Below are 226,093 nucleotides of genomic sequence, written 5' to 3'. Positions count from 1 at the left end.
CACGGTGCAATTGCAGGAAAGCACAAGCTCGCCCTTCATTGCCCAGCTCTGGTCGCCCATCAACTGTCTCCCTTTCTCATACAGCACTTAATAGCAGCCCTGCAGCCCAGACAAGCAGTATCGCACCGACCACACGCGACGGTAGGGAACTGGCCATCTGTTTCTCGGACAGGGCAAAGACACCGAGCAAAGCCATCCAGAACGGGTTCATGACGCCGACTGCGAACATCACTAGCATCAGTGCCCAGCAACAGCCGAGGCACCAGACACCCTGTTCCAAGCCCAGTCTGAAGATGCGGACTACCCTGGTGCTCCAGCGCGCGAACAGAATGGAAAACGGATTGCGGCACTTCTTGAGGCAAGCAGCCTTCAGCCCGCTGAACTGATAGAGCCCGGCAAGCCCGAGCGCCGCTGCTGCCGCCAGTCCCTGCGCCGGCGCAAGTGGATCCGAGGCCGTGGACAGTTGCTGTACGGCGATGGTCAGGGCGGCAAAGCCGACGGAGGCAGTGGTCCACACGCCAAGGTAGCCGCCTACCAGAACCAGCGGATGCACCACCACCTCGCCCTTGGCGCGCGCCGTGTCTGCGATCTCGCAATAGGTGCGGATCATCGGCGCCGCCGATGGCAGCATCATCGCCACCGACATCAGGCTCCACATCGCGGCCAGCACACCCAGTTGCGCCCAGAGGCCGCCTTCTAGCGGCTGCGGCGCGAGGCACAGCGCGATCGCCTGGTCGAGCCACGCCGGCAACGGCAGCGCCGGCAGTTGCCGGAGCAGATCGTCGCCGGGTGCCGAAAGGCCCGGCGTCCTGACATCCGCCCCGCGCACCGCCATGGCGATCAGGATGAACCAGGACAGCGCAATCGCAGCGCCAACTACGGCATAGACAACTCCCGTGGCCGGCGCGCGACGGAAGCCGCGGTGCGACCCGCACTGTCGAGATGCCTGAAATCGGATCGAGGATCGTCCATGGTCACCGATGGGATGAAACGCCGCGTTGATCAATGGCTTAGGCCTGCAATATATCAAGACTATCCGAGTGCGACAGGCGCTCTGCAAACAGGAACGACGGCACATGAGCGTCGACGACACGACCCGTACTCTGGTGGCCGGTAGCGGGCCCGTGGGGCTGATTTCCGCGTTGGCCTTTGCCGAGGCGGGTTTCAATGTCGTGCTCGCTGGCCCTCCGGCGCGCGCCGATGACGGCCGCACCACCGCGCTCATGGTGCCCGCGCTCAACTTTCTCGATCGGATTGGCGTTCTTGCAGCACTTTCCACCGATGCCGCGCCGCTCAAGGTCATGCGCATCGTCGACGCCACTTCGCGCCTGATCCGAAGCCCCATCGTCACCTTCCGCGCCGGCGAGATCGGTGAAGAGCATTTCGGCTTCAATTTCCAGAACCGCGTCCTCAACGCAGTGCTGGAGAAGGCAGTCGAAGCCCATGCCGGCATCGAATGGCGCCGCGCCATGGTGGAGAACTGGGTGATCGCCCACGACAGAGTCGCAGCCAGGCTTTCCAACGGCACCACCGTCGAGGCTCCGCTGGCCGTTGCCGCCGACGGCCGCAACTCGCCCGCGCGCCAGGCCGCGGGCATATCGGCTTCTGCGCAGACGCTGCCGCAGGCGGCACTGGTGCTGAATTTCGCCCATAGCCGTGAGCACGCCTTCGCCTCGACCGAGTTCCACACCGAGACCGGCCCCTTCACCCAGGTGCCGCTGCCCGGTCGACGCTCGAGCCTTGTCTGGGTCGTGAGGCCGGAGACGGCAAAGGAACTCGCCGGCCTCGACGAGGCGGCACTGTCGCTGCGCATCGAACGCCAGATGCAATCGATGCTCGGCCGCGTCACCGTCGACGGCGGCCGGCAAATCTATCCTCTATCGACCATGCTGCCGCGGCGCTTTGCCAGCAACCGAGTCGCACTCGTCGGCGAAGCAGCCCATGTCTTCCCGCCAATCGGCGCTCAAGGCTTGAATCTCGGCATCAGGGATGTCGAGCAACTCGTTGAAACTGCAACGAAACACGTCGCCGACCCCGGCGCGCCGGCAGCACTGGCCGACTACGATTCGTCTCGCCGGCCCGACATCCTCGCCCGCACCAGCGCGGTCAATCTACTCAACAGGTCACTGCTCTCGGACATGCTGCCAGCGCAGCTTGCTCGCAATGCGGGGCTCAACTTCCTCGGCGGCTTCTCGCCCCTGCGTGGCTTTTTCATGCGTGAGGGCCTGAGGCCGGGCAGCGGCTTTGCCTCCATCGTCTCCGGCCTGCGCTTGCCGCGACGCGCACAGGGCGCTCCAACCGAATAGGGTCAAGGAAAAAGGTCCGGCGGCAGGATGCCATGCTGGATCATGTAGAGCAGACCGGTCACGGTCAGCACCGAAAGGCATGTGGTGATCAGCACGCTCGCCGAAGCGCGCTCGACCCAGACGCCATATTGCTGGGCAATCACGAACACGTTCGTCGCCGTCGGAAGTGCCGCCAGCAGCATCGCCGAAAACAGCCACACCGGCGGAAAATTGCCGATCCAGCTCAGCACGACATAGCAAAGCAATGGATGCACGATCAGCTTGAGCAGCGCGATTGGCGCCATTTCACGCGGCACCCGCTTCAGGGGGCGTAGCGCAAGCGTCACGCCCATGGCAAACAGCGCGCAGGGTGCGGCAGCGTGCGCCAGATATTCCAGCAGGCGCTCGACCGGCAGCGGTGGTCGGAATTCGACAAAGGCCGCAAGCACGCCGATCGCGGTGGCGATGATGAAGGGGTGGAAGGCAATTTTCTTCACCACCTCGGCAGCAACTTTCATGGGCGCGCGTGGTTCGTCGCCGGCCAGCGCCATCATCATCGGCGCAATGGTGAAATGCATGATGTTCTCGAAGCAGAAGATCAGCGCGACCGGCACCGCCGCCTCCTCGCCAAAGGCGAGCAGCGCCAGACCCGGCCCCATGTAGCCGATATTGCCATAGGCGGCTGCCAGGCCCTTGATGGTCGATTGAGCGATCTCGCCCCGTCCCTTGATGACGGACGCGCCAAACATCAACGCAAAGATGATGAAGGTCGAAAACACCGCACCAAAGATGTAGCCCCATTCGGTCAGTCGCTCGAACGGCGTCTTGGCGAGCAACTGGAAAAACAGCGCCGGCAGCGCGACATAGACGACGAAAGTCGTCATCCAGCCGAGCGCCTCCACCGGCTGGCGCGTGATGCGCGCAACCACGAAGCCGAGGAAGATCAGACCGAAAAACGGCAGCACGAGACCGATCACGTCCGACATGGCCACCTTCCGATCCAGATTGGTTTGTTCGCGGCGCGGATGGTGGCGCAGTCGAGCGGCGGAGTTGCAGAATCCGGTTAGCTTGCCGCTTTGGCGGGCGTCAAGGCACCCCGCCATTGAATTGCTTGCTTTGCTGCGCCAAATAGGGACCAAGCAAGGGCAGTGAATGCGCACAGAGCTCGATCTTGTCGCCCGCTCGCCCTAACCTACTGATTACGCATATGATCGAACCGGTCATTTGCGGGGCATGGTGACCAGCATGAAGACGGCCAAGTTCTCGATCGGACAGGTGGTGCGCCACCGGGTATTTCCGTTCCGTGGCGTAATCTTTGACGTCGACCCGGAGTTTGCCAATACCGAGGAATGGTACGAGGCCATCCCGGCCGCAGTACGCCCGCGGCGCGACCAGCCCTACTACCACCTGCTGGCCGAGAACGCGGAGACCGAATATGTCGCCTATGTCTCCGAACAGAACCTGCTCGAAGACAGTTCCGGCGAACCCGTTCGCCATCCGCAAGTCAACGACTATTTCGACAAGACGCCGGAAGGGCGCTACGCGCTCAAACCGCGCATCAGCCACTGACCTTGGACAAAAACGACGTAACAAAAAAAGCGGGGCCAGAAACCCCGCTTTTTTCAGTTCTTGCGACTGTCGAAGACTTAGTTCGCGGCCTTGGCCTTGTCCTGCTCTTCCTTGAGCTTCTTGGCGAAGTCCTGGTTGTTCTTCGACACGAAATCCTGGAGCTTCTTCTGGCGGTCTTCCAGATCCGACTGCTTCAGCGGCTCGCCGTCATAGGCGCCGGTGAAGCCCGAGAGCGAAACCTTGATCGGGTTCGGCTGATTCTGGAAATTGACCGACGTCAGCGTCAGGTCGGTGCCCTTTTTGAACGAAGCCACGAGCGGGTCGGTGAGCGCTATTTCGGCAACACAGCGATCAGGGAAGCAGATCACATAGTCGAGCTTCTGCGCCTTGCCGTTGTCGACCTGCAGGCCGATGCCGGGAGGAATCAGGCGACCACTCGGGACGGTGACCTGGAACACCTTGCGGTTGACCTTGCCCTTGAGCTCGATCATCGAAATGCCGGTCACCAATTGGCCGTTGGAAGCAGTCAGGATGTTCTGCACGTTGCAGATGTCCACGTCTGCCTGCTTGGAGCAGGCCTTGAACCAGCCCTGCGGGAGTTGCTGCTGCTGCTGCGCAGCCGCCGGCGAAAGGCCCGACGCCAGCATACCGGCGACGCCTACAGCCATGGCCGACAGGCGAAAACCGTCGAATTTCTGGCTCGTCATCTTCATGAAATCCTCTCAAACAATCCCGGGACCGGCCATCAAGCCGTGTGTCGACGCTACCTGTTGGGCAAATGAGGCAACAGCATGACTTCGTTGCGCGTGTACACTGCCGTGAACTGCGAATCCAGCCCGTTCCTGCGCATTTCTTGTGTCCTTTGCTGGCAATGGACGGCCCGCACATCGCTGCGCTACCCTTCGAATCACAAAAGCTTCCCGAATTCGTGGAGAACCGTCGTGAGACGCATATTTTCGGCGCTGGCCGCCACCGCCGCAATTGCCATCCTGTCGCCGCTCGCAGCATTCGCCGAGCCCGTTCATGGCCTGTCGATGCACGGTCAGCCGGCCCTGCCTGCCGACTTCCAGAGCTTTCCTTACGCCAATCCCGATGCCCCCAAGGGCGGCAAGATCACCTATTGCGTCATCGGCACCTTCGACAACCTCAACCCGTTCATCATCAAGAGCCTGCGTACCACGGCGCGCGGCATGATCGATACCATCTACGGCAATCTCATCTTTGAATCGCTGATGCAGCGCAGCGCCGATGAGGCCTTTAGCATCTACGGGCTGATCGCGCAGTCGGTGGAGATCGATCCCGAGCGCAAGTGGATCGAATTCAAACTCGACCCCAATGCCAAGTGGTCGGACGGCCAGCCCATCACGCCCGAAGACGTGATCTTCACCTACGAGGTCTACACCGAGAAGGGGCGCCCGCCCTACAGCGACCGCATGTCCAAGATCGAGAAGATCGAAAAGACCGGCGACCGCAGCGTCCGTTTCACCTTCAACGATCAGGCCGACCGCGAATTCCCGCTGATCATCGCGATGACGCCGATCGTGCCCAAGCACTTCTTCGACAAGGAGACCTTCGACCAGACCACGCTCAAGCCAGTTATCGGAAGCGGCCCATATACAGTCGCTGAAGTGAAGCCGGGTGAGCGAATCGTCTTCAAGCGCAATCCCGAATACTGGGGCCGCGACATCCCGTCGAAACGAGGCTTCGACAATTACGATCAGATCACCATCGAGTACTTTCTCAACAACGCGGCCCTCTTCGAGGCATTCAAGAAGGGCATCTGCGACACCTTCACCGAAGCGGACCCTGTCAAGCGCGAGCGCGGTTTCGACTTCCCGTCCTACAAGAACGGCGACATCGTCGCTGAGACCTTCCAGAGCGGCCTGCCCCCTGTTGTCACCGGCTTCATGTTCAACACGCGGCTGCCGAAATTCTCAGACCCGGTCGTCCGTCAGGCGCTCGGCATGCTCTATGATTTCGAATGGGCCAACCGCAACCTGTTCGGCGGCAAATACGAGCGCACCGTCAGCTTCTGGCAGGGTTCGGAGCTTTCCACCTATGGCGTGCCGGCAAGCGACAAGGAAAAGGCGCTGCTGGCGCCCTTCCCCGGTGCCGTTCGCCCCGACATCATGGACGGCACCTACCGTGCCCCCGTTACCGACGGCTCGGGCCAGGATCGCAAGGTTCTGAAGGCCGCACTCGACCTGTTCAAGAGCGCGGGCTACACGCTGCAAGGCGGCAAGATGCTCGACAAGGACGGCAAGCCGTTCGCATTCGAGATCCTGACGTCCTCGGAGGCCGAACAGCGGCTGGCCGCCATCTACCAGCGCACTCTGGAAAAGCTCGGCATTGCCGTCACCATCCGCGCGCTCGAAGCCGACCAGATCCAATCGCGCAAGCAGAATTTCGACTTCGACGTGCTGATCGGCTCGACCGGCTTCACCGGCACCTTGTCTCCCGGTATCGAGCAGATCGGCCGCTGGGGTTCGTCATCGGCCAACAAGCCAGGTTCGTTCAACCTCGCAGGCGTCGCCAACCCGGCGATCGATGCGATGATCGATGCCATGCTCAAGGCCCGGGAGAAAGACGATTTCGTCGCCGCCGTGCGCGCGCTCGACCGGTTGCTCATCTCCGGCAACTACATGGTGCCCATGCAGCACAACTCCGAGCAGTGGATCGCCTATGCAAAGCGGCTGAAGCATCCCGAAAAGACCCCAGCATTCGGCTATCAGCTGCCAGTCTGGTGGAGCCAAGGCGAGTAAGCCGCAGATTTCAAAGAGAGCGCGGCGCAGTCGTTGCCGCGCTCATGAACAAGGATTTGTCCATGACCGACCAGAACCAGGTGACCATCGACGTGGTCTCGGACGTCGTCTGCCCGTGGTGCTACCTCGGCATGAAGCGGCTGGAAAGCGCGCTTGCCGCCTTGCCAGGCATCAATGCCGAAATCCGCTGGCGGCCATTCCAGCTCGACCCGACGATTCCGCCCGAAGGCAAGGACCGCCGCGCCTACATGCTCGCCAAGTTCAACGACGAGGCCCGCCTGCAGCAGATTCACGCCAACCTGGTGTCGCTTGGCGCGCTGGAGGGCATCTCCTTCGACTTCGACGCCATTTCGATTTCACCCAACACCCTCGACGCCCACCGCGTCATCCGCTGGGCCGCGGCATCAGGAGACGGCGTGCAGAGCAAATTGGTGCGCTCGCTGTTCAGTCTCTACTTCGAACGCGGCAAGAATATCGGCGACCACAGGGTGCTGATCGAGGCCGCGCGCGATGCCGGTATGGACGCGGCAGTGGTGGAGGCAATGCTGCCCACCGATGCCGACCGGGATGAGGTCACCAACGAGGTCGCGACCGCCTCGCGCATGGGCATCACTGGCGTGCCCTGCTTCCTGCTCGATGGCAAATACGCCGTCATGGGCGCGCAGGACGCCGCCACCCTCGCCGACGCCATCCGCCAGGTCGCGGTCGAAAAGGCAAGCGGCGAGCCGAGCGCGGGTTAGGATTGGCGGCTGGTCGGTCGTGCGTCCTTCGACAGGCTCAGGATGAGGACCGCCAGCACTGCAACTGATTCCCTGGGGGCTACCACTGGTCCAGGGCCAGTGGCTCATTGAACAAGGAGGCGCGCAAACCTGTTGCGGAGCTTGCGCCACCACCGTCCTCATCCCGAGCTTGAGCCACTACGGTCCTCATCCTGCGCTGGCCACTATCGTCCTCATCCTGCGCCGGCCACTATGGTCCTCATCCTGCGCCGGCCACTATGGTCCTCATCCTGCGCCGGCCACTATGGTCCTCATCCTGCGCCGGCCACTATGGTCCTCATCCTGAGCCTGTCGAAGGACGCACGACCGGTCAACCGCCTCACACCGCTTCCGCCAGCTTGGCCAACTGCGTCATGACGACGGCTGAACCCGCCAGGCGCTTGTCGGCGTTTGGCCAGTCGCGCGAGAAGACCACGCTGTGGTCGGCCCTGATCTTTGCCAGCGAACCTTGCTCAGCGATGAAGCGCACCAGTCCTGCGGGGTTGGGGAATTCGCGCTTGCGGAAATTCACCACCACGCCCTTCGGCCCGGCGTCGAGCTTCTCGACATTGGCCTTGCGGCACAGCGCCTTGATGAAGACGATCTTGAGCAGATGCTTGACCTCGTCGGGCAGCGGTCCGAAACGGTCGATGAGCTCGGCACCGAAGGCGTCGATCTCCTCGGTATTTTCGAGGTCGCCGAGGCGGCGATAGAGCGCCAGCCTGAGCTGCAGGTCGGGCACGTAGCTTTCCGGGATCATCACAGCTGTGCCGACCGAGATGAGCGGCGACCAGCCGGTGTCGAGCGCCTCGCCGCTGCCGCGCAGTTCTGCCACCGCCTCCTCCAGCATCTGCTGGTAGAGTTCGAAGCCGACTTCCTTGATGTGTCCGGACTGCTCGTCGCCCAGCAGATTCCCGGCGCCGCGGATGTCGAGGTCGTGGCTGGCGAGCTGGAAACCCGCCCCCAGCGTGTCGAGCGACTGTAGGACCTTGAGCCGCCGATCCGCCGTGTCAGTCAGCTTGCGGTTGGCCGGCAGCGTGAACAGCGCATAGGCGCGCACCTTCGAACGGCCGACGCGACCGCGCAGCTGGTAGAGCTGTGCTAGGCCGAACATATCGGCGCGGTGCACGATCAGCGTGTTGGCGGTCGGAATGTCGAGACCGGATTCCACGATCGTCGTCGACAACAGCACGTCATACTGTCCGTCGTAGAAGGCGTTCATGATGTCGTCGAGTTGGCCCGCCGCCATCTGGCCGTTGGCGACCGCGACCTTCAGTTCAGGGACCGATTCCTGAAGGAATTGATGCACTTCGGCGAGATCCGCAATGCGCGGCACGACATAGAAGCTGTGCCCGCCCCGATAGCGTTCGCGCAACAGGGTCTCGCGGATCACCAGCGGATCGTAGGGCGAAATGAAGCTCCGCACCGCCATGCGGTCGACCGGCGGGGTGGCGATCAGCGACAGCTCGCGCACGCCCGTCAGCGCCAATTGCAGCGTGCGCGGAATCGGCGTCGCCGACAGCGTCAGCACGTGCACGTCGCTCTTCAGCTCTTTGAGCCGTTCCTTGTGCTTGACGCCGAAATGCTGTTCTTCGTCGATGATCAGCAGGCCGAGGTTCTTGAACGAGATCGACGAGCCGAGCAGCGCGTGCGTGCCGACCACGATGTCGACCGTACCGTCGGCGATGCCCTGCTTGGTCTCTGCCAGTTCCTTGGTGCCAACCAGCCGCGACGCCTGCCGCACCTTGATCGGTAGGCCGGCAAAGCGCTGCGTGAACGTCTTGAAATGCTGGCGCGACAAAAGCGTCGTCGGCACCACGACCGCGACCTGGAAGCCTTCCATCGCCGCGATGAACGCCGCGCGCAGCGCCACTTCGGTCTTGCCGAAGCCGACGTCGCCGCAGATCAACCGGTCCATAGGCTTGCCGTCGGCCAGGTCTTCCATGACGGAATCGATGGCGCTCTGCTGGTCGTCGGTCTCTTCATAGGGGAAGCGCGCCGCAAATTCGCCGTAGACGCCCTCGGGCGGGCTCATCACGGGCGCCTCGCGCATCTGCCGTTCGGCGGCAAGCTTGATCAACTGGCCGGCCATATCCAGCAGGCGCCGCTTCAGCTTGGCCTTGCGCGACTGCCAGGCACCGCCGCCGAGCTTGTCGAGCGTCGCTTCGGCCGAATCCGAGCCGTAGCGCGACAGAAGCTCGATATTTTCCACCGGCAGGAACAGGCGGTCGTCCCCGGCATAGTGGATTTCTAGGCAGTCATGCGGCGCGCCTACCGCCTCGATGGTGCGCAGGCCGACAAATCGACCGATGCCATGGTCGGCATGCACGACGATGTCGCCGGACGACAGCGAGGAAGCTTCGGCGATGAAATCGGCTGCGCGCTTGCGCTTCTTCGACCGCCGGATCAGCCGGTCGCCCAGGATGTCCTGCTCGGCAACAAAGACCAGATCACCGGCCGCAAAGCCCGCCTCGATCGGCAGCACGGCGAGACCCGCCTCGCCTGCCTTCATTGCCTCGACATCAGCGAGGCTGGCGACGCGCTTGAGATTGCCGAGATCATGCTCGTCGAGAATTTGTGCCAACCGGTCGAGCGAGCCTTCGGTCCAGCCAGCGACGACGACGCGGCGCTTTGCGGCGCGTTGGTCGGCGATGTATCTGGCTACGACGTCAAACACATTGGCATTGGGATCGGCGCGCTCTTCGGCGAAGCTGCGGCCGGCATGCGAGCCGGCATGGAGCACCTTGCGGCCGCCGGCATCGGGCGTATCGAACGGCGTCAGTTCCGCCGCCGTCTGGTCGGCCAGTGCGGCGGCGACCTCTTCCGGCGACAGATACATCAGGTCCGGCGCAACCGGCTTGTAGGGCACCGCGTCCTTGAGGCCTGAGCCTTCCGCCTGCTTCTTACGCGCCTCGTAGTGGTCGAGGATCAGCGCATGCCGCTCGCCCAGCGCCTCGCGCGCTAGATGATCGAACACGACAGGCGCGTCGGGCAGGTACTCGAACACCGTCTCCATGTGCGGGTAGTAGAACGGCAGCCAGTGTTCCATGCCAGAGAAGCGTCGGCCCTCGCTGACCGCCGCATACAGAGCATCGTCGCGCGACGGCGCACCGAAGGCTTCAATGTAGCTGCGACGGAACTTGCTGATTGTCTCCGGTGTCAGCGCCACTTCGCTCATCGCCTGCAGCACCACCTGGTTGCGGCTGCCCGTGGTGCGCTGGGTGGCGACGTCGAAGGCGCGGATCGTCTCCAGTGTGTCGCCGAAGAAGTCGAGACGTAGCGCATCGGCAGCGCCCGGCGCATAAAGGTCGAGGATGCCGCCGCGCACGGCGAATTCGCCCACGCCGCGTACCGTCGGCACACGCTCGAAGCCGGCGCGTTCGAGCCTCGCCACCAGCGCGTTCATCTCGACCTGGTTGCCCGGCTTGGCACGGAATTCCTGCGCCTCGATCGCAGCCGACGGCGGCACGCGCTGCAGAATCGCATTCGCCGTGGTCAGCACGATCGCCCGGTGCGGCGATTTTCTCAGCGCAATGATTGCCGCCAGCGCATCGAGCCGGCGAGCCGCCGCATCAGAGCCCGGCGATACGCGGTCGTATGGCAGACAGTCCCATGCCGGCAGTTCCAAGACCGGCAGTTCGGGCGCGACGAAGTTCAGCGCCTCGACGATCTGTGGCAGGCGCTGGCCGTCGCGCGCCACAAACAGCAACGGCCCGTCTGGCGCCATCTCGGCAGCGGCCTCAGCCAGTGCAAAGGCCTCGTAGCCATCAGCTACGCCGTCGACCATGAACTGTCCGGCGCGACCTTTCGGTAGGCCGATGGGTTTTATCAGGCTCATGATTTCACTCAGGCTGTGAAGGCGCCGCGCGATGCCACTATCTGGCGGTATACTTCATGGTCGACTTCCGCCGGCACCGGGCTCTCGCCGATGATCCACGACAGCAGTTCCTTGTCGGTGATGTCGAGAAGGACCTCGTAGAGGTCGAGTTCCTCGTCGCTCAACCGGTCGATATTGGCGTCGGCAAAGCTGCCGAGGATCAGGTCCATCTCGCGCATACCGCGATGCCATGATCGGAACAGCAGCTTGCGCCTGCGCGTGTCCAGCCCTTCGCTCGAACGTGTCGTTCCGGTCATATCCACAATCCCTGCATGTCGGGGCGCATATAGCGTGGATAGGCGCCCCTGTCAGCCTTTGCCCCGGCAACTCCAGCGCATAAGCTGACATCATGCGTCCGTCATTGCTCGATCCCCTGTTTTCGCCCATCACGTCGCTCGCCGGTGTCGGCCCCAAGGTCGCCGTACTGATCGAGAAGGTCGTGCCTGCCGATCTGGGCGACCGTCCCGCACGCGTCGGCGACCTGATGTTCGTGCTCCCCAACAGCGTCATCGACCGGCGCAACCGCCCCGGCATCGCCTTCGCCGCAGAAGGTGCGATCGTCACGCTTGAAGTGCGCATCGACCGCCACCAGCCGGCGCCACGCGGCAATCGCTCGGTTCCATACCGCGTGTTTGCCCATGACGACACCGGCGAGATCGCGCTGACCTTCTTCCATGCGCATGCCGCCTATCTCGAAAAGGCGATGCCCGAAGGCGAAAAGGTCATCGTCTCGGGCCGCATGGAGTGGTTCAACGGCCGCCCATCGATGGTCCACCCCGACCACATCGCGCTCGCCAGCGAGGCCGACAAACTGCCGCTCGTGGAGCCGGTGTATCCGCTGACCGCCGGCCTCTCCTCAAAGGTCCTTCGCCGTGCGATCGGCCAAACGCTCGAACGCCTGCCCACTTTTCCCGAATGGCTCGACCCCGAGCTTATGCGACGGCAGAGCTTTCCGGCCTTTTCCCCTGCCCTGTTGCGCGTCCACAATCCGGCCGATCCAATCGACGCCTCGCCGGAAAACGCCGCCTGGCGCCGCCTCGCCTATGATGAAATCCTCGCCGGCCAGGTTTCGCTGGCGCTGGTCCGTGCACGCGTGCGCAAGTTGCACGGGCGTCCACTGACCGGCGACGGCCGCATCGTCGATGCCCTGCGCGCGGCACTGCCCTATTCGCTGACCGGCTCGCAACAGCGCGCGCTCGAAGAGATCGATGCCGATCTCGCCAAGCCGGAGCGCATGCTGCGCCTGCTGCAGGGCGACGTGGGCGCCGGCAAGACGGTCGTCGCACTGCTCGCCATGGCGCGCGCGGTCGAGGCCGGCAGCCAGGCAGCGCTGATGGCGCCAACCGAAATCCTCGCCCGCCAGCATCTCGCCACCATTGCGCCCTTGGCTGAACGCGCCGGCATGAATGTCGCGGTGCTTACCGGCCGCGAAAAGGGCCGCGAGCGCGCGCAGATCCTTGCCGATCTCGAAAACGGTGAGATCGACATCGTCATTGGCACGCATGCGCTGTTCCAGGAGGCGGTGAAATTCCGCGATCTGGCGCTCGCCGTCGTCGACGAGCAGCACCGTTTCGGCGTCCACCAGCGCCTCGCCATCACCGCCAAGGGCGATGCACCCGACATGCTGGTGATGACCGCGACCCCCATCCCGCGCACGTTGGTGCTGACCGCCTTCGGCGACATGGATGTGTCGCGCCTCACCGAAAAGCCCGCGGGCCGCCAGCCGATCCGCACCGTGACCCTGCCGCTCGAACGGCTGGACGAGCTGGTGGGCCGCATCAGGGATGCGGTGGCGGAGGGGCAAAAAATCTACTGGATCTGCCCGCTTGTCGAAGAATCCGAGGAGATAAAACTGATGTCGGCGGAGGATCGCTTCGCCTCGCTCGAGCCGGTTTTCGGCCGCCACCTCGGCCTCGTCCACGGCCGCATGAAGGGAGCTGAGAAGGACGAAGCCATGCGCGCCTTCAAGGCGGGCGAGACGCGTGTTCTGATCGCTACCACCGTCATCGAGGTCGGCGTCGACGTGCCCGACGCCACCATCATGGTCATCGAACATGCCGAGCGCTTCGGCCTCGCCCAGTTGCACCAGTTGCGCGGCCGCGTCGGCCGTGGCTCGAAACCGTCATCCTGCGTGCTGCTCTACAAGGACCCGCTCGGCGAAACCGCCAAGCGCCGGCTGTCGGTGATGCGCGAGACAGAAGACGGCTTCCTCATCGCCGAAGAGGATCTGAAGCTGCGCGGCGAAGGCGAGCTTTTGGGCACGCGCCAGTCGGGCACGCCGGGCTTCCAGGTCGCCCGCATCGAGGCCCATGCCGATCTTCTGGAGATCGCCCGCGACGACGCCCGGCTGATTCTCGCCCGCGACCCCGATCTGATCTCGCCGCGCGGCGAGGCGCTCAGGCTCTTGCTCTATTTGTTCGGCAGGGATGAAGCGGTGCGCCTGCTCAGGGCCGGCTGAGGCAGCGTGCCGGCGGCCGGATTGCCCATCGGCCCCTCGAGCACGACATCGTTCGCGGCAGCCTTGCCCTTGACTTCCGGCGCCACCAGCCCGGCCGACACGATCAGCTTCGCCCCGTCCTCGATGCTCATGTCGAGCAGCACGACCTCGGACTTCGGCACATACATCAGGAACCCGGTGGTTGGGTTCGGCGTGCAGGGCATGAAGACGGCCATCAGCGGATCGCCCTCCTGGTCCAGCTTTTCGTTGATTTCGCTGCGCTTGTCGCCAGCGACAAAAACGATCGACCACACGCCTTTGCGGGGATACTCGACCATGCCGACGGTGCGGAACATCTCGTTCTTGTCCGAAAGTGCGGTCTCGAATAGTTGCTTCAGCGCCTTGTAGAGCCCACGCACAAGCGGCGTCCGGGTCAGCAGCCGCTCGCCGAATAAGACGATGGCGCGACCGATGAAGTTGGCGGTAAGGAAGCCGATCAGGGTGATCAGCACCAACGCCACGATCAACCCGAATCCGGGGATCCGGACCGAAAGATAGGTGTCGGGGTTGTAGTTGGTGGGGATGTAGGGCTTGACCCAGGAATCGACCCAGCCGACGAACGACCAGACGATGTAGATGGTCAGCACCAGCGGCGCGCAGACGACGAAGCCGGTGAGGAAATAGTTCCTCAACCGGGTCATGGCCGAAGTCCTGTGGGTATCTGACATCGTACACCGCCGCCCCGTTCGCAGCGCAACATTAGTGAAGCCGGTGCTGCTTTGGAACTGCGAAGTTGGACGGCCCTACTCCACCGTGACCGACTTCGCGAGATTGCGCGGTTGATCGACGTCGGTGCCCATGAACACGGCGGTGAAGTAGGCGAGCATCTGGATCGGCAGCGCATAGATGATCGGCGCGATGAACTCGGGCACGTCAGGCAGCACGATCGTCTCGAGCGTCTCCACCGTCGCCTGGGCCGCCCCCTTCTGGTCCGTGATCAGGATGATCTTGCCGCCGCGTGCCGCCACTTCCTGCATGTTCGACACGGTCTTTTCAAAGATGCGGTCATGCGGCGCGATGACGATGACCGGCATGTTCTCATCGATCAGCGCGATCGGCCCGTGCTTGAGCTCGCCCGCGGCATAGCCCTCGGCGTGGATGTAGGAGATTTCCTTGAGCTTGAGCGCGCCTTCCATGGCGAGCGGGAAATTGGTGTCGCGGCCAAGGTAGAGCACGTGCTTGTAGGACGCGAGCTCGCGCGCCACCTTCTCGATCTGCTTGTCGAGCTTGAGCACCTGGGAGGCATAGCGCGGCGCTTCCGAAAGGCTGTACACCAGCGCCTTTTCCTCGTCCGCCGAGATCGTTCCACGCTGGGAAGCCGCACGGATGGTCAGTGCCGCGAGGACCGAAAGCTGGCAGGTGAAGGCCTTGGTCGAGGCGACGCCGATCTCCGGCCCGGCCAGAGTCGGCAGCGTCACATCGGATTCACGCGCAATGGTCGATTCGCGCACATTGACGATGGCGCCGATCGGCACGCCCGCCTTGCGGCAGTAGCGCAGCGAAGCCAGCGTATCTGCCGTTTCGCCCGATTGCGACACGAAGAATGCCGCGCTCTTCTTCGAGATCGGCATCTCGCGATAGCGGAACTCCGACGCCACATCGATGTCGACTGGCAACCGCGCATGGCGCTCGAACCAGTATTTGCCGACCAGCCCGGCAAGATATGCCGTGCCACAGGCCGAAACGGCGATGCGGTCGATGTCGGCGAAGCTGAACGGCAGGTCGAGCGGCTTCGAGGTGCCTTGCGTGAAATCCAGATAATGCGCCAGCGTGTGCGAGATAACCTCCGGCTGCTCATGGATTTCCTTTTCCATGAAGTGGCGGTGGTTGCCCTTGTCGACCAGATAGCTGGTGCCGACCGACTGGCGGCGCTGGCGTTCAACCGGATTGCCGGCCATGTCGTAGATCTGGAACTGATTGCGGCGCACCACCGCCCAGTCGCCGTCCTCGAGATAAGTGATGGAATTGGTGAAGGGCGCCAGTGCTATCGCATCCGACCCGAGGAACATCTCGCCCTCGCCATGGCCAACGGCCAGCGGCGGGCCGTTGCGGGCGCCGACGATCAGGTCCTCGTCACCCTTGAACATGATGGCCAGCGCAAAGGCGCCGTTGAGGCGCTTTAGGGCCGCATGCGCCGCCTCGACCGGTTTCACGCCGCGTGCCAGTTCGCGTGCGATCAGATGCGCCACAACCTCGGTGTCGGTCTGCGAGGTAAACTCGAAGCCGTCGGCCGTAAGTTCCTGGCGCAGTTCGGCAAAATTCTCGATGATGCCATTGTGGACGATGGCAACGCCGCTGGAGAAATGCGGATGTGCATTGGTCTCGTTGGGAACGCCATGGGTCGCCCAGCGCGTGTGGCCGATGCCGATCAGCCCGTCCAGCGGCTCGGCTTTCAGCCGGCGCTCGAGATTGACCAATTTGCCCTCGGCGCGGCGGCGCGCCAGTTCACCATGTTCGATGGTCGCCACGCCGGCGGAATCATAGCCGCGATATTCGAGCCTTTTCAGCGCATCGACGATCAGTGGCGCTACCGGCGTCTGGCCGACTATTCCGACGATACCGCACATGCGCGCGCCCCCATTCTATCCCGCTCGAAACCCTGTCGGCCTTTTAGGCAGAGCCGGCGTGAAGCGGAAGTCACATTCCGTTTCGCTCCGTATCAGCCACAGGGGCACGAAATAGCGGCAGAATTGCACGTCAGGATTGAAGTGAAGTTACTCTGCGGCCGATTTCTTCTTCGCTGCCGCAGCGTCAGCGAAACGCTCGCGCAACTGCTTGCCCTTGCCCGGCAGCGTCTTTTGCCGAGCCCGCCCGAAAGCCAGCGAATCGGCCGGCACCTCGTCGGTAATCACACTGCCTGAGGCCACATAGGCGCCAGCTCCGATGGCAATCGGCGCGACGAGCGACGAATTCGAGCCGATGAAGGCGCCTTCGCCAATGTCGGTGAAGAATTTCGAATAGCCGTCATAGTTGCAGGTGATGGTGCCCGCCCCGATATTGGCGCCGGCGCCGACCCGCGCATCGCCGATATAGGTCAGGTGATTTACCTTGGCGCCCTTCTCGATCGTCGCCTTCTTGACCTCGCAGAAATTGCCGACCTTGGCCTTCTCGTGCAGGTCCGCCCCGGGCCTCAGCCTCGCGAACGGTCCGACCTCGGCGCGCGGCCCGACTTTCGTGCCTTCGAGATGGCTGAAGGCATGGATCGTGGCCGAGGCGGCAACCTTCACTCCCGGGCCGAACCAGACATTCGGCTCGACCAGCACATCGGTGCCGATTTCGGTATCATGCGAGAAATAGACGGTCTCCGGCGCAATCAGTGTGGCGCCATCGAGCATCGCCTGACGGCGGCGGCGCTTCTGCCAGATCGCCTCGGCTTCGGCCAGTTCGGCGCGGTTGTTGATGCCGAGCACGCTTTCAAAGGCGGCTTCGGTCGCCACTACCTTGAGCCCGGCTCTGTCGGCAAGCTCGACGATGTCGGTGAGGTAGAATTCCCCCTTGGCGTTGGCGTTGCCGACCTGGTCGAGCAGTTTCAGCGCCTGAGACCCCGACACCGCCATCAGCCCGGCATTGCAGAAGCCGATCTTTCGCTCGTCGTCGCTGCAATCCTTGTCCTCGCGGATGGCAACCAGGCGACCGTCCTTCTCGATCAGCCGGCCATAGCCGGCAGGATTCGGCGGGCGGAAGCCGATGACCACAACGGCAGCGCCTTCAGCCAGCTTTGCCCGCGCAGCAGCGAGCGATTCAGCTTCGATCAACGGCGTGTCGCCGAACATCACCAGCAGGTCGTCATAGCCGCGTTCGATCGCATGGCGTGCTGCCAGCACCGCATGCGCAGTACCCAGCCGCGCCTTCTGCTCGAACACTTCCGCCTTGGGCGCGAAGCCTTCGGCCGCCTTTTTGACCTCGTCGCCGCCATGGCCGACGACCAGTGCGATATCGCCCGCGCCGGCTGCCTCGGCCGTCGTCGCCACATGCGCCACCATCGCAAGCCCGGCAATCTTGTGCAGCACCTTGGGCATGGCGCTCTTCATGCGCGTGCCTTCGCCGGCGGCGAGGATGATCGACAGGCAGGTTCTTGAGGTCATGGCGTCGTCCGGAGTTCTTCGAAGGCGGCTGGAATCGGCCACCTTTCTAGCATTGCTGGCAATCCGCTCCAATGCGCGGACGATTCGGGCCTGAATGGGCTACCCCAACTGGCCAAGCACCGGGAAGCGCTCGAGCAGCCAATAGGAGGCCGCCTGCACGCCTCCGGTCAGGAACAGCACCCCGGCCATGACCAGCAGGCCGCCGATGACCTTTTCGACCTTGCCGAGATGCACCTTGAACCTCGACAGGAAGCGCATGAACGCTCCGGAGAACATGGCAGCGATCAGGAAGGGGATGCCGAGACCGAGCGAGTAGACGGCCAAGAGAGCGGCGCCCTCGGCGACAGTCTCGCGGCCGCCGGCAAGCGTCAGGATCGGGCCGAGCACCGGCCCGATGCAGGGCGTCCAGCCGAACGCGAAGGCGAGGCCCATGAGATAGGCGGCAAGATTGCTCGCCGGCTTGCCCTGCGAATGAAAACGCGCCTCGCGCGAAAACAGCGGAATGCGCAGGATGCCAAGGAAGTTGAGACCCATCAGGATGATCAGCACGCCGGCAGCCATAGCCAGTGGCTCCTGCCAGGTGCGCAGCAGCTGTCCGATGGTCGAAGCACCCGCGCCCAACGCGACGAAGACGGTGGAGAAACCGAGAACGAAACAGACCGATGCGGTCAGCAGCGCGCGCCTGGTCGGCGAAGCCGTCGCCAGCCCGGATTCGACCTTGAAATCGTCGACCGAAACGCCAGCCATATAGCAGAGATAAGGCGGCACCAGCGGCAGCACGCAGGGCGACAGGAAAGACAATGCGCCCGCGCCCAGTGCGCTCAGGTAACCGATATCCAATGCCATGCCAAAATGCTCCGCGCTGTTTCAGGCGCCGCATATAGCGGGCTCGATGCTGCCGTACCAATCACCATTCTGTGGCAGGTCGAAGGGCCGCATGCCCGGCCCCTCGATATTCTGGAGCATGATCCCGAACCGAAGGCCCGCGCAGCGAACGGTGGGAACCAGCCTTCGGAGAGGATCGTGCTCCGATTCAGCGCCGCAGCGCCCTCAATTATTCATGGATCGTGTATTCGCCGAGTTCGCAGAGATTCTGCTTGTCGGTGGTCGTGTCGAGGTCGGAACCTTCCTCGAATTCGAATCGCATGTCGTAGTCGCAAGCGCGACGGCCATCGGCGATGGTGATCTGCATCGTCTCGCCGGGCGCCAGCGTATCGCGGCCGAAGATATCCTCTTCCCACTTGTCGACGCCAACCGGCGACGCGTAGAAATTGGTCAGCACAGATTTGGTGCCGTTCTTGAGCGTAAAGACCAGATCATCTGCCTGTGCGACAGCCGGAAGAGCCGAAACGGCCAACACCGAAGCAACGGCGACTTTCAAAAGGGTATGCATTTATCAATGTCCAGATCGATAGGCAGCCCGATATTGGGCAGTTTCGTTTAACAGTACGGCGTTGCGCCAGCAACATCAGTGCCGGGCAATATTGCCGGCACCGAGATCGCAACCCGGTGACGTGAAACTGTCTGTTGGAGATCACGTTTTTCCGGTTGACCCGTGGAAGCGCTCTCCCTATGTTCCGGCCCAATTTCGGGGCCACAACGCGGCCTTCGGGAGCGCGTAGCTCAGCCGGTAGAGCAACTGACTTTTAATCAGTAGGTCCAGGGTTCGAATCCCTGCGCGCTCACCAAATTCTGACTCCGTTAGCGGCCTATTCTGACAACGGCTTTTTTTCGGCTCTCCAGTCGGAGTCGCGCCCCAATGCGGCGCTGCTTAACGGTAGCCTGAGCATACGGCAGCATGGCCGCATTCGATATGTGTCCGCTCAATGCGCGAATTTGCGCATCCGTCAGGCCTGCGTCTGCGGCCTCTGTGCTGCCTCCATGTCGCAAGCCCAAGAAAGTGACACTTGAATCAAAGCCAGCCAGTGTCATGACGTCCCGCACCCGATGTATGAAATTGTCTATGATCCACGGGAGAATAGTCTTTTTAGACCTGTCGGGTGCGTCCCGCACAATGATCAGGTCACCTCTCCGCGCCTCACTATCTAACCTTTGCATCAATTCAGGCCAAAGCGGGGTTCCGCCTTCGTCGTACAGAGGAAGGTCCACTAGCTGCCCGGTCTTGTGGTGAAAAATTCGCACGAAGTCGGGTGCATCGGACGGTCGATAGTGCTGCCACGATAGACGCGAAATGATATCCTCTTCGCGCTGCAACCAAAAGAATGCGACCATCGCCGCGGTGCCTATTGACCGTTTGTTCGCCATATCGACGCATCTAACAATGTGCATCAACTCATCGAACCCAACCGGACGAGTGGCCTTCGCGCTATAATTTAATCCCATCCTGCTGAATGGGTTCTCAAACGGCACCAGCGCTGGTTGGATACGATGAGCGACATTCCAAGCACGTCGACAGACGACCATCGCATGATGAGCCGTCCGTGGTTGTTCCACACCATTCCTCTTCTTCGCAGCCGCTTCTCGGATGAGCAGATCATCGGGATTTTGAAGGAGCATGGGACCGGGGTATCGGTCGCGGATTTGTGCCGCAAGCATGGCGTGAGCGATGCCTCGATCTACAAATGGAAGGCCAAATTCGGTGGTATGGGCGTGTCCGAGGCGAAGCGGCTGAAGAGCCTTGAGGACGAGAACACACGCATGAAGCGGCATTTGGCCGATGCCATGCTAGACAATGCGGCATTGAAGGATCTGTTGGGAAAGAAGTGGTGACGCCCGCAGCCAAGCGGAAGGCTGCCGCTCATCTGAAGGCTGCCTTCGGGATGAGCGAACGGCGGGCGTGTAAAGCCATCGGCTGTTGCCGCATGACGGTGCGCTACGAGACCGCGCGGCCCGACGATCGCCAACTTCGGGAGCGGATAAGGGAGATCGCGCGCGAGCGCCGGCGCTTCGGCTATGCTAGCCACCAGACGCAAGGCTGCCCATCCGCTCTGCCGAACGCTGCGCTTAGCGTCGGGCCAAGAGTCCATACCGATCGTTGCCGTCGAGGCCGGTGAACGTGGTGATGTTGGCCAGTCCCTCTATGCTGGTTGGGGGGTCGGTGTTTTCGATTGTGATGAACTGCACCTGATCCTTCAGGCTCGCCAGGTGCTTGTAGAAGTTTTCGGCAAGAGTCGTCGCCTTGAGGGCAAGCTCGTCTTCCGTCAGAGCGCCGTGCTTTTCTGAACGCATCGGCTCCCTATAGGTCAGCAGAGGCGTATCCAGCGCCAAGAAGCCCGGATGTGGCAGCTTTTTTCGATGCGGTAAACGAACAACGCGACGTTGAAAGCTGCGTGGAGAATTGCCCGGACGCCCTTGCCGTTCGATGATCGCGGTTTGCCGCCGATCATAATGTCGTTGGTCAACAGGTCGAACTGGGCCTTGTCGGCATCCGGGAATTTCCACTCTTTGAGGACGGCTTTCACCGATGCACCGAAGGCAAACGCAACGGTGGAATCTGGCCCTACTGCCAACGCGTCACCTTCCCGCTTGGTGCTCTGGCCATCGATTTCTTCCCTGCTCGCGACAAGTTCGGCACGGCGCGTGTAAACGTCGACGACCCTCTGTAGGTCCGCCCTTGCCGAAGCATAGGTCTCATAGTTACTTCGCGCCATGGCTTCGAGCGGCCTGTCGTTTTCGATTTGGCTGTCGATTTCCTCGATTTGGTCAGTCAATTCCTTGACTACCCGCCGGAGGCTGGCCGCCTCGCCCCGCAGTGCTAATACGGTCTGGGTAAGCTCGCACTGCTCGACTTCGATCTTGCGGGTTTCGGCCGCTGCGGCCGCGTGCGCCAACGCGATCTCTCTACCCCCGTGGTCGTGAACCTGAGCCTCAGGTGGCGCCCCGCATATCGGGCATTCCCTGTCCGCCAACGCTACCAGGACATAACCACCCTCTTCGATGGACCGTAGTCGCTCGAGATCGGACGAATAGACGGCATTGAGACGGGCGAAGCGCTGCAATGTGACATCGAGCTCGTCGAGACGCAGCTCATTTTCCTGCCTGCGATCGAGAAGAGCCCGGCGCCTCCGGATCAGGTCATCAAGCTAAGACTGGGCCAGGCGCAACCGGTCCCATAGACCTTCCGAACTGTTGTCCAGACGATCGAGCTGAACGTTGATCTCATCTTCATCGGCGACATCTTCACCAAGTTGTTCGTCGAGCTTGCCGATCCACTCGTCGAGCAGTTCGATCTTAGCGGCCTTGGCCACCTTCTTATCGCCCGGCTTCTGAACCTCCACCGTTGCGGAATCGTCGATCCCGGTCAGCAGCAGCTTGAAGAGATTTTGCTCCAGAGTGCGTTCGGTCGGTGCTCCGGAATAAAGCACGGGGCTCCGCTGGGCGATGATCGCCTCTTCAGAAACCACGGCATACCAGCCAGGCCGATGGCCTCGAGCAGAAGCTGGGAGACCGTGTCACTTCGCCTATGGTCATGTTGACCGAGAAGGGACGTACCTGTGAGTGTCCCGGCGGCCTTGACCAGACCATCGTACTTCTTGAATGGCCCCCCGCGGGAGGCACGGTAAAGTGTAATCTCGTTTCCGTCGGGCAGCGTGAGGCCGAGCCACACTCCATCGTACTTGGCGACCTCTTCCGTGACAGGCAGATTCTTCACTGCGCCCATCATAAAGAGAATGGTCTGGGCGGTGAACGACTTGCCAGTGTTCGAAGCGCCATAAAGGATGTTCAACCCATCGCCGAACGTGAGTTCGGCGTCAGGCACGTTTGGCCCGGTAAAGGCCAGATGTCGTAGTCGGATACCCCTCATATGATACTCGAGCCAGTTGGGGCTTCATCTGCGCGGAATTCCGCTGTCCAACGCCCGATACGGTCATCGATCAATTGGCGGAGCTGCGCCGTGGTCATATAGGAAAGTTGACGCGCCATCCACCCGGCACGCTGCTTGAGCGCGACGGAATACGGGGTGCGCAACAGGTCAAGATAGCTGGGAGCGTCTTCGCCGGCGGCGAATTCGACGCCCGCTTCAGTGTCGAACACCTCGATCAGGTGAAACTGCTGCATCAGTCGCAGGCTTCGCTCGACGAGCTGACGCCGGACCAGCAATTCACCTACCCTGTTGGGAAGATCAGGATGCAGGCTCTCGGGCACATCGTCGCCATCGAGGTCGCCGGTATGCACCACGAGATGGTCGAGCCATGTCATTTCCATAAGGTCGCAGCGCCTCGGATACATGGCATCAAGCACAACGAGGGCACGGATGCCCGTCTCCAGCGTGCTGTTGAAGGGATGGGCCTGTCTTTTGCTTTCGTCTATGGATGCCAAGGGAGACGCCCTTCGTTTGCGAATTGATGGCAAGTCCCTTGTTTGACCTGGGGGCCCGCATGCTTGCCCAAAATCCCCGAGGCTTGAAGAACGCCAGCGTGCTTCATGACCTGGGACAGTTTGACGAGACCGTCGGCGTGGGGTTCACCATGGACATCGACGACATCAAGATAGATCTCGTCCTTAAAAGTCACGAGATAATCCGCCGGCGTCGAGTCGCGGTAAAAGCGATCGAATGCCTCGGCGTCGAAAAACCGCGTCCGCTGGTCGGTGAAGTGGCGTCCGTATTCGGGGCTGACTGCGGCAGACGCGGCATCGGGGTATGTGTCGGGGCCCTTGGCACCGTAAAGCACCAGGAATTGGCTGACATTGGACGACTCCTCGTCTTGCATTTCGGCTGGCACCACGCCGCGGGGTGCACGACCTGGGTCGTCGCCGAACCATTTGACCAAAGCGGCTTTGCACGCAGGGTCATCGACCAGCCGCCCCGCGTCCAGCCAAGTGAGTTTGGTAAAGTCGAAAGCCATGATGGCGGCCTCGATTTCGGCTGTAAGCGGTACCTTGGCGTTCTCCACCAATCGGTGGGCGATCTCGGCATCCCACACATCGACGAACCTAGACTGCAGCTTTTTGGGATGCGCTATGGCTTGCTGCACGGCCCGCTGGCCCCCTGCGGCGCAACAAACATGTAGGCCCGAGGCACCTTATATTCGCCAGCCGCCGTGTGCATGAATATCTTGCCTAGCTCCACCAGGACATTGGGCATGGATAGGGTGCGGCTTAACTGCTTGCACTAGAAATTGTCCCACTCGCCTTCCATGCGGTGCTGGCCTGCCCCCCTCAGGTGGTCCGGGTTCAATTTTAGTGCATGATGGGTCTTGGCGCTATGGCCGGGGTGGCCGGCGAAGCTGGTCCGGGTTGCGCAGCCGGCCACAGGATCGCTTCCGGCGCAGGCGGTTTGTAGCCCAACGATGAATGCGGTCGCACCGTATTGTAATGTTGCCGCCAGCCTTCGATGACGATCTGGGCCTCCTTCAGCGTGTAGAAGATTTCTCCATCGAGCAGTTCATCACGAAGCTTCGAGTTGAAGCTCTCGCAATAGCCATTTTCCCAAGGGCTGCCGGGCATGATGTAGGCAGTTTTGGCACCGACGGTGGCGATCCATTCACGCAAGGCTTTGGCGATGAACTCGGGGCCATTGTCGGATCGAATGTGGCCAGGGATGCCGCGCAGGATGAACAGGTCGGACAGAGCGTCGATCACGTCGACGGCCTTCAACCTCCGGCTCACCTTGATTGCGATGCATTCCCTTGTGAACTCATCGATCACGTTGAGCATGCGGAATTTCCTTCCGTTGTGGGTGCGATCTTCGACGAAGTCGTAGGACCAGACATGGTTGGGATACTCCGGCCGCAGCCGGATGCAGGAACCGTCATTCAGCCACAGACGGCCTCGTTTGGGCTGCTTTTGCGGAACCTTCAGCCCCTCACGCCGCCAGATCCGCTCGACCCGTTTGACGTTCACCACCCAGCCCGCACGATGCAGCATCACCGTGATGCGGCGATAACCGTAGCGGCCATATTGGATGGCAAGCGCGATGATGTCGGCAGTCAAAGCCGCTTCATCATCCGGTGTCGTTGGAACCTTGCGCTGCGTGGAGCGGTGCTGACCAAGAACCCGGCACGCCCGTCGTTCGCGGACGCCAAGCTCGGCAACAACATGATCCACGCAGGCCCGGCGACGTGCGGGGCTTAGAAGTTTCCCCGCGCAGCTTCCGCCAGGATCATCTTGTCCAGGGTCAGGTCGGAGACGGCGCGCCGAAGCCGCGCATTCTCCGTCTCAAGTTCCTTCAGCCGCTTGACCTGATCGCCCTTCAGGCCTCCGTATTCCGACCGCCAACGATAATATGTAACTTCCGTCACACCTATCGATCGGACCGCTTCCGCAACCGATTTGCCCTGCGAAGTCAGAACATCAACCTGCCGCAGCTTCGTGACGATCTCTTCCGCGCTGTGTCTCTTCCTGGCCATTTCCTAAGTCCTCCATCGGCTCAAAAGCCATACATAAGGGAGGACCACTTTTCAGGGGGCAGACCACATCGTCATTAGCGATCCTTTCCCATAAGCGTGGCAGTGCAGGATTCGGTCCTCCACTGAGTACGTAGTGACCTATCAGACATGTCAGATAGAGCAGGCGCGCCCGTGGCGCGTACAATCACGTTGCCACCCAAACCATGTCGCTTGGTGGCCGCTTTGTCCCGATCGCGGACTCCAAACAGCTCTCGACTGGAGGAGGTTCCCTCGACGCTGGTGTTTCCTACCTCGACTTCCTGATCGCGTCCCAGAACTGAAGCTCGTAAGCACCCGGCTGATGCCGACGCCTGCTGCCTTCGTGCGACGCTCGACATGGCGATGATGCTGAGAGGTTCGGTTAGTCACAACGCCACCTTACGAATCGAGACTTTGAAGCTCGGCGGGCCGGCCGAGCCGATACCACCGCGAAAGAGTACGTGCCCACCCCCAATCCTGGGACACTAGCCAGACGTCGGACGTTCTGATTGGCCGCTGCGTGCCGGGCAGCTTGGGGTGGCCGGACGATAGCCCTGCAAGGCAGGGTGGCCTACCCACCGATCGAGGACAGGAACCTGGCCACTCGTTAGATGCTCAGGCGACGTACCGGCACGGATCTGCTCCAAGTCCGCAACCAACCTCGCCAGACGCGCCACCTCGAAATCGAAGATCGCATCTTGATTGCCGCTGCACTGCCTGAACGTGATCATCAATCGAACTCTCCGGTGGCAGCCAAGGATTCGTTTCGTTCGGATCCCCGGCGATTCTTCAAAATCTGCTCCGTTCCTTATGGCGTCGCCATTCTGGCGTCGAGACGCCAGAAGTTGAAATGTGCAGTCGCGGACTCCTGGATGTGCGCGCGAATCCTCGTTAGAACACCCCCATGCAGGCTTCCTACGACTTCCTCCGCGCTGCGCGCGTTCTGCTCGACATCAGCGCCAAGGACCTCGCCAAGATGGCGGGGGTAAGCAAACGCTCGCTCGTCCGCATTGAATCCCGCGAGCCGGTCCGCCTCGATACGAGCATGCGCGTGCAAAAGGCACTGGAGCAAGCAGGCATCCAGTTCGTGCCGGAAACCGCAACGGACGGACCAGCGATCAGAATCCGAAAGGGTGTCTGAAAGAGAGCATGAAGATCGACAGGTAGCTAGACGTCGACAAGCTCGTGCGCCAATGCAACGAGCACTGGCCCTGAAAAACTGTCATAAGCGCTTCGCCTTCGTCAAAACGAGTTGGACTGCCCTTGGCGCGAGGCCCAGGTTTTTCGCTATGCGTTTGAAGCCGAGCCCCTCTACATGCAGCGCGATGATTGTGTTGGCCATCTCCTGCGCGGGGTCTTCCTTCTTATACTTTCTCTTAAGATACTGATAAACCAACTTGAATCGTGGTTCTCACTTCTATTCCGCTTCACCCGCCAAAAGCCCCTGCCCCAACATTCTCTGCGTCGATCTGAGGCCATACAAATCCCGCCGGACTGCGGTTTTTGGGACGCAAGCTGGTCAACCGCGCCGGCCGAAACTCCGGCTGGGTTGCCGTTTGGCAGATCTTTCGCTCGACGAACGCACCTGAAGCCTATTTGGTATGCGTGGAAGTGACCCGTTGCTGCCATTCGTGTGTGCCGCATCCTGGTGAAGTGGGGGTGGGATGTTGCCACCAATCCCAACTTCGTACTTGACGTGATCCGTAAAGCCGCTGGCGCTGTTCAGAACAGCTAGCCGCAACTGCTAGTCGGTTTCAAACTCGACATCGGAAGACGGTCACGGGGTGGTCTCTCTCCTCCTGCCTTGGCAGGAAACGGGTGGCCATCAACATCCGCAAGTCTGACACTTGGTCATCAACCAAGGAAAGGCCAGACAGATGTTGCCTCTTCTCTATGCGATGCACGTACATGCGTCTAAACGTGGTGATGGCCTTCGCAATGAACTCTTCCGACACCTCGGAGGAACGGCACCCGAAGACCCCAAAACAGACAGTCTCGTTTTGGAAATGAAACGGCGAACGCATAAGCGGCCAGCCCCAAGAATCCGGAACTCAAGTTTGCCGGGGTAGAGCAAACCGGTAATGAGGCGACCCTTCGGGGCGCGGTGGGCATGGGAATGCATCGACTGAGGGCGTGACTCAATTCAAGCCCATGCCCTCCGAAGGTCCGACCAAGGTTAGTAGAAGCGTGGGATCGGGCCGTTCTGCGCCGTGGTGCGGTCACCTAGGTCGATGAATAGCTCGTCGACATAGCACCACCCCCAACCTTCCGGAGGGTCGTAGCCCTCAATGATCGGATGGCGGGTCGCTTGAAAATGCTTGGTGGCGTGTCGGTTGGGCGAGTCGTCGCAGCAGCCGACATGGCCGCAGCTACGGCAGATCCGCAAATGCACCCATGGCGATCCGATCTTCAGGCATTCCTCGCAGCCGAGTGCGCTTGGCGTGACGTCCTTGATGTCTCTCGTATGCCTGCATTCATCCATCACGGTCTCCTCGCCGCTTCAGGCACAACGGTGCGGCCGCCGTTCTGCGCAAGATAGGCATGCAGCGACGCCACCACCTGGGCTCCTTCGCCGACGGCGGCAGCGACACGCTTGATGGAGCCGCAGCGGACGTCGCCGATGGCAAACACGCCACGACGGCTTGTCTCCAGCAGGCCGGTCGTCGGCGTCAGATCCGGTCCGGTGCGCACGAAGCCCTTGGCGTCGAGTGCCACGTCGCAGTCCACCAGCCAGTCCGTGTTCGGGTCGGCGCCAATGAACAAAAAGACATGACTTATGGCGCGTGTCGTTTCCCTCCCGGTGGCATGGTGGCGCCAGCGCACCTGATCAAGATTGCCGCCATGACCTTCGAGCACCTCGATCTCGGTCTCGGTTTGTACCTCGATGTTCGGCTGTGCCGCGATGCGCTCGACCAGATAGCGAGACATGGTCTCATCGAGACTGCCGCGACGTGCCAACAGCGTCACCTTCTTCGCATGGTTGGCCAGATAGACAGCCCCCTGACCGGCCGAATTGCCGGCGCCAACTAGGGCCACTTCCCTGCCCTCGCAAAGGTGCGCCTCAATCGGCGAAGCCCAATAGTGCACCGACGCCCCCTCGAACTGCGCCAGGTTCGGGATCTCGAGGCGACGATAGCGTGCTCCGCTCGCGATCACCACGGTGCGCGTCCGCACGGTCTCGCCGTCACCTACATCGAGCGCGTAGCGGGCGTCTGAACTGTCGGCAGCGGTACTGAGCAGCTTCACCTCGTCGGGTATCACCAATTCGGCGCCGAACTTCTGTGCCTGGTTGTAGGCGCGCGCCATCAGCGCCATTCCCGAAATGCCGGTCGGGAAGCCAAGATAATTTTCGATGCGCGAGGAAGCACCTGCCTGCCCGCCGAAGGCGCGGCAGTCGAGCACGATAGTCGAAAGCCCTTCCGAGGCCGCATAGACCGCGGCCGCCAGTCCGGCAGGGCCTGCGCCGACAATTGCGACATCGTAGACTTTGTTGGCATCCACGGGCCGCAGCAGGCCGAGGCAACGGGCGAGGTCGTTCTCGCGCGGATTGCGCAACAGCTTGCCGTTTGGCGTGAGCACGATTGGCAGGTGGTGCGTATCGATGTGGAAGCGCTCGATCAGGGTCTTGGCGCAAGGATCGGTGTCAGAATCGAGGGCGCGATGCGGCAAGCCGCTGCGGGTCAGAAAGCCCTGCAGCCGCAGCATGTCGCCCTTGCCGTGCGGGCCGATGATGGTCGGCCCGCTGATACCACTCTCCAGGAGGCCGACGCGGCGCAGGATCAGGGCTCGCATGACGCGCTCCCCGAGACTTGCCTCCTGCACTATCAGGTCCCGTAGACGCTGCGAGGGAATGACAACGGCCTCGACCGGTTCGATTGCCTCGGCATTGACCAGCGAGGGGCGGTCCGACAGCTGCGCCAACTCGCCGATGAAGTTACCCGGGCCGCAGTTGATGATCGCCTCGCGCTGGCCAAGTCCGCCATCCTGCGTGAGGTCGGCCCTGCCCGACAGGATGACGATCAGCCCGGGCGACACCTCGCCGGCTGTGACTATACGTTCACCGGTTGCGTAGAATCTGGCCTCACCAAACCGGCGCATGCGCTCGACATCCGCATCGGCCAGCACGAGAAACATCTGGTCACGACGGGCGTCGATGGTCGAGCTTGCGGCAGGAGCCATGTGACGATCGTACCGCTACAGTGGCGAGGTTTGAAGTGGCTTGTTGTGCCATCAGAGGGGAGTGGGAGCACCGGCTCTCGCCGACCATCCACGCAACTTCTCTTGTTCAACCGACGAAAGGGTACGATTGAGGAGCGCAGGTGGCATTGCCCGCGCTCGGCCGGTCGGGGGCGGCGACGGGGCGCACTTTTTCAACGGCATGCTAGACCAGCACCAGCCCGTGCCGCATCGCCGTGGCGATGGCATCGGTGCGGTTGGCCGCGCCGAGCTTCACCAGGATCGCCGCAACGTGGAACTTGACGGTATGTACGGAAATGTCGAGATGCCGGGCGATCACCTTGTTCGACGCGCCCTCGGCAAGCAGTGCCAGCACCTCCGCCTCGCGCGGCGACAACCGGATCGAAGACGCGTCGTGATCTGCCTCGCCACCGGCCGACAGACCGCCACCCAGGCGCCCGTTAGCGGCGTCAAGCCTGCCGTCGCCCTCATCCATTTCAGCTGACGTACAAGTGACGCGATAGCCTGCAGCGGCAAGCCGTGCGGCCGCAGCGATCAGCGCCACATCAGCGTCCCGCGGCAACACCGCCGCGACCGCCGGCCGGTGCGTCGCTAGGGAGGAGAGGACCAGCGCTGGTGCGCCCAGCGTCCGCGCGCTGCTCGCGGTTTCGTCATCGACGATCACCACGTCGGCGCGGTCACCTTCGGTCAGATCCCCGGCCGTCACCGGCATCAGTCCATCTTCCCCCGACAGGCGAAGGGCAAGCTGCTCGCTCGATGCCGCGTCGCCGAGCGCCACCAGAACGAGCAGCCTGTGTTGCGTTTCCGGCATAGCCTGCACCCGGCCCTCTCAGATCAGGGGTTTTTCGCCGATCGTGATCGCCACGTCACGCACCTCGCCGCCGCGCAAGATCCCCAGCGTGACCGCGGCACCTGCGCTGTCCGGCCCCAGCCGAAGGATCAGTTCACGCGACCCACGCACCGGTTCCCCGTTCCAGGCGGTGACGATGTCGCCCAGCGCAATGCCGGCGGCCTTCGCCGGCCCGTCGTCGTCGAGCCCCATGACCATGGCGCCCTGCACAGGGCCGTGGTGGATGCGATACAGGCTGGCGCCAAGATAGCCGCGCAGGACGTGGCCTTTTTCGCGCAACGTCGCAACGGTACGTTCGATCGTCTCGTAGGGAATGACCAGCGCCCGGCGGCGCGGTCCGAAGAGCAACATCCCGACCAGGCCGCCACGGGCATCGAGTACCGGCCCGCCCTCGAACCTACCGCCCGCCATCACGGCCAGATTGATGCGGCGGTCGATGGCGCCGCCGCGTAGGGATCGCCACATAGGCCCGATCTCCCCCACCGAGCCGAACACGGCAAGAGGCGAAGCGCCCTCACGCCCGGCCGCGACGACGACGTCGCCGAGGCGCACCGGCCCTGCCTTTTTGAAGCTTGTGCCGCTGGCGGCTGTCGAAGGCTTCAGCAGGGCTACGCCGGTCGAAGGATCGCGACCGATCAGTTCGGCCGTCATAGACTCGCCGCCGGGCAAGGTCAGCTGCACCTCCTCGTCCGGCTCGACGGTTTCCTCGGCGGCGACGTAGAGCCCATCGCCCCAGTGGAAGGCCGTCGCGGTCCGGCCATGATGGGTAGAAAAGCTTGCGGTGACGGACGCCGCCTGTTCGGCGATGTCGGCGACTGCATCGGAAAAGGCGGCAAGGTTAAAACTGGTCATCACGCACTCCTGGGTCAGGCCGTTGAGAGTTTCCGGAACCCAGATATTGCTGCACCGCTTGGCGCTTCCAACTCGCCTGATGGCTAGGAACGGCTAGTCACTAGCCATCAGGTCAGGTCGCGGTACACCGGCGCACACAGCACATATAGGCATCGATGGTTCGACTGACATGGAGGCCCCTATGGCCCTGCCCGCGACTGACCAGCAGCCCCATGATGCCGGCCTGCTTGATGCCTACTCTTCCACCGTCGCCGATGCGGTCGACCGCATCGGACCGACCGTGTGCCGTATCGGACCCGTTGCCGACGGCCGCCGCGCGGCTGGCCAGGGCTCGGGCTTCGTCATTGCGCCGGACGGGCTGATCGTCACGAACTTCCACGTTGTCGGCGAGGCACGCGCCGTTCGTGTCGCAATGCCCGACGGCACGTCTGCTGATGGGCGCGTGCTTGGCCGCGACGCCGATACCGACATTGCCCTAGTGCGTGCCGACGGTCATTTTTCCAACTTCGCTCCGCTCGGGGATTCGAAGCGCCTGCGTCGCGGCCAGATCGCCATTGCCATCGGCAATCCTCTCGGCTTTGAGTGGACGGTGACGACCGGTGTCATCTCGGCCCTGGGCCGGTCGATGCGCGCCTTGAGCGGCCGGCTCATCGACGACGTGATCCAGACCGACGCCGCGCTCAACTCGGGCAACTCCGGCGGACCGCTGGTATCGTCGGCCGACGAAGTTGTCGCCGTCAACACCGCCACGATCCGCGGCGCCCAAGGCATCGCCTTTGCCGTCGCCTCGAATACGGCCAGTTTCGTCATTGCGGAGATCATCCGTTTCGGGCGCGTGCGCCGCGCCCTTATTGGCGTGTCGGCCGACACGGTCGCCCTGCCGCGCCGCGCGGCCCTGCTAGCAGCCGTGACCAGTCGCGCGGCGGTGCGGTTGCGCGCAGTCGAGGCGGACGGACCGGCTGCGAAAGCCGGGTTGAAGGAAGGCGACATCATCGTTGCCATCGACGGTCACGCCGTCGGCGGCGTCGACGATCTGGTGCGAATGCTGGACGCCGAAAGGATCGGCAGGGAAACGGTGTTTGCAGTGATCAACCGCACCGGAGTCCGCCAGGCGACCGTAACGCCGGCTGCACGCTCCTGACGGACCGCCGCTGCAAGGCCTGGCTGCCGGAATACTGGTCGCCGTGGCTTCGCAGTTCAACCGTTCACAAGGAACTGGTGGTCAGCACTGGCTGGAAAGCGAGCAGCATTTCTGCCCGCTCTCCTAATAATCTGACCCGCATCCAGGACGAGTCGCCCGCATCTACTGTGCCGCCGTTTGTGCACCCTTCGCGGCGTTTTCGATGACCGCAGCCACCGCTTGCGGCTTCGAGACGTAGATCGAGTGGCTGCCCTTCGCCTCGGAGACCGTTGCGCCGGCACGATTGGCCATCGCGCGCTGCGCCTCGGGCGGGATCATCTTGTCTTCCGTCGCAACGAGGTACCAGGACGGCTTCGCCTTCCAGGCGGGGGCCGTGACCTTGCCCTCAAGGGCGGCCATGCCCCACGGCACCTGTGAGTTGGCCATGAAGGATGCGATGTCCGGCCGAACGTCGGCCGCAAACGAAGCGGCAAACTTTGCCTTGTCCAGGAACAGGAAGCCGTCGACCGGAGGTAGGATCGGCGGCACCGGTGCGCCCGGCGCCGGGTTGGCGATCAGGCTCGCAACCGACTCCCCGGCATCGGGCGCAAAGGCCGCGATGTAGACAACCGCCGCAACCTTGGGATCGGTGCCGGCCTCCGACACGACGACGCCGCCGTAGGAATGCCCCACGAGGACCACCTGACCGGGTGCCGCGGCAATGGCGCGCCTGGTGACGGCGACGTCATCTGCCAGCGAGGTCGTCGGGTTCTGGACAATCGTCACGTCGTACCCGTCCTTCGTCAGGATATCGTAGACGCCCTGCCATCCGGAGCCGTCGACGAAACCGCCGTGCACGAGCACCACGGATTTCACATCGGCGGCCTGAGCTTTAGTTGCTGTTGCGCCGACGCCCAATGCAAGCGCGGAGGCGGCGGCAAGCAAAGTGAACAAACTCGACATCTGGAGTTCTCCTTTCAGAACCTTGGCAGCCAAAATGCTATGAAGCGCACCCTCATGGGTCGTGAATGAACCGGCCAAACGTGGAACGATCCGGCCAAGACTATTCAAGCTTCGTGCGGCGCCATTGCCGGGGCGTTAAGCCCACAACGCGGGCTTTTCTTGGAAGGCTGAATTGCGAACAGCAGACATTGGCTGCCCACCGCCTCCAGCTCGCCGGCAGTCCCTTGGCGAAAGCACTATTGGCCAACATCCAAAAATGCTCGGACCATCTTGGTCGTTGCTTCGGGGTTTTCCTCCATGATCCAATGGCCGGAATCGGGAACGACGCCTTCGGTCACATCGGTAGCTGCTGCCCGCATCACGGTCGCCATCATCGGGCCAAACGACTTCTCGCCACCGATCGCGAAAATCGGCATCGTCAGCTTGCCTCCGGCAGCGAGGAACGCGCGGTTGTCGATTGCATCCTGATCAAAGGCGGCGAACTGGGCAAAGCCCGAGTGCATGGCGCCGGGCAAGGCGTACAGCTTGGCGTAGTGCTCACGCGAAGCTTCGCTGAACCGGCTCGGACTGGCCGAGAATTCGTTCCAGAAGCGGTCGAGATAGATGCGCTCGCGCCCGGAAACGAGGCGTTCCATGTCCGGTCCGCCGAAGCGGAAGTGCCACAGCAGCGGGTTCTTCAGGACTTCCTCCCACGGGCCGACACCCGGAACGGGAGCGTCGATCAGCACGAAGCGCTTGACCCGGTCGGGGTGCTGAGCCGCGAAGGCGAACCCGACCATGTTGCCGATATCGTGCGTTACCAGATCGGCGCGGTCGACTTTGAGGGTATCGAGCACGCCGGTCACGTCACCGGCCTGGGTCTTCTTGTCGAAGCCGCCTTGCGGTTTCGACGATAGGCCGAGCCCGCGCAGGTCCGGGACAATCACCGTGTGATCGCGGGCGAGCTCGGCCGCCATCGGCGCCCACATGTCGCCGGTTTCGCCATAGCCGTGGAGCAGGACCACGGCTGGCCCGCTGCCGCCGACGCGGACATGGATCGTCGCGCCGTTGGTCGCGATCTCCTGTGTCTTGAACGAGGCCGGAAAGTCGGGAACCTGGGCGATGGCCGGCGCGGCGAAAGCCAGCAGCCCGAGAGCGAGGAGGAATTTCAACATTCTCTGCCTCCCACCGATCGGGTGGGCGGCCGGTTCGGCCGCCACTTCAGCCCCGATGGAACACAATAGATTAGGTCGCTGCGTCGTCAGGACCAGACTGTGTTCCCACACCCACCTTTCGCATGCGGTCGTCGTTCGGCCCTACCCCACTCAGCAGTCAATATTCCCACGGAGCCGGCACCCAGCGAAAGGCGTCGGCGTCGACCGCGACATGGCAGATCGACGGGAACGGCAGGTGCGTGGCCACCAGCGCCTCGCGGTTCGCCGCCACCTCCCGCAGAAGCCGGACGCGGACGCGGGCCGCCTCTTCGGGGTCGTGTTCGAAGCCGTTGTACCAGTCGGGGTGCTCGAACCCGACCTGGAACACGGCGTCGCCGGCGAACGTCAGCCGGTCGCCTCCGGACGCCAGGCGGACCACGCTGTGGCCGGGGGTGTGGCCGCCGGTGCGGCGGACGAGCACCCCCGGCGTGACCTCGCATTCCGCCTCGAACGGCCGCAACTGGCTCTGGTACTCGTTCAGGAACCGCGTGGCCGCCCGCCGAAGCGCGTCCGGGAACCCCGGCGGCATGGAGACGCGCGAAAAATCGGGCGACGCCCAGAACCTGGCCTCGGCCGCCGCCAGGTGGATCTGCAGGTCCGGACGCAGCCGGTCCCTCACCCCGTCGACGAGCAGCCCGCCAATGTGGTCCATGTGCAGATGGGTGAGCACCACGTCGGTCACGGAGGCGAGATCGACGCCGGCGGCTTCCAGTCGCTGGACCAGCCGTCCGGCCCGCGGCAAGTTCAGGTCCGGGTCCGCGCCGAGCCCAGCGTCGACGAGGATGGTCCGGCCGCCGCTGCGCACCACGACCACGTTCAGCGCCCATTCGATCTCGTCCGGCGGCAGGAACATGTCCTCCAGCCACGCCGCGCGGACGGCCGGGTCGACGTTGTGGCCCAACATCGCCCCTGGCAGCGACAACACTCCGTCGCTGATCACCATGACGTCAATATCGCCGACCCGCAGCGCATAGCGCGACGGAACCAACTCGTCAGGCCCCGGCCTACCGGGGTGTGAGGTAATGTCCAAACTCATGCTTGCCTCCTGCGCATCGGCCACCTACGCGCGCTTCAACCCTTGATGAAGGCGAGCAGGTCGGCGTTTATCGTTTCAGCATTGGTGGTCGGCATGCCATGCGGGTAGCCTTTGTAGGTCTTCAAGGTGCCATTCTTCAGCAGCTTTGCCGACAGCGGGGCGGAATCGGCATAAGGCACGATCTGGTCGTCATCGCCGTGCATCACCAGCGCCGGGACGGTTATCTTCTTCAAGTCCTCGGTGAAGTCGGTCTGAGAGAAGGCGACGATGCCGTCATAGTGTGCCTTGGCGCCGCCCATCATGCCCTGGCGCCACCAATTCCAGACCACCGCCTGCGAAGGATTCGCACCAGGCCGATTGTAGCCATAGAACGGCCCGGCCGCGAAATCGTAGTAGAACTGGGCCCGGTTAGCGGCCACTTGTGCCTGGAGGCCGTCGAATACATCTTTCGGCAAGCCGCCAGGATTGGCCTCCGTCTTCACCATGAGCGGCGGCACGGCGCTCAGGATCGCGGCCTTCGCCACCCGGCTTTCGCCATGGCGCGCTATGTAGTGGACGACTTCGCCGCCGCCGGTAGAGTGACCGACATGGATGGCATCCTTGAGGTCGAGATGGGCGGTGAGCGCTGCCAGGTCATCGGCGTAGTGATCCATGTCGTGGCCGTCGCTGGTTTGCGTCGAGCGACCATGGCCGCGCCGGTCGTGAGCTATCACGCGGAAGCCCTTGCTGAGAAAAAACAGCATCTGCGTGTCCCAATCGTCGGCCGAGAGCGGCCAGCCATGGCTGAAGACGATTGGCTGACCCGTGCCCCAATCCTTGTAAAAGATCTCCGTGCCGTCACTGGTCGTGATCGTGTTCATTACGTTCCTCCATTGCGGTTCAGCCGGCCTGTTTCAACATCTCGGGGTCGACCGGCATCTTGCGCAGCCGCTTGCCGGTCGCAGCAAAGATGGCATTGGCAATCGCCGGGACGATCAACGAAGTCCCGGCTTCGCCCAATCCCCCGGGAGGTTCCTCGCTTTGCACGACGTGCACTTCGATCGCCGGGGCCTCGTTGATGCGGAGCATCTGGTAGGTGTCGAAATTGGCCTGCTCGACGCGCCCGTTCTTCAGGGTGATTTCGCCGTAGAGCGCCGCTGTGGTGCCGAACATGATCCCGCTTTGTATCTGCGCCTGGACGGTGTCGGGATTGACGGCTGTGCCGATGTCGGCGGCGCAGACCACACGATGAACGCGAACGGAGCCGTCCTTCACCACTTCGACCTCGGCGACCTGGGCAAGGTAGCTGCCGAATACGAATTGCAGCGCAACGCCCCGCCCTCTTCCCTTCGGCATTGCTTCCCCCCAGCCGGCCTTTTCCGCGGCGAGGTCGAGCACCGCCATCGCCCGCGGCGAGTTGGAAAGAAGCGCCCTGCGAAAGGCGACGGGGTCCTGCTTCGCTGCCGCGGCCATTTCGTCGATGAAGCTCTCGGTGACGAAGACATTGTGCGAGGGACCGACGCTGCGCCAGAAGGCAGTCGGGATGCCTGGCGGTTCGACGCGCACATATTCGAGGTGGAAGTTTGGCAGATCATAGGGCAGATGGATGGCGCCTTCCGTCGTGTCGGGATCGAGGCCGTCCTTGAAGCCGGGGGGAGCCCATCGCGCGATGACCGAGGACCCGGCGAAGCGATTGGACCAGGCAACCGGCCTGCCCTCCCCGTCCAGTCCTGCGGAGATCCGATCGAACCAGTAGGGCCGGTACATGTCGTGCTGGAGATCTTCCTCGCGGGTCCACACGACCTTCACGGGGCCGTCGACGTGCCTCGCGATCTGGACGGCGCGGACTGCGCCATCCGCCTCGAGCCGGCGTCCGAAGCCGCCGCCGATCAGGTGATTGTGTACGATGACCTTATCCTGCGGCAGGCCCAGGGCCTCGGCCGCCATCGCCTGGACGCGGGCGACGGCCTGGCTGCCGATCCAGATCTCGCACTCGTCGTTGCGAAAATGCACCGTGCAGTTCATCGGCTCGAGCGCGGCGTGCGCCAGAAACGGCACCTCATAGCTCGCTTCGACCTTGGTCACGGCGCTCGCCATTGCCTTCTCGACATCGCCGATATTCTGCGCCACGGCGCCGGAGCCGAGCGTTGCCTGTTCTAGTTGACGGGCAACCTGCTCCGTGTCGAGCCCGGCATTGGGGCCATCGTCCCACTCGATCTTGAGCGCTTCCAGGCCCTTCTTCGCGGCGCCCATGTGATCGGCGACGACAGCCACGGCATCGTCGAGCCGGACGACCTGATGCACGCCCTTGACGGCCTGGGCCGCCGTATCGTCGACGCTCTTCACGCGGCCACCGAAGGCCGGCGACTGCGCGAGGGTGGCGACCTTCACGCCCTCCGGACGGACGTCGATGCCATAGACCGCCGTCCCATTGACCTTGCCCGGCGCATCCAGCCGTCTGACAGGCGTGCCGATCAGCTTGAAGTCCCGTGGAGCCTTGAGCGGTACATTTTCGGGAACGGGCATTTTTGCCGCCTCGGCGGCAAGTTCGCCGTACTTGGCGCGTCGGCCCGTCTGCTCGTGGATCACCTCGCCGTCCTGCGCGCGGCAAGTCGCCGGATCGACGCCCCAGCGCGCCGCTGCCGCCGCCACCAGCATTGTCCTCGCGACCGCACCGGCCTCGCGCATGCCTTTCCAGGCGCCGCGTATCGCGTTCGAATTGCCGGTCGCCTGCACGCCCAGCAACGGGTTGGCATAGAGCTTTTCGTTCGGCGGGGCATGCTCCAGGCGAACCTGCGCCAGGTTCACTTCGAGTTCCTCCGCTATCAGCATCGGGATCGCGGTGTAGGTGCCCTGCCCCATCTCGACATAAGGCATGATCATGACGACTTCGCCATCACCACCGATACGAATGAACGCGTTGGGTGCGAAGTCGGCCGAACCAGCGGCCTCCCCCCGGCCGAATGGCAGAGCGAGACCAAGCATCAGCCCGCCACCGGCGGCAGCGCTGATCACCAGGAAGTTGCGACGGGACAGATTGCAGTCGTGGCAGGGTGTGCGAGCGCGAGCCATGATCAGCCTCCATTCTTGCCGGCTTGCGCGGCGAGCTTGATCGCCTCGCGGATGCGGACATAGGTCCCGCAGCGGCAGATATTGCCGCTCATCGCGTCATCGATGTCGGCATCGCTCGGATCTGGATTGCTCTCCAGCAGGGCTGCCGCCGACATGATCTGCCCGGATTGGCAATAGCCGCATTGCACGACCTGGTGATCGAGCCAGGCCTTCTGGATTGCCGCCCCGGCCGGGGTCGTACCGATGGCTTCGATGGTCGTCACTTTCGACCCGCCGATGCTGTCCACTCGCGTGATGCAGGATCTGGTCGCGACGCCATCGATATGTACGGTGCACGCGCCGCACAGCGCCATTCCACAACCGAACTTGGTGCCGGTCATGCCGATCACATCGCGCAGGACCCATAGCAATGGCGTGTCGTCGTCGACATCGACACTATGCGGCTTTCCGTTGATCTCGATGGTAAAGGCCATGATGTTTTCCTTTCCATTCCGCGAGGGTCCGGTGGTCACCGGTTGGTGCCCCCTTGATGGTGCTAACAATCGGTGTCGACGTCGATCACCGCCTCGGCGAAGGCCTGGGGCGCCTCCTGCGGAAGGTTGTGGCCGATGCCGCCGGTGATGACGCGGTGCGCGTATCTGCCCGAGAACATCCTGGCATAGGCGCTCGCGTCGGGATGCGGCGCACCGTTGGCGTCGCCCTCCAGTGTGACCGTCGGCACGCCGATGACAGGCCCCTGGGCGAGCCGCGCCTCCAGTCCGTCGAATTGTGCCTCGCCTTCGACCAGTCCAAGACGCCAGCGGTAGTTGTGGATGACAACCGCCACGTGATCCGGATTGTCGAAGGCAGCCGCGCTGCGCTCGAAGGTGGCGTCGTCGAATTTCCATTGCGGCGAGGCCAATTGCCAGATCAGCCTGGCAAAATCGCGCGTGTATATCGCGTAACCGGAGCGGCCGCGGTCGGTAGCGAAGTAATATTGGTACCACCACTGCAGTTCGGCCTTCGGCGGCAGCGGCACCTTGCCAAGCTGCTGGCTGCCGATGAGATAGCCGCTCACCGAGACCATCGCCTTGCAGCGCTCCGGCCAAAGCGCGGCCATGATGTTGGCCGTGCGGGCGCCCCAGTCACAGCCACCAATCGTGGCTTTGCCTATCTTGAGCGCGTCCATCAGCGCGATGATGTCGGCGGCGACCACCGCCTGCTGGCCATTGCGCATCGTCGCGGCCGACAGGAAGCGCGTCGTGCCGTAGCCGCGCAGATAAGGCACGATCACGCGGTATCCCCTCGAGGCCAGGATGGGCGCGACGTCAGCATAGGTGTGGATGTCGTAGGGCCAGCCGTGGAGCAGGATGACCGGTGGGCCATCGGCAGAGCCCAGATCGGCATAGCCGACGTTGAGCACGCCGGCGTCGATCTGCTTGAGCGCCTCGAATGAGCCTCCACTTGTAGCGGTTTTGCCGGCGCCTGCCGTCCCCGCTGCACGTGCCTGCCCGATCATCCCGAGTTCGATCGTCATCATCGATGCCACAACCTCGCCGAGGAAAAGTCGGCGGCGTTGATCAACCGGATTGGAACCTTCGATCTCGTCCATGATGGTGCGCTCCTGGTTGACACGGCGTGCGGCGGCGGGCCGTCATTTGGCGGATTGTGCCGCTTCCAGAATGACGGCGGCGACCTCCTTAGGATGCGACAGCATCACGACGTGGCTGGCCTTGATCGGCGTGACATGGGCGTTCATGGCCTTGGCGCTGTCCGCCAGGAGCTTGGGAGCAATCATCTGGTCGTCCTCGGTGACGATCGCCCAGCTCGGCTTCGACTTCCACGCCGCCGTCGTCATCTTCTCGTCGAAGTTCGCGGCGCGCACCGGCCCCTGCGTGACCGCGATCAGGTTCGATACTTCCTTGGGAACGTCGGGAGCGAAGTAGGTGGCGATGTCGGCGGCCGACAGCGTCAGGAAGCCGGCGGCATCGACCTGAGGATGGGCCAACCCCGGCGGGGTCGGATAGTTCTTGGTCAGATCGGACGTCGCCTGACCGTCCCCGGGCGAGAAGGCGGCAACATAAACCAGGGCCTTGACGCGATCGTCGTTTCCGGCCTCGGTGATCACGGTTCCCGCCCAGGAATGTCCAACCAGCACCACCGGTCCCGCCTGGGTGGCAATGGCGCGTCTGGTCGCGGCAACGTCATCGCTAAGCGAGGTCAGCGGGTTCTGGACCGCCACCACGTTCAGCCCCTCGGCCTGCAGCAGCGGGATGACCTCGGCCCAGGACGAGCCGTCAGCGAAAGCGCCATGCACAAGCACGACGGTCGGCTGGGCAGGCTGCGCCGCTGCCGCCGCCAGTAGGCCTGCGGCCGCCCCAAGGAGCAGTGCGGCTCCAAGCAAGGCGGTCCTGATATGTTGAATGGCCGTCATGTGCGTCTCCATCCAAATTCACGGATCGCTTCCGATCCGTCGCGACGCTGTCAGCGAAAGCCTGGGCTGGGCCCACGCCAATAGTAAGCGCCAGCCCCGGCGGGGCGTTCCGCCCGATCACTTCACAATTGTTGTCGCAGCGGCCTGAAGGCCGTGCGGAGCTCCTCCGCAAACACCGCGGGCTGTTCCCAGGCCGCAAAATGCCCGCCCTTGGGGGGCCCGTTGTAGTAGATGAGGTTCGGATAGGCCTTCTCCGCCCAGCTCCGTGGGGCCTGGTAGATCTCATCGGGAAAGGCGCTGACGGCGACCGGGATCTTGATGCCCCTGGGGTCGAAGAAGCCCCCTGACGGGAAATGCGCATTGTCCCAATAGAGGCGCGCCGATGAGATGGCGGTGTTCGTCAGCCAATAGAGCGTGACGTTGTCGAGAATATCATCGCGCGTCAGCCCTTCGGTCTTTCCATCGAAGACGCGCGCGATCAGCTGGTAGCTGCGAATGTCGTGGTCAAGCATCCATGCTGCCAGGCCGACCGGCGAGTCGACGATCCCGTACAGCGTCTGCGGACGGTTGTTCATCTCGATGGCATAGCCTAGCCCGTTTTTGTAGAAATCGTCGAGCTGATCCCAGGCGCGTTTTTCGTCGGGCGAGAGGCCTGCGGGCGGCGGGCCGCCTGCCGCGAGCAGCTTGGCGATGTCGGCAGGGACGGTGGCGGCCATGTTGGTGTGGATGCCGAGTAATCCCGGCGGCGCCTGCACCGCCATCAGCTCCGAGACAGCGTTGCCCCAGTCGCCACCCTGCGCGACATACTTCGGATAGCCGAGACGAGGCATCAGCACCGCCCACGCCTTCGCGATGCGAGGCGGGTTCCAGCCCGGCATCGTCGGCTTGGCGGAGAAGCCGTAACCCGGCAGCGACGGGATCACCACATGAAAGGCGTCGGCCTCGCTGCCACCATGCGCCGTCGGATCGGTGAGCGGTTCGATGATCTTCAGCTGCTCGATGATCGAGCCAGGCCATCCATGTGTGACGATCACCGGCAGCGCGTTGTCATGCCTGGAGCGGACATGAATGAAGTGGATGTCCAGGCCGTCGATCTCGGTGACGAACTGCGGTAGGGCCTGGAGCCGCGTCTGCATCTTGCTCCAGTCGTAGTCCGTCGCCCAGTATCTGGCGAGATTCTGCATGGTCGCGAGCTGCACGCCCTGCGTGTCATCAGTGACGGTCTCCTTATCCGGCCACCGGGTGGCCGCGACGCGCCGCAGAAGCTCTGTGACATCCTCCTGCGGGAAGCTGGCGGTGAAGGGGCGTATCGCCTCGCCGCCGGGGGGCGCCTGCGCCGCGCCCGGCAGCAGGCTCGCAGCTGCCGCGGCAGCCGTAGTGGCAAGCAGATCACGCCGTGTGGGTGAGTTCGATGCAATGGACATGAGGCTCTCCTCTTCCGTTGCGGATTTGGACACCAAGGACGATCGTCCGATAGAACCGGGAGTGCGATGCCAGTGACATGCACGCCTCCGGAGGCGCCCCGGCGGCCGGCGAACCACCACCTGGCCGTCGCTTATTCGGGTAATGCCTTGCCGGACTGTTCCGCAACCATGTACTCGGCGTACCAGTCCGGCCAGTTGACATCGTACTGGCCGCCGTTGCGCTTCTCATGCTCGCCATGGGCGACCGACGCGCGTCGCATGGCGTCCGCCAGATCGCTAACCGAGGTGAATGCCGTGACGCCAGAGTCCACGCGCCCAGGCAGTCGCGTGGTGATCTCCTGCAGCAGCCAGTTGTTGCCGTCCGGATCAAGGAACGTGGCAAACGAGTTGTAGGTGCGCCGCTCGGGATCGCGGCCGCTGATCGGCGGGCCGCCGACCGCCGCCCTGTGGAACACTTCGCTCACATCCGCGCCGCGGGCGACGAGTGTGGCGCACGCGGCCTCGATGTCGGACACGACGAGGTAAAGGCTCTGCGAGCCCGGCGCGGCCGAGGTGAGCCCCCTGCCAAAGTGGATCGAGGCCGGCGAACCGGGAGGCGTGAACTGCACGGCCCGGAACGTGTCACCATTGACGAAGTCGGCGTCGAGCCTCCAGCCCAGGCCAACATAGAAGGCCTTGGCGCGATCGACGTCGGAAACCGGAACGATCACCACCTCCAGCTTCAAGTCGACGCCGGATGCTGCCGGGGTTTCCCCAGCGGATTCGCTATCTTGCGGAACGGTGCGAGGCACGTCGTTCTCCTCTGGCTTGAGTGCCGTCATCGGCAACAACAACAGGAGAGTGCTGCAGGATCAATTGCGGTCGGCAAGCGAGGCGCCACCTTTCGCTCTTCGCGCTGATCCGAACTTGAACGCAAAGACCTCGGCACCGGTTCCAAAAACTCGATCTCAAACCGGCGATCGACGGTCGGTCCTGTCTGTCGAACGAGCTGATCGAGATGTTGACTGGTCAGCGTCCCGTAGCCTTGTTCGTCAACGGCAATTCCGTGGGCCGCGCCTTGCGCTTTTCCATCGATCAGCACACGAAATCACAACTGGCACTGAGGATGTTGCTCTAAACATGCCCCGCCATGAGGGACGCATCATCTGCTCGAAGCAAACGCCCGTGTCTCCAAGCTTCTCATGAAGCGGCCGGGCGGCAGGCCGACATGGCGCCTGAAGGCTGTGCTGAATGTGCTCGCAGAGCCGTAGCCAATGCGACAATCACCTATAAGAAACTTCCGACCTGCTTTCCTGCGCGGTGGGATTGCATGGGCACCTTGAGAATTGACGACATCGGGCTTTAGGTCCAGCGATTCCTAGCTCTGTCATGACCAAACGGTTCTTACAGAACCGACCTACTCAGAGGCCTTCTGTGCCATAGCGGTCACCTTCGGCGACGCTTGCCTCAGCGCGCCTGAACTAAAATTCGGATTGAGCGACGCGCAGGTCGATCAGCTATTCGTTACAGCGTCCCGGCGTTAATCCAGGGCGAGTAGCCTAAGCGCGATATTGACTTGCGACATCAAGAATTTGCTGTCTGGTTGCTTTTCTGAAGCGCTCAATAAACTGGATGTTGGTATCGTCCGCTTGTTTTTTGAGGCGCGTTTCAGTAGGTACCCACTGCGAAAGATCCAGACCAGCAAATTCACCGATCCGATGGATCGAAGGAATTGGGTCGGCAGCAAACTCCTCGTAGTAGGCCTCCAGCCTGGGAATCTCGAAGAGACTGCAAAGGTAGGCGATCAACTGGTTTGCCTGCGCAGCCCCGGCCACTCGACCCTCGATGTCTTCAAACCGGAAAACGGGCGATGCATCCGGCTCGCCTTCGACCAGACTTGTCCAACGCTTTGTTTGGTCAGCGATTGAAAATGAAACAGCCTGTTCCAAAAGGTCGCGCCTGATTGTGTGGATGACGCGCACACCACCAGAGAACATGGTGTCAATGCGCCACCTCAACAGCATCGCAATCTGATCCCATCCGGCCTTGAAGCCGTAGACCGTCCCGGGGACAAGCCCTCGGTCAACGATCATCGTCACGAACTCGGGGAATGACTTGGCTCCGAACTCGGCAGCATCGATCGGCATAGCGTCCCAATTGAAGCGCTCCTGGAGCCCGCTGAATTGCCCTGTGGATTGCAGGTGCTCGGCAATCAGATTCGACCCGGAACGGTTGGTAAAGCCGATGAGATAAAGGGGAAAGGGATAGATAGGGTCCCCAGAGTATTTGACGGCGCCATCGAAGACCGCAAGCGCGCTGCTTTCATGAATGCCTGGGGTGAAAAACAGTTCGTTGATCATCCGCCTTCCTATTCAGCCTACGACCAGATATCGGTTGCCCCACATTCGTCGTAAAACGATCTATGGCCTTGTGCAGTAGCCCTCACCGTACCACCTGAGGTTGACCTCGGTTAGCATGAGGCGGCGTGCGCCTCAACTGCTTCTGAGCTAGCCGCCATGAACTGGCCGTCCTAACCTTCAAGCTCCTCTGAGCGCACATGGCCCGCATCTTGCAGAAATAATGGCGGTAGGGGCCGATCAGCACCGGGATAGCTCCACTGATCTCGCCCCCAATTGGCAATTCCGCGCCTCCCAAAAATGCCCCAACCCCACCAAGGGGAATCGGCATGGCCAAGGGCACCGCCCAGGACACATTCCGAGCGAAAGCACCCGGCATCATGGACAAGCTGATGGCGGATTTTCCGCTGCAGCTGAATGACGCGGCCGCGATCCTCGGCGATTTCGGCCACAAAAATGCCGGCTTCGCCGAGCTGCAGAAGATCAACCCGACAACCAAGGGGCGCCCGGCCGCGCGCCAGGAATATGCCGCGTCGCACAGACGTTTGTTCCTTGATGGAACGAACTCTTGTGAGGAGGCTTTCATGCACAAGATCATATCAGGTTTGATGGCTGCGGCCGTCGCGGCCTCGTTCGCCATGGCATTCGCGGCACCGGTTGACGCCCGCGGCATGTTGCAGATGGGCGGTGGTGGCGGCGGAGGTCATTTCGGTGGCGGTGGCCATTTCGGCGGAGGCGGTGGCCATTTCGGTGGCGGACATTTTGCCGGTTCCATGGGGCATGGCCGCTTCGACGGCGGGATGAACAGGCACATGGCCTTCGCCGACCATGGCGGCCGCATGCGCTTCGATGATCGCGGCTTCCACGACCACCGCTTCCATGATCATCGCCACTTCCACGACCATGATCATTTCAATGACCGTTTCTTCCCCTTCTTCTTCGTCGGAGGCTATGACGGATCATACGACTACTACAACTATTACACCGGGCCGGACTATGCCTACGCGCATGTCCAGTGGTGCTACGGCCACCACCGCTCTTACAGGGCCTACGATAACACCTTCCAACCCTATGGCGGTCCGCGCCAGCAGTGCTACTCGCCATATAGTTGACCGCGGTTGACCGGCCAGTCGAGGGTCCGTTCTCACGCGGATCCTCGAATCTTCACCATGCAGGCGAACTTCGCGGCCCGGACGCTGCGGACAAAGGGGTAGCTTGCGCTGAGCGACACGGCACCGGAACGTTCCCCCTGCTTGATCGTTTCCTTCTCGAACATGACCCCCGAAGGGTGGGAACCGGGCTTCGTAAAAGGTCGCGTTCGAACAAGCAGTTAGAGCCTGCTCCATTCCGGCGTCATTGGAGTGGGACAAGCTCTGTTTCAGGCAATGGCCCATGAGGAAACGATCATGAACAAGATGATTTGTGCTTTGATGGCCACGGCCATCATTGGGTCGTTTGCGGTGGAGACAACTATCCCGGTCTCTGCCGCGATTGTGCATCCCCTGCAACTGAAGGGCGATATGAAGGGCGACAACGCCGTCGAGGATGTCAGATATGATCGGGGTGGCCGGCATCGATCGCATGGCGGCCACTCACGCAACTACCGGCGAGGTGGGCACGGCCACTACAACCGCGGCCACTACAATCGCGGCCACTATCGGCGCCCGGCATATGGCCACTACAACCGCAACTACTACCGCGGCCCCCGCCACGTCCACGGCGGCTACTGGCGCGGCTATCGCGGCTATCGCGACTATCGCCCCGGCTATCGCTACTACAATGGCTGGTGGTATCCGGCTGCCGCCTTCGTCGGCGGCGCCATAATCGGCAGCGCAGTTGCCAACCAGCCCACCTACTATGCACAGCCCAGCTATGGAAACGCCCATGTGCAGTGGTGCTACAACCGCTATCGGTCGTACAGGGCATCCGACAATACGTTCCAGCCCAACAGCGGACCGCGCCGGCAGTGCGTTTCGCCCTATGGCTGAGTGAACCGCCCCGGCAACTGGACCGACCCGCGCTTACAGCGGCGCGGGTCTTTTCGTTTCAATGAGTTGCACGTCCGATTCGGCGCAGATCCTGCGGACGCTTGCCAGTTCACACTGGTCGGTGATGAATGTGTCCATCTGCGACAGATGCGCGATCCGCACCGGTGCCGTGCGCTCGAACTTGGTCCGATCGGCCACCAGGATGACATGCCGGGCGTTGGCGATGATCGCCTGGGCCACCTTGACCTCGCGGAAATCGAAGTCGAGCAGCGCACCGTCATGGTCGATCGCCGACGCACCGATCACCGCATAGTCGACCTTGAACTGGCGGATGAAATCCACTGCCGCCTCGCCGACGATGCCTCCGTCCGAACCGCGCACCACGCCGCCGGCGATCACCACCTCCATCGAAGGATAGACCCGCATCCTATTGGCAACATTGATGTTGTTGGTGATGACCATCAATCCCTTGTGGTCGAGCAGTGCCTTGCTGACCGCCTCCGTGGTCGTGCCTATGTTGACGAACAGCGAAGCATTGTCGGGGATTATGCGCGCTGCCGCCTGGCCGATGGCGTCCTTCTCGTCGGCCGCGATCTTGCGCCGCGCTTCGTATTCGAGGTTCTCGATGCCCGAGGGAAACAGCGCCCCGCCATGGATGCGGCTCAGCAGGCGCTGATCGCAGAGGTCGTTAAGATCCTTGCGAATCGTCTGGGGTGTCACCTGGAAATGCGTCGCCAGATCGTCGACCAGCACGCGGCCATTGTCCTTGGCGAGCTGGATGATTTCCGACTGGCGCGGCGAAAGATACATTTTGGCATTCCCCTGGTTTCGTTTTGGCGGACGATAGGAGAAAACGAAACCAGTGAAAAGGCGCGACGAAAGCTAAATTGTAGCGCCCTGGCCATCTGCGAAACTCGTCAGCTGGCGCTGCGGGCAAGCTCCACGATCACGTCAAAGGCCTGATCGACATCGGCCTCGGTCGTCTCGAACTGCCCCGCCTGGAAACGGATGACCACCCGCCCGTCGAACCGCGTCTGCGTGAGATAGATGCGACCGTCGCGGTTGATCCTCTCCACCAGAGAAAGGTTGTGGTCGTCACTGTCAGTGCCCTCCCGCGGCACATGGCGGAACGAGAACAGCGACAGCATCGGTTCGCTGGTGATTTCGAAGTCACGCTCGCGGCGCAACCGCTCCGCCAGCCCCGCACTCCACGCAACATGATTGCGGATCATGGCACGAAGACCTTCCAGGCCGTGGGCCCTCAGCAGGAACCACAGCTTGAGCGCGCGGAACCTGCGCCCCAGCGGCACCGACCATTCGGAATAGTTGGTGATGCCGTCACGGCCATGTGTCTTCAGGAACTCAGGACGGATTGCCAGCGTCCTGACCAGGTTTTCCGGCTCGCGAATGAACTGTATCGAGCAGTCGAACTGCGCACCGAGCCATTTGTGCGGGTTGAAGACGATCGAATCCGCCCCGTCAACACCTGCCCAGAAGTGCCGAAACTCGGGGCAGATCATCGCAGAGCCGGCCCAGGCCGCATCTACGTGGATGTAAAGCCCATGGCGCTTTGCGACCGTCACAACGGCGTTGATGTCATCCGTACCACCGATGCTTGTCCCCCCGACGCAGGCGATGATGCCGATAGGCAGATATCCGCTCGCGCGGTCCTCCTCGATCGCCTTGTCCAGGGCAGCAGGCGCCATCGACCTGTGCGCGCCCGCTGTTGGGATGCGCACCAAATTCTCCTCGCCTATCCCCGCCACCCAGATGGCACGATCGATGGAGGTGTGCACCTGTTCGGAACAATAGATGCGGAGTCGCGGTGCGGCGGACAGCCCGGCCTTGTTGCCTTGCCAGTCCAAGGCGCGCTCCCGCATGGTCAGAACTGCTGCCAGCGTTGCCGAGGACGCCGAATCCTGAATGACGCCGGTAAAGTCCTGCGACAGGCCCAGCGCCTGGCGCATCCAGTCGACCACGCGCGTCTCGAGTTCGGTAGCCGCCGGCGAAGTTTGCCAGAGCATGCATTGGGCGGCCATCGCACTCACCATGTACTCGGCGACCACCGACACCGGCGCGGCATTGGCAGGAAAATAGGCGAAGAAGCGCGGGTGTTGCCAATGCGTCATGCCGGGCACGATCTTGGCCTCGAAATCGGCAAAGATCGCGTCCATCGCCTCTGCCTGTTCGGGCGGGCATTCTGCGATCGCCCGGAAGGTCTTTCCCGGCTCGACATCGGGGCGTACCGGCCTGTTACGCAGTCCAGCGCGATAGTCGGCACCCCAGTCGGCCGCCCTGTGCGACCAGTCGCGAAATTCGTTCGAATTCATGGCGACCTCCCCTTGGAAAGGTTGAATTTGCCAGAAACTCAATGAGCTGGATAGCTATTCCGAAAAGTCAGGCAGGCTCTGGAAGGCGGCCTTCAGGGCATCGGACCAGCCATCAGAAACGCTGCTGTAGTAAGGATCGTCGGCGCCGATCCGCTTGTTGAGGCCGATCTTGAAGCTGTCCTTTTCATAGAAGGCGAGATCGAGCGGCAGCCCGACAGACAGGTTCGATTTCAAGGTCGAATCGAACGACACCATGAGCAGCTTGACGGTCTCGGCAAGGCTCATCCGCCGATCGTAGGCACGCACGAGGATCGGCTTGCCGTATTTGGTCTCGCCGATCTGGAAGAATGGCGTGTCGTCGCTGCATTCGATGAAATTGCCCTCGGGATAGATCATGAACAGCCTGGGCTCGCTGCCCTTGATCTGGCCGCCGAGGATGAACGAAGCGTTGAAGCTCGAATCGGCGGTCTGTCCCGCCGGGGCCGACTGTGCGATCACTTCCTTGACCGTATCGCCAACCAGCCGCGCGGTCTGGAACATCGAGGGCATTTCATACAATGTCGGCGCACGGTCGGCGGCGGCCTTGGTGCGCTCGTCGAGCAGGCTGACCACGGCCTGCGTGGTGGCCAGGTTGCCGGCCGACATCAGCACGATCACGCGCTCACCCGGCTTCTCCCACAGCTTCATCTTGCGAAAGGTAGAGATGCTGTCGATGCCGGCATTGGTCCGCGTGTCCGACATGAACACCAGGCCGCGATCGATCTTCAGGCCCACGCAATAGGTCATCGTTTCCAGTCCGGGACGTGCTTGTTCTTGGGATTACTGCTCTACGGTGATGTGGACTGCAAGCCGTTCCTGCGCCTGCCCGATCAGGATTCCGGAAATCGGCATCGCCTCGCGATAGTCGCGCCCCACCGCCACCCGCACATAGCGCTCGTCCGGAGAAATGCCATTGGCGGCATCGAAGCCAACCCAGCCGAGGCCGGCGACATTCGCCTCCGCCCAGGCGTGGCTGGCCACCTGGTCCACCGTCTCGTCCATCATCAGATAGCCGCTGACATAGCGTGCCGGAAAGCCAAGCAGGCGGGCAGCGGCTGCAAAGACATGTGCGTGGTCCTGGCACACGCCTGTGCCTTTGTTCAGTGCCTGCTCGGCAGTCGTCTGCGTGTCGGTCGTTCCCGGCACATAGGCAATGCGCGACTGGATTTGTGCCATCAGCCGGTGAAGGCGCTCGATCTCCTCGCCCTGACCGATATCAGCTGCAAGCTCTTGGATCGCCGTTCCGGGTGCAGTCAGCGGTGTCTGGTGCTCGAATAGCCACAAGGGGGCAAAACCGCGGTGCGGCCCCGACACCCCCGCGGTATCCTTGGTCTCGATCTCACCCTCTGCAACGATACTGATCGTGTGCGGCTCTCCATCGATGCTGAGCAGTCGGGTGTCGTTGCCGAACTGATCGAGGAAGCGGACCTCCTCGCGAGCGCCTTCGATCCGTACCGTCCAGTTGAGCACGGCCTGAGCCGGCCCGCTTGCGGGCCACAGCCTGACCCGCTGAAGGCCGTAGCGAACCGGCTGTTGGTAGTTGTACTCGGTGCGATGAGTGACCTTGAGGCGCATCAGCCTGTCCGCTCAGTAAAAACCGAAATCCTGGGCAACCTGTTCGCCCAGACGGTTGTTGTCGCCAATGAAATCGGCAAGGAATTCGTGCAGCCCGCCTTCGAATATGTCCTTGATCTCGGCGCCGAGCAGCTTGGCATAGGTGCGGTCGGCCACGTCGAGGCTGGCATGCCGGGCGCCGTAATCCTCGGTCAGGAATTTCAGATGTTCGGCGATGAAGCGGTAGCTGAAGGTCAGCGAGCGCGGCATGCGCACATTGAGAATGAGGTATTCGGCGATGTTGGTCGGCTTGTATTCAGCCTCGTAAACCCAGCGGTAGGAGCGATGCGCCGCCACCGACCGCAGGATCGATTCCCACTGGTAGTTGTCGAGAGACGACCCCACCCATGAGACCGAGGGCAACAGCACGTAATATTTGACGTCAAGGATGCGCGCGGTGTTGTCGGCGCGCTCGACATAGGTGCCGAGCTGGGCAAAATCGAAGATCTCGTTGCGCAGCATGGTGCCGTAGAACGCGCCGCGGATCAGCGCCGTCTCGCGCTTGATGGCGTCGAGTACGTTCGGCAGCTCGCGCTGGTCGATAGGTGCGGCCAGCATGCGTTTCAACGACATCCAGGCCTCGTTGATGCTTTCCCATGTCTCGCGCGTCAGCGCCGTGCGCACCATGCGCGCGTTGTTGCGCGCCGTCTCCATCGCCGCGATCGCGCTCGACGGGTTGGACATGTCGCGCAAAAGGAAATCGGCGACATTTTCAGCCGTGTAGTCGCTATGCTTGGCCGCGAAGGAGTTGGCCGCGCCGGCCGACAGCAGCACCGAGCTCCACTCCTCCGAAGCATCCTGGCTGCGGGTCAGCGCCATACGCAGGCCGGCATCGATCAGCCGAGCCATGTTCTCGGTCCGCTCGATGTAGCGGTTCATCCAGTAGAGGCCGTTGGCGGTGCGTCCGAGGAGCATGTCAAAGGGCCCTCCGGGCAAGCGAATGGCGAATAGGGAATAGCGAATAGGTAGGGCTGATAGTCATAGTTTCTGTTGCAGACTCCGGATCATGGAACGCACCATTCTCCCAATTTCGTCAGCTTGATCGAGCAACGTTCTCGCCTCAGCCTCGCGCATCAATCCAACTCGTCCACACAGGATCAGATGTGTCTCCAGCTCTTTGAGAGAACCTTGGGCAATTCTAAGAAATTGGACGAACGAACCCGTGTTCTCTCGACCGTGTCCTTCAGCGATATTGGCAGCAATCGAGGTGGCGGATCTTCGGATCTGGGACGTCATTCCGTAGACTTCGCTGGCTGGCAACGCCTTGGTCACCGAGTAGCAATTGACTGCCAGCTCTACAGCAGCCCTCCAAACAACCAGATCCTTGTATGAGTTGATCGTCGATTGCAGTTCGCCCTCCCGCTATTCGCTATTCCCTATTCCCTACTCGCCCTCAATCATCCAACACCCACGTGTCCTTCGTCCCACCGCCCTGAGACGAATTCACCACGAGCGAGCCTTCCTTCAGCGCCACGCGCGTGAGCCCTCCGGGCACGATGCGGATGCGGTCGGAAACCAGTACGAAGGGCCGGAGATCGACGTGGCGTGGCGCCAGCCCTTTTTCCGTCAGGATCGGGCAGGTCGACAGCGACAGTGTCGGCTGGGCGATGTAATTCGACGGCCGCGCCGCGAGCTTCCTGGAAAACTCCTCGCGCTCCTTGCTGCTTGCGGCGGGACCGACCAGCATGCCGTAGCCGCCCGAACCGTGCACTTCCTTGACCACCAGCTCGCTGAGATGCTCCTGGACATATTTCAGGCTGGCGGGCTCGGAGCAGCGCCAGGTCGGGATATTGCCGAGGATCGGCTTGCGGCCGGTATAGAACTCGATGATCTCGGGCATGTAGGAATAGATCGCCTTATCGTCGGCGATCCCGGTGCCCGGCGCATTGGCAATGGTGATGTTGCCGGCGCGGTAGACGTCCATGATACCGGGCACGCCGAGCGCGGAATCGGGCCTGAAGGTCAGCGGGTCGAGATAGGCGTCGTCGACGCGGCGGTATAGCACGTCGATCTGCTTGTATCCCTCGGTGGTGCGCATCGCCACATGGCCGTCGACGACGCGCAGGTCCTGGCCTTCGACCAGTTGCACGCCCATCTGGTCGGCGAGGAACGCGTGCTCGAAATAGGCCGAGTTGAAGCTGCCGGGCGTCAGCACCGCAATGGTCGGCGCGCCATTCGCACCGCTCGGGCGCACGGCCGACAGCGATTGCCTGAGCAGTTGCGGATAGTTCTCGACCGTCTGCACCTTGATGCGCTGGAACAGTTCGGGGAAAAGCTGCAGCATCGTCTCGCGGTTCTCCAACATGTAGGAGACGCCCGAAGGGGTGCGTGCATTGTCCTCGAGCACATAGAATTCGTTTTCGGAGATGCGCACGATGTCTACGCCGATGATGTGGGTGTAGACACCCGCCGGCGGCCTGACCCCGATCATCTCCGGCAGGAAGGCCTCATTGGTGGCGATCAGCTCGCGCGGCACGCGGCCGGCCCGCAGGATTTCCTGGCGATGGTAGATGTCGTCGAGAAAGGCGTTCAGCGCCTGCACGCGCTGCTCGATGCCTTGGGTCAGGCGCCGCCATTCGTTGCCGGAGATGATGCGCGGCACGATGTCGAAGGGGATCAGCCGTTCGGACGCCTCCTGCTCGCCATAGACGGCGAAGGTGATGCCGGTCTTGCGGAACACGCGTTCGGCATCGCGCATCTTTTCGGTAAGTCGAGCGGGATCCTGGTTCTTGAGCCAGCTATCGTAGGCTTCGTAGGGCCGTCTCAATCCGGCCTCGGCCGGCAGCATTTCGTCGAAAGCGACCACTGAAAAACTCCCCTCTGAGGCCAGTGAAATGACCTCGTGGGAGAAAATCAAGCGCAATCGCACATTTAAGACGCAGTCGGCAGCGCAATCTCAAGTTTGCCCATCATATGGGCAGCAAGCCCGCGCCTTGGGCGTATCCCTGCCCTGTCCGCGTTCAAAATGCGCGGAAGGTCACAGTCGTGAAAGTGTCCTTGATGTTGCCGATGGCATGGACCTTTTCGTTGACGAAATGACCGACATCCACGTCGTCATCGACATAGAATTTCGCCAGGAGGTCGTAGTTGCCGGCCGTAGAATAAATCTCCGAGGCGATCTCGGCGTCCGCCAGCGCGCTCGCCACTTCATAGGCCTTGCCCAACTCGCATTTGATCTGCACGAAAAAGGTCTTCATCGCACCGTCCGTTCCGGGCCTGCCATCGTTGGCGGTCTTGTCGCAGAACGGGCCCGCGCTTTCAAGCCAATGCTTCTGCTTCCCAGCCACCCGCATTTCATCGACGGCGTTGCAACCGCGAAGACCGATGCTGGTTATGGTACATTACGGTGTCAGCCAGTTCCGCGATCCATCGGGAGATGCCAGGATGCACCGAGCTGCAATCGCCTTTGCCGTCCTGCTGTTCGCGTCCCCAACGATTGCGGGCGATGCCGATATCAGGTCGGCGCAGGACAGCATCTCTGGTCAGCTTCAGGCCTTTCGTTCCGGCAACAATGCTGGTGCCTATGGCTACGCCGCGCCAAACTTGAAACGCATCTTCCCCACACTCGATGCCTTCATGGATATGGTGGCCGCCGCCTATCGGCCGGTCCGCCATCCCCAGAGCTTTTCCTTTGGCAAGTCCCGGCAAACCGGCGCGAGCGCGATCGTCCAGCAGGTGCTGATCGTCGGCCAGGACGGCAAGGACTATGAAGCCGTCTATTCGCTCGAATTGCAGCCTGATGGTGTCTGGCGCATCACAGGCGTCAGGCTGCGCGCGGCCAACTCGCAAAGCACGTGAGGTTGCTCGGTCCGATGTTTACGCCGGCCGCCGCGCCTCGAAGCTGAAGGTATTGTCGGCCTTTTGCGGCGCCTGGCCAAATTGATAGTTGCCTGATGCAACCACGTCAGTGAAGCCGGCTTCGCGGAGTGCCATCTTGAACTCCTCAACGCCCCACCAGCGCAGGCTGAACAGCTCCAATTCGGCATCGACGAGTTTCCCGGCTCGCCAATGCTCGTAGCGCAGATGAGAAACGGTTTTCTGCGCGACGTAATCGGTTTCGACGCGGTTTTCAGTCAACGTCAGCAGGTCGCCACCCTCGGTCGTCCAGCTACGCACGCGGCCGTCCGCCCCTAGGAACCCCCCGATCGAATCGAGATCGACCATCAGCCGGCCATTTGGCGCGAGGTGGTCATGAAACCGCTTCAGAACGTTTTTCGCCGACTCCAGGTCAGTGATCAACTGAAACGATCCCAGCGGAACGACGATCGCTTCGAACTTCCGGTCGGAGGAAAAATCCTCGAAGGTCTGGCGCGACAGCTTCGGCTTGAGCCCCCGCTCCCGGCATTGCTTCCTGCAATAGCCGAGCATCTCCTCGGACGGGTCAAAACCTTCGATTGCAAGCCCGGCTTCCAGCATGGGAATGAAGAAACGGCCGTTACCGACAGCAGGTTCAAGGATCGGCCCTGCACAGTCATGCAGGCGCTGGCGATAGTATTCGACGTCCCCGAATGATCGCCCGACGGGCTTGTCCAGATTATAGACCCACGAGGCCAGTGTTCCGTAGCGGTTGTTCATCGCTTAGCTACCCAAATGCTTCGTCGGGTGAGCGATAGATCGAAAGCACGCCGAAATCCAGCCGTTGCCTTAGAGCGGGGGCAAATCGCCCCGCGCCCAGCCCTCGCTAATCTCGGCCGTGCGCTCCACGAACCTGCCCGCCTCGATGCCCGACCTGATCTCGCTCATCAGGTGCTGGTAGTAGGAAAGATTGTTCCAGGTCAAAAGCATTGCACCCAGCGACTCTCCGGACTTCACCAGATGATGCAGATAGGCGCGGCTGTAGTCGCGGGCGGCGGGGCAATCGCTTTCCTCGTCCAGCGGCCGCGGGTCGTCGGCATGGCGGGCGTTGCGCAAATTGACCTTGCCGCGCCGCGTGTAGGCGAGACCGTGGCGGCCGGCTCGGGTCGGCATCACGCAGTCGAACATGTCGATGCCGCGCGCCACCGACTTGATGATGTCGTCGGGCGTGCCGACGCCCATCAGGTAGCGCGGCTTCTCGGCCGGCAGTTCCGGACAGGTGATGTCGAGCATGTCGAGCATCACCTCCTGCGGCTCGCCGACGGCCAGCCCGCCCACGGCATAACCCTTGAGGTCGAGCCCCTTCAGCGCCTGCGCCGAACGCACACGCATGTCGGGAATGTCGCCGCCCTGGACGATGCCGAACATCGCCTTGCCCGGCTGGTCGCCAAACGCAGTCTTGCAGCGCTCGGCCCAGCGCAGCGACAGCTCCATTGCGCGCTCGATCTCCTTCGGAGTTGCCGGCAGTGCCGTGCATTCGTCGAGCTGCATCTGGATGTCGGAATCGAGCAGTCCCTGGATCTCGATCGAGCGCTCCGGCGACATCTCGTAGGCAGCGCCATCGATATGCGAGCGGAAGGTCACGCCCTTCTCGCTGATCTTGCGCAGCTTGGACAGCGACATGACCTGGAACCCGCCGGAATCGGTCAGGATCGGGTGCGGCCAGCGGGCAAATTCATGTAAGCCCCCGAGCCGGGCGACGCGCTCGGCACCCGGACGCAACATCAAATGATAGGTGTTGCCCAGGATGATGTCGGCGCCGACACCGCGCACCTGGTCCATATACATGGCCTTCACCGTACCGCCGGTACCCACCGGCATGAAGGCCGGCGTGCGGATCGTGCCGCGCGGCATGGTGATCTCACCGCGCCGCGCCTTGCCTTCGGTGGCCAGCACGTTGAACTTGAACTCTGAACTCATCGGTCGTCCCTGAACAGCAGGCTGGCATCGCCATAGGAATAGAAGCGGTAGCCGCTGGAAATCGCGTGCGAATAGACCTCATGCATGCGCTCGAGCCCAGAAAAGGCCGAGACCAGCATGAACAGCGTCGAGCGCGGCAGGTGAAAATTGGTCATCAGCGCGTCGACGAACTTGAAACGATAGCCCGGCGTGATGAAGATGTCGGTCGGGCCCGACCAAGCGGCAATGCTGCCATCCTCGCGCGCGGCACTCTCCATCAACCTCAGCGAAGTCGTGCCGACAGCAACGACGCGGTTGCCCCGCGCCTTGGCGGCGTTCAGCGCGCTTGCCGTTTCTGCGGAGACATGGCCGATCTCGGAATGCATCTTGTGCTCGGCCGTGTCGTCGGCCTTGACCGGCAGGAAGGTGCCGGCGCCGACATGCAGCGTCACGAACTGCTTTTCGATGCCCTTGGCTTCGAGTGCGGCAAACAGCTCCGGCGTGAAGTGCAGCCCGGCGGTCGGTGCCGCCACCGCGCCCTCCTCCCGCGCATAGACTGTCTGGTAGTCTTGGCGATCGCGATCGTCGTCGGCGCGCTTGGAGGCGATATAGGGCGGCAGCGGGATATGGCCCACCGCGTGCAGCGCTTCGTCGAGCGCTGCACCCGAGAAATCGAAGGCCAGCAGCGCTTCGCCGCCCTCGCCTTTCTCGATGACTGTCGCGTCGAGCTGTCCCAGCATGCATGCTTCGGCGCTGTGGCCGAACTGGATGCGGTCGCCGACCGCGACCCGCTTGCCCGGTCGCATGAAAGCGAGCCAGCGATCGGGTGCGGTGCGCATGTGCAGCGTCGCATCGACATGCGCCACCGCCTCGCCGCGCACGCGGATACCCTTGAGCTGCGCCGGGATCACCCGTGTGTCGTTGAGCACCAAGACGTCGCCGGGCTCGAGCAGCGACGGCAGATCGCGCACCGAAAGATCGGCCAGTTGCTCGCCCGGCCGCACCGCCAGCAACCGCGCCGTGTCGCGCGGTTCGGCCGGGCGCAGCGCGATCCGCTCCTCGGGCAGTTCGAAATCGAAAAGGTCTACGCGCATCAGTAGATTCGGATCATTAGTGCGCCGACGAGCAGCAGCATGGCACCGACGATGCGCCCCATGGAGATCTCGCGGACCGCAACGCCAAGATAACCGGCGCGGTCGACCAGCATGCCGGCAACCAGTTGGCCGGCGACCAGAAAGGCCATCAGTGCTGCCGCACCGATGCGCGGGGTGAGCAGCACCGAGCTGGTGACATAGACCGCACCGAGCGCGCCACCCGTAACGAACAGCCAAGGAGCGGGCGCGCGCCAGTCGATGGAGAGCCCCTGCGTCCGCGTGGTCAGCAAGGTCACGATGCCCAGCACGACGGCGCCGGCTAGGAAGGAAATCGCAGCCGCCGCGACGGGCACACCAAGCCCGCGCGCCAGCTGCGCATTCACAGGTGCCTGAATGGCAATGAAGGCGCCCGCCAGAACGCCGAGAAGCGACCAGAGAACGCCCGCCATTGCCATGTTATTCGGCCACGTCCGCGGCGACCTTCAGCGACACGATCTTGTCGGGATCCTGCACCGGCTCGCCGCGCTTGATCTTGTCGACATTGTCCATGCCTTCGATGACCTGGCCCCAGACCGTGTACTGGCGGTTGAGGAAGCCGGCATCCTCGAAGCAGATGAAGAACTGCGAGTTGGCAGAGTTCGGGTTCTGGGCGCGGGCCATCGAGCAGGTGCCGCGGCCGTGGTTCATGTTGGAGAACTCGGCCTTCAGGTCCGGCTTGTCCGAACCGCCCATGCCGGCGCGCGACGGGTTGAACGACGACTTGGTCGAGTTGCCATACTGCACGTCGCCGGTCTGGGCCATGAAGCCGTCGATGACGCGATGGAACACGACGCCGTCATAGGCGCCCTCGCGGGCCAGTTCCTTGATACGGCCGACATGGCCGGGGGCAAGTTCGGGGAACAGCTCGATGACGACGTTGCCCTTGGTGGTTTCCATGATCAGCGCGTTTTCGCGATCCTTGATCTCGGCCATGGTGGAATTCCTTTTTTCTCTATTGCTATCTTTACTTCGCGTCCGCTGCGATGCGGACCTTGACCATGCTGTCCGGGTCGGAGACGACGCCATTCTGGGCCGCATCGCCCTTCTTGATACCGTCGACCAGTTCCATACCCTTCTCGACGTCGCCGACGATGGTGTACTGGCCATCGAGCGAGGGGGCAGCGTCGAACATGATGAAGAACTGCGAATTCGCCGAATTCGGATCCTGCGACCGCGCCATGCCGACAACGCCGCGCTTGAAGTTCTCATTGGAGAATTCGGCAGGCAGGTCGGGCAGCTTCGAACCGCCCATGCCGGCGCGCGCGGGGTTGTAATTGCTCTTCTGGTTGCCGAACTCGACGTCGCCGGTCTGGGCCATGAAGCCATCGATGACACGGTGGAAAACGACGTTGTCATAAGCGCCTTCGCGCACCAGCGTCTTGATCTGCGCCACGTGCTTGGGGGCGAGGTCGGGCCGCAGCGCCACCGTCACATCACCATCTTTCAGCGTGATGATCATCGTGTTCTCGGGGTCGGCGGCGAAGGCCGAAACCGAACCGGCCAGCAGGCCGGCGAAAACGACGAAGGACGAAGCAAGCTTCCTGAGCTGCATGATCGGTACTCCCTGGGTTTATTTCGCGAATTTTGCCTTGAGCGGCGCAACGACCGCGGCGGGCACGAACGGGCCGATGTCGCCGCCCATCGAGGCTATCTGACGAACAAGTGTGGCGGTAATGGTCCGAACGGAAGGGCTGGCCGGCAGGAATACCGTCTGCAGCTCCGGCGCCATCGTCGCGTTCATGCCGGCCATCTGCATCTCATAGTCGAGATCGGTGCCGTCGCGCAGGCCGCGGATCATCATCGAAGCGCCCTGCTTGCGGGCGGCGTCGATCACCAGCCCGTCGAAGGCGACGACCTTGATGCGCCCGCTGTCCCGACCGAGTTCGGCTTCCGCTACGGCCTCGATCAGCGCGACGCGCTCCTCGAAGGAAAACAGCGGCTTCTTGCCGGGATGGATACCGATCGCCGCATAGACGATGTCGGCAACCGCCAGCGACGCCTTGAGCACGTCGAGATGGCCGTTGGTGAGTGGGTCGAACGACCCGGCATAAATGGCGATGCGGTCAGTCATGGGTGCTGCTTCTAGAACATCGGCGCCAAAGGGGGAAGCGGGCTTCGCCGACAACCTGCCCGCGCGCGCCGGCGCATGGTTTACGAATTGAATGCACGATGAACCGCAATCTCAGCATCAGTTCAAGCGGACGTGAATAATTTGCTGCTAGAGACGGTGAAACCAAACGGCGTTTCGTCCGTTGTTTCGGACAGGAGAACAGCGCCATGATGATCTACATGCTCGCCGCGGCTATGACCCTTGCCATGCTCGTAGCCACTGCCTTTGCCATTCATCAGGAGGCCAACCGTCTCCGCACCAAGGTGCAGGCCGCCCGCATCCAGCTGCCCGGCTGGCACACCCCACGTTCCCTGCGCTAAGCGCCTGAAGCGCAAAAGCGGCGCTTGCGCGCCGCTCTCACCTAGCTTTCAGATTTCCACCTAACACCTTGAAAGAATTTCCCTTCAAGGTGCTGCAGGCAATCAGGCTTCCTCGCTCACCGGGCCGTCGCCGTTCGGCGCTTCGTCGCCGTCGTCTTCGCCCTGCGGCTCGGAAATCCGCTCGACCGAAACCACCTTCTCGCCTTCGGCGGTGTTGAAGATGGTCACGCCCTTGGTGGCGCGGCTAGCCATGCGGATGCCGTCCACCGGCACGCGGATGACCTGGCCACCGTCGGAAACGAGCATGATCTGGTCGTCGCCGCCGACTGGGAAGGTCGCCACCAGCTTGCCGATCTCGGCCGTCTTCGACACGTCGGTGGCGCGGATGCCCTTGCCGCCCCGATTCGTCAGCCGGAAATCGTAGGACGACGAGCGCTTGCCGTAGCCATATTCGCTGACGGTCAGCACCATCTGCTCGTGCGCCTTGAGCTCCTCGTAGCGTTCGTCGCTCAGGTCCGTCGTCTCGCCAACCTCCTCGTTGGTCAGCGCGATCTCGTCCTCTTCGGTGCCGCCCGCCTTGCGTTCGGACACAGCGCGCTTGAGATATTCCGCACGCTCGGCCGGGGTCGCCTCGACATGCTCGATGACTGCCATCGAGATGACGCGGTCGGCCTCACCCATGGCGATGCCGCGCACGCCGACCGAGTTGCGGCTCTGGAACACGCGCACGTCGGAAACCCGGAAGCGGATGCACTGTCCGGAATCGGCTGTCAGCAGCACGTCATCATTGTCGGTGCAGGTCTCGACGCCGAGGATCTCGTCGCCTTCCTCCTCCAGCTTCATGGCGATCTTGCCGTTGCGGTTGACCTGCACAAAGTCGGACAGCTTGTTGCGGCGCACCGTGCCGCGCGTGGTGGCGAACATCACGTCGAGTTCGCTCCAGCTTGCCTCGTCCTCCGGCAGCGGCATGATCGTGGTGATGCGTTCGCCCTGTTCGAGCGGCAGCATGTTGATCAGCGCCTTGCCGCGCGACTGCGGATTGCCGATCGGCAGCCGCCAGACCTTTTCCTTGTAGACGATGCCGCGCGAGGAGAAGAACAGCACCGGCGTGTGCGTGTTGACCACGAACAGCCGGGTGACGAAATCCTCGTCCTTCGTCGACATGCCCGAGCGGCCCTTGCCGCCGCGGCGCTGCGCCCGATAGAGCGATAGCGGCACGCGTTTGATGTAGCCGGAATGGCTGACGGTGACGACCATGTCCTCGCGCGGGATCAGGTCCTCGTCTTCCATGTCGGAGCCGGCGTCGGTAATCTCGGTCCGGCGCGGAACGCCGAACTCGTCACGCACGGCGATCAGCTCGTCCTTGACGATCTGCTGGATGCGCGCCCGCGACGACAGGATGTCGAGATAGTCGGTGATTTCGGCGCCGATCTTGTTGAGCTCGTCGGCGATCTCGTCGCGGCCAAGTGCCGTCAGGCGCTGCAGGCGCAGTTCGAGGATGGCGCGCGCCTGCTCTTCCGACAGGTTGTAGGTGCCGTCTTCGTTGATGCGGTGGCGCGGATCGTCGATCAGCATGATCAGCGACTCGACGTCGGAAGCCGGCCAGCGCCGCGTCATCAGCTGATCGCGCGCCGTCTGCGGATCGGGCGCAGTGCGGATCAGCTTGATCACTTCATCGATATTGGCAACTGCAATCGCCAGGCCCACCAAGACGTGGGCGCGGTCGCGCACCTTCCTGAGCAGGAACTTGGTGCGTCGGCTGATCACTTCTTCGCGGAAGGCGACGAACGCCTTCAGCATGTCGAGCAGCGTCAGCACTTCCGGCTTGCCGCCGTTGAGCGCCACCATATTGGCGCCGAACGAGGTCTGCAGCGGCGTGAAGCGATAGAGCTGATTGAGGATCACTTCGGCGTTGGCGTCGCGCTTGAGCTCGATGACGACGCGGTAGCCCTGGCGGTCGCTCTCGTCGCGGATGTCGGAGATGCCCTCGATGCGCTTGTCGCGCACGAGCTCCGCCATCTTCTCGATCATCGAGGCCTTGTTCACCTGATAGGGAACTTCGGTGATGATGATGGCTTCGCGATCGTTGCGGATCTGCTCGATATTGACCTTGCCGCGCATGACGACAGAGCCACGCCCGGTCGAATAGGCGTTGTAGATGCCCGAGCGGCCCAGGATAAGGCCACTGGTCGGGAAATCAGGACCGGGGATGATCTCCATCAGATCGGGCAGATCAATCGCCGGGTTCTCCATGACGGCGATGGCGCCGTTGCAGACCTCGACCAGATTGTGCGGCGGGATGTTGGTCGCCATGCCGACGGCGATGCCGCCAGCACCATTGACCAGCAATGCCGGAAAGCGCGCAGGCAGGACGCGCGGCTCACGGCCCGAGGCGTCGTAGGTGTCCTGGAAATCGACGGTATCCTTGTCGATGTCCTCAAGCAGTTCGTGGGCAACCTTGGTCAACCGCGCTTCGGTGTAGCGCATCGCCGCGGGCGGATCGCCGTCGATCGAACCGAAATTGCCCTGCCCGTCGATGAGCGTCACGCTCATCGACCAGTCCTGGGCCATGCGCACCAACGCGTCGTAGATCGAGGCATCGCCGTGCGGATGGTACTTACCCATCACGTCGGCGACGGGGCGCGCCGACTTCACATATTTGCGGTTCCAGTGGTAGCCGCTCTCATGCGAGGCAAAGAGGATACGCCGATGCACCGGCTTCATGCCGTCGCGCACGTCGGGCAGCGCACGGCTCACGATCACGCTCATGGCGTAGTCGAGATAGGAGCGCTGCATCTCCTCGATGATGGAAATCGGCTCGATGCCGAAAGGACCCTCTGGCCCGCGCGGTGATTTCTGGTCGGTCAACTCTGATCACGCATGTTGGGAATCATTCAACCCTTATATAGGATTGCTGCCACGAAGACCAATTCCCACGGCGCTTTTCCAGAGCTGATTTCACCCGCCAATTCAAATGGATAGCTGGCGCCGGCGTTTCCGCGACAGTGTGTCCGCCACATTGTCGCCGGCATCGCCGCCGAGCGCCCGCCCCCGGCGCATTTTGTCTCTGGCGCGGGCGTCGCGCGCACGCTAGCCTGCGTTCACCCAGGGGGATGTTCGATGCCGCTTTTCGACAGTGTCTTCAATGCCTTCGTCACCATCCTGGTAACCATCGATCCGCCCGGCCTTGCACCGCTGTTTCTTGCCGTGACGCGCGGCATGAACCGCGAGCAACGCCTCCAGGTTTCAGTGCGCGCCAGCATCATCGCTTTCGCGGTCCTGGCCCTGTTCGCCATAGCAGGGGCTGCCATCCTCAAGGTGTTCGGCATCACCTTGCCGGCCTTCCGCGTGGCCGGCGGCTTCCTGCTGTTCTTCATCGCGTTTGAAATGGTCTTCGAGCGCCGCCAGGACCGCAAGGAAAAGATCTCGGACGTGGCGATCACCCGCGACCACATCCACAATCTCGCAGCCTTCCCGCTCGCCATTCCGCTGATCGCCGGCCCGGGCGCCATCTCGGCCACGGTTCTCTTGTCCGGCTCGTTTCAGGGCTGGACGGCGCAGGCGATGCTTGTGTTGATTATCCTGGCCTGCCTGGCATTGACCTTCCTGGTCTTCATTCTCGCCGAACGCATCGACCAGTTCCTCGGCCAGACCGGCCGCTCGATCCTGACCCGGTTGCTCGGCGTGATCCTGGCCGCACTTGCGGTTCAGTTCGTCGCCGACGGCATCAAGGAACTGGCAGCAATGTGAGGCCGGGCGACGGCCTGCATTGATGCGACACTTCCACAACGACTGCCCGAACACTGTCGCCCATGCTGAGGCAATCGGCCAGAAAGCAGCCAAATACAGCTTGGCGGGCGCGCCACGACCAATCTCCAGCACCTCGGCTGAGATCCGCGCGCTGCGCGAATACTTGCATACCCTTCCGGGCGCTTTGACGAATTATTCTTTTATGCTTGGAGAGACCGATCCGCATCGCCGCGATCTGGCAAGTGCGGTCAGCAGCCGATTTGTAGACAGACCCGGCCATGTTCCTGTTGGTTGCCTGCAGCGATGGAGGACCCATATCTGTTTCGAGCAGCGCGCTGCCGTTCCAGCAGCAAGCCAAGCGTGCCGACTGGTAGTCGCCGCCGGCCCCGGAGTTCAGGTACCCCCCCTTGGCCTTCTTCCATTTACGCAACCGGCCGCGCGCATTGGCATAGGGTGACGAAGTATTGAACTGGATCATCCTGCCCATGGTGTATTGCCTGTACCACGGTCGACCATATAGCTCGGCTTCGGTGTAGCCTTCGACCAGCGCAACGATACGCGCCTTGGCGTCGCCAAAACGTTGCAGCAGTTCGGGAAATGAAAGCGGTTGATAATCGCCATAGAACTTCCGGGCCAGCCGGCCGAGTTCGTTCCACTTGAATCCGGTTTCTGGAAAATCGATGGCTTCGCCGGCGGCTGCGCGCGCGTGCCACTTCAGTACCAGCTCGTTCCAACCAATGAGATAGGAGACGAGGTCGCGAACACTCATCACGGCGCCGTTAACGTGGCCGTCCAGCGTTGCCTCGCCTGCGAATTCGACCGGCACGGTCGCAAGCTCGCGCGCCAGCCTGTCATAGCCAACGCTAATCGCCTCGAGCAGTTCGGATTTGCTTTGCGGAACGGCCATTTGTCAAACGCTCTTGGCTGCAACGGTGCCGACGAAGCCATTGCGAAAAGCCCGCTGCATGGTGCCGGTGACATCATAGCTGCGCCATATCACCGGAACCTGTGCGCCAAACGCATCGACCATATTGCCCACTCGACGAATCTGCCATGCGGTGCACAACCCCGTCCTCAGGCACACGCCACGGCCCCAAGGAAATTCCGGCGTGGGATGCCATTTGCCTGGCCTACGCCAGTGCATGACCCCGAACCGAAAGTCCGCGTAGCGAAAATCGGAAACATTTTTCGGAAAGGATCATGCACAAATTCAAAGTGCTACAGCGTCCTTTCCGCGTCCAGAAGGACGCGCGGCGCTGTAGCACTGCAGCCTACGCCGCGGTCTCGACGATTTCGAAGTCGTGGGTGATTTCGGCGGTCTTGGCCATCATCGCCGAGGCCGAGCAGTATTTCTCCACCGACAGCTCGATGGCACGCTTGACCTTGTCAGGCGACAGCCGCTTACCCTTGACGATGTAGTGCATGTGGATCTTGGTGAAAACCTTGGGCTCGGTTTCCGCACGATCGGCTTCGAGTTCGACCACTACGTCCTCGACCGCCTCACGGCCCTTTTCAAGGATATGGACGACGTCATAGGCCGAGCAGCCGCCGGTGCCGAGCAGCACCAACTCCATCGGGCTCGGGCCCGGCGTCTTGCCCTCTGGCCCCGAGGCCGTGCCGAGCACCAGCTTGTGACCGCTGCCGGACTCGCCGACGAAGGTGCGGTCCTCAACCCATTTCACGCGTGCTTTCACTGCAGTCTACCTTTCATGCACCACGCGCATGATCGCCACACCCCACACGGCAGCAACCCGCTGCCTCGCGCTTGCGACATACCTTGCACGCCCGGACAAACCGCCTAGCAATTCAGCCACGCGACCCGTCAAGCCATTGCGCAGGCGCTCCATGGTTTCGATGCCCATCGAACGCCCGGAAAAACTGAATCAGAACGGAATCTCGTCATCGAGGTCGCGCGACGAACCGCCACCACCCATGCCGCCACGGCCACCACCGCCGCCGCCGCCGCCACGACCGCCGCCATAGCTGTCGGCCGGGCCCGACTGGCCGAAGTCAGAACCGCGACCACCGCCGCCGCCATAGCCACCCTGCCCACCGCCATAGCCGCCACCCTGGCCGCCGCTATAGCCGACCTGGCCGCCGCCATAGCCGGCGTCGCCGCCCTGGCCGCGTGCATCGAGCATCTGCAGTTCACCACGGAACTTCTGCAGCACGATCTCGGTGGTGTAGCGCTCGATGCCGTCCTTTTCCCACTTGCGGGTCTGCAGCTGGCCTTCGATGTAAACCTTCATGCCCTTCTTGAGGTACTGCTCGGCGACCTTGGCGAGGTTGTCGTTGAAAATGACCACCTGATGCCACTCGGTCTTTTCCTTGCGCTCGCCCGAGTTCTTGTCGCGCCAGCTTTCCGAGGTGGCGATGCGCAGGTTGACCACCGGCTCGCCCGAATTGAGCCTGCGGATTTCAGGATCGGCACCGAGATTGCCGACCAGAATGACCTTGTTGACGCTACCTGCCATAACACCGCTCCGCGCTCGTCCGAAACCAGATCCGAATTGTGAGCCGCACCTTAGCCCAACGCACAGGGTCCCCGCGCCCCCTGAGCGCGGAAAAGCTGGTGCAGTCCACAAATAGTTTTCGTTCTTATTTTGTTCTATACAAAACGACCCAAGATGGCAAGGGCCCCTTAAAAGCACCGAAGGGCCGCCCTTGCGGACGGCCCTCCGAACCTGCAGCGCTCGAACGGCTCAGGCCTCGCCCTGCATCCGATCCTTGAAGAAGTCGAGATGCTTCTTCTGCGCCTCGATCATCTTCTCGCGATAGATGCCATAGATTACGTCGGTGTCGTGCAGGGTCACGCCTTCGATCGTCGGCGAGGCAAAGGTCGGCAGTTCGATGCCGCGGTCGGCCAGCTTCTGCGCCGTGCGCGCGATCAGTTCGTGGGTCATGATCATGGCAAGCACGGTCGAAGAGCCCGCCACCGGCCGGCTCCAGCCCTTTACCGGCACGATCGCATCCTCGATCGGCGACGTCGTGTCGATTACGATATCGGCGGCATCCGCCAGTCGCTTGCCCGACGAATGGCTCGCCGGCTTGTCGAGGTTGTTCTTGCTGGTGATGGCAACGACGAACAGCCCGCGCTTCTTGGCATAGAGTGCGGTGTCGATGCCGGAAGCGTTGCGGCCGCTGTGGCCGAAGATGATGATCGAATCCCCAGGATTGAGCGGCTGATGGTCGAGGAACTTTTCCGCATATTTCTCGGTGCGCTCAAGCCACAGAAGCTCGCGCACGCCGCCCGATCCCAGCACATTGTGCCACATCACGCGCGGGTCGGTCAGCGGGTTGAAGCCGACATAAGAGCCGTAGCGCGGGAACGCCTCCTGGCAAGGCAGCACCGAATGGCCCGACCCGTAGAGGTGAACCAGGCCATTGTTGGCGAGCGTGTCGGCAAGCTTTGCCGACACCGTTTCGAAGGCCGCCTCGTTGGCTGTCGCCGCCCCGTCGATGAGCTTGGCCAACCGGCTGATGTAGGAAGTGGTCATGGTGACAAAGAACCTTTCGCTTGTCAGAGATGAAGAACGGAACGGATTTCGTAGCGGTCGCCGCGCATGGTCGAGACCGTGAATTCGAACGGGCCGCTGCGATCGAAGGCAATGCGCTCGACGACGAAGGCGGGGCTGCCGGCCGGCAGTTGGATGAGATCGGCATCCTCCGGCTTGACCGAGCCGATGCGGTAGATCTCGCGCGCCTCCAGCGGCACGATGCCGTAGGCGGCCTTGAGCGTCTCGTAGAGCGAGGAGACGCTTCCTGCTGTCTCCAGCAGGCCGGGCACGCGCGCCTCGGGCAGGTGCGCGGTCTGGATGCCGATCGGCTGGTCGTTGCCAAGCCTGAGGCGTCGCAACCGCACGACAGGGGTGCCCTCCTCGATCTCCAGCGCACCCGCAACCTGGGAGTCGGCAGGAACGATCCGTGCATCGAGCAACCGCGTGCCGAGATTGAGGCCGAGATTGGCCATCTCCTGGGTGAAGCTGGTCAGCCCGCGCACGCCTGCAATGACGGTCGGGCTACGCACGAAGGTGCCGCGCCCATGCTCGCGGCTGAGCAGGCCGGAATCCTCGAGATTGCGCAGGGCATGGCGCACTGTGATGCGGCTCACGCCGAGCAGGTCGCACAGCCGCTCCTCGTTGGGAATCTGCGACCCCGTCGCCCATTCGCCCGAGGAGATCAGCGCCCGCATCGCCTGTTCGGCCTGATGCCACAGCGGTTCCGGCCGGCTGCGGTTGGGTTTTGCGAAATTTCCGCTCATCGGATTTCGTCCCATTTCTGGCCCCTCGCCCCGGCGAACGCCGCCCCGACGAGGCTGGCATTCGGCCCGAAGGTCCCTTTTTCCATTCGCACCCGCCTGAGATGCGGTGGCAACTGTCTTTCCATGGCCTCGCGCACCATCGGCACCAGCACGTCGGCCGCCTCGGCCACGCCGCCGGCCAGTATCACTGCCTGCGGATCGAGCAGCGCCACAGCGGTCGCCAGACCGATGCCCAGCGCCCGCGTCGGATGCGCGAGCGCGCTCAGCGCCTTCGCCTCGCCCTCGCGCGCTGCCGCCACCAGCCCGCGGCCGTCACCGAAACCCGCCTGTCTGCCGAGCGCGTCGAGCGCCCTGCCCGAGGCCTGCCGCTCCAGCCAGCCGTCGCGGTCGTTGCCGGCGTCGGCGAGATCGGCGCAGGCCCAGCCGAAGGAACAGGCGGCACCATGTGCGCCGCGCACGATGCGCGAGCCCGACAGCACCGCCGAGCCGATTCCGGTGCCGATCGCCACCAGGATCGCGTCGGTCATTCTCTGCGCTGCCCCTGCTGTCGCTTCCGCCAGCAGCGCCAGTTGCGCATCCTGGCCCAGCCCGATCTCGACGTCAGGAAACAGTTCCGCCAGGTCGACACCGTCGAGGAAAGGCAGGTTGGGGATCCACTGGCAGCGCGTGCCATCAGCTGTGCCGGGCACGGAAATGCCCATGCGGCTGATGCCAGGCGTCTCGACGAGGCCCGACAGCTTCCCGCGAAATTCATCGATGCCTTTCGGCGCGGGCCATGCGCCGACCTGCTCGACCCCGGCCGGATTGCTGCAGTCCGCAAGACCCGCCCGCAATTGCGTGCCGCCTAGGTCGATGGCCAGGATCTTGCTCATCCCTTCACCCCGGAACTGACGATAGAATCGACGAAGAAGCGCTGCAGGAACACGAACAGCACCAGCGGCGGTAGCACCGCCAGCGTCGCGCCCGCCATCACCAGATTGGTGTTCATCGCGCCGCGATTGTAGCTCAACAGCCTGCTGAGGCTGATGACGATGGGATATTGCTCGCTGTTGCCCTGCAGCACGGTCAGCGGCCAAAGATAGCTGTTCCAGTGATAGACGAAAGCAAACAGGGCGAGCGCCGCCAGCGCCGGCGTCACCAAAGGTGCGACGATGGCAAACAGGATGCGCAGCTCCGACGCTCCGTCCATGCGCGCCGCGTCGATCAGGTCGTCGGGCACGCCCGCTATGAACTGCCGCATCAGGAAGATGCCGAAGGCATTGGCCAGGTTCGGCAGGATCACCCCCGCCAGGCTGGCATTGAGACCGATAGTCCCGACCATCCGGTAGAGCGGGATCAACGTGACGATCGGCGGCAGGAACATTGTCGCTATCAATGCGGCAAACAGCAGATCGCGCCCGCGAAACCGGTGCTTGGCGAAGGCATAGCCGGCCATCAGGCTGGTAACGAGAATGCCTGTCGTCGTCACCGTGGCGATGACGGCTGAATTCGCCATCGAGCGGCCGACATTGATGACGCCCGCAACCTTGCCGAAGGCGTCCAGGCTCGGGCTCTCCGGCAGCCACACCGGCGGCACCTGCATTGTCTCGGCCGGCGTCTTCAGGCTCGACAACACCATCCAGACCAGCGGAAAGGCCGATGCAACCGCCACGACCAGCATCAGCATAGCCACCAGATAGTCGCCGCCGCTCGGCCTTGGCCGGAAAAAGATCAGGCCGCGGCGCGGCCGCCATTTGCTTGCCGAGGTCATTCGTCGTCACCCCGCCGGGCGAAGGCGAACAGTGCGAAGATCACCACGATCAGCGACAGCATCAGCGTCACCGCCATGGCGGAGCCCAGGCCCCCTTGCGCGCGCTCGATGCCGACACGCCTGATGTGATAGGTGAGAACATTGGTCGAACCGACGGGCCCGCCTTGCGTGATCAGCGCCACCGGCTCGAACACCTGCACGGCATTGATGATGGCGATCACCGCGCTGAACAGCAGCGTGCGGCGCAGCAGCGGCAGCGTGATCGCCGAAAACTGCTGGCGTGCATTGGCGCCGTCGATGGTCGCCGCCTCATAAAGGCTGGTAGGGATCTGCGTCAGTCCGGCGACCACCAGCACGGTGAAATAGCCGACCTGCTGCCAGACATTGAGGAAGACGATCGACACCAGCGCCGTATCAGGCGACGACAACCATGGCTGCGGTCCGATGCCGATCCATCCGAACATCTGGTTGATCGGCCCCTCGGTCGGGGAATAGAGCTTCGACCACACCAGGGCGACGGCGATCATCGGCACCATGTAGGTCGAAAACAGGATGGTCCTGAGCGCGTTTCCACCAGCGACGTTGCGCTGGTAGACCAGCAGCCCCAGCACCACCGAAAGCGGCAGGATCAGCGCCACCGAGAGCACCGTGTAGATCGCAGTGTTGACCAGCGCACCCTTGAAGTCGCGGCCGACCGAGGTCGCCCCGAAAATCTCCCGGAAATTGTCGAACCCGGCAAACTGGGCGGTCTGGAAGCCAGTCTGCGTCGACCAGTGCTGCAGCGACAGCCAGACCGTCAGCAGCATCGGCAGGAAAATGAAGGCGCCTATGAGCGAGACGGCTGGCGTCAGCAACGCCCAGACGGAATGTTGGTGGGTCCTGGTCATTTCAATTTCGTGCCCGCGGAAACCGCAACGGCCGTGTGTCTGAAAACAAATAGCCCCTCACCGGTTCGCTTCGCGAACCACCTCTCCCCCACATTCGTAAGGGAGAGGAATCGCCAATCGCCTTGGTCGCGACCATGCAGGGCTTGGGTTCCTCGCCCCCATGGAATGGGGGAGAGGTGGTTCGCGCAGCGAACCGGTGAGGGGGACTTCATCAGCTGGCCTCGTACCCGAAGAAGAAGGCCCTACTTCGCAGCCTTCTCCAGGATCGAAGCGGCATCGGCCTGGGCGCTCGCCTGCGCGTCCTTTGCCGAAACCTTGCCGTATTGCAGCGCCTCGACCGTCTGCTGCAGGGATTCGGAGAATTCCTGTCCGCCCAGCACCACGGGGAACGGCTTGGCGTCGGCCAGCACGCTGACATAGCCCGACAGGAACTCGGAACCGAGCTTGTCCTTGAAGGCTTCGACATCTGACGTCCGCGACGGCAGGATGCCCATCGACATCAGGATGTTGGCCATGGCCGAAGCGCCGTTCGGGCCCGACTTCGGACTATTGAGCCAGGCAAGAAAATCCCAGGCCGCCTTCTGCTCGGCCTCGGCAGCCCCCGCATTCACCACGGTCATCCAGGAATATGAGATCGAGCGCGGCTTGTCGCCGCTCGGCCCGACCGGGATCGGTGCGGTGGCGATATTGGCGAATTTGTCGCCCATGCCGCCCTTCAGCGCGCTCTCCCACCAGTTGGCCATGATGATCATGCCGGTCTTGCCCGAGACGAAATTGTCAAGGAACGGCCCGGTCGTGTTGGCGTCTGCCGTGCCCATGGCCGGATCGCTGGAACCGGCCTTGATCAGGTCCTCGTAGAGCTGGAACGCCTCGCCCGCGTTCTTGCTGTCCAGCACAGGCTTGCCGTCGACGACCAGATCGCCGCCGTTCGACACCAGAAGCGACGAGAACGGATGCACAACGCCCGCCGCCCATGAATTGATCATTCCGAAGCCCTGCTGCCCGGCATCCTTCTTGGTCAACTTGGCGGCCGCGTCCTTGAGCTCGTCCCAGGTCTTGGGAGCGCCCGCGATGCCCGCCTCGGCAAAAAGCGCCTTGTTGTAGTTCAGCGCATAGACGTCGATTTCGTTGGGAATGCCGTAAAGCGTGCCGCCGACGCTCGCCGCCGACACCACACCGGCCGGCCAGCCGGCCTTGACGTCGCCACCGACGGCCTCGGGTGCTGGAGCCACCAGCTTGTCGCGCGCCAGTTCCGGCAGCCACAGGTCGTAGATGCCGGCAATCGTCGCGCCGTCGCCGCCACCCTGCGAACGCAGCGTGGTCAACAGGTCACCGAACGGCACCGCGCGCACCGTGACAGCAACATCCGGATTGGTCTTGGAAAAATCCTTGGCCGCCTGCTCGAGCAGCGCCACGGTCTCCGGCGACCAGTGGGTGAGATAGGAAATATTGACCGACTGCGCCAGCACGGCACTCGGCAGCATAGCGATGCCGGCGGCCAGCGCGCATTTGATGGTCCACGCAAGCTTCATGACAAATCCTCCAGATGCGGACTGTTCCCTTTTATGGCCCGCGCCAAGAGGTTATAACGTCATATCGACCTGTCAAGCAGGTTCGTGTGGAGAATTCCGTCCGCCATATCGCCGCAACGAGAGGCATCTGCATTCGGGTTGCGCATGAGCTTCAGCAAATGCTCGAGCGGCAATATCGCGGCATCGGTCGCGTTCAGATCGGCAAGGTATCATGCGACGAACCGCCGCCGCTTGTCAGTCAGCGCCACATCTGGTTACCTTCAATTGATGCCAAATCGGGAGATAGCAATGCTCAGATCTTGGTCTCTGTCACTAGCAATGGCTTTTGGCCTATTGGCCTCGCCCGTGGCGCTTCCTCCAGAGGCGACGGCCCAGGCCAACGTCAATATCAGCATCGGTATTGGCACCAACCTCAACAGAGGAAGAGGAATTACCTGCAGTCAGGGGGAAAGGCTGCTCCGCAGTCGTGGGTTCCGGGATGTGCGCCGTATAGACTGCCGCGGTCGGTTCTTCGTCTATCGGGCATGGCGAGGAAACACTCGCTTCGAGGTCGGCATCAGACAGCGCGATGGCCGCGTTGTCGAAATGCGTCGCATCGGCAGCAGGCGATAGCCCGCTTCGTCACGCCGCCCCGTGCAGGCGTGAATCGTGGTTCGAGCCCATAAGCGGGAACATGAGCGGGAACATCTACCCCCCATCGTCATGGCTGCAGCTTGTCACGCTGCACCACCCGTACCATTGGCGCCCCCGCCGCACGCCATTGCCTTTGGCTTCTCACGTCGCAATATCAGGACACAAATTTGGCCCCGCCGCTCCGGGGAGCGCACGGGGCCTGTTGTCGGGTTGTACCCTTGACCGCCGGGAGTGGTTTACCGGCTCTGCTCTCTCGGATTCTCTGTGACACGCAGCCACTGATCCGACCATGGTCTCAAATTGTAAGGGGAAACGACAGGCTCGGTTTGCGGGGCTTTTCACTCAGGAAATGCCGGGCACATGTGCCCGCCGTGGTTCCGTCTCGCTAGCGGAACCTTGTGTAACCGTCCGGTGGAGTCATGCCTCTCCTCCTGTGCCAGTTGTACCACTGTCAGCCTGGTGCTCAACTCGCGTGTCTGCGGCGTCTCGCAGACCGACCCTAGCATGGTGAGGAGCCATCCAGAGAGGCTCGGCATCAGGTAACGCTTGGATTCTACCCCCTGGTTTGACCACGTCAACCACAACATTGTTAGAAGCGTAAAATGTGATCCGATGCCGTCTTTTCAGCGTACGGGCCAAGGCCCGCTCCTGCCACCACGCTGTCAGCAGGTGTTCGATCTTTGTTCTTTTTGACTTGCCCCTCGGCGCCAAAGACGGTTAAACGCTGTGCGGTTTGCGTGGCAGCGCCTCTCGACCGGGCGTCGCGAATACCTACATGAGGGAATGGCCGGGCACCCCCGCCACTCCGAGCAATTCCAGATTTGAGGCGGCGGACCGGGCATGGCCGATCACAAGTACCTTTCCATTCGCGGCGCGCGCGAACACAATCTCAAGAATGTCGATCTCGACCTGCCGCGCGACAGGCTGATCGTCATGACCGGCCTGTCCGGTTCCGGCAAGTCGTCGCTCGCCTTCGACACCATCTATGCCGAGGGCCAGCGCCGCTATGTCGAGAGCCTGTCGGCCTATGCCCGCCAGTTCCTCGAGATGATGCAGAAGCCCGATGTCGACCAGATCGACGGCCTGTCGCCGGCGATCTCCATCGAGCAGAAGACCACCTCGAAGAACCCGCGCTCGACTGTCGGCACCGTCACCGAGATCTACGACTACATGCGCCTGCTGTTCGCGCGCGTCGGCGTGCCCTATTCGCCGGCCACCGGCCTGCCGATCGAGAGCCAGACGGTTTCGCAGATGGTCGACCGCGTTCTGGCGCTGGACGAGGGCACGCGCCTGTTCATCCTCGCCCCCATCGTCCGCGGCCGCAAAGGCGAGTACAAGAAGGAGTTGGCCGAACTTCAGAAGAAGGGCTTTCAGCGCGTCAAGATCGACGGCGCCTTCTACGAAATCGGCGAAGCACCTGTCCTCGACAAGAAGTACAAGCACGACATCGACGTCGTCGTCGACCGCATCGTCGTCCGCCCCGACCTCGCCACCCGCCTGGCCGACTCGCTCGAAACCGCGCTCAAGCTGGCCGAGGGCCTTGCCGTCGCCGAATTCGCCGACCGCCCGCTCGACGCCAGCCAGACCGGCGAGGACTCGGTCAACAAGTCTGCGAACGAAACCCACGAACGCATTCTTTTTTCGGAGAAATTCGCCTGTCCGGTATCGGGATTCACCATCCCCGAGATCGAACCGCGTCTGTTCTCCTTCAACAACCCGTTTGGCGCCTGCCCGGCCTGCGACGGTCTCGGCAACCAGCGCGCCATCGACCCCGCGCTGATCGTGCCGGAGGACCATGTCTCGCTGCGCGAGGGTGCTGTCGCGCCTTGGGCCAAGTCGACCTCGCCCTACTACGCCCAGACGCTGGAAGCGCTGGGGAAAGTCTACGGATTCAAGCTCGGCGACCGCTGGCGCGACCTTTCTGCGGAAGCGCAAGAAGCGATCCTGCGCGGCACCGGCACGAAGGAAATCACCTTCAACTATGACGACGGCCTGCGCTCCTACAAGACGACCAAGACCTTCGAGGGCGTGATCCCCAATCTCGAGCGTCGCTGGAAGGAGACCGAATCCGCCTGGATGCGCGAGGAGATCGAGCGCTTCATGTCGGCCACGCCCTGCCCGGCCTGCGCCGGCTACCGCCTCAAGCCCGAGGCGCTCGCCGTCAAGGTCGGCGGCAAGCACATCGGCGAGGTCACCGAACAGTCGATCCGCAAGGCCAATGCCTGGTTCGAGGCGCTGCCCGAACTGCTCAACGACAAGCAGAACGAGATCGCCGTCCGCGTCCTCAAGGAAATCCGCGAGCGCCTGCGCTTCCTCAACGATGTCGGCCTCGAATATCTGACGCTGTCGCGCAATTCCGGCACGCTGTCGGGCGGTGAAAGCCAGCGCATCCGCCTCGCCTCGCAAATCGGCTCGGGACTAACCGGCGTGCTCTACGTGCTCGACGAGCCGTCGATCGGGCTGCACCAGCGCGACAACGCACGCCTGCTCGACACGCTGCGCCACCTCAGGGACATCGGCAACACCGTCATCGTCGTCGAGCATGACGAGGATGCCATCCTGACCGCCGACTATGTCGTCGACATCGGCCCGGCCGCGGGCATCCATGGCGGCAACGTCATCGCCGAAGGCACACCGCAGCAGGTCATGGCCAACCCGAACTCGATCACCGGCAAATATCTGTCGGGCGAGCTTGAAATCGCTACGCCCGCTTCGCGCCGCGAATTGAAGAAGAACAAGCGCATCAAGATCGTCGGCGCCCGCGGCAACAACCTCAAGAACGTCACCGCCGAAATCCCATTGGGCACCTTCACCGCCGTCACCGGCGTATCGGGCGGCGGCAAGTCGACCTTCCTGATCGAGACGCTGTTCAAGGCCGCCTCGCGCCGCATCATGGGCTCGCGCGAGCACCCGGCCGAGCACGACCGCATCGAGGGCCTCGAATTCCTCGACAAGGTCATCGACATCGACCAGTCGCCGATCGGCCGCACCCCGCGTTCGAACCCGGCGACCTACACCGGCGCCTTCACGCCGATCCGCGACTGGTTCGCCGGCCTGCCGGAAGCCAAGGCGCGCGGCTACCAGCCCGGCCGCTTCTCCTTCAACGTCAAGGGCGGCCGCTGCGAGGCCTGCCAGGGCGACGGCGTCATCAAGATCGAAATGCACTTCCTGCCCGACGTCTACGTCACCTGCGACGTCTGCCACGGCAAGCGCTACAACCGCGAAACCCTCGACGTGCTGTTCAAGGGCAAGTCGATCGCCGACGTGCTCGACATGACGGTCGAGGAAGGCGTCGAGTTCTTCGCCGCCGTGCCCGTCGTCCGCGACAAGCTCGAAACGCTCAAGCAGGTCGGCCTCGGCTACATCCATATCGGCCAGCAGGCCAACACGCTGTCGGGTGGCGAGGCCCAGCGGATCAAGCTCGCCAAGGAGCTGTCGCGCAAGGCTACTGGCAAGACGCTCTACATCCTGGACGAACCGACCACCGGCCTGCATTTCCACGACGTCGCCAAGCTGCTCGAGGTGCTGCACGAACTGGTCGACCAGGGCAACACGGTCGTCGTCATCGAGCACAATCTCGAGGTCATCAAGACTGCCGACTGGGTGCTCGACCTCGGCCCCGAGGGCGGCGACGGCGGTGGCGAGCTGGTGGCGGCAGGTCGGCCGGAAGACATCGTCGGCGAGCCGCGCAGCTACACCGGCCAGTTCCTCAAGGAGTTGCTGGAGCGCCGCCCGGGCGGCAAGCGCGAGGCGGCCGAGTAGGCTGCCTCACTCCGTCGGCTGCGAGCTTTTTCCCGCCGCGGCCGGCGCCGGCTTGCCGACGGGCCTCAAAATCTTCCAGTGGCTGTAGAAGATCGCGTTGATCTTCTCGACCAGCGTCGAGACGACCGAGACCAGGAACGACAGCAGCCCCGGATACGGTGTCGGCCGGACGATGTCCATGAACACGCAATAGCGGCGAGCGTCGTACTGGTTGACCGAGCGATGGATCAGCGTGTCGTCAAAGATGTAGAGCGGCTCGTTGTGCCAATAATGCTTCTGGTTTCCGCATTCGATGAAGATCTGATCCGTCTTCACCGGCGACAGGTTGTAGAGCACCCTCAGCGTCAGCCTGAGCGGGCCATAGTGGAACGAGGTCGACTCGCGGCCCGAGAACACCGACACGGCGATGGTCTTGATGAAGCGGAACTCGCGCTTGAACTCCTGGATGTTGTGCGGGTTCTCCTTGCCGTACCATTTGAACACATACATGCCGCGCCGCCCGGCCTCGAACACTTGGTCAATGTCGCCAACGATCTCGTCCTTGCGCGCCCGGAACGTGTCGAGCACGAAGTCGAGTTCCTCACGCCATTCCGGCGGCATGTCGTCGAGCTTGTAGACGCCCTTGTTGCGGTGGCTGAGAAGGTCGATGAGCAGGTTGAATGGCGACAGCAGCCAGGTCGGAATGCCGTTGCCGAGAAAGTAACGCTCGAACACCATCGCATCGCGCCGCGTGTTACGCATGACGTCGATCAGCCCGGTGCAGAGGAAGAACAGTGTGACGAAGGGTATGAAGTAAAATCCGGCGGCCAGTGCCAGTGCGGCGATGGCAAGTTTGCGGACAATGCGTTTGGACATGCTCATGATCGCCCCAAGAATGGTGAAAGATGCACGAATAGACCCCGTGCACAGACATAGGCGGATGGGCGGCACTTGAACAGCGGGATTTCTACCTGTCGGCAAATGCCGAAACCTATTGCAACCGGGACAGCGCCTGCGGCCGGGACGCATGAAATCGAATGACAGGCGGCATGGTCTCGACGACCAATCTACCAGAGGGGACGAAGAAATGACCAATTCAGGAACAATCCGCGCCGGCATGGGCGGCTGGACGTTCGAGCCGTGGGATACGTCCTTCTATCCGGACAAGCTTTCCAAGGCCAAGCAGTTGCAATTCGCCAGCCGGCAGGTGCCGACCATAGAGGTCAACGGCACCTACTATTCCAGCTTCAAGGAGCCGACCTTCCTCAAATGGGCAACGGAATCGCCCGACGGTTTTGTCTTCTCGCTCAAGGGCAACCGCTTCGTCACCAACCGCCGCGTGCTCGGCGAGGCCGGCGAGTCGATGATGCGTTTCCTGGGCTCGGGCATCGTGGCACTCGGCGAAAAACTCGGGCCGATCCTGTGGCAGTTCGCCCCGACCAAGAAGTTCGACGCCGATGATTTCGAGGCGTTCCTGAAGCTCCTGCCCGAAAAGCAGGACGGCGTTCCGCTTCGCCACGCGGTCGAAGTACGGCATGATTCCTTTATCGTGCCGGAATTCGTCACGCTGGCGCGTAAGTACAATGTGGCGATCGTCTATGCCGACCACGCCACCTATCCAGCCATATCAGACGTGACAGGCGATTTCGTCTACGTGCGGCTACAGACCGGCAGCGACGACAACGCCGACTGCTATACATCAGCAGGACTGGACGAATGGGCCGCGCGTGCAAAAATCTGGGCTGCAGGCGGCGTGCCGGCCGACCTGCCCCGCGCTTCACCTGACACCGAGGCACCGGTCAAGCCGCGCGACGTCTTTGTCTACTTCATCACCGAGGGCAAGGTCCGCGCCCCGTTTGGCGCGATGGCGTTGATGAAGCGGCTGAACGGGGGCTGAACGGACGCGGAAAGCCCTTCTGGCGGGAAAATCATCCGGCCAGTTCCCCAAGCACCTCGCGCAACGCCAGTGGCAGATCCTCGGCGATCAGGCCCGGCCCAAACCGCCGTGCCGCCTCGGCATGCATCCACACGGCGGCACAGGCCGCCTCGAAGGGTGGCATCGCCTGGGCGAGCAGCGCCGCGACGATGCCCGACAGCACGTCGCCCGAGCCGGCGGTCGCCAGAAGTGGCGTGCCGTTGGCGTTGATCGCCGCGCGCCCGTCGGGTGCGGCGATCACCGTGTCCGGTCCCTTGTAGATGATGGTGGCATTGGCCCGTTGCGCGGCAGCCCTTGCCCGCTCGAGCTTGGAAAGCGCGCCGTCGGCGGCAATGTCGGTAAACAGACGGCCGAACTCGCCATGATGCGGCGTCAGCACCAATGCCGGACCATTCGGCCGTTTCGCGGCCTCGAAGAAGGCCAGCCGCCGATGCGCCAGCGAGGTGATGCCGTCGGCGTCGAGCACCAGCGCGCCGAAACGGCCAGCCGCGTGGGTGATCAGGTCGAGCGCGAAACGGCCAACCTCCGGCTCGGGCCCGAGCCCCGGCCCATAGACCAGCACCTCGGGCTTGCGGGCATCGAGAAAGGCCTGGGCATCGTCGAGCGTGTCGCAGCGCCTCAGGATGATCGAGGTGAGATGGGCAGCATTCGCCGCCAGCGCCCCGCCCGGCGACAGCAGCGTCACCGCCCCCGCCCCGGCCCGCGCCGCAGCCATGGCCGACAGGCGGGCAGCACCCGTCGCCGACACCCCGCCGGAGAAGACCCCGACATGGCCGCGGCTATATTTGTGCGCGTCGTTGGCCGGCGATGGAAAATGCCGCTGCCACAGGCCCGGCTCGTTCTCGAAGCAGCATGCGCCCGTGGCGGCGATCGTCGCGTCCGCAATGCCGATGTCGGCCACGACGACGTCGCCGCACTGCGCCCTGCCCGGCTGCAGCAGGTGCCCGGGCTTCTTCCGTGCGAAGGTCACGGTCGCCACGGCCTTGAACGCGCCGCCGAGTATCGTCCCGCTTGCCCCGGACACGCCGGACGGCAGGTCGACCGCCACGACAGGCAGAGCGGCGGCATTGGTCTTTTCAATTGCCGCCAGCACTTCGCCGGCAAGCGGCTTGGACAGGCCGGCGCCGAAAAGCGCATCCACCACCAGCGAGCCCGGCATGGGGTCGAAGGCGGAGAGCGGCTCGGGCGGAACAGGACATTCGGCAGCGGCAAGTGCGGCATCGCTGCCCGGGCGTGGCTCAGCCATAGCAAACAGCCGGACCGCGACGCCAGTTTGGTGCAGCAACCGCGCCACCACATAGCCGTCGCCGCCATTATTGCCCGGCCCACACAGAATGTGCACCGACTGGGCAGCCGGAAACCGCGCAAGGATGAGGTCGGCAATGGCGCCGCCTGCCCGCCGCATGAGCCCGATCCCGTCGGCCGTTCCGGCCGCGATCGTCAGCCGATCCGCCTCTGCCATCTCGGTCGGAGTCAGTAACTCGAATGCCATGGTGCCAACCCGGAAGATTTTCTGCATAAGAGAGGTAGCACGGCGGGACCGCCGACCGGAACAAGATCTGGCGCCAATCGCGCAGCTGGCGCGCACAATTCTCGTGCACGACGCCTATTTTTTGAGCACAAGAACTCCACAACCAACGACTAAATTTTGTGCGCCGGCATGAGGCCATTGAAATCTCCCACGCAAAGAGGGCCTATTGGCCCGGTTGCCGTCCAGACCACCCGAATCCGTTGCGGTCGAGGCAACTGGCACACTTCGTGCATGAGAGATGCGCGAGTGGGATTTTCACCCAGAATTTTCGGCAGTGGAGGCCAGTATTCACATGAAAAAGATCGAAGCGATCATCAAGCCGTTCAAGCTCGACGAAGTGAAGGAAGCGCTCCAGGAAGCCGGCCTGCAGGGCATCACCGTTATCGAGGCCAAGGGCTTTGGTCGCCAGAAGGGGCACACCGAACTCTATCGCGGCGCCGAATATGTCGTCGACTTCCTGCCCAAGGTGAAGATCGAGGTCGTCCTCGGCGACGACGCGGTCGAAGCGGCGATCGACGCGATCCGCAAGGCCGCCCAGACCGGCCGCATCGGCGACGGCAAGATTTTTGTCTCCAACATCGAGGAAGTCGTGCGCATCCGCACCGGCGAGACCGGCATCGACGCCATCTGACGCCTCCCCGACCCCAGTTCTCGTCCCAACGTCATCACAAGGGAAAATTGATATGACGACAGCCAAAGACGTAATGAAGCAGATAAAGGACAACGACGTTAAGTTCGTTGACCTGCGCTTCACCGACCCGAAGGGCAAGCTCCAGCACGTCACCATGGACATCGCCGAAGTCGAGGAAGAAATGTTCGCCGATGGCGTCATGTTCGACGGCTCGTCCATCATTGGCTGGAAAGCCATCAACGAGTCCGACATGGTCCTGATGCCCGACCTGGACACGGTCCACATGGATCCGTTCTTCGCCCAGTCGACCATGGTCATCCTCTGCGACATTCTCGATCCGGTTTCGGGCGAAGCCTACAACCGCGACCCGCGCGGCATCGCCAAGAAGGCCGAGGCCTACCTGAAGTCGGAAGGCTTCGGCGACACCGTCTATGTCGGCCCGGAAGCCGAGTTCTTCGTCTTCGACGACGTCAAGTACAAGGCCGATCCCTACAACACCGGCTTCAAGCTCGACTCGACCGAACTGCCGTCGAACGACGACACCGACTATGAGACCGGCAACCTCGGCCACCGTCCGCGCGTCAAGGGCGGCTACTTCCCGGTTCCGCCGATCGACAGCTGCCAGGACATGCGCTCCGAGATGCTGACCGTGCTGTCGGAGATGGGCGTGCGCGTCGAAAAGCACCACCACGAGGTGGCAGCTGCCCAGCACGAGCTCGGCATCAAGTTCGACACGCTGGTCCGCAACGCCGACAAGATGCTGATCTACAAGTATGTCGTGCATCAGGTCGCCAACGCCTACGGCAAGACGGCAACCTTCATGCCGAAGCCGATCTTCGGCGACAACGGCTCGGGCATGCACGTCCACATGTCGATCTGGAAGAATGGCAAGCCGACCTTCGCCGGCAACGAATATGCTGGTCTGTCGGAAAGCTGCCTGTACTTCATCGGTGGCGTCATCAAGCACGCCAAGGCGATCAACGCCTTCACCAACCCGCTGACCAACTCCTACAAGCGTCTGGTCCCTGGTTATGAAGCGCCGGTCCTGCTCGCCTATTCGGCGCGCAACCGTTCAGCGTCCTGCCGCATTCCGTTCGGCAACTCGCCGAAGTCGAAGCGCGTGGAGGTCCGCTTCCCCGATCCGGGCGCGAACCCCTACCTCTGCTTCGCCGCACTGCTGATGGCCGGCCTCGACGGCATCAAGAACAAGATCCACCCCGGCCAGCCGATGGACAAGGATCTGTACGACCTGCCGGCCAAGGAACTGAAGAAGATCCCGACCGTCTGCGGCAGCCTGCGCGAAGCACTCCAGAGCCTCGACAAGGACCGCGGTTTCCTCAAGGCCGGCGGCGTCTTCGACGACGACCAGATCGACAGCTTCATCGAACTGAAGATGGCCGAGGTCATGCGCTTCGAAATGACCCCGCACCCGGTCGAATACGACATGTACTACTCGGTCTGATCGCTTTCAGACCCAAGGAAAACCCCGGCGCGCGCCGGGGTTTTTTTTGTTTTACGACCGGGCCGGAATGCCGCCGCTCAGATGTTTTTTGAGCCCATCTGGTCGGCTATGTAGTCGGCCTGGCGAATGGCCAGAGTCACGATGGTCAACGTCGGGTTCTCCGCGCCGCCGGTGGTGAACTGGCTGCCATCGGACACGAACAGGTTCTTGATGTCGTGCGTCTGGCCCCATTTGTTGACCACGCCGTCCGACGCCTTCTCGCTCATCCTGTTGGTGCCCAGGTTGTGGGTCGACGGATAGGGCGGTGTCGGGAAGGTGCGCGTGGCGCCGACCGCCTCATAGAGCGCCTTGCCTCGGCCGTAGGCATGATCGCGCATTGCCACGTCGTTGGGATGGTCGGTGAACGAAACATCGGGGATCGGCATGCCGTACTTGTCCTTCAACTCGCCATGCAGCTTCACCGCGTTCTGCTCCTGCGGCATGTCTTCGCCGACGATCCACATGCCGGCCATGGAATCGTAGTGATCGAGCGCCGTGGTGAACGAACGGCCCCAGGCACCGGGGTCGAGGAACGCCGCCATGAAAGGCAGACCCAGCGACAGCGTCTCGAGTTCGTAGCCGCCGACGAACCCGCGCGAAGGATCATGTGGGGCCTCGTCGCGGATGATGCCGGCCATGATCGTGCCGCGCCAGAAATGCACCGGCTTGTCGAAGATGGCATAGACCGAGCCGGTGGTATGGCGCATGTAGTTCTTGCCGACCTGGCCGGACGAATTGGCGAGGCCATCGGGGAACTTCGCCGACGCCGAATTGAGCAGCAGCCTCGGGCTTTCGATGGAGTTGCCGGCGACGCAGACAATGCGGGCCCTCTGGCTCTGCAGCTTGCCGTCCTTGTCGGCGTAGACGACATTGCTGACCTTGCCATTGTCATCGTGCTCTATCTTCAGCACCTGGCTGTTGGGCCTGACTTCCAGCTTGCCCGTGGCCTCGCCCTTCGGGATCTCGGTGTAGAGGGTCGACCATTTGGCGCCCCACTTGCACCCCTGGAAGCAGAAGCCGGTCTGCTGGCAGAAATTGCGGCCGTCGCGCTCGGCCGAGTTGATGGCCATGTGACCGGTGTTGCACTCCTTGTAGCCGAGCTTGTCGGCGCCCGCCTTGAACACCTTGAAATTGTTGTTGCCGGGCAGGCCTTCGATGCCGTTGGTGCGGGTCACGCCCATCTTGTCCTCGGCCTTGGCGTAATAGGGCTCGAGGTCGGCGAGCGAAATCGGCCAGTCGAGCAGGTTCGCCCCCTCGACCTTGCCGTAATGCGTCGCTGTCTTGAACTCGTGAACCTGCAAGCGCAGCGAGGCGCCGGCCCAGTGCGTGGTCGTGCCGCCTACCGCCTTGACGATCCAGGCAGGCAGGTTCGGAAAATCCTTGTGCACGCGCCAGCCGCCGCCGGTGGTGCGGTTGTCCAGCCAGGCGAGCTGGCCGAAGGAGGCCCATTCGTCGTTGACGAAGTCCTCGTATTCGACGCGCGGACCGGCTTCGAGAATGACGACGTCGATGCCCTTCTGGGCAAGTTCGTTGCCGAGCGTGCCGCCGCCAGCACCGGAGCCGATGATGACGACGACGCCATCGTCGTTGAGATCATAAGGTGCAGCCATGATTTCCTCCCAGAGACTGCGGAAAGACCCTGACCAGAGGCGACAGCCTCCTCAGAGCCAGTCGATGTCGTTGAAGCCGCGGTTGATGTATCCCCCTTTCGAGTAGGATTCGCCCTGATAGCCGAAGATCGGCCATACATCCTTCTGGTTGTAGAGGCCGACGACGAGGCCTCCCCTTATCGCCTGGAAGAATGGCGTCTCCTCGATCTGCCTGAGCACCGCCACCCGCTCGTCTTCCCACCCGAGTCCGGTGTAGCCGCCCGCGCCGGATTTCTGATCGAGGTCGGCGATGCCCTTTTCGATCAGTTCCTTGTGGGCGGGATCCTTGGCGGCGAGTTCGTCGTGGCTCTTGATGGCGATGGCGTAGTACCGGTCCGGCACTTGGTCATGCGGGTAGACGTCGCGCGCCATCTGGATGAGGGTGGCGATGGTTTCGGGCTTCAAGGCCGTGGATTCGAGCCCCCAGGATTCGCTGGCGCTGAGGACGGCCGACCCGCTGATGATGAACAGGGCGCCGGCCGCACTGCCGCGCTTGAGCAGTTCGCGTCGCGACAGGCCTGACCTGCCCTGATAGATGGTCACCATGATTTTCCTCCCTTGCTGGCTATGCGCCTCCGGCGCTTGGCTGGCGCGGCGCTCCCCCGCCGCGGCGTGTTACTTGTATCGGCCTCCCCGCTGCAGCACCTCGATCTTGTAGCCGTCGGGATCTTCGATGAAGAAGAAGCGGGCAAGAGGTGTGCCACCCGGCGCGAAGTCGACGATGTCCTTGGGGCTGAGGCCGGCAGCGACCAACCTCTCGCGTTCCGCCTCGAGGTCCGCCACCGACACTGCGAGATGACCGTAGCCGTCACCCAGCGCATAGGGCTCCGTTCGCCCCTTGTTGACGGTCAACTCGACCTCGAATTCGGTTTCCGGATTGCTGAGGTAGACGAGGGTAAAGGTTTCGAAATCGAGACGATCCGCAATTTCCAGGCCGAAGGCGGTACGGTAGAATGAAACCGAGCGCGCTTCGTCCAGAACGCGCACCATGGTGTGAATTGCTTTCGCCATTAGACCTCCTGGTAGGTTTGGGCTGTGGGATTATGAAACTGCGCGGCTGCGAATGGTGGCAGCCCGCTACCACGCCTCTAAAGAGAATCCGGGCTACGCGCCAACGAAACTCATGTTGCGGTAGCCGGCGCTCGGGCCGATGATGCAAGTGGACGCCACACCGGCGGCAGCGCCCGGGCGAGCCATCGGGAGGAAGGAAATGTGCAGGGTATTTGCCGGACAGGACCCGACAGTCTATCGGCAGATCAACCGGTCGATCAGGCTCGCCGGGCATTCGACCAGCATCCAGCTGGAGGCCACGTTCTGGGACCTTCTGGACGAGATCGCCGCCTCACAGCATCTGACGACGCCGAAGTTCATCTCCAAGCTTCATGACGAGGCCATCGAGATCAACGGCGAGATCCCGAACTTCGCCTCCATGCTGCGCACGACCTGCGCGCTCTATCTGCGTGGCCACAGACCAGCGAGCGGAGAGATGTAGGCGCTCGCTCCTTGAAACGAAAAACCCGGGGTCGCCCCCGGGTTCTTGTTCATTCGACTGATTGAAGAACTCAGGCCGCAGCCTTGGTCTCGACGCTGGTTGGCACCGTCGAAATGGTCTTCAGGATCTGCGAGGCGATCTGATAGGGGTCGCCCTGCGAGTTCGGACGACGATCCTCGAGATAGCCGCGATAGTCGTTGCGCACGAAGCTGTGCGGCACGCGGATCGAGGCACCGCGATCAGCCACGCCCCAGGTGAAGACATTGATCGAAGCAGTCTCGTGCTTGCCCGTCAGGCGCAGGTGGTTGTCGGGACCATAGACGGCAATGTGGTCTTCGCGCGCCTCGGCGAATGCCGCCATCAGCGCCTCGAAATAGGCCTTGCCGCCCACTTCGCGCAGATACTCGGTCGAGAAGTTGGCATGCATGCCCGAGCCGTTCCAGTCGGTGTCGCCCAGCGGCTTGCAGTGATACTCGATGTCGATGCTGTACTTCTCGGTCAGGCGCTGCAGCAGGTAACGGGCGAGCCAGATTTCGTCAGCTGCCTTCTTCGAGCCCTTGCCGAAGATCTGGAATTCCCACTGGCCCTTGGCCACTTCGGCATTGATGCCCTCGTGGTTGAGGCCGGCATCCAGGCAAAGGTCGAGATGCTCCTCGACGATCTGACGGGCGATGTCGCCGACATTCTTGTAGCCAACGCCGGTGTAGTACTCACCCTGCGGGGCCGGGAAGCCATGCTCGGGGAAGCCGAGCGGGCGGCCGTCCTTGTAGAAGAAATACTCCTGCTCGAAGCCGAACCAGGCACCGTCATCTTCCAGCACGGTCGCGCGGGTGTTCGACGGATGCGGCGTCACACCATCCAGCATCATCACTTCGCACATGACGAGCACGCCATTCTTGCGCGCCGGATCGGGATAGACGGCAACGGGCTTGAGCACGCAATCGGAGCTCCGGCCTTCCGCCTGCATGGTGGAGCTCCCGTCAAACCCCCACAGCGGAAGCTGCTCGAGCTTGGGGAATTCGGCGAACTCCTTAACCTGCGTCTTGCCACGAAGGTTTGGCGCCGAATATCCGTCCAGCCAAATATACTCGAGCTTGTATTTCGTCATGCTAACCTCTCATCGAAACGCGTGCGGCCATTGGCGGCCGCGATGTCGAGGTTAGAAAAGCAAGGCTCGTGCCAGTTTCAGAAAGGCGTCAAATTCGCCCACTGCGCAGCCTGCCGAGCAAAAGCCTGCACAAAAATCAGGCAGCATGAGGCGCACCGCCAGCCAATCTGCACAACAGGCGTGCTCCCCGGCCCGGCAGGCCAGAGCGGCCCAGGTCAGGCCGCCTTCAGTGCCTCGAGAAGCGCCACCGCTGCAAGCATGTCGCGCTTGCGATTGGCGCGGCGGGCGACGGCCTCGGAATCCTGGCCCCAGTGCTCGATCTGCCAGTCCTCGTCGACATGGGCCGCGGCCCATGCTTCCTTGACGTCGAGTTCGCCCATCTCGACCGCAAGGGCCAGAAGTGCCGAGCCGGTCAGCGTCGTCATGACGTGAAGGGCTGCCAGCCGCATCGGCTCGGCGCGCTGCGACAGGTGAACGCCAAGTGCCGCGATCGCCTCGCGCGGCTGGTCGACATGCATCACGCCCTCGGCCAGCACGAAACGCGCACCGAGCGACGTGCGCGCCCAGTCGAGAACCGGGTCCCACGCCTCGTTCTGGAGCTGGACCAACTTTTCGGGGCTGTCGGCGCGGTAGCAGAGCAAATCGGACGAAGCAAAGCGCAGGATGTCCTCGAGCACTGCCTGCGGGTCCGTCGCGACACCGTCGATGGCCGTGTTGACCAGGCGCAGCACCGGCATGGTGAAAGGATCGATGTTTTCGCCCTGGGCGGAGAACTCGTCGGCGACGAGCTGTGCAGCCGCCGCCGTCGGCAGCGCCAGAAGCGCCCTGCCCGGCGTGCGCACCGACTTGCCATCGAGCTGCACGGCGTAGCTGCCATCAACCTCAGCAACCCCGGCGTTTTCATAGAACCGTTTCGGCAGCGGCCGGTGCAGCGTGCTTTGCGCACGGCGGATCGGATCGGGATCGGACAGCATGTCGCCGGCTTCAAGGTCGCTCAGAATGTCACGCATGGTTTCTTCCAATCAGTCGATAAGGGCGAGCAGATCTCTGGGCTTGCCCAGAACGGCATTCGCGCCGGTCGCAAACAGCGCTCCGCTGTCGTGGTAGCCCCACGACACGCCTATGGCCTTCGCGCCAGCGCTCCTGGCCATCTGCATGTCATAGATGGCGTCGCCGACCACGAAAGTCGAGGCCGGGTCGATGCCGGTTTCACCGCAGCATTCGAGCACCATCGCCGGATGGGGCTTCGAGGGACAGTCGTCGGCAGTGCGCACAGTCACGAAATGCCGTTCGAAACCATAGGCTTCCAGGACCCGTTTCACACCGCGGCGCGATTTGCCGGTGACCATGCCGATGAGCACATCGTCGCGTTCGGCCAAAACCCCGATCAGTTCGGCTATGCCGTCATACAGTGGCTCGTGGAAACTGGGCAGTTGGCGCGACGCAATGAAGTGCTCCTTGTAGCGCTCGGCAAGCCGACCGCATTCCGGGTCGAGCGGCCGGTCGAGCAGGCGCGCAATGGCAAGGTCGAGCGTGAGCCCGATGATGCTCTTGGTCGCGTCGAGCGTCGGTTCTGCCAGCCCGGCCTCGCGAAAGGTCGACACCATGCTGGCGTGAATGATGTCGGCGCTGTCGACCAGCGTGCCGTCGCAATCGAAGAGAACGAGCCTTGGCGCCCCGTCACGCGAAGGGACTGCCGTCACGCCGGCTCCCCGCTTTCGTCGTCGAAGCCGATCAGGTTCCAGCTCTGGCGCATATGCGGCGGCATCGGCGCGGTCACGTCGATCACGCCCTGGTCGGGATGCGGAATGACGATCCGGCGCGCATGCAGATGCAGCCGGTTCTGGATGCCGCCTGGGAATTCCCAGTTGGTGTCGTGCTCGAAGTACTTGGGATCGCCGATGATCGGGCAGCCGATATAGGCGGCGTGGACGCGGAGCTGGTGGGTTCGGCCGGTATACGGCTCCATCTCCAGCCAGGTGAGGGCTTGGGCCGCCTGCTCGAGCACCCGGTAGTAGGACACGGCGTGGTCGGCGCCCTTTTCGCCATGCTTGGCGATGCGCATGCGATCACCGTCGGGCGTCTGCTCCTTGATCAGCCAGGTCGAGATCTTGTCTTCCCGCTTCGGCGGCACGCCCTTGACCAGCGCCCAATAGGTCTTCTTGGTCTCGCGGGCCCGGAATGACTCGGCGAGCTTCATGGCCACCAGTCGCGTCCGCGCGACCACCAGCACGCCCGACGTGTCGCGGTCGAGACGGTGGACCAGCCGCGGCTTCTCGCCCTTCTTGTTGCGCCAAGCCTCCAGCATGTCGTCGACATGGCGCACAACGCCCGAGCCGCCCTGCACCGCAAGACCAGCCGGCTTGTTGAAGACGAAAACCTTGGGGTCCTCGTAGATCAGCATCTGGGCGAGCACATCGCCGTCTTCCTGGTTGCGCATGGTGCGCGCGGTCAGCGGCCCTTCGCTCTTCTTGTCGACCTCAAGCGGCGGGATGCGGATAGTCTGGCCGGGCTCGACGCGCGTGTCGGCCTTCACTCGGCCGCCATTGACCCGAACCTGCCCCGAACGCAGCAATTTCTGTAGGTGACCGAAGCCCAGCCCCGGATAGTGGGACTTGAACCAGCGGTCGAGCCGCATGCCCGCCTCGCCGGCCTCCACCGTAATCTGTTCAATGCCAGCCATTGTTCACCTGTCCGTTCCGAAGCGGCCCAATAGCATCAGCCGATGCTTCTTGCGAGCCATAAGCCGCAAAACAGCGCGATAATGGCGCCGCACACGCTTGCCAGCACATAACCTGCGGCCGAAACGGCCTCGCCGCGCTCCCATAGCGTCGCGAAATCGAGCGAGAATGCGGAAAACGTCGTGAAGCCTCCCAGAATGCCGGTGGACACGAACAGGCGCAGTTCGTTCGACGAACCGGAGCGCCGCACGAGATAGCCGATGAACAGCCCCATGGCGAAGGAGCCCGCGATGTTGATGACCATCGTCCCCCAAGGGAAATTGGGGCCGGCAAAGCGCAACGCGAAGTGATTGGCGAGATGGCGAAACGCGGCCCCGATGGCACCGCCCAACGCAACGAGCGTGAGATGAAGCATGACGATTTCCTGCCTTCAGGCGAATTGCCGGTCAATAGGAAAACCGGCCTTTTCGCGTCGGGGCGCGCGGAACAGGGGAATTCGTCACGAGAACATCCATTGTGGACAAGCCCGGTTGCAACGAAGCCATTGTTGGGTTGGCCCCAGCCGGGCTATAGCATCGCGGTCATGCAACCTTCAAAAGACATTGCCCGCCTCATCGAGATCATGGCTGCCCTGCGCGAACCGGAAACCGGCTGCCCGTGGGACATCGAGCAGAACTTCGCAACGATCGCGCCCTACACGATCGAGGAGGCCTACGAGGTCGCCGATGCGATCTCCCGCAACGACATCGACCACCTGCGCGAGGAGCTTGGCGACCTGCTGCTGCAAGTGGTCTATCACGCCCAGATGGCCGACGAAGCCGGTGAGTTCGACTTTGGCGACGTAGTGCAGGGCATCACGACCAAGATGATCCGTCGCCACCCGCATGTGTTCGGTGACGCCGAGGCGCGCGAGGCTCGCTCGGCCAAGGGCATGTGGGAAAAGATCAAGGCGGAGGAAAAGGCAGAAAAGCGCGCTGCGCGCCTTGCCCGCGGAATGGACCCGGAGGATCACGGCCATGGCTTCCTCGACTCCGTGCCGGTGGCGCTGCCCGCGCTGACGCGCGCCCTGAAGCTTCAGGAAAAGGCTGCGCGCGTCGGCTTCGACTGGGGCGAAGCGGCCCCCATACTCGACAAGATCGAAGAAGAGATCGGCGAGTTGCGCGAGGCGATGGCCAAGGGCGACCAGGCGGCGGTCAAGGACGAGTTCGGCGACATGCTGTTTGCGCTGGTCAATCTGGGCCGCCACCTGCAGCTCGATTCCGAGGCAGCACTTTCCGCGACTAACGACAAGTTCCGCACGCGCTTCCACTATATCGAGAAGGCACTCACCGAAGCCGGCCACAGCCTCGAAGGCGCCACGCTGGACGAGATGGAAACGCTCTGGCAGCAGGCCAAGGCGGCGAAGTAGGCCGCCTTAATGCCTGTGCTTGCGGAATATGCGCGCCGCGATCTCCTCGCGCGCCGAGGCCGTGGCCCGGATCGTGATCGACACGCTGCCATCGTCATTGTCGGTGCGTGAAACCACGTCGCCGTTGCGATAGAGCCAGTCGATCTGACCGAGTTGGCTAGGCTCGAGCGTGACGTCCATGGTTTCGAGTTCACCCGACACACGCTGTTCGATCAAGGCGGTGAGAACCGGAATGCCCTCGCCCGTGACAGCGGAAATCGCAATCGGCGGCGTCTTGCTGCCGGCGGAGCCTTCGTCGAGCAGGCGCTGGCGGTTGCCCTCGTCGAGCTGGTCGATCTTGTTCCAGACCTCGATGACGCGATCGGTATCGGCCGCATCGACGCCGAGATCGGCAAGGATGCGCTCGACATCCTCGGCCTGAGCCGCGGTGTCGGGGTCGGAAATGTCACGCAGGTGGATGACCAGATCAGCCTCGACCACCTCTTCGAGCGTGGCGCGGAAGGCCGCGATCAGATGCGTCGGCAGGTCGGAGATGAAGCCGACCGTGTCTGACAGGATGATCGGCGTGCCATGCGGCAGGCGCACCCGGCGCAAGGTCGGGTCGAGCGTCGCAAAAAGCATGTCCTCGGCCAGAACACCCGCCCCGGTCAGGCGGTTGAACAGCGTCGACTTGCCGGCATTGGTGTAGCCGACGATGGCAACGACCGGGAACGGCACCTTGCGGCGCTTGGCGCGATGCAGGTCGCGAGTGCGGCGCACCGTTTCCAGCTCGCGCTTGAGCTTGAGGATCTTTTCCTGAAGGGCGCGCCGGTCGGCCTCGATCTGCGTTTCGCCGGGACCACCGAGGAAGCCGGCACCGCCGCGCTGACGCTCAAGGTGGGTCCAGCTTCGGACCAGCCGGCCCTTCTGGTAATTGAGGTGGGCAAGCTCGACCTGCAGCGTACCTTCCTTGGTGCGGGCACGGCGCCCGAAAATCTCGAGAATCAGGCCGGTGCGGTCGAGCACCTTGGCATTCATCTCCTTTTCGAGATTGCGCTGCTGAACGGGCGTGAGCGGATGGTCGACGATGACCAGTTCCGCACCGCGCTCCTTCACGATCTCAGCGAATTCCTCGACCTTGCCGCTGCCGAGTAGTGTCGCAGGGCGCGGATCGTTGATGGTTACCACCGCCGTGTGAACGGGCTCGAGATCGATGGCGCGCGTCAGCCCGACAGCCTCGTCGTGACGAGCGTCAGCCGAGCGCGACAAACGCGGACGGGCGCTGTCGTCGTCACCCTTGGGCTGACGCGTCAGTACCGGGACGATAACGACCGCACGCGTGGGGGCCTTGTCGCCCCCTACCGATTCGGGTCCATTGCTGGTACCGGCCTTGGCGCCGGCGTTCCTGTCACGAGCCAATCAGCCGCCCTGGCTTTCCTCGCCATCGAACATCTGAACCGGCTGGCTCGGCATGATCGTGGAGATGGCATGTTTGTAGACGAGCTGAGAGTGCCCGTCACGGCGCAACAAAACACAGAAATTGTCGAAGGAAGTGACGACTCCGGTCAATTTCACGCCGTTGATAAGGAAAATGGTGAGTGGGTTCTTACTCTTGCGAACTGAATTCAGGAACAGGTCCTGAAGATTCTGCGATCGTTCCGCCATTGTTTTTTTCTTTCGCCGATCCCTGGATGCCGCCAATGCGCCAAATTACGAAGCACATGTCAAGCGAGCAAACACCCCCTTGCCGCAATAGGTGGCAAGCTGAACGAGATGAATTTAACCAAATACGTCCGAGCGGTTATCAGGCTTGGATTTTTTCCGCAATGTCAAAAAAAGCTTCACGCAGGGTAAGCGCCACCGAACCGGGATGTCCGTTGGCGACCGGCTGACCGTCGATGGCGACGATCGGCATGACGACGGTGGTCGCAGCGGTGATGAAAGCCTCGCGCGCGGCCTTGGCTTCGTCGACGCTAAAGCCGCGCTCTTCGATCTTGAGCCCGAGCTTCTCGGCGACCTCGAACAGGGTCGTGCGGGTCACGCCACGAAGAATGCCGTGATCAGCCGGCCGAGTGACCAGATTGCCGTCCCTGGTGACGATCCAGGCATTGGTCGCGGCCCCTTCCTTGACCGTTCCGTCCACGTCGACGAACCAGGCCTCCTGCGCCCCGGCTTCCCTGGCCTGCTGGCGCGCCAGCACATTGGGCAGCAGCCCGACGCTCTTGATGTCGACGCGTTCCCAGCGATTCTCAGGCACAGTGATGACCTTGAGCCCGGCCGCCGCCTTCTTGGCCGCAGCTACGGGGTCGGTGCGCTTGGCGGTGACCACCAGCGCAGGACGCGTACTGGCGGCAGGGAAGAAATGGTCGCGCGGGGCCACGCCGCGCGTCACCTGGAGGTAGACCATGCCGTTGTGGACGCGGTTGCGCCTGATGACCTCACGCATGATCAGCTCGAGCACGCGGCGATTGACCGGCCAGTCGATCCTGAGCTCGGAAAGTGACCGGTCGAGGCGGTCGAGGTGCCGCTTCATGTCGACGATGAAACCGCGCGCCACTTCGCAGACCTCGTAGACGCCGTCGGCGAACTGATAGCCGCGATCCTCGATATGCACGTAGGCGTCGGCATGAGCGACATAGCGCCCGTTGACGTAGGCAGTGCGCGGCATGGTTCGCTTACCTTCGGAGATTTGTTGCGGATGGTGCGCGCCAGGCGGCGCGCGGAAATGGTTTCAAGAATCAAAAGAATTCGAGGCTGACGCGGAACATCTGCTCGACCTGCTTCACTGCCTTGTCGAGCGCGAAGATGACGACGCGATCCTTGGGCTTGATCTTGAGCGAACCGTTCGGCTTGATGACCTGGCTGTCGCGATAAATCGCGCCGATGCGCATGCCGTCGGGCAGTTCCAGGTCGCGCAGTTGCGAGCCGACCAGCGGAGAGGTTTCCAGCGCTTCCGCTTCGATGATTTCGGCGGCCCCACGCTGGATGCTATGGACCTGACGAATACGACCGCGCCGAACATGCTGGAGCACGCGCGAGATCGTCACCGCGCTCGGGTTGACATGGGCATCGATGCCGAGCGGCTTGGTCAGGTCCTGATAGGAGGGATTGTTGATCAGGACCAGATTGCCCTTGCAGCCGAGCCGCTTGGCCATGACGCTCGAAAGGATGTTGACCTGGTCGTTGTTGGTCAGTGCGACCAACAGGTCGGCATCGTTGATATCGGCTTCCATCAGGAGCTTCTGGTCGAGCGCGCTGCCGTTGAGTACCACGGTGCGCCGCAATTCGTCGGCGGCCTTGACCGCCCTCTCCCGACTGGACTCGATGATCTTGATCTTGGTTCGGCTCTGCCCTTGTTCGAGCGTGCGGGCGACGAACAGGCCGATATTGCCACCACCGGCGATGACGATGCGTGTCGCCTCCTGCTCGTCATGCCCAAACAAGCCGAGTGTGCGGCGCACCTGATCCTTGGTCGTCACGACATAGGCGAGATCGCCTGCAAGCAGATGGTCGGCGGAATGGGGGATGAAGAGGTGGTCATTGCGGCTGACGCCGACAACCGTCGACATCAGATCGGGGAACAGCTCGCTCAACTGGACCAGCGGCGTGTTGATGACCGGGCAATCCTCCAGGCACTCGATCGCCACCATGATGATGCGATTTTCGGCGAAGCGGACAACGTCGGTGGCGCCCGGCAGCGAAATGCGCCGCAGCACCATCTCGCCGACCTCCATCTCCGGCGAGATGATCACGTCGATGGGCATATGTTCGCGCGAGAACAGGTCCTGATAGTGCGGCTGCAGATAGGACTGCGAGCGGATGCGGGCGATCTTCATCGGCACGTTGAACAGTGCATGCGCGACCTCGCAGGCGACGATATTGACCTCGTCGAACAGCGTAACCGCGATGATCATGTCGGCGTTCTGCGCGCCCGCTGCCTCCAGTACCTCCGGATGCGAGCCGTGGCCGACAAAGCCCCTGACATCGAGCTGGTCCCGCACCGAACGGATCAGTTCGGGCGCGGTGTCGATGATCGAGACGTCGTTCTTTTCCGCCGCAAGTCGCTCGGCGATGCCGTAGCCGACCTGTCCTGCCCCGCAAATGATTACACGCATTGGAATGTCTATCCTGGCTGACCGGCAGCGCTCACACGCCCAGCGACTTCAGCTTCCGGTGAAGTGCCGACCGCTCCATACCGATAAACTCGGCCGTCTTCGAGATATTCCCGCCGAACCGGTTGATCTGCGCAATGAGATATTCCTTCTCGAACGTCTCGCGCGCTTCGCGGAGCGGCAGCGCCATGATGTGCTGGTCCGATTGGTTCGGCGCGCGCGGCATGACGTCGCCGATCTCGGACGGCAGAAGGTCCGCGGTGATCGTCGCTTCGGGATTGTCGCTGCGGGCAAGGATCAGCAATCGCTCGACATTGTTGCGGAGCTGGCGGACGTTGCCAGGCCAGTTGTGGGCCTGCAGAACGGCCAGCACATCGTCGCCGATACGGCGTGGCTTGATGCCCGCCTGCTTGGCCATCTGCTTCATGAAGTTGTCGACGAGATAGGGAATGTCCTCGCGCCGCTCGGCCAGCCCCGGCACCATCACCGGCACGACGGCAAGGCGATGGTAAAGGTCTTCGCGGAAACGGCCTTCGGCGATCATCGCCTCCAGGTTCTGCGCCGTCGACGAGATGATGCGGACATCGACCTTGACGCGCTTGGTGCCGCCGACGCGCTCGAACTGCTGGTCGACCAGGACGCGCAGGATCTTGTTCTGGGTCTCGCGCGGCATGTCGGCGATTTCATCGAGGTAGAGGATGCCCTGGTGCGCCTCCTCCAGCGCGCCTACCTTGCGCTCGCCGCCATTGGATTCAGTGCCGAACAGCTCAATCTCCATGCGCTCGGGCGTGATGGTGGCGGCGTTGAGCGTGACAAATGGCCCGTTCTTGCGCGACGACTGCGCGTGAATGGCGCGCGCGGCCATTTCCTTGCCGGAACCTGACGGGCCGATGATCATGATGCGGCTGTTGGTCGGCGCCACGCGCTCGATGGTCTGGCGCAACTGGCTCATCGCCGAGGACATGCCGATCAGATCATGTGTCTCGCCGCTGCGCTTCTTGAGGTCGGAGACCTCGCGCCTGAGCTTCGACGTCTCGAGCGCACGCTCCGCGATCAGGATCAGGCGGTCGGCCTTGAACGGTTTCTCGATGAAGTCGTAGGCGCCACGCCTGATCGCCGAGACCGCCGTCTCAATGTTGCCGTGGCCGGAGATCATCACGACGGGCAAATTGGGGTGCAACGTCTTGATCTCGTCCAGCAGGGCCAGCCCGTCGAGACGCGACCCCTGCAGCCAGATGTCTAGGAAGACCAGACGTGGTGCCCGATCGGCAATCGCCGCCAGTGCGCTGTCGGCATCGAATGCCGTACGAGTTTCGTGCCCCTCGTCGCTCAGGATGCCGGCGACGAGTTCACGGATGTCTTCCTCGTCGTCGACGATAAGAATATCAGACGCCATTTCCGACCTTTTCAGTTTTTGGATCCTGGCCTGCGTCCCCGGCACCCTTCGGCGCCGCAGCCTCTTCGGCCGCTGCAGGCAGGATCATGCTGATCATCGCGCCGCGACCGCCGTGGAATTCGGCAGGCGCGTCGTGAAGCTCCAGTTGACCGCCATGGTCCTCGACGATCTTCTTGACAATAGCGAGGCCGAGGCCTGTGCCTTTTTCGCGCGTCGTCATGTAGGGCTCGAGCAGCCGCTGGCGGTTTTCACGCGGCAGGCCCTTGCCATTGTCGATGACGTCGATGCGGATCGAATTGCCATCGCGCCTTGCCTGGATCCTGATGACACCCGGCTCGCCGGTCTGGCGCTCCGCCGCCTCGATCGCTTCGGCGGCGTTCTTGATGATGTTGCCGAAGGCCTGCGCCATCAGGCGGCTGTCGAAGGTTCCCTTGAGCGGACCGGGCGTGATGTCGCGCTCAAACGCAATGTCGGAGCGGCTGACCTCAACAAGGAACGACGCTTCGCGCAGCGGCTCGCGAATGTCGATGACCTTCATCTCGGGCTTCGGCATGCGCGCGAAAGCCGAGAACTCGTCGACCATGCGACCGATGTCGCCAACCTGGCGGATGATCGTGTCGGTACACTGGTCGAAGACCTCGCGGTCCTCGGTGATCACCTTGCCGTAGCGGCGGCGGATACGCTCAGCCGACAGTTGGATCGGGGTCAGCGGGTTCTTGATCTCGTGAGCGATACGGCGCGCCACATCGGCCCAGGCGGAGGTGCGCTGCGCCAACACCAGGTCGGTGATGTCGTCGATCGTCACCACGTAGGACTTCTCGGCAGCCTCGCCTTCGTCCTCCTCGACCGTCACCTGCACGTTGAACGTGCGTTCCGCCCCGGTTCGGTAGAAGGTCACCTGTTCGCGATAGACCGGCCGGCCGGATTTGCGGCCGATTTCGAAGACGCGCCCGACATGTGGCAACAGGATCGACAGGTTCTGCCCCAGCGATTCTGCCGCGGACAGCCCGAGCATGGTTTCGGCCGAACGGTTGACGATGGTGATGCTACCATAGGGATCGACGCCGATGACGCCAGCGGTAACGCCCGAAAGCACGGCCTCGGAGAAGCGGCGGCGCTCGTCGATGACATCCTTCGCCGTCAGGATCTCGTTGCGCTGCGACTTGAGCTCCAGCAGCATGTTGTTGAACGTGTCGCTCAACGCGCCGACATCGCCGTCGGACAGGCGCACGGGCACCGACACGTCGAGATTGCCTGTCGCCACCTCGTCGGCAGCGCCAATGAGCTGGCGGATCGGCCGCACCAGACGGTCGGCCACCGCAATGCCGGTCCAGATCGCCGACAACACCACGACCAGCGTCAATCCGAGATAGAGCAGGGCGAAGGCGATCTGCGTGGTGCGCCGGTTGGCGCCAAGATCGCGATACTCCTCGGTGTTCGCGGTGACGATCTGGCGCGCCTTGATCACCTCCGGGTCGACCAGGCGGATCGTATAGAGGTAGAGCCCTTCGATCTCGCGCAGCTTGACGATGGCGCCGACGATGTTGCGGGTCTTCGGCTCGATCAGCACCGGCTTGCCGTCGGCAGCCGCATCGACCGCCACAGTCGGCGGCTCCGGCATGGCAAAGTCGGCGCCGGTCTTGGCGCTCATGACAAAGGACCCGTCGGGCCGGATCAGCGCGGCGTGAGCGAGCGCGCGGAAGGTCGCCTGCCGGCTCATGAAATCGAGGAATCCGCTCCGATCAAGGCCGTAGAGGGAGCGCGCGTTGTCGAGGTCGTTGGCCATAGACAGCGTGGTGCTCTGCAGATTGCGGGCGTTTTCCTGCACATAGGCTTCGGCGATCGACAACGACGAGTTGACGATGGTCTTCGTCCGGATCTCGAACCAGCGGTCGAGGCCAATATCGAGCGTGATGGACGCGACGATGGCGACCAGCAGGGCCGGCAGCGCCGCAACCAGCGCGAACATGGTGACGATTCGCACGTGCAGGCGTGATGCCGCCTTGCCATGGCGGCGTGCCGAAACGATGCGTTGTATCTCGAACGCGATTAGCCCAACCAGGACGAGAATGAACACCGCATTGACGGCGATCAGCGTCAGCGTCGTCGTCGAGTCGGGCGTGATCGGCGTGGCGCCAACCAAGATCGCAAACGACACGGCAGACGTCACCAGCGCGGCGACAATAGCCACCACGCCGGGAAGCGCCATGAGACGCCGGCCTTCCTGTTTCCCCTGGTTTGGGAAAATCGGTTCGCTCAGAGATTGTGCCCGAATCGCCATACTGCCGTGTAGAGACATCTATTGCGTTGAATCTATGCAACACATTGTGGCGATTATGCAACATTTCGGACGCCAGCGAAAATGTTTCGCCAGACTTTCGACAGTTAAGCGTTTCGGCTTCGCGCCACGTGCGTGAAAGCCACCTAACTGGTTCTCGCAGCCTTGTAGACGTTGACGCCGAGTTCGCGGATCTTCTTGCGCAGCGTGTTGCGGTTCAAGCCCAGCAGTTCTGCGGCCTTGATCTGGTTGCCGCGCGTCGCGGTCATCGAGGCCAGCACCAGCGGATATTCGACCTCGGCCAGGATGCGCTGGTAGAGGCCAGGAGGCGGCAGATCGCCGGCGAACATCGCGAAATAGCGCTGGAGGAAATGCTCGACCGCCTGTCCGATCGAAAGGTCGTCGGGGATCAGGTTGCCACCGGGAACGACAGGCTGATCGCCGGTCTTGAGTTCGGCATCGATGATCTCGGCCGAAATCTCGTCCTGCGGATAGAGTGCGGCCAGCCGGCGCACCAGGTTCTCCAGTTCGCGCACATTGCCCGGCCAGGGATAGCGCTTCAACAACTCGACGCCGCCTGAAGAAATGCGCTTTGCCTGCAGCCCCTCGCTCACCCCCTGCTTGAAGAAGTGGCGGACAAGATCCGGAATATCCTCGCTTCTTTCACGCAGCGCTGGTAGCCGCAGAGGCACCACGTTAAGACGGTAGAACAGGTCCTCGCGGAACAGGCCCTGGTTGATGAGAGCCCGCAGGTCCTTGTTGGTGGCGGCAACGATGCGGACATCGGTCTTGATCGGGGTGCGGCCACCGACAGTGGTGTACTCGCCCTGCTGGAGGACGCGCAGCAGGCGTGTCTGCGCCTCCATCGGCATGTCGCCAATCTCGTCCAGGAACAGCGTGCCGCCCTCGGCCTGCTCGAAGCGCCCGGTCGAGCGGTTCTGCGCGCCGGTGAAGGCGCCCTTCTCATGACCGAACAGCTCCGACTCGATCAGGTCGCGTGGAATGGCGGCCATGTTGATGGCGACGAACGGCCCGTTGCGGCGACGTCCATATTCGTGAAGGGCACGCGCGACCAGCTCCTTGCCGGTGCCGGATTCGCCCGTGATCATTACCGTCAGATCGGTCTGCATCATGCGTGCGAGCATGCGGTAGATGTCCTGCATCGCCGCCGAGCGACCGACCAGCGGCATCGTTTCAAGCTGGTCCTCAGGGCGCGCATCAATCTTCGGCCGACGCGGCTCGGCCAGCGCCCGGTTGACGATGGCAAGCAGTTCGGTGAGGTCGAATGGCTTTGGCAAATATTCATAGGCGCCGGTCTCCGAGGCGCGGATCGCCGTCATGAACGTGTTCTGGGCACTCATGACGATGACCGGAAGCTCTGGCCGCGCCTTCTTGATACGCGGCAGCATGTCGAAGGCGTTCTCGTCGGGCATCACCACGTCGGTGATGACCAGGTCGCCCTCGCCCGCCGCCACCCAGCGCCACAGCGTCGCGGCGTTGGAGGTGACGCGAACGTCGTGCCCCATGCGTGAGAGCGCCTGATTGAGCACGGTGCGGATTGCCGCGTCGTCATCGGCGACGAGAATGTTTCCGCGCACGCTCATCGATGGTCTCCTTCACGTTCGGCGTCGCTTGCCAGGGGCAGTTCCTTAAAAGCCGGCATCAACACGCGGAACGTCGTGCCGCGCGGTGTCGAATCGCATTCGATGACCCCGCCGTGATCGCCGACGATCTTCGCCACCAGCGCCAGACCCAGCCCCGAACCATTGGGCTTGGTGGTGATGAAGGGGTCGAACAGGATCGGCAGGAGATCTTCCGAGACACCAGGACCATTGTCGTGGACGCAGAATTCGAGCGGCAGCGACACGCGGTCCTGCGAGCCGGGGATGGACATGCGGATGCCCGACCGGAAAGCGGTCGACAGCCTGATCTCGCCTTGCGGATCGTGGCCGATGGCCTCGGCCGCGTTCTTCACCAGATTGAGGAATATCTGCACCAGCTGGTCGCGGTTGGCATAGACCGGCGGCAACGACGGATCATAGTCCTCGACGATCTTGATGCCCCTGGCAAAGCCGTTTTTGGCCAGCGCCTTCACATGGTCGAGCACGACATGGATGTTGACGGGATAGCGGTCGATCGGACGCTCGTCGGAGAACACCTCCATGCGGTCGACCAGCGAGACGATGCGATCGGTCTCGTCGGTGATGAGACGCGTCAGCGCACGGTCCTCGTCCGAGGCGGAGAGTTCGAGCAGTTGGGCTGCGCCGCGAATGCCTGACAGCGGGTTCTTGATCTCATGCGCCAGCATCGCCGCCAGCCCGGTCACCGAACGTGCCGCACCACGATGCGTCATCTGGCGATCGATCTTGTCGGCGACCGAGCGCTCCTGGAACATCAGCACTACCGACCCCGGAAACTCGGGCACCGGCGCGACATAGATGTCGACCATCTTCTCGATGCCGAGGCGCGGCGACGAGACGTCGACGCGGTACTCGTTGACCGGCGTGTTGCGCTCGCGCACCTGTTCGACCAGCGTCAGAATCGGGCTTCCGAACGGCAGGAAGCGTGACAGCTCGCTGCGCGCCAACACAGTGGCGCTGGAGCGGAAGAAGTCTTCGGCATCGGCGTTGGCGTAGGTGATGAAATTGTTCGGGCCGATCATGATGACCGGGCGGCGGATCGTATTGAGCACGATCTGGGCGGCATCCGCCGGATCTGCAGCGGCGGCAAGCGGAGCAGAATTCATGCAGCATCCCTTTCGAAAGTGCATTCGCCGAAGGCCGTAAGTGCTTCGCGCAGCGCAGAAATCACCCGGTTCGGCTCGAAGGAGGTCAGAACGTCGCGACGCAAATCGTCGGGCACATCGAGGGTATGGCGTTCGAGATACCAACCGAGGTGCTTGCGCGCCTGGCGCAGGCCGCTCTCGACGCCGTAGAGGGCGAGCATGTCCTCGTAGTGGGCAACTACATAGTCGGCCATCTCCACTGGATTCTGCGGCACACCGGCAGCGTTGCCGGCAATTGCCGCAGCGGCGATCGTGCCGGCTGTCCATGGCGCGCCATAGTGGGAACGCCCTGCCATGACGGCATCCGCGCCGGACTGTTCGAGTATCATCGCCGCGTCCTCAGGCGTCGCCACATCGCCGTTTGCGACGACGGGGATGCTCACCGCCGCCTTGACCTGCGCGATGGCTCGCCAGTCTGCCTTGCCCTTGTAGAACTGGCAGCGCGTGCGGCCATGCACTGTGACCATTCTCACCCCAGCCTGTTCGGCCCGACGGGCAAGTTCCGGCGCATTGAGCGCGTCGTCGTCCCAGCCGAGTCGCATCTTGACCGTTACCGGCACATCGACCGCCTCGACGACGGCGTCGATCAGCGTCAGCGCGAAATCGAGATCGCGCATCAGCGCCGATCCGGCATAGCCGCCGGTCACCTTCTTGGCCGGGCAGCCCATGTTGATATCGATGACGTCTGCCCCCTCGCCGGCGGCGATGCGCGCGCCTTCGGCCATGTGGGCAGCCTCGCGGCCAGCAAGTTGCACCATGTGGACAGGCAGGCCGGAATGACGAATACGGAAGCCGCTCGAGCCGCGCCCCTTGGCCAACTCCCCGCTGGCAACCATCTCCGACACGACCAGGCCAGCACCGTGCGCGTAGGCGCGGGTACGGAAAGCCTCGTCGGTGACGCCGGACATCGGCGCGAGAAAGACGCGATTGCGGATAGCGACATCGCCGATCGAAAGCGGCTCGCCGAGTTTCACGAGATTATTCATGCACAAAAACAAAGCACCATTTGTCTTTGCACAATGAGTAGACAGGTCTCGATCATTGTGCAACTGCGAAATGACAGCCCATTGAGGCGCTTTCGGGATTTTTCTGGCCTTCCGCAGTTGTCGCGACTAAGCCTCAGCGCATGAATTCGAAACCGTTGCCAACCCGCACTGATTCAACCGTCGCCGCCGTGATCGTCGCGGCCGGCCGCGGCGAACGTGCAGGCCAGGCCGACGGGCCGAAGCAGTATCGCAGGATCGGCGGCAAGGCGGTCATCTGGCACACGCTAAAGGCGTTTTTGGAGCACCCGCGCATCGGCCCCGTGGCGGTGGCAATCCATGCCGATGATGCCGAATTGTTCGCCAATGCGGCAGGCGAATTCGCCGCCCGCGTGACCACGGTCATCGGCGGCGCGACACGACAGGATTCGACGCGCTTTGCCCTGCTGGCGCTGAAGGATGCCAATCCGGACGCCGTGCTGATCCATGACGGCGTCCGCCCCTTCATTGGCGCCGAAGTCATCGACCGCACCATATCAGGCATCGACGAAAAGCACGGATCGCTGCCATCCCTGCCCGTTTCCGACACGCTGAAGAAGGAAGCCTTCGACCGCACCGTGGCCGAAACAGTGCCGCGCGCCGGCCTGCATTCGGCACAGACGCCGCAAGGCTTTCCGTTCGAGCCGATATTTTCAGCGCACCAGCGCGCCTTCGAGGCCGGTCGCAGCGATTTCACCGACGATTCGGCCATCGCCGAATGGGCCGGCATTCCGGTCCGGCTGGTGCTTGGCTCGCCGGATAACGTCAAACTAACCTGGGCACGAGATATCACCATGGCCGACCAGCGCCTTTCCGGCCAAATGCCGCATTTCCCCGACGTCCGCACCGGCAACGGCTATGACGTGCACTCATTCGAGGCCGGCGATCATGTCACCCTCTGCGGCGTGAAAATCCCGCACTCAAAAAAGCTGAATGGCCATTCGGATGCCGACGTCTGCCTTCATGCGCTTACCGATGCGCTGCTCGCCACCTGCGGGGCCGGCGATATCGGCACGCATTTCCCGCCCTTGGACCCGCAGTGGAAAGGGGCAGCCTCGCGCATCTTCGTCGAGCATGCGGCCGCAATCGTGCGGGCGCGCGGCGGTCGCATCGCCAATGCCGACATCACGCTGATCTGCGAGGCGCCGCGCGTCGGGCCGCACCGGGAGGCGATGACCGCGGAACTCGCCGACATGCTGCGCATCGCGCCCGAGCGCATCTCCGTCAAGGCGACGACCAACGAGAAACTCGGCTTCGTCGGCCGTGAGGAAGGCATCGCGGCGATCGCCACCGCAAGCGTGGTCTATCCCGGGGAACTGCCCGAATGAGCGACACCGGCGCCCTCGCCCAGGCACTGCTCGATGCCTGCGAGGCGCACGGCATCATGATCGCCACGGCCGAAAGCTGTACCGGCGGCATGATCATCGCCGCCCTGACAGACATCGCCGGCTCCTCGGCGGTCATCGACCGCGGCTTCATCACCTATTCCAACGAAGCCAAGATGGAGATGATCGGCGTCTCCCCAGCGACGCTGAAGGCGCATGGCGCGGTGTCGCGGGAAACGGCACTCGAAATGGCGACCGGCGCGCTTGCCCATTCACGCGCCAACCTGGCGCTTGCGGTCACCGGCGTCGCCGGGCCCGGCGGCGGCTCGGCCGAAAAGCCGGTCGGGCTTGTCTGGTTCGGCGTCGCCAGGAAGGGAATGCCCGTCGAGGCTGAATTCCGCTTGTTCGAGGACAAGGGCCGCGACTTCATTCGCCGCGAAACGGTGAGGACAGCGCTCGGGCTAGGCCTCAGGGCCGTCGGTCAGGCAGGTTTCGCCGGCCCGTAGATCGCATCGGCGCGCTTCTCGAAGGCTTCGGCGAACATACGGAAGGCGCGATCGAACATCGTACCCATCAACGCGCCCAGGATGCGGCTCTTGAACTCGTAGTCGATGAAGAATTCCACGTCGGAACCCCCATTGGGGCCGGCCAGGAACTTCCACTCATTGGTCAAGTAGCGGAACGGACCGTCAAGATATTTGACGTCAATGGTGTGTTCCGCGGGCGTGAGCAGCACCTGCGTCGTGAACGTCTCACGGATAGCCTTGTAGCCGACGGTCATGTCGGCGACCAGGATTTCGCGGCCGTCGCGCGCGCGCCGCGAGCGCACATTCAGCGCCTCGCACAGCGGCAGGAACTCCGGATATTTTTCCACGTCGGCCACGAGCGCGTACATTTCTTCCGGCGAGTGGCTGACGCGGCGCGTGGTTTCGAACTTGGGCATGTTAGTCCAGGGACGCGTCAGGCCGGCTTGGCAAGACGCGCCTCGCGTGCTGCGCGCAGCTTGGCGAAATCGTCGCCCGCGTGATGCGACGAGCGCGTCAGCGGGCTCGACGCCACCAGCAGGAAGCCCTTGGTCTTGCCGACGGTGGCATAGGATTCGAACTCTTCGGGCGTCACGAACTTCTTGACCGGATGATGCTTCTTCGACGGCTGGAGATACTGGCCGATGGTCATGAAGTCGACGTTGGCGGTGCGCAGGTCGTCCATGAGCTGAAGGATCTCGTTACGCTCCTCGCCGAGCCCGACCATGATGCCGGACTTGGTGAAGATGCTGGGATCAAGCTCCTTGACCCGCTGCAGCAGGCGGATCGAATGGAAATAGCGCGCGCCGGGACGTACGGTCAGGTAATTCGACGGAACGGTTTCCAGATTGTGGTTGAACACGTCGGGCTTGGCGGCGACGACGATCTCGAGTGCGCCTTCCTTGCGCAGGAAGTCGGGCGTCAGGATTTCGATGGTCGTCTCCGGCGTCAGGCGACGGATCGCGTGGATAACGTCGGCGAAATGCTGCGCGCCGCCATCGGCGAGGTCGTCACGGTCGACGGAGGTGATGACGACATGGGTCAGCCCCATCTGCGCGACGGCCTTGGCGACGCTCTCGGGTTCGTTCGGATCGAGCGGGGTCGGAATGCCCGTAGCGACGTTGCAGAAGGCACAGGCGCGCGTGCAGATCTCGCCCATGATCATGAAAGTGGCGTGCTTCTTTTCCCAGCACTCGCCGATATTGGGGCAACCAGCCTCCTCGCAGACGGTCACCAGCTTGTGCGATTTCACGATCTCGCGCGTTTCCTGATAGCCACGCGACACCGGCGCCTTGACGCGAATCCAGTCGGGCTTGCGCAGGACCTCCTGATCGGGCCGGTGGGCCTTCTCGGGATGCCGCGCGCGCGGACGGTCGTTGAGATCGAGGACGGTGACCATCAGTTCTTCCTAACCCGGGCGCTGAGACCTTGAGCGACCGAAAATCCAAAGCAGCAACACGGCGCCGGCAATGGCGACGACGAGATTGCCCAGGAACCCGTAATAGTGGATGCCGAGCAGCCCCGCCAGTGTGCCGCCGACAAACGACCCGGCGATGCCGACCAGGATGTTGGTCAGAAAACCGTGGTCGCGGTTCATCGTGCGCTCGGCGACATAGCCGGCGAGGAAACCGATGAGCAGCATGCCGAAGAATCCGACACCGGGCATGCCGAGAATTCCCTGGCTCTGTTCCATCGCTCCTCTCGATCCTCACCATTCGACCCGGTTGGGCCGAATGGCAATTTCAAGCCCATATAGTGCCATCGGGCGCGCCGCGAAAGACACGCCCGTGCGTGGCCGTTATGCGTTGAGCGCGCGGCCGTAGGCGTCGAGCACGCTTTCCTTCATCGTCTCCGAGATCGTCGGATGCGGGAAGATGGTGTGCATCAGCTCTTCCTCGGTCGTCTCCAGGTTCATCGCCACGACAAAGCCCTGGATCAGCTCGGTGACTTCAGCGCCGACAAGGTGCGCGCCGAGCAGCTGGCCGGTCTTCTTGTCGAAGATGGTCTTGACCATGCCCTGGTCCTCGCCGAGCGCAATCGCCTTGCCGTTTGCGACGAAGGGGAAGCGGCCGACGCGGATGTCCTTGCCCTCGGCCTTGGCCTTGGCTTCGGTCAGGCCGACGGAAGCGACCTGCGGGTTGCAGTAGGTGCAGCCCGGAATCTTCAGCTTGTCCATCGGGTGCACGTTGGGCAGGCCGGCGATCTTCTCGACGCAGATGACAGCCTCGTGCTCGGCCTTGTGGGCGAGCATGGGCGGACCTGCGACGTCGCCGATGGCGTAGATGCCCGGCACATTGGTCTTGCCGTAGCCGTCGATGACGATGCAGCCGCGGTCGGTCTTCACGCCCAGCGCCTCGAGGCCGATATTCTCGATGTTGCCCTGCACGCCGACGGCCGAGATCATGCGGTCAGCGGTGATCTTCTCGACCTTGCCGTCCTTCATCTCGACATGGGCGGTGATCGAGTTGGCACCCTTCTCGACCTTGGTCACCTTGGCTTCGAGATGGATCTTCATGCCCTGCTTTTCGAACTGCTTCTTGGCGAAGGCGGAGATCTCGGCATCCTCGACCGGCATGACCGCCGGCATCACCTCGACGACGGTCACATCGACGCCCATCGTGCGATAGAACGATGCGAATTCGATGCCGATTGCGCCTGAGCCCATGACCAGCAGCGACTTCGGCATCTCAGGCGGAACCATCGCCTCGAAATAGGTCCAGATCAGCTTGCCATCAGGCTCGATGCCGGGCAGCGCGCGCGGACGGGCGCCGGTGGCGACGATGATGTGCTTGGCACTGTAGGTGCCCTCGCCCAGCGTGTTCTTGGGCAGCGGCGCCTGCGGCTCCATCGGCTTCTTCGACGACTTGGTGACGACAATCTGGCCGGGCTTGGTCAGCTTCGCCTCGCCCCAGATGACGTCGACCTTGTTCTTCTTCATCAGGAAGCCGACGCCGCCATTCATGCGCTGGGCGATGCCGCGCGAACGGTCGACAATGGCCTTGAGGTCAGGCGAGATCGAGCCCTCGAGCTTCAGGCCGTAATTCTTAGCGTGCTCGGCAAGGTGCAGAACCTCGGCCGAACGCAGCAGCGCTTTGGTCGGGATACAGCCCCAGTTGGAGCAGATGCCGGCCAGGTGCTCGCGCTCGACGACCGCGGTCTTGAGGCCGAGCTGAGCGGCGCGGATCGCCGCGATATAGCCGCCGGGGCCCGAGCCGATGATGATGACGTCGTAGTTTTCAGCCAAGGCGTTTCTCCGTCCTAGAGCTCCAGCATCACGCGCACGATGGGCGCGAGCGCTTCGCCAATTTTCCTAGTATTTTCAGCATCGAGGTGCACGCCGTCGAGCGGCGTGGTCTCCGCCACCGAGCCAGCGTCGAAGAAGCCGCAGCCCACCTCGTCGGCCAACGCCGCATAGAGCGGCGCCAGGCGCTTGGACGCCTCGTCGCCGCCGGCGAACATCTCCTTGAAGTCGGCATTGGCCGTCCGGCTGACGGCTGGCGGTGAGACCAGCAGGATCTGCGGCTCCGGATAGTCGATGCCATGGTCGTAGCTTCTGACGATCGACGCCAGTCGCGCCATGCCTTGCTTGGCCGCCAGCGGATTGCCGTGAATCCACGGCTTCATGTCGTTGGCGCCGAGCATGATGATGACGAGATCGAGCGGCGCATGGGTGCCGAGGATGGTCGGCAGCGTGCGCGCGCCGTTGCGGTCGGCACCGGCCAGATGGTCGTCGAAGGCGGTCGTGCGACCGTTGAGCCCCTCGGCGATGACCTGCACGCCGGCGCCGAGCGCCTGTTGCAGCACGCTTGGCCAGCGGTCTTCCAGCGAATGGCGACTGGGTCCCGCGGCATCGTAGCCCCAGGTCAGCGAGTCGCCGTAGCAAAGAACGGTCTTCATGAAAGGATCCTCAATCCCCGCTCCGCAGATCGCGCAAGGCGATCAACCTCCCCGCAAGCGGGGAGGTCTTTTTTGTACTCGATCAGACCAGCATGCCCATCGGGTTTTCGATGAAGCGCTTGAAGGCGGCGAGCAGTTCGGCGCCGAGCGCACCATCGACGGCGCGGTGGTCGGTCGACAGCGTCACCGACATCACGTTGGCGATCTTGATTTCGCCGTTCTGGACCACCGCGCGCTCCTCGCCAGCGCCAACGGCCAGGATGGTCGCATGCGGCGGGTTGATCACGGCGGCAAAGTCCTTGATGCCGAACATGCCGAGATTGGAAACGGCACTGGTGCCGCCCTGGTACTCTTCCGGCTTGAGCTTGCGATTGCGGGCGCGGCCGGCGAGATCTTTCATCTCGTTGGAGATGACCGACAGCGTCTTGATGTCGGCTTGGCGGATGATCGGCGTGATCAGCCCACCCGGGATCGACACGGCGACGCCGACGTCGGCGTGCTTGTGCTTGACCATCGCCTGGTCGGTCCAGGAAACGTTGGCGTCCGGTACGGCCTTGAGCGCCAAAGCCATCGCCTTGATGATCATGTCGTTGACCGACAGCTTGTAGGCCGGCACCTCGCCCTTTTCGGTCTTCTGTACCGGGGCTGCCGCGTTGAGCTGCGAGCGCAACGCCAGAAGCGCATCGATGTTGCAGTCGAGCGTCAGGTAGAAATGCGGAACGGTGGTCTTTGCCTCGACCAAGCGTCGCGCAATGGTCTTGCGCATGTTGTCGTGCGGGATGAGCTCGTAGCTGCCCTGTTCGAACAGCTTGAGTACCTGGTCGTCGGACATGGCCTTCGGCGCGGGAGCCGCAGCCGGGGCGGCCGCAGGAGCCTTCGCGGCAGGCGCCGCCTTGACGCCGCCTGATATTGCCGCTTCGACGTCGGCCTTGACGACACGACCATGCGGACCGGTGCCGGTCACCGAGAGAATGTCGACATTGGCATCCTTGGCGATGCGGCGCGCGAGCGGCGAGGCAAAGGTGCGCCCGTCACCAGAAGTCGCTGCGCCATTGCCTGCAACGGCAACGGGCTTTGCAGCCGGAGCCGCAACGGTGGCAGCCGGAGCAGCCGCAACCATTTCGGCCTTGGGAGCCTCGGCCTTCGCCGGCGCGCCGTTGCCACCCTTGGCGGCAGCGCTCGCATCCTCGCCGTCTTCGGCAAGGATTGCGATCAGCGCGTTGACCTTGACGCCTTCGGTGCCGGCCGGAACAACCAGCTTGGCAACCGTGCCTTCATCGACGGCTTCGACTTCCATCGTCGCCTTGTCGGTTTCGATCTCGGCGATCACGTCGCCGGGCGAAACCTTGTCGCCTTCCTTGACCAGCCACTTCGCGAGGTTGCCCTCTTCCATGGTTGGCGACAGGGCGGGCATGGTGATGTTGATCGGCATGATGTCCTCCAGCCCCTGTCAGCGATACGCGACTGCTTTGACCGCCTCGACCACCTCGCCGACATTCGGCAGGGCGAGCTTTTCGAGATTGGCGGCGTAAGGCATCGGCACATCCTTGCCGGCGACGGTGATGACAGGTGCATCGAGATGATCGAAGGCGCGCTGCGACACCTGGTTTGCGATGAAATCGCCGACCGAGGACTGCGGGAAGCCCTCTTCGACCACGACCAGCCGGTTGGTCTTCTTGACCGAGGCGATGATGGTGTCGAGATCGAGCGGCCGGATGGTCCTGAGATCGATGATCTCGGCATCGATACCCAGCGCGCGAAGCTCGGCCTCGGCCTTGACGACATAGGTCATGCCGATGCCAAAGGAGACGATGGTAACGTCCTTGCCGGTCTTGTGAACGCGTGCCTTGCCGATCGGGAGTACGAAATCGTCGAGCTTCGGCACGTCGAAATGCTGGCCGTAGAGGATTTCGTTCTCGAGGAAGATGACCGGGTTTGGATCGCGGATCGCAGCCTTCAGCAGGCCCTTGGCGTCGGCGGCCGTGTAGGGCATGACGACCTTGAGGCCAGGGATGTGGCTGTACCAGGCCGCATAGCACTGCGAGTGCTGGGCGGCGACGCGCGCTGCGGCACCGTTGGGGCCGCGGAACACGATCGGCGCGCCCATCTGGCCGCCCGACATGTAAAGCGTCTTGGCTGCCGAGTTGACGATCTGGTCGATCGCCTGCATGGCGAAGTTGAAGGTCATGAACTCGACGATCGGCTTGAGGCCGGCCATCGCGGCACCGACGCCGACGCCGGCGAAGCCGTGCTCGGTGATCGGCGTGTCGACGACGCGGCGCGGACCGAATTCCTGCAGCAGGCCTTGGGTGATCTTGTAGGCGCCCTGGTACTCGGCAACTTCCTCGCCCATGATGAAGACGTCGCCGTCGCGGCGCATCTCCTCGGCCATGGCGTCGCGCAGCGCTTCGCGCACGGTCATCGACACCATTTCGGTGCCGGCGGGAATGTCGGGATCACCAGTGACTTCGGTTTTCGGCGCGGCGGCAACAGGGGCGGCAGCGATGGATGCGGCAGGTGCAGCCGCCGCAGCAGCGGCGGACCTGACCTCTTCTTCGCCGATACCTTCGCCGGCCTTGTCGACGTCTTCGCCTTCGACGGCAAGCACGGCGATCAGCGCGTTGACCTTCACGCCTTCGGTGCCGGCCGGCACCACGATCTTGGCAAGGGTGCCTTCATCGACGGCTTCGACCTCCATGGTCGCCTTGTCGGTCTCGATCTCGGCGATGACATCGCCGGGGGCGATCTTGTCGCCCTCGTTCTTCAACCACTTCGACAGATTGCCCTCTTCCATCGTCGGCGAGAGCGCAGGCATGAGAATTTCAATCGGCATGTTTTCGCCCTCCCTTAGATCACGATGTCGGTCCAGAGTTCGGAAACATCCGGCTCCGGATCGGTCTGGGCAAAATCGGCGGCATCGGCGACGATGTCGCGCACCTGCTTGTCGATCGTCTTGAGATCGTCTTCGCTCGCCCACTTCTTGGCAAACAGGCGTGCCTTTACCTGCTCAATCGGGTCATGCTCAGCACGCATCTTCTGCACTTCGTCCTTGGAGCGGTACTTCGCCGGGTCGGACATCGAGTGGCCACGATAGCGGTAGGTCTCCATCTCGAGGATGATCGGGCCGTTGCCCGAACGGCACCATTCGGTTGCCAGATCGCCCGCAGCCTTGACCGCGCGCACGTCCATGCCGTCGACCTTAATGCCCGGGATCTTGAAGGAGACGCCGCGCTGCGAGAAATCGGTTTCGGCCGAAGCGCGCGTAACGGCGGTGCCCATGGCATAGCGGTTGTTTTCGATGACGTAGATCACCGGCAGCTTCCACAGCGCGGCCATGTTGAAGCTCTCGTAGACCTGGCCCTGGTTGGCAGCGCCATCGCCGAAATAGGTCACGCTGACATTCGGGTTCTCGCGATAGCGGTTGGCGAAGGCCAGACCCGTGCCGAGCGACACCTGCGCACCGACGATGCCATGACCACCGTAGAAGTGCTTTTCCTTGGAGAACATGTGCATCGAGCCGCCCTTGCCTTTCGACAAGCCGCCGCGACGCCCGGTAAGTTCGGCCATGACGCCGCGCGGCGACAGCCCCATCGCCAACATGTGACCGTGGTCACGATAGGCGGTGATCATCTGGTCGCCTTCGACCAGCGACATCTGCAGGCCGGTGACGACAGCCTCCTGGCCGATGTAGAGATGGCAGAAGCCGCCGATGAAGCCCATGCCATACAACTGGCCGGCCTTTTCCTCAAAGCGGCGGATGAGCAGCATCTCGCGATAAGCAGCGAGGTCCTGTTCCCTAGTGAATTCGGCGGGCCGGGGCGTTACCGGGCCTGATTGCTTGGTGTCGGATTTGGCTTTGGCAGGCGCTTTTCGAGCGGCGATGGCCATGCATAACTCCCTAGTGGCGTCTCTTTGCGGACATTGAGGAGATCATGCATAATCCCTCCTCTCCATGATCAAAAAGCTAGCATGGAGCACTACCGCACGCCATGCGGAAAAATGCATAGCTCGTATGCAGTTAAACACCGGGAAATACTTGATTTCTTGCCGATTAACTAGGATTCAGTTAATTGGATTGACCGCGCGAGCGCATGATCGTCAGCTCGTCGGCATGCGAGACATTGAGCGCATTGCGCGCCTGCTCGTCGAGCATGTCCTTCTCGAGCGAGCCGTCATGCAGCATATGCACGCGGCGCTCGATCTCCAGCCGCTGTTCGCGAACGGCATCGAGACGGGCCTGCAACTCGACCGCGCGTGCCTCGAGACGGTATTTGGAATAGATGCCGAACTCGCCGTGATAGGCGTGGAAACCGAAATAGGACAGGAACATCGCGGTCAATGCAGGGACGATCAAACGGCCCCTGTTTGTCTGCTTGTGCTGGCGTGTCCACATGGCTCGAACCTCTCTCACGCCCTTGTCGCTCCATTGTGCTTAATGGAGGGTTACGGCGAACAGGTTCGGAGACCGCAAAACAAAAAAGGCGGGGAAAATCCCGCCTTTTCAAAACCCGTGGCTATCGAACGATCAGCCTCGCAGGATGGAGCTGCCAGCGTAGCGCGCCTGCTGGCCGAGCGCTTCCTCGATACGGATGAGCTGGTTGTACTTGGCCGTGCGGTCCGAACGCGCCAGCGAGCCGGTCTTGATCTGGCCGCAGTTGGTGGCGACCGCGAGATCGGCGATGGTCGAGTCCTCGGTCTCGCCCGAACGGTGCGACATGACGGCGGTGTAGCCCGCCTTGTGCGCGGTCTCGACGGCGTCGAGGGTCTCGGTCAGCGAGCCGATCTGGTTGACCTTGACCAGGATCGAGTTGGCGACGCCCATCTTGATGCCATCGCGCAGGCGCGACGAATTGGTGACGAACAGGTCGTCGCCGACCAGCTGCACCTTGTCGCCGCACAGATCGGTCAGGTACTTCCAGCCTTCCCAATCGTCCTCGGCCATGCCGTCCTCGATCGAGATGATCGGATAGTCGGCAGCGAGCTTGGCGAGATACTTGGCCTGGGCCTTGGGATCACGCGTCTTGCGCTCGCCTTCGTAGACGTAGTTGCCTTCCTTGAAGAATTCGGTGGCTGCGCAGTCGAGCGCAAGTGCCACGTCCTCGCCCGGCCTGAAGCCGGCCTTCTCGATCGACGCCATGACGAAGTCGAGGGCTGCCTGGGCGCTCTTGAGGTTCGGGGCGAAACCGCCCTCGTCGCCGACATTGGTGTTGTGGCCGGCGTCCTTCAGGCCCTTCTTGAGGGTGTGGAAGATTTCCGAGCCCCAGCGCACGGCGTCGCGCAGGCTGGGCGCGCCGATCGGCATGATCATGAATTCCTGGAAATCGATCGGGTTGTCGGCATGGGCACCGCCATTGATGATGTTCATCATCGGCACCGGCAGGACACGCGCGTTGGGGCCGCCGACATAGCGGTAGAGCGGCAGGCCGGAGGCTTCGGCTGCGGCCTTGGCGACGGCGAGCGAGACGCCGAGGATGGCGTTGGCGCCGAGGCGGCTCTTGTTCGGCGTACCGTCGAGTTCGATCATCGTCTGGTCGATCTGGACCTGGTTTTCGGCTTCCAAGCCACCAATGGCCTCGAACAACTCGCCATTGACGGCCTCGACGGCGCGCTCGACGCCCTTGCCGAGATAGCGGGAGCCGCCGTCGCGCAGCTCGACGGCCTCATGGGCACCAGTCGAAGCGCCCGAAGGAACGGCTGCACGGCCCATCGAGCCGTCTTCGAGAACGACGTCCACCTCGACGGTGGGATTGCCGCGGCTGTCGAGAATCTCGCGGCCGACGATATCGATGATTGCTGTCATGTGAGGCATCCCCGGGAGCTGATCGCAAAAAAGGATCGGTTGGATTTCCGCGCCCGTCTTAGCCAAAGCCGACAAAAACGCAATCGCGCCACGCCATTTATCGGGGCGCGCAGGCCGCGGATTCACATTCGGCACCGCCGCGCCGTCACATTTCACTACAACCGGCAGGAATTTTGCCAAACTTTCTGTTAAGGTTGTCGATGCGCGGGGCGAAACAACGGGAGTTTCGCCATGTATGAGTGGAGTGGCATTCTGAGTTTGTTCTTTATCGCAGCGGCCTTCCTGACCTCCTGCGATACCCAGCCTCCGCCGCAAGGTTCTTCGCATATCAGGATCATTCCGACGCCGAGATAGCGCCGCAAGAGACGCCTGAAAGGAAAAGCCCCGCCAGCGCGGGGCTTTTTCGATCCGCTCTCCTGAAACTCAGAGCTTGCACGGCTCGACCCTGCAATGCTCGAATGACGCATCACGCCAGGCGGCCGTCATCGTCCTGCTCCTCGTTGCGTCGATGCACGCAAGGTTCACCTGCCCCGGCGGGGAGGTTCCAAGATTCAAGACCAAGCCGTGCAGCGGAGTTTCAATCCGTGAGGATGAAAGTCACCTTCATGTTGACCCGGTACTCCGCGATCTTTCCGTTCTCGACGACGACCTTCTGGTCCTGGATCCAGGCGCCCTCGACATTCTTCAACGTCTTGGCGGCGCGGGCGATTCCCGCCTCGATGGCGTCCTTGAAGCTCTTGGTCGACGATGACGTGATTTCCGTAACGCGGGCAACAGACATGGATTTCCTCCTGCTGATACGCTCAGTCACGGAGAAAAGCCTACGCCCGGCAAAGGCCGGGCTCAAGCACCAGTTGTATTAGGCCTTGGCGATCCTGTCGAAAGCCATCAACCTTTCGAGCAGTGCCGGCATATCCTTGAACGGCACCATGTTGGGGCCATCGGACGAGGTCGAATTGTCGGGGTCCTCATGAGTCTCGATGAAGACACCGGCGACGCCGACGGCGACAGCAGCACGCGCCAAGGTTTCGACGAAGCGACGCTCGCCGCCCGAGGTCGCACCGAGCCCGCCAGGCTGCTGCACTGAATGGGTCGCATCGAAGATCACCGGCGCACCGATATCGGCCATGATCGGCAGTGCGCGCATGTCGGAAACCAGCGTGTTGTAGCCGAAGGATGCACCGCGCTCGGTTACCAGCACGTTCGGATTGCCCGAGCCAGTTACCTTGGCGACTACGTTCTTCATGTCCCAGGGCGCCAGGAACTGCCCCTTCTTGACGTTGACGACCTTGCCGGTCTTGGCGGCAGCGACCAGCAAGTCGGTCTGGCGGCTGAGGAAAGCCGGAATCTGCAGCACGTCGATGGCCTCGGCGACGATCGCGCACTGCTCTTCGGTGTGAACGTCGGTCAGAACCGAAACGCCGAGTTCCTTGCGCAGATCGGCGAATGCGGGCAGCGCAGCATCGAGGCCGGCCCCGCGCGTGCTGGCGAGAGAGCTGCGATTGGCCTTGTCGAAGCTCGACTTGTAGACGAATCCGATGCCGAGCCTGTGCGTCAGCTCCTTGAGCGCGCCGGCCATGTCGAAGGCATGCTGGCGCGATTCGAACTGGCATGGACCCGCGATCAGCGACAGCGGAGCGGTGTTCGAAAAAAGGGTCTTGCCAACAGTCACATTTGCATTCGGCTTGGTCATTTCAGTTCCTCGAAAATGAAGGCGGCACCCTGCCCCGGCGCTGGCGGGATCACCAGCCTTTGACCGGTTAGATCGTGTTCGATGCCGTTTTGGACAAGAAGCGATTTTACAGCACCAAGGTCGTCGACGCCAAAGACCATGGCGCCGAGGCCTAGGCCGGTTTCGCCTAACCGTTCTTTGACGATCAAATCGACATTGGCAAGCGGCACCACGACCTCGCCCAGCGGCGCTACCTTGACGCTGCTGCGCGCAATGGTGGCAAGTAATTTGCCCGCCTCGGCAGCAATGCCTGTGCTCGCCTCGACGGCAAGCACACGCCGCGCGCCATTTGCGTGGACTTCCAGGGAGCTGCGGTCGACCTTCGGCGCTTTGGCACGCTCGCAGGAGAAAAAGAACGCCGCGGAAGCGCTTTCTGGCTCGGCGGCGAAGGCAAGTCGAAACGACGCCTGATCAGCGCGGCCGGATGCATCAATGAACGGTCGCGAAAAATCGAGCCTTGGGCCAGCGGAAACGCCGGCGCCAACGAACTCCGCATGGTCGGCGTCGGCGTCATCGGTGCCGAACACGACCGCCGAGAAGCCTTCTGTGCCATGAGCCTGGCGAAATGCCCTGTCGCGGGCAACGAAAACGTTTCCTTCCGACACAGCCTTGTCGGCGGCGGCAGGGTCGCCCACAGCCAGCGGCTCCATGAAGGTCCCGTCGCCAAGATAGACGCAGCAATTGACCGTACCGAAGGGATGAACGCCTTGGGGAGAAACCGTGAAGCCGAGCGCCGTCAGCCGGGCCCGGGCAATGCCGAGGTCGGCGGTCGGCAGCACCACATGATCGAGCGGACGCGGGCTCTCGTGAACGATCTTGGTCATGCGCTTGCGCTGTGCCTCAATTTCGTATCCCAACCGAGGCTGCCAGCCTCGGTCAGCCCGGCGCTGGAGGTCCATGCATGGATGTTGCAGTTGCGCGCCGCCACGAACTCGGCGGCGCGCATGGTCCTCAGACCAGTCTGCTCTGTTCGACGGCCGCTTCGATGAAGCTGGCGAACAGCGGATGCGGATCAAGCGGCCGGCTCTTCAGTTCCGGATGGTACTGCACGCCGATGAACCATGGATGGTCAGGATACTCGACCGTCTCGGGCAGCACGCCGTCGGGCGACATGCCGGCAAAGACCAGGCCGCATTCCTCGAGCCGCTCCTTGTAGTCGATATTGACCTCATAGCGGTGGCGGTGACGCTCGGAAATCTGGGTGTCACCATAGATCTCGGCGATCTTGGACCCTTCGGCCAGCGCCGCCTCGAACGCTCCCAGCCGCATCGTGCCGCCGAGGTCACCGGACGCCTTGCGCTTTTCGAGCATGTTGCCCTTGAGCCATTCGGTCATCAGACCGACGACCGGCTCCTTGGTCGGGCCGAACTCGGTGGACGAGGCATTGTCAATGTGGGCGAGCGAACGCGCCGCCTCGATGCAAGCCATCTGCATGCCGAAGCAGATACCGAAATACGGCACCTTGCGCTCGCGGGCGAACTTGGCCGCCAGGATCTTGCCTTCCGAACCGCGCTCACCGAAGCCGCCTGGCACCAGGATGCCATGGACCTTTTCGAGGAACGGTGCCGGATCTTCCTTCTCGAAGACCTCGCTCTCGATCCAGTCGAGCTTGACCTTGACGTTGTTGGCGAGGCCGCCATGCGACAACGCCTCGATCAGCGATTTATAGGCGTCCTTGAGGCCGGTGTACTTGCCGACCACGGCGATGGTGACTTCGCCTTCCGGATTGTGGATGAGCTGCGAAACGTTCTGCCAGGCATCGAGGCGCGGCTTGGGCGCAGGATCGATGCCGAAGGCTGCCAGCACTTCCGAATCCAGGCCTTCCTTGTGGTAGGCCAGCGGCACATCGTAGATGTGGCCGACGTCGAGCGCCTGGATAACAGCCGATTCCCTGACATTGCAGAACAGCGACAGCTTGCGGCGCTCTTCCTTGGGGATATCGCGATCGGCGCGGACAAGAAGAATATCAGGCGCAATACCGATCGAGCGCAGTTCCTTGACCGAATGCTGGGTCGGCTTGGTTTTCAGTTCGCCGGCCGTCGGAATGTAGGGCATCAGCGTCAGATGAACGTAGACCGCATTGTTGCGCGGCAGGTCGTTGCCGAGCTGGCGGATCGCCTCGAGGAACGGCATCGCCTCGATATCGCCGACCGTGCCGCCGATCTCGCAGAGCACGAAGTCGAACTCGTCATTGCCGTCGAGGATGAAATTCTTGATCTCGTCGGTGACGTGCGGAATGACCTGCACGGTCGCGCCGAGGTAATCGCCGCGACGTTCGCGTTCGATGATGTTCTTGTAGATGCGGCCGGTGGTGATGTTGTCGCTCTGGTTCGCCGAGCGTCCGGTGAACCGTTCGTAGTGTCCGAGATCGAGGTCGGTTTCCGCCCCGTCATCGGTCACGAACACCTCACCATGCTGGTAAGGCGACATCGTTCCGGGATCTACGTTGAGATACGGATCGAGTTTGCGGATGCGCACGCGATAGCCGCGTGCCTGCAGAAGTGCCCCTAGGGCCGCTGCGGCTATGCCTTTTCCAAGGGAAGAGACCACGCCGCCGGTGATGAATACATATCGCGCCATGGGAGTTATCGCTTATCGCGGCCAAATCGATTCCGCCAGAGAAAAATCCGCCGCGCCGGACTTTTCCCTATCTGGCTATTCAATGTTGCCGCCAAAATGGCGCGCAAACAAAAAGGCCGGCGTGACCGCCGGCCCGCAATCCGCGTTGTGAAAACGCTTTACATGACGATGACTTCAGAGCCCATCTTCACGCGATTGTAGAGGTCCATGACATGGTCGTTGACCATGCGGAAGCACCCGTTCGACGAATTCGTGCCGATCGTCTGCGGCTGGTTCGTACCATGGATACGGATATGGGTATCCAGCTTGCCCTGGTACAGGTAGATCGCGCGAGCGCCAAGCGGATTTTCCGGACCGCCGTTCATGCCGTCCTTGTGCTTGCCGTACTTCTGCGGCTCGCGTTCCTGCATGTCCTTGGTCGGGAACCAGCGCGGCCATTCCTGCTTGTCGCCGATGGTGGCCTTGCCCTTGAACTCGAGGCCTTCGCGGCCGACGGCGATCGCATAACGACGTGCCGTCGAGGACGATTCGACCAGATAGAGGAAGCGTTTGCTGGTATCGACCACGATCTGACCGGGCTGATAACCGGAGAACGCAACCTCCTGCGGTTCGAACTCGGACTTGACCTTGAACTGCTTCTTGGACTGCTTGGCCTGCAATACGGCGTCGAGCGCGCGGGTCTGCGGCAGCATGCTCTGCTGGGGAGCGCTGCCACCGAAGATACCTGAAAGCAGGCTGGCCTTCTGCGGCCTCGCCTGGCTCTCGCTGCGCAGCTCGCCGGTGTTGCCGGTCGAGGCGACTTCCATGGCGTCGGGCGCCAGCGCCTCGATCGGCTGCATGACCTCGAGCGGCTGGAGATTGCGCTTGGCGGCAGGTGCAGGAGCGGCAGTTGCGACTTGAGCAGTCGCGCGCTCGGCCCGCTTCAGCCGCGCCAGTTCGCGCTCCTTTGCAGCTTGCTCCTTTGCCGCGGCCCGCATCGCCATCTTCTTGGCCTCGAGCATCTTTTCGCGGGCGAGTTCCCTGTCAGCCTTGATCTTGGCTTCGAGGACCTTGATTCGGGCAAGATCCTCGTCGGTGGGCTTCTTCTTTTTCTTGAGGATCTTGAGTTCGGAAGCGTCGCTCTTGGCAGCGACAGTGATCACGTCACTTGCAACTTCAGGCTGCAGTGAAGCAGCACTACCTGCGGGAGTGGCGGCAAAGGCGGTAGAGCCCATCAGAGAGGCGCAAAGACCAGCAAGAAGGATGCTGCGGAGTTGCATGGTGGAGGATATCCCGAGCGTTCAAAACGAATGAAATTCGCGGCAACGCACAGTGCCCCCAAGGCCCCCGTTCATTTCGCCGCGGCTCAGCTATAAGCGATTAGCCGGAGAAGCCTCAAGGGAGGCACCTCCGGCGAAATGATCTAATTTTCGTGATCGACGCAGCATTTGCCGCAACTGTGGTCAAACAACAACAGGTTGCGGCAGCCGGTCTGGTTTATTAGTTCGGAACTTGCGGTGCCGCAGGAGCAGCCGGCTGTTCAGCATTGCCCGAAGCTGCAGGAGCCGGTGCTGCCGGCTGCTCACCCGACGGCGCTGCCGGCGCAGTGGCGCCAGGTACCGGTGCGGGCGTCGAGCCGCCGAGCTGATCGAGAACACCCTTGCCGCCCGTCGTGCCGCTTTGCGTGGCCGGGGCACGGTCGAGAATGTCGATCGGCTTCTCGCCGTAACGGGCGATGATCGACAGCGTCAGCGAGGTAACGAAGAAAATGGTCGCCAAGATCGCAGTGGCGCGCGTCAGAGCGTTGGCGGCGCCGCGCGCCGTCATGAAGCCCGAGCCGCCGCCGATGCCAAGGCCGCCGCCTTCCGAGCGCTGCAGGAGCACCACGCCGACGAGGGCGAGCACGACCATCAGATGAATGACGATGATGACGGTTTCCATTGCGCTTCCTGGGATCTTTCCTGACGTGGACCGGCCGGCACGCAGACGCGGCCGACATTCCGGAGGCGGCTCAATACAATGCTTTCATGGCATTTCCAAGCCCGCCGCCCGAATATGGGGAGACACGCGACCTTTGCAACGGCCGCGTGTGGCGAATTCAGAGCTTGCGATAGGCTTCGGCTATGCCGAGGAAGTCGGCCGCCTTGAGGCTGGCGCCGCCAACCAGTGCGCCGTCGACATTGGCCACGCCAAGCAACTCCACCGCATTCGACGGCTTGACCGAACCGCCATACAGGATGCGCATCTTGGCGGCAGAAGACCCAAGCAGCTCGGTCAGCCGCGCGCGGATGTGAGCGTGCGCCTCGGCCACGTCGCCGACTGTCGGGGTGAGTCCGGTGCCTATGGCCCAAACCGGCTCATAAGCGATCACGGTGTTGGCAGGGGTAGCCGTCGTCGGCACGGAACCTTCGATCTGCCGCGACAGAACCGCAAGCGTAGCACCACCTTGGCGCTCCGCCTGTGTCTCGCCGATGCAGATGACGGCAACCAACCCGGCACGCCATGCCGCTTCGGCCTTGGCGCGAACGAGTTCATCAGTCTCGCCGTGATCGGTGCGTCGCTCGGAATGGCCGACAATAACGTGGCTTGCGCCGGCATCCTTCAGCATCTCAGCCGAGATGTCGCCGGTATGGGCGCCGCTCTCCTTGGGATGGCAATCCTGCCCGCCGGCCTTTACCGGCGTGCGATGAAGGATTTCGGAAGCGCGCGAAAGAAGCGTGGCCGGCACGCATAGCAGGGCCTCGGTCTCGGCATCCAGGCCGTCCATGAAACCGCCGGCGATGCCGCGCAGTTCGTTGAGCGACGCGCTGGTTCCGTTCATCTTCCAATTACCGGCAACCAGTGGGCGTATTCCTGGCGTCATGTGATTTTCCCTCGACATCGATATTCGCTCGGGGACCCTCACTACCAAAAACAAGCCACAAAGCAATCGACACTGGCGCCGAAGGGCGCTATTGCGCTTCGTTCATGCAGGCGCATGCGAAAATGCGCGAAGATGGGATCTGAACATGCTCGAAACGATGCGAAGTGCTGCGGGAACCTGGGTCGCTAAGCTCCTGCTTCTGCTGCTCGTGTTGAGCTTCGCAATCTGGGGCATTTCCGGACGGATGCTGCACGAGTTCGGCAGCGACAAGGTGATCACGGCCGGCGGCACGTCCGTCTCGGGCGTCGAATACCGCCTCGCCTACGACCGTCAGCTAAACGTCATGTCGCAGAGATTCGGCCAGAGGCTGACCCGCGAACAGGCAAATGCGCTCGGCATCGACAATCAGGTCCTGTCCCAGCTCGTCGCAGGCGCCGTGCTCGACGAGCAGGCGCGCAAGCTGGGCCTTGGCCTGTCCAAGGACCGCCTCGCCCAGTTGACCTGGGACGACCCGACCTTCCAGGGTCCGGACGGCAAATTCAATCGCCAGTCTTTCGAATACATCTTGCGCCAGATCGGCATGCGCCCTGAGGACTACCTCAAGAACCGCGCCCAGGTCGCCGTGCGCCAGCAGATCGTCGAGGCGGTTGCCGACGGGATCAAGGCGCCGGACACCTTCCTGCGCGCCGTGGCACTTTATCGCGGCGAGGATCGCACTATCGACTACCTGTCACTGCCCAAGTCTCTGGTCGAGCCGATCGCAGCCCCCACCGACGAGGTGCTGAAGACGTGGTTTGAGGAAAACAAGAAGAACTACGCTGCGCCGGAATACCGCAAGCTGAGCTACGTCAAGCTCGAACCCGAGGACATCATGGACCTCGGCTCGGTCACCGACGAGCAGGTTCGCCAGGATTACGAAAAGAACAAGTCGCACTTCACCACCGCCGAAACGCGCAAGATCGATCAGCTCGTCTTTGCTAGCGCCGATGCAGCCAAGGCTGCTTCCGAAGCCATCAAGGGCGGCGAGAGCTTCGACAAGATCGTCGCCGATCAGGGCAAGACCGTAGCCGACGTGGCATTGGGAACGCTGACCAAGGATGCGATCGCCGACAAAGCCGTTGCCGAAGCGGCGTTTACGCTGCAGGCGAACCAGGTCAGCGACGTGGTCCAGGGCGCGTTCGGCCCGGTGCTCGTCCGCGTCAGCGAGGTCACGCCCGAGACGGTGAAGGCATTCGATGAGGTCAAGGACCAGATCCGCAAGGACCTGGCGCTCGCCGAAGCCAACCGCATTCTGCTCGATGTGCATGATTCCTATGAGGATGCGCGCGCAGGCGGCGAGTCCATGCAGGCTGCCGCCGACAAGCTGAAGCTCAAGGTGGTGACCATCGACGCGATCGACCGCGCTGGCCAGCGCCCCGACGGCACCATCGTCAACACGTTGCCGGACTCGCAGAACCTGATCCAGGCTGCCTTCGAAGCCGAAGCCGGTATCGAGAACCAGCCCATCAATGTCGGCACCAACGGCTTTGTCTTCTACGAAGTGGATGGCATCACGCCAGCGCGCGACCGCACGCTCGATGAAGTCCATGACAAGGTCGTCGCCGACTGGACCGCAGCAGAGACGGCAAAGCGCCTCAAGGACAAGGCCGCAGAACTCGAGAAGCGCCTCAAGGACGGCAATGACCTCGACGCCATTGCTGCCGAGTTGAAGCTCGAGAAGCAGACCAAGCGCGGACTGAAGCGCGAAGCCGACGATGCCGATTTCGGTCGTGCGGGAGCACAGGCCATGTTCGCGATGGGCCAGGGCGGCACCGGCGTCATCCCCTCGCCCACCGGCGACGCGCAGATCCTGTTCAAGGTCGCCGAGGTATTCGAACCAGCCGGCGCGGACGCGAGCGCCGTGCCCGAGGATGCCCGGAAGTCGTTTGCCTCGGGCATTTCGGACGACCTGCTCGACCAACTGGTCGCACAGTTGCAGACGCAATATGGCGCCACGATAAACCAGGGCGCGATCACCCGCGCGCTTGAGGCAGGCATCAGATGAGCGCACTGAAGCCGCATATCGCCAAGGTCGCGACGGGCGCGCCGCTCACCTTCGAAGAGGCGCGCGAGGCTTTCGACATCATCATGTCTGGCGAAGCCACGCCCGGCCAGATCGGCGGCTTCCTGATGGCGCTGCGCGTGCGCGGCGAAACCGTCAGCGAGCTTTCAGGCGCCGTCGCCACCATGCGCGACAAGATGCTGCGCGTCGAGGCGCCTGACGATGCCATCGACATCGTCGGCACCGGCGGCGACGGCACCCACAGCGTCAACATCTCTACCGCCTCGGCTTTTGTCATCGCCGGCGCCGGCGTGACGGTTGCCAAGCATGGCAACCGCAGCCTGTCCTCGCTGACAGGCGCCGCTGACGTGCTCACTGCGCTCGGCGTCAACATCGACCTGTCGCCCGAGGCCATCAGCCGCTGCATCCACGAAGCCGGCGTAGGTTTCATGTTCGCGCCGGCGCATCACCCGGCAATGAAGCATGTCGGCGCGACGCGCGTCGAACTTGGCACCCGCACTATCTTCAACCTGATCGGCCCGCTGTCCAATCCAGCCGGTGTGACACGCCAACTGATCGGCGTCTTTGCGCCTGAATGGGTCGAGCCCGTCGCCGAAACGCTAAAGAAACTGGGCGCGCGGAGCCTTTGGGTCGTCCACGGCGACGGCTTTGACGAGATCACCACCACCGGCGAGACCAAGATTGCGGCTGTTGCCAACGGCAGCATCAGCAGTTTCGTGCTGACCCCCGAGCAGGTCGGCCTTGCCCGCCACACGCGCGAGGAATTGCGCGGCGGCGATTCGGCATACAACGCCGCCGCATTGCGCAGCCTGCTGGAGGGGGCCGAGGGCGCCTACCGCGACACGGTACTGATGAATGCAGGTGCTGCTCTCGTGGTGGCCGAAAAGGTCGGGAACATCGGCGAAGGCATCAAGCTCGCCGTGGAATCGATCGACAATGGTCATGCCCTTGCCGCGCTCGACCGCCTGGTCAGCGTCTCGAACGGATAGCACCATGGCCGACATCCTGCGCCACATCGAATCCTACAAGCGCGACGAGATCGCCGCCGCCAAGGCTCGCGTGCCTGTTGGAGAACTTCTGGCGCGTGCGCGCGACGTGGCCAAGCCGCGCGGCTTTCTCGCAGCACTCGAGGCCAAGCGTCGCGAGGGACGTTTCGGCCTGATCGCCGAGATCAAGAAGGCGAGCCCGTCCAAGGGCCTGATCCGGCCCGATTTCGATCCGCCGTCACTAGCCCAGGCTTATGCGGAAGGCGGCGCTGCCTGCTTGTCGGTGCTGACCGATACGCCATCCTTCCAGGGTGCACCGGAGTTCCTTACCGCGGCGCGCAACGCCTGCGCCCTGCCCGCCTTGCGCAAGGATTTCATGTTCGAGCCCTATCAGGTGCACGAGGCGCGCGCCTGGGGAGCGGATGCCATCCTCGTCATCATGGCGAGCGTCAGCGACGACGACGCCAGGCGGCTCGAGGACGCGGCCTTCGAACACGGCATGGATGCGCTGATCGAAGTCCATGACGAGGCCGAGACCGAGCGCGCCCTGAAGCTCCAGTCGCGCCTGCTCGGCATCAACAACCGCAACCTGCGCACCTTCGAGGTCAGCCTCGAAACCTCGGAGCGGCTCGCGCCCATGATTCCGACCGATCGACTGCTCGTCGGCGAAAGCGGCATCTTCACCCATGCCGACTGCCTGCGCCTGGAAAAATCCGGCATCGGCAGCTTCCTCGTCGGCGAAAGCCTGATGCGTCAGGCCGATGTCGCCACTGCGACGCGCGCGCTGCTCGAAGGCGCGCCGATTGCCGAGCGTGCCTGAAATGGCCAACACCCTCACCCATATCAGTGCTGCGGGTGAAGCCAACATGGTCGACGTCGGCGACAAGGCCGAGACGACGCGCACGGCAATTGCCGAGGGCCTCGTCGTCATGCAGCCGGAAACCCTGGCGCTGATCCTGTCGGGCAACGCCAAGAAGGGCGACGTGCTGGGCACCGCCCGGCTTGCCGGCATCATGGCCGCCAAGCGCACGCACGAACTGGTGCCATTGTGCCACCCTATCCTTCTGACCAAGGTTTCGGTCGAAATCGAGCCCGACGAGAGTTTGCCAGGACTGCGCGTGACGGCATTGGCCCGCGTGACCGGCAAGACCGGCGTAGAGATGGAGGCACTCACCGCCGCCTCTGTTGCCTGCCTCACCATTTACGACATGGCCAAGGCCGCAGATCGCGGCATGGTGATTTCCGGCATCCGGCTGATCGAAAAGAGCGGCGGCAAGTCGGGCGACTACAGGGCGGCCGGGTAGAGATGGCACTGCTGCCGGTAGCCGAGGCCCTGGAACGGTTGCTCGAAGGAGCCGAACCCGGCGGCTCGGAAACGGTCAACCTCAGCGAAGCCTTCGACCGCGTGCTGGCGGTACCGTTGCATGCACTGCGCACGCAGCCGCCCTTCGACGCCTCGGCGATGGATGGCTACGCGGTTCGCGCCGACGACATCGCATCCCTTCCGGCACGGCTTTCAGTCATCGGGACTGCACCGGCCGGCCGGCAATTCACCGGCACTGTGGCGCAAGGCCAGACGGTGCGCATCTTCACCGGCGCGCCGGTTCCTGATGGTGCGGATACGGTCGTCATCCAGGAAAATGTACGCGATCTCGGCCAAGGCTTGGTCGATGTGCTGGAGCCGACCGCCCCAGGCCGTAACATCCGCGCCAAGGGCCTGGACTTCAAGCAGGGCGACCTCATCCTCAATGCCGGACGGCTGCTCGACCCGGCCGCCCTGTCGCTCATCGCTGCCGCCAACCACGCGCAAGTCGAGGTCACCAGCGCCCCGCTGGTCGCCATCATAGCGACGGGCGACGAGCTTTTGCCGCCCGGGAGCAACCCCGGTCCCGATCAGATCATCGCCTCCAACGCCTATGGGGTCGCCGCGATCGCGCGGTCGGTCGGAGCGCGCGTACTCGACCTTGGAATCGCCGCGGACCGCAAGGATGCCATCGCAGCCCTCGTCGCCAAGGCGCTGGAGGCGCGGCCGGACGTCATCGTAACCCTTGGCGGCGCGTCAGTCGGCGACCACGACCTGGTCCATGAAGTGCTCTCCGGCCTTGGCATGGAGCTGGATTTCTGGAAGATCGCCATGCGCCCCGGCAAGCCGCTGATGTTCGGTCGCCTCGGCGACACGCGTTGCATCGGCCTGCCCGGCAACCCGGTCGCCAGCCTGATCTGCTCGCATATCTTCCTCAAGCCGCTGCTGGCACAACTCGCAGGCCGGAGCTATGCACCCGATATCAGGCAGGCTGTTCTGGACCGACCGATGAGCGCCAACGATCAGCGCCGGGATTATGTCCGGGCGACAGCCCGCGATACCCCGGACGGCTTGGTCGCGACGCCATTCGCGGTGCAGGATTCGTCGATGCTGCGGACGCTCGCCGACGCCAATTGCGTCATCATCCGCGAACCTTTCGTACCGGCGGCCGAACCTGGCAGTGCCTGCAGCGTACTGATGCTGCGCTGAACATAGCGCCTCGCCCTTCACCAAATATAAACAGTTGCAGAACACAACTGGAACATATAGCGTTTGTTCCGGGTTTGTTTTTCTTTCGATTCCCTCGGGGGTGGCCATGCTGACGCGCAAACAACACGAGCTTCTGCTGTTCATCCATGAGCGGCTTAAAGAGACGGGCATCCCTCCGTCCTTCGACGAGATGAAGGAGGCGCTCGACCTCGCCTCCAAGTCGGGCATCCATCGGCTGATCACCGCGCTCGAAGAACGCGGCTTCATCAGGCGCCTGCCCAACCGGGCGCGCGCGCTCGAAGTATTGCGCCTGCCCGATTCGATCGCACCCGGCCTCAACGCGGCGCGCAAGTTCTCGCCCAGCGTCATTGAAGGCAGCCTTGGCCGCAAGCCCGAGCCGTCGCGCTCGCTTTCAGCCGGAAACGACGACGATGCGGGTTCGGCAGTGGCAATCCCGGTGATGGGGCGTATCGCGGCCGGCGTGCCGATCGACGCCATCCAGCACAAGACGCACTCGATCTCGGTGCCGCCGGACATGATCATGGGCGGCGAGCACTACGCGCTCGAGGTCAAGGGCGACTCGATGATCGAGGCCGGCATCTTCGACGGCGACACGGTCATCATCCGCAATGCGAACACCGCAAATCCCGGCGAAATCATCGTGGCGCTTGTCGACGACGAGGAAGCCACACTCAAGCGCTTCCGGCGCAAGGGCGCTTCGATTGCACTCGAGGCCGCAAACCCGGCTTATGAGACCCGCATCTTCGGGCCTGACAGGGTCAAGGTTCAGGGCAAGCTGGTCGGGCTGATCCGCCGCTATTGATTGACAGCCGCTTGCGTAGGCAGCAGAGCCTGGTTTGCGGAAGCCAGCTTGCGCCTTCCTGGGTCTTCGCGCTGATAGGGAGGCAAGCCTCTTGCCTCTCGGGAGAACTGGCGTTGCACATGCCATGGGCGGTAGGGCTCGTTCACGGCATGGAGGATCTCAAGCTTCGGGTTCCGGCCTGTCGAGGCCTGCTGCACGAATATCGCGGCACTCCCGAGCCGCGCCAATTGGCGGGTGGTTATGATTTCGGCATCCGAACCAGGACAAACATCCCTTGCCGTGGCGTCGGCCACAACGACAAGGGCGGCCTCGGCACAAGCACGCCTCGCTGAGGCCACGTTTTCCGCGTGAGCGATCCGGATGCGTGGCGCAAGTTCTGACAGGCACAGGCCGTGTCCACAGACAAAGGCCGGGTCGGTTTTGGACAGGTTGTTGCTGCCCGGATCGGTGCGCCGGGGCCCCACCACATCTTCCGATCCCAGGACTCGCTTCCAGTTGTCGAGTGTGAACTGGCTCGGCCGTGGGCGGTTGACAGCCAGTTGCCCGGTGCCTGTCCTCACCCCAATCAGCCGACCGTCCTCTGAGACCAGCACATCGGGTGTCGTGGCAAAGGGCAGCGTGAGGACCACCAGAAATGCGAACGGCAGGGCGGCAGCGCGCAAAAAGGTCGTGGCCGCCGATGCGGCGACGAGCGCTATTGTTGCGAAAACAACCGACAAGGTCGAGACCACCCCCACGGCATCGATGGGCGAGCGCTCGGAAAACCATTGGGCGGTTGCGATCATCGCCTGCAACCCGAAACCCATGACGTCGAGGAAAATGCCGTCCAGCCCAAGCGGCATTAAGATTCCGACGCCCACCGCAAAGGGCATGACCAAGGTGGAAACGATCGGCATGACCGCCAGATTGGCGAAAAGGCTGAGCGGCGAGACGCGTTGGAAATGCCATGCGCCGAAGACGCTGGTGGCGAGCCCGGCGATCAGCGAGGTGGCGACAAGGCCAACGGCTGCGGCGGCCAGCCAGCGCCAGATTTTGGCCGGCACCGACCTTTGCACGAGCGGCTGCGCCCGCCCCTCGCGCCAGTCCGACCACCAGGCATAGGCTGCCACGAGCGCTGCGGTTGCGGCAAACGACATCTGGAAACTCGGCCCGACCACCTCATGCGGCGAGACCAATATGACCACGATGGCCGAGACCGCGAGATTGCGCATGGTCAGCGCCGCCCGGTCGAACAGGACGGCCGTCAGCATGACGGCCAGCATGATGAAGCTGCGCTGGGCTGCTACCTCTGCGCCCGAGATGAAGAGATAGCCGCCAGTCGCGGCCAACGCTGCGCCTGCCGCGTATTTCTTTACCGGGCGGCGCGACGTGAAACCGGGAAAGGCTGCGAAGCCCAGCCGCATCAGCAACATGACCGTGCCGGCGACCATTGCCATGTGCAGCCCCGAAATCGAGATGATGTGGTAGAGCCCGGTGCGTCGCAGCGCTTCGTTGATGTCCTCGGGGATGCCGCCGCGCACGCCGACGACCAATGCCGCGGCGATCTCGCCCTCGGCGCCACCGATCCGACCGCGAATGCGCTCGGCAATCCGGTTGCGCGTATTTTCAACCCAAACCAAGGCTCGACTTGCGGCCGATGCTGCTTGCGAGGATGGGGCAAGCGTCGGCCCCTTCATGAAAAAGCCGCTGGCGCCAATGCCATCAAAATAGCTTTCGAAGGAAAAGTCGTAGCTGCCCGGCCGCACCGGACCGGATGGCGGCATCAGCCGGACGTAACCGGTCACAGTCGAACCTACGAGCACGCCCTCGGGAACCTTGCGCGCGGTGAGGCGCACCCGCTCGGGCGCGTAGCGCAGCTTGGGCCGCTTGGTCGAGGAGACATCGATGGTCAGGCGGGTGCGTCCAGTGCCTAGATGGTCGATCTCGACGACGCGACCGCTGAGCGTGGTCGACACCTCTGCGCCGAGCATCATCGTCGCCTTGCGGGAGGTCTCGAGCTTGGCCACGCTGACACCGATCAGGAAGATGGCGATAGCGGCGAACACATAGTGGGCAAGCCGATGCGACCGCGCGAAAAGGGCAAGCAAAACCGCAAGCGCGGAAGCTGCTACCAGCGGCGGCGGGCTCGGTTCGGTCGGCAGGTTGAAATAGACCAGTGCGCCGATTGCCAAGAGCACTGGAACAAACAAAAAGGCAGCGCCACGGTCGAGTTCGGTTTCGAATGCGCTGGTCAAGCGCGACAGCGTGAGCTGCCGTATGGCGGAATTCGACGCCCCCCGCAGCCACGTCAGCAATTCGGCAGACGGCTTTTGAAGCGGCTGTGCCTCCTCAAGCCTTGGAACTACATATGGACCTGACTGAAAATACCCGATGGGTGTAGGCGCAGAAAACCGTTCTGCCGCCAGCAAGTCGCGCTCGCTGGCCTCGATCACCGGATTTTCACCGGCTTGCCCCTCCCGCACGCGCTTGCCCATCGGGCCTGCCCCTTGCGCCCCTGACCTTCTATGCTACATCAACGCCACCGAAACGCCATGCGCCGCCGGTCTTCCGACCGGGCGACGCCATGCCTCCCGTGGAAATAGCTATGTCCGTCGTCACCCGCTTCGCCCCATCACCAACCGGCTACCTGCACATCGGTGGCGCGCGCACCGCGCTGTTCAACTGGCTCTATTCCCACCACACCGGCGGCAAGATGCTGCTGCGCATCGAAGACACCGACCGCGAGCGTTCGACCGATGCGGCGACGGCTGCCATCCTCGAAGGGCTCACCTGGCTTGGCCTGACCTGGGAAGGCGAGCCGATCTCGCAGTTCGAGCGCGCGCCACGCCACCGCGAGGTCGCGGAAGAACTCGTGCGGCTGGGCAAGGCCTACTACTGCTATGCCTCGCAGGAAGAACTGACCGAGATGCGCGAGAAGGCCCGCGCCGAAGGCCGGCCGCCCCGCTACGACGGCCGCTGGCGTGACCGCGATCCGTCCGAGGCGCCGGCAGGCGTCAAGCCGGTGATCCGCATCAAGGCACCGACGGAAGGCGAGACTTTGGTGCGCGACCGGGTGCAGGGCGACGTTCGTTTCCCCAACAAGGATCTCGACGATTTCATCATCCTGCGTTCGGATGGCGTGCCGACTTACATGCATGCGGTCGTCGTCGACGACCATGACATGGGCGTCACCCACATCATCCGCGGCGACGATCACCTGACCAATGCCGCGCGCCAGACGATCATCTATGTCGCCATGGGCTGGGACGTGCCTGTGATGGCCCATATTCCGCTGATCCATGGTGCCGACGGCGCCAAGCTGTCCAAACGTCACGGCGCGCTCGGTGTCGATGCCTATCGCGCCATGGGCTATCTGCCCGAAGCCCTGCTCAACTATCTTGCCCGCCTTGGCTGGAGCCACGGCGACGACGAGGTGATGAGCATCGAGGACATGATCCGCTGGTTCGAGATCGAGGACGTCAACAAGGGCGCTGCCCGCTTCGACTTCGCCAAGCTCGAGGCGCTGAACGGCGTCCACATGCGCCAGATGGATGACCAGAAGCTGTTCGACATCTTTGTCGCGACCCTGCCCTATCTGCCTGAAGGCGATGCGATCCTCGGCAAGCTCGACGACAAGCTCAAGGCGCAGCTGCTGGCGGCAATGCCGGGCCTCAAGGAACGCGCCAAGACGCTGGTCGAACTGGCCGACGGCGCGGCCTTCCTTTTTGCGGAGCGCCCGCTTCCCCTGGACGAGAAGGCAGCAGGCCTCCTGGCCGGGCCGGCCAAGGACGTACTCAAGGGCGCGCATGCGGCGCTCGCCGGTGTCGACTCAGCCTGGAGCGCTGCCTCGGCGGAAGCTGCGATCCGCGAGTTCGCCGGCCGCGAAAACCTCAAGCTCGGCGCCGTCGCACAGCCCCTGCGGGCCGCTCTGACGGGCAAAAGCACGTCACCCGGCGTGTTCGACGTGCTTGCCGTTCTGGGTCGGGACGAAAGTCTCGCCCGCATTTCCGATCAAATCGATTAGGTCAGCAATGCTTTCCTAATTTTGCATTGAATTCAGGCTTTTGCGGTGCAACATTGTGGCAACAGGCCAATTTGGAAGCAGCGGGGGAAGCTGGAAAGCGGGTTCGAGCGTTCCGGGCCAATCTGGTTGCCTTGTTAAGAATATTGCGCCGCCCTGCGGCAACTCAGGACTAAGGAGTATGCGATGACTGATTCAACCGCCAAACTGGACTTCCGCGGCCAGACCCACGAGTTCAAGGTCCGAAGCGGAACGGTCGGGCCGGATGTGATCGATATCGCATCGCTCTATGCCACCACCGGCGCCTTCACTTACGATCCGGGCTTCACCTCGACCGCCAGCTGTGAGTCGGAGATCACCTTCATCGACGGCGATGCCGGAGTGCTGCTGCACCGCGGCTATCCGATCGATCAGCTAGCCGAGCATGGCGACTTCCTCGAGGTCTGCTACCTGCTGCTCTACGGCGAACTGCCGACCAAGGCGCAGAAGGACGACTTCGACTATCGCGTGACGCGCCACACCATGGTGCATGAGCAGATGTCGCGCTTCTTCACCGGCTTCCGCCGCGACGCGCACCCGATGGCCGTGATGTGCGGCGTGGTCGGCGCCCTGTCGGCCTTCTACCACGACTCGACCGACATCTCCGATCCGCATCAGCGCATGGTGGCTTCCATCCGCCTGATCGCCAAGATGCCGACGATCGCGGCCATGGCCTACAAGTACCACATCGGCCAGCCCTTCGTTTACCCGAAGAACGAGCTGAACTTCGCCGCCAACTTCCTGCACATGTGCTTTGCCGTGCCGTGCGAGGAGTACAAGGTCAATCCGGTGCTCGCCCGCGCCATGGAGCGCATCTTCATCCTGCACGCCGACCACGAGCAGAACGCCTCGACCTCGACAGTGCGTCTTGCCGGCTCCTCGGGCGCCAATCCGTTCGCCTGCATCGCGGCCGGCATCGCCTGCCTGTGGGGCCCGGCGCATGGCGGCGCCAACGAAGCGGCACTCAACATGCTGGGCGAAATCGGTCACGTCGACCGCATTCCCGAGTTCGTTGCCCGTGCCAAGGACAAGAACGATCCGTTCCGCCTGATGGGCTTCGGTCACCGCGTCTACAAGAACTACGATCCGCGCGCCAAGATCATGCAGAAGACCACGCATGAAGTGCTCGGTGAGCTCGGCATCAAGGACGATCCGATGCTCGACGTAGCGATGGAACTCGAGCGCATCGCGCTGACCGACGAGTACTTCATCGAAAAGAAGCTCTACCCGAACATCGATTTCTATTCGGGCATCACGCTGAAGGCGCTGGGCTTCCCCACCACCATGTTCACGGTGCTGTTCGCGCTCGCCCGCACGGTCGGCTGGATTGCCCAGTGGAAGGAGATGATCGAGGATCCGCGCCAGAAGATCGGCCGTCCGCGCCAGCTCTACACGGGTGCTACCGAGCGCGACTACGTGCCTATCGCCAAGCGCTGAGCGCAGCGACAAACCTGACGAAAACGCCCGCCAAATCGGCGGGCGTTTTTCATTTAAGGATATGTTTGAGGACTGCTTCGGCGGCGATCTCGCCGGAGGGACGGCCGGTGGCCATTAGCCGCCGCACCTCGGCAAAGCCGTGCTTTTGCCAACGCCGCTGGTCGGTGTCGTCGAACAGTACTTCGACATAGCGCGCCATCCATTGCGGCCGCACATACTGGTTGTAGTGCTCTGGCACGACGGGCCGGTCGGCAATCAGGTTGGGCAACGAGGCGCTCCAGACCGTGATCAGCCCCTGCGCCATGCGCATGAAGGGGTCGAGCTTGTAGTTCGACATCATCGGCACGCCGGCAAGCGCCAGTTCGAGTGATACCGTTCCCGATGCGATCAGGGCCGCATCGGCCTCGCCGAAGGCCTGCCATTTGTGCTGGCTGTCCAGAATGATCTCGGGCTTTTGCGGCCAGTGGGCAACGGCAGCTTCAACCAGCTTGGCGACATGCGGCACCGTCGGCAGCAACAGCCGCAACCGATGCCCCCTTGCCCTGAGGATCGAAACGGTCTCACCGAAGGGCTCGATCAGGCCACGTACTTCGCTTCTGCGCGACCCAGGAAGCAGCAGCAGGGTCTTTTCGCGATCCGCGGAGAAGCTGCGGTCGCGTTCCTGCATGGCCGCGGCGAGCGCTACGCCTGGATCGCTTGAAAGCCTGTGACCGACGAATGTGCCATATGGACCACCAAGGCGTGCCAGTTCGGACGGCTCGAACGGCAGGATGCAAAGCACCTCGTCGACATGCGGCTTCATTGCCTTGGCGCGGCCCGGCCGCCAGGCCCAGACACTCGGACATATATAGTGGACGATGGGGATGCCGGGCGCCAGCGCCCTGACCTTCTTCGCCACGCGTAGCGAAAAATCGGGGCTGTCGATGGTAACCAGGCAATCGGGCTTTTCAGCCGCGACAAAGCGTGCGGTCTCGCTAATCCGCCGCATCAGGCGCGGCAGGTCGCGGATGATCGCCGACAGCCCCATCAGCGCGATCTCGCCGGCGTCGAACAGCGGCGAAAGACCAAGCTCTTGCAGATGGCGGCCACCGGTGCCGACGAGTTTGACCTCACGCCCGCTCAGGCGCTGCAGCGCACGCACCAGGTCGGCCCCCAGAAGATCGCCCGACTCCTCGCCGGCGACGATGGCGATCTTGAGCGGCCGCTCGTTCATTCCTCCCCCTCCTCGCCGGTAAGCCCGACGACGAAAAGACCTAGCCGGTCGGCCCGGGCAACCATCTCGCCGAAATCGAGAACCAGCGAGCGCCCGGCCTCGACCCCGATGCCAACCAATCCGGCGGCATGGGCAGCGTCGATGGTGGCGGGGCCGATCGTCGGCAAATCGGCACGCAATTCCTGGTTGGGCTTGGCGCTCTTGACCAGAACGCCGCGCTTGCGACCGGCGATGCGGCCATTGTCCCGCAGGTCGCGCACGCGTTCCAGGAGAAGGTCCGTACCCTCGATGCCTTCAAGGGCTATGGCGCGGCCGCCAATGGCGACCGCTGCCTGGCCGATATCCAGCGCACCGATAGCGCGGGCGGCCTTCAGGCCGGCATTGAGGTCGGCCCAATCGGACTTCATGGGCGCGTGGGCCCCCATCCGACCGACCGTGGCCAGAAGGTCGGGGACGATCTGGTGCGCTCCCAGAACCTTGATGCCATTGTCTTCGATGGTGTCGACAAGAATACGCAGCAGGCCGTCGTCGCCCCGCGTCAGCGCCGCCAGCGCGCGCGGCAGGATGCGAAGCAGCGACACTGACGGCCTCACCGCGCGCCACGCCGGGCGCCGGCTGATGGCGCCGGCCAGAACCGCATGGGTGATACGGTGGCGCTTCAGCAGTGGCAGAAGCGCTGCAAACTGCTCGACGGCGAGTGTTTCGCCGTCATAGCCAGACAGGCTGGTGCCCGGATCGATCTCGCCCGCGATTCTTACGATGAACGGCTGGTGGCCGGCCTCGGCCAGACTATCTGCGACGTTGACCGGAAGCCGGCCGCTGCCAGCAACGACAGCGACCCGGTCGGCCGCGGAAAGCTCAAATCTGTTCTCGCCCTCAGCTTTCGTCATTGGCGTCGTCATCGGAGACGGCGTTTCTGAGCGGCGGGACGGTGAAGTGGCGCTTGCCGCGCGCCTGGATGAAATCAAGCAGATCGCGCACGATTGGCGAGTCCGCGAACTGGCGTTCCACGTCGGGGATGTTCTCGCCAACCGCGCGGGCCGGATCGAAGATCATCTTGTAAGCCTTGCGCAGGGCAAAGATCTCGGCGCGCGCCACGCCCGAGCGCTTCATGCCGATCACGTTGAGTCCACGCAGGCGGGCGCGGTTGCCCATCACCATGCCATAGGGAATGATGTCGCCATCAACGATCGCCGCACCACCGACAAAGGCATGGTGGCCGATGCGCGTCATCTGGTGGACGGCGGAAAGGCCACCCAGGGTGACATTGTTGCCGACCTCGACATGGCCGCCCAGCGTCGCCACATTGGCCATGGTGACATTGTCGCCAACCACGCAATCATGGGCGATGTGCGAATAAGCCAGGAAGTGCCCATTGTCGCCGACCGTGGTCTCGCCACGGCTGGTATCGGTGCCGACATGCATCGTCACACCTTCGCGGATCGTGCAGTTCTTGCCGACGATCAGCGTCGTGCGGCCGCCCTTGTGCTTGTTGTTCTGCGGCGCAGCACCGAGCGTTGCCATCGGAAACACCTTGCAGCCCTCGCCCAAGGTAGTGGCACCCATGACCGAGACATGGCTGACCAGTTCGACGCGGTCGCCAATGACGGCGTCGGCGCTGACATGGCAAAAGGGGCCCACGCGAACGCCTGCGCCAAGGCTGGCACCCGGCTCTACAACGGCGGCGGGATGGATGAATGTCTCGTTCTGCATTGAGCTAGGTCTTATTCCTTTGGCACCATCATGGCCGCCACCTCGGCTTCCGCAACCGTGGCACCATCGACGCGTGCATCGCAGGCAAACTTGAGGATGTTGCCGCGCTTCTTGATTTTCCTGACGTGGATTCTCAGCTGGTCACCGGGTACGACAGGCTTGCGGAACTTGGCCCCGTCGACCGTCATCAGATAGACCAGCGACGGGCTTTCATCGACCACCAGACGCAGGCAGATAGCACCTGCCGTCTGCGCCATCGCTTCGATGATCAGCACACCCGGCATAACCGGCTGGCCCGGGAAATGACCCTGAAAATGTGGCTCATTGAAGGTGACGTTCTTGATGCCGACGGCCGAGTCGTCGCCGTCGATGTCGACGATGCGGTCGATCAGCAGGAACGGATAACGGTGCGGCAGCAGCTTGAACAGGCCGAGAATGTCGACGGTTTCGAGCGTCTTGGTTGCCTGGTCAGTCATTTTTCCCGCCCTCCTTCGATTTTGCCTTGGCCAGTTTGTTGATCAGCGCAAATTCGCGCATGGCCATTTTCATTGGTTTTGCCGGAAAGCCCGCCCACACTTCGCCCGCCGGCACGTTGTGCATGAGCCCGCTGCGCGCCGCCAACTGGGCGCCCGCCCCGATTGTCAGGTGATCGGCCAGGCCGACCCCGCCGCCCATCATGACGTTGTCGCCGACATTGACCGAGCCCGAAATACCGGAGAGGCCGGCGATGATGCAATTGCGGCCGATGCGCACGTTGTGCGCAATCTGGACGAGATTGTCGATCTTCGTGTTTTCGCCGATCACCGTATCGGCCATGGCGCCACGATCGACGGTCGAATTGGCGCCGATCTCGACATTGTCCTGGATAATGACGCGGCCGATCTGCGGCACCCGCTCGGGCCCACGCGGGCCTCCGGCAAAGCCGAAGCCATCCTGGCCAATCCGGGCGCCGGCATGGATGATGACGCCGTTGCCGATCAGCGCATACTGGATCGAACTGTGCGGACCAATGTAGCAGTCGCGGCCGACCTGCGAGGAACGGCCGACGACCGCATTGGCGGCGACCACCGTGCCACTGCCGACAGAAGCGTTCGGCCCGATGACGACACCGGCCTCAATGATGGCGCCGTCCTCGACATGGGCAGTCGGATCGATATGCGCAAATGGCGAAATACCGGTCTCGCCGGTCACGCCAACCGGGCGCCCAGCATCGGGATAGATCAGCCGGCCGATGCGGGCGAACGCCTGCTGCGGCCGTGGCGTGACGAGGATGGCGATGCCTGAAGGCACAAGCGCAGCTACGTCCTGCGTGCAAAGCACCGCGGCAGCGTGAAGCGTCGCCAAAGGCGCCGCGTTGCGCTTGCCCTCGACAAACACCAACGCGCCTTCCCCACCATCAGTGGCGGAGGCAATGGTCGAAATCTCTATCTGGGAAAGACCGCTATCGGCCAGGGTGGCGCCGGTAATGTCGGCCACCTCGCCTGCCGTAAATCGGCGCGACGGCACAAAGAAAACCGGATCCGTCATGAAGTGCTGTTCCAGCTAGGCCGGGCAATCGGCTTCCGGGCCATGACAGCCCGGAAGCATGGTACCGCAAAATCAGAAGCGGGTCGAAATGCCGAAGTTGAATTCCTGCGTCTCGTCGGTGTCCTGCTTGGCCACCGGCATGGCGTAGTCGATGCGCAACGGCCCGAAGGGCGACGCCCAGAGCAGACCAACGCCGACCGAAGCGCGCCACTGCGACCCGACTGAGGCAGGATCGGCATCTGCGAGACCACTGCCGTAGAGAGTTGCCGCATCGGCGAACACAGCGCCCTTGAGACCGAAGCTCTCCGGGATGACCGGGATCGGGAATTGCGCTTCGGCGGACGCATTGAAGTACGTCGCACCGCCGAGATGATCGTCACCGTCAACAGGCCCGATGCCGTTGTAGGCGAAACCACGGATCATGCGGTCGTTGCTCTTGAAGTAATCGAAGACGCGCAGGTCGCTGTCCGAACCAAAGCCTTGAATGTGACCGGCGCCACCGGACACGAGACCGACGATGTCGAGTTCTTCCGAAAGCGTCTGGTAGTAGCTCGCGCGGCCGGTGAACTTGACGAACTTGGCATCACCGCCAAGGCCCGCCACTTCGGTCATGAAGTTACCATAGATACCATTGTGCGGGTTCTTCATGTCGTCGATCGTGTTGTAGACCAGCGTACCGCTGACCGACGATTTGATCCACGGGCTCTGGCGGACGCCATCGACGATAGCCTGCGACACGTCGCAGCTCCCAAGTGGCGCAGGGACACAACCGTCGTCAAGCTCGTACTTCTCCTGCGACAGATTGTAGGCGAGCTGCGTCGAGATATTGTTGGTGATCGGCAGACCGAAGCGGATCGTGCCGCCGGTGATGTCGCTGTTGTAGTCATCGTAATTGCGGGTCTGGCGATAGACGTCGAAACCAGCAGCGATACGACGGCCGAGGAAATACGGCTCGGTGAACGAGAAGCTGTAGTCGCGGGAATTCTTGCCGCCGCCGGCGGAGAACTTGATGAACTGGCCGCGGCCGAGGAAGTTGCGCTCGGTGATCGAGCCTTCCACCGACGGGCCGGCATTGTCGCCACCGGTCGAATAGCCGGCACCGATGGAGAACTCACCGGTCGACTTCTCGACGAGATCGACAACCAGCACCACCTGGTCGGGCTGCGAACCCGGAGCCGTGGAAATCTCTACGCGTTCAAAGAAATTCAGGGCTTCGAGGCGCTTCTTTGCGCGCTGGATGAGAACCTGATTGAAGGCATCGCCTTCGCTGACGTCGAACTCGCGACGAATTACGAAGTCACGCGTGCGTTCGTTGCCGCGAATCTCGATGCGCTCGACATAGGCCTTGGCGCCCTGGTCGACCGTATAGACGACGTTAATGGTGCGGTTTTCGAAATTGCGGTCACCACGCGGCGTCACCTTGGCGAAGGCATAACCCTTGCCGGCGACATTCTCGGTGATGGCGATGATCGAGTCCTCGACCTGCTTGGCGCTGTAGACGTTGCCCTTGCGGGTCTCAAGCAGAGACTGCAGCTGCGCGCCATCGACCTCGGGGATCGAGCTCTCGACGGCAACATCGCCGAACGTATAGCGCTGACCTTCATCGACCGTGATGGTGATGGTGTACTGGTTGGTTGCCTCGTCGAGTTCGCCGAAGGCGGAGACGACCTGGAAATCGGCATAGCCATGATTGAAGTAGAAGCGACGCAGCGCCTCTTCGTCGGCGCGCAGACGATCCTCGTCATAGATGTCGTCACGCAGCATGAACGACAGGAGCGACGAACGCTTGGTCGAGATGATGTCGGCCAAACGACGATCGCTATAGGCGTTGTTGCCGACAAAATTGACTGCCGCGATCTTGGTGCGACCGCCTTCATTGATCTCGAAGACCACGTTCACACGGTTTTCGCCGAGATCCATGATCTTGGTGCCGACAGTGACGTCATCACGACCGACGCGCTTGTAGGCTTCCTTGATCGCCGCTGCATCGGCTTCGAGCGCCGCCTGCGAGAAGGCGCCACGCGGCTTGAGCTGAACGGCTCCGGAAAGCTGCGCATCCTTGAGCTTCTTGTTGCCCTGGAACAGCACGTTGTTGACGACCTGATATTCAGAAACCTGAACCACCAGGGTCGAGCCGACCTGATTGATGCGGACATCCGAGAACAGACCGCTGCCGAACAGCGCCTTCACGGCGTCGTCGATGTCGGAGTTCGAGAACGACTTGCCCGGCTTGATAGCGATGTAGTTGCGCACGGTATCGGCATCGACGCGCTGATTTCCGCGCACTTCGACACGATTGACCACCGCGGCTTCCGCCGCCGACACGGCAACAAACTGGACTGCCACCGCGCCAGGAACGGCGAGTGCGGCGGACAGAGCGACCGCGGACGCGGCGCTAGCAAATTTCAATGCTGCCTTCATCGGGCTTAAAAACCTTTTCTCGAAGTCCCCACGGCGAGAAAACCGGACGTGCGGTGTTATTCCCATACCGTAATAACCGGATTTTCCCTACACGCAAGGCTTCTGGTTAATTTGGCCTTACTTCCCCTGCGAGCGTGACTTTCGCGTCACTCATACCCACCGGCATGGTAAACGCTCCCTCAACGGCGCCCGCTGCCTGCGCCAAATTCCTTCATGATATCAGCACCCAAACAGGTCGTTCCAAAAAACGAAGCCCATGAATGCAAGGACGAGAATCATCCCGACCCGGTATACCACCTCCATCGCCCGCTCCGAAACGGGGCGTCCGATCACTGCCTCGACCCCATAGAATGCCAGATGGCCGCCGTCCAGCGGTGGAATCGGCAAGAGGTTGAGAAAACCTATACCGACCGACAATAGCGCGACAAGCTGCACAAGCCATTCAAAACCAAGCTTGGCGGCCTTGCCGGCCATGTCGGCAATCTTCACCGGCCCGCCCAGTTGGCACTTGTCTTCACGGCCGACCACGAATCGCTTCAGGAACTGTCCCGTGCGCTCGATGATATGGCCCGTTTCGGTAACCGCCTGCACGAAGGCGCCGCCGACGCTGTAGTTGATCAGGCGCGGCTGCCCCATCGCCTCATTGTTGACGACGCCGATAACCGCGACCTTGACGGCGTTGCCGAGCGCATCCTTCTGCTCGGCCAGTTCCGGCGCTGCGGTGACAGTCACCTCCTTGCCGTCGCGCATCATGACGAAGGTGATGGGATCGCCGCCGCGGCCGGAAACCATGCGCTGCACATCGGCAAATGTCTCGACGGAACTTCCGTCGACGCTGACGAATCGGTCGCCCGGCATGATGCCTGCAATCGCGGCCGGGCTGCCGGGACGCACCTCGGCGACGGTCGGCTCCATCACGTAGCGGCCATAGGCCGAAAACATCACGGTGAACACGGCGATCGTCAGAAGGAAATTGAACAGCGGCCCAGCGACCACAGTCGCAGCACGCTTCCATACCGGCTGGGTGTGGAATGCGACCTTGCGTTCGGACGGACTCAGATTGTCGGCTTCGCCGCCTTCTGGCTTGCTGGTGACATTCATGTCGCCGACGAACTTGACGTAGCCACCCAGCGGGATGGCGCATAGCTTCCAGCGCGTGCCGCGGCGATCGTTGAAGCCGATGAGTTCCGGCCCGAAGCCGATCGAAAAGGCGTTCACACCGATGCCGCACCAGCGCCCGACCAGGTAGTGGCCCATCTCATGGACGAAAACGACGATGGTCAGCACGAAGAGGAACGGCACGATGGTGCCGATCAGAATTCCGTCGGTGCTCAGGAAGGCGGGAAGATACTCGCTCAAATCAAGTCCTCAACCAGATATAGCACCATTGCGCCTTCACCGTATCCCGCAGCGGCTAGGGGCGCCGTTGCTCATGTCGGGAACAGGCCGTGTGCCGGATGATCGGCCGAACCGGACATCCACCCGATGACGTATAGGGCAAAGGCCGCCGCGACAAGCCCATCGACCCTGTCCATCACACCGCCATGGCCGGGAATGATGAACCCCGAATCCTTGTAGCCGTGCCGGCGCTTGACCCAGGATTCGAACAGATCTCCCACCTGCGAGACCACCGAAAGCAACAGCGCAACAGCGCCGACCGCAACCAGATTGCCGGTGCCGGCGGCAAAGGCAAGCAGGAGGCCGGCCACGACGCCGCCAACGGCTCCGCCCAGCGCGCCGCTGCGGGTCTTGCCCGGCGAAATGGCCGGCGCAAGCTTGGGCCCGCCGACCTTGCGGCCGACGAAATAGGCGAAGATGTCGGTCGCCCAGACCACCGCAAACAAGAACAGGATGGCGACGAGACCCGGCGTGTCATTGCCGCGCAGCAACGCGAGCGACAGCCCGGAAAGCGCAGCATAACCAAAGCCGGCCGCATCCCATGAACCGGCGCCCCGCATCCGGCCGGCAACCCAAAGTACCAGGGTGAACACAACGACCAGGCCGAGAAGGTAAAGTGCGGGCGCACCGGCAAGGAGGGCTGCTGCAAACACCACAACCAGCACCTCGGGGAGCACGCCGAGCGCACCCGCAGCCCAGGGAGCCTCGGTCCTGGGGCGCGCCATGCGCGACCACTCGTAGAATATGGCAATCACCATTGCCGACGACATCAGCCGGAACGGCAGGCCGCCAAGCCAGGTCAGCGCCAGCACCACTGCGCCAAGCACGATAGCCGAGATTGCCCGGATCTGGAGATTGCTCATCTTGTCCGCCGTTACAAAGCGACGTCGCATGCGGCGAGGCCGCCAAAGCGGCGTTCGCGGCCGGTATATTCGCGCAATGCCTCGGCGAGGTGTTCGCGCGTGAAATCCGGCCAGTAGCAGGGCTGGAATATCAGTTCGCTATAGGCTGATTGCCAGGGCAGGAAGTTTGAGAGCCTGATCTCGCCACTGGTGCGGATCACCAGGTCGGGATCAGGAATACCTGCCGTGTCGAGGTGTTCGGCAAACAGTTCCGGCGTGATGTCCTCGGAAGCGATCTCGCCGCGCTTTACCGCTTCGGCCAGCTGCTGTGCCGCACGCGCGATCTCGTCGCGGCCACCATAATTGAAGGCAATGACCAGCGTCAGCGACGTATTGCCGGCGGTCAAGACTTCCGCTTCCTCAAGCAGGCCCCGGATGTCCGGCTGCAGGCTGGTCCTGTCGCCGATGATGCGCACGCGCACACCGCTCTTGTGGAGATCGGCAAGATCGCGGCGAATGAAGATCCTGAGCAGCCCCATGAGGTCAGCGACCTCGGACTTCGGTCGCGACCAGTTCTCCGACGAGAACGCATAGACGGTCAGCCAGGATATGCCGAGCTCCGCGGCCGCGCGCACGGTATGGCGCAGCGCCTCGACGCCGGCCTTGTGGCCGGCGACGCGCGGCAGCCCCCGGGCCTTTGCCCAGCGGCCATTGCCGTCCATGATGATCGCGACATGCGCGGGTGTAGTCATCCGTTCGCTTTCGAGCCGGCCTCCAGCGGGCCTAGACTTGCATGATCTCGGCTTCTTTGCCGGCGAGCAGGCTGTCGATCTGGCTGATTGTGTCGTCGGTCAGCTTCTGGACCTTCTCGGACTGGACGCGATGGTCGTCCTGGCTGATGTCGCCATCCTTCTCGGCCTTCTTGAGCGACTCCATGCCGTCACGGCGCACATGGCGCGTCGCCACCTTGGCGTTTTCGGCATAGGTATGGGCGATCTTGACCAGTTCCTTGCGGCGCTGCTCGTTGAGCTCGGGCAGCGGGATGCGCAAGTTGGTGCCGTCTACGATCGGGTTGAAGCCGAGGTTGGATTCGCGGATGGCGCGATCGACCGCACCCACCATCGACTTGTCCCAGACCGAAACCGAGATCATGCGCGGCTCGGGCACCGACACGGTCGCGACCTGGTTGAGCGGCATGGCCGAGCCATAGGCCTGGACCTGGATAGGATCGAGAAGGTTGCTCGAGGCGCGACCGGTGCGCAGAGAAGCGAGATCGCTCTTGAACGCATTGATGGCGCCTTCCATGCGCCGCTGAAGATCATTGTAGTCCGAGCTCATCAAAGCCTCCTAGGTCCCGAAACGGCGGGGCCGTCGTTCCAATTGTCAGGCGTCCGCAACGATCGTGCAGCGGCCGCCACCTCTCAGTATTTCGCCGAAGCCGCCTTCTTCGTGGATCGAATAGACGATTATCGGAATGTTGTTTTCGCGCGCAAGCGCAATCGCTGCCGTATCCATGATCGACAACCCCCGATGGATGACTTCGGCATGCGTGATCCGCTCGAAGCGGGTTGCTTCCGGGTCCTTCTTCGGGTCGGCCGAATAGACACCGTCGACCTGGGTGCCCTTGAACAGCGCGTCAGCGCCGATTTCGGCTGCGCGCAGGGCTGCCGCCGAATCGGTGGTGAAGAACGGGTTGCCGGTGCCACCAGCGAAGATCACGACCTTGCCGGCATCCATATAGGCGGTAGCCTGGCGCTGCGAAAAGCTTTCGCACAGTTCGGGCATGGCGATCGCCGACAAGACCACGGCGTCGACGCCGAGCTTGACCAGCGACGTGCGCAGTGCCAGCGAGTTGATGACGGTGGCAAGCATGCCCATGTGATCGCCGGTGACCCGGTCGCCGCCCTTGGAGGCAACAGCCACGCCGCGGAAGATATTGCCACCACCAATGACCACGCCGACCTCGACGCCGAGCGCCCTCGCCTCGGCGATATCGGAGGCAATGCGATCGACCACCGAGACATCGATGCCGAAATGCTGCTCGCCCATCAGGGCCTCGCCCGACGCTTTAAGCAGTACGCGCCGGTAGAGCGGCTTGTCGGTCATGAATTCCTCGCAGGTATTGAAAGATCGGGAGTTCCGATACACGAAGGGCGCCGCGATGTCACGCGGCGCCCTCCGGCTTTCCTCAGGAAGCGCTTGATGCAGCGTTAGCTTTTGACCGCTGCGGCGACTTCGGCTGCGAAGTCGCTCTCTTCCTTTTCGATGCCTTCACCCAGTGCAAAGCGGACATAGCCCGAAATCTTGGCCGGGGCGCCGATCTGCTTTTCGGCTTCCTTCAATGCTGCCTCGACGGTGAGGTCGGGGTTGAGCACGAATGCCTGCTTGAGCAGCACGACTTCCTCATAGAACTTGCGCATGCGGCCTTCGACCATCTTTTCGATGATGTTCTCCGGCTTGCCCGACTGGCGGGCCTGGTCGGCGAAGATCGCCTTTTCACGCTCGACTGCCGAGGCATCGACTTCGTCGGGGGTCAGTGCCAGCGGGTTGGTCGCGGCGACATGCATGGCGACCTGACGCGCGAAGGCGCGGGCCGCGTCATGGTTCCCAGCCGTCTCGATGGCGACCAGAACGCCGAGCTTGCCGAGGTTGTCGGCAACCGCGTTGTGCACGTAGGTCGCAACGACGCCTTCAGAAACCGAAAGCTTGACCGAACGGCGGAAGCTCATGTTTTCGCCGATGGTGCCGACCGCATCCTTGATGGTGTCGGTGACCGACTTGTCGGAACCGGGATACTTCGCTGCGGCAACCGCTTCGGTCGCGCCGTAGGCCAGGCCGACCTTGGCTACGTTGGCGACGATTTCCTGGAAAGCGGCGTTGCGGGCGACGAAATCGGTCTCGGAGTTGACTTCAACGACAACGGCTTCGCGCACGCCGGCGTCCACGCCAATCAGGCCTTCGGCCGCGGTGCGGCCAGCCTTCTTGTCGGCCTTGGAGATGCCCTTCTTGCGCAGCCAGTCGACCGCGGCTTCCATGTCGCCGCCGGTCTCGTTCAGAGCCGTCTTGCAATCCATCATGCCCGCGCCCGAGAGTTCGCGGAGTTCTTTAACCTGTGCTGCCGAAATGCTCATTGTGGCCTCTTTGCTTCAAAATGCGCTAGCGCACCACCGATGCTTCGATGATGCGCCGAACGCCGGCGCAAGGTGCGCCCAATCCTGAAAAGGAAGGCCGGTTTCCCGGCCTTCGCGATTACGCCTCGGAAGCTTCGCCCGATGCGGTATTGTCCAGGGCCGGCTCGATCGGAGCTTCGGCCGCGGCGCCAATGTCGACGCCGAGCGCGCCCTGCTGGCGGGCAATGCCGTCGATCGCGGCCTTGGCGATCAGATCGCAGTACAGCTGGATCGCGCGGGCAGCGTCATCGTTGCCGGGGATCGGGAAGTCGATGTTGTCCGGGTCGCAGTTCGAATCGATGATTGCGACGACCGGAATGCCAAGGCGCTTGGCTTCCTGGATGGCGATCGCTTCCTTGTTGGTGTCGATGACGAACATCAGGTCCGGCGTCGAGCCCATGTCCTTGATGCCGCCGAGGGCCTTGTCCAGCTTCTCGCGCTCGCGCTCGAGGTTCAGGCGCTCCTTCTTGGTGAAGCCCTGGGCGTCGCCGGCGAGCAGCTCGTCGAGCTTGCGCAGACGCTGGATCGAGTTCGAGATCGTCTTCCAGTTGGTCAGCATGCCGCCGAGCCAACGCGAGTTGACGTAGTACTGAGCCGAACGCTGGGCAGCGTCAGCGACGATGTCCGAAGCCTGGCGCTTGGTGCCGACGAACAGCACGCGGCCGCCGCGCGACACAACGTCGGAGACCTGCTTCAGAGCCTGGTGCAGCAGCGGCACAGTCTGGCTGAGGTCGATGATGTGGATGTTGTTGCGGGCGCCATAGATGTAGGGCGCCATCTTCGGGTTCCAGCGGTGGGTCTGGTGGCCGAAGTGAGAGCCAGCTTCGAGAAGCTGACGCATGCTGAAATCAGGCAATGCCATCTGTCATTTTCCTTTCCGGTTAGCCTCCACGGACCATGACGATTTCGTGCAATTGCTTGAAACGCCACCGGCGGTCTCAGCCGGATTTCTCCCGGGCAGAAACCAAAGTCCGTGTGTGGAATGCGGCGGCATATAGACGTGTTGCCTCGCGAAAGCAACCCCGCCAGCGCAGTTCAACTGCCCGCGGACGAAGGAGCGCCGTTCGGCTCCAACCTTGCAGCCTCCGCCTGCTGCCGGGGCGGACGACGCTTGAAATTGCGCACGCGCACACGTCGGAAGACGACCACGATCTCCTCGCGGCTGCATTCCACCGCGCCCAGCCTCACGGCACGGTCGCGCTCGAAGCCGGTGATGTCGTAGTGCGGGGCAGAAGTCTTGGGCGGCCCCTGGTAGGATGAACGCTTGAGCCCAAGCTGGGCGGCGAAGCGGTGCAACTCGTCAGTGTCGTCGGCAAGCAGGTGGCACCAGCGGTGGCCCACCCATTTCCAGATCGCTGCGTCGACATAGACCGCCACCGGCGCGCCACTTACTTCTGGCAGTTGCTCTGTGGGGTGGGGAAGAGCGCGAGATTGACCAGCTTGCCGGTCATCGAGAAATCGCCGTAGTCCATGACCAGATCGCGCGTCAGGCCGTTCTCGTGCAGCTTGAAGCTGATCCGGTATTGTGGGACCTCCTCGCCTCCTTCCGAATCCTGGTCGAAATAGGCGATGTCCACCGGCCAATACTTGTCCTTGGCGAGGCTGGCGAGTGCCGGCAACTCCGGATCGGCATTGGGCGCTTCCGCCTTCTTGCCGACGATGACGGTCGTCGTCATCACCTTGTCGGCATCCTCCGAACCGTCGAACAGGCTGGTTTCATAGAAGGTTTCACCCTTCTCGGCCTTGTCGATCAGTTCGGCCAGGTGCTGCGTCGGGAACTGCGTCTTGATCAGCTCGAGCGTGTTCGACACCGGCTTGTCCAGTTGCACCTTGACACCATTGGCTTCCCTGGTCGCCGTGCCCTTGACCTCACGTTCGAGGTTCTGATCCACGAAGGACTTGGTAACGAAGGAGAAGGTCTTGCCCTCCCCGTCCTCGAAGGTCGTCGTCTGCTGGTCGGTCATGCGCGTGTTTTCACGCGTCGCGATCTGCGTCACGAATCGGAACTTGACCGTATAGCCCTCGCAAGCCGAGCCATTGAACTCATAGACCATGCGGCCGGTGAGCCCGGTGATTCCTGACCCGTCTGTCGCCTGGTCGAGCACCAGATCGTAAACTGCACGATGCGGTGCGAGCACGGGCGCCGCAAACGCGGGGGCCAAGCCGAGGGCTGAAGTGGAAAGGGCGGCGAGTACGGCAAGGCGCGTTGCGCGCATATACGAGGCTCCGATCGGCGCGGCCGTGACGGACCGCTGGGAATGATGGTTCACCTTAGAAAAAGTCGTGGCGGAAGCGAGGCAAAAATTGCACTTTCGGCGCAACCTCACTGCCATCAGAGACTCAGAGATAAGGAAAGACGATGAGCGAAACAATCGAAAAGCGGCTGGGCGGTCTCGGTGTCACCCTGCCCGCTGCCGCGGCCCCCGCCGCCAACTACGTTCCGTTCATGGCAAGCGGCAACCTGCTCCTCACTGCCGGCCAGTTGCCGCTCAAGGACGGCAAGCTGCTCGCCACCGGTCTTCTGGGCCGTGACGTCGACGTCGCTGCCGGCCAGGCAGCCGCCAAGCAATGCGCGATCAACATCCTCGCACAAGCCAAAGCGGCCCTCGGCGACCTCGAGAAGATCCGCCGCCTAGTCAAGATCACGGTCTTCGTGGCCTCCACGCCTGACTTCACCGAGCAGCATCTCGTCGCCAATGGCGCCTCCGATTTCCTCGTCGCAGCGATTGGCGAGCGCGGCAAGCATGCGCGTTCGGCCGTCGGCGTCGCCTCGCTGCCGCTGAACGCCGCCGTCGAGATCGAAGCGATCATCGAGACCGAGTGACAACGATGAGCGACCTCTCCTGGTTGACCGCCCGTCCCATCGCCCATCGGGGCCTGCATGACCTCAACAAGAGCTGCTGGGAAAACACGCTCACGGCCTTCAAACGGGCCGTGGAGCGCGGCTACGCGATCGAGTGCGATGTGCATCTGAGCTCGGACGGCGAGGTGGTCGTCTTCCACGACGACACGCTCAAGCGACTGACCGGGACCGACGGCTATATCTGGCAGCGGACCGCAGCCGAGATGGGCGCACTCAGGATCGGCGGCACTGCTGACCATGCGCCCACCCTCACTGAATTGCTCAATCTCGTCGACGGCCGTGTGCCGCTGGTGATCGAGCTCAAGGGCATTCCCGGCAAGGACGAGGGCCTGGTCGCCAAGGTCGGTGCGGCATTACGCGACTACAAGGGCAAGGCGGCGATCATGTCCTTCGATCACTGGTTGATCAGGGACTTTTCTAGTCATGCACCTGGCATCCCGGCCGGGCTGACCGCCTGGGGCGATCAGGTGCACGAACTGGAGGCGCATTTTTCGATGTTGGCGCACAACATCTCCTTCGTCTCCTACGGTGTCGGGCATCTGCCCAACCGCTTCGTCAGCTTCGTCCGCGAAAAGCTTGCCATGCCAGTCATCACCTGGACGGTGCGCGACCAGGACGCCGTAACCAAGACGTTCGCCCATGCCGACCAGATGACCTTCGAGGGATTCGAACCGGATGCCACGCCGGCAGCATGAGCGGTCTTGCATCGGCCGCTTTTGAACGTAAGTAACAAGGCATGAGCAATGCGAGCGACGCCGGGGCGAAAGTGGCGGATGGCGGTTACGCCGTCCGCGTCGTCTCCAGCATTGCCGAATTCGACCGCGACGAGTGGAACAGCCTGTCTGGGGCAGCCAAGGTCTCAGAAGCGCCTTATAACCCATTCGTTTCGTTTGATTTTCTGAGCATCCTGGAAGAGTCCGGTTGCGCCGTGCGCAAGACCGGTTGGCAGGGCCATCACCTCCGGCTTGAAGCCTCTGATCGTACCTTCCTCGGCGCCGTACCCTGCTACGCCAAGTCGCACAGCCAGGGCGAATATGTATTCGACCATGGCTGGGCGGACGCCTTCGAGCGCGCCGGCGGTCGCTATTATCCCAAGCTTCAATGTGCGGTACCGTTCACACCCGCCACCGGCCCGCGCCTGTTGACCGTCCAAGGCCCCGAGGCCTCACACTCGAAGGCAACACTTGCCACGGCCTTGCGCAGCGTCGCGGAAGGCGTCGGCGTGTCCTCGGCCCATGTCACCTTTGGCCAGCCGGATGAGATCGAAATTCTCGAATCTGCCGGGTTCCTGCGCCGCACCGACCGGCAGTTTCATTTCCTCAACGAAGGATTTTCGTCTTATGACGACTTCCTCGCCACGCTCGCATCCCGCAAGCGCAAGGCGCTGAAGAAAGAACGGCGCGAAGCGCTAGCCGCAGACATTTCCATCGACTGGCTGACCGGGCGCGACCTGACCGAAGCGGTCTGGGACGACTTTTTTGCCTTCTACATGGATACAGGCGGCCGCAAATGGGGCCGTCCCTATCTCAACCGGAAATTCTTCTCGCTGGTCGGCGAACGCATGGCCGATGACGTGCTGCTGGTGATGGCCAGGCGCGGCGGCCGCTACATTGCCGGTGCGATCAATTTCATCGGCTCGGACACGCTCTATGGCCGCAACTGGGGCTGCATCGAGGACCACCCTTTCCTGCATTTCGAGGTCTGCTATCACCAGGCCATCGACTTCGCCATCGAACGCAAGCTGAAGGTCGTGGAGGCCGGCGCACAGGGCGAGCACAAGCTGGCGCGCGGCTATCGTCCGGTGGCGACGCAATCGGCGCACTACATCGTACACCCCGGGCTGCGGCGCGCGGTTGCCGAATATCTGCACCGTGAAATGCAGGAAATCGCGCAGGTCAGCGAATACCTCGAGGACCACGGCCCGTTCCGCCGCGAATGACCCGTGAGCTCAGTGCGCGACCGACTTCGAGAACAGGTTGATGACGATGACCCCGGCCATGATCAGGCCGATGCCGAGCAGCGCGGGCAGATCGAGCGACTGGCGAAACCATATCCAGGCGATCGCCGTGATCAGGACGATTCCCGCGCCGGACCACATCGCGTAGACGACACCAACAGGCATCACTTTCAAGACCAGCGACAGGAAGTAGAAGGCGGCTGCGTAGCCTGTGACCGTGACGAGCGACGGCAACAGCTTCGTAAACCCTTGGGTTTCCTTGAGCGCCGAGGTCGCGACGACCTCGAAAGCCACGGCTATGATGAGATAGATGTAGGTCAACTTCGATCCTCTCGGCCGCTCGCGGCTTGACGTTCGCGGCATCAGCGCCGAAACATCCATCACGAAACCGCATCAAATTGGGATTGGCTATGTCGAGCCTCGCTTACGATCCAAACAACATCTTTGCCAAGATCCTGCGCGGCGAAATCCCCTCGCACCGGGTTTACGAGGACGAAGCTGTCGTCGCCTTCATGGATGTGATGCCACAGGGCACCGGACACGCGCTGGTCGTGCCCAAGGCGCCGTCGCGCAATCTGCTCGACGCCGATCCGGCGATATTCGGCCATCTCATGGCCGTGGTCCAGAAGGTGGCGAAGGCTGCCAAGACGGCGTTCGAAGCCGACGGCGTAGCGATCATGCAGTTCAACGAACCCGCCTCCGGCCAGACGGTCTATCACCTGCATGTCCACATCCTGCCACGCTTCCAAGGCATTCCGCTCAAGCCGCACAGCGGACAGATGGAAAAGCCCGACGTGCTTGTTGCCAATGCGGAGAAATTGCGGGCCGTGTTGGCACGCGGCTGAACGCCCCGGGCAGCCGCTTAGCGAGCTTGCGACCGCGTTGAAATTGCGGATGTCCCGAAAGACACCGTTTCACCCGTCAGGCCCGGACCACCTGGCCCGACGGATTGGCGAATACTGCTGCCTGATGCCGCGAAGTACGTTCATAAGCCGAAGCTCATCCCTGCCAACAAGATGGCTTCTGCAGCGACGATGCCGACCAGCACCTTCCGCCCGAGGCAGAGATAGGCCGCGAATCCCACGATTGCGGCGCCGATGCGCAAAGCAAGCGCGGTTTCGGCCAATACCCCGCTTGGGAAGACGATCAGATTGCCGATGACTGCCGCGACAAGCGCCGTAGCCACCGCGCGCACCAACACGAGCAGATCGGAATCCTCGGCGATCCGATCGCCGAGATAGACGCCGAGGAAGCGCCAGGCATCAGTTGCCAGCCAGCCGCCGACGAGGATGAACAGGAACGGCCACCACCAGCTATCCAAGGCGTCGAATGTCATGCCGGCACCGTCCGCCTCGAAAGCCGATGGAAGACTAACGCAGCACCGCCACCGACGAGGCCGGCGCCGAGAAGATCGAATCCCGGAACGACCAGATGGAAGAGCGGCCCCACGACGATCCCTAGTGCCATCGCTATTTGCCCCGCCCGTTCGCGTGCGGATCCCCATAGCGAGGTCAGGAAATACATAGGCGTCAAGAAGAAGAGCGCCGCCGAGGCCGCAGGAGGCATCTTGTCAGCAAGCACGTAGACAACGGCCACGACGATCATATTGACCAGCACCAGCGTCGAGCCAAGGCCGGCATAGTAGCTTGTACGCAATTCACGCGGGACGCCACGCAAGCGCTCCATGGCAAGCACCCACGACGTGACGGCGACAAAATGCGAAAGCACATAAAGCGCCCAGCGCGGCGTGTTCGGTCCGCGCAATTCGGGCACCAACGCGACCACCATCGGCGTCAGCCTTATCGACGACAAGGCCACCGCCAATGCGGCGGCGGGCAGCGAGGCGCCTGAGAGTATGGCGCCGATGAGCACCACCTTGGCCGGCAACGCCCAGACCATTCCAACCATGAAGACGGTCTGCAACAATGTCAGCCCGGCTTCCTTGGCGAGGCCGGCAAAGCCGATGAAGGCGCTTGCGAGGATCAGGCCAGGCACTGAGAAGGCCACGCGCACGCCGCGCAAGTACCAATGACGACGGGCGGCAAAATTCGGCATGGGCAAGGCGTTTTCTGAAGACATCCGCACTGCAGATAACATGGCTGCCGCGACAAGTCAGCCTTGCTGCCCTAACGGCCGTCCCTCCATCCGTGCCGAACGGCCATCGCACCAAATTCAAAGAAGCTGCACCCAGCGGCGGTAGATTAACGATTTGCGCAATCTCATTGGCTAGACAGGTTGTGCAACGGAGCGAAGTACACGATGACCGGCACATTTCTCCTCGTCGTGCAGGCGCTGATCTACTTCGTCACCATGGCTGCGGTGTTCCACACGCGGCAGAGGTTCGGCATTGGCACATTCTTGTGCGTGCTGGGCGTCATGCACTTCCTCGAAACCTACCTCGCGGCGGTCTATTTCCTGCCTGTCCCGTTCGGCATCGCCTCCCCCGGCTCGACCGTGATGTTCTCCGGCAAGCTAATGATGTTGCTGCTTCTCTATATCAAGGAGGATGCGGAGACCGTGCGCCAGCCGATCTACGGCCTCCTGGTCGGCAACGTCCTGATGGTGGCGATGGCTCTGCTTCTGAGGCTGTTCGGCGATGTCGCGGAACTTTCTGGCCCGAAGCCCGACCTCACCTTCCTTGACGACATGGGCGTGCTGATGGTCTGGGGCACGGCGCTGCTGTTCCTCGACAGCATTGCCCTGATCCTGCTTTACGAGAAACTCGGGCAGCGTATCGCCAATACGCTTTTCAAGCGCATCTTCCTGAGCGCGGCGATCGTGCTGACGATCGACCAGTTGCTGTTCTTCGTTGGTCTGCACCTCGTATCCGGCGTGCCGCTCAGCGCGCTCTATGGCGGCTGGATCGCCAAGATGGGTGCTGCCCTGCTATATAGCGCCCTGCTCGTCGGCTATCTTCGCTACGTCGAGACCAGGCCGATGCTGGCCGGGCCCGAGCCGCTGCTCAAGGTCTTCGACCGCCTGACCTTCCGCCATCGCTACGAGGATCTGCTGCAGCGAACCGGAATCGACACATTGACCGGCACGAAAGACAGGGGCCAGTTCGAAGCCGTGGCCCAGTCACTGATAGACCGGGGCCTAAGGGACCGCATGCCGGTAAGCCTGCTGATGATCGACATCGATCATTTCAAGAGCATCAACGACCAATTCGGGCATGTCACGGGCGACAAGGTGCTCAGGGACGTCGCCCGTTCACTGTCCAGCGCGCTGCGCAGCACCGACCGACTCTTCCGCTATGGCGGCGAGGAGTTCGTTGCGATCTGCCAGGATTTGAATGCTGGCGACGCGGCCGTGCTGGCTGAACGCGTTCGCGCCGCCGTCGAGGCGACAACTAGCGCTGAACACAGCCTGCGTGCCACCGTCAGCATCGGCGTGACCACCGCCGAAAACGGGCCAATTCCTGTGGAACAGATGATCCGTGATGCGGATTCCTGGCTGTACGAGGCCAAGCGGCGCGGCCGCAATCGCGTCGAAAGCCCCGTAATCGCCTGACCAGAAGCACTTCCGGCGGCAAAAAAAGAAGCCCCGAAAATTCGGGGCTTCATCTTCAGTATATTCAGTAATGTCAGCCCTTTCGGGGCAGTTGCGGCACCAGGCTGCGCTTGCCGCCGTCCTTGCCCTTGGGCCCTGATTTGGCCTTCGGCGTCACCGCCTTCTTGGCAGCCGGCTTCTTGGCTGCGGGCTTCTTGAGCTTCGGCTGGTCGGTCGGCTCTTCCTTCTTGGGCTTGACCGGCAATTCATCTGCCAGCGACTCGAGCTTCAGACCGGTATCGCCGGTTTCCTTTTTCTCGACGGTGACACGGACGGTGCCGCCCTTCTTCAACTTGCCGAACAGAACCTCGTCGGCGAGCGGCTTCTTGATGTGCTCCTGGATGACGCGGCTGAGCGGACGCGCACCCATGCGTTCGTCATAGCCCTTCTCGGCAAGCCAGGCGATGGCCTCCGGCGATAGGTCGAAGGTGACGCCACGCTCGGAAAGCTGAGTTTCCAGCTGCATGACGAACTTCTGCACGACCTGATGCACGACCGGCACCGGCAGCGAGCCGAACGGAATGATGGCATCGAGACGGTTGCGGAATTCCGGCGAGAACAGCCGGTTGATCGCTTCCATGTCGTCGCCTTCGCGCTTGGAGGAGCCGAAGCCGATGGCGGCCCTGGCCATGTCGGAGGCGCCCGCATTCGTGGTCATGATCAGGATCACGTTGCGGAAGTCGATCTGCTTGCCGTTGTGGTCGGTCAGCTTGCCGTGGTCCATCACCTGCAACAGGATGTTGAACAGGTCCGGATGGGCCTTCTCGACCTCGTCGAGCAACAGCACGCAGTGCGGATGCTGGTCGACACCGTCGGTCAAAAGACCACCCTGGTCGAAGCCGACATATCCAGGGGGCGCGCCGATCAGGCGGCTGACCGTATGCCGTTCCATGTACTCCGACATGTCGAAGCGGATCAATTCAACTCCGAGCGACAGCGCCAGTTGCTTTGCCACTTCAGTTTTACCGACGCCGGTCGGGCCGGAGAACAGGTAAGAGCCGATCGGCTTTTCCGGTTCGCGCAGGCCGGCACGCGCCAGCTTGATTGCCGAAGCCAAGGCGGTGATCGCCGTATCCTGGCCATAGACGACACGCTTGAGCTCGACCTCGAGGCCGGCCAGCACCTTCTCGTCGTCGGCCGAGACGGTCTTCGGCGGAATGCGCGCCATGGTGGCGATGGTAGCCTCGATCTCCTTGATGCCGATCGTCTTCTTGCGCTTGCCCTCGGGCAGCAGCATCTGCGAGGCACCCGTCTCGTCGATCACGTCGATGGCCTTGTCGGGCAGCTTGCGGTCGTTGATGTAGCGCGCCGAAAGCTCAACTGCGGCCTTGATCGCCTCGTTGGTGAACTTCACCTTGTGGAAGTCCTCATAATAGGGCTTCAGGCCCTTCATGATCTCGATGGCGTCGTCGACCGTCGGTTCGTTGACGTCGATCTTCTGGAAGCGCCGGACAAGTGCCCGGTCCTTCTCGAAGAACTGGCGGAACTCCTTGTAGGTGGTCGAGCCAATGCAGCGGATCGCACCCGACGACAGCGCGGGCTTCAACAGGTTCGACGCATCCATCGCACCGCCCGAGGTGGCACCGGCACCGATCACGGTGTGGATCTCGTCGATGAACAGGACGGCACCCGGATACTCCTCGAGTTCCTTGACGACCTGCTTCAGACGCTCCTCGAAATCGCCGCGATAGCGCGTGCCGGCCAGCAGAGTGCCCATGTCGAGCGCAAAGATGGTGGCGTCTTCCAACACTTCCGGAACGTCGCCCTCGACAATGCGCTTGGCCAGCCCTTCGGCAATCGCCGTCTTGCCGACGCCGGGATCGCCGACATAGAGCGGATTGTTCTTGGAGCGACGGCACAGCACCTGAATGGTGCGGTTGATTTCCGGCTCACGGCCGATCAGCGGGTCGATCTTGCCGGCGCGAGCCTTGGCATTGAGATTGACGCAGTAGGCGGTAAGCGCGTCCTGCTGCTTCTTGTTCTTGCCGTTTTCCTCGCCTGCGTCGCCGCTGGGGCCGTGCTGTTCCTCGTCGGCACCGCGCGGCGCACGGGCTTCGGACGCGCCGGGACGCTTGGCGATTCCATGGGAGATGTAGTTGACCGCGTCGTAACGGGTCATCTGCTGCTCCTGGAGGAAGTAGGCAGCATGGCTCTCGCGCTCGGCGAAGATGGCGACGAGCACATTGGCGCCAGACACTTCCTCGCGGCCGGACGACTGGACGTGGATCACCGCGCGCTGGATGACGCGCTGGAAGCCGGCAGTCGGCTTGGAATCCTCGTCATAACCGGTGACGAGATTGTCGAGCTCGGTATCGATATAGGTCAGCACCGTCTGGCGCAGTTCATCCAGATCGACATTGCAGGCGCGCATGACGGCGGCCGCCTCGTTGTCGTCGATCAGGGCGAGCAGCAAGTGTTCGAGGGTGGCGTATTCGTGGTGGCGCTCATTGGCCAGCGTTAGCGCCTGGTGAAGCGCCTTTTCGAGGCCTTGGGAGAAAGCCGGCATTCAATACCTCACTTCTTCTCCATCACGCATTGCAGCGGATGTTGGTTCTGTCTGGCAAAGTCCATGACCTGAGACACTTTCGTCTCCGCCACTTCGAAGGTGTAGATACCGCATTCGCCGACGCCATGATTATGGACGTGCAGCATGATGCGGGTGGCTGCCTCCCTGTCCTTCTGGAAAAAACGTTCAAGCACGTGAACGACGAATTCCATCGGAGTGTAGTCGTCATTGAGGATCAGGACACGATAGAGGCTCGGCCGCTTGGTCTTGGTTTTGGTACGGGTGATGACAGCCGTCCCACGACCGGGACCGTTGCCTCCCTCGTCACCATTCTGCATCCGCGCCACATCGAGCCGTGTGGCCTCCAAGCCCGTCGTCAATCTGTTCCAGCCCTTCATCAATTCCGACACACCCCGTCATGTAGGTGTCATCGGATCAATTTTAAGCCCTTCTAACGTGCTGACAATATGGCGAGCGCCCAAGCCGGCGTGTTTTGGCCGAAACGTGAAGGTCACAGGCACAATCGCAACGAAAAAACCCGGCTGCGCAGGCGCAGCCGGGTTCAACTTGGGCGAATCCCGAGATTCGCCTGCCCAGTTCGGGCGATCAGTCGGTTACTTCGTCTTTGCGACGAACGACTCAAACGGCTTGTAGGCCTCCTTGGCCAGGTCGGCGTAGAGCTCGCTGATCTTCGTGGCTTCGGCAACAAAGCCTTCGTATGCCTGCTTGGCGTAGTCGGTCTGGATCTCGACGACCTTCTCGAACGACCTCACGCCGAGCAGCTTCTCGAATGTGGCTGCGCCCGCCTCGAAGCTCTTCTTGGTGTAGTCGGAGGCTTCGGCGCTGATCGCCTGGGCGCCCTTGGAGAGCGAGGCAAAGCTCTTCAGGCCGGTGTCGACGAAATCCTTGCCGTATTTGCTGAAATCTTCATGGGTCTGGGTCATCGCTGCATCCTTTCCGTTTGGGAGCGCTACGCCATGCGATTGTGCGATGCGGCCTAGATATTGTGCAGCGCACAAATTGTCAACTGACCCTACGGCACGGTCAACGTTGTCGCACTTAGCGGCATTTCCTAACGTTTGCCTAAAGTTCGCCTAAAACCCCACCAAAACCGTAAATAGCGTGGTCACCATAAACGGATTGGTAACGCTGACACCCTACTCTCGCTTGATACGGGGCAGGAACCTTTGCCGCCCCAAGTCAACGATAATTCAAGGGTGTAACAGTGCGTCGAACTATGCCTGGTAAAGTCTTCAAGGCGGCTATCTCATTCAAATCTCTGGCACTTACGGTCGCAGCGGCCATTGGTCTGGCAGCCGCGAACCCTATGCCTGCTGCGGCGAATTCGAAATACGCGGCGATCGTCATCGACGCGAATACCGGCAAGACGCTGCATTCGGCCAACGCGGATTCACGCCGCTTTCCGGCCTCCTTGACCAAGATGATGACCCTGTACCTGACGTTTGAAGCCCTCTCCAAGGGGCGACTCAGCAAGGACGGCAAGGTTGTCTTCTCGCAAAACGCTGCGGCAGAATCGCCCACCAAGATTGGCGTAAAGGCAGGCGGTTCGATCACCGTCGAGCAGGCAATCCTGTCTCTGATCACGCGCTCGGCCAATGATTCGGCGACTGCGCTCGGCGAAACGATCGGCGGCTCGGAAGAAAACTTCGCCCGCATGATGACGGCCAAGGCGCGCAGCCTCGGCATGAATGGCACCGTCTTCCGCAATGCCCACGGCTTGCCCAATTCGGCCCAGTTCACCACCGCGCGCGACATGGCCACGCTTGGCATCGCGCTGCGCGAGCATTTTCCGCAGTACTATAGCTACTTCTCGACCCGTTCCTTTGCCTTCGGCCGCCAGCGCATCGCCAACCACAACCGGCTGCTCGGCCGCGTGAAGGGCGTCGACGGCATCAAGACCGGCTACACCAACGCTTCCGGATTCAATCTCGTTTCGTCCGTTCAGGACGGCAATCGCAGCCTCGTGGCCGTGGTCATGGGCGGCGCCAGCGGTGCCAGCCGCGACAACAAGATGGCCGATCTGATCAAGACCTACCTGCCGCAGGCATCGCGCAAGGGCGGCGGCGGCGACCTGATCGCCAAGACCGATACCCCGATGCCGCAGGTTGCAGCAGCCAAGGTCGAGTTGCCCAAGCACGATGCGCCAACCCCGGACATCCGCCCGCAAGCAGACGTGGTGCAAGTGGCCGAAGCGAAGATCGAAGACGTGGTCACCAGCGACGCGGCCGCAGTCGCCTCCGACGCAGCCGTCGCGGAAGCAGCCCCGGTTCCGGCCAACAAGCCCACCATCGGCGCTTCGTCGCAGCCCAAGATCGCCATGGCCTCGGCCGAGCGCTTTGGCGGACCGCTGCCCTTCAAGCTCCGCAATCCGAAGGAGCCAGTGCCGACCGCTGCAGCCGAACGCGTCGAGCAGGCCTATGCCGAGCCGGCACAGGCCCCTGCGGTCGACGCGATCAAGACCGCCACGGTCCGCGCCGGATGGGCCATTCAGGTCGCCTCGTCGCCGAGCGACAGCGAGGCCCGTGCCCTCCTCGACAAGACCGCCAAGCAGGCAGGCGCCGTCCTGGCAAAAGCCTCGGCCTTCACATCGCCCTTCGAAAAGGGTGGCGTCACCTATTACCGCGCGCGCTTTGCCGGCTTCGACTCCAAGGATGCCGCCTGGAACGCCTGCAACGCACTGAAGAAAAAGAAGATCGCCTGCTACGCCATCGCGCAGTAGGCCCCTGCCACCCTCCTGGAAATGTACCGTGTCGAAGGAGAGTTAGTGATGATCGGAGAGAAGGACGTCCTTGGCTTCGTTGATCCGCGCCGCGAGGAACGACGAGCCTCCCATGTCGGGATGCAGGCGCTGAATCAGTCGACGATGCGCCTTGCGGACGTCCGCCGCGGCAGCCCCCGCTTCAAGACCAAGGATCTTGTAGGCCTCCTCCTTAGTCATGGCGCCAGAACCTGGCGCAACACGCTGCCCGTGGTCACCGTCAGGCTTCGCGTCTTCGCGCCAGACGGGAAAACGGCCGTCAAGATAGGTCTCGAGTAACTGGCAGCTTTCCGGATCGCCGGAAAGCTCAGCATGAAGCGCCTTCAGCTCGGTCAGGCCGAGCGAGGCCAACGACTTGCCCTCCTGGCGCCCAGCCAGGACAAAGCCCTGCAGATTTCCGCTGTCATGATCCAGCTCCATCTCAAGAGCTGCGGTGCGCACTGTCGAACGTCGCCCTGGCGTCTTGCGGGTCGAGTGACCTCTCCTGCTCGCGGCATACCAGGCAAGTGCTGCCGAGATCAGACCGCCGCCGACGGCTGCCCTGCCCAACAGCAACAACACCAGTCCGACAAGCCCCAGTGCGAGCGGGCCAGCTATTCTCAGCGCCGCTGCGAGCTGGCTTGCGTCAGCGCGCAGGAACGCAATCACCACCAGGGCTGAAAAAAACAGGGCAGCGGCGATACCGGCAACGACCGTCATTTGCCGCTCCTCAAATGCTCGATCATCAAAATGTCCTCGGGCCTGCCCCTCGCCTCGAGCGCCTTGATGCCGCCGGTGGCGAAGACAGCGACGGCCGACAGCAGCCTGGACAAGGTCGCAGCAGCCTTGGCATCGAAGCGGAACCAGGCGCCCTTCGACAGCCGCGCGATCTCCTTGAAGGCGCGCTCTGCACCGGCATCGTGGCCTTCCTGGAAAACGAAAGCCGGAACCCCGCGTAGACCCAAGCTGCCAGCCTTTTCGGCCAGCTCGTCGATGTTCTCCTCCATGGCATCGCCGATATAGACAACGGCATCGACCTTTGCGGCTGCGCTCTCCTTGAGTGCGTGGGTGAGGACCTTGCCGACCTGCGTCTGGCCGCTGCGGCACTGGATGGAGGTCATCAGCTTCTTGAGCGAGCCGGTATCTGCGACGAATTTGGAGGCGCGGCATTCGCCGAGGCCGCGAAAATAGACGAGCTGAACATTGAGCCTGCCGGTATTGCCGACCGCATCGAACATCTGCCCCTGCAGTTCGCAGGCAAGGTCCCATGTCGGCTGGCGGCTCATGGTGGCGTCGAGCGCCAGGATCAGCCGGCCATTGGCGTTACCGGGAGCAAGCGCGCGGGCCTGTCGGACAAATGCTTCGATCTCGGCAGCAGCCGAACGCCGTTCGGCGGGCGGCCGATTGGCGTTAGAGGTGGCCGGGGGCTTGCTGTCATCGCTCATCAGCAATCAAGATGTGGCGGCGCGCGCCAGCTTGCAAGCCCGCGTTTTGGACCAGCTGCGCTTTGCTCAGAGCAAGCCGAGTTCGGCGAGTTCCAGGCGCAGTTTCGGCGGCATTTCGGCAAGTGCCGCGTTGCCCTGGCCCAGATCGGCCGGCGCATCCGCCGGCTTGAGATAGCGCCAGCCCTGAAAGGCACGGCGCGGCTGCCACTCGGTGCGCACGACGGCTGGCTCAAGAACCAGATGGCAGCGCGAGATGCCCTCCGAATCGGTGAAGGGCCGGATTTCGAGCAGGCGCTGGCGGCACTGAACGTTGCCCTTGATGACCCAATAGAGCGAGCCGCCGTCGGTCAACTCGCTGGCACGGGTGGGAACCATGCGTGTGGTGTGGAACTGCTCCGCAGGCTCGCCAGCGCGGCGCTTCTCGTCGTGGCGAAAGGCGATCCATTCCTCGAGGTCTTCGACGCTGTCGCAGCCGACGCAGAGTTTGATGAGGTTCAGTGACATTTTTCGAAAACTAATCGCTCCAGCCGATGGGTTCAACGCCGGCTGTTGTTTTGCACAGGTGCGGCCTCAGCATTCGACGACGTTGACCGCGAGACCGCCAAGGCTGGTTTCCTTGTATTTCTCGCTCATGTCCATGCCGGTCTGGCGCATCGTCTCAATGGCGGCATCGAGCGGCACGAAATGCTTGCCGTCGCCCTTGATGGCAAGCGATGCGGCGGTCACCGCCTTGACCGCGCCGAGCGCGTTGCGCTCGATGCACGGCACCTGGACAAGGCCCGCAACCGGATCGCAGGTCATGCCGAGATGGTGCTCGAGCGCGATCTCGGCGGCATTCTCGACCTGCTCGGGCGTTCCGCCCATGACAGCGCACAGGCCGGCAGCGGCCATGGCGGAGGCCGAACCCACCTCGCCCTGGCAGCCGACCTCAGCACCAGAGATCGAGGCGTTGGTCTTGATGATGCCGCCTACCGCCGCAGCGGTCAGCAGGAAGTCGCGAATGCTGTCCTTGTCGGCCTCGACATGGAAGTGCAGCCAGTAGCGCAGCACGGCCGGCAGCGTACCCGCCGCACCGTTAGTTGGCGCGGTGACGACGCGTCCACCGGCCGCGTTCTCCTCGTTGACGGCCATGGCGTAAATCGACAACCAATCGTTGGCGAGCAGTGGATTGGGCCGGTTCTGGCTCCACTGCTCCTGCAGCTTGTCGTGCAGCTGGCGCGCGCGGCGGCGGACTTTGAGCCCACCGGGCATGATGCCGTCCTGCGACAGCCCGCGGTCGATGCAGCGGCTCATCGCATCCCAGATGGCGTCGAGACCGGCGTCGAGCTCGGCGCGCGATGTGTGGACTTCCTCGTTTGCGCGCTTCATCTCGGCGATGGAAAGCCCACTCCGCGCCGCCATGGCCAGCATCTCGACGGCGTTCGAGAAGGGGTAAGGCACGCGCTTGCCCGAGGCGGGCGCTGATGTCTTGGCCTTCATGCGCTGCAGCTCTTCCTCGGAGACGACGAAACCACCGCCAATCGAGTAATAGATGCGTTTCAGCAGCAGCCTGTCGCCGGAGTCGTAGGCATAGAATGCCATGCCATTGGCATGGCCGAGCAGCGGCGTCTTCTTGTCGAGCACGAGATCGACGGCCGGGTCGAAGCGATAGGTCGGATGACCGGGCGGTGAGATCCGCTTGTCATGGGAAATCTTGTCTACGATGGCGTCGGTCAAGTCGGGATCGACCGTAACCGGTGTCAGGCCATGGAGGCCAAGAATGACGGCGCGGTCGGTGCCGTGGCCGACGCCGGTATAGGCAAGCGAACCGTGCAGGCTTGCCCCGATACGGTCGACCACAGCACCTGCCGGTCGCGGCCAGTCGCCGCTGAGCATTTCGTCAAGGAAGCGTGCAGCCGCCGTCATCGGCCCCATCGTGTGCGAACTCGATGGACCAATGCCGATCTTGAACAGGTCGAATACCGAAAGAAACAATGCCTACTCCCTGCAACGGAACCCGACTGCTGATGCCCGACTGCATATGTATGCAATCAATCTGCCTTTTTCACGCCAAGCACGTGGCGCGCTCCGACCTGGTCTGCTCGGCGCGCGACATTCGAAAAATGCTTAGTGCATGACCCCGAAAATCGGAATCGGTTTTCGGAAAGGATCATGCACAAATTCAAAGTGCTACAGCGTCCTTTTTGGACGCGCGGCGCTGTAGGGTTGTGCAAGGCCATGACGCAAAAAAGCGCGGCCCAGCCGCGCTTCCTGTTTCGATCCAAGCGCCTGAGCGTCAGCCCGCGCCCACGATAACCGCCTTCTCGGCGCCGCCGCTGATGAGCCAGGCAAGCAGGAGAAAAACCGCAAAGCCAACCACTGCCTTGGCCGTGAGGCCCCAGCAGGATTTCTGAACGTCGTCATCCATGATGTGATGCAAGACCCTTTTCTTCGCCGAGTAGGCGTTTGGCACGCCATTCCAACTCGCTGCGAGTAAGCGCATTGCATACGCGGTGGCACCGCTTTTCGCAACTGCAAAAAGTGGCGAAACCATGGCAAAACCAGCTTTGCGGCGGCACTTGAGTTAACATATTTTTATTTAAATCAGCTACTTGCTGCGCAGAGCTCGTTTACCAAATCAAAACCTTTGCGGCAGCACGGCGGCAGCCTGACGCTATCGATATCGCGCATCCGACCATGCTAGAGCGACGGGCATTCTGACGAATGCAATTCTGCCGCTCTATCCATTTTCTTAGCCGCATTTGTGCGACGCCAGACGATTCCGTCTGGCTGCAAAATGCTCTAGTTTTCGCCAATGATTGGCGATTCCTTGCATCTGTTGGGCCCATTGGCCCGCCTTGACTTCGCAGCACTGGCGTTCTTTCTAGCCGGCTGGACCCTTCATGCGCTGGCGTCCGAAGGTCATATCGTCAAGCGGCTGTCGCTGACACGGGCGATGAATGCGCAGCGCGCCGCCTGGATGGCGACGATGGCGCGCCGCGAGGTCCGCATCGTCGACACGTCTATCATGAATGGCCTCCAGCAGGGCACGGCCTTCTTTGCCTCGAGCTCGCTGATCGCCGTGGGCGGATGCTTCGCCCTGCTCGGCGCCTCGGACCGCGTGCTTGCGGTGCTGAGCGACGTGCCTTTGGCGGGCGCGACGGCACGCCCGCTATTCGAGATCAAGGTCATCGGCCTGATCGCCATCCTCGCCTATTCGTTCTTCAAGTTCGGCTGGTCCTATCGGCTGTTCAACTACTGCTCGATCCTGATTGGCGCCGTGCCCCATCTCCGGAGCGGCAGCGAGCCAGACGAGAGTATCGAGATCGCGGTGCTGCGGGCGACCTATATGAACCAACTGGCTGGCAAGCATTTCAACGCCGGCCTGCGCGGCGTGTTCTTCTCGCTCGGCTATCTCGGCTGGTTCGTCGATGCGCGCGTCTTCTTCGGCACCACCGTCGTGTTGCTGGCAGTACTCGTCAGGCGCCAGTTCTTTTCGGAAGCACGGCAGGCCGTTCTCGTTCAGCGGCCGGGCGCGGGAAACGGCTCGTCGATCCTGCCGGACAGCCAATAGGCCATCAGCCCGATCCACTCGCGTATGGCCATTGTCGTGTTGGCGAGTGAATCGGCGGGGTTGTCAGTGAACAGCCCTATGCCCTCCCGGCCAGAGGTACGGTAGTCGACCGGCCATGCGACGACCGGAAAACCAGCTTTGGCAAACAAAGCCATCGAACGCGGCATATGGAAAGCCGACGTGACCAGCAGCCAGGTTTCACCGGGCTTGGGCGTGACCAAGTCCTTGGAGAACAGCGCGTTCTCGTAGGTGTTGCGCGATCGGTTTTCGAGAACCATGCGCTCGCGCGCGACGCCGAGCGCTTCGAGCAGCCGGGGTGCGGTATCGGCATCGCCCTCGCCCTCAAGAACCAGCGCACCCGTGCCACCTGATACGACAATCCTCGCATCCGGATACCGCCGCGCGAGGATCGCCGTCTCGACGAATCGATCGCCGCCGCTGTTCAGTTCGTAGCCGCCCCTGGCGAGGTTGATCGCCCCCTCGAAGCCGCCACCAAGGACTACGATGCCGTCGACCTTTTCAGGCACCGCAGGGCGCGGAAAGCGCTCTTCCAGGGGATTGAGCATCAGGGAGCCGAGAGAGGTCCATGTCGCCGCCACAAGGACAAGCAGCGACGTCAGCGTGGCCGCCCGGAACAGCCGCCGGCGTCCAAGGAAGTTGGCGACGAAGCCGGCGGCGAGCAGCAGGATGGCGAAGTTGAGCGGCTGGGCGAAGAACCAGAAGATCTTGGACAGGTAGAAAAACAAATCGGAACACCATTGGGAACAGGGGGAATGCCACCTATTCCTACCTCTCGACGAGTTCGTAGAAAACCACCCCTGTCTTGCCCGACGTCGTTCGGACGACGTCTCCGTTGTGGACCAGCGTGTTCAGGATCTCTCGCACCTTGTCCTTGCCGATGCCGGTGTCGGCAGCAATGCCCGTCACGGTGCGCTTCAGATATGCGCTCGTGTTGAGGGCATCGACGACCCGCCCTTCATCCCCCGTGGCGGAGACGGACAGTCCTGCAATTCTTGGCGTGGCAGCAGCCGGCGACGCCTGGTTGCCGCCTTCGATCTTCTCGGCAATCAGCTCAAGGTTGCCTTGCGTCTTTTCCTCAAGCGATTCGATCTTTTCTTCGTTCTTCCTGGCCAGGCTCAGCGCCCTTTGTGCCAGATTTTCGATGAAGCTCGGAGCGACGGCACCCGCAAGGACGCAAAAGCCAGCGACGACAAGAATGTCGGCTGCAACCGTCGAACGGTCCGCGCCCGACAAGATATTGCCGATGATGTCGTTGTTGCCGATCGACAGGAACAGCGGAACCACCAGCGCGGCTGCCGTACCGAGAACGAAGACCGACGAACTGCCCTTCAGGCCGGTGCGCCCGTCCCGGAATGACAGCGCCGGTTCCTTGGCAGATTCAAAATTGATGAAGTACCTGGCGAAGCAACCGAGCCAGCCAGACAGGATCATTGCCGCAAGCAACGAAATCAGCATCGCCCTCTCCCTCGACAAGCTGCGATCTACAGCTTATTCAAAGTTGCAGGCGATGCAATATATCAACCCAAAATTGCAGCAGCCATCTGACTGGCTACCATTTCACGGACAGCCGTAGCGCAAAGGCCTACCACCACTTCTCCGGCTGGAAGCGTCCTGCCGCCTGCTCGATGACATGAGCGGTCTGGAACAGCGTTTCCTCGTCGAACGGCCGGCCGATGAGCTGCAGGCCGAGCGGCAGGCCATGACCGTCGAGACCGGCCGGCACCGCGATGCCTGGCAGCCCGGCCATGTTCACCGTCACCGTGAAGATGTCGTTGAGATACATTTTCACCGGATCTGAGGCCATGTCCTGATCAGCAATGCCGAAAGCAGCCGACGGCGTTGCCGGCGTCAGGATCACGTCAACGCCAGCAGCGAAGGCCAGCTCGAAGTCGCGCTTGATCAGCGTGCGGACCTTCTGTGCCTGGAGATAGTAGGCATCGTAGTAGCCGGCCGACAGCACATAGGTGCCGATCATGATGCGGCGCTTGACCTCGCGGCCGAAGCCGGCGGCGCGGGTGTTCTCGTACATCTCGACGATGTCCTTGCCCGGCACGCGCAGGCCGTAGCGGACGCCGTCGTAGCGGGCGAGATTCGAAGAGGCCTCGGCTGGGGCCACGATGTAGTAGGCCGGCAGTGCATATTTGGTATGCGGCAGCGAGATATCGACGATCTCGGCGCCGGCGTCCCGCAGGTAGGCGATGCCCTTCTGCCAGAGCGCCTCGATATCCTCGGGCATGCCCTCGACTCGGTACTCCTTGGGAATGCCGATCTTCATGCCCTTGAGCGACTTGCCGATTGCCGCCTCGTAGTCGGGCACCGGCAGGTCGACTGATGTCGTGTCCTTGGCGTCGACCGAAGCCATCGACTTGAGCAGGATAGCCGCATCGCGCACGTCGCGTGCGATCGGGCCGGCCTGGTCGAGCGACGAGGCGAAGGCGACCGTGCCCCAGCGCGAGACACGGCCATAGGTCGGCTTGATGCCGACGGTGCCGGTGAAGGCAGCGGGCTGACGGATCGAGCCGCCGGTATCGGTTGCGGTGGCGCCAGCGCACAGGAATGCAGAAACCGCCGCTGCCGAGCCGCCGGACGAACCGCCGGGCACCAGCTGCGCATTGTCGAGGCCGCCGCCGGGGCGCGAGCGCCGCCACGGGTTGATCACCGGGCCGTAATAGGAGGTCTCGTTGGACGAGCCCATGGCGAACTCGTCCATGTTGAGCTTGCCGAGCATGACGGCGCCATCGGCCCAGAGATTGGCCGTCACCGTCGATTCGTAGCGCGGCTCGAAGCCGTCGAGCACATGGCTGCACGCCTGGGTATGCACGCCCTCGGTTGCAAACAGGTCCTTGATACCGAGCGGAATGCCTTCGAGCGCACCGCCTTCGCCCTTCACGAGCTTGGCATCGGAGGCCTTGGCCATCTCGCGCGCCTTGTCGGGCGTGGTGGCGACATAGGCGTTAAACGTCGGATTGGCCTGCTCGATCGCCGAGACATAGGCGTCGGTCAGCTCGGTGGCCGTAATCTCCTTGCCGCGCAGCTTCTCGCGCGCTTCGGCAATCGTCAGTCTGGTCAGATCGGTCATGGCGAAATCACTTCGGGTCACGCAGCCGAACGCTGCTTGTGGTAAAAAACGTGGCCGGCCAACGCCTATTCCACGACTTTCGGCACGAGGAAGAAGTTCTCGTCGGTGGCCGGTGCATTGGCGACGATATCGGCGGCCTTGTTGCCGTCCGTGACGACATCGGCGCGCTTCTTCATCTCCATCGGCGTAACCGAGGTCATCGGCTCGACGCCCGACACATCGACCTCATTGAGCTGCTCTACAAAGCCCAGGATTGTGTTCAATTCGCCGGTCATGCGCTGGGCGTCGTCTTCGCTTACCGCAATGCGGGCGAGATGCGCGACGCGCTTGACTGTCTTGAGATCAACGGACATCGAAAAACTCCGGAAGGCCGGGAAAATGGTCAGGTCGGGCTATAACGGCGCGACGCCCGACGCGCAACATGGTTGATCATGCCTCAGGGCATGGTGATGCCGGCACACAGATAGTAGGTGCCCGAATTGTCCGTCTCGCCGCCCTCGTCGTCGATGGTGCGGACCGAGCCGACCTCCAACTGGGTCGGGTTCAGTTCGAGGATGGACAGCGTATCAGGGAACATGTGGCCCGGCTCCTGGCAAAGCGCGGTCACGGCCCAGGCCGGAGACCGCTTGGCGCGGGTGACGTTCAGGAACTCGCAGCTGTACTCGACACTTTCAATGCCCCGCGCCGACAGAATCAGCGAGCCTGCATCGATCAGGCTCTGCAGCGTTTCCTTCTTTGCCTGGGCACAGAGCTCTTCGGATTGGAGATAGACGCCCTTGATGAAGTCCTCGGCCTGGGCGGCCGCGGGAGCGCCGAGCAGGAGAAGCCCAAGAGACACAGTCCCAAATCGCCAGTTCTTCATCTTCATTCCCCCTGCACCCGCGCACCGCCGGAAAAATTCAAATATCAGTAGCCACGCCCACCTTCGGCAACACCACCTCGATGCCCGAACCTTCCAGCCCGTCGACGAACTTATCCGGCGTCTGGTCGATGATCGGGAAGCTGGCGTAGTGGCATGGCACCACCGTCTCGAACTTGAAGAACCGCCGGCACGCCAGAGCCGCCACCGCCCCGCCCATGGTGAAGCGGTCACCGATCGGCACGATGCCAATCTCTGGCTGATGCAGCTCGTTGATCAGTGCCATGTCGGAGAAAATGTCGGTGTCGCCCATATGGTAGAGCGTGCGCTCTCCCGGGAAATGCAGGATCAGCCCACCGGGATTGCCGAGATAGGTGTTTGTCCCTCCCGGCCCGCTCGCCGACGACGAATGCTGTGCGGCAACAAAGGTAGTGGTAAACCCACCGCAATCGACCGTGCCGCCTACATTGCCGGGATTGATGACCTTGTCGCTGACGCCCTTGCCGACGAGATACATGCAGATCTCGAAATTGGCGACCAGCATGGCGCCCGTCTTCTTCACGATTTCGGCGGCATCGCCGATATGATCGTCATGACCGTGGGTCAAAAGCACATGGGTCACGCCGTCGGCCGCCTGATCCCAGGATTTGCCCCAGGACGGATTTCCGGTGAGGAACGGGTCGATCAGGATATTGGCGCCCGCCACTTCGATGCGGAACGCCGAATGTCCGTACCAAGTCAGTTTCATCGTTCCGGCACTCCTCGCAATTTCGTTTCCTAAAGGATAGAACGCGCCGAGCCTCTGTCAAAGGGTCTAAAGCATACTGGCGGCGCGTTCTTTGAGCGCGCCCGGTGAACCGGTTGAAAGGAAAGCCGCTTGGCCATCATCACCATCGAAGAGCTTCCCGCGCTGCTTGCAGGCGGCAAGACGCTTGCCGGGCTCGACCTTGGCGACAAGACCATCGGTGTGGCGGTGTCCGATCGCGGACTCTCCTTCGCCCATCCGCGCCCGGTCATCATGAGGAAGAAATTCACGCTCGACGTCACAGCGCTCCTCGCCATGCTGGCCAAGGAGAACACGGCAGCGATCGTCATAGGCCTGCCGGTCAACATGGACGGCTCCGAAGGCCCGCGCGCGCAAAAATCGCGCGCCTTCGTGCGCAACATCGCCAACCTGACCGACCTGCCATTCGCCTTCTGGGATGAACGGCTGTCGACCGTGGCTGCCGAGCGCGCGTTGCTGGAAATGGACGTGTCACGCAAGAAGCGCGACGGCAGGATCGATTCGGCGGCCGCCGCCTTCATCCTGCAGGGCGTGCTCGACCGGCTTCACGCATTGGGAGCAGATTCGGCCGCGAGATAGCGCTGGCGCAACAACTTCACCCTTTCGGCGATCAACTGGCGGCGACGGAACGCCCAGATCGCCAGAATGATCATCGTATCGAGGAAAAAGGCCTTGCCCATCATCCACGGAATCGTTGCGGGATCGACGCCGATCATTTCACCATAGAGGTCGAAGAGCGCCAGATTGAATGCGCGGCTCATCATCAGGTAGCCGAAATTGATGTCGTTGATCGACAGGAAATACCAGCCCCAGAAAAGCACCAGTGGCGCAGCCCATATACCGAATATGTAGCGCATCAGGATGCTTCCTCCGCGCTTTCGACGTCTGGGGTCAAAGAGATGGTCATCGGGCGTCCCGCTTCCTTGTCGGAAGACAGTGGCCCTTGCTGGCCCTTAGTGCAACGTAAACCATTTATTAAGGTTAACGCACAACAGGCAGTTGCAATACCATCCTGACCGCCACGGCCCGGTCGGTAGCAGCCTTCTCAGCCAACCTGCGGGTAGAGCGTATCGATGATCAGCCGCGAATCGTGGCGGGCGTCGAGCATGCCGTAGGTGCCGCGCCATTGGCCGGCCAGGCGCGTCTCGATGAAGGCGTCGGCGATGCGCCCTGCCCCCATGCGGCGCAGTTCTGCGGCTGCAGCGGAGATCGCCAACTGCTCGGTGAGGATGCGCGCCGAGCCCTCGTCGGAACTCGCCACCTGCATCGCCGCCCGGAGAACGCCAAGAATGCTGCGCCCGCCTGCCCCCAGATCGCGCTCGATACCGGCAAGCACATCGTCGAACAGGCCCGGCGCACGTCCCAGAACCCTGAGGACATCAAGCGCCATGACGTTGCCCGAGCCCTCCCAGATCGCGTTGACCGGGGCCTCGCGATAGTAGCGCGCAAGCGGCGCTTCCTCGACATAGCCATTGCCGCCCAGGCACTCCATCGCCTCGTAAAGAAGCGCAGGGGCAATCTTGCAGACCCAATATTTCACCACCGGCGTCATGGCGCGCGCAAAGGCAGCCTCGCCGCGATCCGATGCGGCTTCATCGAAGGAGCGCGCCAGGCGGAAGGCCAGTGCGGTGGCTCCGGCGACGTCGAGCGCCATGTCGGCAAGCACGCGCTGCATCAGGGGCTGGTCGACCAGATTGGCGCCGAAGACCTGACGGTGGCGGGTGTGATGGACAGCCTCCGCCAGCCCTGCCCGCATGATCGCCGACGAGGCGACAGCGCAATCGAGCCTGGTCAGCGTGACCATGTCCATGATCGTCTTCACGCCGCCGCCGGGTTCGCCGACCAGATCGCCGATGGCGCCCGCGACCTCAACCTCGGCGGACGCGTTGGACCTGTTGCCGAGCTTGTCCTTGAGCCGCTGGAATTGCAGGCCGTTCGAAGAGCCGTCGCTGAGGACGCGCGGAACCAGAAAGCAGGAAAGGCCCTCCGGTGCCTGAGCGAGCATCAGGAACGCATCAGACATCGGCGCCGACATGAACCACTTGTGGCCGGAGAGCCGGTAGAAACTGCCACCGGCGCGTTCGGCCCGCGTGGTGTTGGCGCGCACGTCGGTGCCGCCCTGCTTCTCGGTCATGCCCATGCCGAGCGTAAGCCCTGCCTTTTCGACCGGCGGCTTCTGCGCCTGGTCGTATTTGCGCGTGGTGACGCGCGGCGCCCATTCCCGGAACAGCTTCGGGCTCGCCATCAGCGCGGCAAGCGAGGCGCTGGTCATGGTGATCGGGCAAAGGTGACCGCACTCGAGCTGGGCGGTCAGATAGAAACGCGCTGCGCGAATCTGATGCCTGCGACCAGCCTCGGAACCGCCATTCTCCCACACGGACGAGTGGAGACCGCCCGTAATGGATCGGCGCATGAGCGCGTGGTAGGCCGGATGGAACTCGACCTGATCGATGCGGCGGCCCTGGCGATCAAATGTCCTGAGCTTCGGCACCTCGCTGTTGGCAAGGCGCGCTAGGTCCTGCGCTTCCTGGGTCAGCACAAAGCGCCCCAGCCCGTCGAGATCTCGGCGGACCGGTTCGGAAAAGCCCTCCGCGATCTGAATCAGCAACGGGTCGCCGCGCCAGGCATTGGAGCCCGTCAGCGGAGGTGTCTGGTTCGGCACGTCCTGCGTCACGCCTTGTCCTTCATCGGTGGGGTGGCGGGCACGATTCCGCCACCATGGCCCGCTTTATAGCCGAAAAGCTTATGGATAGCTTATGATGCACCCAATATGCGATGAAAATCGCAGGGGAGAACTTTCGTCCGCAAAATGCCGGCTTGCGGCTCATTTGAGCACGGCCTATAGCAGCGACTTGAGATGACCGACACCCAGCCCCTGCCGCTCTACCCGCACAGCCATCTTCTTGGCATCAGCAACCTTTCCCCATTGGACATAGAGATATTGCTCGACCGCGCCGACGCGGCCGTGTCGATCTCGCGCCAATCGGAGAAGAAGACCACGACGCTACGTGGGCGTACCCAGATCAATTTGTTCTACGAAGCCTCGACGCGCACGCAGTCGTCCTTCGAACTCGCCGGCAAACGCCTCGGCGCCGACGTCATGAACATGTCGGTTGCGAGCTCTTCGGTGAAAAAGGGCGAGACGCTGATCGACACGGCGATGACGCTGAATGCGATGCGGCCTGACATCCTCATCATCCGCCACCAGTCGGCGGGTGCCGCCGCCCTGCTTGCCCAAAAGGTCGGCTGCTCGGTGGTCAATGCCGGCGACGGCGCGCATGAGCATCCTACCCAGGCGTTGCTCGATGCTCTGACCATCCGCCGCGCCAAGGGCAACATCTCGCGCCTGACGGTGGCGATCTGCGGCGACATCCTGCATTCGCGCGTGGCGCGCTCCAACATATTGCTGCTCAATGCACTGGGCGCGCGCGTTCGCGTCGTGGCGCCCTCGACGCTGCTGCCTTCCGGCATCGCCCAGATGGGCGTGGAGGTGACGCAATCGATGGCCGAAGGCCTGAAAGGTGCCGACGTCGTGATGATGCTGCGCCTGCAGCGCGAACGCATGGCCGGCGCCTTCGTGCCTTCGGTGCGTGAATATTTCCGCTACTGGGGCCTCGACGCCGAGAAGCTGAAGGCGGCCAAGGAAGACGCCTTGGTGATGCATCCGGGGCCGATGAACCGCGGCGTCGAGATCGCCTCGGAAATCGCCGACGGACCGCAGAGCGTCATCCAGGAACAGGTGGAGATGGGCGTTGCCGTGCGCATGGCGGTGATGGAAGCGCTGCTCGACCCGCGCCGCAACCGCGACGGTGAGAACGCATGAGCATCACGGTTTTCCAGCGCGCCCGCATCGTCGACCCCTCCCGGGGCATGGACGAGACCGGCACCGTCATCGTCGATGGCACCAAGATCGTCGCTGCAGGCGCCGACGCGCTCAACCAGGGCGTCCCCGGCGGCGCCAAGGTGATCGACTGTGCCGGCAAGGCAATCATCCCCGGACTGGTCGACAGCCGCGTGTTCATCGGCGAACCGGGAGGCGAGCATCGCGAGACGATTGCCTCGGCCAGCATTGCTGCGGCAGCCGGCGGCGTCACCTCGATCGTGATGATGCCCGACACCGACCCGGTGATCGACAACGTCGCGCTGGTCGAATTCGTACTCAGGACGGCGAAAGACACCGCATCCGTCAACGTCCTTCCGGCGGCGGCCATCACCAAGGGCCTCGAAGGCAAGGAAATGACGGAATTCGGCCTGCTGCGCGAGGCCGGTGCCGTCGCCTTTACCGACGGCCGCCATACCATTGCCAACTCGCTGATGATGCGCCGGGCGCTGACCTATGCGCGCGATTTCGGCGCGGTGATCGTCCATGAGACGCAGGATGCCGACCTTGCCTCGTCAGGTGTGATGAACGAAGGCCTCTATGCCAGTTGGCTCGGGCTTTCGGGCATTCCGCGCGAGGCCGAGATGATCCCGCTCGAACGCGATCTTGCGCTCGCGCGCCTGACGCGCGGCAACTACCACGCCGCGAAGATCTCCACCGCCATGGCAGCCGGCGCCGTCGCGCGAGCCAAAGCCGATGGCGCCAAGGTGACCTCAGGCGTGTCGATCAACAACCTGTCGCTCAACGAGAACGACATCGGCGAGTACCGCACCTTCTTCCGGCTGGCGCCACCGCTGCGCGCCGAGGAAGACCGCCTTGCCATGATCGAGGCGCTCAAGGACGGCACCATCGACGTGATCGTATCCTCGCACGACCCGCAGGACGTCGACACCAAGCGCCTGCCCTTCGCCGATGCCGCTGTCGGCGCAATCGGGCTGGAGACTCTGCTGGCGGTTGCTCTGCGCCTGTACCACAATGGCGATGTGCCGCTGATCCGCTTGGTGGAGGCGCTTTCGACGGCGCCGGCAAAGCTGTTCGGTCTTGCCGGCGGCACGCTGAAGCCGGGTGCCTTGGCCGACCTCGCGCTCGTCGACCTCGACGAGCCGTGGATCGTGCGCGAGGCGGACATACGCTCGCGTTCCAAAAACACCTGTTTCGAAGGCGCCAGGCTGCAAGGCAAGGTCTTGAAAACGATGGTCGCTGGACGCACAGTGTTCTCGGCTTGATACGTTCGGGCCACGGGGGAGAAGAAGTATCTTGATGCCGGATGAAATTTTTCCGACGGCCATGCATGTGCTCGTTGCGGCCGTCGTATTCGGATATCTGTTGGGCTCGATCCCCTTCGGGCTGCTTTTGACGCGGGCGGCCGGCCTCGGCGACGTGCGCAAGATCGGCTCAGGCAACATCGGCGCGACCAATGTCCTGCGCACCGGCAACAAGAAGCTTGCGGCAGCAACCCTGCTGCTCGATGCGCTCAAGGGAACCGTTGCCGTCATCGTCGCCAGCCGTTGGAGCCAGGACGCGGCGATTGCCGCCGGTTTCGGGGCCTTCATCGGCCACCTCTATCCGATCTGGCTCGGCTTCAAGGGCGGCAAGGGCGTCGCCACCTATCTCGGCGTCCTGCTAGGCCTTTCCTATCTCGGCGCACTGGCATTCGCCGTCACCTGGCTGCTGGTTGCCTTTGTCAGCCGCTATTCCTCGCTCGCCGCACTGGTCGCCGCCGTCGTGGTGCCGATCGCGCTTTACATGATGGACATGCCCAGCGCAGCCGGCCTGCTCGCCCTGATGAGCCTCATCGTCTTCATCAGGCACCGCGCCAACATTTCCAGGCTGCTATCCGGCACCGAATCGCGGATCGGGTCGAAAGGATGACCCACCCCGCCGCCGGCCCGCAACTGAGCGACCGGCAGCGGCTGAACTGGCTACGCCTGATCCGTACCCCCAATGTCGGCCCGGCGAGCTTTCGCGACCTGATCAACCGCTTCGGATCTGCCGAAACGGCAATCGAGATGCTGCCCGAAATCATGCTGGCGGGCGGTGCGAACAGGATTGCCCGAATACCGTCGGTCGCTGAAGCCGAAGCGGAGGTGGAAGTGGCGCGCAAAGCTGGTGCGCGTTTCGTCGCCATCGGCGAACAGGATTATCCGGCGCTGCTCAAGCGCATGGATCATCCGCCGCCGCTGCTGGCCCTCAAGGGCAATGCCGCAGTCTTTACCCTACCGCCCGTGGCTATCGTGGGCGCGCGCAATGCCTCGCTAGCCGGAATCAAGATGGCGCGGCAACTCGCAGCGGAGCTCGGCCGCAGCGGCTATGCCATCATCTCCGGTCTTGCCCGTGGCATCGACACCGCAGCCCACCAGGGTAGCCTCGACACCGGGACCGTGGGCGTGCTCGCCGGCGGGCTCGACCGTCCCTACCCGGCAGAGAACATTGACCTCTGCGCCGAGATTGCCGAACGCGGCGCCATCGTTTCGGAAATGCCGTTCGGCTGGGAGCCGCGCGCGCAGGACTTTCCGCGCCGCAACCGTATCGTTGCCGGGCTGGCGCTCGGCCTGGTGGTGGTCGAGGCGGCGAAACGTTCGGGTTCGTTGATCAGTGCGCGGCTGGCCGGCGAAATGGGTCGCCTGGTGTTTGCCGTGCCCGGCTCTCCCCTCGACCCCCGCGCCGCAGGTACCAATGGCCTTCTCAAGGAGGGGGCGACGCTGGTGACGGAAGCCGGCGACGTGATGGAGGCGCTGGCGCCGCTTGTCGGCGGCCCGCTGCCTGTGCCGACCCGCCTCGAGGAGCCGCCGGACTTTTCAGCCACCCCGCCACCCGCCGACGACGACCGCGCCCGCGTCATAGAGGCACTGGGCCCGGTGCCTGTCGAGATCGACGAATTGATCCGCCACACGCAGTTGCACCCGGCGCAGCTCTTCATGATTCTACTGGAACTTGATCTTGCCGGCCGCCTCGAGCGCCACTCAGGCGGACGTGTTTCGATGGTTGCGCCTGAGGCTTGAAGGTGCCTCGCCGCGGATGATGTCGCCAGCTTCGATGTAAGCCATCTCGATCAGGTAGGCGAGCATCATGCAGCGTTCTGCTTCTGCCATGACCCGGAGTTGACCGAGCATCGACTGCACATAGTCCAGCGTTTCGGCTCGCCTGCGTGCAGGCGCCGTTTGGTGCATGGCTTTGACTTTCCCTCGAATACCCCAAGCGGAAGGCTACATGCCGCCGCGCATCGCCCGAAGCGCCTGGCGCAACCAGCGATTGCATAAACATATCACGCACACCTTAGATTGCAATGCATCCAGATGCACATCTTGTGGTTGTATTCCCGCAAAGCGCACCCGTTTTTGCCCCCTTCCCCTTGACCGGACGAGAAAGGGCAGCCATTTGACGTGCGACTTGAATTATGTTCGCCACGCGCCATTGCCGTGTCCTGGCGCCCACTGGAAAATCAGCCACATATGGACGTCGTTGTCGTCGAGTCACCGAACAAGGTGAAAAGCATCAACAAGTATCTGGGTCGGAACTACAAGGTTCTGGCCTCGTTCGGCCATGTCCGCGATCTGCCGGCCAAAGACGGCTCGGTCAAGCCGGACGAAGATTTTGCCATGTCCTGGGCTGTCGACACCGCGTCGGCGAAGCGGCTCAGCGACATCGCCAAGGCCGTCAAGGAAGCCGACGGACTGATCCTCGCAACCGATCCGGATCGCGAAGGTGAAGCCATCGCCTGGCACGTGCTCGAGGTGCTGAAGCAGAAGCGCGTGCTCAAGGACAAGACGATCAAGCGCGTTGCCTTCAACTCGATCACCAAGCAGGCCGTGCTCGAAGCCATCGCCAATCCGCGTGAGATCGACCCGCCGCTGGTCGACGCCTATCTGGCGCGCCGCGCGCTCGATTATCTCGTCGGCTTCACACTCTCGCCGGTGCTGTGGCGCAAGCTGCCGGGCGCCCGCTCGGCCGGCCGCGTCCAGTCGGTGGCGCTGCGCTTCGTCTGCGACCGCGAAGCCGAGATCGAACGTTTCGTCCGCGAGGAATACTGGCAGATCGCAGCCATTCTCGGCACGCCTCGGGCGGAGAATTTCGAGGCCCGGCTCACCGTCTACGACGGCAAGAAACTGCAGAAGCTCGACATTTCCTCGCAGGCCATGGCCGACGAGATCAAGGCAATGCTCGACGGCGCGTCCTTCAAGGCGCTGTCGGTCGAAGCCAAGCCGACCAAGCGCAATCCGAGCGCGCCCTTCACTACGTCGACCCTGCAGCAGGCCGCGTCCTCGCGCCTCGGCTTTTCGGCAAGCCGCACCATGCAGGTCGCCCAGCGCCTCTATGAGGGTATGGAGATCGGTGGCGAGACCGCCGGTCTGATCACCTATATGCGTACCGACGGCGTGCAGATGGCGCCTGAGGCTATCGAGGCCGCGCGCGAGGCCATCGTCAAGGAATTTGGCGCCAGGTACCTGCCCGAAAAGCCGCGCCAATATACGACCAAGGCCAAGAACGCGCAGGAAGCGCACGAGGCCATCCGTCCGACCGACTTCAACCGCACGCCGACCGAGATGCGTAAGTATCTCGATGCCGACCAGGCCCGTCTCTACGAGATGATCTGGAAACGCGCGATCGCCAGCCAGATGCAGCCGGCCGAGATCGAGCGCACGACCGTCGAGATCGAGGCGCGCAACGGCACAAAGACCGCCGGCCTGCGCGCTGTCGGTTCGGTCACCCGCTTCGACGGCTTCATCGCAGCCTATACCGAGCAGAAGGACGAGGATTCGGAAGACGAGGAAAACCGTCGCCTGCCCGAGATCCGCGCTGACGAAGCGCTCAAGCGCGAGACCGTCAACGCTTCCCATCACACCACCGAACCGCCGCCCCGCTACTCCGAGGCGAGTTTCATCAAGAAGATGGAAGAACTCGGCATCGGTAGACCCTCGACCTATGTCGCGACGCTGAAGACGCTTGAAGACCGCGAATACGTGAAGATCGAAAACCGCAAGCTCGTGCCCGAGCCCAAGGGCCGGCTCGTCACCGCCTTCATGGAGAGCTTCTTCGAGAACTATGTGGAGTACGACTTCACCGCATCGTTGGAAGAAAAGCTGGACGAGGTCTCCGACGGCAAGCTCGCCTGGCGCGACGTGCTGCGTGACTTCTGGAAGGACTTTTCCAGCGCTGTCGACGAGATCAAGGAACTGCGCGTCACCGACGTGCTCGATGCGCTGAACGAAGAACTGGCTCCGCTGGTCTTCCCCGAACGCGAGGACGGCTCGAACCCGCGCATCTGCCCGAAATGCGGCACCGGCAACCTGTCGCTCAAGCTCGGCAAGTATGGCGCCTTCGTCGGCTGCTCGAACTATCCCGAATGCGGATTTACCCGCCAGCTCGATGGGCCCGGTGGCAATGGCGAGAATGGCGGGCTCGAGGACGGCACCAAGGTGCTCGGCACCGATCCCTACACCAGCGAAGAGATCACCCTGCGCAGCGGCCGCTTCGGCCCCTATCTCCAGCGTGGCGAAGGCAAGGAAGCCAAGCGCTCCAGCCTGCCCAAGGGCTGGACGCCGGCGAGCATCGACCACGAAAAGGCGCTGGCACTACTGGCACTGCCGCGCGACGTCGGCGCCCACCCCGAATCCGGCAAGATGATTTCTGCCGGTCTCGGCCGCTATGGCCCGTTCGTGCTGCACGACGGCACCTATGCCAATCTCGAAAGCATCGAGGATGTGTTCTCGATCGGCCTGAACCGCGCGGTCACCGTGCTTGCCGAAAAGCAGTCGAAGGGCAAGGGTGGCCGGGGCGGTGCTGCCGCCGCGGCTCTCAAGGAGCTGGGCGAGCACCCCGCCGGCGGCGGGAACGTCACCGTGCGCGACGGCAAATACGGCCCCTATGTCAATTTCGGCAAGGTCAATGCTACGCTCCCGAAGGGCAAGGATCCCGCTACGGTGACGATGGAAGATGCGCTTGCACTGATCGCCGAAAAAGAGGCGAAAGGTGGCGGGGCCAAGAAGCCGGCCCGCGCTGCAGCCAAGAAGCCGGCCGCGGCCAAAAAAACTGCCAGCAGCGCCGCCAAGAAGCCGGCCGCCAGCAAAGCCAAGAAGAAGGACTGACCGACCTTGGCGCGAAAGATCTCCGGACGAAACGCCGGCACCAGACGCGCCGCAAGCGACGAGGTCCGCGGCAAGGACGTCTATCGCCCCTCGCGCGACGAAATTCTTCGCTATGTCGCGGAGAATCCGGACCGCAGCGGCAAGCGCGACATCGCCAAGGCCTTTGCGCTCAAGAATGAGGACCGCATCTGGCTCAAGGAGCTTTTGCGCGACCTGCAGGACGAGGGCCTGCTCGAAAAGAGCCGCAAGCGCCTCAAGCGCGCCGGTGCGCTTGCCCACGTCGCCGTGCTCGACATCTTCGGCCGCGATGCGGAGGGCGCCCTGCTCGCCCGCGCATCCGAACAGCCGGAAGGCCCAATCGTCCTGATCAGACAGCCACGCGGCGGCACCGGACCGACGCCCGGCGTCGGCGACCGCGTGTTGGCCAAGACCTTTCCGATCGAGGACCATCTCGGCGACGAGAACGAGCCCGCCTATACCGCGCGGATCATGAAGGTGTTCGAGAAGCGCAGCGACACTGCGCTCGGCGTCTTCCGCATCCTCAAGGACGGCACCTTCCGCATCGAACCCGTCGAACGGCGGCAGCCGGAACTGGTGGTCGACAAGGATTCCCAGGGCGGCGCCAAGGACGGCGATCTGGTCGAGGTGATGCCGGAGCGCGCCAGCCGCTACGGCCTGCCGCGTGCCAAGGTGATCTCGGTGCTGGGCTCGCTGACCAATGAGAAGGCGGTCTCGATGATCGCCATCCATGCCCACGACATCCCGCACATCTTCCCAGCCGAGGTGATCGCCGAATCCGAGGCAGTCAAGCCGGCGACGCTCGACGGCAAGCGCGAAGACTGGCGCGAGCTGCCGCTGGTCACCATCGATCCGCGCGACGCCAAGGACTATGACGATGCGGTCCATGCCGAGCCGGACACCGACGAGAAGAACGTCGGCGGCGTGGTGGTGACCGTGGCCATCGCCGACGTTGCCGCCTATGTCCGCCCCGGATCGGCGCTCGACCGCGAGGCGCTGAGGCGCGGCAACTCGGTCTATTTCCCCGACCGCGTCGTTCCCATGCTGCCCGAGCGCATATCCAACGATCTGTGCTCGCTGCGCGAGGCTGTCGACCGGCCCGCACTTGCCGTGCGCATGACCTTTTCCGTGGAAGGCCGCAAGATCAGGCACTCCTTCCATCGCATCATGATGCGCTCGTCGGCCCGCCTCGCCTATCAGCAGGCACAGGCGGCAATCGACGGGATGCCCGACGACAAGACCGGGCCGATCCTGGAGACGATTCTCAAGCCGCTATGGGCCGCCTATGAGGTGCTCAAGCGCGGCCGTGACAGCCGCCAGCCGCTCGAGCTCGACCTGCCCGAGCGCAAGATCCTGCTCAAGCCCGACGGCACTGTCGACAGCGTCATCGTTCCCGACCGCCTCGATGCGCACAAGCTGATCGAGGAGTTCATGATCCAGGCCAATGTCTCGGCTGCCGAGACATTGGAGAACAAGAAGCAGAAGCTAGTCTACCGCATTCATGACGGACCGTCGCTCGCCAAGCAGGAATCGCTGCGCGAGTTCCTGCAGACCATCGGCCTGTCCCTGGCGCGTGGTGCAGCGATGCGGCCGAGCCAGTTCAACGGCATCCTTGAGCGCGTGCGTGGCGAAGACAACGAGCAGTTGGTGAATGAGGTCGTGCTGCGCTCGCAGAGCCAGGCCGAATACAACCCCGACAATATCGGACACTTCGGCCTCAATCTGCGCCGCTACGCGCACTTCACGTCGCCGATCCGCCGCTACGCCGACCTGATCGTCCATCGTGCGCTGATCGGTTCGCTCGGCCTTGGCGCCGGCGGGCTCACCCCCGCCGAGGAAGCGCGGTTGGACGAGATCGCCGGCCTGATCTCGCAGACCGAACGACGCGCCATGGCCGCTGAGCGCGATACTGTCGACCGGCTGATCGCCGGTTTCCTGGCCGAGCGGGTCGATGAGACCTTCGACGCCCGCATCTCCGGCGTCACCAAGGCGGGACTATTTGTCCAATTGCCGCAATATGGGGCAGATGGTTTCATCCCCATATCGTCCTTGGGGGACGAATATTACCATTTTGACGAAGCCGCCCGCTCCCTTTTCGGCGAGCGCACCGGCAAGGGCTATCAGCTCGCTGACCGCGTGGAAGTACGGTTGGTGGAGATCGCCCCGCTGGCCGGCGCCATGCGATTCGAGATGCTGACCGAACCGAAGCCCCTGCCCGGCTCGAAGCGGTCGTTCCACAAGGCGAAGGGGCAACGATCGCGTGCCCGCGCCTCCCAGCCGAGGCGTGGACCGCGCGCCAGGAGATGACGATGGAAGAACAGGTCTTCGGCGGCGACCTTCAGCACGCCACCCGGGCAACGCGCCCGCTTTGGCCGGCGATCAAGCGCGGCCTGTTCTGCAAATGCCCGAATTGCGGCGAGGGCAAGCTGTTTACCTCCTTCGTCAAGACGGTCGACCGCTGCGAGGCCTGCCACGAAGAGATGTTCCACCACCGTGCCGACGACCTGCCCGCCTATCTGGTGATGGTCATCGTCGGCCACATCGTCGTCGGTGCCTTCATGGCCATTGAAGCCAACAGCACGTTGTCGATGTGGCAGCATCTGGCCATCTGGGTTCCGCTGACCATCGGCTCCGCACTCGCCATGCTCCGTCCCATCAAGGGGGGCGTGGTCGGCGTGCAGTGGGCACTTTACATGCACGGCTTCGGCGGCGAAGACGACGCTATAGACGGCCATCCTGAGGCCTGAGCGAGCGCTGGCGCAATGCCATCTTGCGGCCAAGCGCTTCCTTCCACGCCAACATTCCGTTAGGAGAGCCGCGATGGATGGCCTGAGCAAAGCACAACTCGACACGATTGAAGCCAAGGAGATGGCGCGCGATGCTGCTCCGATGCGGCCGCGCGACGCGGCGACGCTGATACTGCTCGACCGCAAGGGCACCGAGGTGCTCGTGCTGATGGGCCGGCGGCACATGAAGCATGCCTTCATGCCCGGCAAGTTCGTCTTTCCTGGCGGGCGAACCGATCCGGCCGATAGCCGCATCAAGATCACTGAAGAACTGAACCCCATCGAAGAGGCCAAGCTTCGCTCTGGCGTGGGGCGCGTCAGCGCCGCGCGCGCCCGGGCAATCGCGCTGTCCTCGATTCGCGAAACCTATGAGGAAGCCGGCCTTCTGATCGGCCGACGCGGCGCATTTTCGACCAGCAAGGCCGATTGGCAGGGTTTTGCCGAACATGGCGTCGAGCCGGCACTGGGCCGATTGCGATTCATTGCCCGCGCGGTGACCCCTCCCGGCCGCGTGCGCCGATTCGACACCCGTTTCCTCTCTGCCTGGCGCAGCGACGTGGCGGTCGAGTTGCCCGGCGGCGGCCCCACCAACGAGCTCGAAGAACTGGTCTGGCTGCCGCTGGCGGACGCCATGAAGGCCGACATTCCCGCCATCACCCAATCGGTGCTCGGGGACCTCAGAGAGCGGCTGGAGGTCGACCCGGAGCTCAATCCCGGCTGCCCAGTTCCCTTCTATCGCATGATCAACCGACGCTTCCGGCGCAACTTTCTCTAGGCTTTCCATGACCGAGACCACCAACGAGGCTCAGGCCGTCGAGCATGTGCAGTGGCGGTCGATTTCCGCCGCGATTGCTTCGATCAGCGTCGTCGGCATCGCCATCGGACTGGGCGTTCCCCTGCTCAGCGTGATTCTGGAATCGCGCGGCCATTCGTCCTCCATGATCGGGCTCAATACCGCCGTCGCCGGCTTCGCTTCGATCGCCGCGGCACCGCTGGCGACACCGATCGCCATGCGCTTCGGCGTCGTCTGGACGATGCTCGCCATGATTCTGGTCGGCGCCATCGCCTTTGTCGGTTTCCATTTCGCGCCCTCGTTCTGGATGTGGTTTCCGCTGCGCGCCGCGCTGCACTTCGCCCTCACGGTGCTGTTCATCCTGTCGGAGTTCTGGATCAGCACCTGTGCCCCTCCGCACCGGCGCGGTCTGGTGCTCGGCATCTATGCCACCGTGCTTTCGCTCGGATTCGCTGCCGGCCCCTGGCTGTTCTCGCAGATCGGCAGTACCGGTTTCCTGCCGTTCGGACTGACGTTCGGACTGGTCATGGTCGCCGCGATTCCAGTGCTTCTAGCCCGCAGCGAGAGCCCCAAGATCGTCGCCGAGGGTGGCAAGGGCGGCTTCTTCCGCTACATCTGGATCGTTCCCACCGCTACAGCCGCAGTGCTGGTCTTCGGCGCGGTCGAGACGGGTGGCTTTGCGCTGTTTCCGGTTTATGGCGCACGAGTCGGCTTTTCGGAATCAGAGGCGGCACTCTTGCTGGTGATGATCGGCTTGGGCAATTTCCTGCTGCAGATCCCGATCGGCATGCTGAGCGACCGCGTCCGCGACCGCCGAGTATTGCTGCTCATCTGCGCCCTCGTCGGGTTGGCCGGGACGCTGGCGATGCCATTCCTTACGGCAAGCTGGCACCTGATGGCCGCAATGCTGTTCGTATGGGGCGGCGTGGTTGCGGCCCTCTACACGGTTGGCCTTGCCCATCTCGGCTCCCAGCTTTCCGGCCGCGATCTCGCCTCGGCAAATGCCGCCTTCATCTTCTGCTACGGGCTCGGCATGATCCTGGGTCCGCAGATGATTGGCATCTTCATGGATATCTTCGGCCCGAACGGATTCGGCTGGGCGCTAGCGATATTCTTCGGCGGATATATCGCCATCGGACTGGGTCGGGTTGCCGCGAAATCGAGCCTCGCACGCTCAAAGGCTTGACTTTCCGGGCGCTTTCTTTATGTGTCCCGCCAAGTTTTCCGCGTCCGGGTTGTTTCCCGTCCTGAGGCGGGTGCAACTCCAGACAATAAACGGACGAGAATCATGGCCAAGGCTGCAAACATCAAGATCAAGCTTCTGTCGACCGCCGACACCGGTTTCTTCTACGTGACGAGCAAGAACAGCCGCACGAAGACCGAGAAGCTGTCGTTCCGCAAGTACGACCCGGTTGCCAAGAAGCATGTCGAATTCAAGGAAACCAAGATCAAGTAATCTGGTTGCCTGTTGGAATTCCAAAGCGCCGCCCATTGGGCGGCGTTTTTGTTTTCCAGGACGCGATTTTCCGCGCGACGCCGGGATGCGCCCAAGGGATTGGCCTAGCCGAACGATGCAGGGCCAGATTCGGCATGCGGCGATGCAACATGACTGGCCACTGGCCATGCAACGATTTGTCTGCCACATTTCAACCGGGGGTATGCGCAACCAGGTGAGGAACAATCGATGGAAAAGGCACAGATTGGCTGGATCGCTGCAATCATTATCGGCGGCATTGCCGGTTGGCTCGCCGAGATGTTCATGAAGAGCAACATGGGCTTGCTCATGAACATCGTCCTCGGCATCGTCGGTGCAGTGGTTGCCAACTTCCTGCTCGGCCTCGTTGGCGTCAACCTCGGCGGCTGGATCGGCTACCTGATCGCCGGCTTCATCGGCGCCTGCATATTGATCGCAGTTGGCCGCGCAATAAGACGTTAGAGCCAAAACGGCGGCCCCGCGCAACAGGCGCTGACGACGCCGTAATGACCAATGCAGCAAGCGACAACGCGCAGCGGCGAAGGACGCCAGTTGCGCGAAACGCGCTCCCTTGCACCCAAATGCCAGTGACCGCGCAGTGCGATTGCGCACCGGTTCGCGCCTGGTAGCCAATTTCTATCGATCGGAGAAAATTGGGGGCCGGCCGGCTTCTGACAGCGGTACGAGGAGGCCACTATGCGCCAGTGCCGGCCGGCCGACCCCACGGACCCAGGAGATGCGGCGGACCTGAGCTTCATGGGGTATCAGATGGGCGTTTCGGCCAATGCTCCTCGCGCCGATGCCCGACCTTCTTCCCTACTCCACAGTCGCGCAAGATTGCTTGAAAATCAACACTTTCTTAACCGCGCTGCCGAGTCGCTGGGGTTAAGGTAAACAATTGTGCTTAACGCTATTGACTGCCGTTGCAGACACCCAACTCAGGCCGCGCGCGCGACCACGCGGTTGCGACCGCTCACCTTGGCATCATACAGGGCAAGATCCGCACGCTTCATCAAGGCGGCAACAGTGTCGCCTGCAGGGCCGAGCGAGGATACCCCGACGCTGACCGTGACAGGCACGGTTTTGCCGGCCTCATCGACCGGGAACGGCGTTTGGGCAATTTCCAAGCGGATACGCTCTGCCACCAACTCGGCATGCGCCACATCGGTATCCGGCATCACGATCACGAATTCCTCACCGCCAAAACGGCAAGCCAGATCCATGCCGCGGACGCACTTGTTCAGTCGCCGGGCGAATTCGCGCAGCACCGCGTCACCACCATCGTGGCCATGGGTGTCGTTGATGCGCTTGAATCGATCGATATCGGTGATCAACAGTGAAAGCGGCCTGCGCCGAGCCGCAGCACGCTCGACCAGACGAGGCAGGTAGCCGTCCAGATAACGACGATTGTACAGGCCGGTGAGCCCGTCGGTAACGGCCATTTCGATGGAATGGGCGACACTCTGCCTGAGGGCATCATTGTAGCGCTTGCGGCGCACCTGAGTGCGTAGCCGTGCAATCAGTTCCTCACGGGCCAAGGGCCGTGTGAGATAGTCGTTGATGCCAAGTTCGAGCGCGCGGATGATGCGGTGCTCATCTTGTTCTCCGACCAAAAGGATAATCGGCAGCGACCGCGTCCTGTCGAGCGAGCGAAGCTGCGAGCACAGCCGCAAAGGATCGAAATCGGAAAAACCGGTCGACACGATCACGCATTCATATGCGCCTTCTGCCGCACTGAAGAGGCCGGACTGCGGATCGGTCGCGATCTGGACATCGGCAGCGCCATCCAGCAGCGCGCAGATGTGTGCCGCCGACGAGGTCTGCTCATCGACAAGCAGAACCTTAGGCATGGCGCCCTGCGTCGTGTCGGGTCGCCCCAGCAGTTCATCGACGCCGAGATGGTGCGTAGTCGATGCGCGCAATCGCAATTCGTCGGTCAACACCTTGAGGCGCACCAGGCTTTTCACGCGGGTGACAAGCTGAAGGTCGTTGACCGGCTTTGTGAGGAAATCATCTGCCCCGGCATCGAGCCCGCGCACCCGATCGCTGACGTGGTCGAGAGCGGTGACCATCACGACCGGAATATGCGCAGTGGCGGGATCAGCTTTCAGCCGACGGCACACCTCGAAGCCATCCATGCCGGGCATCATCACGTCCAGCAGCACGACATCGACCTTGCCGGCTGCACAGGCTGCAATTGCGTCGGGCCCGTTGTAGGCCGTCAGAACCTCGAAATATTCAGCCAGCAGCCTGACTTCCAGCAGCTTCACATTGGCCGCGATGTCGTCCACCACGAGGATCCGAGCTGTCATGCTAGCACCTCGTGAGGAGCGGCTTGGGCATCAGGCGTCGCCCAGGTAAGATTTAATCGTTTCGATGAAGCGCGGCACCGAGATCGGCTTGGAGATATAGGCCTCGCAGCCGCCCTGCCTGATCCGCTCTTCATCGCCCTTCATGGCAAAGGCTGTGACGGCGATGACCGGGATGGTGTGGAGGTCATCGTCCTCCTTCAGCCATTTGGTGACCTCCAGCCCGGAAACCTCCGGCAACTGGATATCCATCAGGATGAGGTCGGGCCGATGCTTGCGGGCAAGATCGAGGGCCTCGAGACCATTGCGTGTCCGCACCGTCTCATAGCCGCTCGCTTCGATGAGGTCGCGAAAGAGCTTCATGTTGAGCTCATTGTCCTCGACGATCATCACCTTCTTAGCCATCGAATTTCCGTCCCGATTGCACGCCACGATTCTGCGGCAATCATCATGTGCGCCGCCGCGCACACCAAGCCTGAATCGGACGTTAACTCAAGAACGTTACGAAACGTAAAACGCTCCAGCCAAATCACGTTCGTTGCGCAATGCCTCGCGGGTTGCCGCAGAGACCGCTTACGTCTACTTCCAATGCTAGAACGAAAGAATGGATAGGTCGATGCAGGTTAATCACCATTCACGGGAGTCAGCCGAAGCGCTTGCCGTGCAGGCGCTTGGCTTCGTCGCATCCGACCCGGAACTCCTGCCGCGCTTTCTCGCCATAACGGGAATCGAGGCGCAGCATATCCGCCGCGCCGCCATAGAGCCCGGCTTCCTCGCCGGCGTGCTCCAATTCATCCTCGCCCATGAGCCGACCCTGCTGCGCTTCTCCGAAGAGGCTGGCATCGCACCGGGCGAAGTCGGCAAGGCCGCCCGCGCCCTGCCCCTCGGCAACGAAGACCACGAGCGTTCGATATGAGTGACGATCCAGAAACAGCCCGCCAGATTGCCGAGCTTGCCCGCGACTCCAGACCTCTGCTGGTGCTCGATGTCGACGAGGTGCTGCTTGAGTTCATGTCGCCCTTCATGAGCTTCCTCGACGCCCAGGGACTCCAGTTCCTGTCGAAATCTTTCAGGCTGACCGGCAACATCGTTGAACGGCAGACGAACAGGCCGCTCGACCAAGAGGCAGTATCCGCGCTCCTCGGCAGCTTCTTTGATGCCCAACGCGACTGGCAGACCGCGGCACTGGGGGCAGCCGAGGCGGTGGCCGACCTGGCTCAAGGTGCGGAAGTGGTCATGCTCACCGCCATGCCGCATAGGCATCGCCAGGTCCGGCGCGAACATCTCGACACGCTCGGCTTCCCCTACCCGCTCCTGACTACCGAAGCGGCGAAAGGGCCGGCATTGCGGCAACTGAGAGGCGACAGCGGCCGCTCGGTCGCCTTCGTTGACGACATCCCGCACAATTTGGTCTCGGTGCGAGAGGCGGTGGCGGACGCGCATCTGTTCAACCTGATGGCTTATCGCGACATGCGCCCGCTTCTGCCGCCCTTGCCGGAAGGCATCGTGGTTGCAGACGACTGGTCGGAGGCAGCGCCCAAGATTGCCTCGGCGCTCGGGATTTAGGCCTTCCGGCCTGCCCGGCTACTCGCCTTCGTCGCGCCACCACTCACGGCCGGTGTCGAGCTTTTCGATACCAGTACTGTCCAATGCGGCGGCCCATGCAACCGTCGTCTTTCCAGTCAACATGAGCTCCGGCGCGATTTCGGCCAGCGGCACCATGACGAAAGCCCGGTCGAGCATGCGCGGGTGGGGAATCTCCAGCCCAACGTCGCTGACGTGGCTGTCGCCGTGCAACAGCACGTCGATGTCGATGAGCCGCGGACCCCAGCGCTCGATGCGCACGCGCTTGAGCCTCCGCTCGACATCAAGGCAAAGCTCGAGCAATTCGAGCGGGGTCAGCGACGTCTCGACCTCGGCCGTAATGTTCAGAAAGTCGGGCTGGTCGAGCTTGCCCCATGGCGGCGTCCGGTAGAGCGACGATACCGTCATCACCCGCACATTGCCGCTGGCGTCGAGCATGCGCAGTGCCGCAGCCATCGCCTTGGCGGGATCGCCCAAATTGCCGCCAAGGCTGAGAAAGGCCCGCTGCTCACTCTGGCCAGACAACGGTAACCTCTACATGGTCGAGCACACCGCGCACCGGCGCATTTGGCTTGCGGACGGTGATTGCCGCCTTCCTGATCTGTGGAAAGCGCTCGCTCAGGGCCTTGCCGACTTCCAGGGCAAGCGCCTCGATGAGAAAGCGGCGCTGGCCGGTGATGATCTTTTCGATCACCTCGAAGGCGACGCCATAGTCGACCGTGCTTTCCATCGAATCGTCCTGGAGCGGGCGATCCGGCTCGACGGTCAGTTCCGCATCGACATAGAAGCGCTGGCCAAGCGTCTCTTCCTCGTCGAGCACGCCGTGCCGGGCGAAGAAGGCACAATTCTTCATACGGATAAGATACATGGGGTCAGCGTCCCGGCAGGTTGATCTGGCGCGCCAGCATAGCATCTGCGAATGCCAGGGCGTCCACGTTGATTGCGACATTGTGGACGCGAAATACGTGTGCGCCTTGCAGTCTAAGAATGACGCTGGTCGCGGCCGTTCCGGCGTCGCGGTCGGCAGCCTCGCGGCCGGTCACATGACCGACGAACCGCTTCCGAGACGTGCCAGCCAGCAGCGGAAAGCCAAGCTGCGCAAGCTCCGAAAAGCGCGCCATCACTTCGAGATTCTCGTCCGCATCCTTGGCGAAGCCAAACCCCGGATCGAGCATGATCTGTTCGTCTCGCACGCCGGATTCGTGGGCGATCGCCAAGGATTGGCTCAAGAAGAGACGCTGATCGTCGATCACATCAGGCAGCTTTTCGCGCTCGCGGCCGGTATGCATGATGACCAGACCGGCACCGGTCTCGGCCGCCACCCGTGCGATGCCGGGTTCGCGTTGCAGGCCCCAGACGTCGTTGACGATATGAGCACCCGCCGCGACCGCTTGCCGAGCGGTCTCTTCGCGATAGGTATCGACTGAAATCAGTACGTCGCTGGAACCGGCCAACGCGGAAATGACCGGCAGCACACGGTCCTGCTCTTCACCAGCAGATACCGCAGCCGCAACGGGCCGCGTCGACTCACCGCCGACGTCAATGATCACTGCGCCTTCGGCTACCATGCGTCGCGCCTGAGCAAGTGCAGCTTCGAACGCGGCAAAATTGCCCCCGTCCGAAAAACTGTCGGGCGTGACATTGAGAATGCCCATGACGAGCGCCCTGCCGCCGAGGTCGACATGACGTCCATGCGCCAGTTGCCATCGCTTTCCGGTCATGCCGTCGCCACAAAAGAACTCCACAGGACAGTCGCGTCACGAAATATCAACGCTTGCAGCATCAATTCGCCGGGCAGCATTTTCTGCAGCCAACCGATTTCCATTGCGCCGCCAACGCCCCTAAAGCAAGGTAGGCCAAGAGGCAACATAATGAAGCAACTCTTCCTCGCCGCCTTCCTTGTCGCGGGCATCTGCCTGCCTGCCCAAGCGGCGAGTGTTTCGAAATCATACAGCTACTTCACCATTACCGGCAAAACGCTCGATGAGATCGAGCAGCAGTTGATGACGCGTGGGCCTGAGGTCAAGAGCACCGGCGGCAGGCACCCCGGCGCCACGCAGATGGAGTTCACCAACCGTATCGGCTACGGCCCGGTCAAGGGCGGTTGCGCCATTGTCTCGGCGCGGGTCAGCGTGAAGGCAAAGATCATCCTGCCGCGCTGGCGCCAGAACGGAAAGGCCCCGCAAGACGTCAAGTTGATCTGGAACACGCTGTCGTCCGACATCAAGCGCCACGAGGAAAGCCACGTGGTGATCGCCAAGAACCACGCGTATGAGCTCGAACAGGCGCTGAAGGCGATCGGCAAGCAGAGGACCTGCGAAATCGCCGCCGCCAAGGCGAAGGCGACCAGCGAAAAGATACTCGGCGCTCACGATCGGGCGCAGGACGAATTCGATCGCATCGAAGGCATCAATTTCGAAAGTCGCATCCTGCGGCTGCTGCGCTATCGCCTGGAGCGAATCGAGGCAGGCAAGCTGAAGGGCTGAGCGTAACCAAGCCCTCCCTAATCGGGAACGCCAAGCTTCTTGTGCAGGCTCGTCGACGACGTCGTGTACTGGAAGACGACGCGCTCCCTGGGGCTGACGATATGCTTGGCAGCCTGGGTCATCAGCGCCGCCTCGTGGAATCCCGACAGGATCAGCTTCAGCTTGCCGGGATACCAGTTGATATCGCCGATGGCGAAGATACCCGGCACCGAGGTCTCGAACTTTTCGGTATCAACCGGTATCTGGTTCTCATGAAGGTTGAGGCCCCATTCGGCCACCGGCCCGAGCTTCATCGTAAGCCCGAAGAACGGCAGCAGCCGCGTGCAGGCAACCTCAACTTCGCCGTCGGCACCTTTGACCAGGATCGAGCGCAATTCACCACGCTCGCCTTCCAATGCCGCGACCTGGCCGATCACCAGATCGAGAGCGCCTTGGTCGCGTAGCGCATGCATCTTGTTGACATTGTCGGGGGCTGCCCGGAATTCCGGCCGCCTGTGGACGAGGGTGACGCGCCTGGCGATAGGCACAAGGTTCAGCGTCCAGTCGAGTGCAGAATCCCCACCGCCGACTACGACCACGTCGTGGCCGCGGAATTCCTCGATCCGGCGCACGGCATAATGAACGCTCGCCCCCTCATAGGCTTCGATGCCTGGTATAGGTGGGCGCTTGGGCTGGAACGAGCCACCGCCGGCCGCAATGACCACGACCTTGGCTTCGAAAACCTCGTTCTCATCGGTTGTGATGCGGAAGCCACCGTCTTCCAGTCGCTCGAGCGCCGTCACCATACGATTGAAGGTGAAGCCCGGCTTGAATGGCGCGATCTGCTCCAGCAGCTTGTCGACCAGTTCCTGGGCGCCGATCGAGGGATAGCCCGGAATGTCGTAGATCGGCTTGTCGGGATAGAGCTCGGCGCATTGACCACCCGGCCTGTCGAGAATGTCGATCAGGTGGCAACGCATGTCGAACAGGCCGAGCTCGAACACCGCAAACAGGCCGATCGGCCCGGCACCGATGATCAGGACGTCGGTTCTGGTGACCTCGTTCAAATCGCCCTCGCCGCTCACCCGTGTGCATTCGATGGCAAATGGCATGACGTCGGGCGCCATGCCAAGGAACACGCGGACTAGGAAAAACCTAGCCCTGGCGTTCCGGAACCGTGACGACCAGACCTTCTAGCTCGTCGCGCACCTTGATCTGGCAAGACAGGCGCGAGTTCGGCCGAACCTCGTATGCGAAATCGAGCATGTCCTCTTCCATCGCCTCTGGCTCGCCGACGACTGAGGTCCACTCTTCATCTACATAGACATGGCACGTCGCGCAGGCACAAGCGCCGCCGCATTCGGCCTCGATGCCGGGCACCGCATTGCGGATCGCATTTTCCATCACGGTCGAACCGTTCTCTGCCTCGACGTCGAAGCGCGTCCCGTCATGGGCAATAAAGGTAAGCTTGGTCATGCTCGTTCCTAATGGGGTCCACCCGGCAGATAATCACTCCGGCGTGCAAGTCAACTGCCGAGCGAAAGCGCCGCATCGTGCCAGGATCAGGAAGGATGGGCTGGGCTATCGCGCCCCGCGGGTGTCAACGGACGCGCGAACGCTTTATCGGCTGATAGCCGCGATGAAGTCGCGCACTTCGTCAATCAAGTGCGCCAGCTTCTCTATGAGGTTCGGGTCATCGGGACGCCCCTCGATCTCCGCGACACAGTCGGCGACGGTGAATGCCCCGATGCCACGTGCCGCGCCCTTCAAGGCGTGAGCGAGACTGAGCCGTTCAGCCAGGTCGGCGGACCTGATCGCGTCGCGAACCGAAAGCGCCTGATGGACGAACAAATCGAGCACTTCGCGTTCGACCTCGCGATCATCCATGGTCTGGCGAGCGAGGTGTTCGAGGTCGACCGGGCGGGCATGCGCCGCTCCAGAAGATTCGCCACCGGGCATATTGAAGGCAACGGAATCGGTTTCGCGCGCTACCATTGAACCCCTTCTCCACGGCTCGCCCCAGGGTTGGTAGCCTAGGCCTGGCATGTGGATAACCCGTTAACCCGCCAACCCCAGCAATCCCGCGGCATCGGGGCTCAAACTCACCGCAATGTTAACCGTATATTTAAACTTTTACGTATCGGGGCGAATGCATGTTTTCTTTACCCGATTGTGTCACTACGATACGGGCGGTCCATATTGAGCCTCGGACGCGGTCAAAAATAGGACAAAAAGTCCAGCAATTCCGCGTCTTTAGTACAGGGTAGCGAAGGCATGGCGAAAAAATCCACTCCGACCAAAAACATCGACCTCGATGTGGCCAAGGAGCTCGAGCAGGCACTCGACCTTGACCTTTCAGGCGATGAAGGCGGCCTCGACATGATCGCCTCGATCAATGATCTAGAGGCGCAGATTTCCCAAGCCGCCGAAGAACTGGCCCGCGAAAGCAAAAAGACGCCGGCTGCACCCGTAGCGCCGAGGGCAGCACCAGTGCAGCCCGCTGCCCGCGCCGCTGCCGAGCCCCCTGCCGAATTGCGCCCTGTGGAGACGCGCGGCTCGCTGCAGCCAAGCGGCTTCAATCCAGCCAATGACGAGCGCCCCAAGGACTACAAGTCCCTGCTGCACACTCTCAACCGTCGCGCATCAAGCACCATCTATTGGATGGTTGGCCTCGTCTCCGTTGCCTGGGTCGCCGGCGCGCTCGCTTTCGCCGACCGTGTCGTAACGCCCAGCATCTGGGCCATCCGCTCTGTCGACGATGCGCTGGCCCGGCCCGGCCTGTTCGCCCTGCTCGCCGCCACTTTCGTGCCGATCGCCCTGTTCTGGGCGTTTGCGGCGATGATCCGCCGCGCCCAGGAAATGCGTCTCGCCGCCCAGTCCATGACGGAAGTCGCCTTCCGCCTCGCGGAACCCGAAAACCTCGCCCAGGACCGCGTCATGATGGTCGGTCAGGCGGTTCGCCGCGAAGTGGCCGCGATGGGTGAAGGCATCGAGCGGACCTTGGCGCGCGCCGTCGAGCTCGAAACACTCGTCCACACCGAGGTGAACCAGATCGAGCGCTCCTATTCGGAGAACGCGGCCCGTATCCGCTCGCTCGTCGATGGCCTGGGCAGTGAGCGCGAAGCCGTGGTGTCGCATGCCGAGCGCGTTCGCGCCTCGATCGCCGGCGCACACGAGACGTTGCGCGACGAGCTTGGCTCGGCCAGCGACATCATCCGCGACAGCATCCTCAACGCATCAACCAAGCTGTCGATGACGATCACCAATTCGGGCGATACGCTCATCGACCGCATCAACGAAGGCGGCATGGGCCTGTACGAGGCCATCGACACCCGCATGGATTCGATCAGCGACCGCCTGTCGACCTCGGGCGAAGCCTTCGCCAGCCTGCTCGACACCCGCATCGCGAAACTCACCCAGAGCACCGACGATGTGACCCGCTCGCTGACCGATCTGCTCGACGATCGCACCTCGGGCATGGTCTCGCTGCTCGGTGGCGCTGCCAAGACGATCAATTCGGAATTCGAGGCGAGCCTGCACGGCATCGAACGCACGCTGGCCGAACGCGGCCAGGCGCTGATCGGCGAGTTCCAGACCCGCGCCGAAGCACTCGACACCGGCACCGCCAAGCTCAACGCAGCACTCGAGGCCCGCGCCCGCCAGATCAACGAAACGCTGGTCGAACGCGCCCGCGAAATCGCCACGACCTTCGTACAGGGCCGCGATTCCCTGTCTGCGATGATCGATCAGGGCAAGACCCAGATCGGCACCGACCTCGCCGACATCATCACCTCGACCTCGACCATGCTCGAAGCGCGCGCCAGCGACTTCGCAGGCCGCATGGAGGCTGCACGCCACACGGTATCGAGTGCATTCGACGGCGACATCCAGCGTCTTTCCGAAGCACGCGTCGGTATCGAACAGGCGGTCGAAGACCACACCCGCAAGCTTTCCGAGGCACGCGACCGCATGGCCGCAGCGCTCAGGGACGATCTCAGCAAGTTCGCCGAAGGTACCGCCAGCATCGAGGCTGCGGTCGGCTTCCAGGTGCAGAAACTCGCCGAAGGGCGCAGCCTCGTCTCGCAGGCGCTCGACGACGACATGCGCAAGCTGGAGCAGTCGCGCCACGCCATCGACGAGACCCTCAGCAGCCAGTTCAAGCAGCTCGCACAGGGCCGCGAACAGCTCGCCCACGCGCTCGTGGAGGACTCCGAAAAGCTCGTCCAGGCCCGCACGAGCATTGACGAAATGGTCGCCGGCCATGTCGGCAAGCTGGCCGAAGGCCGCAACATCCTGTCGCGTGCGATGGAGGCCGATCTCGGCAAGCTTGCCGAAAGCCGCAGCAGCATCGACGGCCTTGTCGCCGGCCAGGTCGAGAAGATCGCCGAAGGCCGCGCCATCCTCGCCAAGGCACTCGAAACCGACCTCGAGGGCATCAAGGCGCTGGTCGATGGCCATTCCTCGAAGATCGCGGCCGATCGCGCCGAACTGTCGCGCAGCCTCGATGCCGACATTGCCAATGTCCATGGTCTCATCGAAGGCCATGCCGGCAAGCTAGCGGATGAACGCGCCGAGTTGTCCAGGACGCTCGAATCGGACCTTGCCAAGCTGGCCGAAAGCCGTGCCGGCATCGACGGTCTTGTCGCAGGCCAGGTCGAGAAGTTGGCCGAAGGCCGCGACATTCTCAAGCGCGCCCTCGAAAACGACCTCAACGCCGTTCGCAGCGCCATAGCCTCGCAGTCGGAGCAGCTCGCCGAACAGCGCGCCCTGCTGTCGCGCTCGCTTGAAACCGATATCGACAAGGTCACCGGTCTGGTTTCGGGCCATGCCGAGCGTCTGGCAGCAGAACGCGGCGCACTTTCGAAGGCGCTCGAAGACGATCTTGCCAAGCTGGCCGAAAGCCGCTCGGGCATCGACGGCCTTGTCGCCGGTCAGGTCGAGAAGCTGGCCGAGGGCCGCGACATTCTCAAGCGCGCGCTGGAAGCCGACCTCAACACCATCAGCAACACCATCTCTTCGCAGTCCGACAGGCTCGCCGAAGATCGCGCACTGCTCGCCCGGTCGCTCGAAGCCGACCTGGACAGCGTGAAGGGTCTCGTGTCCAGCCATGCCGAACGCCTCGTGGCCGAACGCGGTGCCTTGTCGCGCGCATTGGAAGACGATCTCGCCAAGCTGGCAGAAAGCCGCTCGGGCATCGATGGCCTCGTGGCCGGTCAGGTCGAGAAGCTGGCCGAGGGCCGCGACATCCTCAAGCGCGCGCTGGAAGCCGATCTTGCCAAGATCGACGGCATGATGCTCGGCCAGGTCGACAAGCTGGCCGCCGGCCGCGACGCGCTCACCAGGGCCCTCGAAGCAGACCTCGCGATGCTCAACCACAGCCGCGCCAGCATCGACGACATCGTCGCCGGCCATGTCGGCAAGCTCGTCGATGGCCGCGAAACCATGGCCCGTGCACTTGACGAGGATCTTGGCAAGCTGGGCGAGGCCCGCCGCGAGATCGACCTCGCGATTGCTGGTCACATCGACCAGATCGCCGCCCGCCGCGTCGATATCTCCGACGCGATCGCCGGCGACATCGAGAAGATCGAAGACGCCTTCCGCCGCCAGACCGGCGTCATCGAGGAACGCACCGGCACCATGGAGCGCGCCCTGTCGCTTGGCGTCGACAACGTCCGCGGCGTGCTCGAAAAGAGCGCTGTCTTCGTGGCCGGCGCCCTGCGCGACAAGGTCATGGAAGTCACCGCTGCGCTCAATGAGGAAGCCGGCCGCGCGTTCACGGACGCCGACCGCGTCATCGCCGCACGCGCCGAACAGACCTCCAGCGCCCTGCTCGCCCGAGCCGAGGACATCGCACGCACCTTCGAGGATGCCGACCGTCGCCTGGCGGCCCGTGCAGAGGAAACCTCGAGCTCGCTGCTCGCCCGCGCCGAAGAAACCGCAGGCACCTTGTCGGCCAAGGCCGGCGAGATCGCCCGCACTTTCGACAGCGCCGATCGCACGCTCATCGCTCGCGCCATCGAAACGGCGGAATCGCTGTCGGCCCGCGCCGGCGACATCCTGCGCAACTTCGATAGCGCCGACGAACGGCTTGGTCTGCGCATCGGCGAATCCGCCGACGCACTCGCTGCCCGTGCCGCAGAGCTCGGCCACATCTTCGATGCCGCCGATGAGAAACTCGCCACGCGCATTGCCCAAGGCGCGGATTCGCTCGGCAGCCGCGCAGATGCGCTCAGCCACATCTTCGACGCCGCCGACGAGAAACTCGCAACGCGTATTGCCGAAGGCGCAGATTCGCTCGGCAACCGTGCAAGCGAAATCGTCCGCAACTTCGAGGAAGCCGACGAGCGCCTCGCCGCCCGCGCCGCGCAGACAGCAGACACGCTTCATGGCCGCGCTGCCGAAATCGGCCGCACCTTCGAGGTGGCCGACAGCCGCATCGCAGCTCGCGTCGACCAGACCGCCGAACAGTTGCTTGGCCGCGCCTCGGAAATCGGCCAGGCCTTCGAAGAGGTCGGGCAGCAGCTTGCTGCCCGCGTCGACCAGACGTCGCAGTCGCTGCTCGGTCGTGCATCTCACGTCGGCCAGGCTTTCGACGCGGCAGGCCAGCAACTCACCGCTCGTGCCGACCAGACGTCGCAGTCGCTGCTCGGCCGCGCTTCGGAAATCGGTCAGGCCTTCGACGAAGCCGGGCAGCAGCTTGCTGCGCGAGCCGACCTGACGGCGCAGTCGCTGCAAGGCCGCGCTTCGGAAATCGGGCAGGCCTTCGACGAGGCCGGACAGCAGCTTGCCGCACGGCTCGCCCAGAGCGCGTCCGGTATCGGCGCGCATGCGGCGCAGATCGCCAACGCCTTCACCGAGACCGAGCAGCGCGTCGTTGCCCGCGCCCATCGCACGGCCGCCGACCTCGATGCCCGCGCCCGCGCCATCGAAGAAACGCTGGCCAATGTCGATGAGCGTCTCGCCGCCGGAGCCGAAGGAGTTGCCACGCGCATCGGCGAACACCTGTCGAGTGCAGAAAACCGCCTCGCCCATGGTGCAGAATCGATGGGACAGAAGCTCAACGAGCAGGTCGCCCAGGCAGAGGCGCAGCTTGTCGCCCGCGCCAATGTGATTGCCGAGACCTTCACCGCCGTCGGCCAGCATATCGGCCAGAGCACCAACGAAGCGGCCCGCGCCATCGGCAGCAACACGCGCGAACTCAACAACATGCTGGTCGAGCGCTCCAACGAGATCGCAAAGATTCTCGACGAGACGGCACGTCCGCTGGTCGACCGCTTTGCGGAAGGCGGCACCGAACTGCAGCGTAGCATGGAAGAAGCAACCGCCCGGGCAACCGAAAAGCTGCGTTCGGAGAATGCGGCGCTTGCGAACGCGCTTGCCAGCCGCACCGCCGAGACGCTGTCGGCGGTCGAGGGCGCGCGCTCGACGCTTGCCGAGAGCGTGGCCGATCTCATCGGCCGCATGACGACATCGAGCTCGCAGCTCGGCGATCTGATCGAACGCGCTGCGCAGAACCTCGCCACCGTCGACGACCGCCTGACCGGCAGCACCTCCAGCTTCGCGGCGACAACCGAAAAGGCCGCCCAGACCTTCTCAAGTGCTGCGCGCCTGGTCGACTCCAACACCAACCGCCTGACCGACCTGTCGTCGAGCACGCTGCGCGAAGTGGCCTCCATCGCCACCAAGTTCGACGAGCACAGCCGCCTGCTGTCGAGCGCGTCCAACCTGCTCGCTTCGGCGCAGAGCAACCTCGAGCACACGCTCGAGCGGCAGTCGTCGCTCGAGGACCTCGCCGTCGGCCTGGTCAAGAAGTCGGAAGACCTCGAACGCGTCATGCATTCGTTCGAACATCTGGTCGGCAAGACGCTGGAAACGGCTGAGGGCAAGACCATGGAATCGGCCGAGAAGATTCGCGCGGCGATCGCCGACGTCGTCGAAGCCGCCACGAAGCGCTTCGCCGACGCGACCGAGGACATGCGCCGCACCGCCGGCTCGATCAAGACCGAGCTCGAAAGCACCCGTGCGGAACTCAAGAAGGGCGTGCTCGACATGCCCGAGGAAGCGAAGGAATCGACCACCGCGATCCGTCGCGCCGTTTCCGAGCAGATCAACGCGCTCAAGGAACTGTCGGCGATCGTCGCCAAGTCGGGCCGCACGGTCGACGTCTCTGACGCCTCGCTGCGTACACCGCAGGCGCAGCCGCCGCGTCGCCCAGCCCCGCAGCCCGAGCCGCAGCCTGAGCCGCGGCTGCCGCTCGGCGGTGCAGGCCTGCGCGGCACGCTCGATATCGAGCGTCCGTCTGAGGTGCAGCCGGCACGCGAGCCCGCAGGTCGTGGCCAGCAGGGTGGCTGGGTGCGCGATCTGCTGACCGGAGCCTCTCGCGAGCAGCAGCCGAACCGCCAGACGGCGCAGCCCGAGCCGCGTGCAATACCGGCCCAGCGTTCGCCGGCGCATGTGGTCGAGTCGCTCAACTCGCTGTCGGTCGACATTGCCCGTGCCATCGACCACGACGCGTCCATCGAGCTGTGGAACCGCTATCGCCAAGGCGAGCGCGACGTCTTCACCCGCAGGCTCTACACGCTCAAGGGCCAGCAGACCTTCGACGAGATCCGCCGCAAGTACCAGGGTGACGGCGAATTCCGCAGCGCCGTCGACCGCTACTGCGACGACTTCGAAAAGCTGCTCAACGACGTTTCGCGCAACGACCGCGACAACATCATGACGCAGACCTACCTGAGCTCGGACACCGGCAAGGTCTACACCATGCTCGCGCATGCTGCAGGGCGCCTGAAGTAAGCCGAGGCTGTATAGGGCAAAGAAAAAGGCGGGACCCGGTCCCGCCTTTTTCGTGTCTGCAGTCACTGGAATTGATGCCGGGTGCTGGCCCCAGCAGAACGAAGCCGGTCGCACATTGCGACTTGCTCGATAGTGCGACGTAGCTGAATGGCCCGTTGCGTCCTGTCGGACAGCAGCTTAGCCGATCAGATCAGCATTTCAGTCCACTTGACGATTTCTCGCGCAGCCTCGCCAAAGGCGCGGTCGAGCGCGTCCGTGTAGGCAGCATTGCCCGAGCCGGACACCGGCGCGCTGGCCTTGAAGAGGCGCGAGGCACGCACCTGACCGGTGCGATCGTTGAGCAGGTTGACGAACAGATCAACCTCGGCGCGATCGCCACCACCAAGCTTGATGTCGAAGCCGCGGATCTCGACAATCACCTGATAGTCGATCGCCAGTCCCTGCCCCGGCTTGCCGACGCCGATGAAGCCGCCGGCGCGCTGGTAGGTTTCAACAAGCCGTGCCTGGACGATGCGCGGCAAGCGGTCCGACCATTGCGCGCCCTTGAGAAATTCAATCGAAGCCGGCGATGGCTTTATTACGATGTTCTGACCGTCGAAAGACTTCAGCGCAGATGGTTCAGCGACCAGAATCTGGCGTCGGCTCAGGCCGCTGCGGCCGATCACCGATGGCGCGGTCAGTTCGTAGGTGTCGAGCGGAGGCGGCGTGCGGACAAACAAAGAGGTACATCCAGACAACGCCAGCGCCACTGCAGTCAGCAGCAATCTCGATCTACCAGCTTTCACACGCTGTCCCCGGACAAGACTCACACGCGCGATGCGCGAACCACCCTCACCTTAGTCATGCGGCGGCAGGCCTGCGATGTCAACGACGCGCCCTGCCGTCGAACTCGCGCACGGTGCCTTCACCGCCGGTGATGATGCGTTGTGGGTTGCGCTCAAGGTCGGTGACGGCCTGCTCGATGCGAGTGACCGAACGACGGGCGTCCTGCACCAGCGAGTCGACGTCGTTCAGGCCTTTGCCGGAGAAGCGCGAAATGTTGTCCAGAATGGTCGCTAGCCTTGCATTCAGCGTGTCAGCCACCTGCTTGAATGACTTCAAGGTAGCGCCGGCCTGGGCCATCACACCTTCCGCTTCGCCGGTGCCCAGCAGCTTGTCGACCTTGGCGAGCACGCCGTCGACGCGAACCGATGCCTGATTGAGGCGCGCCATCATCTGCTTGGCGTCGGTAACCATCTGGTTGATGTCGTCGCCACGGTTGCCGAGCTTGCCGGTAACCTCGGCGATGTCGGCAGCGACCTTGTTGGCGTTTTCGCTCGCCTTGGAGATGTTGTCGAGCGATTTGCGCACCGTGCTCGCATCAACCCCTTCAAGCACGCTGTCGACCTTGCCCAAGGTCTGGCCAGTCTGTTTGGCGACATCGTTGATCGAGCCGACCGCGGTGTTCACACCCTTGACGATGTCACCAATCTGCTCGCTCTGCTTGCCCAAGCTGGTGGTGAACGTGTCGATGTTGGCGACGATGTTCTTGACCTTTGCCGTGTCGACGGAATTCAGAAGGTCTTCGGCCGCCTTGAGAGTACCGTCGAGCTTGCCGGAGACGCCAGCGAGTTCTTCCGACAAGGCGCCTATATTGGCCAGGAACTTGTCGACGCCCTCGGAATTGCGTGCCAGGGCCTCAGAAAACTTCTGTGCATTGGCAGCAGTCTCGGTCAGGGGACCGCGCACGTCATTGGTGAAACCTTCGAGATTCTTGAGTACCACATCAGCGCGTTTGAAGAGGCCTTGTGCCGTCTGCAGCAGATTGGTCACGGCCGAGGGGTTGGCGACGATCTCGGCGACCTTCCCTTCCGCTGCGGCTTGCGCCAGCAGATTCGGCTCGTTGGTATTGGCGCCCTTGAGCTCGATATTGGCCTGCCCCGTCAGGCCGGCCAAGCCGATATCGGCCTCGGTCGACTTGGTGACTGGGGTGAGTTCATCGATTTCCGTGTCGGCAATGGCAAAGCTGGGATTGTTGACGTCGAGATAGACGCGGCGGACGTCGCCGACCTTCACGCCATTGAACAGCACGAAACTGCCCCGGCTGAGCCCGGACGCGGAGCCTGGAATGCGCACGCGCAGCGTGGTCGTTGCCCCGCGCTCGCCAATGGCCGCCGTCCAGTAGACGAAGGCAAAGGCTGACAGGATGGCAACCAGCGTAAAGATGCCGACGATGACGTAGTTGGCCCGAGTCTCCATTACATCAACCCATTCTATGGCCTTGCCGCCAGATCAAGCTGGCGGGCACGTTTTCCGCGGAAATAGGACTTCACCCACGGCTCTTCGCTCTTGAGCATGTCGTCGATCGTGCCCTCGATCAGCACCTTCCTGTTGCCGAGCACCGCAACGCGGTCGCAGACCGAAAACAGGCTGTCGAGGTCGTGGGTGACCATGTAGACGGTCAATCCCATCGTGTCGCGCATCTTGGCAACCAGTTCGTCGAAATCGGCCGCGCCAATCGGATCGAGACCCGAGGTCGGCTCGTCGAGAAAGACGATGTCTGGGTCGAGCGCCAGCGCCCTTGCCAGTGCGGCGCGCTTGATCATGCCGCCGGAAAGCTCGGACGGGAACTTGTATGCCGCGTCGGGCGGCAGACCGACAAGTTCGATCTTGAGCATGGCGAGCTCGTCCATCAGCTTCTTGGGCAAATCGAGATATTCGCGCATCGGCACCTGCACGTTCTCCAGCACAGTAAGCGACGAAAACAGTGCGCCATGCTGGAACAGGACGCCGAGCCGCATGTCTATCCTGAGGCGCTGCTCCTCGGTGACCTTCTCCAGGTCCAGTCCGAACAACTTGATGGTTCCCGACCGCTTGCGGATCAGGCCGAGGATGGTACGCAGGAGTACCGACTTGCCCGAACCCGAGGCACCGACGAACCCCAGGATCTCGCCGCGCTTGATATCGAGCGCCAGCCTGTCGAGAATGACATTGTCGCCAAACGCCACCGTCAGATCGCTCACCGACAACAGCACTTCGCCGTTGCCATCGGGACCCTCCGTCTCCACGTCGCGTGTCGTAGTCATGCTGCCCATATCAAAAATTGATCGCGGCGTAGAACATCGCGAATAAGCCGTCGAGAATGATGACCACAAAGATCGCCTTCACCACCGAAGCTGTGACATGCAAGCCGAGCGATTCAGCACTGCCGCCAACCTTCATTCCCTCGACCGAAGCGATGACACCGATGATCAGCGCCATGAAAGGCGCCTTGATCAAGCCGGCAAAAATTGTGCTCAGATCGATAGCGACCCGCAGACGTTCGAGAAAAGCAGCGGGCGTAATGCCTGAATAGAGCCAGGCCGCAGCAATCCCACCTCCGAGCGCCGCAAAATTCGCGATGATGGCAAGGCATGGCAATGCAATCACGAGTGCGACGAGGCGCGGAAAAACGAGCACACCGATCGGATTGAGGCCAATCACGGTCAGCGCGTCGACCTCCTCGCGCATTTTCATCGAGCCAATCTCGGCGGTGATTGCGCTGCCGGAGCGGCCAGCAATCATGATCGCCGTCAACAGCACGCCGAGCTCGCGCAGGATGAGCACGCCGACCAGGTCGACGACGAAGATGTCGGCGCCAAAATAGCTGAGCTGGTAGGCGCCCTGCTGGGCGACGATTGCACCGACGATCGCCGACATCAGCACCACCACAGGTATGGCCCCGACTCCCATGCGATCGATCTGGTTGAAGATGGCGGCGGGATTGACGGCGTGGCCGCGCCCGAGCTTCAACTGCGCACCGCGGATGGTGGCGCCCAGGATGTTCATCGCGGAAAGGAAGTCGTCGCGCATCTCGAACACGCGCCGACCGACCGCTTCGAGTGCGCGGATGACGATGTTCGGCGGGGTTCTTTCGGCCGCACTGCGGTCGCCCCGCACTGCCTCTCTGACGGCGCCAAGCAAGATATCGGCGGCGTCGCTGCTGCCCGATATTCTTACCTCGACCCCTCTCCCTTCATTCGTGCTGACCAGCCGGTGGATCAGCCAGGCGCCGGCCGTATCCATCTTCTCGATGGCCGAGAGGTCGAGCGCGATCGCGGCAAACCCTTTGCGGGCTTCGATCTTGCGCATTTCGGCATCGACGAAGGCCACGGTGCGGGTTGTCCATATGCCCGAAAGCACGCAGACCAACACGCCTTCGCGCTCCGCAACCGCGACCTGTGGTCGATGGTCGCCGCCGCTGGCAGCACCGCCGCTTGCTTCCCGTTTGCCGATGGTCAACATGGCACACTACTTAACGCGTCGGGTCCGCCATGTCGATTTTCGCCACTCCCCCCGACCGATGATCGGAGCAGTTTTCCATGCCGCGTGTCCTTTCGGTCGTATCCGAGACCTTTCCAATCGCCGGAACCTTCACCATTTCGCGTGGTTCGAAGACAGAGGCCGAAGTGATCACATGCACGATCGCCGAATCAGGCCATGTCGGACGTGGCGAATGCGTGCCCTACAAGCGATATGGCGAGACGATGGAAAGCGTGCGCGCGGCAATCGAGCAGGCGCGCCGGGCGGTAGAGGCAGGCGCTTCGCGCATGGAACTGCTTGGGCTCATGCCGGCGGGCGCGGCCCGCAATGCAGTTGATTGCGCCTTGTGGGATCTTGAGGCGAAGGCGAACGGCGTGGCCGCTTGGACAACACTCGGCACTGGCCAGCCCGTAGCCTTGGAGACAGCCTACACGCTTTCGCTTGGCGAGCCCGAGGCGATGGGTGCTCAGGCGCGCGCCAACGCCGCGCGGCCGCTGCTCAAGGTCAAGATCGGCGGCGACAACGACATCGCCCGCATCCGCGCCGTCACCGAGGCCGCACCGCGCAGCCGCATCATCCTCGACGCCAACGAAGGATGGACAGATGCCAACATCGTCGAAAACCTGGCGGCTGCGGCGGAACTCGGCATTGCGCTGATCGAACAGCCGCTCCCGGCGGGAGCCGATGCAATCCTCGGCCGCATCCCGCATCCGGTGCCGATCTGCGCCGACGAGAGCGTGCATGTCGCAGATGATCTCGACAAGCTCAAAGGGCTCTACGACGCGATCAACATCAAGCTCGACAAATCGGGCGGACTGACGGCCGCGCTCGAGCTGAGAGACTGCGCCCGGCAGATGGGATTCGAGGTCATGGTCGGCTGCATGGTCGGCACGTCGCTTGCCATGGCACCTGCCGTGCTGCTGGCTCAAGGCGCGGAGTACGTCGATCTCGACGGCCCACTGCTGCTGGCGCGCGACCGGGCGCCGGGCCTCACCTACGAGGGCTCGATGGTATCACCGCCCCTGCCCGAACTTTGGGGCTGATCGACCGCCGACAAGCACCAGCACGATCGCGAATGCAGCCACGACTGCCATGACATAGAAGCCGTTCGCGCCGAAATATTGATAGAGCGGGCCGGAGGCGAGCGTCACCAGCGCCATCGACATCCCGTTGGTGAAATAGGCCAGGCCCTGGGCGGCGCCAGTGCGTTCCTCTGGGACCGATTCGGCGATCAGCTTCTGTACAGCGATCAACGCCAGTCCTGTGGAGAGCGAGTGCAGGCTTTGCACGGCAAAGAAGCCAGGCACACCAAGGCCGAGCGGCCAGATCAGCGGGTAGGCCAGCCAGCGCAGCAAAGCGCCAACCGCGGCTAGCGCCACCACGAAGGTGGTCGAGCGAGCGCCCAGCAACCGGGTGAAGAACATGAACATGATGATCTCGGTCACCACGGCCCAACTCCACAACAGGCCGACGACCGTTTCGCTGATGCCCAGCGACTTCCAGTAGATCGACACGAAGCCGTAGAGAAAACCATGGCTCGCGACGAGCACACCGATTGCAGCAGCCATTACCAGAAAATAGCGGCTGAATAGCTTGGGCGAAGCCTGCTGCGCGCCCATAGAAGCGTGCTGCAGGGCCCGGCGCGGCCTACCCAGGCGCGGGATGACGAACGATACGGCAATGCAGCCGAGCAGCCCGGCCGAAATTATGGCAGGAACCGCACCGGCGCCGCTCCGCGACAGGATAAAGCCGGCTGCCAGACTGCCGCCGAGGAACGAAATCGACCCCCAGATGCGCATCGCCGCATAGTCCGAGCCAAACCGACGGACGCCTGACAACGCCATCGAATCGGCGATGGGTGCGTGCGGCGTCCACACCACCGCCAGCGCCAACGAGACTGCGAGCACGGTCAGGTAACCCGGCTCGAGGAAATATCCGAGCGACAGCAGGAGTGCCAATGCAGCGAGGCAGATGAAAACATTGGCGCGGTCTTTGGCGCGATCGGCCATCGCGGAGATCAGCGGCGTGGTGATGACACGCAGGAACATCGGTGCCGACAGGATGATGGCGATCTGTTCGGGGTCGAAGCCTTCGACTTCGAGCCACAATGGGAAATAGGGTAGATGCACGCCCATCGGCAGGAAAAGTGCTGCAAACAGCAACGACATCCGCAACTCGAAGCGGCGCGGCTTGACCTGCTGTTCTGGCGTAAGCGGTGGAAGCATCATGGCGGGTATGCGATCCGGGTGAAGACCCGAACTGAGCCTGCCTCACCGATTTTTCTGATCCAATATCATGGGTGCCCTCAGCGTGAAAGCGGCCGCAGATGGCGAGGACGGCAAGGGTTGGGCCACGGCCGGTGCGCCGCTTCGGCCAGGACGTGCGGCGGTTTGCACGTCGGCAGGGGCGCGTGGACGCCGAGCCTTTGCGCCTGCTTCTGCGCTGTCAGCGTGGCATATCCACCATGGGCCAAAGCGTGGCTCGGCCCCTCATGCCAACGGCGCGAGACATTGGAGCGCCGCGCCTCTTGGTGGCGGAGGAAATCAATCAGATGTTCGGCCTTCGCGGTCTTCGATCCGAGGTGGAAATCAGAAATGAAGAGTGTGCGGAGTTTGCGTGTGTTCGTGCCGGACATGGCATGCGACCCGTTGCTTTTGGCGTCGCTATGCCCAGATTCATGCAACAGCCGTGTGACGCTTGCGGCTGACGACAAGCGGACCTAGGGTTGGTCATCACCTACAGGAGACACGTAATGGATCTCGGCATCCGCGGGAAAAAGGCAATCGTCTGCGCGTCGAGCAAGGGACTCGGCAAGGGCTGCGCCATGGCGCTCGCAGAGGCGGGCTGCGAGCTTTTCCTCAATGGCCGCGACGCCGACACCCTCAGCAGGACAGCGGCCGAGATTCGCCTGCGCTTTAGCGTGCCGGTAACCGAAATCGTCGGCGACATATCGGATCCCGAGGTCCAGAAGGCGTTGCTGGCGGCCTGCCCGGCCCCCGACATCCTGGTCAACAACAATGGCGGGCCGCCCTATCGCGACTTCCGCGAACTCGATCGGGAAAAGATCCTCGCAGGCGTAACCAGCAACATGGTCACCCCGATCGAACTGATCAAGGCGGTCATCGACGGCATGGCGGCGCGCGGCTTCGGCCGCATCGTCAACATCACTTCCCTTTCGGTCTACGTGCCGATACCCGGCCTCGATCTGTCATCGGGCGCACGCGCCGGCCTCACCGCCTTCCTGGCGGGCGTGGCGCGCACGGTCGCGGACCGCAATGTCACCATCAACAACATGCTGCCGGGAAAGCTGGACACCGACCGCCTGCGTGGGCCGCACGACCCCGGCAGCATCGAGGACCCCGCAGAGGCTGCAGCACGGCGTGGGCGATTGAGTGCCGGAATTCCAGCCGGCCGGCTTGGCACGCCGGAAGAGTTCGGTCAGATCTGCGCCTTCTTGTGCTCGGTGCATGCCGGTTACATGACCGGCCAGAACATCCCGGTCGACGGCGGGCTCTATGTGAGCGCATTCTGACCGATCACCAAGATGTTCGGGACAGCGCCACGAGCGCGTCTTATGGACGCGTGGCGCCCCGAGGTCGCACAAATGACCGCATCGCTCCTTCAACCGTCGTCGGCAAACCGCTGGAATGATTGCCATTCCGGAACTTGAAAGTGATTCATCCTCCGTTTGGCCGTTGACGCCTCGAAAATACCGGCGGCCGTGCTAATAACGTCCTTTGCGATTGGATTCTTAAGGAGCAGGACATGACCGGGGACGAAAAGAAGAAGGAAGCGATCGCCGACCTGGATCACGCCGCCCTCTTCTTCCACAAGTACCCGATCCCCGGAAAGCTCGAGATCCAGGCGACCAAGCCGCTCGGCAACCAGCGCGACCTGGCGCTCGCCTATTCGCCCGGCGTCGCGGCCCCATGCCTTGCCATCCAGGACAACCCGGAGACCGCTGCCGATTACACCGCCCGCGCCAATCTTGTTGCGGTCATCTCCAACGGCACGGCCGTGTTGGGCCTTGGCAATATCGGCCCGCTGGCCTCCAAGCCGGTGATGGAAGGCAAGGCGGTGCTGTTCAAGAAGTTCGCCGGCATCGACGTCTTCGACATCGAGATCGACGCCCCCGAAATCGACCAGATGGTTAATACGATCGCGGCACTCGAGCCGACTTTCGGCGGTATCAATCTCGAAGACATCAAGGCGCCCGAGTGCTTCGAGGTTGAGGCGCAGCTGAAGGCCAAGATGCAAATCCCCGTCTTCCACGACGACCAGCACGGCACGGCGATCATCGTGGCGGCGGCGGTGCTCAACGGGCTCGAACTCGCCGGCAAGAAGATCGAGGACATCAAGATCGTGACGTCAGGCGCGGGGGCTGCGGCCCTCGCCTGCCTCAACCTGCTGGTCTCATTGGGCGCCCAGGTTGAGAACATCTGGGTCACCGACCGCTTCGGCGTCGCCTACAAGGGCCGCACCGAAGAGATGGATCGCTGGAAGGACCCTTACGTCAAGGACACCAACGCACGCGTGTTGGCCGACGTCATCGGCGGCGCCGACGTCTTCCTCGGCCTCTCGGCCGCCGGCGTTCTGAAGCCGGAACTGCTCGGCCAGATGGCCGAAAAGCCGCTGATCCTGGCGCTCGCCAACCCGAAACCGGAAATCATGCCGGAGGAGGCAAGGGCCGCACGGCCAGACGCCATGATCTGCACCGGCCGTTCGGATTTCCCCAACCAGGTCAACAACGTCCTTTGCTTCCCCTACATTTTCCGCGGCGCACTCGACTGCGGCGCACGCGCCATCAACGAGGAAATGAAGATGGCCGCCGTGCGCGCGATCGCCGCACTCGCACGCGAGGAACCGTCCGACGTTGCCGCGCGCGCCTATTCGGGTGAAACCCCGACCTTCGGGCCGAACTTCCTCATCCCCTCGCCCTTCGACCCGCGCCTCATCCTGCGCATTGCGCCTGCCGTCGCCAAGGCCGCTTGCGAGACAGGCGTGGCCAGCCGGCCGATCACCGATTTTGCGGCCTATGTCGACAAGCTCAACCGCTTTGTCTTCCGCTCCGGCCTGGTGATGAAGCCGATCTTCTCCAACGCAAAACAAGCGCCGTCCAAGCGCGTCATCTATGCCGACGGCGAAGACGAGCGCGTGCTGCGCGCCGCCCAGGTGGTGCTCGAGGAGGATCTGGCGAAGCCGATCCTGATCGGCCGTCCGCATGTCATCGAGGTACGGCTGAAGCGATACGGGCTGCGCATACGTCCTGGCATCGACTTCGAAGTCATCAACCCCGAGGACGATCCGCGCTACCGTCACTATGTCGAGCTCCTCATCGAGCTCGGTGGCCGCCGCGGCATCACGCCTGAAGCCGCGCGCACCATGGTACGCACCAACAACACGGTGATTGCCGCCATTGCACTGAAGCGCGGCGATGCGGACGCGATGATCTGCGGCCTGGAAGGACGCTTCGAGCGCCATCTGCGTAACGTCCAGCAGATCGTCGGCGCCCGCGAGGGCGTGCGTGATCGGGATCTGTCGACACTTTCGATGCTGATCTCGCAGCGCGGCGTGATGTTCTTCACCGACACTTATGTGACAGTGGACCCTTCGGCCGAAGAGATCGCCGAAATGACGGTCCTTGCGGCGGAGGAAATCCGGCGCTTCGGCATCGAGCCCAAGGCCGCACTTCTATCCCATTCGAATTTCGGCTCGCGCGACACGCCGAGCGCCAGGAAGATGCGTGATGCCGCCGAGATCCTGAAGCGCATCGCCCCCAAGCTGCAGGCCGACGGTGAAATGCATGGCGATTCGGCGCTTTCCGAAGCGCTGCGCCAGCGCGTCTACCCGCACTCGACGCTGAAGGGCGAAGCGAACCTGCTTGTCTTCCCCAATCTCGACGCCGCCAATATCGCGCTGACGACCGTCAAGACGATGCTCGACGCGCTGCATGTCGGCCCGATCCTTCTGGGCACCGCCCAGCCGGCCCATATCCTGACGCCCTCGGTCACCTCGCGCGGCATCGTCAACATGACCGCGCTTGCCGTGGTCGAGGCCACCCAAAGGGCTCAGGCGACCATCTGAGCCCCATCGGGAATAGGTCGCGGCCGACAAAACGGTTACTCTCGGCTGCAGCAGGCTTGAGTCGACCCTCGAAGGGAGCGGCATGTTCGGACGCGGCGCATGCGAAGTTGCACGGAAAAGGCCGCCTAACGTTTTGCTGGCGGCGCTTGCACTCCTGCCCTTCGCCATTGGGCCGACATTGGCCGCCACGCCGGAATGTCAACAACTCGCGGCACAGCTTGAACGGCCGCAAGGAGCATCGGGCGTGCTTGGCGGGCCCGGCATGCTGTCCGGCGATCAGATAGATGAGGCGCGTACACGCGCGGCTAAACTCGGCTGCGACCGGGCTATATCGGGCGACATGATCAGCGTTTGCGCCGCCCTGAACGCTGATATCGCCAGGATGCAAGACAATCTCGAGCGCCCCCACGCTCCGCCAAGCGCGGATACCAGGCGCGAGCGCGTCCGCATTCTCGACGCGATGGAACTGGCGGGCTGCCACGACCCTGACGCCGAGGACCAAGAGGCGGAATCGCCCTATGTTGCGCCAGCAGAGCAAGACTTCGGCGGCACGATCATCCGCGGTGGCAGCACGGAGTCCGTCGAGACGGGCTCGGGCTATCCGCAACGCATCGTGGTCGGCAGAACCGGGCCGCAAAGCATGGGCGAGTACCGCACGCTTTGCGTTCGCACCTGCGACGGCTACACCTTCCCACTATCGAGCACAGCGACAGTGTCCGACTTCCAGCGCGACCAGAAGAGTTGCGAAGCCGGTTGCCCGGGAACGGAGGTTGAACTCTTCTATCACTTGGCTGATGGCGAAACCCAGGACGACATGGTCTCGGCACGGTCGGGCCAGCCCTACCGGAAACTGCCGACAGCCTATCGCTACAAGCGGACCGATCTGCCGCGTGTGCCCGCTTGCGGCTGCAACATCGGCCAGAACCAGAACAGCAACTTCTCGATCATCGCGGGTGACGGGCGCCCGGTCCCGAGCGCGCCCGTCACCACGCCGACGATCGAGCGGCCGGCGCCTGAAGCCAGTGGCCCCAGCGCCATCCCCGCCCCGGACCGCAAGGTCAGGGCCGTCGGGCCAACGTTCCTTCCCGACCGACAAGGGGCAATAGATCTGCAAGCTCCGGCCCCGACTCAAGGCCGGTAAGCGCCAGCCTGAGCGGCATGAACAGCGCCTTGCCCTTGCGGCCGGTCGCTTCCTTCACCGCGGTCGTCCAGTTCTTCCAGACATTGCCGTCCCAAGGCTCCTCCGGCAGCAGGTCGAGCGCCTGGCCGACAAACGCCCGATCCTCGTCAGCAAGTTCCGCTGCCGGCTGAGGTCCTTCGCGCAGGATGCGCCACCAGATAGCGGCATCCGTAATCCGGTCCAGATTGCCGCGCACCGCCATCCAGAAGGCCTCGGCATGGTCGCCGCTGATGCCCATCACCATCAGTCGATCGCGCACTTCGGAAAAGGGCATATGATGCAGCAGCGCGCGATTGAGCACGACAAGCTCATCCGGATCGAACTTCGACGCCGATTTCGACGTCGCCGCCGGGTCGAATTTCTCCGCGAGATCGGCAAGGCTTGCCGTCGCCGTCACGTTTTCCGACGTTCCGACAAGTACGGCGAGCGATGCGACCGACATCGGCTCGATGCCGCTCTCGCGCAGGCTCTCGATCGACAGCGCGCCGGTGCGCTTGGACAGCCCCTCGCCGGAGGCAGTGGTCAGCAGGTTGTGATGTCCGAACACTGGCGGTTCAGCACCGAGTGCGCGAAACAGCGCGATCTGCACGCCGGTATTGGTGACGTGGTCGTCGCCACGAATGATGTGGCTGACCCCCATCTCGAAGTCGTCGACCACCGAAGGCAGCGTGTAGAGATAGGTGCCATCGGCCCGCACCAGCACGGGGTCGGAAAGCGATGCGAGGTCGACCGTCTCTTCGCCTCTAACCAGGTCGTCCCAGACGATCTCGGTGCGCTCGGTCTCGAACGGATCGGAGCCGAAATTGGGCAACAGGAAGCGCCAGTGCGGCTTGCGGCCTTCCAACTCGTATTCCGCGCGTTCGGCCTCGGTCAGCTTCAGCGCCTCGCGACCATAGACCGGCGGCAGGCCGCGGGTACGACGCACCTTGCGACGCAGGTCGAGCTCTTCCGGCGTCTCGTAGCAGGGGTAGAGCACACCGGCAGCCTTGAGCTTTTCGACGGCAGCGTCGTAGCTGCCAAAGCGCCGCGACTGGTATTCGGTCTGGTCGGGGAAGATGCCGAGCCAATGCAGATCGTAGAGGATCGAGTCGGCGTATTCCTGGCGTGAGCGCTCGACATCAGTGTCGTCGAAGCGCTGGATGAAGCGCCCCCTGTGCTTGAGGGCGAACAGCCAGTTGAACAAGGCCGTGCGCGCATTGCCGATATGGATGCGGCCGGTGGGCGAAGGGGCGAAGCGAACTGTAACGGTCATGGCCGGGGGCGTAGCGGATGGCATTTGCGTTGACAAGGCTGCGCCCTCGTTCCTTCCCTTTCAGAAATAGATGATCCCCGGTTCCATTGAAAGCCAACCATGGGAACGACAGCTTCAAAGTGGCCGATGAGCCGCAAAAATTCGCGACCCATCGGAGGTTTCAGACGAGCCCCTTGGTCAGTTCCAGCGCCTGGCGTTCGAACAGCCGGCGATATATGCCGCCGTCGAGACGGACCAGCGCCTCGTGGCGTCCTTCCTCCACGATCCTGCCCCGGTCGAAGACCAGCAGCCGGTCCAGTGCGCGCACCGTCGACAGCCGGTGGGCGATGATCAGCGTCGTGCGCCCGACCATCAGCCGCTCCATCGCCTGCTGGATCAACACCTCCGATTCCGAATCGAGGCTCGACGTCGCCTCATCGAGGATCAGGATCGGCGCATCCGCGAGGAAGGCGCGCGCAATCGCCACGCGCTGGCGCTCGCCGCCCGACAGCTTGACACCGCGCTCGCCGACCAGCGTGCCATAGCCCTTGGGCAGCCGCTGGATGAAGTCGTGCGCGCTGGCGAGCTTCGCCGCGTGCTCGATCTCGGCCTGGGTAGCGCCCGGCCGGGCGTAGGCGATGTTCTCGGCCAGCGAGCGGTGGAACAGGATAGGCTCCTGCTGGACGATGGCGATCTGCGCGCGCAGCGACGATTGCGTCGCCTTGGCAATATCCTGCCCGTCGATCACGATCCGGCCATCACCGACATCGTAGAGCCGCTGGATGAGCTTGACGAAAGTCGTCTTGCCCGAGCCCGAATGCCCGACCAGCCCGACACGCTCGCCCGGGCGGATGGACACCGAGAAGTCGCGGTAGAGCGGCCGCGAATGGCTGCCATAGTGGAACGTCACATGGTCGAACTCGATGCCGCCGTCGCGAATCTGGATCGGCCTGGCGCCAGGCCGATCGGCGACGCCGAGCGCCTGCCCCTGGATATCGACCAGTTCCTCCATGTCGTTGACCGATCGCTGCAGGTTGCGGATGTGCATCCCGACATCGCGCAGATAGCCCTGCAGCAGAAAGAACGAGGTCAGAACGAATGCAATGTCGCCTGCACTCGCTTGACCGCTCGACCACAAATGGAGTGCGAAGCCGATGATCGCAGCGCGCAGTAGGACAAGTGTGATGTTCTGCGAGGTTCCATTGATCGTACCGCGCATCCAGGTGCGTCCAGTACGGTGCCGCCACTTGGCGACGACCTTGGCGAGACGATCTTCCTCGCGCTCTTCCGCACCGAAGGCCTTGACCACGGAATTGCAGGAGACCGCATCGGCCAGCGAGCCGCCGAGCCGCGTGTCCCAACTGTTGGCCAGGCTCGCCGCCGGCGCGACGAAGCCGAGCGACAGCAACACCGTCTGGGCGATGAAGATCAGCGAACCGGCCGCGATGATCAGGCCCATCATCGGCCAATGCCAGCCGAGCAGAACGGTCGAGCCGACCAGCATCACGAAGGACGGCAACAGCGCCACCAGAAGCGTGTCGTTGAGCAGATCTAGCGCCCACATGCCGCGCGTGACCTTGCGCACCGTCGAGCCGGCGAAGCTGTTGGCATGCCAGTCGGTCGAAAAGCGCTGGACGCGGTGGAAGGCGTCGGCCGCGATGTCGGACATCATCTTCAGGGTCAGCTTGATGATCCCGGCAAAGGTGATGTGGCGGAACACCAGCGAGCCGGTAGCGAGCGCCAGCAGCGTGAAGAACGCAGACAAAGCCGCATTCCACGCCACCTCGTCGGTGGCGGCGCCGCTGGCGACCGCGTCGATCAGGCGGCCCGAATAGAGCGGCGTCAGCACATCGGCCATCGTCGAGATGAGTACGGCCCCGGAGATGGCGGCGATCCGCACCGGCTGACGCCGCCAGTGCCGGAAAGTGAACCCTAGAACGCTGCGGAATGCGCCGCCGCGCAAGTTGATACGGAAACGAGCCATGATGTCATCGAGGCGCCGCAACTGACGCCTTCCTCGAAAAAAGAATGTCCAAAGGCGCGACGAATAATTCTTGGTGAATCAGGAAGTCGCGATACGGCGGCGTCGAAAATTTGGGACGCCGGGAGCGGTTCGACTGGTCAGCGACCTCGGTTCAAACCTCGGGAGGACATGTCGTACTCTGGCATTCAGACCTCCCTGCTCGTAGCCGCGAAAGACTTGCTTATAGCCGAGCAATGCCGAGCCGCCAACCCCGGCAAGAGATCAAAACCTGTTGGGCCAGAAGCAACGACGAAGTTCCTCGCGGTCGTGCAGTAGGCAAACCAAATGTGGTTTCATCGCATGAACGAATTCGACATTTTCCGGGCAGTTCCGGAAGACAATCCGGCTAGACTTGCGCCAGTCATGCTGGCTGCCGGGCAAGCCGCATATACATGCCGTCGGTCGCCGTCTCGAAGCCGAACTGCTCGTAGAGGCTGTGCGCGTCGCTGGTGCGCAGGCTCCAGCTTGTCACGCTCGCCAGGTCCGGATGGTCGAGCAGGGCCTGGATCAACTTCTTGCCGATGCCGAGACCGCGATTCCCGGGCCAGACCATGACGTCGGACATATAGGCAAAGCAGGCGTAGTCGGTGATAGCCCGGGCAAAACCGACTTGCTGGCCAGCTAGATGGGCAGCCACGCAAAGCGAATTGGCGAAGGCGCGGCGATTCCCCTCGTCAGTGCGGCCCGCTCCCCAATAGCTCGCCTTGACGGCTTCGGACGTCTTGTCGAAGTCGATCCGCGAAACGTCAAAGCTGATTTCGACCGCGGTCACGGACCCCTACCCTCAAACTGATTTGAAATTGAATTCAGCGACTTACCCGCGATCCCTGAATCGGTTCGTGATCGGGTAACGGCGATCGCGGCCAAAGTTCTTCTTGGTGATCTTCACGCCCGGTGCCGCCTGGCGACGCTTGTACTCAGCGACATAGAGCAGGTGCTCGACGCGATGCACCGTGTCGCGGTCATGGCCGCGCGCGACGATCTCGTCGACCCCCATCTCGTTCTCGACGAGACATTCGAGGATGTCGTCGAGCACCGGATATGGCGGCAGCGAATCCTGGTCGGTCTGGTTGGGCCTGAGTTCCGCCGAAGGCGCCTTGTCGATGATGTTCTGCGGGATCACCTCGCCCGAGGGACCAAGCGCGCCGGGCGGCACGTGCGTGTTGCGCCAGCGTGACAGCGCGTAGACCTGCATCTTGTAGAGGTCCTTGATCGGGTTGAAGCCGCCATTCATGTCGCCATAGAGCGTGGCATAGCCGACCGACATCTCGCTCTTGTTGCCGGTGGTAACCACCATCGAGCCGAACTTGTTGGAGACCGCCATCAGGATCGTGCCGCGGGCGCGGCTTTGCAGGTTCTCTTCGGTGATGCCTTCCTGGGTGCCCTCGAACAGCTGCGTCAGCGCATGCAAGAAGCCCTCGACCGGCTCCTGGATGGGCACGATGTCATAGCGGCAGCCGAGCGCGCGGGCGCAGTCCTCGGCATCCTTGAGCGACTCACCGGACGTATAGCGATACGGCATCATGATGGCGCGAAGCCGCTCCTCGCCGAGCGCATCGACCGCAAGGGCTGCGCAAATGGCGGAATCGATGCCCCCCGAAAGGCCGAGCACGACATTCTTGAAGCCGTTCTTGTTGACGTAGTCGCGCAGTCCCAACATGCAGGCGCGATAGTCGGCCTCTTCCTTTTCAGGAATTTTGGACATCGGCCCTTCAACGCAGGCCCAGCGCTCGCCGTTTCTCTTCCACGTGGTAATCGCCACCGCCTCTTCGAACTGGCTCATCTGGAAGGCCAGCGAGTGGTCAGCATTGATCGCGAAGGACGCCCCATCGAACAGCAGTTCGTCCTGGCCGCCCAGTTGGTTGGCATAAAGCAGCGGCAGGCCGCTCTCGATCACCTGGCGAATCGCTACCTGATGGCGGACGTCCATCTTGGCGCGATGGTAGGGGGAGCCGTTCGGCACCAGCAGGATTTCGGCACCGCTCTCGGCCAGCGTCTCGCAGACGCCGAGATCGCCCCAGATATCCTCGCAGATCGGGATTCCGAGCCGCACGCCGCGAAAGTTGATCGGCCCGGGCATGTCCGGGCCAGGCTGGAAGACGCGCTTTTCGTCGAACTCGCCGTAATTTGGCAAGTCGACCTTGTAGCGCTCGGCGATGACCTTACCAGCGTCGGCAACGATGATCGAATTGTGCAGGCCGCTCTTGCGCCGAAGCGGCACCCCGACGATCACGCCCGGCCCACCGTCAGCCGTATCATTGACAAACTCTTCCACCGCGCGCTCGCACGCGGTGACGAAAGCCGGCTTCAGCACCAGATCTTCCGGCGGATAACCGGCGAGGAAGAGTTCCGTGTAGAGCACAAGGTCCGCACCCTGGCGCGCCGCGTCCGCCCGCGCCTCGCGTGCCTTGGCGAGATTGCCGGCGATATCGCCGACCGTCGGGTTGAGCTGGGCCACAGCAATGCGAAGCACGTCGGGAATGGATCTTTTCGTCATGTCAGCGATTTAGCCTCAGTATTCCGCTCGGGCAATGGCGATCGACTGGGCCATCACTCGCCCATATAGGCGCGAAGCTCGTCGACAGGATGATTAGTGCCGATCGACATCGACAGGATGCGCGAGATATGGGCGCGCGGCAGCCCGGTCTTGGCAGCCCAGTCGTTGATCTGGGCCTGCACCTTGGCGAGATCCTTCTTCGACGACGCCGTCTCGCCAATGTCGAGCCCGGCGTCGCGCAGGGCAGCGATCATGTCCTGCGACAGGATGAAGGTGTCCCAGCCGAGCCAGCGAAGGAGATACTGGCCGGTGTTGCCGCCGAGTCGGCTGCCATGCTTGCCGAGATAGGCGGTCAGCCCTACCTGATCGTCTGCCGGCCATGCCGCGAGAAACTTGCCGAAGCTGCCATGTTCAATAGCCACGCGCTCGACGAAAGCGGCGTTGTCGCGCACCGACCTGATCTTCTGCGGATTGCGAACGATGCGCTTGTCTGAAGCTAGATCGTGCCAGAAATCGTCGGGCTGGAACAAAAGCCGCTTCGGCTCGAACCCGAGAAAAGCCTCCTCGAAGCCCGGCCATTTCTGCTCGATCACACGCCATACGAAACCCGCAGCGAATACCCGCTCGGCCATTGTGGAGAGGACGCGATCATCGCTGACGTCAGTCAAGGCACCATTGTCCGGCGCAGGCCCGAGCAACGATGTCAAAACTGCCTCGCCCCCCTTGCGCGCAGCTGCACGAGCCCTGATCTTGGCAAAATCCAGCATGATGTCTCCTAGCAGGCCGCGGTGGCTTGGTGCGCTGTCATCTTCTTATATGGATTTGCGGCTGCCAAGCAGGCGTCTTCACTGCGGAGTGGACGACGACCAAGACACGACAGATTTGGCCAAACGTTGGCTGGCGTGCCGGTGAGACTGCCGATCAATCGGACCGCGAAACGGAGACCACGATGAGCAAAGCACCAGCTTGATGATGGACACGCTCCATTACCTCGTCGAGCGTTTTGGGCTTCTCGCAGTCTTCATCGGCTGCATGGCGGAGGGTGAAAGCGTTGCAATCCTTGGCGGCTTCTTCGCCCATCAGCAGTTTTTTGCCACCTGGCATGTATTTGTCGTAGCCGCAGTCGGCGCCTTCCTGGGCGACACGCTCTTCTTCATCCTCGGCCGTCGCTACGCCGGCCATAAATATGTGCGCCTGCTGCGGCGAAGGCCCGGCTTCAGTCACGCCTTCAGGCTCGTGCAGGAACACCCCAACCTGTACGTACTCGGCAACCGCTATGTCTACGGCATGCGCCTGGTAGGCGGCATAGCCGCCGGCCTGTCGCGCATCCCGCTATCGCATTTCGTCATTCTCAATGCGCTGTCGGCGCTGGTATGGGCCGCGATCTTTGTCAGCCTTGGCTATGTCTTCGGCTTGGGCGCCGAACATATCCTAGGCGAGACGCTGAAGGCGCACCATCGCCTTGTCATCGGCCTGGGCATCGGCGCCGCCGTGACGATCGCCGCCTTGCTCGTGGCTCATCACAGGGCCAAGAAGGAACCGCCCGAAAAGGCTTCAATCGATCCCTAGCGCGCGATCGCCGCGGTCGAGGATCAGCGGGATGATCAGATCCTCTTCGTCAGCGAGATGCCGGGTCAGCATCGCAACCAGCCGTGCGTTCTCGTCGGCATAGGCGTCGGCAGCAAATCGCTGCTGGTCCTCGTTTTCCTGCAGCGAGCGGATAAAGGAGTTCGCAGTTTCCGCATTGCGCTCCAGCGCCTCATGGATGAGGTGATGGTCGGCATCGAGGATCTCGAAGCCGCGCTTCAGCCGCTTTTCGGCATTGGCGAAAACGGGGAAATAGTGATGGTCCTCGACATTGTGGTGGCCGTCGAGGTTCCCGAGGAAGAAGTTGAGCCGTGGCGCGAACCACTGTGCGAATCCCCGCGCATCGAGCCGCCCCTCCCGATAGTCAGCAATGCCGGAAGTCAGCATGCCGCCCAGTTCGCGGAACATATCGTGCCGCTGCAGCCACATCGACGCCATGCCATGAATGTTGTCGTGTCCTTGCCAGCTTTCACGCGGATAGTTTTCGACCAGCCAGCGCAAATCGTCAGGCAGACCTGAACGAACTTCGAGATGTTGGATATTGGCGTGGTCAGACATGTCAGTCTCCTTTGGTAACCGACATGTAGGGTCGATTGGGTCAGATCGGAAGGCCAAGCAAGCGCTCGGCCACGGCGAAGCCCCAGACGCCCAGTACGATGACGATGGTGATCAGAACAGCGAGCGAACCGCAGTCCTTGGCAAGCTGGATGTCGATGTTGAACTCGCGCGAAACCGCATCACAAGCGGCTTCGATGGCGGTGTTGAGCACTTCTACCGTGATCAGGAACAGGATCGAGCCGATCAACAGCGCATAGCCGCTCCAGGTCCCGGCAACGAACCATCCCACAGGAAGCGCCGCTACCAGCAAGATGACCTCCTGCTGGAACGCAGCCTCGGTCCGCATGAGCCGCGAGAACGCGCGCACCGAATTCTGGAAAGCCTTGACCAGCCGCTCCATGAAATGCCCTTTCAACGTGATCGAAAGGGCATCATGTAGCGGCTTGGCGGTCAGTCGAACAGATAGGAATCATTGGCGAAGAAGCCATAGTCGACCGAATCGTGCACCCGCCGCCCCTTGGCGCCGTCGCCTGCAGCTCCATAGGCGAAGAAGATCGGCATCAGATGCTCGTCCGTCGGGTGGTTCTCGGAGGGATAAGGCGCCCTCTCCTTCCAGTGCAGCAGCGCGTCGGTGTCGCCTGTCCCCAGCTTGGCGGCAAACCATCGGGTGAATTCATTCACCTTGTCCGACAGGGCTGGATCAGGCGCAGCGCCGTGCCGCAACTTCGAAAAGTAAGCCCGCAAGTTGTGCGTGATATGGCCCGAACCGATCAGGAGCACGCCTTCCCGGCGCAGCGGCGCGAGTGCCTTGCCGATCGCATAGTGCCAAGCCGCATCGCGATTGGGATCGATGGAAACCTGGACGACCGGAATATCGGCATCGGGAAAGGCCAGCTTCAGCGGTGTCCATGTGCCATGATCGTAGCCGCGTCTTTCATAGGTGTGCGGCTTGAGACCTGCCGCATCGAGCATGTCGAAGACACGCGCTGCCAGAGCCGGTTCGCCCGGAGCCGGATAGATCATCTTGTACAGTTCGGGCGCAAAGCCACCGAAGTCATAGATCATGCCCGGCTTCGGGTCAGTGACGACCGCGACGCCATCGGTCTCGAAGTGCGCAGAGACGATGACGATAGCCTTCGGTTTCGGCATGAGTGTCGAAACGGATTCGAGGTAGTGCCGCGCTGCAGTATCTGACAAGACGATGTCGGGACCGCCATGCGAAATGAAGAGTGTGGGCAACGAGGTCATGGTGTTTCTCCTTGCTCTCAATATACGCTTGCCCAAGGGTATCCGGCAGAGCGCCAACCTGCGACGAAGCGTTCAATAAAGTGGAACAATAGCCGCGGGAGCGTTCAATGGTCCTTCGGTTCCAACGACACGCGGTTTCGACTGTACCTGACTGGCATCCCGCCGAAACGATGGCACACCCGCTGGTAGAATATTGCGCGCAAGGTCAGCGTAAATTAAGGAAGCATTAGCCCAGACAAATTAAGTTTAAATACAAATGACGGGTACAGAGGGAACCTGCGCCCCGACGAGTATCCACGCCAGCCATCTGCCCCCCTGATCCGGCCTACCGCCGCACTGTCGCCGGCGCTGAAGCGCCCGGTCGGACAACTGAAACGGGACAAACATGCAATCCGCAGCAGCCCCGACGGATCGAGGCAACGACATTGCGACCACCGTTGTAACGACGATGGGCCAGATGGGCGTCATCGGCCTGCCCCGCAACTACGAGATTTTCTACGAGGCCCTTACCGGCTCGAATCCGGCCCTTAGCCTTGAGGTGATCGCTCTCGGCAACCGTCCGACCCAGGAGCAACTCGACCAGATCGGTCGAAAGTTCTTTGCGCAGAACCACGGCCAGCGAATAGTCGAGCAGGCGCGAGAGGTTCTTGCGCGCGAACTGGAAGGGGTTGCTAGCCTGCTGCGTAGCGAACGTAGCCACATCGAGCGCTATGGCCAGGTGCTGGACGAAACGTCAAGCGGGCTGAGCAACCGGACAGCCATGTCGCAAGAATTGCTGCAAAAGATCGCTGGCGTCATGTCGGTGGCGACTGCCGCAACCATCGATCATGGCAGGCAGTTTGCGAGTACTCTCGGCGACAAGTCTGCCGAACTCGAGACGGTCAAGTCGAAGCTCGAAGAATACAAGAAGCTTGCCGATACCGACCCCCTCACCCACGCTTGGAATCGTCGCGCTTTCGACAATCGAATTGCCGCGATCTACGATGGCAACAAGGGCGTGCTTTTCAGCGCGCTCATCCTGGCCGACATCGACCGCTTCAAGGATATCAACGACCGTTACGGCCACCCCGTCGGCGACAAGATCCTTCAGATCGTTGCCGGCATCTTCCAGACCAGCGTGCACCGCGACATGTTTGTCGCCCGCACGGGCGGTGAAGAATTCGCACTGGTGGTGGAAGGAATGACCGAAGATGCGACCGTGGAGATTGCCGACCGCATCCGCATGCTGGTCGAACAGACCCAACTCAAGGACATCCAGCCGGGCATAGATTGGGGTCAGGTCACCGTTTCGATGGGCGTGTGCATGGCATCGGACGCGGACGGGCCGCAAGATCTCTACGCCAAAGCGGACCGCGCGCTCTATCGTTCCAAGGTGATTGGACGCAATCGCGTCACCCGCTATTCGTCGATTGCCACCCAGCAGGGCAAGAACTGGCTTCTTTACAAAAAGGACTGACGAGAAGCCTCATCTCTCCCGCCATGGCCGACCATTGACCTCGGCACAACTCGGCACAACTCGGCACAACCGGCACTCAGCAAATCTGAGCATTACCCGAAATCCGAGCCGGCCTCGGTCGAAGCGCTGCCAGCAGCGGCTCATGCCAGCGAAATAGACACAACCCCATAACGAAAAAGGCGCCGGTCGAAACCAGCGCCTTTTGTTTGTCTGACGTCGCCCTGCAGATCAGGCGTTCACTGCCTTCTTTTCCGGCGTCGCGGCGCTCTTCCTGAGCCGTTCCGCAACCAGGAAAGCGAGCTCGATCGCCTGGTCGGCATTGAGGCGCGGGTCGCAATGCGTGTGATAGCGGTCCTGCAACTCGTCCGCCGTGATGGCACGGGCGCCGCCGGTGCACTCCGTGACGTTCTTGCCGGTCATCTCGACATGGATGCCGCCAGCATGCGTGCCCTCGGCGCGGTGGACGTCGAAGAAGCTCTGCACTTCGCTGAGGATCCGGTCGAACGGCCGCGTCTTGTAGCCTGCTGCGGTAATCGTGTTGCCATGCATCGGATCGCACGACCAGACGACCTTGCGGCCTTCCTTCTCGACCGCGCGGATCAGCTTCGGCAGATGCTCGCCGACCTTGTCGTGACCGAAACGCGCGATCAGCGTGAGCCGGCCCGCCTCGTTCTCGGGGTTGAGCAGGTCGATCAGCTTCAGCAAGCCATCGGGCGTCAGCGACGGGCCGCACTTGAGGCCGAGCGGGTTCTTCACTCCACGGCAGTACTCGATATGGGCGTGGTCGGGCTGGCGCGTGCGGTCGCCGATCCAGATCATGTGGCCGGACGTCGCATACCAGTCACCGGAGGTCGAGTCGACGCGGGTCAGCGCCTGCTCGTAGCCAAGCAGAAGTGCCTCGTGGCTGGTGTAGAAATCGGTCTCGCGCAGCGCGTAGTTGGTCTCCGAGGTGATGCCGACGGCCCGCATGAAATCCATCGTCTCTGTGATGCGGCCGGCAAGTGCCTCATAGCGTTCGCCGGCCGGGCTGTTCGAAACGAAGCCGAGCATCCACTGGTGAACGTTCTCGAGGCTGGCATAGCCGCCCTGCGCGAAGGCGCGCAGAAGGTTCAGCGTCGCGGCCGACTGGCGATATGCCATCTCCTGGCGCGCCGGATCGGGCACGCGCGACTTCTCATCGAATGCCGGACCGTTGATGATGTCGCCGCGGTAGCTCGGCAGCGTCACGTCGTCCTTGGTCTCGGTATCGGCCGAGCGAGGCTTGGCGAACTGACCGGCAATGCGGCCGACCTTGACCACCGGCTGCGCGCCGGCGAAGGTCAGCACGACCGACATCTGCAGAAATACGCGGAAGAAGTCGCGGATATTGTCGGCGCCATGCTCGGCGAAACTCTCGGCGCAATCGCCGCCCTGCAGGAGGAACGCCTGACCATTGGCAACGGCAGCAAGCTGCTTTTTCAGCTTGCGCGCCTCACCTGCAAAAACCAAGGGAGGAAAGGTTGCGAGACGGGCTTCCGTTTCTGCGAGTGCCGCAGCGTCCGGAAAAGCCGGCACCTGCTGGATCGGCATGCTTCTCCAGGAATTCGGTGACCATTTCGTCATGTTCGCACCCAAAAAAGTTCGCTACGGGCACCTCACCCGCGCCGGCCCCGCAATAGCGGGAACGCGGCTGTTTACACGATGAAGCGCCTCTATTCTACCCCGGAACCTGACGGAAATCGAATGCGACGCCTCTTAGGCAGGCTCCGCAGACGCCTTTCAACTCCCATCCGCCGCGGTGGAGGACAACGCCCGCTCAACTCTCGACGCGGGCGCCGTTCCTTACCAGATAGGAAGGTTTGTACATGGTCACAAGCTCCTCGGCCGCCGAAGGGTGGACCGCCATGGTACGATCGAAATCGTCCTTGGTGAGCCTGGCCTTGAGCGAGATGCCGAGCAGCTGCGCCATCTCGCCGGCATCGGGGCCAAGGATATGGGCGCCGAGCACGACGCGCGTATCGCCATCGACGACCAGCTTCATCAGCATCTTTTCCTGTCGCCCCGAAAGCGTATGCCGCATTGGCCTGAAGCTGGCACGATAGATCTCAAGATGAGCGAAGCGCTTCGAGGCTTCGTCTTCCGAAAGCCCCACCGTGCCGATCTCCGGCTGAGAGAACACGGCAGTGGCGATGCAATCGTGATCAGGCTCGGTCGGGTTGTCCTTGAACGCCGTTTCGATGAAACACATCGCCTCGTGGATGGCGACCGGCGTGAGTTGAACGCGGTTGGTGACATCGCCCACCGCCCAGATGTTGCCGACATTCGTGCGGGAGAAGCGATCGACCGGGATCGCGCCCGACCTGTCCATCTCGACGCCTGCGGCCTCCAGCCCGAGGTTCTCGGTGTTGGGCGTGCGCCCGATGGCGAGCATCACCTGGTCGACGGTCAGGACCTCACCGGTGTTCAGACGCGCGTCTAGTCGCCCATCTGGCCGTTTAACCACCTCTTCGGAGACTGCCGGGCAGACGATGCGAATGCCCTTCTCCACCATGGTCTGGTGAAGCGTGTGCCGCAGATCCATGTCGAAGCGGCTCAAAATCTCCTTGCCGCGATAGACCAGGGTCGTCTCGACGCCCAGGCCGTGGAAGATGTTGGCAAATTCGACGGCGATGTAGCCACCGCCCTCGATCATGATCGCTTTGGGCAATTCGGGAAGATCGAAGACGTCGTCGGAATAGATGCAATGCTCATGGCCCGGCAGTGCCGGATGGATGCTCGGGCGTCCGCCAGTGGCAATCAGGATCTGGTCGGCGGTGACGGTGCGGTTTTCCGCCTCGATCCGGATCGTGTGGCTGTCGACAAGTGTGGCGCGCGAGTGGATCGTCTCGCCGCCCGCACCTTCGAGATTGCGCTTGTAGATCGCCTCGAGCCGCGAAATCTCGCGCTCCTTGTTGGCGACGAGCGTGCTCCAGTCGAATTTGGTTTCGCCCACCGTCCAGCCATAGCCGGCGGCATCCTCGAAATGTTCGGGAAACTGCGAGGCATAGACGTAGAGCTTCTTCGGCACGCAACCGCGGATCACGCAAGTGCCCCCGAAGCGGAACTCTTCGGCCAGCGCGACGCGCTTGCCAAGTGAGGCGGCGATGCGCGCGGCGCGCACACCGCCCGAGCCGCCACCGATAACGAAGAGGTCGTAGTCGTACTGGGCCATGATGTCCTTCCTGCAGTTGGAGCGTCGCTCGCGCTTTGGCACGCAGAGGCCGCTCCGAATCTCTGAAGCCGCACCGCGAAGCCCCGGAGACCGGATCGGCTTCGGGCTATTGGCGCAACGTGCGCAACAGGTAGTGGCAGCCGCATCAAAAGAAAAGCCCGGCAAAGCCGGGCTCGTCGATAAGTGGCTGTCGGTCTGTGCCGATCAGTTCTTCGGTGCGGCAGAGGCTGCGCCATCGCTGGCAGTCGGAGCCTTGGCGCCGGCAACGGCCTTCAGCTTTTCGCCAACCTGCTCGGCCAGATCGCGCGCGATGCCGTTCTGCCAAATCTCGGCAGCCTTCACCAGTTCGCGCGAGGCGATGGGACCGTTCTCGATCAGCTTCTTGCCGGCTTCCGAGCTGTAGAAGGCAGCGATGTCGTTGAGGTCCTTCTCGCTGAAGGCCTTGGCATAGGCGAGCGCGGACTCACGTTCCAGGTCGGCGCGGCGCGAGGCGAGCTCAAGCGTCTTTTCGTCGACCGTCTGAGTGATCAGTTCCTGCATGTCGGGGTTCTGCTGGATCAGCTGCTGCTTCAGCGCCATTGCCGCCTGAGGCAGGATCCCATCGAAGGAATCGGTGGCATGGATCGCCCCGATCGCTGCATGTGCCGCCTTGATGTGGGAATCGCCGATCTCCTGCGCCAGGGCCGAGAAGCTGACGGCCACGAATGCCGAAGCCGCCACCATGACGGAAAAGCGGCGAAGCCCGTTTGTCGAATTCATGATGAATAGAACTCCTGTTTAGCGGATCGGATGGACGGTTCTGACACCGTTGGAGCCGGCAATAACGGCGACGGTGGCCAATCCCAGAAAGAGGCCGTGCTCAACGACGCCGGGAATGGCGTGAAGGGCATCGGAAAGCGCTCTTGTATCCGGAATGCGGCCAAAAGATGCATCAATAATGAAATGTCCACCGTCGGTTACGAAGGTCTCGCCGCCCGCTTTGCGCAGCACGAGCGGCCCCGACAGGCCGAGCTTCTCTGCGGCCATTGCGATGGCGATTTCAGTAGCCTTGAGACCGAACGGATTGACCTCGATCGGCAGCGGGAATCGGCCGAGTGTGTCGACCAGCTTGGTTTCATCGGCAATGACCACCATGCGCGTGGACGCTGCCGCCACGATCTTCTCGCGCAGCAGCGCGCCGCCGCCGCCCTTGACGAGCGTCAGCGCCGGATCGATCTCGTCGGCACCATCGACGGTGAGGTCGAGTTCAGGCGTTTCATTGAGGGTGGAAAGCGGCACGGAGAGTTCGCGGCACAGGGCTGCCGTGCGCTCCGAGGTCGGAACGCCGATGATCTCCATGCCGGCGGCGACCTTCTCGGCCAGAAGCCGGACGAATTCCTCCGCGGTCGAGCCGGTACCGATGCCAAGGCGCATACCGCTCTCGACATAGCCAAGGGCAGCGCGCGCTGCCTCGATCTTCAAAGCCTTGGCATCCATGTTATGTTCGCAAAATCCTCGAATGACAGCCTTGGCTCCTAGCATTTTTGCCGGTTGGGTCAAAGGCTTTATGGGCTACAGCTTGCACCGGGGCCGGCCAAGGGCTATCGCCTGCGGCCATCCGATACCTCAGGAAAGCGTCGCCATGGCCCAGCCGATCATCGTTTTCGACCTCGACGGAACCCTTGTCGACACAGCCCCCGACTTGCTCGACAGCCTCAACCACACGCTGGTCGCCGGCGGTCTCGCCAGGGTTGACGACAAAGCCTTCCGCCGCTTTGTCGGCCAGGGCGGCCGGGTGATGATCGAGCGCGCTTTCGCCGCGCAGCAGAAATCGTTGCACGCCGACGAACACGATCGCCTGCTCGACATCTTCCTTGATCACTACTCGCTCAACATCCCCGGCCGGTCGCAACCCTACCCCGGCGTGGTGGCCGCGATGGACCGGCTCGCCTCGGCAGGCTACCTGCTCGCCGTCTGCACCAACAAATACGAAAAGCTCGCTGTCGACCTGATCGGTGAACTGGGACTTTCCGAGCGCTTTGCTGCCATCACCGGCCCCGAGACGTTCGGCATCCGCAAGCCCGACCCGCGTCATCTGACCGAAACCATCGCCATGGCCGGCGGAGACGTTTCGCGCGCGGTCATGGTTGGCGATTCGGTCACCGACATCGACACGGCCAAAGCCGCCGGAATTCCTGTCGTCGCCGTCGATTTCGGCTACACCGACCGCCATGTCAGCGAATTCGAGCCATCGGCGATCATCTCGCACTATGATGAACTGACGCTTGGCCTCGCTGAAAAGTTGATAAGCGCAGCAAGTCGCTGAAGCCGCCTTGACACGCCTCACGCTGCTCCCCTATATCGCCGCTACGTTCGGCCTTCGGGCCTCGGACGGGCGATTAGCTCAGCGGGAGAGCACACCCT

The 226,093-nt window shown here is 62.8% G+C and carries 215 protein-coding genes, 2 tRNA genes and 3 pseudogenes (2 of these 220 cut by a window edge); 61 read left to right on the top strand and 159 right to left on the bottom strand.

The features are described from left to right. A protein-coding gene (locus ABSY17_RS13210; protein WP_378951296.1) for a DUF1326 domain-containing protein crosses the window boundary here: on the bottom strand, positions 1 to 60 show its 5' portion. The gene continues 555 nt to the left of window position 1, outside the view; only the first 60 of its 615 coding nucleotides appear in the window; its start codon is at positions 58 to 60; its stop codon lies beyond the left edge, outside the window. 16 nt (positions 61 to 76) lie between these two features. Continuing rightward, positions 77 to 1,006, bottom strand: a complete 930-nt coding sequence (locus ABSY17_RS13205; RefSeq protein ID WP_378951293.1) for a DUF2182 domain-containing protein — start codon at positions 1,004 to 1,006, stop codon at positions 77 to 79. A 70-nt stretch (positions 1,007 to 1,076) separates the two neighbouring features. Here ABSY17_RS13205 and ABSY17_RS13200 point away from each other — a divergent pair, with 70 nt between their 5' ends. Next, positions 1,077 to 2,306 carry a UbiH/UbiF family hydroxylase gene (locus ABSY17_RS13200; protein WP_378951290.1) on the top strand — a complete coding sequence of 410 codons (1,230 nt, stop codon included), beginning with the start codon at positions 1,077 to 1,079 and terminating at the stop codon, positions 2,304 to 2,306. Between the two features lie 2 nt (positions 2,307 to 2,308). Here the strand turns inward: ABSY17_RS13200 and ABSY17_RS13195 are convergent, their stop codons facing one another. Beyond that, positions 2,309 to 3,271, bottom strand: a complete 963-nt coding sequence (locus ABSY17_RS13195) for an AEC family transporter (protein ID WP_378951287.1) — start codon at positions 3,269 to 3,271, stop codon at positions 2,309 to 2,311. A 259-nt stretch (positions 3,272 to 3,530) separates the two neighbouring features. Here ABSY17_RS13195 and hspQ point away from each other — a divergent pair, with 259 nt between their 5' ends. Next, positions 3,531 to 3,854, top strand: a complete 324-nt coding sequence (gene hspQ / locus ABSY17_RS13190; RefSeq protein WP_378951284.1) for a heat shock protein HspQ — start codon at positions 3,531 to 3,533, stop codon at positions 3,852 to 3,854. A gap of 77 nt (positions 3,855 to 3,931) precedes the next feature. Here the strand turns inward: hspQ and ABSY17_RS13185 are convergent, their stop codons facing one another. After that, the gene (locus tag ABSY17_RS13185) at positions 3,932 to 4,561 is read right to left on the bottom strand and encodes an invasion associated locus B family protein (protein WP_378952649.1); all 630 of its coding nucleotides are present in this window, start codon (positions 4,559 to 4,561) and stop codon (positions 3,932 to 3,934) included. A 327-nt stretch (positions 4,562 to 4,888) separates the two neighbouring features. On the opposite strand from ABSY17_RS13185, the gene ABSY17_RS13180 reads away from it, so the two are divergent. Next, positions 4,889 to 6,616, top strand: a complete 1,728-nt coding sequence (locus ABSY17_RS13180) for an extracellular solute-binding protein (RefSeq protein ID WP_378952646.1) — start codon at positions 4,889 to 4,891, stop codon at positions 6,614 to 6,616. Positions 6,617 to 6,678: 62 nt separating this feature from the next. Then, the gene (locus ABSY17_RS13175; RefSeq protein ID WP_378951281.1) at positions 6,679 to 7,356 is read left to right on the top strand and encodes a DsbA family oxidoreductase; all 678 of its coding nucleotides are present in this window, start codon (positions 6,679 to 6,681) and stop codon (positions 7,354 to 7,356) included. Positions 7,357 to 7,714: 358 nt separating this feature from the next. Here the strand turns inward: ABSY17_RS13175 and mfd are convergent, their stop codons facing one another. Further along, a complete protein-coding gene (gene mfd / locus ABSY17_RS13170; protein ID WP_378951278.1) occupies positions 7,715 to 11,212 on the bottom strand; it encodes a transcription-repair coupling factor in 3,498 nt (1,165 codons plus the stop codon). 8 nt (positions 11,213 to 11,220) lie between these two features. Continuing rightward, positions 11,221 to 11,508 carry a succinate dehydrogenase assembly factor 2 gene (locus ABSY17_RS13165; protein WP_378951275.1) on the bottom strand — a complete coding sequence of 96 codons (288 nt, stop codon included), beginning with the start codon at positions 11,506 to 11,508 and terminating at the stop codon, positions 11,221 to 11,223. Positions 11,509 to 11,600: 92 nt separating this feature from the next. Here ABSY17_RS13165 and recG point away from each other — a divergent pair, with 92 nt between their 5' ends. Beyond that, positions 11,601 to 13,709 (top strand): ATP-dependent DNA helicase RecG, encoded by a 2,109-nt coding sequence (recG, locus tag ABSY17_RS13160; protein WP_378951272.1) that lies wholly within the window; start codon positions 11,601 to 11,603, stop codon positions 13,707 to 13,709. Here the strand turns inward: recG and ABSY17_RS13155 are convergent. The 5 genes from ABSY17_RS13155 to ABSY17_RS13135 form a co-directional block, all read right to left on the bottom strand. Beyond that, positions 13,661 to 14,416 carry a DUF502 domain-containing protein gene (locus ABSY17_RS13155; RefSeq protein ID WP_378951269.1) on the bottom strand — a complete coding sequence of 252 codons (756 nt, stop codon included), beginning with the start codon at positions 14,414 to 14,416 and terminating at the stop codon, positions 13,661 to 13,663. The genes recG and ABSY17_RS13155 overlap by 49 nt on opposite strands. Positions 14,417 to 14,491: 75 nt before the next feature. After that, positions 14,492 to 16,315 (bottom strand): glutamine--fructose-6-phosphate transaminase (isomerizing), encoded by a 1,824-nt coding sequence (gene glmS, locus ABSY17_RS13150; RefSeq protein ID WP_378951266.1) that lies wholly within the window; start codon positions 16,313 to 16,315, stop codon positions 14,492 to 14,494. A gap of 147 nt (positions 16,316 to 16,462) precedes the next feature. Continuing rightward, the gene (gene glmU / locus ABSY17_RS13145; protein ID WP_378951263.1) at positions 16,463 to 17,833 is read right to left on the bottom strand and encodes a bifunctional UDP-N-acetylglucosamine diphosphorylase/glucosamine-1-phosphate N-acetyltransferase GlmU; all 1,371 of its coding nucleotides are present in this window, start codon (positions 17,831 to 17,833) and stop codon (positions 16,463 to 16,465) included. Between the two features lie 99 nt (positions 17,834 to 17,932). Continuing rightward, entirely contained in the window at positions 17,933 to 18,679 is a 747-nt protein-coding gene (locus ABSY17_RS13140) for a cytochrome c biogenesis CcdA family protein (protein ID WP_378951260.1), read from the bottom strand. Positions 18,680 to 18,887: 208 nt separating this feature from the next. Then, positions 18,888 to 19,226, bottom strand: a complete 339-nt coding sequence (locus ABSY17_RS13135) for a hypothetical protein (protein WP_378951257.1) — start codon at positions 19,224 to 19,226, stop codon at positions 18,888 to 18,890. A 219-nt stretch (positions 19,227 to 19,445) separates the two neighbouring features. On the opposite strand from ABSY17_RS13135, the gene ABSY17_RS13130 reads away from it, so the two are divergent. Further along, positions 19,446 to 19,521: transfer RNA gene (locus ABSY17_RS13130), tRNA-Lys, on the top strand. A 742-nt stretch (positions 19,522 to 20,263) separates the two neighbouring features. After that, positions 20,264 to 20,748, top strand: a pseudogene (locus ABSY17_RS13125) (transposase); the annotation flags it as partial. Between the two features lie 49 nt (positions 20,749 to 20,797). Here the strand turns inward: ABSY17_RS13125 and ABSY17_RS13120 are convergent. From ABSY17_RS13120 to ABSY17_RS13090, 7 genes are all read right to left on the bottom strand, one after another. Then, entirely contained in the window at positions 20,798 to 21,022 is a 225-nt protein-coding gene (locus tag ABSY17_RS13120; protein ID WP_378951254.1) for a hypothetical protein, read from the bottom strand. 14 nt (positions 21,023 to 21,036) lie between these two features. Continuing rightward, on the bottom strand, positions 21,037 to 21,792 hold the full coding sequence (locus tag ABSY17_RS13115; RefSeq protein WP_378951251.1) for a hypothetical protein: 756 nt from the start codon (positions 21,790 to 21,792) through the stop codon (positions 21,037 to 21,039). 84 nt (positions 21,793 to 21,876) lie between these two features. After that, the gene (locus tag ABSY17_RS13110; protein WP_378951248.1) at positions 21,877 to 22,197 is read right to left on the bottom strand and encodes a hypothetical protein; all 321 of its coding nucleotides are present in this window, start codon (positions 22,195 to 22,197) and stop codon (positions 21,877 to 21,879) included. 397 nt (positions 22,198 to 22,594) lie between these two features. After that, positions 22,595 to 23,113 (bottom strand): ABC-three component system middle component 2, encoded by a 519-nt coding sequence (locus ABSY17_RS13105; RefSeq protein ID WP_378951245.1) that lies wholly within the window; start codon positions 23,111 to 23,113, stop codon positions 22,595 to 22,597. Further along, entirely contained in the window at positions 23,101 to 23,769 is a 669-nt protein-coding gene (locus ABSY17_RS13100) for an ABC-three component system protein (RefSeq protein WP_378951242.1), read from the bottom strand. The genes ABSY17_RS13105 and ABSY17_RS13100 overlap by 13 nt, the downstream gene beginning before the upstream one ends. 205 nt (positions 23,770 to 23,974) lie before the next feature. After that, positions 23,975 to 25,143, bottom strand: a protein-coding gene (locus ABSY17_RS13095; protein WP_378942677.1) for an IS3 family transposase whose coding sequence is annotated in 2 segments (ribosomal slippage) — positions 23,975 to 24,879 and positions 24,879 to 25,143 — 1,170 coding nt in all. Because the reading frame shifts where the segments join, the coding sequence is not laid out codon by codon here. 417 nt (positions 25,144 to 25,560) lie between these two features. Then, entirely contained in the window at positions 25,561 to 25,740 is a 180-nt protein-coding gene (locus tag ABSY17_RS13090; RefSeq protein ID WP_378951240.1) for a DUF6634 family protein, read from the bottom strand. A gap of 325 nt (positions 25,741 to 26,065) precedes the next feature. Here ABSY17_RS13090 and ABSY17_RS13085 point away from each other — a divergent pair, with 325 nt between their 5' ends. Beyond that, the gene (locus tag ABSY17_RS13085; RefSeq protein ID WP_378951237.1) at positions 26,066 to 26,302 is read left to right on the top strand and encodes a helix-turn-helix domain-containing protein; all 237 of its coding nucleotides are present in this window, start codon (positions 26,066 to 26,068) and stop codon (positions 26,300 to 26,302) included. Between the two features lie 1,035 nt (positions 26,303 to 27,337). Here ABSY17_RS13085 and ABSY17_RS13080 read toward each other — a convergent pair. From ABSY17_RS13080 to ABSY17_RS13065, 4 genes are all read right to left on the bottom strand, one after another. Next, positions 27,338 to 27,643 carry a UBP-type zinc finger domain-containing protein gene (locus tag ABSY17_RS13080; protein ID WP_378951234.1) on the bottom strand — a complete coding sequence of 102 codons (306 nt, stop codon included), beginning with the start codon at positions 27,641 to 27,643 and terminating at the stop codon, positions 27,338 to 27,340. Further along, on the bottom strand, positions 27,643 to 29,340 hold the full coding sequence (locus tag ABSY17_RS13075; protein WP_378951231.1) for an FAD-dependent oxidoreductase: 1,698 nt from the start codon (positions 29,338 to 29,340) through the stop codon (positions 27,643 to 27,645). The genes ABSY17_RS13080 and ABSY17_RS13075 overlap by 1 nt, the downstream gene beginning before the upstream one ends. 202 nt (positions 29,341 to 29,542) lie before the next feature. After that, complete coding sequence (locus ABSY17_RS13070; RefSeq protein WP_378951228.1) at positions 29,543 to 30,169, bottom strand: response regulator transcription factor; 627 nt, start codon at positions 30,167 to 30,169, stop codon at positions 29,543 to 29,545. A gap of 18 nt (positions 30,170 to 30,187) precedes the next feature. Further along, entirely contained in the window at positions 30,188 to 31,060 is an 873-nt protein-coding gene (locus ABSY17_RS13065) for a S1C family serine protease (RefSeq protein WP_378951225.1), read from the bottom strand. Positions 31,061 to 31,241: 181 nt separating this feature from the next. Here ABSY17_RS13065 and ABSY17_RS13060 point away from each other — a divergent pair, with 181 nt between their 5' ends. Next, complete coding sequence (locus tag ABSY17_RS13060; protein WP_378951222.1) at positions 31,242 to 32,201, top strand: S1C family serine protease; 960 nt, start codon at positions 31,242 to 31,244, stop codon at positions 32,199 to 32,201. A 162-nt stretch (positions 32,202 to 32,363) separates the two neighbouring features. Here the strand turns inward: ABSY17_RS13060 and ABSY17_RS13055 are convergent, their stop codons facing one another. From ABSY17_RS13055 to ABSY17_RS13000, 12 genes are all read right to left on the bottom strand, one after another. Continuing rightward, a complete protein-coding gene (locus ABSY17_RS13055) occupies positions 32,364 to 33,143 on the bottom strand; it encodes an alpha/beta hydrolase (RefSeq protein WP_378951219.1) in 780 nt (259 codons plus the stop codon). Between the two features lie 236 nt (positions 33,144 to 33,379). Next, positions 33,380 to 34,297 carry an alpha/beta fold hydrolase gene (locus ABSY17_RS13050; protein WP_378951216.1) on the bottom strand — a complete coding sequence of 306 codons (918 nt, stop codon included), beginning with the start codon at positions 34,295 to 34,297 and terminating at the stop codon, positions 33,380 to 33,382. A 157-nt stretch (positions 34,298 to 34,454) separates the two neighbouring features. Further along, complete coding sequence (locus ABSY17_RS13045; protein ID WP_378951213.1) at positions 34,455 to 35,372, bottom strand: MBL fold metallo-hydrolase; 918 nt, start codon at positions 35,370 to 35,372, stop codon at positions 34,455 to 34,457. 35 nt (positions 35,373 to 35,407) lie between these two features. Beyond that, the gene (locus tag ABSY17_RS13040) at positions 35,408 to 36,232 is read right to left on the bottom strand and encodes an alpha/beta fold hydrolase (protein WP_378951210.1); all 825 of its coding nucleotides are present in this window, start codon (positions 36,230 to 36,232) and stop codon (positions 35,408 to 35,410) included. Positions 36,233 to 36,251: 19 nt separating this feature from the next. Beyond that, positions 36,252 to 38,423 (bottom strand): molybdopterin cofactor-binding domain-containing protein, encoded by a 2,172-nt coding sequence (locus ABSY17_RS13035; RefSeq protein WP_378951207.1) that lies wholly within the window; start codon positions 38,421 to 38,423, stop codon positions 36,252 to 36,254. A gap of 2 nt (positions 38,424 to 38,425) precedes the next feature. Further along, a complete protein-coding gene (locus ABSY17_RS13030; protein WP_378951204.1) occupies positions 38,426 to 38,896 on the bottom strand; it encodes a (2Fe-2S)-binding protein in 471 nt (156 codons plus the stop codon). 62 nt (positions 38,897 to 38,958) lie between these two features. Further along, positions 38,959 to 40,014 carry an alpha/beta fold hydrolase gene (locus ABSY17_RS13025; RefSeq protein ID WP_378951201.1) on the bottom strand — a complete coding sequence of 352 codons (1,056 nt, stop codon included), beginning with the start codon at positions 40,012 to 40,014 and terminating at the stop codon, positions 38,959 to 38,961. Positions 40,015 to 40,056: 42 nt separating this feature from the next. Beyond that, on the bottom strand, positions 40,057 to 40,836 hold the full coding sequence (locus tag ABSY17_RS13020; protein ID WP_378951198.1) for an alpha/beta fold hydrolase: 780 nt from the start codon (positions 40,834 to 40,836) through the stop codon (positions 40,057 to 40,059). Positions 40,837 to 40,958: 122 nt separating this feature from the next. Further along, a complete protein-coding gene (locus ABSY17_RS13015; protein ID WP_378951195.1) occupies positions 40,959 to 42,260 on the bottom strand; it encodes an epoxide hydrolase family protein in 1,302 nt (433 codons plus the stop codon). Positions 42,261 to 42,391: 131 nt separating this feature from the next. Continuing rightward, entirely contained in the window at positions 42,392 to 43,081 is a 690-nt protein-coding gene (locus ABSY17_RS13010; protein WP_378951192.1) for a VOC family protein, read from the bottom strand. Then, complete coding sequence (locus ABSY17_RS13005) at positions 43,078 to 43,341, bottom strand: hypothetical protein (protein ID WP_378951189.1); 264 nt, start codon at positions 43,339 to 43,341, stop codon at positions 43,078 to 43,080. Before ABSY17_RS13005 ends, ABSY17_RS13010 begins: the two co-directional genes overlap by 4 nt. 457 nt (positions 43,342 to 43,798) lie before the next feature. Further along, on the bottom strand, positions 43,799 to 44,599 hold the full coding sequence (locus ABSY17_RS13000; RefSeq protein ID WP_378951186.1) for a Stf0 family sulfotransferase: 801 nt from the start codon (positions 44,597 to 44,599) through the stop codon (positions 43,799 to 43,801). Positions 44,600 to 44,925: 326 nt separating this feature from the next. On the opposite strand from ABSY17_RS13000, the gene ABSY17_RS12995 reads away from it, so the two are divergent. Further along, entirely contained in the window at positions 44,926 to 45,708 is a 783-nt protein-coding gene (locus ABSY17_RS12995) for a BA14K family protein (RefSeq protein ID WP_378951183.1), read from the top strand. Between the two features lie 32 nt (positions 45,709 to 45,740). On the opposite strand, the gene ABSY17_RS12990 is transcribed toward ABSY17_RS12995, so the two are convergent. Beyond that, positions 45,741 to 45,872: a hypothetical protein gene (locus ABSY17_RS12990; protein WP_378951180.1), complete on the bottom strand. Its 132-nt coding sequence runs from the start codon at positions 45,870 to 45,872 to the stop codon at positions 45,741 to 45,743. Between the two features lie 130 nt (positions 45,873 to 46,002). Here ABSY17_RS12990 and ABSY17_RS12985 point away from each other — a divergent pair, with 130 nt between their 5' ends. Continuing rightward, positions 46,003 to 46,584 (top strand): BA14K family protein, encoded by a 582-nt coding sequence (locus ABSY17_RS12985; RefSeq protein WP_378951177.1) that lies wholly within the window; start codon positions 46,003 to 46,005, stop codon positions 46,582 to 46,584. A 33-nt stretch (positions 46,585 to 46,617) separates the two neighbouring features. Here ABSY17_RS12985 and ABSY17_RS12980 read toward each other — a convergent pair whose 3' ends face one another. The 8 genes from ABSY17_RS12980 to ABSY17_RS12945 all read right to left on the bottom strand — a co-directional run bounded on the left by ABSY17_RS12980 (position 46,618) and on the right by ABSY17_RS12945 (position 53,764). Next, positions 46,618 to 47,394 (bottom strand): DeoR/GlpR family DNA-binding transcription regulator, encoded by a 777-nt coding sequence (locus ABSY17_RS12980; RefSeq protein ID WP_378951174.1) that lies wholly within the window; start codon positions 47,392 to 47,394, stop codon positions 46,618 to 46,620. Positions 47,395 to 47,501: 107 nt separating this feature from the next. Then, positions 47,502 to 48,914 carry a pyridoxal phosphate-dependent decarboxylase family protein gene (locus ABSY17_RS12975; protein ID WP_378951171.1) on the bottom strand — a complete coding sequence of 471 codons (1,413 nt, stop codon included), beginning with the start codon at positions 48,912 to 48,914 and terminating at the stop codon, positions 47,502 to 47,504. Positions 48,915 to 48,968: 54 nt separating this feature from the next. Beyond that, positions 48,969 to 49,700 (bottom strand): peptidase, encoded by a 732-nt coding sequence (locus ABSY17_RS12970; RefSeq protein ID WP_378951168.1) that lies wholly within the window; start codon positions 49,698 to 49,700, stop codon positions 48,969 to 48,971. A gap of 33 nt (positions 49,701 to 49,733) precedes the next feature. Beyond that, positions 49,734 to 50,528 carry a transglutaminase domain-containing protein gene (locus ABSY17_RS12965; protein WP_378951165.1) on the bottom strand — a complete coding sequence of 265 codons (795 nt, stop codon included), beginning with the start codon at positions 50,526 to 50,528 and terminating at the stop codon, positions 49,734 to 49,736. A 12-nt stretch (positions 50,529 to 50,540) separates the two neighbouring features. Further along, positions 50,541 to 51,482, bottom strand: a complete 942-nt coding sequence (locus ABSY17_RS12960; protein ID WP_378951162.1) for an alpha-E domain-containing protein — start codon at positions 51,480 to 51,482, stop codon at positions 50,541 to 50,543. A gap of 63 nt (positions 51,483 to 51,545) precedes the next feature. After that, a complete protein-coding gene (locus ABSY17_RS12955) occupies positions 51,546 to 51,917 on the bottom strand; it encodes a four helix bundle protein (protein WP_378952644.1) in 372 nt (123 codons plus the stop codon). 43 nt (positions 51,918 to 51,960) lie between these two features. After that, entirely contained in the window at positions 51,961 to 53,373 is a 1,413-nt protein-coding gene (locus ABSY17_RS12950) for a circularly permuted type 2 ATP-grasp protein (protein WP_378951159.1), read from the bottom strand. Positions 53,374 to 53,527: 154 nt separating this feature from the next. Beyond that, on the bottom strand, positions 53,528 to 53,764 hold the full coding sequence (locus ABSY17_RS12945) for an Lrp/AsnC ligand binding domain-containing protein (RefSeq protein WP_378951156.1): 237 nt from the start codon (positions 53,762 to 53,764) through the stop codon (positions 53,528 to 53,530). Between the two features lie 37 nt (positions 53,765 to 53,801). Here ABSY17_RS12945 and ABSY17_RS12940 point away from each other — a divergent pair, with 37 nt between their 5' ends. Further along, positions 53,802 to 54,365, top strand: coding sequence for a DUF4864 domain-containing protein (locus ABSY17_RS12940; RefSeq protein ID WP_378951153.1), 564 nt, complete (start codon positions 53,802 to 53,804; stop codon positions 54,363 to 54,365). Between the two features lie 18 nt (positions 54,366 to 54,383). On the opposite strand, the gene ABSY17_RS12935 is transcribed toward ABSY17_RS12940, so the two are convergent. The 7 genes from ABSY17_RS12935 to coaD form a co-directional block, all read right to left on the bottom strand. Next, entirely contained in the window at positions 54,384 to 55,142 is a 759-nt protein-coding gene (locus tag ABSY17_RS12935) for a class I SAM-dependent methyltransferase (protein WP_378951150.1), read from the bottom strand. Positions 55,143 to 55,211: 69 nt separating this feature from the next. Beyond that, a complete protein-coding gene (gene tgt, locus ABSY17_RS12930) occupies positions 55,212 to 56,342 on the bottom strand; it encodes a tRNA guanosine(34) transglycosylase Tgt (protein WP_378951147.1) in 1,131 nt (376 codons plus the stop codon). Beyond that, positions 56,339 to 57,415 carry a tRNA preQ1(34) S-adenosylmethionine ribosyltransferase-isomerase QueA gene (queA, locus tag ABSY17_RS12925; RefSeq protein ID WP_378951145.1) on the bottom strand — a complete coding sequence of 359 codons (1,077 nt, stop codon included), beginning with the start codon at positions 57,413 to 57,415 and terminating at the stop codon, positions 56,339 to 56,341. The genes tgt and queA overlap by 4 nt, the downstream gene beginning before the upstream one ends. Next, a complete protein-coding gene (locus tag ABSY17_RS12920; protein WP_378951142.1) occupies positions 57,415 to 57,864 on the bottom strand; it encodes a DMT family transporter in 450 nt (149 codons plus the stop codon). Before ABSY17_RS12920 ends, queA begins: the two co-directional genes overlap by 1 nt. Positions 57,865 to 57,871: 7 nt before the next feature. Then, complete coding sequence (locus tag ABSY17_RS12915) at positions 57,872 to 58,387, bottom strand: peptidylprolyl isomerase (protein WP_378951139.1); 516 nt, start codon at positions 58,385 to 58,387, stop codon at positions 57,872 to 57,874. A 31-nt stretch (positions 58,388 to 58,418) separates the two neighbouring features. Continuing rightward, positions 58,419 to 59,006: a peptidylprolyl isomerase gene (locus tag ABSY17_RS12910; protein ID WP_378951137.1), complete on the bottom strand. Its 588-nt coding sequence runs from the start codon at positions 59,004 to 59,006 to the stop codon at positions 58,419 to 58,421. Between the two features lie 18 nt (positions 59,007 to 59,024). Continuing rightward, positions 59,025 to 59,525 carry a pantetheine-phosphate adenylyltransferase gene (gene coaD / locus ABSY17_RS12905; RefSeq protein WP_378951134.1) on the bottom strand — a complete coding sequence of 167 codons (501 nt, stop codon included), beginning with the start codon at positions 59,523 to 59,525 and terminating at the stop codon, positions 59,025 to 59,027. Between the two features lie 206 nt (positions 59,526 to 59,731). Here coaD and ABSY17_RS12900 point away from each other — a divergent pair, with 206 nt between their 5' ends. Continuing rightward, positions 59,732 to 59,884 (top strand): hypothetical protein, encoded by a 153-nt coding sequence (locus ABSY17_RS12900; protein ID WP_378951131.1) that lies wholly within the window; start codon positions 59,732 to 59,734, stop codon positions 59,882 to 59,884. Between the two features lie 102 nt (positions 59,885 to 59,986). On the opposite strand, the gene gyrA is transcribed toward ABSY17_RS12900, so the two are convergent. Then, positions 59,987 to 62,752 (bottom strand): DNA gyrase subunit A, encoded by a 2,766-nt coding sequence (gene gyrA / locus ABSY17_RS12895; RefSeq protein ID WP_378951128.1) that lies wholly within the window; start codon positions 62,750 to 62,752, stop codon positions 59,987 to 59,989. A gap of 252 nt (positions 62,753 to 63,004) precedes the next feature. Here gyrA and ABSY17_RS12890 point away from each other — a divergent pair, with 252 nt between their 5' ends. After that, positions 63,005 to 63,634 (top strand): MarC family protein, encoded by a 630-nt coding sequence (locus tag ABSY17_RS12890; RefSeq protein WP_378951125.1) that lies wholly within the window; start codon positions 63,005 to 63,007, stop codon positions 63,632 to 63,634. Here the strand turns inward: ABSY17_RS12890 and ABSY17_RS12885 are convergent. From ABSY17_RS12885 to ABSY17_RS12840, 10 genes are all read right to left on the bottom strand, one after another. Further along, on the bottom strand, positions 63,612 to 64,541 hold the full coding sequence (locus tag ABSY17_RS12885) for a ClbS/DfsB family four-helix bundle protein (protein ID WP_378951122.1): 930 nt from the start codon (positions 64,539 to 64,541) through the stop codon (positions 63,612 to 63,614). The two genes, ABSY17_RS12890 and ABSY17_RS12885, sit on opposite strands and share 23 nt — an antisense overlap. 3 nt (positions 64,542 to 64,544) lie before the next feature. Then, positions 64,545 to 64,673: a hypothetical protein gene (locus ABSY17_RS12880; protein ID WP_378951119.1), complete on the bottom strand. Its 129-nt coding sequence runs from the start codon at positions 64,671 to 64,673 to the stop codon at positions 64,545 to 64,547. Positions 64,674 to 64,905: 232 nt separating this feature from the next. Next, a complete protein-coding gene (locus ABSY17_RS12875) occupies positions 64,906 to 65,328 on the bottom strand; it encodes an OsmC family protein (RefSeq protein ID WP_378951116.1) in 423 nt (140 codons plus the stop codon). 189 nt (positions 65,329 to 65,517) lie between these two features. Next, positions 65,518 to 66,108 carry a single-stranded DNA-binding protein gene (gene ssb, locus ABSY17_RS12870; protein WP_378951114.1) on the bottom strand — a complete coding sequence of 197 codons (591 nt, stop codon included), beginning with the start codon at positions 66,106 to 66,108 and terminating at the stop codon, positions 65,518 to 65,520. A 228-nt stretch (positions 66,109 to 66,336) separates the two neighbouring features. Beyond that, the gene (locus ABSY17_RS12865; RefSeq protein ID WP_378951111.1) at positions 66,337 to 67,131 is read right to left on the bottom strand and encodes a sugar isomerase domain-containing protein; all 795 of its coding nucleotides are present in this window, start codon (positions 67,129 to 67,131) and stop codon (positions 66,337 to 66,339) included. 23 nt (positions 67,132 to 67,154) lie between these two features. Further along, positions 67,155 to 67,895 (bottom strand): GntR family transcriptional regulator, encoded by a 741-nt coding sequence (locus ABSY17_RS12860; protein WP_378951109.1) that lies wholly within the window; start codon positions 67,893 to 67,895, stop codon positions 67,155 to 67,157. Then, positions 67,892 to 68,767: an ROK family protein gene (locus ABSY17_RS12855; protein WP_378951106.1), complete on the bottom strand. Its 876-nt coding sequence runs from the start codon at positions 68,765 to 68,767 to the stop codon at positions 67,892 to 67,894. The genes ABSY17_RS12860 and ABSY17_RS12855 overlap by 4 nt, the downstream gene beginning before the upstream one ends. Continuing rightward, positions 68,764 to 69,645 (bottom strand): carbohydrate ABC transporter permease, encoded by an 882-nt coding sequence (locus tag ABSY17_RS12850; protein WP_378951103.1) that lies wholly within the window; start codon positions 69,643 to 69,645, stop codon positions 68,764 to 68,766. The genes ABSY17_RS12855 and ABSY17_RS12850 overlap by 4 nt, the downstream gene beginning before the upstream one ends. After that, complete coding sequence (locus ABSY17_RS12845; RefSeq protein WP_378951100.1) at positions 69,642 to 70,532, bottom strand: carbohydrate ABC transporter permease; 891 nt, start codon at positions 70,530 to 70,532, stop codon at positions 69,642 to 69,644. The genes ABSY17_RS12850 and ABSY17_RS12845 overlap by 4 nt, the downstream gene beginning before the upstream one ends. Positions 70,533 to 70,774: 242 nt before the next feature. After that, on the bottom strand, positions 70,775 to 72,064 hold the full coding sequence (locus tag ABSY17_RS12840; protein ID WP_378951097.1) for an ABC transporter substrate-binding protein: 1,290 nt from the start codon (positions 72,062 to 72,064) through the stop codon (positions 70,775 to 70,777). Between the two features lie 1,473 nt (positions 72,065 to 73,537). Between ABSY17_RS12840 and uvrA the strand changes: the two genes are divergently transcribed. Then, positions 73,538 to 76,459: an excinuclease ABC subunit UvrA gene (gene uvrA, locus ABSY17_RS12835; protein WP_378951094.1), complete on the top strand. Its 2,922-nt coding sequence runs from the start codon at positions 73,538 to 73,540 to the stop codon at positions 76,457 to 76,459. A 6-nt stretch (positions 76,460 to 76,465) separates the two neighbouring features. On the opposite strand, the gene ABSY17_RS12830 is transcribed toward uvrA, so the two are convergent. Further along, positions 76,466 to 77,320: an aspartyl/asparaginyl beta-hydroxylase domain-containing protein gene (locus ABSY17_RS12830; RefSeq protein ID WP_378951091.1), complete on the bottom strand. Its 855-nt coding sequence runs from the start codon at positions 77,318 to 77,320 to the stop codon at positions 76,466 to 76,468. Between the two features lie 205 nt (positions 77,321 to 77,525). On the opposite strand from ABSY17_RS12830, the gene ABSY17_RS12825 reads away from it, so the two are divergent. Then, positions 77,526 to 78,335 carry a DUF72 domain-containing protein gene (locus ABSY17_RS12825; protein WP_378951088.1) on the top strand — a complete coding sequence of 270 codons (810 nt, stop codon included), beginning with the start codon at positions 77,526 to 77,528 and terminating at the stop codon, positions 78,333 to 78,335. A gap of 31 nt (positions 78,336 to 78,366) precedes the next feature. On the opposite strand, the gene ABSY17_RS12820 is transcribed toward ABSY17_RS12825, so the two are convergent. Further along, positions 78,367 to 79,866 (bottom strand): NAD(P)H-hydrate dehydratase, encoded by a 1,500-nt coding sequence (locus tag ABSY17_RS12820; protein WP_378951085.1) that lies wholly within the window; start codon positions 79,864 to 79,866, stop codon positions 78,367 to 78,369. 331 nt (positions 79,867 to 80,197) lie between these two features. Between ABSY17_RS12820 and ABSY17_RS12815 the strand changes: the two genes are divergently transcribed. After that, complete coding sequence (locus ABSY17_RS12815) at positions 80,198 to 80,536, top strand: P-II family nitrogen regulator (protein WP_378951082.1); 339 nt, start codon at positions 80,198 to 80,200, stop codon at positions 80,534 to 80,536. Between the two features lie 52 nt (positions 80,537 to 80,588). Then, positions 80,589 to 81,998, top strand: coding sequence for a type I glutamate--ammonia ligase (gene glnA / locus ABSY17_RS12810; protein ID WP_378951079.1), 1,410 nt, complete (start codon positions 80,589 to 80,591; stop codon positions 81,996 to 81,998). Between the two features lie 77 nt (positions 81,999 to 82,075). On the opposite strand, the gene ABSY17_RS12805 is transcribed toward glnA, so the two are convergent. From ABSY17_RS12805 to ABSY17_RS12795, 3 genes are all read right to left on the bottom strand, one after another. Continuing rightward, on the bottom strand, positions 82,076 to 83,647 hold the full coding sequence (locus ABSY17_RS12805; RefSeq protein WP_378951076.1) for a GMC family oxidoreductase: 1,572 nt from the start codon (positions 83,645 to 83,647) through the stop codon (positions 82,076 to 82,078). Between the two features lie 51 nt (positions 83,648 to 83,698). Next, positions 83,699 to 84,232 (bottom strand): gluconate 2-dehydrogenase subunit 3 family protein, encoded by a 534-nt coding sequence (locus ABSY17_RS12800; RefSeq protein WP_378951073.1) that lies wholly within the window; start codon positions 84,230 to 84,232, stop codon positions 83,699 to 83,701. A 69-nt stretch (positions 84,233 to 84,301) separates the two neighbouring features. Beyond that, positions 84,302 to 84,697 carry a VOC family protein gene (locus ABSY17_RS12795; RefSeq protein ID WP_378951070.1) on the bottom strand — a complete coding sequence of 132 codons (396 nt, stop codon included), beginning with the start codon at positions 84,695 to 84,697 and terminating at the stop codon, positions 84,302 to 84,304. Positions 84,698 to 84,896: 199 nt separating this feature from the next. On the opposite strand from ABSY17_RS12795, the gene ABSY17_RS12790 reads away from it, so the two are divergent. Continuing rightward, positions 84,897 to 85,178 carry a ribbon-helix-helix domain-containing protein gene (locus ABSY17_RS12790; protein WP_378951067.1) on the top strand — a complete coding sequence of 94 codons (282 nt, stop codon included), beginning with the start codon at positions 84,897 to 84,899 and terminating at the stop codon, positions 85,176 to 85,178. A gap of 70 nt (positions 85,179 to 85,248) precedes the next feature. Here the strand turns inward: ABSY17_RS12790 and ABSY17_RS12785 are convergent, their stop codons facing one another. From ABSY17_RS12785 to crcB, 5 genes are all read right to left on the bottom strand, one after another. After that, entirely contained in the window at positions 85,249 to 86,286 is a 1,038-nt protein-coding gene (locus tag ABSY17_RS12785) for a glutamine synthetase beta-grasp domain-containing protein (protein ID WP_378951064.1), read from the bottom strand. 215 nt (positions 86,287 to 86,501) lie between these two features. Beyond that, positions 86,502 to 87,296, bottom strand: coding sequence for an ATP12 family chaperone protein (locus tag ABSY17_RS12780; protein WP_378951061.1), 795 nt, complete (start codon positions 87,294 to 87,296; stop codon positions 86,502 to 86,504). Between the two features lie 12 nt (positions 87,297 to 87,308). Next, positions 87,309 to 87,989: an HAD-IA family hydrolase gene (locus ABSY17_RS12775; protein WP_378951058.1), complete on the bottom strand. Its 681-nt coding sequence runs from the start codon at positions 87,987 to 87,989 to the stop codon at positions 87,309 to 87,311. Then, positions 87,986 to 88,969: an RluA family pseudouridine synthase gene (locus ABSY17_RS12770; RefSeq protein ID WP_378951055.1), complete on the bottom strand. Its 984-nt coding sequence runs from the start codon at positions 88,967 to 88,969 to the stop codon at positions 87,986 to 87,988. The genes ABSY17_RS12775 and ABSY17_RS12770 overlap by 4 nt, the downstream gene beginning before the upstream one ends. Before the next feature lie 35 nt (positions 88,970 to 89,004). Then, entirely contained in the window at positions 89,005 to 89,382 is a 378-nt protein-coding gene (gene crcB / locus ABSY17_RS12765) for a fluoride efflux transporter CrcB (RefSeq protein WP_378951053.1), read from the bottom strand. A gap of 168 nt (positions 89,383 to 89,550) precedes the next feature. Here crcB and mazG point away from each other — a divergent pair, with 168 nt between their 5' ends. Beyond that, on the top strand, positions 89,551 to 90,375 hold the full coding sequence (mazG, locus tag ABSY17_RS12760; protein WP_378951050.1) for a nucleoside triphosphate pyrophosphohydrolase: 825 nt from the start codon (positions 89,551 to 89,553) through the stop codon (positions 90,373 to 90,375). Between the two features lie 6 nt (positions 90,376 to 90,381). On the opposite strand, the gene hflX is transcribed toward mazG, so the two are convergent. From hflX to dusB, 9 genes are all read right to left on the bottom strand, one after another. Continuing rightward, a complete protein-coding gene (gene hflX / locus ABSY17_RS12755; protein ID WP_378951047.1) occupies positions 90,382 to 91,773 on the bottom strand; it encodes a GTPase HflX in 1,392 nt (463 codons plus the stop codon). Further along, on the bottom strand, positions 91,774 to 92,019 hold the full coding sequence (gene hfq / locus ABSY17_RS12750; RefSeq protein WP_018428055.1) for an RNA chaperone Hfq: 246 nt from the start codon (positions 92,017 to 92,019) through the stop codon (positions 91,774 to 91,776). Between the two features lie 139 nt (positions 92,020 to 92,158). Further along, entirely contained in the window at positions 92,159 to 93,022 is an 864-nt protein-coding gene (locus ABSY17_RS12745; RefSeq protein ID WP_378951044.1) for a D-amino-acid transaminase, read from the bottom strand. Positions 93,023 to 93,092: 70 nt separating this feature from the next. After that, positions 93,093 to 94,469 carry a Trk system potassium transporter TrkA gene (gene trkA, locus ABSY17_RS12740; RefSeq protein WP_378951041.1) on the bottom strand — a complete coding sequence of 459 codons (1,377 nt, stop codon included), beginning with the start codon at positions 94,467 to 94,469 and terminating at the stop codon, positions 93,093 to 93,095. A 31-nt stretch (positions 94,470 to 94,500) separates the two neighbouring features. Next, entirely contained in the window at positions 94,501 to 95,862 is a 1,362-nt protein-coding gene (locus tag ABSY17_RS12735; protein WP_378951038.1) for a sigma-54-dependent transcriptional regulator, read from the bottom strand. Beyond that, on the bottom strand, positions 95,852 to 98,143 hold the full coding sequence (locus ABSY17_RS12730; protein ID WP_378951035.1) for an ATP-binding protein: 2,292 nt from the start codon (positions 98,141 to 98,143) through the stop codon (positions 95,852 to 95,854). Before ABSY17_RS12730 ends, ABSY17_RS12735 begins: the two co-directional genes overlap by 11 nt. A 143-nt stretch (positions 98,144 to 98,286) precedes the next feature. After that, on the bottom strand, positions 98,287 to 99,744 hold the full coding sequence (gene ntrC, locus ABSY17_RS12725) for a nitrogen regulation protein NR(I) (RefSeq protein WP_378951032.1): 1,458 nt from the start codon (positions 99,742 to 99,744) through the stop codon (positions 98,287 to 98,289). Next, entirely contained in the window at positions 99,741 to 100,886 is a 1,146-nt protein-coding gene (locus ABSY17_RS12720; RefSeq protein ID WP_378951029.1) for a nitrogen regulation protein NR(II), read from the bottom strand. Before ABSY17_RS12720 ends, ntrC begins: the two co-directional genes overlap by 4 nt. Next, positions 100,883 to 101,911, bottom strand: coding sequence for a tRNA dihydrouridine synthase DusB (gene dusB, locus ABSY17_RS12715; RefSeq protein ID WP_378951026.1), 1,029 nt, complete (start codon positions 101,909 to 101,911; stop codon positions 100,883 to 100,885). Before dusB ends, ABSY17_RS12720 begins: the two co-directional genes overlap by 4 nt. Positions 101,912 to 102,051: 140 nt before the next feature. On the opposite strand from dusB, the gene ABSY17_RS12710 reads away from it, so the two are divergent. Both ABSY17_RS12710 and ABSY17_RS12705 read left to right on the top strand, forming a co-directional pair. Further along, positions 102,052 to 103,275, top strand: coding sequence for a bifunctional 2-C-methyl-D-erythritol 4-phosphate cytidylyltransferase/2-C-methyl-D-erythritol 2,4-cyclodiphosphate synthase (locus ABSY17_RS12710; protein WP_378951023.1), 1,224 nt, complete (start codon positions 102,052 to 102,054; stop codon positions 103,273 to 103,275). Further along, positions 103,272 to 103,778, top strand: a complete 507-nt coding sequence (locus ABSY17_RS12705) for a CinA family protein (RefSeq protein ID WP_378951020.1) — start codon at positions 103,272 to 103,274, stop codon at positions 103,776 to 103,778. The genes ABSY17_RS12710 and ABSY17_RS12705 overlap by 4 nt, the downstream gene beginning before the upstream one ends. Here the strand turns inward: ABSY17_RS12705 and ABSY17_RS12700 are convergent. The 17 genes from ABSY17_RS12700 to tpiA form a co-directional block, all read right to left on the bottom strand. Beyond that, a complete protein-coding gene (locus ABSY17_RS12700; protein ID WP_378951017.1) occupies positions 103,754 to 104,215 on the bottom strand; it encodes a type II toxin-antitoxin system RatA family toxin in 462 nt (153 codons plus the stop codon). The genes ABSY17_RS12705 and ABSY17_RS12700 overlap by 25 nt on opposite strands. A gap of 17 nt (positions 104,216 to 104,232) precedes the next feature. Beyond that, positions 104,233 to 105,195, bottom strand: coding sequence for a lipoyl synthase (gene lipA / locus ABSY17_RS12695; protein WP_378951014.1), 963 nt, complete (start codon positions 105,193 to 105,195; stop codon positions 104,233 to 104,235). Positions 105,196 to 105,204: 9 nt separating this feature from the next. Beyond that, positions 105,205 to 105,489, bottom strand: a complete 285-nt coding sequence (locus ABSY17_RS12690; protein WP_378951011.1) for a GlsB/YeaQ/YmgE family stress response membrane protein — start codon at positions 105,487 to 105,489, stop codon at positions 105,205 to 105,207. Positions 105,490 to 105,594: 105 nt separating this feature from the next. Beyond that, positions 105,595 to 107,040, bottom strand: coding sequence for a dihydrolipoyl dehydrogenase (gene lpdA, locus ABSY17_RS12685; protein ID WP_378951008.1), 1,446 nt, complete (start codon positions 107,038 to 107,040; stop codon positions 105,595 to 105,597). Positions 107,041 to 107,054: 14 nt separating this feature from the next. Next, positions 107,055 to 107,693: an SGNH/GDSL hydrolase family protein gene (locus tag ABSY17_RS12680; protein WP_378951005.1), complete on the bottom strand. Its 639-nt coding sequence runs from the start codon at positions 107,691 to 107,693 to the stop codon at positions 107,055 to 107,057. An 82-nt stretch (positions 107,694 to 107,775) separates the two neighbouring features. Next, the gene (locus ABSY17_RS12675; protein ID WP_378951002.1) at positions 107,776 to 109,125 is read right to left on the bottom strand and encodes a pyruvate dehydrogenase complex dihydrolipoamide acetyltransferase; all 1,350 of its coding nucleotides are present in this window, start codon (positions 109,123 to 109,125) and stop codon (positions 107,776 to 107,778) included. A gap of 18 nt (positions 109,126 to 109,143) precedes the next feature. Then, positions 109,144 to 110,526, bottom strand: a complete 1,383-nt coding sequence (locus ABSY17_RS12670; RefSeq protein ID WP_378950999.1) for a pyruvate dehydrogenase complex E1 component subunit beta — start codon at positions 110,524 to 110,526, stop codon at positions 109,144 to 109,146. Between the two features lie 14 nt (positions 110,527 to 110,540). Beyond that, positions 110,541 to 111,581 (bottom strand): pyruvate dehydrogenase (acetyl-transferring) E1 component subunit alpha, encoded by a 1,041-nt coding sequence (gene pdhA, locus ABSY17_RS12665; protein ID WP_378950997.1) that lies wholly within the window; start codon positions 111,579 to 111,581, stop codon positions 110,541 to 110,543. A 178-nt stretch (positions 111,582 to 111,759) separates the two neighbouring features. Beyond that, positions 111,760 to 112,086: a septum formation initiator family protein gene (locus tag ABSY17_RS12660; RefSeq protein WP_378950995.1), complete on the bottom strand. Its 327-nt coding sequence runs from the start codon at positions 112,084 to 112,086 to the stop codon at positions 111,760 to 111,762. A gap of 132 nt (positions 112,087 to 112,218) precedes the next feature. Beyond that, positions 112,219 to 113,493, bottom strand: coding sequence for a phosphopyruvate hydratase (gene eno / locus ABSY17_RS12655; RefSeq protein WP_378950993.1), 1,275 nt, complete (start codon positions 113,491 to 113,493; stop codon positions 112,219 to 112,221). 577 nt (positions 113,494 to 114,070) lie between these two features. Next, entirely contained in the window at positions 114,071 to 114,274 is a 204-nt protein-coding gene (locus ABSY17_RS12650) for a dodecin family protein (RefSeq protein ID WP_378950991.1), read from the bottom strand. Positions 114,275 to 114,352: 78 nt separating this feature from the next. Continuing rightward, positions 114,353 to 115,186: a 3-deoxy-8-phosphooctulonate synthase gene (kdsA, locus tag ABSY17_RS12645; RefSeq protein WP_378950989.1), complete on the bottom strand. Its 834-nt coding sequence runs from the start codon at positions 115,184 to 115,186 to the stop codon at positions 114,353 to 114,355. Further along, the gene (locus ABSY17_RS12640) at positions 115,183 to 116,241 is read right to left on the bottom strand and encodes a VOC family protein (protein WP_378950987.1); all 1,059 of its coding nucleotides are present in this window, start codon (positions 116,239 to 116,241) and stop codon (positions 115,183 to 115,185) included. The genes kdsA and ABSY17_RS12640 overlap by 4 nt, the downstream gene beginning before the upstream one ends. Beyond that, on the bottom strand, positions 116,177 to 117,805 hold the full coding sequence (locus ABSY17_RS12635) for a CTP synthase (RefSeq protein WP_378950985.1): 1,629 nt from the start codon (positions 117,803 to 117,805) through the stop codon (positions 116,177 to 116,179). Before ABSY17_RS12635 ends, ABSY17_RS12640 begins: the two co-directional genes overlap by 65 nt. Before the next feature lie 158 nt (positions 117,806 to 117,963). Next, positions 117,964 to 119,064, bottom strand: a complete 1,101-nt coding sequence (locus ABSY17_RS12630) for a L,D-transpeptidase (RefSeq protein WP_378950983.1) — start codon at positions 119,062 to 119,064, stop codon at positions 117,964 to 117,966. A gap of 220 nt (positions 119,065 to 119,284) precedes the next feature. Then, positions 119,285 to 119,725, bottom strand: a complete 441-nt coding sequence (gene secG / locus ABSY17_RS12625) for a preprotein translocase subunit SecG (protein WP_378950981.1) — start codon at positions 119,723 to 119,725, stop codon at positions 119,285 to 119,287. Positions 119,726 to 119,882: 157 nt separating this feature from the next. Further along, positions 119,883 to 120,647, bottom strand: coding sequence for a triose-phosphate isomerase (gene tpiA / locus ABSY17_RS12620; protein ID WP_378950979.1), 765 nt, complete (start codon positions 120,645 to 120,647; stop codon positions 119,883 to 119,885). Positions 120,648 to 120,792: 145 nt separating this feature from the next. Here tpiA and ABSY17_RS12615 point away from each other — a divergent pair, with 145 nt between their 5' ends. The 6 genes from ABSY17_RS12615 to lexA all read left to right on the top strand — a co-directional run bounded on the left by ABSY17_RS12615 (position 120,793) and on the right by lexA (position 127,030). Continuing rightward, entirely contained in the window at positions 120,793 to 122,691 is a 1,899-nt protein-coding gene (locus tag ABSY17_RS12615; protein ID WP_378950977.1) for a peptidyl-prolyl cis-trans isomerase, read from the top strand. Beyond that, the gene (gene trpD, locus ABSY17_RS12610) at positions 122,688 to 123,698 is read left to right on the top strand and encodes an anthranilate phosphoribosyltransferase (protein WP_378950975.1); all 1,011 of its coding nucleotides are present in this window, start codon (positions 122,688 to 122,690) and stop codon (positions 123,696 to 123,698) included. The genes ABSY17_RS12615 and trpD overlap by 4 nt, the downstream gene beginning before the upstream one ends. 4 nt (positions 123,699 to 123,702) lie before the next feature. After that, a complete protein-coding gene (trpC, locus tag ABSY17_RS12605) occupies positions 123,703 to 124,515 on the top strand; it encodes an indole-3-glycerol phosphate synthase TrpC (RefSeq protein WP_378950973.1) in 813 nt (270 codons plus the stop codon). A 1-nt stretch (position 124,516) separates the two neighbouring features. Beyond that, complete coding sequence (moaC, locus tag ABSY17_RS12600) at positions 124,517 to 124,999, top strand: cyclic pyranopterin monophosphate synthase MoaC (RefSeq protein WP_378950971.1); 483 nt, start codon at positions 124,517 to 124,519, stop codon at positions 124,997 to 124,999. Positions 125,000 to 125,001: 2 nt separating this feature from the next. Further along, positions 125,002 to 126,207, top strand: coding sequence for a gephyrin-like molybdotransferase Glp (gene glp, locus ABSY17_RS12595; RefSeq protein WP_378950969.1), 1,206 nt, complete (start codon positions 125,002 to 125,004; stop codon positions 126,205 to 126,207). Positions 126,208 to 126,313: 106 nt separating this feature from the next. Continuing rightward, positions 126,314 to 127,030: a transcriptional repressor LexA gene (lexA, locus tag ABSY17_RS12590; RefSeq protein ID WP_378950966.1), complete on the top strand. Its 717-nt coding sequence runs from the start codon at positions 126,314 to 126,316 to the stop codon at positions 127,028 to 127,030. Here the strand turns inward: lexA and ABSY17_RS12585 are convergent. Further along, positions 127,024 to 129,264: a ComEC/Rec2 family competence protein gene (locus ABSY17_RS12585; protein WP_378950963.1), complete on the bottom strand. Its 2,241-nt coding sequence runs from the start codon at positions 129,262 to 129,264 to the stop codon at positions 127,024 to 127,026. The two genes, lexA and ABSY17_RS12585, sit on opposite strands and share 7 nt — an antisense overlap. 344 nt (positions 129,265 to 129,608) lie before the next feature. Between ABSY17_RS12585 and gltX (ABSY17_RS12580) the strand changes: the two genes are divergently transcribed. Both gltX (ABSY17_RS12580) and gltA read left to right on the top strand, forming a co-directional pair. Beyond that, entirely contained in the window at positions 129,609 to 131,033 is a 1,425-nt protein-coding gene (gene gltX, locus ABSY17_RS12580; RefSeq protein WP_378952642.1) for a glutamate--tRNA ligase, read from the top strand. Positions 131,034 to 131,216: 183 nt separating this feature from the next. After that, the gene (gene gltA, locus ABSY17_RS12575; RefSeq protein WP_378950960.1) at positions 131,217 to 132,506 is read left to right on the top strand and encodes a citrate synthase; all 1,290 of its coding nucleotides are present in this window, start codon (positions 131,217 to 131,219) and stop codon (positions 132,504 to 132,506) included. A gap of 49 nt (positions 132,507 to 132,555) precedes the next feature. Here the strand turns inward: gltA and lpxB are convergent, their stop codons facing one another. The 15 genes and pseudogenes from lpxB to ABSY17_RS12500 form a co-directional block, all read right to left on the bottom strand. Continuing rightward, positions 132,556 to 133,719 (bottom strand): lipid-A-disaccharide synthase, encoded by a 1,164-nt coding sequence (gene lpxB, locus ABSY17_RS12570; RefSeq protein WP_378950957.1) that lies wholly within the window; start codon positions 133,717 to 133,719, stop codon positions 132,556 to 132,558. Further along, positions 133,716 to 134,609 carry an LpxI family protein gene (locus ABSY17_RS12565; RefSeq protein ID WP_378950954.1) on the bottom strand — a complete coding sequence of 298 codons (894 nt, stop codon included), beginning with the start codon at positions 134,607 to 134,609 and terminating at the stop codon, positions 133,716 to 133,718. The genes lpxB and ABSY17_RS12565 overlap by 4 nt, the downstream gene beginning before the upstream one ends. After that, a complete protein-coding gene (lpxA, locus tag ABSY17_RS12560; protein ID WP_378950951.1) occupies positions 134,596 to 135,432 on the bottom strand; it encodes an acyl-ACP--UDP-N-acetylglucosamine O-acyltransferase in 837 nt (278 codons plus the stop codon). The genes ABSY17_RS12565 and lpxA overlap by 14 nt, the downstream gene beginning before the upstream one ends. A gap of 11 nt (positions 135,433 to 135,443) precedes the next feature. Then, entirely contained in the window at positions 135,444 to 135,908 is a 465-nt protein-coding gene (gene fabZ, locus ABSY17_RS12555) for a 3-hydroxyacyl-ACP dehydratase FabZ (RefSeq protein ID WP_378950948.1), read from the bottom strand. Continuing rightward, entirely contained in the window at positions 135,901 to 136,959 is a 1,059-nt protein-coding gene (lpxD, locus tag ABSY17_RS12550; protein ID WP_378950945.1) for a UDP-3-O-(3-hydroxymyristoyl)glucosamine N-acyltransferase, read from the bottom strand. The genes fabZ and lpxD overlap by 8 nt, the downstream gene beginning before the upstream one ends. 72 nt (positions 136,960 to 137,031) lie before the next feature. Further along, complete coding sequence (gene bamA, locus ABSY17_RS12545; RefSeq protein ID WP_378950942.1) at positions 137,032 to 139,380, bottom strand: outer membrane protein assembly factor BamA; 2,349 nt, start codon at positions 139,378 to 139,380, stop codon at positions 137,032 to 137,034. Positions 139,381 to 139,599: 219 nt separating this feature from the next. Then, positions 139,600 to 140,739, bottom strand: a complete 1,140-nt coding sequence (rseP, locus tag ABSY17_RS12540) for an RIP metalloprotease RseP (protein ID WP_378950939.1) — start codon at positions 140,737 to 140,739, stop codon at positions 139,600 to 139,602. Positions 140,740 to 140,810: 71 nt separating this feature from the next. Then, complete coding sequence (locus ABSY17_RS12535) at positions 140,811 to 141,641, bottom strand: phosphatidate cytidylyltransferase (protein ID WP_378950936.1); 831 nt, start codon at positions 141,639 to 141,641, stop codon at positions 140,811 to 140,813. A gap of 11 nt (positions 141,642 to 141,652) precedes the next feature. Next, positions 141,653 to 142,372 (bottom strand): isoprenyl transferase, encoded by a 720-nt coding sequence (locus ABSY17_RS12530; RefSeq protein WP_378950933.1) that lies wholly within the window; start codon positions 142,370 to 142,372, stop codon positions 141,653 to 141,655. A gap of 31 nt (positions 142,373 to 142,403) precedes the next feature. Next, positions 142,404 to 142,958 (bottom strand): ribosome recycling factor, encoded by a 555-nt coding sequence (gene frr / locus ABSY17_RS12525; protein ID WP_378950930.1) that lies wholly within the window; start codon positions 142,956 to 142,958, stop codon positions 142,404 to 142,406. Positions 142,959 to 143,003: 45 nt separating this feature from the next. Then, the gene (pyrH, locus tag ABSY17_RS12520; protein ID WP_378950927.1) at positions 143,004 to 143,726 is read right to left on the bottom strand and encodes a UMP kinase; all 723 of its coding nucleotides are present in this window, start codon (positions 143,724 to 143,726) and stop codon (positions 143,004 to 143,006) included. A 104-nt stretch (positions 143,727 to 143,830) separates the two neighbouring features. Next, positions 143,831 to 144,751 carry a translation elongation factor Ts gene (gene tsf, locus ABSY17_RS12515; protein ID WP_378950924.1) on the bottom strand — a complete coding sequence of 307 codons (921 nt, stop codon included), beginning with the start codon at positions 144,749 to 144,751 and terminating at the stop codon, positions 143,831 to 143,833. Positions 144,752 to 144,869: 118 nt separating this feature from the next. Then, positions 144,870 to 145,652 (bottom strand): 30S ribosomal protein S2, encoded by a 783-nt coding sequence (rpsB, locus tag ABSY17_RS12510; RefSeq protein ID WP_378950921.1) that lies wholly within the window; start codon positions 145,650 to 145,652, stop codon positions 144,870 to 144,872. A gap of 242 nt (positions 145,653 to 145,894) precedes the next feature. Beyond that, positions 145,895 to 146,167 (bottom strand): annotated as a pseudogene (locus tag ABSY17_RS12505) (DUF4031 domain-containing protein); the annotation flags it as partial. Positions 146,168 to 146,178: 11 nt separating this feature from the next. After that, positions 146,179 to 147,006, bottom strand: a complete 828-nt coding sequence (locus ABSY17_RS12500; RefSeq protein WP_378950918.1) for a cell envelope integrity EipB family protein — start codon at positions 147,004 to 147,006, stop codon at positions 146,179 to 146,181. A 143-nt stretch (positions 147,007 to 147,149) separates the two neighbouring features. Between ABSY17_RS12500 and ABSY17_RS12495 the strand changes: the two genes are divergently transcribed. From ABSY17_RS12495 to ABSY17_RS12485, 3 genes are read left to right on the top strand one after another with little or no spacing between them, the layout of a single operon-like run. After that, positions 147,150 to 147,614, top strand: a complete 465-nt coding sequence (locus ABSY17_RS12495; RefSeq protein WP_378950915.1) for a RidA family protein — start codon at positions 147,150 to 147,152, stop codon at positions 147,612 to 147,614. 5 nt (positions 147,615 to 147,619) lie between these two features. Next, entirely contained in the window at positions 147,620 to 148,348 is a 729-nt protein-coding gene (locus ABSY17_RS12490; protein ID WP_378950912.1) for a glycerophosphodiester phosphodiesterase, read from the top strand. Between the two features lie 41 nt (positions 148,349 to 148,389). Further along, positions 148,390 to 149,592, top strand: coding sequence for a GNAT family N-acetyltransferase (locus tag ABSY17_RS12485; protein ID WP_378950909.1), 1,203 nt, complete (start codon positions 148,390 to 148,392; stop codon positions 149,590 to 149,592). 9 nt (positions 149,593 to 149,601) lie between these two features. Here the strand turns inward: ABSY17_RS12485 and ABSY17_RS12480 are convergent, their stop codons facing one another. Next, positions 149,602 to 149,973 carry a DMT family transporter gene (locus ABSY17_RS12480; protein ID WP_378950906.1) on the bottom strand — a complete coding sequence of 124 codons (372 nt, stop codon included), beginning with the start codon at positions 149,971 to 149,973 and terminating at the stop codon, positions 149,602 to 149,604. A 47-nt stretch (positions 149,974 to 150,020) separates the two neighbouring features. Between ABSY17_RS12480 and ABSY17_RS12475 the strand changes: the two genes are divergently transcribed. Beyond that, positions 150,021 to 150,455 carry an HIT family protein gene (locus ABSY17_RS12475; protein ID WP_378950903.1) on the top strand — a complete coding sequence of 145 codons (435 nt, stop codon included), beginning with the start codon at positions 150,021 to 150,023 and terminating at the stop codon, positions 150,453 to 150,455. A gap of 140 nt (positions 150,456 to 150,595) precedes the next feature. On the opposite strand, the gene ABSY17_RS12470 is transcribed toward ABSY17_RS12475, so the two are convergent. Both ABSY17_RS12470 and ABSY17_RS12465 read right to left on the bottom strand, forming a co-directional pair. Further along, positions 150,596 to 150,946, bottom strand: a complete 351-nt coding sequence (locus ABSY17_RS12470; protein WP_378950900.1) for an AzlD domain-containing protein — start codon at positions 150,944 to 150,946, stop codon at positions 150,596 to 150,598. Then, positions 150,943 to 151,665 carry an AzlC family ABC transporter permease gene (locus tag ABSY17_RS12465; protein WP_378950897.1) on the bottom strand — a complete coding sequence of 241 codons (723 nt, stop codon included), beginning with the start codon at positions 151,663 to 151,665 and terminating at the stop codon, positions 150,943 to 150,945. The genes ABSY17_RS12470 and ABSY17_RS12465 overlap by 4 nt, the downstream gene beginning before the upstream one ends. Positions 151,666 to 151,869: 204 nt before the next feature. Here ABSY17_RS12465 and ABSY17_RS12460 point away from each other — a divergent pair, with 204 nt between their 5' ends. Further along, entirely contained in the window at positions 151,870 to 153,120 is a 1,251-nt protein-coding gene (locus tag ABSY17_RS12460; protein WP_378950894.1) for a diguanylate cyclase, read from the top strand. 73 nt (positions 153,121 to 153,193) lie between these two features. Here the strand turns inward: ABSY17_RS12460 and clpA are convergent, their stop codons facing one another. The 3 genes from clpA to ABSY17_RS12445 all read right to left on the bottom strand — a co-directional run bounded on the left by clpA (position 153,194) and on the right by ABSY17_RS12445 (position 156,609). Further along, entirely contained in the window at positions 153,194 to 155,665 is a 2,472-nt protein-coding gene (gene clpA / locus ABSY17_RS12455; protein ID WP_378950891.1) for an ATP-dependent Clp protease ATP-binding subunit ClpA, read from the bottom strand. Between the two features lie 8 nt (positions 155,666 to 155,673). Next, complete coding sequence (gene clpS / locus ABSY17_RS12450; protein WP_055977693.1) at positions 155,674 to 156,003, bottom strand: ATP-dependent Clp protease adapter ClpS; 330 nt, start codon at positions 156,001 to 156,003, stop codon at positions 155,674 to 155,676. 276 nt (positions 156,004 to 156,279) lie between these two features. Continuing rightward, complete coding sequence (locus tag ABSY17_RS12445) at positions 156,280 to 156,609, bottom strand: phasin family protein (protein WP_378950888.1); 330 nt, start codon at positions 156,607 to 156,609, stop codon at positions 156,280 to 156,282. Between the two features lie 383 nt (positions 156,610 to 156,992). Here ABSY17_RS12445 and ABSY17_RS12440 point away from each other — a divergent pair, with 383 nt between their 5' ends. Next, a complete protein-coding gene (locus ABSY17_RS12440; protein WP_378950885.1) occupies positions 156,993 to 158,405 on the top strand; it encodes a serine hydrolase in 1,413 nt (470 codons plus the stop codon). A 42-nt stretch (positions 158,406 to 158,447) separates the two neighbouring features. On the opposite strand, the gene ABSY17_RS12435 is transcribed toward ABSY17_RS12440, so the two are convergent. From ABSY17_RS12435 to ABSY17_RS12415, 5 genes are all read right to left on the bottom strand, one after another. Continuing rightward, positions 158,448 to 159,143, bottom strand: a complete 696-nt coding sequence (locus ABSY17_RS12435; protein ID WP_378950882.1) for a DnaJ domain-containing protein — start codon at positions 159,141 to 159,143, stop codon at positions 158,448 to 158,450. Further along, a complete protein-coding gene (locus ABSY17_RS12430) occupies positions 159,140 to 159,868 on the bottom strand; it encodes a VWA domain-containing protein (RefSeq protein WP_378950880.1) in 729 nt (242 codons plus the stop codon). Before ABSY17_RS12430 ends, ABSY17_RS12435 begins: the two co-directional genes overlap by 4 nt. Positions 159,869 to 159,934: 66 nt before the next feature. After that, positions 159,935 to 160,372, bottom strand: coding sequence for a DUF1489 family protein (locus ABSY17_RS12425; RefSeq protein WP_378950877.1), 438 nt, complete (start codon positions 160,370 to 160,372; stop codon positions 159,935 to 159,937). A gap of 66 nt (positions 160,373 to 160,438) precedes the next feature. Continuing rightward, entirely contained in the window at positions 160,439 to 161,842 is a 1,404-nt protein-coding gene (locus ABSY17_RS12420; protein WP_378950874.1) for an L-serine ammonia-lyase, read from the bottom strand. A gap of 301 nt (positions 161,843 to 162,143) precedes the next feature. After that, entirely contained in the window at positions 162,144 to 162,401 is a 258-nt protein-coding gene (locus ABSY17_RS12415; RefSeq protein WP_378950871.1) for a hypothetical protein, read from the bottom strand. 264 nt (positions 162,402 to 162,665) lie between these two features. Here ABSY17_RS12415 and ABSY17_RS12410 point away from each other — a divergent pair, with 264 nt between their 5' ends. Then, positions 162,666 to 163,421, top strand: coding sequence for a DUF599 domain-containing protein (locus tag ABSY17_RS12410; RefSeq protein WP_378952640.1), 756 nt, complete (start codon positions 162,666 to 162,668; stop codon positions 163,419 to 163,421). On the opposite strand, the gene ABSY17_RS12405 is transcribed toward ABSY17_RS12410, so the two are convergent. From ABSY17_RS12405 to ABSY17_RS12380, 6 genes are all read right to left on the bottom strand, one after another. After that, positions 163,370 to 164,167: a YdcF family protein gene (locus tag ABSY17_RS12405; RefSeq protein WP_378950868.1), complete on the bottom strand. Its 798-nt coding sequence runs from the start codon at positions 164,165 to 164,167 to the stop codon at positions 163,370 to 163,372. The two genes, ABSY17_RS12410 and ABSY17_RS12405, sit on opposite strands and share 52 nt — an antisense overlap. A gap of 40 nt (positions 164,168 to 164,207) precedes the next feature. Next, positions 164,208 to 164,897, bottom strand: a complete 690-nt coding sequence (locus ABSY17_RS12400; RefSeq protein WP_378950865.1) for a YEATS-associated helix-containing protein — start codon at positions 164,895 to 164,897, stop codon at positions 164,208 to 164,210. Positions 164,898 to 165,024: 127 nt separating this feature from the next. Then, positions 165,025 to 166,521 (bottom strand): Asp-tRNA(Asn)/Glu-tRNA(Gln) amidotransferase subunit GatA, encoded by a 1,497-nt coding sequence (gene gatA, locus ABSY17_RS12395; RefSeq protein WP_378950862.1) that lies wholly within the window; start codon positions 166,519 to 166,521, stop codon positions 165,025 to 165,027. Positions 166,522 to 166,586: 65 nt separating this feature from the next. After that, the gene (gene gatC, locus ABSY17_RS12390) at positions 166,587 to 166,874 is read right to left on the bottom strand and encodes an Asp-tRNA(Asn)/Glu-tRNA(Gln) amidotransferase subunit GatC (RefSeq protein ID WP_378950859.1); all 288 of its coding nucleotides are present in this window, start codon (positions 166,872 to 166,874) and stop codon (positions 166,587 to 166,589) included. A gap of 83 nt (positions 166,875 to 166,957) precedes the next feature. Further along, the gene (locus ABSY17_RS12385) at positions 166,958 to 167,389 is read right to left on the bottom strand and encodes a hypothetical protein (RefSeq protein WP_378950856.1); all 432 of its coding nucleotides are present in this window, start codon (positions 167,387 to 167,389) and stop codon (positions 166,958 to 166,960) included. Positions 167,390 to 167,420: 31 nt separating this feature from the next. After that, entirely contained in the window at positions 167,421 to 168,128 is a 708-nt protein-coding gene (locus ABSY17_RS12380; protein ID WP_378950853.1) for a metal-dependent hydrolase, read from the bottom strand. A 129-nt stretch (positions 168,129 to 168,257) separates the two neighbouring features. Here ABSY17_RS12380 and ruvX point away from each other — a divergent pair, with 129 nt between their 5' ends. Continuing rightward, a complete protein-coding gene (gene ruvX / locus ABSY17_RS12375; RefSeq protein ID WP_378950850.1) occupies positions 168,258 to 168,743 on the top strand; it encodes a Holliday junction resolvase RuvX in 486 nt (161 codons plus the stop codon). On the opposite strand, the gene ABSY17_RS12370 is transcribed toward ruvX, so the two are convergent. Together ABSY17_RS12370 and ABSY17_RS12365 are read right to left on the bottom strand one after the other, a co-directional pair. After that, positions 168,710 to 169,021: a DUF6105 family protein gene (locus ABSY17_RS12370; protein WP_378950847.1), complete on the bottom strand. Its 312-nt coding sequence runs from the start codon at positions 169,019 to 169,021 to the stop codon at positions 168,710 to 168,712. The two genes, ruvX and ABSY17_RS12370, sit on opposite strands and share 34 nt — an antisense overlap. Before the next feature lie 188 nt (positions 169,022 to 169,209). Next, a complete protein-coding gene (locus ABSY17_RS12365; RefSeq protein ID WP_378950844.1) occupies positions 169,210 to 170,838 on the bottom strand; it encodes an acyl-CoA dehydrogenase family protein in 1,629 nt (542 codons plus the stop codon). Between the two features lie 183 nt (positions 170,839 to 171,021). Here ABSY17_RS12365 and ABSY17_RS12360 point away from each other — a divergent pair, with 183 nt between their 5' ends. Genes ABSY17_RS12360 through dprA form a run of 4 tightly spaced genes read left to right on the top strand, consistent with a single transcriptional unit; the run spans position 171,022 to position 175,046 of the window. After that, positions 171,022 to 171,987, top strand: coding sequence for an aspartate carbamoyltransferase catalytic subunit (locus ABSY17_RS12360; RefSeq protein WP_378950841.1), 966 nt, complete (start codon positions 171,022 to 171,024; stop codon positions 171,985 to 171,987). Beyond that, positions 171,984 to 173,270 carry a dihydroorotase gene (locus ABSY17_RS12355; RefSeq protein WP_378950838.1) on the top strand — a complete coding sequence of 429 codons (1,287 nt, stop codon included), beginning with the start codon at positions 171,984 to 171,986 and terminating at the stop codon, positions 173,268 to 173,270. Before ABSY17_RS12360 ends, ABSY17_RS12355 begins: the two co-directional genes overlap by 4 nt. 34 nt (positions 173,271 to 173,304) lie before the next feature. Beyond that, positions 173,305 to 173,916 carry a glycerol-3-phosphate 1-O-acyltransferase PlsY gene (gene plsY, locus ABSY17_RS12350; protein ID WP_378950835.1) on the top strand — a complete coding sequence of 204 codons (612 nt, stop codon included), beginning with the start codon at positions 173,305 to 173,307 and terminating at the stop codon, positions 173,914 to 173,916. Continuing rightward, a complete protein-coding gene (gene dprA / locus ABSY17_RS12345) occupies positions 173,913 to 175,046 on the top strand; it encodes a DNA-processing protein DprA (protein ID WP_378950832.1) in 1,134 nt (377 codons plus the stop codon). The genes plsY and dprA overlap by 4 nt, the downstream gene beginning before the upstream one ends. On the opposite strand, the gene ABSY17_RS12340 is transcribed toward dprA, so the two are convergent. Further along, positions 175,008 to 175,214 carry a hypothetical protein gene (locus ABSY17_RS12340; RefSeq protein WP_378950829.1) on the bottom strand — a complete coding sequence of 69 codons (207 nt, stop codon included), beginning with the start codon at positions 175,212 to 175,214 and terminating at the stop codon, positions 175,008 to 175,010. The genes dprA and ABSY17_RS12340 overlap by 39 nt on opposite strands. A 282-nt stretch (positions 175,215 to 175,496) precedes the next feature. Here ABSY17_RS12340 and topA point away from each other — a divergent pair, with 282 nt between their 5' ends. The 7 genes from topA to ABSY17_RS12305 all read left to right on the top strand — a co-directional run bounded on the left by topA (position 175,497) and on the right by ABSY17_RS12305 (position 183,663). Further along, the gene (gene topA, locus ABSY17_RS12335; protein WP_378950826.1) at positions 175,497 to 178,130 is read left to right on the top strand and encodes a type I DNA topoisomerase; all 2,634 of its coding nucleotides are present in this window, start codon (positions 175,497 to 175,499) and stop codon (positions 178,128 to 178,130) included. Positions 178,131 to 178,136: 6 nt separating this feature from the next. After that, positions 178,137 to 180,455, top strand: a complete 2,319-nt coding sequence (gene rnr / locus ABSY17_RS12330; RefSeq protein WP_378950823.1) for a ribonuclease R — start codon at positions 178,137 to 178,139, stop codon at positions 180,453 to 180,455. A gap of 2 nt (positions 180,456 to 180,457) precedes the next feature. Continuing rightward, positions 180,458 to 180,895, top strand: a complete 438-nt coding sequence (locus tag ABSY17_RS12325; RefSeq protein WP_378950820.1) for a DUF983 domain-containing protein — start codon at positions 180,458 to 180,460, stop codon at positions 180,893 to 180,895. 73 nt (positions 180,896 to 180,968) lie between these two features. Beyond that, positions 180,969 to 181,709: an NUDIX hydrolase gene (locus tag ABSY17_RS12320; RefSeq protein WP_378950817.1), complete on the top strand. Its 741-nt coding sequence runs from the start codon at positions 180,969 to 180,971 to the stop codon at positions 181,707 to 181,709. A gap of 7 nt (positions 181,710 to 181,716) precedes the next feature. Then, the gene (locus ABSY17_RS12315; RefSeq protein WP_378950814.1) at positions 181,717 to 182,913 is read left to right on the top strand and encodes an MFS transporter; all 1,197 of its coding nucleotides are present in this window, start codon (positions 181,717 to 181,719) and stop codon (positions 182,911 to 182,913) included. A 102-nt stretch (positions 182,914 to 183,015) separates the two neighbouring features. After that, positions 183,016 to 183,183: a 50S ribosomal protein L33 gene (gene rpmG, locus ABSY17_RS12310; RefSeq protein WP_019173400.1), complete on the top strand. Its 168-nt coding sequence runs from the start codon at positions 183,016 to 183,018 to the stop codon at positions 183,181 to 183,183. Between the two features lie 228 nt (positions 183,184 to 183,411). Continuing rightward, entirely contained in the window at positions 183,412 to 183,663 is a 252-nt protein-coding gene (locus ABSY17_RS12305) for a GlsB/YeaQ/YmgE family stress response membrane protein (protein ID WP_378950811.1), read from the top strand. A 476-nt stretch (positions 183,664 to 184,139) separates the two neighbouring features. Here the strand turns inward: ABSY17_RS12305 and ABSY17_RS12300 are convergent, their stop codons facing one another. Further along, positions 184,140 to 185,513: a PleD family two-component system response regulator gene (locus tag ABSY17_RS12300; protein WP_378950808.1), complete on the bottom strand. Its 1,374-nt coding sequence runs from the start codon at positions 185,511 to 185,513 to the stop codon at positions 184,140 to 184,142. A gap of 30 nt (positions 185,514 to 185,543) precedes the next feature. Beyond that, positions 185,544 to 185,900, bottom strand: coding sequence for a response regulator (locus tag ABSY17_RS12295; protein WP_378952637.1), 357 nt, complete (start codon positions 185,898 to 185,900; stop codon positions 185,544 to 185,546). 226 nt (positions 185,901 to 186,126) lie between these two features. Between ABSY17_RS12295 and ABSY17_RS12290 the strand changes: the two genes are divergently transcribed. Both ABSY17_RS12290 and ABSY17_RS12285 read left to right on the top strand, forming a co-directional pair. Then, positions 186,127 to 186,426 carry a DUF3572 domain-containing protein gene (locus ABSY17_RS12290; RefSeq protein WP_378950805.1) on the top strand — a complete coding sequence of 100 codons (300 nt, stop codon included), beginning with the start codon at positions 186,127 to 186,129 and terminating at the stop codon, positions 186,424 to 186,426. After that, positions 186,423 to 187,076: a hypothetical protein gene (locus ABSY17_RS12285; protein ID WP_378950802.1), complete on the top strand. Its 654-nt coding sequence runs from the start codon at positions 186,423 to 186,425 to the stop codon at positions 187,074 to 187,076. The genes ABSY17_RS12290 and ABSY17_RS12285 overlap by 4 nt, the downstream gene beginning before the upstream one ends. A gap of 18 nt (positions 187,077 to 187,094) precedes the next feature. Here ABSY17_RS12285 and folK read toward each other — a convergent pair whose 3' ends face one another. From folK to folP, 3 genes are read right to left on the bottom strand one after another with little or no spacing between them, the layout of a single operon-like run. Beyond that, positions 187,095 to 187,619: a 2-amino-4-hydroxy-6-hydroxymethyldihydropteridine diphosphokinase gene (folK, locus tag ABSY17_RS12280; RefSeq protein ID WP_378950799.1), complete on the bottom strand. Its 525-nt coding sequence runs from the start codon at positions 187,617 to 187,619 to the stop codon at positions 187,095 to 187,097. Beyond that, positions 187,603 to 187,962, bottom strand: coding sequence for a dihydroneopterin aldolase (gene folB, locus ABSY17_RS12275; protein ID WP_378950796.1), 360 nt, complete (start codon positions 187,960 to 187,962; stop codon positions 187,603 to 187,605). Before folB ends, folK begins: the two co-directional genes overlap by 17 nt. A 4-nt stretch (positions 187,963 to 187,966) precedes the next feature. Then, the gene (folP, locus tag ABSY17_RS12270) at positions 187,967 to 188,815 is read right to left on the bottom strand and encodes a dihydropteroate synthase (RefSeq protein WP_378950793.1); all 849 of its coding nucleotides are present in this window, start codon (positions 188,813 to 188,815) and stop codon (positions 187,967 to 187,969) included. Between the two features lie 150 nt (positions 188,816 to 188,965). Here folP and ABSY17_RS12265 point away from each other — a divergent pair, with 150 nt between their 5' ends. After that, positions 188,966 to 189,580: a DUF922 domain-containing Zn-dependent protease gene (locus ABSY17_RS12265; protein ID WP_378950790.1), complete on the top strand. Its 615-nt coding sequence runs from the start codon at positions 188,966 to 188,968 to the stop codon at positions 189,578 to 189,580. A 17-nt stretch (positions 189,581 to 189,597) separates the two neighbouring features. Here ABSY17_RS12265 and ABSY17_RS12260 read toward each other — a convergent pair whose 3' ends face one another. The 3 genes from ABSY17_RS12260 to ABSY17_RS12250 form a co-directional block, all read right to left on the bottom strand. Then, the gene (locus ABSY17_RS12260; RefSeq protein ID WP_378950787.1) at positions 189,598 to 190,671 is read right to left on the bottom strand and encodes an NAD(P)/FAD-dependent oxidoreductase; all 1,074 of its coding nucleotides are present in this window, start codon (positions 190,669 to 190,671) and stop codon (positions 189,598 to 189,600) included. A 43-nt stretch (positions 190,672 to 190,714) separates the two neighbouring features. Then, positions 190,715 to 191,035, bottom strand: coding sequence for a 2Fe-2S iron-sulfur cluster-binding protein (locus tag ABSY17_RS12255; RefSeq protein WP_378950784.1), 321 nt, complete (start codon positions 191,033 to 191,035; stop codon positions 190,715 to 190,717). Between the two features lie 144 nt (positions 191,036 to 191,179). Further along, positions 191,180 to 191,554, bottom strand: a complete 375-nt coding sequence (locus ABSY17_RS12250; protein ID WP_378950781.1) for an Hpt domain-containing protein — start codon at positions 191,552 to 191,554, stop codon at positions 191,180 to 191,182. A 279-nt stretch (positions 191,555 to 191,833) separates the two neighbouring features. On the opposite strand from ABSY17_RS12250, the gene ABSY17_RS12245 reads away from it, so the two are divergent. Beyond that, positions 191,834 to 198,355 (top strand): kinesin, encoded by a 6,522-nt coding sequence (locus ABSY17_RS12245; RefSeq protein ID WP_378950778.1) that lies wholly within the window; start codon positions 191,834 to 191,836, stop codon positions 198,353 to 198,355. A 185-nt stretch (positions 198,356 to 198,540) separates the two neighbouring features. Here ABSY17_RS12245 and ABSY17_RS12240 read toward each other — a convergent pair whose 3' ends face one another. The 4 genes from ABSY17_RS12240 to ABSY17_RS12225 form a co-directional block, all read right to left on the bottom strand. Further along, positions 198,541 to 199,098, bottom strand: a complete 558-nt coding sequence (locus ABSY17_RS12240) for an ABC-type transport auxiliary lipoprotein family protein (RefSeq protein ID WP_378952634.1) — start codon at positions 199,096 to 199,098, stop codon at positions 198,541 to 198,543. A 121-nt stretch (positions 199,099 to 199,219) separates the two neighbouring features. Beyond that, complete coding sequence (locus ABSY17_RS12235) at positions 199,220 to 200,593, bottom strand: MlaD family protein (protein WP_378950775.1); 1,374 nt, start codon at positions 200,591 to 200,593, stop codon at positions 199,220 to 199,222. Positions 200,594 to 200,607: 14 nt separating this feature from the next. Continuing rightward, positions 200,608 to 201,420, bottom strand: coding sequence for an ABC transporter ATP-binding protein (locus tag ABSY17_RS12230; RefSeq protein WP_378950772.1), 813 nt, complete (start codon positions 201,418 to 201,420; stop codon positions 200,608 to 200,610). A gap of 10 nt (positions 201,421 to 201,430) precedes the next feature. Continuing rightward, positions 201,431 to 202,618, bottom strand: coding sequence for an ABC transporter permease (locus tag ABSY17_RS12225; RefSeq protein WP_378950769.1), 1,188 nt, complete (start codon positions 202,616 to 202,618; stop codon positions 201,431 to 201,433). 77 nt (positions 202,619 to 202,695) lie between these two features. On the opposite strand from ABSY17_RS12225, the gene dgcA reads away from it, so the two are divergent. Then, positions 202,696 to 203,679, top strand: coding sequence for an N-acetyl-D-Glu racemase DgcA (gene dgcA, locus ABSY17_RS12220; protein ID WP_378950766.1), 984 nt, complete (start codon positions 202,696 to 202,698; stop codon positions 203,677 to 203,679). On the opposite strand, the gene ABSY17_RS12215 is transcribed toward dgcA, so the two are convergent. Both ABSY17_RS12215 and ABSY17_RS12210 read right to left on the bottom strand, forming a co-directional pair. Further along, positions 203,650 to 204,864 carry an MFS transporter gene (locus ABSY17_RS12215; RefSeq protein WP_378950763.1) on the bottom strand — a complete coding sequence of 405 codons (1,215 nt, stop codon included), beginning with the start codon at positions 204,862 to 204,864 and terminating at the stop codon, positions 203,650 to 203,652. The two genes, dgcA and ABSY17_RS12215, sit on opposite strands and share 30 nt — an antisense overlap. A gap of 293 nt (positions 204,865 to 205,157) precedes the next feature. Further along, positions 205,158 to 205,271: pseudogene (locus ABSY17_RS12210) on the bottom strand (UDP-2,3-diacylglucosamine diphosphatase); the annotation flags it as partial. A gap of 117 nt (positions 205,272 to 205,388) precedes the next feature. On the opposite strand from ABSY17_RS12210, the gene ABSY17_RS12205 reads away from it, so the two are divergent. The 3 genes from ABSY17_RS12205 to ABSY17_RS12195 all read left to right on the top strand — a co-directional run bounded on the left by ABSY17_RS12205 (position 205,389) and on the right by ABSY17_RS12195 (position 209,861). After that, positions 205,389 to 206,168, top strand: a complete 780-nt coding sequence (locus tag ABSY17_RS12205) for an SDR family oxidoreductase (RefSeq protein ID WP_378950760.1) — start codon at positions 205,389 to 205,391, stop codon at positions 206,166 to 206,168. A 233-nt stretch (positions 206,169 to 206,401) separates the two neighbouring features. Further along, entirely contained in the window at positions 206,402 to 208,720 is a 2,319-nt protein-coding gene (locus tag ABSY17_RS12200; RefSeq protein ID WP_378950757.1) for an NADP-dependent malic enzyme, read from the top strand. Between the two features lie 244 nt (positions 208,721 to 208,964). Beyond that, positions 208,965 to 209,861 carry a DUF2865 domain-containing protein gene (locus ABSY17_RS12195; RefSeq protein ID WP_378950754.1) on the top strand — a complete coding sequence of 299 codons (897 nt, stop codon included), beginning with the start codon at positions 208,965 to 208,967 and terminating at the stop codon, positions 209,859 to 209,861. Here ABSY17_RS12195 and gltX (ABSY17_RS12190) read toward each other — a convergent pair. The 5 genes from gltX (ABSY17_RS12190) to ABSY17_RS12170 form a co-directional block, all read right to left on the bottom strand. Continuing rightward, the gene (gene gltX / locus ABSY17_RS12190; protein WP_378950751.1) at positions 209,779 to 211,152 is read right to left on the bottom strand and encodes a glutamate--tRNA ligase; all 1,374 of its coding nucleotides are present in this window, start codon (positions 211,150 to 211,152) and stop codon (positions 209,779 to 209,781) included. The genes ABSY17_RS12195 and gltX (ABSY17_RS12190) overlap by 83 nt on opposite strands. A gap of 160 nt (positions 211,153 to 211,312) precedes the next feature. Beyond that, the gene (locus tag ABSY17_RS12185; protein ID WP_378952631.1) at positions 211,313 to 213,115 is read right to left on the bottom strand and encodes an ABC transporter ATP-binding protein; all 1,803 of its coding nucleotides are present in this window, start codon (positions 213,113 to 213,115) and stop codon (positions 211,313 to 211,315) included. Between the two features lie 400 nt (positions 213,116 to 213,515). Next, positions 213,516 to 213,926, bottom strand: a complete 411-nt coding sequence (locus ABSY17_RS12180; protein WP_378950748.1) for a GNAT family N-acetyltransferase — start codon at positions 213,924 to 213,926, stop codon at positions 213,516 to 213,518. Positions 213,927 to 213,968: 42 nt separating this feature from the next. Next, positions 213,969 to 215,651 carry an NAD+ synthase gene (locus ABSY17_RS12175; RefSeq protein ID WP_378950745.1) on the bottom strand — a complete coding sequence of 561 codons (1,683 nt, stop codon included), beginning with the start codon at positions 215,649 to 215,651 and terminating at the stop codon, positions 213,969 to 213,971. A gap of 53 nt (positions 215,652 to 215,704) precedes the next feature. Next, a complete protein-coding gene (locus tag ABSY17_RS12170) occupies positions 215,705 to 216,418 on the bottom strand; it encodes a DNA-3-methyladenine glycosylase I (RefSeq protein ID WP_378950742.1) in 714 nt (237 codons plus the stop codon). Positions 216,419 to 216,620: 202 nt separating this feature from the next. Between ABSY17_RS12170 and ABSY17_RS12165 the strand changes: the two genes are divergently transcribed. Beyond that, entirely contained in the window at positions 216,621 to 217,220 is a 600-nt protein-coding gene (locus ABSY17_RS12165) for a DedA family protein (protein ID WP_378950739.1), read from the top strand. Here ABSY17_RS12165 and ABSY17_RS12160 read toward each other — a convergent pair. Genes ABSY17_RS12160 through ABSY17_RS12150 form a run of 3 tightly spaced genes read right to left on the bottom strand, consistent with a single transcriptional unit; the run spans position 217,206 to position 219,044 of the window. Continuing rightward, on the bottom strand, positions 217,206 to 217,796 hold the full coding sequence (locus tag ABSY17_RS12160; protein ID WP_378950735.1) for a hemerythrin domain-containing protein: 591 nt from the start codon (positions 217,794 to 217,796) through the stop codon (positions 217,206 to 217,208). The two genes, ABSY17_RS12165 and ABSY17_RS12160, sit on opposite strands and share 15 nt — an antisense overlap. Before the next feature lie 40 nt (positions 217,797 to 217,836). Further along, complete coding sequence (locus ABSY17_RS12155; protein ID WP_378950732.1) at positions 217,837 to 218,196, bottom strand: diacylglycerol kinase; 360 nt, start codon at positions 218,194 to 218,196, stop codon at positions 217,837 to 217,839. Between the two features lie 50 nt (positions 218,197 to 218,246). Further along, positions 218,247 to 219,044: a dioxygenase gene (locus ABSY17_RS12150; protein ID WP_378950729.1), complete on the bottom strand. Its 798-nt coding sequence runs from the start codon at positions 219,042 to 219,044 to the stop codon at positions 218,247 to 218,249. Between the two features lie 385 nt (positions 219,045 to 219,429). Between ABSY17_RS12150 and ABSY17_RS12145 the strand changes: the two genes are divergently transcribed. Then, the gene (locus tag ABSY17_RS12145) at positions 219,430 to 220,500 is read left to right on the top strand and encodes a GGDEF domain-containing protein (RefSeq protein WP_378950726.1); all 1,071 of its coding nucleotides are present in this window, start codon (positions 219,430 to 219,432) and stop codon (positions 220,498 to 220,500) included. 228 nt (positions 220,501 to 220,728) lie between these two features. Here ABSY17_RS12145 and ABSY17_RS12140 read toward each other — a convergent pair whose 3' ends face one another. The 4 genes from ABSY17_RS12140 to rpiA form a co-directional block, all read right to left on the bottom strand. After that, on the bottom strand, positions 220,729 to 222,102 hold the full coding sequence (locus ABSY17_RS12140; protein WP_378950723.1) for a class II 3-deoxy-7-phosphoheptulonate synthase: 1,374 nt from the start codon (positions 222,100 to 222,102) through the stop codon (positions 220,729 to 220,731). A gap of 193 nt (positions 222,103 to 222,295) precedes the next feature. Beyond that, positions 222,296 to 223,690: a glutathione-disulfide reductase gene (gene gor, locus ABSY17_RS12135; protein WP_378950721.1), complete on the bottom strand. Its 1,395-nt coding sequence runs from the start codon at positions 223,688 to 223,690 to the stop codon at positions 222,296 to 222,298. 204 nt (positions 223,691 to 223,894) lie between these two features. Then, positions 223,895 to 224,449: a DUF2059 domain-containing protein gene (locus tag ABSY17_RS12130; protein ID WP_378950718.1), complete on the bottom strand. Its 555-nt coding sequence runs from the start codon at positions 224,447 to 224,449 to the stop codon at positions 223,895 to 223,897. An 18-nt stretch (positions 224,450 to 224,467) separates the two neighbouring features. Beyond that, positions 224,468 to 225,166 carry a ribose-5-phosphate isomerase RpiA gene (gene rpiA, locus ABSY17_RS12125; RefSeq protein ID WP_378950715.1) on the bottom strand — a complete coding sequence of 233 codons (699 nt, stop codon included), beginning with the start codon at positions 225,164 to 225,166 and terminating at the stop codon, positions 224,468 to 224,470. A 145-nt stretch (positions 225,167 to 225,311) separates the two neighbouring features. On the opposite strand from rpiA, the gene ABSY17_RS12120 reads away from it, so the two are divergent. Continuing rightward, on the top strand, positions 225,312 to 225,995 hold the full coding sequence (locus tag ABSY17_RS12120; RefSeq protein ID WP_378950712.1) for a phosphoglycolate phosphatase: 684 nt from the start codon (positions 225,312 to 225,314) through the stop codon (positions 225,993 to 225,995). A gap of 67 nt (positions 225,996 to 226,062) precedes the next feature. After that, positions 226,063 to 226,093: transfer RNA gene (locus ABSY17_RS12115), tRNA-Val, on the top strand (it continues 44 nt past the right edge of the window).

The organism is Mesorhizobium sp. ANAO-SY3R2 (assembly GCF_042466635.1).
In the GTDB taxonomy this organism is placed as follows: Bacteria; Pseudomonadota; Alphaproteobacteria; order Rhizobiales; family Rhizobiaceae; genus Aminobacter.
This window is presented reverse-complemented; position numbering and strand designations above follow the sequence as displayed.

Excerpts from the sequence above, each read along its gene's own strand:
- ABSY17_RS12890 (WP_378951125.1), top strand. The coding sequence starts at position 63,005 with ATGCCGCTTTTCGACAGTGTCTTCAATGCCTTCGTCACCATCCTGGTA.
- ABSY17_RS12160 (WP_378950735.1), bottom strand. The coding sequence starts at position 217,796 with ATGTCTGACCACGCCAATATCCAACATCTCGAAGTTCGTTCAGGTCTG.
- ABSY17_RS13055 (WP_378951219.1), bottom strand. The coding sequence starts at position 33,143 with ATGTCGAGTTTGTTCACTTTGCTTGCCGCCGCCTCCGCGCTTGCATTG.
- ABSY17_RS12630 (WP_378950983.1), bottom strand. The coding sequence starts at position 119,064 with ATGCAACTCCGCAGCATCCTTCTTGCTGGTCTTTGCGCCTCTCTGATG.
- ABSY17_RS13050 (WP_378951216.1), bottom strand. The coding sequence starts at position 34,297 with ATGTTGAAATTCCTCCTCGCTCTCGGGCTGCTGGCTTTCGCCGCGCCG.
- recG (WP_378951272.1), top strand. The coding sequence starts at position 11,601 with ATGCGTCCGTCATTGCTCGATCCCCTGTTTTCGCCCATCACGTCGCTC.
- fabZ (WP_378950948.1), bottom strand. The coding sequence starts at position 135,908 with ATGACTGACCAGGCAACCAAGACGCTCGAAACCGTCGACATTCTCGGC.
- glnA (WP_378951079.1), top strand. The coding sequence starts at position 80,589 with ATGACGACAGCCAAAGACGTAATGAAGCAGATAAAGGACAACGACGTT.
- ABSY17_RS12915 (WP_378951139.1), bottom strand. The coding sequence starts at position 58,387 with ATGGCCGAGATCAAGGATCGCGAAAACGCGCTGATCATGGAAACCACC.
- ABSY17_RS12140 (WP_378950723.1), bottom strand. The coding sequence starts at position 222,102 with ATGACGAAATGGTCACCGAATTCCTGGAGAAGCATGCCGATCCAGCAG.
- ABSY17_RS12470 (WP_378950900.1), bottom strand. The coding sequence starts at position 150,946 with ATGACATTCGACGCCTTGGATAGCTGGTGGTGGCCGTTCCTGTTCATC.
- ABSY17_RS13040 (WP_378951210.1), bottom strand. The coding sequence starts at position 36,232 with ATGAACACGATCACGACCAGTGACGGCACGGAGATCTTTTACAAGGAT.
- gltA (WP_378950960.1), top strand. The coding sequence starts at position 131,217 with ATGACTGATTCAACCGCCAAACTGGACTTCCGCGGCCAGACCCACGAG.
- ABSY17_RS12830 (WP_378951091.1), bottom strand. The coding sequence starts at position 77,320 with ATGAGCATGTCCAAACGCATTGTCCGCAAACTTGCCATCGCCGCACTG.
- ABSY17_RS12150 (WP_378950729.1), bottom strand. The coding sequence starts at position 219,044 with ATGACCTCGTTGCCCACACTCTTCATTTCGCATGGCGGTCCCGACATC.
- ABSY17_RS12910 (WP_378951137.1), bottom strand. The coding sequence starts at position 59,006 with ATGCAGCTCAGGAAGCTTGCTTCGTCCTTCGTCGTTTTCGCCGGCCTG.
- ABSY17_RS12165 (WP_378950739.1), top strand. The coding sequence starts at position 216,621 with ATGATGGACACGCTCCATTACCTCGTCGAGCGTTTTGGGCTTCTCGCA.
- ABSY17_RS12815 (WP_378951082.1), top strand. The coding sequence starts at position 80,198 with ATGAAAAAGATCGAAGCGATCATCAAGCCGTTCAAGCTCGACGAAGTG.
- ABSY17_RS12935 (WP_378951150.1), bottom strand. The coding sequence starts at position 55,142 with ATGAACAACCGCTACGGAACACTGGCCTCGTGGGTCTATAATCTGGAC.
- ABSY17_RS12995 (WP_378951183.1), top strand. The coding sequence starts at position 44,926 with ATGGCCAAGGGCACCGCCCAGGACACATTCCGAGCGAAAGCACCCGGC.
- rpmG (WP_019173400.1), top strand. The coding sequence starts at position 183,016 with ATGGCCAAGGCTGCAAACATCAAGATCAAGCTTCTGTCGACCGCCGAC.
- clpS (WP_055977693.1), bottom strand. The coding sequence starts at position 156,003 with ATGCAGAATGGTGACGAGGGAGGCAACGGTCCCGGTCGTGGGACGGCT.
- ABSY17_RS12290 (WP_378950805.1), top strand. The coding sequence starts at position 186,127 with ATGCAGGTTAATCACCATTCACGGGAGTCAGCCGAAGCGCTTGCCGTG.
- ABSY17_RS12660 (WP_378950995.1), bottom strand. The coding sequence starts at position 112,086 with ATGTGGACACGCCAGCACAAGCAGACAAACAGGGGCCGTTTGATCGTC.
- ABSY17_RS13135 (WP_378951257.1), bottom strand. The coding sequence starts at position 19,226 with ATGCATACCCTTTTGAAAGTCGCCGTTGCTTCGGTGTTGGCCGTTTCG.
- ABSY17_RS12745 (WP_378951044.1), bottom strand. The coding sequence starts at position 93,022 with ATGCCGCGCACTGCCTACGTCAACGGGCGCTATGTCGCTCATGCCGAC.
- tgt (WP_378951147.1), bottom strand. The coding sequence starts at position 56,342 with ATGAGTTCAGAGTTCAAGTTCAACGTGCTGGCCACCGAAGGCAAGGCG.
- ssb (WP_378951114.1), bottom strand. The coding sequence starts at position 66,108 with ATGGCAGGTAGCGTCAACAAGGTCATTCTGGTCGGCAATCTCGGTGCC.
- ABSY17_RS12185 (WP_378952631.1), bottom strand. The coding sequence starts at position 213,115 with ATGGCTCGTTTCCGTATCAACTTGCGCGGCGGCGCATTCCGCAGCGTT.
- ABSY17_RS12850 (WP_378951103.1), bottom strand. The coding sequence starts at position 69,645 with ATGACCTCGGCAAGCAAATGGCGGCCGCGCCGCGGCCTGATCTTTTTC.
- moaC (WP_378950971.1), top strand. The coding sequence starts at position 124,517 with ATGGCCAACACCCTCACCCATATCAGTGCTGCGGGTGAAGCCAACATG.
- rpsB (WP_378950921.1), bottom strand. The coding sequence starts at position 145,652 with ATGGCATTGCCTGATTTCAGCATGCGTCAGCTTCTCGAAGCTGGCTCT.
- ABSY17_RS13030 (WP_378951204.1), bottom strand. The coding sequence starts at position 38,896 with ATGGCCTTTACCATCGAGATCAACGGAAAGCCGCATAGTGTCGATGTC.
- ABSY17_RS12385 (WP_378950856.1), bottom strand. The coding sequence starts at position 167,389 with ATGAAGATGAAGAACTGGCGATTTGGGACTGTGTCTCTTGGGCTTCTC.
- ABSY17_RS12130 (WP_378950718.1), bottom strand. The coding sequence starts at position 224,449 with ATGAATTCGACAAACGGGCTTCGCCGCTTTTCCGTCATGGTGGCGGCT.
- gatA (WP_378950862.1), bottom strand. The coding sequence starts at position 166,521 with ATGACCGATCTGACCAGACTGACGATTGCCGAAGCGCGCGAGAAGCTG.
- tsf (WP_378950924.1), bottom strand. The coding sequence starts at position 144,751 with ATGAGCATTTCGGCAGCACAGGTTAAAGAACTCCGCGAACTCTCGGGC.
- ABSY17_RS12215 (WP_378950763.1), bottom strand. The coding sequence starts at position 204,864 with ATGATGCTTCCACCGCTTACGCCAGAACAGCAGGTCAAGCCGCGCCGC.
- ABSY17_RS12415 (WP_378950871.1), bottom strand. The coding sequence starts at position 162,401 with ATGGTTTCGCCACTTTTTGCAGTTGCGAAAAGCGGTGCCACCGCGTAT.
- ABSY17_RS12500 (WP_378950918.1), bottom strand. The coding sequence starts at position 147,006 with ATGCGCGCAACGCGCCTTGCCGTACTCGCCGCCCTTTCCACTTCAGCC.
- ABSY17_RS12945 (WP_378951156.1), bottom strand. The coding sequence starts at position 53,764 with ATGAAGACCTTTTTCGTGCAGATCAAATGCGAGTTGGGCAAGGCCTAT.
- bamA (WP_378950942.1), bottom strand. The coding sequence starts at position 139,380 with ATGAAGGCAGCATTGAAATTTGCTAGCGCCGCGTCCGCGGTCGCTCTG.
- hspQ (WP_378951284.1), top strand. The coding sequence starts at position 3,531 with ATGAAGACGGCCAAGTTCTCGATCGGACAGGTGGTGCGCCACCGGGTA.
- ABSY17_RS13080 (WP_378951234.1), bottom strand. The coding sequence starts at position 27,643 with ATGGATGAATGCAGGCATACGAGAGACATCAAGGACGTCACGCCAAGC.
- ABSY17_RS12265 (WP_378950790.1), top strand. The coding sequence starts at position 188,966 with ATGAAGCAACTCTTCCTCGCCGCCTTCCTTGTCGCGGGCATCTGCCTG.
- mfd (WP_378951278.1), bottom strand. The coding sequence starts at position 11,212 with ATGAGCCTGATAAAACCCATCGGCCTACCGAAAGGTCGCGCCGGACAG.
- ABSY17_RS12485 (WP_378950909.1), top strand. The coding sequence starts at position 148,390 with ATGAGCAATGCGAGCGACGCCGGGGCGAAAGTGGCGGATGGCGGTTAC.
- ABSY17_RS12980 (WP_378951174.1), bottom strand. The coding sequence starts at position 47,394 with ATGTATCTTTCGCCGCGCCAGTCGGAAATCATCCAGCTCGCCAAGGAC.
- plsY (WP_378950835.1), top strand. The coding sequence starts at position 173,305 with ATGCCGGATGAAATTTTTCCGACGGCCATGCATGTGCTCGTTGCGGCC.
- ABSY17_RS12635 (WP_378950985.1), bottom strand. The coding sequence starts at position 117,805 with ATGGCGCGATATGTATTCATCACCGGCGGCGTGGTCTCTTCCCTTGGA.
- ABSY17_RS12465 (WP_378950897.1), bottom strand. The coding sequence starts at position 151,665 with ATGCCGAATTTTGCCGCCCGTCGTCATTGGTACTTGCGCGGCGTGCGC.
- ABSY17_RS12145 (WP_378950726.1), top strand. The coding sequence starts at position 219,430 with ATGCAATCCGCAGCAGCCCCGACGGATCGAGGCAACGACATTGCGACC.
- ABSY17_RS12460 (WP_378950894.1), top strand. The coding sequence starts at position 151,870 with ATGACCGGCACATTTCTCCTCGTCGTGCAGGCGCTGATCTACTTCGTC.
- ABSY17_RS12785 (WP_378951064.1), bottom strand. The coding sequence starts at position 86,286 with ATGACGAAATACAAGCTCGAGTATATTTGGCTGGACGGATATTCGGCG.
- ABSY17_RS12430 (WP_378950880.1), bottom strand. The coding sequence starts at position 159,868 with ATGAGCGATGACAGCAAGCCCCCGGCCACCTCTAACGCCAATCGGCCG.
- ABSY17_RS12305 (WP_378950811.1), top strand. The coding sequence starts at position 183,412 with ATGGAAAAGGCACAGATTGGCTGGATCGCTGCAATCATTATCGGCGGC.
- ABSY17_RS12250 (WP_378950781.1), bottom strand. The coding sequence starts at position 191,554 with ATGGTAGCGCGCGAAACCGATTCCGTTGCCTTCAATATGCCCGGTGGC.
- ABSY17_RS12805 (WP_378951076.1), bottom strand. The coding sequence starts at position 83,647 with ATGGCTGCACCTTATGATCTCAACGACGATGGCGTCGTCGTCATCATC.
- ABSY17_RS12770 (WP_378951055.1), bottom strand. The coding sequence starts at position 88,969 with ATGGCTGGCATTGAACAGATTACGGTGGAGGCCGGCGAGGCGGGCATG.
- ABSY17_RS12120 (WP_378950712.1), top strand. The coding sequence starts at position 225,312 with ATGGCCCAGCCGATCATCGTTTTCGACCTCGACGGAACCCTTGTCGAC.
- coaD (WP_378951134.1), bottom strand. The coding sequence starts at position 59,525 with ATGACTGACCGCATCGCCATTTATGCCGGGTCGTTCGACCCACTCACC.
- ABSY17_RS13175 (WP_378951281.1), top strand. The coding sequence starts at position 6,679 with ATGACCGACCAGAACCAGGTGACCATCGACGTGGTCTCGGACGTCGTC.
- ABSY17_RS13185 (WP_378952649.1), bottom strand. The coding sequence starts at position 4,561 with ATGACGAGCCAGAAATTCGACGGTTTTCGCCTGTCGGCCATGGCTGTA.
- uvrA (WP_378951094.1), top strand. The coding sequence starts at position 73,538 with ATGGCCGATCACAAGTACCTTTCCATTCGCGGCGCGCGCGAACACAAT.
- ABSY17_RS12300 (WP_378950808.1), bottom strand. The coding sequence starts at position 185,513 with ATGACAGCTCGGATCCTCGTGGTGGACGACATCGCGGCCAATGTGAAG.
- ABSY17_RS12710 (WP_378951023.1), top strand. The coding sequence starts at position 102,052 with ATGAATTCGAAACCGTTGCCAACCCGCACTGATTCAACCGTCGCCGCC.
- glp (WP_378950969.1), top strand. The coding sequence starts at position 125,002 with ATGGCACTGCTGCCGGTAGCCGAGGCCCTGGAACGGTTGCTCGAAGGA.
- ABSY17_RS13070 (WP_378951228.1), bottom strand. The coding sequence starts at position 30,169 with ATGCCGGAAACGCAACACAGGCTGCTCGTTCTGGTGGCGCTCGGCGAC.
- lpxA (WP_378950951.1), bottom strand. The coding sequence starts at position 135,432 with ATGCAGAACGAGACATTCATCCATCCCGCCGCCGTTGTAGAGCCGGGT.
- ABSY17_RS12340 (WP_378950829.1), bottom strand. The coding sequence starts at position 175,214 with ATGCACCAAACGGCGCCTGCACGCAGGCGAGCCGAAACGCTGGACTAT.
- queA (WP_378951145.1), bottom strand. The coding sequence starts at position 57,415 with ATGCGCGTAGACCTTTTCGATTTCGAACTGCCCGAGGAGCGGATCGCG.
- ABSY17_RS12530 (WP_378950933.1), bottom strand. The coding sequence starts at position 142,372 with ATGACTACACCCGCGCATGTCGCGATCATCATGGACGGCAATGGCCGC.
- gltX (WP_378950751.1), bottom strand. The coding sequence starts at position 211,152 with ATGACCGTTACAGTTCGCTTCGCCCCTTCGCCCACCGGCCGCATCCAT.
- topA (WP_378950826.1), top strand. The coding sequence starts at position 175,497 with ATGGACGTCGTTGTCGTCGAGTCACCGAACAAGGTGAAAAGCATCAAC.
- tpiA (WP_378950979.1), bottom strand. The coding sequence starts at position 120,647 with ATGACGCCAGGAATACGCCCACTGGTTGCCGGTAATTGGAAGATGAAC.
- ABSY17_RS12225 (WP_378950769.1), bottom strand. The coding sequence starts at position 202,618 with ATGTTGACCATCGGCAAACGGGAAGCAAGCGGCGGTGCTGCCAGCGGC.
- ABSY17_RS13085 (WP_378951237.1), top strand. The coding sequence starts at position 26,066 with ATGCAGGCTTCCTACGACTTCCTCCGCGCTGCGCGCGTTCTGCTCGAC.
- ABSY17_RS13025 (WP_378951201.1), bottom strand. The coding sequence starts at position 40,014 with ATGGACGAGATCGAAGGTTCCAATCCGGTTGATCAACGCCGCCGACTT.
- ABSY17_RS12970 (WP_378951168.1), bottom strand. The coding sequence starts at position 49,700 with ATGACCTATTGCGTGGGCCTGAAGATCGATCGCGGCCTGGTGTTCATG.
- mazG (WP_378951050.1), top strand. The coding sequence starts at position 89,551 with ATGCAACCTTCAAAAGACATTGCCCGCCTCATCGAGATCATGGCTGCC.
- ABSY17_RS12380 (WP_378950853.1), bottom strand. The coding sequence starts at position 168,128 with ATGAAACTGACTTGGTACGGACATTCGGCGTTCCGCATCGAAGTGGCG.
- ABSY17_RS13060 (WP_378951222.1), top strand. The coding sequence starts at position 31,242 with ATGGCCCTGCCCGCGACTGACCAGCAGCCCCATGATGCCGGCCTGCTT.
- ABSY17_RS12235 (WP_378950775.1), bottom strand. The coding sequence starts at position 200,593 with ATGGAGACTCGGGCCAACTACGTCATCGTCGGCATCTTTACGCTGGTT.
- ABSY17_RS12435 (WP_378950882.1), bottom strand. The coding sequence starts at position 159,143 with ATGACGGTCGTTGCCGGTATCGCCGCTGCCCTGTTTTTTTCAGCCCTG.
- ABSY17_RS12175 (WP_378950745.1), bottom strand. The coding sequence starts at position 215,651 with ATGACGAAAAGATCCATTCCCGACGTGCTTCGCATTGCTGTGGCCCAG.
- ABSY17_RS13015 (WP_378951195.1), bottom strand. The coding sequence starts at position 42,260 with ATGTCCATTGCATCGAACTCACCCACACGGCGTGATCTGCTTGCCACT.
- ABSY17_RS12960 (WP_378951162.1), bottom strand. The coding sequence starts at position 51,482 with ATGCTCCTCGGACGCACCGCCAACGGCCTCTACTGGATGAACCGCTAC.
- dprA (WP_378950832.1), top strand. The coding sequence starts at position 173,913 with ATGACCCACCCCGCCGCCGGCCCGCAACTGAGCGACCGGCAGCGGCTG.
- ABSY17_RS12820 (WP_378951085.1), bottom strand. The coding sequence starts at position 79,866 with ATGGCATTCGAGTTACTGACTCCGACCGAGATGGCAGAGGCGGATCGG.
- rpiA (WP_378950715.1), bottom strand. The coding sequence starts at position 225,166 with ATGGATGCCAAGGCTTTGAAGATCGAGGCAGCGCGCGCTGCCCTTGGC.
- ABSY17_RS12355 (WP_378950838.1), top strand. The coding sequence starts at position 171,984 with ATGAGCATCACGGTTTTCCAGCGCGCCCGCATCGTCGACCCCTCCCGG.
- ABSY17_RS12675 (WP_378951002.1), bottom strand. The coding sequence starts at position 109,125 with ATGCCGATCAACATCACCATGCCCGCCCTGTCGCCAACCATGGAAGAG.
- ABSY17_RS12425 (WP_378950877.1), bottom strand. The coding sequence starts at position 160,372 with ATGTCACTGAACCTCATCAAACTCTGCGTCGGCTGCGACAGCGTCGAA.
- ABSY17_RS13165 (WP_378951275.1), bottom strand. The coding sequence starts at position 11,508 with ATGACCGGAACGACACGTTCGAGCGAAGGGCTGGACACGCGCAGGCGC.
- ABSY17_RS12990 (WP_378951180.1), bottom strand. The coding sequence starts at position 45,872 with ATGTTCGAGAAGGAAACGATCAAGCAGGGGGAACGTTCCGGTGCCGTG.
- ABSY17_RS12840 (WP_378951097.1), bottom strand. The coding sequence starts at position 72,064 with ATGAAGCTTGCGTGGACCATCAAATGCGCGCTGGCCGCCGGCATCGCT.
- ABSY17_RS13120 (WP_378951254.1), bottom strand. The coding sequence starts at position 21,022 with ATGCGTTCAGAAAAGCACGGCGCTCTGACGGAAGACGAGCTTGCCCTC.
- ABSY17_RS12445 (WP_378950888.1), bottom strand. The coding sequence starts at position 156,609 with ATGACCCAGACCCATGAAGATTTCAGCAAATACGGCAAGGATTTCGTC.
- pdhA (WP_378950997.1), bottom strand. The coding sequence starts at position 111,581 with ATGGCCATCGCCGCTCGAAAAGCGCCTGCCAAAGCCAAATCCGACACC.
- kdsA (WP_378950989.1), bottom strand. The coding sequence starts at position 115,186 with ATGACCAAGCCGAATGCAAATGTGACTGTTGGCAAGACCCTTTTTTCG.
- ABSY17_RS12900 (WP_378951131.1), top strand. The coding sequence starts at position 59,732 with ATGATGATCTACATGCTCGCCGCGGCTATGACCCTTGCCATGCTCGTA.
- eno (WP_378950993.1), bottom strand. The coding sequence starts at position 113,493 with ATGACAGCAATCATCGATATCGTCGGCCGCGAGATTCTCGACAGCCGC.
- hfq (WP_018428055.1), bottom strand. The coding sequence starts at position 92,019 with ATGGCGGAACGATCGCAGAATCTTCAGGACCTGTTCCTGAATTCAGTT.
- ABSY17_RS13195 (WP_378951287.1), bottom strand. The coding sequence starts at position 3,271 with ATGTCGGACGTGATCGGTCTCGTGCTGCCGTTTTTCGGTCTGATCTTC.
- folP (WP_378950793.1), bottom strand. The coding sequence starts at position 188,815 with ATGACCGGAAAGCGATGGCAACTGGCGCATGGACGTCATGTCGACCTC.
- ABSY17_RS12320 (WP_378950817.1), top strand. The coding sequence starts at position 180,969 with ATGGATGGCCTGAGCAAAGCACAACTCGACACGATTGAAGCCAAGGAG.
- ABSY17_RS12860 (WP_378951109.1), bottom strand. The coding sequence starts at position 67,895 with ATGAGCGGAAATTTCGCAAAACCCAACCGCAGCCGGCCGGAACCGCTG.
- ABSY17_RS12205 (WP_378950760.1), top strand. The coding sequence starts at position 205,389 with ATGGATCTCGGCATCCGCGGGAAAAAGGCAATCGTCTGCGCGTCGAGC.
- ABSY17_RS13020 (WP_378951198.1), bottom strand. The coding sequence starts at position 40,836 with ATGACGGCCATTCAACATATCAGGACCGCCTTGCTTGGAGCCGCACTG.
- ABSY17_RS12780 (WP_378951061.1), bottom strand. The coding sequence starts at position 87,296 with ATGCGTGACATTCTGAGCGACCTTGAAGCCGGCGACATGCTGTCCGAT.
- ABSY17_RS12230 (WP_378950772.1), bottom strand. The coding sequence starts at position 201,420 with ATGACTACGACACGCGACGTGGAGACGGAGGGTCCCGATGGCAACGGC.
- ABSY17_RS13180 (WP_378952646.1), top strand. The coding sequence starts at position 4,889 with ATGCACGGTCAGCCGGCCCTGCCTGCCGACTTCCAGAGCTTTCCTTAC.
- glmU (WP_378951263.1), bottom strand. The coding sequence starts at position 17,833 with ATGACCTCAAGAACCTGCCTGTCGATCATCCTCGCCGCCGGCGAAGGC.
- ABSY17_RS12985 (WP_378951177.1), top strand. The coding sequence starts at position 46,003 with ATGAACAAGATGATTTGTGCTTTGATGGCCACGGCCATCATTGGGTCG.
- ABSY17_RS12325 (WP_378950820.1), top strand. The coding sequence starts at position 180,458 with ATGGAAGAACAGGTCTTCGGCGGCGACCTTCAGCACGCCACCCGGGCA.
- ABSY17_RS13200 (WP_378951290.1), top strand. The coding sequence starts at position 1,077 with ATGAGCGTCGACGACACGACCCGTACTCTGGTGGCCGGTAGCGGGCCC.
- ABSY17_RS12795 (WP_378951070.1), bottom strand. The coding sequence starts at position 84,697 with ATGGCGAAAGCAATTCACACCATGGTGCGCGTTCTGGACGAAGCGCGC.
- ABSY17_RS12865 (WP_378951111.1), bottom strand. The coding sequence starts at position 67,131 with ATGACCACTTCCTACATCAGCCGGTTGGCCAAGCTCATCGACGGGGCG.
- ABSY17_RS12705 (WP_378951020.1), top strand. The coding sequence starts at position 103,272 with ATGAGCGACACCGGCGCCCTCGCCCAGGCACTGCTCGATGCCTGCGAG.
- ABSY17_RS12285 (WP_378950802.1), top strand. The coding sequence starts at position 186,423 with ATGAGTGACGATCCAGAAACAGCCCGCCAGATTGCCGAGCTTGCCCGC.
- ABSY17_RS12495 (WP_378950915.1), top strand. The coding sequence starts at position 147,150 with ATGAGCGAAACAATCGAAAAGCGGCTGGGCGGTCTCGGTGTCACCCTG.
- ABSY17_RS12730 (WP_378951035.1), bottom strand. The coding sequence starts at position 98,143 with ATGGCGATTCGGGCACAATCTCTGAGCGAACCGATTTTCCCAAACCAG.
- ABSY17_RS12200 (WP_378950757.1), top strand. The coding sequence starts at position 206,402 with ATGACCGGGGACGAAAAGAAGAAGGAAGCGATCGCCGACCTGGATCAC.
- ABSY17_RS12400 (WP_378950865.1), bottom strand. The coding sequence starts at position 164,897 with ATGCTGATTTCGTTGCTTGCGGCAATGATCCTGTCTGGCTGGCTCGGT.
- ABSY17_RS12360 (WP_378950841.1), top strand. The coding sequence starts at position 171,022 with ATGACCGACACCCAGCCCCTGCCGCTCTACCCGCACAGCCATCTTCTT.
- trpD (WP_378950975.1), top strand. The coding sequence starts at position 122,688 with ATGAGCGCACTGAAGCCGCATATCGCCAAGGTCGCGACGGGCGCGCCG.
- ABSY17_RS12295 (WP_378952637.1), bottom strand. The coding sequence starts at position 185,900 with ATGATCGTCGAGGACAATGAGCTCAACATGAAGCTCTTTCGCGACCTC.
- ABSY17_RS12800 (WP_378951073.1), bottom strand. The coding sequence starts at position 84,232 with ATGGTGACCATCTATCAGGGCAGGTCAGGCCTGTCGCGACGCGAACTG.
- ABSY17_RS12690 (WP_378951011.1), bottom strand. The coding sequence starts at position 105,489 with ATGGAACAGAGCCAGGGAATTCTCGGCATGCCCGGTGTCGGATTCTTC.
- lpxD (WP_378950945.1), bottom strand. The coding sequence starts at position 136,959 with ATGACGGATCCGGTTTTCTTTGTGCCGTCGCGCCGATTTACGGCAGGC.
- trpC (WP_378950973.1), top strand. The coding sequence starts at position 123,703 with ATGGCCGACATCCTGCGCCACATCGAATCCTACAAGCGCGACGAGATC.
- ABSY17_RS12920 (WP_378951142.1), bottom strand. The coding sequence starts at position 57,864 with ATGGCGGGCGTTCTCTGGTCGCTTCTCGGCGTTCTGGCGGGCGCCTTC.
- ABSY17_RS12650 (WP_378950991.1), bottom strand. The coding sequence starts at position 114,274 with ATGTCTGTTGCCCGCGTTACGGAAATCACGTCATCGTCGACCAAGAGC.
- ABSY17_RS12170 (WP_378950742.1), bottom strand. The coding sequence starts at position 216,418 with ATGCTGGATTTTGCCAAGATCAGGGCTCGTGCAGCTGCGCGCAAGGGG.
- dusB (WP_378951026.1), bottom strand. The coding sequence starts at position 101,911 with ATGAATAATCTCGTGAAACTCGGCGAGCCGCTTTCGATCGGCGATGTC.
- ABSY17_RS12475 (WP_378950903.1), top strand. The coding sequence starts at position 150,021 with ATGTCGAGCCTCGCTTACGATCCAAACAACATCTTTGCCAAGATCCTG.
- ABSY17_RS12440 (WP_378950885.1), top strand. The coding sequence starts at position 156,993 with ATGCCTGCTGCGGCGAATTCGAAATACGCGGCGATCGTCATCGACGCG.
- ABSY17_RS12885 (WP_378951122.1), bottom strand. The coding sequence starts at position 64,541 with ATGGCCGTTCCGCAAAGCAAATCCGAACTGCTCGAGGCGATTAGCGTT.
- ABSY17_RS12245 (WP_378950778.1), top strand. The coding sequence starts at position 191,834 with ATGGCGAAAAAATCCACTCCGACCAAAAACATCGACCTCGATGTGGCC.
- ABSY17_RS12260 (WP_378950787.1), bottom strand. The coding sequence starts at position 190,671 with ATGCCATTTGCCATCGAATGCACACGGGTGAGCGGCGAGGGCGATTTG.
- ABSY17_RS13075 (WP_378951231.1), bottom strand. The coding sequence starts at position 29,340 with ATGGCTCCTGCCGCAAGCTCGACCATCGACGCCCGTCGTGACCAGATG.
- trkA (WP_378951041.1), bottom strand. The coding sequence starts at position 94,469 with ATGCGTGTAATCATTTGCGGGGCAGGACAGGTCGGCTACGGCATCGCC.
- glmS (WP_378951266.1), bottom strand. The coding sequence starts at position 16,315 with ATGTGCGGTATCGTCGGAATAGTCGGCCAGACGCCGGTAGCGCCACTG.
- crcB (WP_378951053.1), bottom strand. The coding sequence starts at position 89,382 with ATGCTTCATCTCACGCTCGTTGCGTTGGGCGGTGCCATCGGGGCCGCG.
- ABSY17_RS12855 (WP_378951106.1), bottom strand. The coding sequence starts at position 68,767 with ATGAGCAAGATCCTGGCCATCGACCTAGGCGGCACGCAATTGCGGGCG.
- ABSY17_RS13140 (WP_378951260.1), bottom strand. The coding sequence starts at position 18,679 with ATGGCATTGGATATCGGTTACCTGAGCGCACTGGGCGCGGGCGCATTG.
- lipA (WP_378951014.1), bottom strand. The coding sequence starts at position 105,195 with ATGGTCACCGTCCTCGATCTCAACGACCGTCCGCGCGCGCGGCATCCC.
- ABSY17_RS13000 (WP_378951186.1), bottom strand. The coding sequence starts at position 44,599 with ATGATCAACGAACTGTTTTTCACCCCAGGCATTCATGAAAGCAGCGCG.
- ntrC (WP_378951032.1), bottom strand. The coding sequence starts at position 99,744 with ATGAGCGTGCGCGGAAACATTCTCGTCGCCGATGACGACGCGGCAATC.
- ABSY17_RS12965 (WP_378951165.1), bottom strand. The coding sequence starts at position 50,528 with ATGCGCCTCAAGGTCACTCATCGCACCGAGTACAACTACCAACAGCCG.
- ABSY17_RS12565 (WP_378950954.1), bottom strand. The coding sequence starts at position 134,609 with ATGACGAAAGCTGAGGGCGAGAACAGATTTGAGCTTTCCGCGGCCGAC.
- ABSY17_RS12790 (WP_378951067.1), top strand. The coding sequence starts at position 84,897 with ATGTGCAGGGTATTTGCCGGACAGGACCCGACAGTCTATCGGCAGATC.
- ABSY17_RS12975 (WP_378951171.1), bottom strand. The coding sequence starts at position 48,914 with ATGAATTCGAACGAATTTCGCGACTGGTCGCACAGGGCGGCCGACTGG.
- ABSY17_RS12845 (WP_378951100.1), bottom strand. The coding sequence starts at position 70,532 with ATGACCAGGACCCACCAACATTCCGTCTGGGCGTTGCTGACGCCAGCC.
- ABSY17_RS12255 (WP_378950784.1), bottom strand. The coding sequence starts at position 191,035 with ATGACCAAGCTTACCTTTATTGCCCATGACGGGACGCGCTTCGACGTC.
- gatC (WP_378950859.1), bottom strand. The coding sequence starts at position 166,874 with ATGTCCGTTGATCTCAAGACAGTCAAGCGCGTCGCGCATCTCGCCCGC.
- folB (WP_378950796.1), bottom strand. The coding sequence starts at position 187,962 with ATGTATCTTATCCGTATGAAGAATTGTGCCTTCTTCGCCCGGCACGGC.
- ABSY17_RS12615 (WP_378950977.1), top strand. The coding sequence starts at position 120,793 with ATGCTCGAAACGATGCGAAGTGCTGCGGGAACCTGGGTCGCTAAGCTC.
- gor (WP_378950721.1), bottom strand. The coding sequence starts at position 223,690 with ATGGCCCAGTACGACTACGACCTCTTCGTTATCGGTGGCGGCTCGGGC.
- frr (WP_378950930.1), bottom strand. The coding sequence starts at position 142,958 with ATGAGCTCGGACTACAATGATCTTCAGCGGCGCATGGAAGGCGCCATC.
- dgcA (WP_378950766.1), top strand. The coding sequence starts at position 202,696 with ATGCCGCGTGTCCTTTCGGTCGTATCCGAGACCTTTCCAATCGCCGGA.
- ABSY17_RS12720 (WP_378951029.1), bottom strand. The coding sequence starts at position 100,886 with ATGAATTCTGCTCCGCTTGCCGCCGCTGCAGATCCGGCGGATGCCGCC.
- ABSY17_RS13045 (WP_378951213.1), bottom strand. The coding sequence starts at position 35,372 with ATGAGTTTGGACATTACCTCACACCCCGGTAGGCCGGGGCCTGACGAG.
- ABSY17_RS12670 (WP_378950999.1), bottom strand. The coding sequence starts at position 110,526 with ATGCCGATTGAAATTCTCATGCCTGCGCTCTCGCCGACGATGGAAGAG.
- ABSY17_RS13035 (WP_378951207.1), bottom strand. The coding sequence starts at position 38,423 with ATGGCTCGCGCTCGCACACCCTGCCACGACTGCAATCTGTCCCGTCGC.
- ABSY17_RS12825 (WP_378951088.1), top strand. The coding sequence starts at position 77,526 with ATGACCAATTCAGGAACAATCCGCGCCGGCATGGGCGGCTGGACGTTC.
- ABSY17_RS13010 (WP_378951192.1), bottom strand. The coding sequence starts at position 43,081 with ATGACGGCACTCAAGCCAGAGGAGAACGACGTGCCTCGCACCGTTCCG.
- lexA (WP_378950966.1), top strand. The coding sequence starts at position 126,314 with ATGCTGACGCGCAAACAACACGAGCTTCTGCTGTTCATCCATGAGCGG.
- ABSY17_RS12535 (WP_378950936.1), bottom strand. The coding sequence starts at position 141,641 with ATGAGCAATCTCCAGATCCGGGCAATCTCGGCTATCGTGCTTGGCGCA.
- pyrH (WP_378950927.1), bottom strand. The coding sequence starts at position 143,726 with ATGACCGACAAGCCGCTCTACCGGCGCGTACTGCTTAAAGCGTCGGGC.
- ABSY17_RS12315 (WP_378950814.1), top strand. The coding sequence starts at position 181,717 with ATGACCGAGACCACCAACGAGGCTCAGGCCGTCGAGCATGTGCAGTGG.
- clpA (WP_378950891.1), bottom strand. The coding sequence starts at position 155,665 with ATGCCGGCTTTCTCCCAAGGCCTCGAAAAGGCGCTTCACCAGGCGCTA.
- ABSY17_RS12480 (WP_378950906.1), bottom strand. The coding sequence starts at position 149,973 with ATGCCGCGAACGTCAAGCCGCGAGCGGCCGAGAGGATCGAAGTTGACC.
- ABSY17_RS12490 (WP_378950912.1), top strand. The coding sequence starts at position 147,620 with ATGAGCGACCTCTCCTGGTTGACCGCCCGTCCCATCGCCCATCGGGGC.
- lpxB (WP_378950957.1), bottom strand. The coding sequence starts at position 133,719 with ATGAACGAGCGGCCGCTCAAGATCGCCATCGTCGCCGGCGAGGAGTCG.
- secG (WP_378950981.1), bottom strand. The coding sequence starts at position 119,725 with ATGGAAACCGTCATCATCGTCATTCATCTGATGGTCGTGCTCGCCCTC.
- ABSY17_RS12155 (WP_378950732.1), bottom strand. The coding sequence starts at position 218,196 with ATGGAGCGGCTGGTCAAGGCTTTCCAGAATTCGGTGCGCGCGTTCTCG.
- ABSY17_RS13065 (WP_378951225.1), bottom strand. The coding sequence starts at position 31,060 with ATGACCAGTTTTAACCTTGCCGCCTTTTCCGATGCAGTCGCCGACATC.
- ABSY17_RS12700 (WP_378951017.1), bottom strand. The coding sequence starts at position 104,215 with ATGCCCAAGTTCGAAACCACGCGCCGCGTCAGCCACTCGCCGGAAGAA.
- ABSY17_RS12370 (WP_378950847.1), bottom strand. The coding sequence starts at position 169,021 with ATGCGCTACATATTCGGTATATGGGCTGCGCCACTGGTGCTTTTCTGG.
- ABSY17_RS12680 (WP_378951005.1), bottom strand. The coding sequence starts at position 107,693 with ATGAAGACCGTTCTTTGCTACGGCGACTCGCTGACCTGGGGCTACGAT.
- ABSY17_RS12735 (WP_378951038.1), bottom strand. The coding sequence starts at position 95,862 with ATGGCGTCTGATATTCTTATCGTCGACGACGAGGAAGACATCCGTGAA.
- ABSY17_RS13155 (WP_378951269.1), bottom strand. The coding sequence starts at position 14,416 with ATGTCAGATACCCACAGGACTTCGGCCATGACCCGGTTGAGGAACTAT.